Origin of the sequence: Flavobacterium artemisiae (assembly GCF_042678225.1) — a bacterium.
Classification (GTDB): domain Bacteria; phylum Bacteroidota; class Bacteroidia; order Flavobacteriales; family Flavobacteriaceae; genus Flavobacterium; species Flavobacterium artemisiae.
On sequence record NZ_JBHUDZ010000018.1, the window covers coordinates 115,344 to 346,029 of the forward strand.

Here is a 230,686-nt window from a genome sequence, read left to right on the forward strand (position 1 = left end):
GGATTGCTTAGGAGAAATTCATTGGGTGAAATCTAAGTCTTTTAGTCAAGAAGCAAAGAAAAATTTCAAAGAATACCTAGAAGAGCAAGACATAGATAGGAATAAATATAACGGAAGATATAAAGATGCTATTTTTTATGAATTAACAGAAAATAGAGGCTCTGAAAGAAGTTTTTCACGATGGATTTTTCTTAAAGACGGAACTTTTATATTATGGGAATTAAAAGGGAGTTTTTTAATGGATTTTCCAAAAGACTCTTTTAAAGAACGAGGTTATATCTGTAAGGAGATTAAATTTTAAAATACCATGAAGCTAACCACAACAAAAATAGCATGCATTCTTTTAGTTTTTGCAATGTTAAGCATTTATCTAAACTACTTTTCAACCCTTGTAATGCCTTGGCAGAAAGAAGAAGTAATTAAAACAACACTTTTATGGGGAGGTTTAGATAAGCTTCCAAAAAATGCCGAATTCACAAATATGGAAAAAAGAGGAAGTATGTTTACAAGACAATTTATTATTGAATTTACTTCTAAAAGAGAGGATATCGAAAAATGGAAATCCCTAAGCAAACGACTAAAAAATAAAATACCAAAGATTAAAGCCAATACCGAAATTTTTGAAATCTATCCTGGTGAAGATGGAGCAATGGGCGGAAAAGTAGAGATTACGGGCAATAATGTCAAAATAAATATTAGTTGGAGTTAGAATTAATGTTGTCTAAGCTCAATTTTTCTGGAATCAGAATTAAAAGGAATATTTTTTTAATGGCTAATAAATTGAAAAATAGTCAACTAAATTTTACTTCGCAAAAATATTTATATTTTCTCTCTAAAAGACTTGTAAATATAAAATCTAGTCGTATATTTGCACTCGCAATCACAAACGATAGCAGCCTAGTAAAATAGGGCGATTAGCTCAGCTGGTTCAGAGCACCTCGTTTACACCGAGGGGGTCGGGGGTTCGAACCCCTCATCGCCCACAAAATTCAAAAAACTCCAAAATCATAAGACTTTGGAGTTTTTTGCTTTATATACATTTTATTTAGCGATAGCAAGAATAAATTATATATCGGATTCACTTCCAATTTAGAAGAAAGACTCATCGCCAACACAAAGACAAACAAGGCTATTGGATTCCAATGACGTTGTTTTTTTACAATACTTCACAAATCGCTTAGCCTAATTTTATTATTTCAACAAATCTCAATTTAGTAAATACATCAATCTTAGTATTTTGTTTTTACGTATTATTGTAAAATCTTTTACTTGATAAGCTAGCAAATATAACTCACAATAAAGTCTGCAAAAATACAGAAACCCAAGCCCTATAAGCGATGAAAGAAATTATTGAACTTTCGGACAACAAAATGCTCATTGAAAGAAACAAATTTCTAAAAGTGAAAGGGAGCATTGACACCAATTTGTATTATATAGAAAGTGGAAGCGTAAGGATTTTTGTTTTAGATGAATATCAAGAGCAAACAATCAGATTTGGATACAAAGAAAATTTAATTGTTTCACTGGACTCTTTTTTGACAGGCAAGCCTTCAGACTTATTTATTCAAGCGATAAAAAAAACAGTTATAAAGGTTGTAAGCAAACAGCAAATAGACAAATTTTTAGAAATAGAAAGCAATAGAAATCTATGGATAAAAATTTTAGAAAATTTGGTATTGCAACAAATGGAGCGTGAAATTGATATCTTGACAAATTCACCAAAAGAAAGATATGAAAGAGTTTTAAAAAGAAGCCCGCAACTTTTTCAGGAAATCCCAAATAGACATATTGCGAATTATTTAAGAATGAGTCCCGAAACTTTATCACGACTAAAAAAGTCTTGACTTCAATCAAGATTTGCAGAAAATACTTTTTACAATTTTGTATAAAAATTAAATTATGCAATCTGAAAAACTAACACAAATGCTTTTAGAGCATTCACGACAAATTATACACCAAGCAGAAAAACTACAAAGTTATGATTTGAATATCTTAACGTGGAGGGAAAATGAAATTTCGTGGAGCATTTTGGAGTGTTTGGAGCATTTGAATTTATATGGTGATTTTTATTTGCAGCAAATAGAAAACGAAATACAAAATTCAACCACTAAAGCTGACATTGAATTTAACAGTGGAATTTTAGGAAATTACTTTGCTAAAAGTATGCTTCCCAAAGAAAAGCTAAACAAAATGAAGACTTTTAAAGATAAAAATCCATTGAACAGTAAACTTGAAAAATCGGTAATTGATCGATTTATAAACCAGCAAATTAAACTTTTGGATTTGTTAAATAAATCAAGAAATGTAAGCTTAAATAAAGTAAAGATTAAGACTTCAATTTCATTTTTAATTAGGCTAAGGCTGGGAGACACTTTTCAATTTTTCATCAATCACATTATTAGGCATTTTAATCAAATAGACCAAATACAAGTTGCAATGAAAAATACCAAAACCCAATAAAGGTTTTACAACAACTGCAGAAAAGCTATAACATTATAAATTGTTTGCTTAAATTTTAGTTCTCAAAAAATAAATTATTTATGAGCCTTATATTTCTTCTAAGGCTTACATTTTTTATATATCGGAAACCCGCGATTCACTATAATTCCTTCTTTTTCTCCAAATCTTCCGAATCTCAAACTGCATTCTTGATCATATCCATCATATTTTGCTCTAAACAAAAATCTTACTTTTTTGTATGGATAATAGTTTGTTCCAGTAAAAACCATTTCGCAAGATTCTGTAAAATTAATTTTTGTTTTTTCTTTAGAAATTAGGTCTTCAAGATAAAAAGTTCTCTTTTGTTCATCTACAAGCGTTTTAAACTTTATTTTTTTTGATGTATAGGTTCGTTGTAAATATTTGCTTTTGCCTAAATAAATATAAGCACTGTCCATTTTGTAGATTGTAGAATCACTTTCAAAATCTTCGGGCAAAAAATAAGTGATCACTTTTTTATTCTCTTTAATAATATCTGTAACATTTTTTGCACAAAGCCATTTTCCGTTCGTGTAAACGGTATCTTTTTGCGCCTGCATTAAGAAAGAAAAAAAGAGGAAGAAGAGACTTAAAATAGTTTTTGTTTGGTTTTGAATCATGATAGGAATTATTAAAATGGACGACTACCATTGAGTACAATCATATTTTTATTTCTTAATCTCGCAAATCTTAAACTAAAATCCTGCTCATAATCATTAATTTTTCCTCTAAAAACAAACCCTGTATTTTTATTTTTAGGATCGTATAAGATGCCTAAAAATAGAATTTCGCAAGGCTCCATAAAAACAATTTTTTCTTTTCTTTTAGTAATCAGGTTTTCAATATAAAAACTGGTTTTCTTTTCATTTACAAGCGTTTTAAATTTTAGTTTTCCTGATGTATAAGTTTGCTGTAAGTATTTGTGATTCTCTAAATAAATGTAGGCAGTATCAATTTTGTAATCGCGAGAAGCAAGTTTAAACTCTTGCGGCACCACAATACAGAACATTCGATCATTCTTTACCAGAACATCAAAAATACTATACATGAATCTTTGATTGAGTTCTTCAACATTTATTGAGTCTTTTTGCGCCTGCATTAAGAAAGGCAAAAAAAGGAGGAACAACCGCCAGAAAAATTTATTTTTCATTTTAAAAAACTACACCTTATAATTATTATTTTTTGACTTGAAAAGCTTTTAAAACCTCATTCAGAACTTTGTAAAAGTTTAAACTTTGACAAAAATATTCTCTTACAATATAAAGAAATCCTAGTTAAGGATTTCTTTTTAGGCTTTATATTTTAAAAATCATTAATTTAGATATAAATCATTAACTAATAACTATATGAAACATTTATTACTATTATTTATACTGCCAATTATGATTTCGTGCGAAAATAAAAAAACTCAAGACGATAAAGATTTAAAATCTGATCTTAAAGCAATGTCTGAGGAATTTAATAAAAATAAAATTGATTTAATGCTTAATGCAACGCCTAAATATTTTTCGGCAAAAACTGTTAGCGGAAAACAGTTTAATTCTGAAGATTATAAAGGAAAAGATCTTGTGATTTTTGTCTACGATAAATCGTATTTGAAGAAAAGCGACACGTATGATATGACTGCAGAATTAAATGAAATTTACAATTCTCATAAAGACAAAGTTCAGTTTATTGGTATCATAGAAGGTTTTTCAGATAATGACGCAGAGCTGCAGGATTATATTAAAAACTCAAAATTGGCGTTTGATCAGATTGATAATACGGTATCTCCAAATAAAGAAGAAAAACTAATACACAATATATCTTGCACACCCGCAAAAATATTAATTGACAAAACAGGGAAAGTAATTGCCTCTTCCTGCGGAGGAAAAAGCAGCGTGGCATTGCTTGACAAACTAGAAAAATTATAAAACAATTTAAGAATAAACTCCTTCACATAGAAGGAGTTTATTTATTGTTATACTCGGCAGCAATATCGCTCCAGTCATCTTCCCATGTGTTTTGGAAATAAATTTCTGCTTTATCCCAATCTTCTTCGTCCCAATCGTCTCTCTCGTCTATTAATTCTAACTTTTCAGAATCTAATTTTTCGATTATTAAAAGTAAAAACTCATCAAAACTATCCGCTATAACCGCAATTGGTTCAGCATCACCCGTTGGGAGATATAAAATTTGACCAGAGATTCCTTTTGTATTCGGATTAAAATCGATACTTAAAAAATTGCCGGAACCGTCATGAGCAAATGGAATTCTTTTCGGGCAATACAACGTATTTTTAATCTTTTCTACTTGATTAATTGCTTCCGCTTCCATTTCGGGAGCTTCTTTAAAGAAATTCCATTGGATTTTAATTTCTTCAACTCCCAGAAAAGCAAATCCACCCATAAAACCGATGAACTGTTTTTCACCGTTATATTTTTTAAGCAATTCTTTGTGAGATTCGGGTAACTTGGCTTCAATAAAACCTTCCAATTCATTAATTTCATTAGCCGTAGCGCCTGTATTCATGAACTGATCAAAAATATCAAGTTTTGACTTAAAAGCAGCTATAAATTGAGCTGTAAGAGTTGATTCCATTTTATTGCAATTAAAATTTTGATTTAAGTAAGTTCGTGCTGAGCAACATTTTATTCGAAATTCCCAATAATTCTAAGTAATACATAGATAACCAATGAGTTATTTTGTTTTAATAATAAAAAATTGCAACATCATCGTCAATTTTTCCGAATTTACTTTTGAGCTCATTCACGTTGTAAAATATCGACCAGCTGTTATCTTTTTGCTTCTCATCTCTCAATGCAGATTCCAAGTCGTTTTCAACAACTTTTTTTAGTAATTCATTATTCTCAAGAGTATCAATTATGGCTGAAAATTCGTTTTTATCAGCTTCACTTTCGGCATCTAGCAATTGTAATTTGGCATGAAGCAGAATAATGTAATCAAGTTTGTTTAAAAACTCATCTTTTTTAAGGTTGACAGAATGTCTATTCCCTTTATCCCAAAATTCATAACCTTTTAAAACATCAGAATCGCCCATATTTAAAGCAAAAACACTGGCACAACCGCGAGAGATTTCATGAATCAATTCAAAACCAAATTGTTTCGATAAGCTTACAAATCTTTCATCATCAGTTTCGTAACTACTAAAACCTTTACCTACTGCTGTTTCATAAATATAATCTAAGAGATCATCCAATTCATAGCTTTTTAATAAAAGTGAATCTTCTTTTATTTTCTGAATAATTAAATCGGCATCTGTTTTAAAATAGGTTCTTTTTTCCGCTATATTTACCTGTTCAATATAGTTTGCAAACGAAAGACATTCATCAGATTCTTCCAGTTTTTGAAATCTTTCTTTTAAAGTTTCCCTATTTAAACGGTAAAAATCAATATCAAATCCCATAAAGTAATTCTAATTAAGTTTGTTTTTAAGCTAAAGATTCTCAACAAGTTCAATATCCATTGTTTTAATAAGTCCGTTTTGAAAAGTGTATACATGTTTTACCAATCCGTCAAAAATTAAACCGCCTTGCAGGTCTTTTACATTTTGTTGCACTTTTACTTCCAGACTTCCATTTTCTCTTTCATCAAAACCTACAGGTTCAACCTTTGGATTTATTTCGCTCCATTGTCGCGTCCAATACGATCTAATTTCTTCGTGACCTACAATGTAACCACCTTCCCAAGCTTTAGACCATTGTACATCTTTCTGCATAGTCGAAAGTGCATTATCGATATTTCTTTCATTAAAAGCTTTATACGCTTTTTTAATTGTTTCTTGAAATTGATTTGTCTCAGGCATTTTTGAAGTTTTATTTAATTAAAATCTAAGGTAAAATATTTTGTTTAAAGCTTTTCATTTATTCGGCACAACATCAGTTCATCTTCTGCAGTTATTTCAAAACCTAAATTTAATTCGCTCCAAAATTCTTTAAGAAGTCCAAAAAAGAGCTGTTTTTTGAGTTTACAATCAAAAATCGATTAAAATCGATTTCTTTATTCCAATGCAATCTCATAAACGGATCCTCAAATTGTTCTTTCCAATTGAATTCGATCGAATGTACATCATCAGAATTGACATAATTTCGCCTTAAAATATCCTTTTTTATTTGCTCGAAACTAGGATTTTGAAACGGTTCTTCTTCAACAGGTTCTCTAAAATCAAAATAATCGCCATAAATACAGTCACTTGAACTAAGTAACACATGTTCACTGGTTTCCTTTTTAAAAACCACAGGACCAGAACCTACTAAATGACCTCTTTCATCATCAAGATCATAATTTCGATGTTTGTAATAGGCAAAAGTGTACCTTTCGCTATCTTCTGTTTTAAAAATTACATATTCTGAACCAATTGCTTCATCAATAATTTTTTGAGCTTTTTCTAAATCCATTTGTTTTGTTTTGGTGATTGAAAAGTAAGTAAAATTGGGAAACTTCAAAAGCTTTGGTTCTAAAGTTTTTATACATTTTAATGTTTACTTTAGACAAACATTTCAAAAAAAAGTTATTTTAGCAGAAACGAGAAAATCTCAAACCTTAATCCGTTTATTAAATTAAGATGAGCAACTTTAGATACAGTATTTGCGAACCAGCAAATCCCCAAATTATTGAGAAAGGAAGAATCGATTCTTCTGAAATAATGACGATTTTTAAAACATTTCAGTGGAAACAAAAGTTAGAAGAATCTGAACGTTTAAAAGAGGTTTATTTTTCGCCTTCACTTGAATTTGAAAATCTAACCAATAAAAACGGCATAGCAATTTCTGCTATCGGAAAACCAGATAATTACGAATTTTATATTTTTTACAAAAGACCCAAAACAAGAAAAACCTGGTTTGGATTAAGTTCGAAATTAGATCAGAATTACTTGTCAGAACTTTGGAATCAAAACGAAAATGATACAACCGAAATTCTAAAAGCTTTATTGGATAATAATTTGAGCTTTTTGGAAGAGAAGTTTAGTAAATAACAATTGCCTAAGAATTAGATTTTAAGCAATATAAAAATAAAAATCATGTCAATTACAACAGAATCCGAATTAATTGGAATGCAGCAGATAAGTGAAGCCGTTGCTTTTACTTTAAAAAAAATGAGAAATTTTGCAAAAGCAGGAATCTCTACAAAAGAATTAGACGATTACGGCGGAAAAATTCTTAATGATCTTGGAGCAAAATCAGCGCCGTATCTGACTTATGGTTTTCCAGGCTAGACTTGCATCAGCGTAAACAACGAATTTTGCCACGGAATTCCGTCTGAAACCAGAATTTTAAAAGAAGGCGATTTAATTAATATTGATGTTTCGGCAGAATTAAACGGATTTTGGTCGGATAACGGCGGTTCTTTTGTGATTGGTGAAGACATCAACGAACATCAAAAATTAATTGAAGCTTCTAAAGAAATTCTGCATAAAGCGATTTATAATATCAAAGGCGGTGTTCGCATTTCTGATATTGGTTTTATAATGGAAACTGAAGCCAAAAAAAGGGGCTACAAAGTAATTAAAAACCTGACCGGACATGGAGTAGGGAGAAGCCTGCACGAAGCACCGCACGAAATTGCCAATTACAGAGATCGTTTTAACCAAAACCGATTTAAGAAAAATTCTGTCGTTGCTATAGAAACGTTTATTTCGACAACTTCTACTTATGCAGAAACACTGCAAGATGGCTGGACGATGGTTGGAAATAAAGGCGGTTTTATGGCGCAGCACGAGCATACAATTGTCGTAACAGATGGAAAACCGATTATTTTGACTGAAATGAATGAAATTTGGAACTAAAACAAATTATAAATTATGAGTAAGAAATGAAATCCTCTTTAACTCATAATTTATAATTCAAAAACTACGCTGGTTCCCAAAGCTCAATTTTATTACCGTCATTGTCCATTATATGCACAAATTTTCCGTAATCATAAGTTTCGATGTTATCTAGAACAGTTACGCCATTCTGTTTTAATTGCTCTACAAGACCTTCAATGTTCTGTACGCGATAATTGATCATGAATTCTTTTTTGGAAGGCGAAAAGTACTTGTCGTCTTTTTTAAAAGGGCTCCATTGCAATGATTCAATTTCGTCTGGATTATTGAGTTTTCGAGATTCAAAAGTCGACCCCCAATCGTTTGTATCTAATCCTAAATTTTTAGAATACCAATCTTTGGTCTCTTTTGGATCATTCGTGAAAAAGAAAATACCGCCAATTCCAGTTACTTTTGGCGTTTTATCACCGGAATTATTATTGGTTGAATCTGACATATTATTTCGAATTTAAATAGTTGAATTGCTGTAACTAAGATAAATTATTTTCTAATTTTAATCCAAATTAAAATATATAAATGAGAAATTATCTATTCTTTATTATTTTTCTTTCGATGATAAGCTGCATCGATAAAAAAACGGAAATCAGAAGCTCTGAAACTGTCAAAACAGATTTGACTAAGAAACCTTTAAAAAAGAACAGTAATCCTAAAACAGCTGAATCAAAAGAAGTTTATTCATATACAGAAACTTTTGCAGACAGTACCAAAATTGCTTTGCCTGGAAAATATAAAATAGAAATTGAGCAAACTGAAAATGACACACTTATGACGGTTTATTTCAAGCTTTTTCAGAAAGAAAATAATAAATGGAAGCTCACTCAAAATTATGCTTTGAGCAAAGAAAGCGCGATTCCGTTGCTTACAGAAATTAAAGATTTTAATAACGATGGTCTAAATGATTTTACAATCAATTATTTTGCTGCTGCCCGAGGAGCAAATGAAATTCGAAAATTGTTTATTTTTTCTAAAAAAGAGAATAAATTTATAGAAATAAAAAATTCAGACGATTATCCGAATCTAGCGTACAACGAAAAATTAAATTGTATTGATGCTTTAAGTGTTTACGGGGGTACAACAACAACTTTTTTGAAACTCAATAAAAATACTTTGACCGAATTTGCAAAGGTAGATTTTGATGATGGAAAAGTAGAGAGCTATCTCATTCGAAATAATGTAGAAACAAAACTGCATTCTGAAACTTATAAAGGTTCAAGCGATTTTATGATTCGATTTATTAACTATGATCCGATTGAAGAATAGAATTTCTAAAATAATGATTTCTAAAAAAAACAACGAAAATGAATAATGAAAGAATCTATAAATTGTTATTTTCAAGTGTATATCCATTATACATTCAGAAAGTAGAAAAGAAAGGAAGAACAAAAGAAGAATTAGACGAAGTAATCTCTTGGCTTACAGGATATAATGAAGAACAGTTTAAAGCACAAATTGAAAAGAAAGTAACATTTGAAACCTTTTTTGCAGAAGCTCCAGAATTAAACCCAAATGCGTCAAAAATTACGGGTGTAATCTGTGGTTATCGAGTAGAAGATATTGAAGATCCTCTTATTCAAAAGCTTCGTTATCTTGATAAATTGGTAGATGAATTGGCAAAAGGCAAGAAAATGGAGAAGATTTTGAGAGTTTGACCCTCTATCATTTTTTTTTTTTTTTAAAATAAAACATTGATAATCAGGTGTTTTTACCGTATTAATAATAGTTTTAATTCTGTAAGTTTGTTATTTATTTCTCAATATGAAAAATCAAACTATTGAAAATTAATAATGTAATTGATGAATAAAATTGTACCAAATCCAGAAATCGCTAATATAAAACCAGGAGAAATTGATGGCGCAGGTAATAAGGTAATTCATATATTATCTAAAGGAAATGAATTCTGTATATATGAAATTGAACATCATGATATTAATTATAGATTACGTGTTCAAATAGACGGATATACTGATGATTCAGAAAGAGAACTAGTTAACAGATTTAATATTGTCAAACGAGGTTATACTGTCGCCAAAGGTCTTTTATATCGTTCTCAGAACTATGGCATGATGAAAAATAGAATTTCTCATATTTTATCAGCATGTTTTCATAACGATGAAATTCCAGAAGGAGATGAATTTGATTCATTAATAGAAGAAATTAAAACTGAAATTAAACGTACTTCAATAAATAGGCTTTTCTATCTCTCACCTTCAATTATTTTTACATTCATTTTTTCATTGTTGTGTTTCTTTTTTTCAGAGACTAGGATTGACGATTATCAAAACTGGCATGTTTTGATTGTACTTTTAGGTTCACTTTTAGGAAATTCAATTTCAGTACTATCAAGTATTGGTAAAATTAATTTTGAAGAAAGCACTTATTATTTTTATTATAGTCTCATAGGTATTGAACGTATATTTCTTAGTTGTGTAGCTGGAGCTATAGTATATTGTCTAATCAGATCCAAGTTTATATTTCCCCAAATAGAAATTACTGATTATTGGAAAATAATTATAATCGTCATAATTGCCTCATTTTCGGAAAAACTAATTCCAAATCTTTTAGGAAAAATAGAAAATAAAATAAAATGAAATTATTTTATCTTTTGTCAAATGACAAATAATTTCAGAATATCATTATGTAACTTTCCCGCATGAAAGAATTAGTAAATTTTATATTGCAATACGGCAATTTAAACCAGCAGCAAATTGATTTAATTACAAGTAAAGCTTCAGAATTGGAGCTTCCTAAAGACGAATATTTCTCTGAAGCTGGAAAAGTTTCTACGCAGGTCGGCTTTGTTTTAAACGGCGTTATGCGCGTTTGTTACTACGATAATAAAGGCGAAGAAATCACCAAATATTTTATTGATGAAAACAATCTTGTGGTAGATTTAGAAAGTTTTCAAAACAGTATTTGTTCTTCTGCCTACGTTCAGGCGGTTACAGATTGTAAACTTTTGACCTTTTCTAAACAAGATTGGGAAGAACTTCTCAATACAATTGTAGGCTGGGACGCCATTGTACACAAAATTATTGCAAGAGCTTTGATGCAGAAAATAGAACGCAGAAGTCCGTTGGTTTCTGAAGATGCAACGACTCGTTATTTGTCTTTTCTAGAGAAATATCCTAAAATACTTAACAGAATTCCGCTTTCGTATTTGGCTTCTTATCTCGGAATCACGCAATCTTCTTTAAGCCGAATTCGAAAAAATATACGATAAAATCGCTTTTTGCCAAATGGCAAATGTTTTCATTTTTTATCGACGCAACTTTGCATTGTAAAATTTATAAAACAATAAAAATGAAATCAGTATTAATTACAGGCGCAAATAGAAGCATAGGTTTAGAAACAGCAAAACAACTTTCAAAAAAGGGATTTTTTGTGTATTTAGGAAGCCGTGATCTTGCAAAAGGCGAAGAAACGGTAAATCAATTATCAAAAGATGGATTTGAAAATATCAAAGCCATTCAGATTGATGTTACGAATCTTGAAAGTATTCAAGAAGCAAAAAATATTGTAGAAAAGGAACAGGGAAAATTGGATATTTTAATTAATAATGCCGGTATTTTAGGTACTTTGCCACAGAATGCTTCGATTGCAAATATTGACGGAATCAGAGAAACATTTGATACCAATTTCTTTGGCGTAATCAACGTTACTCAAGGATTTGTCGATTTACTTAAAAAATCAGAAAGTCCAAGAATCAGTAATATTACATCTGGCTTGGGTTCGCTTACATTACATAGTGATCCAACATGGAAATATTATGATTTCAAGGCTGTTTCGTACGTAACTTCAAAAGCAGCTTTAAATGCTTATACAGTTACTTTGGCTCACGAATTAAGAGATTTACCATTTAAAGTAAATTCAATTGACCCAGGTTATACTGCAACAGATTTTAACCACCACAGCGGACCGCAGAGTGTAGAAAGTGCAGCAACTTTCATCGTTAAACATACTGATACAGACGAAAACGGCCCAACAGGAAAATTCTTTAGTCCCGATATTCAAAACGAAAGCGAAGAAAGCCCTTGGTAATCAAAAATTATATTTAGAAACAAAGCTCCAAAGTCAAATGATTTTGGAGCTTTTTCTTTTTAATTATGGTTTTAAAATGTTATTTCATTTAGAAAAAATATATATTTAGTATTCCTTTAAAAACAAAAAATATGACTAAAATTAAGTGTTTGTTTTTTCTTTATTTCTTATTTATTTCCAACCTGTTTACTTCATGTGAAAAGAAATCATCTAATGATTATAAAGATTTAATTCTGGGAGATTGGGTTTTTGAAAAAGAAAATCCAAAAAGAAAAAACTATTTCTATTCTGATTTTGGTTACACTTTTCTAGAAAATGGCATTTGCATAAGCAAACCAGGTTATTATGACAAAAAAGAAAGAACTAGAAAAGAAGAGCAAAAAACGTTTTTTCTAGGAACTAAAACAAAGTATAAAATAAATGGAGACAGTCTTTATATTTTGAACTTAATTACAAAAAAATGGGACGCTTCTAAAATAGTTTCAATAGATTCGAAGTATTTAAAATTGAGTTATGAAAAAGACATAACACTTGACTTGTCTAAAGTAAAATACAGCGAAAATGATGAGGAGAACTTTGATAAAGTAATAATTTCACAATCTCCTTGTCTTGGTCCATGCCCAATAAACGATATTCAAATTAATAAAAATGGTTTAGTTTATTATTATGGAGAAGATTATAATTTAAAAAACGGCTTTTTTACAGCTAAAATTTCATCTAATGAATTTAATGAAATTGTGAGCGATTTTAAGAAAACAAACTTTTTGAATCTTGAAGATACTTATAAATCAGACGTGACTGACCAAATAGAGGTTTCAGTAACTTTTGTAAAAGATAATAAAATCATTAAAACCGTAAAAGATTACGGTAGCAAATCTCCAAAGTTGTTTAGAATAACATTAAATCCAATAACTAATTTATACCAACAGCTAAAATTGCAGCCAACCGAAACTGTGCAAAAATTTCAGAATGAATTTTATTATTTCAGCAAAGGAGATGGAACCATACGATTGGTAAGGTCAGAAATATTTTATCTCTCTAATCTATTGAGTGAAGCAAATAGGACAGAACAATCTTTTAAACCAAAATATAGAATTCATATTAATAATAGAAGTTCCAAAACATATCAATATGAAACTGACGGCCGGTTTTTTTTAATCCCTGCAAAAAACGGCAAACTAATAACCGTAGATTTGGGTTTCAATTTTATTGAAAAAAATGAATTAGAAAAAAGACTTTATACTCCTTCAAGAGTTTATTAAAACAGCAAACCCGTCAGGTTTTGAAAACCTGACGGGTTAAGAAGATTTTTAAACGTATTTTCAGTTTAATTTCCGAGCATTTTTTCAGTTTTACTCAGAAAATTTTCTGTTGCTTCTTCAATATCAATATTCATTCTTGCTGCCAATACTGTGAGCCACCAAATAGATTCTCCAAGTTTGTGTCTTAGTTCTTCGTCTGTATCTGCTTTTGGCCATCTGCCTTGCTGTGACATGGTTAATCGTCCTACTAAACCGGCATCGGTCAAAAATGCTAATGCATCTTCTTCTACCGTCCATTCGCTGCCATGATAGGCAAGCTCTAGTTCGTGGTATTTTTTTCTTACTTCTAATGAACGATTTTTCAGTTCTTCTATAGTTAATTTTGACATTTTTTTTAATTTTTATGAAACGCCTCTTGAAATTCAATAGGCGTATAATTCGTTTTTTTCTTGAATAATTTATTAAACGACTGCGGATGTTCAAAACCTAATTTATAAGCAATCTCAGAAATAGAAAAAGTTCCTTTTGCAATATATTCTTTTGCTTTTTCAATTAATTTATCATGAATTAACTGCTGTGTATTTTGACCGCTTAAATTCCGAAGCAAATCGCTTAAATATCGTGACGAAAGATTTAATTGTTCTGCAACAAAAGCCACAGTTGGAATACCGTTTAAAAGCGCTTTTTCATCATTAAAATAATTACTTAAAAGGTTTTCCAGTTTTACCAAAACATCATTATTAATGGCTTTTCTGGTAATAAACTGGCGGTTGTAAAAACGATTGCTGTAATTCAGCAAAAGTTCAATCTGCGAAATCATTACATCTTGGCTGAAATTATCAATACGTTCATTCAATTCATTTTGAATATTTTTATAAACGTCCAAAATCGTTTCTTTTTCCTTTTCAGACAAATACAAACCCTCAGAAGCCGTGTAGCCAAAAAATCCGTATTGTTTTATATTGCTATTTAAAGCATAAGGCCGAATAAAATCAGGATGAATATGCAGTGACATACCGCTGTAATCGGCTTCTTCTTCCTGCATTTTTAAAACCTGTCCAGGACCGACAAATGACATGCCGCCTTCTTCAAAATCATAAAAGCCGTGACCGTACTTTATTTTCCCGTTAAAACTGGTTTTAAAAGAAATTTTATAAAAATCCAGAATAATTCCATTTTCAAAATCTTTAGGATCAAATACAGCTTCGCCATAATTGATAATACTGATAAGCGGATGCAAAGGTTTTGGCTGCCCCATAGCTTTATGCAGTTCTGAGAGAGAATGAAATATTTTGGGTTGCTTTTTCATTTTATTCAATTTATTACAAACTTACGAAATGTTCTATTGGCGCAATATTCCAGCTTACGGTGCTTTGATCGATCATATCGTGTACTACAGAATCGCTGAGTTCGCTCATGAGCAAATGCATCGCATCTGTTCCTTCTTCAACACTGTCCCACAATAACATATCGTAAACAATACCTTTTTTCAATTCGAAAATTGTTCGCGAACGAAAACCTTGTTGACGTTTTAAAAAAGCATCAATTGCAGCGTTGGCTTCAATAAATTCCTGTGTTGTAAAACCTTTTAGTTTAAAGGTAGTAAGTTCTATCGCTTGATTTTTCATTTTTCTAATAATTAAAAAGTAAACATTTTTTTGATGTTTTCAACTTGTGTCTCTGCTCCAGAACTAATACGTTCATTATATAATGCATTGGCATCATTTCCAGCAACATAACGCAATTGATTTTTATTATCTCTGGCCGCTTCGTAAACAATTTGAGCAACGTCTTCTACCTTTGTATAATTTGCTAATGCTTCAGCACTGTAACCTTTGCTGACTTCGGCAACTAATTGAGTATACGCTTCATGCTGTCCAACATCCATAGAACGAACAGCAAAATCGGTCTGCATACCGCCAGGGGCAATAATTTTTACCTGAATTCCGAATTGAACTAGTTCTGAAGCGAGACTTTCAGAAAAACCGTCGACAGCAAATTTAGTGGCACTGTAAACAGAGCAAGTCGGAAATCCAATTAACCCAAAAGTAGAAGTGATGTTAAGAAAAAGTCCTTTTTTGTTTTCACGAAAGTGCGGCGTAAAAGCTTTAGAAACCCTAATAACGCCCATTAAATTGGTTTCGATCTGACGAAGGATTTGTTCGTCTGTTAATGATTCCAACGCGCCGATTAATCCATAACCCGCATTATTCAAAACAACATCAATTGAAAAGTGATTGGTTACATTTTTAATAGTTTGAATGATTTGATCTGAGTTTGTAACGTCTAACGGAAGTAATACAATATTCTGTAATTGATTTAATTCGGTTTCTTTTTCTGGATTACGCATTGTGGCGATTACCTGCCAGCCTTTGCTGTGAAATAATTTTGCTGTTGCTTTTCCTAAACCTGTAGATGCTCCTGTGATAAAGATTGTTTTTTGCATTTTTTTATTGTTTTAAAATTATAATGCAAAGTTGTAGAGAAAGGGGAGCGGTGAATTAGTCGTTTTGGAAGATCTATTAGCCAAAATGACGAAGTTTTAAATTTTTAATAATTTGTGGGAACAAACTGTATTAAATGACACTGATTAAACAGATTCGTTATCACGAAAACACGGATTTAAACGAATTTTTAATTTTGTAAATATTCGTTTTTATCAGCACTTTTGCGAAAGCAAATTTATTTAATCAGCGTTTAATCTAGCAAGTATTGCTATTATACTTTCAATATACCACGAAATCCTCTCGCAGCATAATAAGAATCGGCACCGTTATGATAAACAAAAACAGTATTATAACGAAAATCTGAGAATACAGCACCGCCAAGCTTTCTAATTTCTGCAGGCGTTTTAATCCAGCTGGAAGTTTTAGCATCAAATTTTCCAAGCTTTTGCAATTCTCGGTATTGTTCTTCATCAAGAATTTCAATTCCTATTTCTTCTGCCATATTGATGGCGCTGTTTAACGGTTTGTGTTCTTTTCTTTTTTCGAGCGCTTCGTGATCGTAACAAACACTTCTGCGCCCTTTTGGGCTTTCTGGCGAGCAGTCTGCAAAAAGATATTCATCTGTTTTATTATCGTAGCCAATTACGTCTGGTTCACCTTCCGTGCTTTCCATTTCGTCAAGCGACCATAATTTTTGTGGGTTTGCTTTTAGTTTTGCTTCCACTTTATCCCATTTTATTTCTTTATGGCGAGACATATTTTTCTCAAAACGAATTTCTAAGACTTTCAGTAATTCTTCTTGTTGTTCTGTTGTCAATTCTTTTTTCATTTTTCTTCTTTTTAATTAACAGCTGCTACTTTTCTGCTTTCTGGTCTAAAATACCAGGAAACAACTGTAAGTACAATCAATAATGTTGGTCCAAAAAGCGCAATAAGGTCATCTCCACAGGCCAAATGTGATACGACAGCGCCACTCATTGCAAAGAAAAAACCAGCATAAGCCCATTCTTTTAATAAACCAAATTTAGGAATCAATATTGCAATAACACCCAAAAGTTTCCAAATACCTAAAAGTGGTAAAAATACAGGGGATATCCAAGATGATTCATCATGTCAACTTCTTCTTTAATCTGCAGAATTTGCACAATTCCCGTTGCAGTCATTCCCAATGCCAGCCAAAGCGTGGCAATCGAGTAAATAATCTTGTTTCGTTTTGTCATGATTCTTATTTTAGTTTTTTTACAATTTCTTCTAATCTATTGTGTGCCATATTTAAACCTTGAGCAAACGGCAGTTTTAACTGTGTTAATCTATGTTCTATAGATTTATAGATAATCTGCATGGTCAATTTGCTGGTATCTTCACTTAATTTTTCAAATTCCAGAAACTCTAACTGCGGTGCAAAAAGAATATTTTCCATTTCAAAAGTGCGTACTATTTTTTCGTTTGGCACAAAATCATGAATAACACCGCTTGCTTTAAAAACTACATTTCCGTTTGGATCGCTGGTTTCAAATTCCCAGCCGCCATACTTATTATTTTCCAGTTTCAAAACTTTTGTTCCCATCCATTGCTCGACAATTTCCGGCTCTGTATACGCTTTGAATAATAATTCTACCGGCAGGTCAAATTCTCTTGTAATGGTAAGATCCTGCCTGTCATCTTCTGCATGAATTTTTGTTTTCTTTTCCATGGTTTTATTTTTTATAGTTTTTCATAATGGTTTCCAGTTTATTAAAGCGATCGTCCCACATTTTTCTAAAGGGTTCAATAAAATTGTCTATTTCCTTCATTTTTTGTGGATTTAAATGATAATAAATTTCACGTCCATTTTGAGTCTGACTTAGTAATTCACATTCGCTTAAAATTTGAATGTGTTTTGAAATCGTTTGTCTAGACGAATCAAAATTGGCAGCAATCGCACCCGGAGTCATTGCTTGAATCGCTACTAAACTTAAAATGGCACGACGAGTAGGGTCGGCTATAGCTTGAAAAACATCTCTTCTAATTTCCATTACGCAGTTATTTGACTGCAAATATAGCGAAGTCATTTGACTGCACAATATTTTATTCGAATAATTTTTAAAATAACAAAGAAATTCTTAAAAAACTATTATTTTAGATAACCAAAAAAACGTACGCAACCATGAAGAAAACATTACTTATTTTACTGCTTTTAACAGCTAACTGCTATTCCCAAAAAAGATTAGATTCAAAAATTGAAGAAACCGTTCAAGAAGGTAAAAGACTGTATCGATCGGAAATGGCTTCTTGGTACGGAACTGATTTGTTTTTAGAAAAATACCAAAACAGAGAAAATATTGGCGGTTACGTTTCTTATTCAGAAGATGATATTTCTAAATGTATCTTTTTTTCAAAAGGTGAGAAAGCAGCTGTAATTGGTACTATTACCTTTGATAAAACGTATAATATCAAATCGGCCAAAATAGATCTTGAAGAAAGAAGTTTTACTAAAAATGAAAATGACTTATATATCATTCGCCAAAAAGCCTTGAGTCTTTTGCAGAATGATACCATTTTTAAAATGTATGAAAATACAAGCCCTAACTTGATTCCAATTATATCAAATGGAGAAAAAAAAGTATATGTTTTAACAGGACCAAGCAAAACTGGAGTTGTGATCTACGGGAATGATTATCTTATAAAATTTGATGAGAACAATAATCTAATAAGCAGAAAATCAATTCATGCCAATATTATTCCTGTAAATTACGGAGATGAAAAAAATATTATTTTGACTGCTGTTCACAGTCATTTACCAAGTACAGGAGAACTTATTACCCCAACAGACATTTGTACTACAATGCTTTATGAAAAATTTACAGGTTGGGAATCTGTAATGGTAATGTCGCAGGAATATGTTTCTATTTGGAATTGTAAAAATGACGAATTAGCTGTAATGACCGCTAAAGCATTTGAAAAAATGTCAAAAAAATGATTCTTTTTTTTCATTAAAAACCATAGAAAACAAAAACCTTCAAACTATTTATTTGAAGGTTTTTTTTATGATAATTTGAATTTCTAATCAAGTCCTGCAAACTGAAAAGATTTCGTTACTTTAAAATTAATAAGTGACTCTCCAGAATAATTTTCATTGTTAGCCAAACTCAGTTTCTTTATTTTCCCTTTTTCACTAAAATCAACTTTACTGAATTCGACCCAAATAACATTCGGATTCAAGACATTATCAAAATAGTAAACTAAATTTTTATGGTCTGCAACTGTTCTCCAGCGAGTAGAAGAGATATTTGGTTCGGTTTCAGAAGCAATTCCTAACGGAACTGAACAATTACGAATGACACCAAAAACACTTGCCAAAGCACTGCGCACATTATCTGTTTTTGGAATCGCATCGATATAATACGAAGCTCTCACGAAGCGATCGGCTGCTCGGTTGGTTCCAGGCAGCATAACGGTTCCTGGAATACTTTTCCAATACGTATTTATCGCTAATTGATCATTGAAAATAGGAGAGTTGGTCATTGTAACATATTTTCGATCATGATGAATAACCAATTTCTCATTTATGTATTCAAAAATAGCATTATCCCCAGATGCATCTGAAAGCGATAAGTGTACGGTTGCAAAAATATTTGTTCCTGGAATATGAGACGAAACAACCACAAAGTCTTTCTTTTCTAATGCTTCAACCGCTTCTGCAACAGTCGCATAATTATCCAAAACATATTGAAGCCACAACGAAACCGCCAGACCTTTTACTTTTCCGTCTTTTTCAAATTTTGGATACTGTGACTCTACCAGCCATAAAAGATTGCCTGCCAGTCCTTTTTCGTTCATTCCGTCAGATGATGCAATGTCCCACGAACTCGTAATAACACTTCCGTATTTTGATTTCCATTTAATAGAACTTGTTCCTGCTTCTCCAAATCGATTAATTCCACGCGGAAAAATCCATAAGTTTGCTGGAATTTCACTTCGCCAATCCATCGATCGGGCTGTAATTACAGTACCGTTTAAACCTTCATAAACGACTCTTGTACAAGGTAAAACAGTTTGACTTATCAATAAATTTAAAGCAAGTAAAAAAGCTGCAATTGTAGTTTTTGATTTCATAATTTTTTTGTTTTGAGATTAAAGCAGTCTTCTGACAATATTTATTAAGAATCTTGACTATGCAAATTACAAAAATTTACTATTCACTTGATTATCAAAACAATAAATTAATACTTTTTCTTACATTTTTATTACAGCAAAATTGTTTTATTGATATGAATGCTCTCCAGAAAATGTGTATCATGCGAAACAACAATCAAAGTTCCTTGATATTCGTTAATAGCTTGAGTCAGAATTTCAATATTTTGAATATCCAGATTATTTGTTGGCTCATCCAAAATAATAACCTCAGGTGACTCGTTACTAATCGTAAGACAGCATAGCATCAGTCGCATTCTTTCACCGCCGCTTAAAGAGCTGCAAGGTTTATCCCAAGCTTTTTGTGAAAACAAAAATCGGTTAAGCCTCATTTTTACTTCATGTTCTTCTAAACCCGAATCGTTAAAAACCTGCGCTTGCTCATAAATCTTCAAATTATTATCAAGCAGCGAATAATCCTGATCGATATAAATTGATTTTTTTATGGATGCTGTAATATTTCCTTCTTCGATAGGATTTATTTTTTGAAGTATAATTTTTATCAAGGTTGTTTTACCAGAACCGTTTAAACCTTTTATAACCACACGATCTCCGCTTACAATTTCAAAATTGAGACATTGCTTCCAAATCAATTGATTTTCATAACTATAATTGATATTTTCTGCTTTAAAAATCACTTTTCCTTTATGGAAATGAAGCGTATTAAAACCAAATTTCATCTGATCCAATGAAGAAATAGAAGATCGCAGTTCGCGTAAATCATCTGCAATACCGTTTATTTTTTCTGCGTGAACATCTTTGATTTTCGAACTGCTGTTTTCGGCTTTATTTCGCAGCGTATTCATCATGATTCTGGCAACACCCGATTTTTCTTGTTTCTTTTTTCCTCTTGCATCAAGCTTTTGCTGGCGTTCTATTGTTTCACGCTCTTTTTCTTTAGCCTTTCGCAATGCTTTTTCTTTGCTCTGTACATCGTTCTCCAAAGCATTATTTTCTATTTTTTTCTGTTCACTGTAAAAATCATAATTCCCGCCGTAAACTGAAATACCGTTTTTGGTCATTTCTAGAACCTTATTCAAACAATTCAATAAAGTCCGATCGTGACTTACAACTAATACGGTACTTGAAGTATTTTGAATAAAATCGTATAATAACTCTCGTCCGGCGAAATCTAAATGATTACTAGGTTCATCGAGTAAAACCAAATCTGGTTCATGAATCATAATTCCGGCTAAAAAGACTTTTGTTTTTTGTCCGCCGCTTAGTGTTTCCATTTTTTGATTCAGATCTAAGTTGTGCAGCTGCCAATATAAAAGCGCTTCGTCACAGCGATCTTCAATTGACCAATCATCACTTAAAATTTCTAGGTTTTGTTCTGTAACATCACCTTCAAGTATTTCTTTAAGTGCATTTAGTTTTTCTTTTATTTGTAAGGCTTCAGCGATTGAAATATTGTTAAACTGCCCGAATAACTGAGGCACAAAATAGGCTTTCGAATTCTGAATAAGCTGTCCAGAAAAAGGCAGCAATTCGCCTGCAATAATTTTAAGCAAAGTCGATTTTCCAACACCATTATTTCCGACTAAAGCCGTCTTTTCGTGTTTATTTATAGTAAAACTGATGTTTTCAAACAGCATGTTTTTATTCTCATGCAGATATGAGAGATTTTGAAGAATAAGCATAATTTCTTTCTTTTGAGATAAATAAATGGAGCACCGCAAAGTTGCAGTTAGGCTCTAAAATGTCCGAAAGAAATTATTTTTCACATACTCTTATTGTGTTTTGAAGTAGTGCAAAGATATTTATTTTTGTTTTAAAAATCAAAAGCCATTCTTTTCTAGAGTAAAGAATGGCTTTTTTAATATTTTTTCAAAGGTTAAATCGTTAGTATTTTTTTTTAGATTTTATCTAAGGTTAATTTAACTTCTTTAGTATCTAAAATCAGTTTATCGGCAGTTATAGTACTTTCACAGGGATATGGAGTACCGGTTTCATCTTTAATAACCAGACTTTTTCCTCCTTTTGTCAGTGCATAAGTACCATCTGTTATTTCACGAAGTAAATAACCTGTTACGTGTCCATCTGCGGTAAAAGTCAGCATTCCATTGGTTAGAATTGCATTTTTTGCAGAATCTGTAAGTGGCATTTTAGCCTCAACAGCGCTTACTTTCCATGAATTCACTAGTTTGTTTCTTTTACTACATGAAACCATTAATACGACAGCAATTGCAATTACGAAGGTAAATAATTTAGAGTTTTTCATGATTTTGTGATTAAAGTTAAACTAGGAAAAGGTACAAAAAAAAACAATATTAAAATATTAGTAATCAAATATTTATAAGTATCAATTGTTAATCAATTCTCAAAATAGTTTTCGCTTTAATACTATTTGGCAGAAATGTCTTTTTCTAATTTTAAACACAAAAATGAGGTGTCAATATCGATAATCTAATTAAGTGTTAAGGCACCTAAAATTTCTTCGTACATAAAAGGTCCGCCTGGATAGGTCGCCGTGTAGTCAAGATTCATCCAGACTTGTCCGCGTTCGTCTATATGATAATGTATTTTTTTGCCGTAACTTTCTTTTACAAAAAGTACATTTTTAATCAAATAATTCACTTTTTCAAGGTCAATCATCGAACCAATTAAAATTTCTGGGTAAATATGTCCTTTGGTATGAATTAACCTTGGAGTGCCGCCAATAGAACGAATTGCGGCGGCCATTAAAATAGAATGATCGTCGCAGTCTCCAGAAAAATAATCTAAAGATTCGCTGGCTGTTGCAATGTAATCGCCATCTTTAGGATCGTTAACGTAGTTCCAACGGCCGTTGATTTCTTTAAAAACAGCAAAACATTGAATTATAGTTCTATAATCTGAATACCCTCTAATTCTCTTAAAATGCTTTGTAGTCGCCATAATGGCAAAATTTCGAACCTTTGGATTCTGATATTCGATTGCATTTATAATCTTTGATTTGTTAGGAAACGGAAGCAATTTTGCAACGACAATATCCTGAGGAAAAGGATTATCAGACATGGTATAAATCATCGAATTATAGTCTTCAGATATTTCGCTGAATCCATAATTTCCGATTACACTTCCGTAAAAAAGCACCAATATATAAACCGCAATACAAAGAATAATGATGGTTCTAAGGTACATTAACAGAAAAAAGATGGCCGTAAAAACGAAAATAAAAATAAAAATACGATCTAAATTGAACGGCCATTCGAGGTCTATTAAATTTTGATGCAGTATGATGAAAATCGGAATCGTGATCAAAAGACTCAACAGCATAATAATAATCCTGTCCCAAGGCGATTTCACCTGTAGTTTGGATTTTAAGTACGGTAAGTCAATTTTAGGGAATTTCATCATACGAATCAAAAAGCAATACTATAAAGCTTTTACAGTTTCTACAAAAATACTTTTTTTATCAATAATTCCCAGATCAAATAATTGATTTTGAATTTTATCAAAGGCTTTTTCTGTAAGATTTTTTTGTGACCATTGTGTCAGCTGCAGCCATTCTTGAATATCTTCGGCTTTTTGGTTAAAAAGTTCTGCTAATGTTTTATCTATTTCTGGAATTCCTTTAAAATCAACAGTTGTTTTATTGATGATTTCCAGAATTTTTTCAACGGTTTTGGCGTTTTTCTTTAAAAATTCTTCACGAACAGCAATCACAAAAGACGGCCAAGGAGTAGGGCAGTCGCCAACGCGTCTAAAAACACCGCGATCAACAAGCGGTTTCGTCATGAAACGTTCCCACATAAAATAATCTGCTTTTTTAGCACCCAAAGCTTCTACAGCTCCATCTATAGTGTTAACGATTTCAAATTCTAAATCATCAATTTCCCAGCCTTGTTCATTTGCATTTACGTAGGCCATTAATTGTGATCCTGAACCAATTCTAGAAATAGCGGCTTTTTTATTTTTAAGATCTTTTAAAGTTTGGTAATCTGAATTTGCATCTACGTGAATTCCCCATATTAAAGGAGACTGCACATAAATCTGCACAATTTTACTTGGGTTTCCTGCTGCAATATCTTTTAGAATTCCTTCGGTTAAAATAACAGCCAAATCAGTTTCTCCATCTTGAAGCATCTGACACATTTTACCCGTTCCCTCAGGAATATCTTTCCATTGCAAATCAATGTTTTCGGCTTCAAATTCGCCATTTTCGATGCATAAATGCCATGGCAGATTGAAGTGTTCCGGAACACCCGCAATTTTTACAGTTTTCATTAATTTAAAGTTTAAGTTAAGTGTTGTTTGGTATGCGTATTCTTAAGTTTAGTTTTTTAATAAATCTGTTCGGTGTTTTTCTGAAAGACACGGCTCAGCAAATTCAATTATTTCTTTTGATTCGTATTCGCTTAAAAGATTTCTTACCAGCGAATAATCAACGTCTTTTGCGATTTCTGCTGCAAAAAAAGTTTCGTTTAATCCTTCTGACACACAATTAATTGCTTTTAACTGCTCGCGGATTATTTCTTTATCAAAATCTTTTTCTAAAACCGCAATCTGCACAATAGAATTGCCAGAATTTTGAATTGTTTTCTTATGCATGAACTTCCCTTCAGTTTCATCGTATTCTGCATAAAAAATATCATCTGTTGCAATCAATGGCCCGAAAAACGGAATGTTATCCAATTTGAAAAGCCCTTTTTCTAAATCTATTATTTCCGCCCACATGGTTTCAGAAACAACTTCATCAAGATAATCGCTGAAATATTTAAAAAGTATTTTTTTATGAGTTTCCTGCTCCATTTTTTAATTTAATTTTGTTGCTTTTAAAGGCGATATTACAATGCGATATCCATCTGGATCTAGAAACATTTTTCCATTTTCATTCCAATAAGGATTTACAGCTTCAATAAATTTAATTCCGTTATCCTCAATTTTACTGTATAACACATTATATTTTCTAACAGTATCAGGATAAAGCACTATTAGATCATCTTCATCAAAAACGTGAACAGCTTTTGTTTCGGATTGTGTAAACTCAAAATGCCAGTCTAAATCTGCTTGTCCAATAAACACACCATCGTAATTGTTATGATTTTCAAAACCTCCTAATAGTTCAAAACCTAAAATATTCACATAGAAGTTTTCAATTTCTTTTAAATTATTTGTATGCCTTGCAACTCTTAAATGCATTTATAATTTATTATATTTTAATAATTATCTAATTGACGAATTATCCAATTATCTAATTAAAATTATTTTCCAGCCAATTTATCCAAAGTATAAGCAATTAACTCATCAACCGCTTTATACGGATCTGCACTAAAAGTTCCAGAAGCACGATTGGCGATTATAGCATTCAACGACAAAGCATTGTGTCCTAAAAGCGCTGAAAGTCCATAAATTGCTGCTGTTTCCATTTCTAAATTAGTGATTTTAGTTTCATTAAAACTAAAATTATCCATTTTATTATTTAATTCTTCGTCCTGAATGTTTAAACGCAATACGCGCCCTTGTGGACCGTAAAATCCACCAGCTGTTGCCGTAATTCCTTTAAAAATTTGATTAGATTCAATTAGTTTCTCTAATTTTTCAGAACATTGGGTTACATATGGTTTTCCTTTTTTAGGATCCCAATTAGTATGCTTTACAAAAGCATCTTCAATTTCAGTAATCGAAACATCATCAATCAAATAGGAGCGAAGCATATTATCCAATCCTAAACCGAATTTAGACAATACAAAACTGTCAACGGGAATATCTGCCTGTAAAGAGCCAGAAGTTCCGATTCTGATGATGTTTAATGAAGTTAATTCTTCTTTTGGCTGACGAGTATTTAAGTCAATATTTACTAAAGCGTCAAGTTCGTTTAACACAATATCAATATTATCAGGACCAATTCCTGTAGAAATTACAGAAATACGTTTTCCTTTGTAAATTCCCGTCTGGGTTTTAAATTCTCTTTTTTGAGTTGAATATTCAATTTTATCAAAAAACTGGGTAATTTTTTCAACTCTATTTTGGTCGCCGACAAATATAATGTCATGCGCAATATGTTCTGGACGAAGGTTTAAGTGGTAAACACTTCCATCTGGATTTAATATTAATTCTGAAGATTGGATCATTTTTTTTTTAAGTTGCTAAGGTTCTAAGTTACAAAGGTTCAAAGTAGAGACACACGGCAGTGTGTCTTCTTGTTTCCTAAACTGGAATTTGGAAATTTTATTTTTTCGATTTTTATCCTCCGACACGCTTGGTTTTAAAGCCTTTTTCTTTTAAAATTGCCATTATTTTGTCGCGGTAATCACCTTGAATGATGATCGAATCGTCTTTAAAAGTCCCGCCGACACTCAATTTTGTTTTAATTTCTTTGGCTAGGATTTTAAAATCTTCGTCAGATCCTTCGTAACCTTCAATTATGGTTGTTGGTTTTCCTTTTCGTTTTTCAAATTTACAGATCATCGGTTCTTTCTGAACGTAAAGAACGTGTTCTTGTTCTTCAACTTGATCTGGTTCATTTGTTTCTACATGTTCTGGAAACAAATTTTTTAATTGATCTTTTAAGTCCATATTTTTATAAAATTCCAATATTTAAAAATACATAAAAATTAAATTCCAAATCCCAAAAAATAGTTTTGGAATTTGGAATTTATAATATTGAAGTAAAAAAGGTTATTTTTTGATTAAACCTAATTCTACTAAACGTTCGTGTAAAAATTCTCCAGCCGAAATATCTTCGTATTTCTTAGGATTTTCTTCGTCTATACAGCTTTCAAGGCAATCCAAACGCATATCGCTTACTGGGTGCATGAAAAACGGAATAGAGTAACGTGAAGTTCCCCATAATTCTCTCGGCGGATTTACCACTTGATGAATCGTAGATTTTAATTTGTTGTTTGTATGTCTAGATAACATATCACCAACATTGATAACCAATTCGTCATCAGCAGCAATAGCGTCAATCCAGTCGCCGTTGTGATTTTGAACTTGTAATCCTTTACCTTGAGCTCCCATCAATAAAGTAATTAAATTGATGTCTCCATGAGCTGCTGCACGAATTGCATTTTCTGGCTCAGAAGTAATTGGAGGATAATGAATTGGTCTTAAAATTGAGTTTCCTTCTTTTGCATAATTATCAAAATAAAACTCATCAAGACCCAAGTGCAAAGCTAAAGCTCTTAACACATAAACACCTGTTTTTTCTAATTTTTGATACGCTTCTTTACCTACAACATTAAAACGAGGTAATTCGGTAACTTCTACATTGTCTGGATATTCAGAAGCCCATTTTGAATCTTTGTCAACGTATTGACCAAAATGCCAGAATTCCTTTAAATCTCCCTCTTTACGGCCTTTAGCATGTTCTTTTCCAAAAGAAACATAGCCTCTTTGTCCGCCAATTCCAGGAATTTCATATTTATGCTTAGTTTCTATTGGCAAAGCGAAAAAGTTTCTTATTTCGCCATAAAGTTCGTCTACCAATTGATCATCAAGAAAATGACCTTTTAAGGCTACGAAGCCAATGTTTTCAAATGCACTGCCGATTTCATTTACAAATTTTTGTTTACGTTTCGGGTCGTCCGAAAGGAAATCACGTAAGTCTACACTAGGAATGTTTTGCATACTTTACATTTTTATTTAAAAGAAGAAAGGCGTCATAAAAGCCTTTCATAAACAAAGGTAGAGAATATTTTATGAAATTTTATTTAATCTTAGGTATTAATAATTAACAAAATAGAAAATTATATGTGACAAGAATCTTGAAGATTATTCTAATTTGTTATATTTGAAACACTAAAACCAACAAAATAAATGATTTTTTACAGACAAAACTTAACAGATAATCAATTATTAGATTTATATAAAAAACTGCTAAAACCCCGTTTGATCGAAGAAAAGATGCTGATCTTGATTCGTCAGGGAAAAGTTTCTAAATGGTTTTCTGGAATAGGGCAAGAAGCTATTTCGGTAGGAATTACAGCTGCTTTAAACCAATCAGAATACATTTTGCCAATGCACAGAAATCTTGGCGTTTTTACAACAAGAGAAATTCCGCTGCATCGTTTGTTCTCACAATGGCAGGGCAAAGCGAGCGGTTTTACAAAAGGAAGAGATCGTAGTTTTCATTTCGGAACTCAAGACTATAATATAATAGGTATGATTTCGCATCTTGGCCCTCAATTGGGAATTGCTGACGGAATTGCTTTGGCAGATAAACTACAGAAAAACAAGAAAGTAACAGCTGTTTTTACGGGCGAAGGTGCAACAAGTGAAGGCGATTTTCACGAAGCGCTTAATATCGCTGCTGTTTGGCAGTTACCGGTTATGTTTGTGATCGAAAATAATGGTTACGGACTTTCGACGCCTACAAACGAGCAATATTACTGTGAAAACCTTGCCGATAAAGGAATCGGTTATGGAATCGAAAGCTATATTATTGATGGAAATAATATACTTGAAGTATATAATAAGATCCAGAAATTAAAAGAAGAAATGGAGGAAAACCCGCATCCAGTTTTACTAGAATTTAAAACTTTCAGGATGCGCGGGCATGAAGAGGCGAGTGGTACAAAATACGTTCCTCAGGAACTAATGAACCAATGGTTTTTGAGAGATCCAGTGAATAATTATAAAGATTATTTAATTGAAAATAAAATTTTAACTGAAGAGCTGGATCAGCAATGGAAAGAAGAAATCAAAAAAGAAATTGATGAAAATCTTGTCATTGCAAATGAAGAACCAGAAATTGTTCCGACTTACAGCGGTGAATTAGATGATGTTTACAAAACTTTTGATTATGAAGAATATACTCATGGAGAAGAGGTTAAAAACATTCGCTTTATAGACGCCATTAGAAATGGTTTAGAGCAGTCTATGTGGCGACATAAGAACTTAGTTATTATGGGCCAGGATATTGCTGAATATGGTGGTGCTTTTAAAATAACGGAAGGTTTTGTAGATGCTTTTGGAAAAGACCGAATTCGAAATACGCCGATTTGTGAAAGCGCGGTTGTTTCGACAGCAATGGGATTATCAATAAACAAACATAAAGCAATTGTAGAAATGCAGTTTGCTGATTTTGTTTCTACAGGTTTTAACCCGATTGTAAATCTTTTGGCTAAATCACATTATAGATGGGGCGAAAATGCCGATGTCGTAGTAAGAATGCCTTGTGGCGGCGGCACTCAGGCTGGACCGTTTCACTCACAAACAAACGAAGCTTGGTTTACTAAAACTCCAGGTTTAAAAGTCGTTTATCCAGCGTTTCCTTACGATGCAAAAGGGCTTTTAAACACTTCAATACTCGATCCGAATCCGGTATTATTCTTCGAACATAAATTATTGTACAGAAGTATTTATCAGGATGTTCCAACAGATTATTACACTATTCCTTTAGGAAAAGCGGCTTTGGTGAAAGAAGGAAATGCTGTTACCATTATTTCGTTTGGAGCTCCTGTACATTGGGCTTTAGAAACTTTAGCGCAAAATCCAGAAATCGAAGCTGATTTAATTGATTTAAGGACGTTGCAGCCGTTGGACACAGAAACAATTTTTGCTTCGGTTAAGAAAACAGGAAAAGCGATTATCTATCAAGAAGATACTTTATTTGGCGGCATTGCAAGTGATATCTCTGCTTTGATTATGGAAAATTGTTTTGAATATCTTGACGCTCCTGTAAAAAGAGTTGCGAGTTTAGATTCGCCAATTCCGTTTACAAAAGCTTTAGAAGATCAATTTTTACCAAGAGACCGATTTGAAACTGCTTTAAAAGAATTATTAGAATATTAATTCATTCTGATCCAAAAAACCTAAAATTTAACTTATGAAAAAAATCTGCGTTCCGTTTTTTGCAATTTTCCTTTTGGTTTCTTGCAATAAAAACGCTAAAACGGCCGAAGATCAAGACTTAAACAAAAAGTTTGACGGCTACAAAGATAACTTTGTAAACAATTTATGGAAAACATATCCAGGCTGGGCTTCTGGTGTCGGGTTTCATAAATACGACAGTATTCTCCTTGTTCCAAACAGCGAAGAAGATCAAAAACAACTTGATTTTGCCAATGCACAATTAGATTCTTTAAAATCGTACAGCATTGATAATTTGTCTGATAAAAACAAGACGGATTATCATATGATTAAAAATCAATTGGACGGAATTATTTTCAGTATTAAAGAATTAAAATCTTCTCAGTGGAATCCTGCCGAATATAATGTCTGCGGTGCATTTGCTGAAATACTAAACGGAAATTACGATAGTTTAGAAGTTCGTTTAAAAGCTTTTAATGCTAAAATGAACAATATTCCAGCTTATTACGAAGCTGCTAAACAAAACATTAAAAATCCTACTGTAGAGCATACAGAATTGGCAATCGCTCAAAATCTTGGCGGTTCTACTGTTTTTCAGGATGATTTAAAAAATGCTTTAGAGAAAAGTAAATTAAGCAAAACAGAAAAAGAAGCTATTTTAAACAAAGCTGCCGTTTCTGTAAAGGCGATTACTGATTATGCAGACTGGCTTAAAAAATTATCAAACAAAACGCCGCGTTCTTTTAGATTAGGAAGCGCTTTGTATGCTAAAAAGTTTGACTGCGATATTCAATCAGGATATTCGGTAGACGAAATTTTCAAAATTGCTGTAGATCACAAGAAAGACCTGCACGATAAAATGTTTGTTTTGGCTGATAAACTTTGGACAAAATACAAAGGAAACGCTGTAAAACCGACAGACAAATTAGAATTAATCAAACAAGTTATTGATGTAATTTCGCTAAAACATACTACGCCGGAAAAATTTCAATCTGAAATTGAAAAACAAATTCCAGAGTTAACCGCTTATGTAAAAGCGAAAGATTTATTGTACATCGATCCATCAAAACCTTTGGTTGTTCGTAAAGAACCTGCATACATGGCGGGTGTTGCAGGCGCATCAATTTCTGCTCCAGGACCTTATGATAAAAATGGCAACACTTATTATAATGTTGGAAGTATGTCGGGCTGGACAAAAGAAAATGCAGAAAGTTATTTAAGAGAATACAACGATTATATTCTACAGATTTTAAATATTCACGAAGCAATTCCGGGACATTATACACAATTGGTTTACAGTAATCAATCGCCAAGTATTATCAAATCTATTTTAGGAAATGGCGCAATGATCGAAGGATGGGCTGTTTACGCTGAAAAAATGATGCTTGAAAGCGGTTACAAAAACTCTGACGAAATGTGGCTCATGTATTATAAGTGGAATTTGAGAACGACTTGCAATACTATTTTGGATATTAGTGTTCATACCAAAAATATGTCTAAAGAAGATGCAATCAGTCTTTTAACTAAAGAAGCGTTTCAGCAGCAGGCAGAAGCAGACGGAAAATGGAAACGTGTAACTTTATCTCAAGTGCAGTTATGTTCTTATTTTACAGGTTATACAGAAATTTATAATCTGCGTGAAGAGCTTAAAAAGAAGCAAGGAGATAAATTCAATTTAAAACAATTTCACGAGAAATTTTTAAGTTTTGGAAGTGCTCCAGTAAAATATATTAAAGAGTTAATGTTGACTGAAAAGTAATTTTTTAAAATATATTAGTAAAAAAGAAGGTTTGACTTTATAAGATCAAACCTTCTTTTTTTATATTACAACTACAAGTCTCTTTCCGTCTGAAACGTCACTATCCCACATTTTTTCAATAGCAGTTAAATCAAATGTTTCGATATTTACTTTTAATTTATTTTGAGAAGCCAAGAGAAACATTTCAGGAAGTATTTCCGAAAACAATAGTTTCACTTCTTCTTTTGACCAGCTTCCTAGACCTGAACCAGATAATTGAAGATCTACACTTCGCAAAATTTGAGCTGATAATTGAATAAAATCTCCCGACATCGAACCCACAGAAACGTAGCGTGTTTTAGGCGTAAAGTTTCCGTTTCCTTTTAAAATAGAAAGAATAAGTTCTGCCGAATGTCCCCATAAATAATCCAAAACAATATCGATTGGTGTACTTTGATGAATTTCTTTAAGTTTTGAAATAATGCTTTCATCATCTTGTTTTAAAGAAATAATTTCGTCAGCGCCTAATTCTAAAAGACTTTGAAGTGTTTTATCATTTCTTCCTGTTGCGATTATTTTTTTTGCTCCATAATGTTTCGCAATCTGAATCGCCATTTGACCTGTAAAACCAGTTGCTCCGTTTATTAAAACGGTTTCTCCTTCTTTAATTTCAGCCCTAAAACGAAGCGCCATTGCAGAACCGGCAACCGCATTTGGCATTGCTGCTGCTGTTGCATCATCAATGCCGTCTGGCAAAACAACCATTCTATTTTTCTCTACCAATGCTTTTTCGGCAATTGTTCCAGAAATGCCGCGAGCATAAACTCTTGTTCCGTTTTCTAAAACACCAATTCCATCACTTCCAACTATAAAACCGTTTTGATTATTTTCTTCGGAAGAATAATGTTTTCCGCTTGCTTTTCCTTTATCCAGATTGGTAATTGCAACTGCTTTTACAGTTACTAAAACTTCATTTTCATTTGATGCAATTGGATCTTTAAACTCTCCACATTTTGGCAATTCGCCTTTTTTATAAACTACTGCTGCTTTCATAATTATTAAATTTTATGAAGCAAAATTATAAAGCCGCTTATGGGTAGACGATAACATTTGTTATCAAATTTTTCTCAAATCATATAAGTTATATAAGCTAATTTAAGTTTGGCTTGTCAATTATTTTTTATTAGCTAATTTACTTTTTATTCTGCTTAAATGTACAGTAGTTATTCCCAAATAAGAGGCGATATAATGCTGCGGAACACGCAATACGATTTGAGGTCTTTCTTTAATTAAATTAGCGTAACGCTGGATAGGGGAGTCTTTTATAAACGAAACAAAATATTTCATATAATCGAAAGTACGCTCAAAAAGCATATTAATTAGCGTATCCCTTAATTCTGGAATTTCTTTGATTTCTTCAAGAATTTTATCCAAATCATTTTTATGAATCCACCATAATACTGAAGGTTCAATCGTTTCTATATTTGTCGGACTCGGAAGTTTCTTCATGAAACTTTCGATAGAAGCTACACTCTGATTTTCAAAAAAGAATTGAGTCGTCAAATCTTTTCCGTTATTATTGAACCAAACTCTAATACAGCCTTTTTCTATGATATAAAGCTTTTTAGAAATTTCGCCTTCTTCCAAAAGAGTAGTTTTTGAAGGAACTTCTATTTGATTAAAATAACCGATATATTCGTTCCATTTGTCATCGGAGATGGGGAATTTACTTCGGAATTGGTTAAACATTTATCTTTAATGTAAGTTTATTGTATTAGAATTTATTTTCAAATCTCTTTAAAACATATCTATCTAAAAAAACATCTTTCCACATTTCAATTTTATAAAAATCCTTTGGATATTCAGAATATGATGATTCTAAATTACTGTAGTAAACACGAACTCGATAATTTCCAGTTTCGACTTTTTCTTCTAGAACAAGAACTGTGAACGGACAATCATTAATTTGTATAAAACCAGTTTTTATTTCTAAACTCGCTTCTACAACATGATCAAAATCACTAAAATCAGAAATTAAACTTTTAGAATCTAAGATTTCAAGTTCACATTTTACAATTCCTTCACTGTTTTCAATTGAAATTCCTAAAATCCCTTTTTCTACAGCTAGTTTATCATTAAAAGCTTCATTAGACCAAAAATATTCACTTCCAGTATCTCCTTCTTCGTCTTTTTCATTTAAATAGAACTGACCATAATCTGTTATAAAATCTAAACTAAATTTCATTTTAATAAATTATATGCTTTTATTTTAATTCGATTCTACTTCAAATAATTGTACTTGACTTTTTAATCTTTCAATAACTAAATTCATCATACGTTTGTTTAGATTAGAAGAATTTTGAATATAAGTATCATATTCATCAATTGTAAAAAGCGCCATTACAATTCCTTTAAGCGAATTTCTGAATTTAATATCTTTTTGAATGGAGTTTTCGATAGTCTGAAGTTTTTTTTCTATTGAATACGAATAGAAATCTCTTTTGTTTTTATTGATATAATTAATGAAAACCGCAATAAACAAATCGTTTTGAAGTTTTAGAATCGGCCTAATCGTCTGGTTTTGAAAGATCTCATCTGGAGAAGATTGAGCACTTACAGTTCCTAAAGTTTCGCCTCTGAATTCTCTTAAAAAAGTGTCTCTATCTTCCATGGGGTTTTTATTTAAATTTAGCAAAAAATAAAATACTAATAGTTTATTTTTGTTTAAAATGTAAAATACTTATAAACCGCTTTTTTTAATTAAATCATATAAGTTATATAACATTTTAAAGTTTCTGTTTAGATTTATAATTCAAAAAAGTAAAATTAAATGAAAATACTTCCTGCTTTCGTCTTATTGATTTTGATAATTTCGTGCACTAAAAAAGAAGATGTCTATAAAGATGTTTATTATAAATCTGTAAACGGAAATGATACTGCAATTCTTGCTTTAAAAATGAGTGAAAAGCGTTTTTTTGGTCGTTACGAAATAATTTATCCCAAATTTGGTAAGGATTCTGGCGATGTTCGAGGTAATATCAACGGAGATACTTTAAGAGGCGATTTTCATTATATCTCTAATGGAGGAACTTGGAAAAGAGTGCCATTAGCTTTGCTGAAAAAACAAAATAAACTGATACAAGGAAAAGGAGTAATCGGAATTTATATGAATCTGCCTTGTTTTATAAACGGTACCCTTTCATACAAAGAGCCCGATTTTATATTTGATGAAGTGAAGAAGTAGTTTTTTGTTTCAAGTTTCAAGTTCAGGTTATATACATTGAGATTTAACGGCAAAGTTCGCAAGGTTTTTATATTTACATGTTTTGTAAAAACGCAAAGTTCGCAAGGCTGTATGGAAATAGCTTTGCGAACTTTTTAATTTTTAAATCTAACTAAAACTTAGCGCTCTTTGCGTTAAATCTTAGCGAACTTTGCGGTTAAAAAACACAACATAAATAACCTAAAACAAAAGAACTTTAATCAAATCGCCCAATCTGAGACGGCAATTCAAATATTTCAAGATCAAAGTAGATAACAGACGCCATTACATGATCAAAAATATCGGCCATGATATATTCGTAATTTGCCCAGCGTTTATCGCTCGAAAAAACATAAATCTCTAACGGAACTCCGTGCGCAGACGATTGTAATTGCCTGCACATAATATGCATATCTTTATTCAAACCTGGATGATCCTGTAGATACTGCATAATATATTTTCTGAACAATCCAAGATTAGTCATATTTCGGCCGTTTAAAGCCAACGACTTATCAATACCGCGCAGATCGTTATATTTTTCAATTTCAGCTTGCCTCGTTTCAATATACGAAGTTATAAGCTGGACTTTTTTCATGTGATTTAAATCGTGCTCATTAAGAAAACGAATACTGCTGCTTTTAATTAAAACATGCCTTTTAATACGTCTTCCGTCAGATTTCTGCATCCCGCGCCAGTTCTGAAAAGAATCTGAACTCAAAGCATAAGTTGGAATCGTTGTAATCGTATTGTCAAAATTTCGAACTTTTACAGTTGTCAAATTGATTTCGATAACGTCTCCATCAGCACCAAACTTGTCCATTGTAATCCAATCGCCAATACGAACCATATCGTTAATCGCAACCTGAACACTTGAAACAAAACCCAGAATTGTATCTCTGAAAATCAAGATAATAATTGCCGAAAGTGTTCCTAAAATAGCCAGCAATTCCCCTTTCTTAATTCCGAACAAAGTTGAAATAATCAATGCAACGCCCAAAATCCAGAGTACGATCATGATTACCTGAACAAAACTGTCTATTGGTTTATCGCTGTATTCCGGCTTTTGTTTTAAATAATCTCGTAATGAATTAAAAACAGTACGAACGATCCAAAGACCAAGAATTACAATATATACGCCGACTATTTTTCCGAAAATCGATTCCCAATATTCGTATTTGTCTAAGATTACAGGAACCGCTTTATAAATAAAGAAAAACGGAATTAAATAAGCGGTATATCTTGTGGTTTTATTCTGAATTAAATAATCGTCAAATTTTGTTTTGGTTTTTTGTGCAAAAATTGCAGTAAGCGTTACCAGAACAAATTTGGCAGCATAATAAATAACGTATGCTAACGCAATTAAAATTATAATATTAAAGACTAAACTGGTATAAGACGCAAAATTGCGGCTCATTCCCCAATCTCTAAAAATGGGATATAAAAAATTAAAGATTTTATCTAAAAAGTTATGCATTTTCTAGATATTTTTTCTCAACGTAGAAAGTTCCAAACGGAACAAGGGAAGCAATTAAAATGATAGCAAAGGTTTTTAAATCCCAATTCATTGTTTTTTTCAATAAAAAAGCCAAAATAATATATCCGATAAACAAAACTCCATGCGTCATTCCAAGCGGACGTAATAATGTATGATAAAGTTCTGGATTATTATTTTTGATAAGAAGCATATTTGCAAATAAAACTAAATAAGAGATTCCCTCTAAAATTGCTGTAACTTTGAAAATCTTGAGCATGTATATATTTTTTAAGTTTATGCCCGCAAAATTAAGGATTCTCTATTGATTTCAAGATTTAAAAAATGAAAAATAAATTAGTTTTAAATTTGTTTTTTCTACATCTTTTTTCCTTTTAACTGAAAAGTCAAACCGCCTTTAAGATTAGAAAATTTAGATTTCGCGATGTGGAATTTGGATTTTAAAAAATGGAAAACTATCTTTAAATTATGAGCAAAAGAGATTTAAAAAAATATTTAGGCGAATTGACAAAAGAGCAATTAGAAGAACAATTAATTGAATTGTATGAAAAATTCGCTCCTGTAAAAACCTATTACGATTTTGTTTTTAATCCGAAAGAAGACAAACTGCTTCAGGAAGCGAAAGTGAAAATTTCGCATGAATATTTTCCAATTAAAAAACCAGGTGCAAGATGGCGTCCAAAAGCCAAAATGAGACGATCTGTTGCTCAAAAATTGATCAAACATTTTATAATGCTTGGAGTTGACTCGTATGTTGTTGCCGATATAATGTTGTATAATATCGAAATTGCTCAAACCTATTCTTCTCAAAATTTAATTAAGCAGGAATTATTCTACAAAAGTATTTTTAATTCTTTCGAGCAAGTCATAAATTTTGTTATCGCAAATGGAATTTTAAGCGATTTTAAATCAAGAATTGAGTCAATTTTAAATGAAACGATGCAGCAAAAATGGAAGAATAAGTACGATTTCGAGACAATTTTCGATAAAATTGACTAAAAAAAACACTTCTCATAAAAAATCTTAGTTTAAAAAAAACATTTATTTTCGATTAAAATAAGATGAATAACTGTTTTTTCGACGTATTTTTGCAAAAATCCAAAAATAAACAATGTCTCAAAACACATTAGAAATACAAAGAGAAGAGAAAAAAGAACTTTATGCATACCAAAAAGGCGACATTGACGCCATTTTTGACCGTTTAGACAATGCGCCTCCAAAACACCACTTACTGTACCAATTACCTACAGGTGGAGGGAAAACTGTAATCTTTTCAGAAATCGTTCGTCGCTATTTATCACACAATGATAAAAAAGTGGTTGTTTTAACGCACCGTATCGAACTTTGTAAACAAACATCAAAAATGTTAACTGGTTTTGGTGTAACAAACAAAATAATTAATAGTAAAGTAAAAGAACTTCCGGATCAAAACGATTTTTCTTGTTTTGTGGCGATGGTCGAAACTTTAAAAAACCGTATTAATGATGAAAAACTTCATCTGGATAATATTGGTTTGGTAATTATTGATGAGGCACATTACAATTCATTTAGAAAATTATTAAACTCATTCAAAAACGCTTTTATTCTTGGAGTAACTGCAACACCTTTGAGTTCTAATATAAAATTACCAATGCACCAAAGTTACAATGAACTTATTGTGGGAGACACAATTGGTTCATTAATTGACAAAGGATTTTTGGCAAAAGCAACAACTTACAGCTACGATGTTGGTTTGACTTCGTTAAAAGTGGGTATCAATGGAGATTATACGGTTAAATCTTCAGACGATTTGTATACCAATACTTTGATGCAAGAAAAGCTTTTACATGCCTATACAGAGCGTTCGTTAGGCAAAAAAACATTGATCTTCAATAACGGTATTCATACTTCATTATATGTGTATGAAACTTTTAGAGAAGCAGGTTACGATATTCGCCACCTTGATAATACAAGCAGTTCTGAGGAACGTAAAGATATTCTGCAATGGTTTAAGAAAACACCAGACGCAATTTTGACTTCAGTCGGAATTTTGACTACTGGTTTTGATGAGCCAACTGTAGAAACTATTATTTTGAACAGAGCAACGAAATCGTTGACATTATATTTCCAGATGATCGGACGTGGTTCTCGTAAACTGCCTGGAAAAGATGAATTTACAGTTATCGATTTAGGTAATAATGCGGCACGTTTTGGTTTGTGGAGCGATCCGGTAAACTGGCAGCATATTTTTAAATCTCCAGAGTTTTATCTTGAAAATCTGCGTGATGACCACGAAATTGAATTGTATTTTAAATACAGTATGCCGGCAGAATTACGCGCTAAATTCAGCAAAACTGCAGATGTTTCTTTTGATGTTGATGAAGAACACAAATTAATTATCAAACAAAATCTGCGTTCAAAAGTAGTTTTAGACAAATCATTGGATCAACATGCTGCAATGTGTGTAGACAATACAGAGACATTGCAAGAAGCAAAAATGCTTGCTAGAGAGCTTGAAGATGATATTGAAGACCGTATTAAACGTTATTCTAAATGTCTAAGCCAATGTAGTAAAAACTACCGCGAATGGCTTGTAGACGATTACAAACAAAGATTAACGTTATTAATCGGGAAAAAATATCGTGAGAAAATCATGAACGAACCAGATTGATAAATTTTTTATTTTTTTTTGTTTCAGGTTTCATGTTTCAAGTTGTTGAAATCTAAAACATCATCATAAATTATAAGAGGAGAAATCGCATTTCAGAAGAAATGTAATTTCTCCTTTCAACTTACTAAGTTTCTGTGTAACTTGAAACCTGAAACTTGAAACAAAAACTAAAAAACATGTCTAAACCATTCTCAACATTAGGACTTTCTGCTTCAATTTTAAAAGCTTTAAGCGAATTAAACATTGTTGAACCAACAGAAATTCAGCAAAAAACAATTCCTTTATTTCTTAGCGAAGATCACGACATCGTTGGTTTGGCTAAAACAGGAACAGGAAAAACTGCCGCTTTTGGGCTTCCGTTATTACAATTGGTTAATCCAGAATCTGCTGCGGTTCAAGCTGTTATTTTGGTTCCGACAAGAGAACTGGGACAACAGATTTTTAGAAACTTAGAAGATTTTTCAAAATATATTGAGAATATATCTATCGCTTCAATCTGCGGCGGTACTCCAATAAAACCACAAATCGAAAGACTAAAAGAAGGTGCACAAGTTGTTGTAGCAACTCCGGGTCGTTTGATCGATTTGATTCAGCGTAAAGCGATTGATTTAAAACAAACCCAATATTTAGTTTTAGATGAAGCAGACGAAATGATTGCGATTCTAAAAGAAGGCTTGGACGAAATTGTAGCTGAACTTCCTAAAAAACGTCGTACATTATTATTTTCTGCAACTTTACCTGGTGCTATAAAACAACTGGTTCAGAATTATTTAAATAAAAATGTAGTTCAGATCAGTGCCAATATGGAAACAGTTGGTAACGAAGGAATTGATCACGAATATATTGTCGTAGATCCGATTGAGAAGTTGGAAGTTTTAATGCATTTCTTAAATTCTCACGATGGCGAACGCGGCATTATTTTCTGTAAAACAAAAGCTGCCGTAAATAAATTGGCTAAAAACTTAGCGATCAATAAATTTTCGTCCGGAGCCTTACACGGAAGTCTGACACAGGGAATTCGTGACAGAATTATGGAACAGTTCCGCGAAGGACATATCAATATTTTGGTTGCAACCGATTTGGCTGCTAGAGGAATTGACGTAAAAGAAATTTCGTATGTAGTTAATTATCACTTACCTGACACTTACGAAAACTATGTTCACAGAAGTGGAAGAACGGCGAGAGCAGGGGCTAAAGGACTTTCTTTGACTGTTTTACAGCAAGAAGAAGTTTTTGAAATCGCTGATTTTGAACGTGAATTGGGAATTAAATTTTCGGAATTCAAAAAACCATCCGCAGCAAGTCTTGAAGAAAATAATATGCTTTTGTGGGCCAAACAAATTTTCAAAACAAAACCAAATCACGAACTTTCTGCTGAACAAAAAACGAGAATTAAAACCGTTTTTCATCATTTAACTAAAGATGAATTAATTGAAAAATTAATGGCTAATTATATCTTACAGAACAAAAACGATATAGTTGAAAAACCTGTTAAAAAAAATAAAAAGTAACAAATATGATTATTGTCATTGCATATTAAAGTTGTATATTTATAAGGTATTTTATTCAAAAACCTACCAAATAACAGCTATATGAAGATAGTCATTGTAGGAGGAGGATTTGCAGGAATCAATCTAGCGAAAGAGCTTGTAAATCATCCTCAAATACAAGTAACCCTTGTAGATAAAAATAATTATAACTTTTTTCCACCCCTTATATATCAGGTTGCTACAGCGTTTTTAGAACCTTCTAGCATTAGTTATCCGTTCAGAAAATTTTTTGCGGGTAAAAAGAACCTGCAGTTTCGTCTGGGCGAATTATTATCTGTTAATCCTGCCGAAAAGAAAATTACGCTGAATAACGGAGAATTGACATACGATCAGTTAGTTTTTGCAACTGGAGCAGAAACTAGTTATTTTGGAATGGAAAATGTGATGAAAAACGCAATTCCGATGAAAACCTTAAATGATGCCATCGAAATGCGTAATACATTGCTGAAAAATCTCGAAAAAGCAGCAATCTGCAAAGATATGCGTAAGCGTAGAAAACTTTTAACAATTGTAGTTGCCGGAGGCGGACCAACAGGAGTTGAAGTTTCTGGAATGTTTGCTGAAATGCGTAAAAATATCCTTTTAAAAGAGTATCCAGAATTAGACACGTCTGCAAGTAATGTTTATTTGGTTGATGGAGGAGATGCTCTTCTGGCGCCAATGAGTAAAGAATCGCAAAAAGATACTTTAGAAGCATTAACGAAACTTGGAGTTGTTGTAAAATTACACACCAAAGTTGTTGATTATGTTGATGATACTGTTCATTTTGAAAATGGAGAGACAATCAAAACTAAAAACTTAATCTGGGCTGCCGGAGTTTCTGCAAAAATATTTGAAGGAATGCCAAAAGAAAGCTACGGCCGCGGCCGCAGAATGGCAACAGATGCGTACAATAAAGTTAATGCTGTAGATAATATTTATGCAATTGGTGACACTGCAATTTTAGCTGGAGATAAAAATTTTCCTGACGGACACCCTCAAGTAGCGCAGGTTGCGATTCAGCAAGGATTAAATCTGGCTAAAAACTTTAAAGCAATGACAGCAAACAATCCGCTTAAACCATTCGCTTACAAAGACAAAGGTTCGATGGCTATTATTGGAAAAGCAAAAGCAGTTGTAGATTTACCAAGTCCGAAATGGCATTTTAAAGGATTTTTTGCTTGGATAATCTGGTTGTTCATTCACTTGATATCATTAATTACATACAGAAACAGACTAAATACTTTCTGGAACTGGATGGTCGCTTATTTTGCAAGAGACCAATCTCTTAGAATGATTATCAGACCTGATAAAAGCAGCAAGAATACGTAAAATTCCAAATTTTTAAATTCCAAATTCCAAATGCATTGAGGATATTAGAACAAATAAAAAAAGCCAAAATCTAATGATTTTGGCTTTTTTGTTGGAATTTGGAATTTTAAAAAATTGGAATTTAATTCATTTAGTGCCCAATCATAATATCATCACTATCAGATAAACTGAATTTGTTCTTTATAAATTTCTTTCCAATAATTAGAATGATAAATGCTGTAATAGTCGTCGTTGTCATAATAGCAACCATTGGCGTTACAGAATCTTTTACAAAAACTCCAATTGCAAAAGAAGCTAACGCGCCTAATCCTAGTTGGATAGCACCCATTAATGCAGATGCGCTTCCGGTATTTTTAGCAAATGGCGCAAGCGTTAATCCTGCAGTATTTGGATTTGAGATTCCCAAACATGCTAAAAACAGAAATAACATTCCGATAGTTTCGTATAATCCTAAAAGATCGTTCATTGCTAAAAACAAGAAAATAATGCTGATGACAGATTGTGAAATCAAAGCACCAAAAATCATTTGTTCGCTGGAAAATCTCTTTAATAAAATAGAATTTAACTGACTTGAACCAATAAAACTCACAGACATAAAAGCAAAAATCCACCCGTAAATTTTAGCATCAACTTTATAAATATCCATAAAAATAATCGGAGAGGCCGCTACATAAGAAAACAATCCCGAAAAAGCGATAGATCCGGTAAATGCATAGGTAAAAAATTGAGGTTCTTTTAAAACACTCCAAAAATTAGCAATGATTGGTTTTGGTTTTAACGAAATTGAAGTATCTGGTTTATAGGTATTTGGCAATCCCATTTGTGAAGCGACTAAAATTAAAATTCCCATACACATTAGTATAAAGAATACAGCGTGCCAGCCCAAATCTTCGGTTACGTAACCGCCAACTGTCGGTGCTAACATTGGCGAAAGTCCAACTACAAGCATTAAAAGAGAAAATACTTTGGGAATATCTTTTACAGGAAATAAATCTCGAACCATTGCCACAGAAGCAACCGTTGCGGCGCAACTTCCGATCGCCTGAATAAATCGAAGCAAAATAAAAGCGTCAATATCAGCTACATAAATACAGCCTAGAGAAGCTAAAATATAAACGAGTAAACCAATAAATAAAGGTTTTTTACGTCCAAAACGGTCTAATAATGGTCCGTATAATAATTGTCCAGCAGAAATTCCGATAAAATAGGACGATAAACTCATCGAAACTTTGGCGACTGTAGTATGTAAATCTTTTGCAATTCCTGAGAAACCAGGTAGATACATGTCAATTGAGAAAGGACCAAGAGCAGTTAAAGAACCTAAAATAAGGATAAGTTTAATATATTTTTTTGTTGTCATTTTCTTAAAATACGGCGTTTAATTTTCTGCAAAGGTAAAGATTTCATACCTTGTAGTATAATCAAATGTATTTTAATAAAAGAATAACAATACTATTAATCTAAACTTTAAAATTATGAAAAAATTATTTTTACTCTTAACAGTTATTTTCACATCATTTTCTTTTGCACAAAACATCGAATCTAAAATAGAAGATGTAAGTCCAGCACAATATGAACTTCTAAAAAAAGTGAATCAGTATTATCCTGATATTACTTTAAACAAATCAATTACCAATTTTTATGCGGGTACAACTCTAATAGATTCTCAGCAGGAATTTGACATAAAAGGGACAAAATTCTCAAGTTATAAAATTGGTGTTGAACCTGGTAATAAAAAATTATCTTTTGAATACATCTCAAATGAAACTGGAAGAGTTTATGGAGACGTTTCTTCTTTTAACGGACACGTTTTAAGAACAACTTTTAATGAGAAAAACAATCAAATTGAAGTTTCGCTGGACGGAAAATCGGTTTATTTGAAAAAACTAAAATAAATTTATTTTTTTCAGTTTTATAAAAGCATCATATCATAATTATGATGCTTTTTCGTTTTATATTTGAATCATTCTTAAATAAAAACTTCTACAATGAAAAAATTTCTTTTGCTGTTCCTTTTATTGGCTTCAAAATCTTATTCGCAGAATAATTTTTCTGGAACTTGGGGAAATGAAAAATGTAAAGATTGTAAAAAAGAATATATATTCACAATTACTATCGCACAGTCTAATTCTTCAATTTACGGCACAGCAGAAATTACAAGTGATCATAAAGAATTAAATTCAGGAGTTTTGGACGTAACCGGATATGTATATCCAATGGGCGACAAAGCTCAAATAAAATTTAAAGGAAAAGACGGAATCGGATCGAGTGCCGTTTTAATTTATTACGATGGTGTTTTACAATTTTCAAAACGTGGCGGCGCTGACATAGTGCCAAGTGAACTGGTTTTGAAAAAATTATATTAATAGAATTAGTTGTTAAATTTTACTTTTCTTGAATCAGCTTTTCCAATCTATCAATTAACATACGTTTGTATTTTTCATTTTCTGTTTATTTGAAAAAAATAAAATAATTTTTCAAATACGAGAAATTGAAAGCACCACAATTGCAATACTTTTTTAATCAAAAAACGAATCTAAGGTGAACGCTCAAAAATTCGATATTTAAAAAAATTAATTTATTTTTTTAAATACGGTAATTATGAAGCTTTGAATTTCTGCAGTAAGTTTTAATAATAATCGTTATCAGATTGTTTTTATTTAAAATACAAATATTAGATCAATGATCAAAAATCCGTTATTTGAAAATAATAAATTTTATTTCTGAAATACGGGAATGTCAGACTTCGAATATTTGATATAATTTTTAAAGTCATTCATGATACAGAATAGGTAAAAAATCTATTGCTTTAAAATATCAAAATTATTCTTTCAAATATGCAAAACACTAAGCGTACAATACAGAACAAGAATCTGGCTAAGCGTTTACAAACAATTATGCTCTATTTCTACATATATCTTTTGAAGTATAATTTATATTATGTAAAATAGAATATTTTAGAAATCCCCTTGTCAATAATTCGTATTGTCTGAGATTTTAATATTTGGACAAATAAATCTTGTTTTTGATTTTATCGACGTTATGTCCTCCCCATACAATTCTCATTATAGAAAAATAAAAACATTTTTTGGAATTCATTTGAAACTTAAATCAATGAAAAGCAGATTTTTAAAATTTTATTGAAAACATTTCTGTGAATCCAATTCTTAAATAATTATATATTTTCAATTATAAAAAAACGTTTTAAAGCCTTATTAACAGTAAATCTTAACATTTCTTTAAAATATCTATAATCTGATCAAGATGGTTTCATTCTAAGAGTTTAATTTAGTATTTTTACATTCGATATTTTAAAAAATTTATCAAACCTATGAATACAGTTGCTGAACATATTGCGGATTTTTTGAAAGAATATAAACCTTTCGACAACTTAACTTTTCAGGAATTATCTGACATTGCTACCAATATTCGTGTCATTAATTTAGAAAAGCACGCCGTCTTATTTCAAAATAACGATGCACTTCATGATAGTTTTTATGTGGTTGCTTCTGGTGTTATTAATTTAACAACAATTGCAGACGCTGAGGAAACTATTATAAATAAATGTCATGAAGGCGATATTTTTGGTTTACGTCCGTTTTTTGCTAAAAATAACTACATGATGACAGCAAAAGCACGTGAAGAAAGTATTATTTATGCTATTCCGATTGCTGTATTTAGACCTTTTGTGGCTAATAATTCAGACGTTTTAAACTTTTTATTAGAAAGTTTTGCTGTAAATTCAAGACACACCAAAGACAGTGTGAGCTCAAATGGTAAATTAATTTCTGATACTGATTATTTAGATCAGCAGACAGAAATGCAATATATTCAGTCACTTAACTACAATAATTCACCTTTAACAACTCAGGCGAATCATATAATTAAAGATGTTGCGATTTTAATGACCGATTCGATGGTAGATAATATTGTTATCTGCGGCGAAAAAAATCATCCGATCGGAATTGTTACTTATGCTGATCTTTCGTCAAAAATTGCAACCGGACGCTATCCTATTACCGAAACGATTGACAAAATTATGTCTTCTCCGGTGGTTACGGTAATTGAAAATGTTTCTTTAGCCGAAGCACAATTGCTGATGTTGAAACATAATGTTACGCACTTGTGTGTAACAAAAGACGGTACAAGTAAATCTGTTGTAAAAGGAATTATTTCTGAACACGATCTTATTGTAGCTCAAGCTAGTAACCCTGGTGTATTAATTAAAGAAATTAAACGTTCACAGCTTCCAAAAGACCTAAAACAAATTCGTGATCGTCTATCTGATTTGATTCAGAATTCGATTCAAAAAAATATTCCAATTTCACATGTGAGCAATATCGCAAGCGAAATTAACTTAGCCATTATAAAAAGAGCAGTGGAGTTGTCTATTTTAGATTTAGGCTCCCCTCCTGCACGTTTTGCATGGTTAAGCATTGGTAGTCAAGGGCGTAAGGAACAGCATTTACTAACAGATCAAGACAGCATCTTGATCTTTGAAGATGTTACCCCTGAAAAATATCGTGAAGTAAAAGATTACTTCCTGAGATTGGCAAAAAGAACAACTGCAATCTTAGAAAAAGTAGGTTACGAATATTGCCCTAACGGACATATGGGTAGTAACATGCTTTGGTGTAAGTCACTGAGCGACTGGACAAAACAATACAACAGCTGGATGAATACTCCAGGTGAAAATAGTAACGATTTGAGCAGTATTTTCTTTGATTATGAAATTGTATTTGGCGAACCAAAAATTGAGGAAGCTATAGAAAATGTCATTTTCAAGAATGCTGTAAACAACACTTTATTCTTTGACTTTTTAGGAAATGACGCTTTGAAGAGAAATTCTCCTTTAAGTTTTTTCAAAAAATTCATCATCGAAGAAGAAGGTCCGCACAAAGGAAAATTTGATATTAAAACTCGTGCTTTAATGCCTTTAATTGATGGCGCACGTTTATTAATTTTGAATGCCAATATTAAAGGAATTCAAAATACTTATCTAAGATTCAAACAATTAGCCATAACAGATTCTAAAAATGCAGAAATTTATTTAAGCTGTGCTGAAGCTTTCTTAACGCTTTCAAAATTTAGAACTGTTGAAGGATTAAAAAATGACGACTCTGGCCAATATATTAATTTAAGAGAAATGTCGAAAACTGACAAAGAGAAATTAAAAAATGCTTTGACCCCAATGAAAGACCTTGAGGAACTGATTAAGAGTAAATTTCAATTGACACAATTCTCATAAAAATATGCTAGACTGGCTGAAAAATATTAATAAAGATTATCCTGAATTCTGGAAAGAATACTTAACTAAATTCGAAACCAAACCAAATAAATTTGTCGTTTTATCGACAGAAACATCTGGATTGAATCCGAATAAAGACGTTATTCTTTCTCTGGGAGCATTTTCGGTTATTGATGACAGTATTGTAATCAAAGAAAATTTTGAAACTGTTTTACTTCAATACAAATATCTACAGGATAATGGACTTTCGAATGAGTTTATCATCGAAAGTAAAATGAACAAAATGCCTGAGCCGGATGCGCTTGAGGCTTTGGTTAATTTTATCGGAAATTCGATTTTGGTTGGACATCATATCAATTTTGACATCGAAATGCTAAACGCTGCTTTGGAACGTCTTGATTGTGGACGCCTTAAAAATGAAGCGCTTGACGTTGACGTTATGTACAGAAAACTTACTGATATAAACGACAAACAATTTTCGCTTGACGATTTATGCGAAATTTATAAAATTCCAAAAAGTGATCGAAATTCTTCTTCTGAAGATGCTTACAGAATTGGACTTTTATTTTTGAAATTAAAATCTAGATTAGGAATTAAATAGGTTTTTAAAAATTCCAAAATTTTAAATTCCAAATTCCAATTGAAATAACAAAAATGCCTCTTAAAAATTTAAGAGGCATTTTTGTTTTTATTCTAGATTTACAAATTTCCTTAAGAAATTCTTTCTTTTGAAATTTGATCAACAACTTCAGGATTTAATAATGTTGAAGTATCTCCAAAATTAGAAAAATCTCCTTCTGCTATTTTACGTAAAATTCTACGCATAATTTTTCCTGAACGTGTTTTTGGTAAACCAGACACAAACTGAATTTTGTCTAATTTTGCGATTGGTCCAATATGGTCAGCAATATATTGATTGATCTCTTTAGATAAGTTTTCTTTATTTCTAACTTCTCCAGTTTCTTTTAGAATTACATATCCGTAAAGAGCGTTTCCTTTTATATCATGCGGGAATCCAACGATTGCAGATTCTGCAACAGCTGGGTGTTCGTTGATTGCATCTTCAATTGGTGCTGTTCCTAAATTATGTCCAGAAACAATTACAACGTCATCAACTCTACCTGTAATTCTGTAATATCCAACTTCGTCTCTTAAAGCACCGTCTCCAGTAAAATATTTTCCAGGGAAAGCTGAGAAGTATGTTTCTTTATAACGATCATGATTTCCCCAAATTGTTCTGGCAATTCCCGGCCACGGAAATTTAATACATAAACTTCCAACTACTTGGTTTCCTTCAATTTCATTTCTTTTTTCATCCATTAAAACCGGCTGAATTCCAGGTAATGGCAACGTTGCATAAGTTGGTTTTGTTGGTGTAACAAATGCAATTGGCGAAATCATGATTCCACCAGTTTCTGTCTGCCACCAAGTATCTACAACCGGACATCTCTTATCGCCAACGTGGTCATTAAACCAGTGCCAAGCTTCTTCGTTGATTGGCTCTCCAACAGATCCAATAACTTTAAGTGACTTCAAAGGATATTTTTGAATGTAATCTAAACTTTCTTTCGCTAACGAACGGATTGCTGTTGGCGCAGTATAGAATTGCGTAATTTTATGTTTTTCGATAATATCCCAGAAACGGCTAAAATCTGGATAAGATGGAACTCCTTCAAATATTACAGTTGTAGCCCCATTCAATAACGGACCATATAATATGTACGAGTGACCAGTGATCCAGCCAATATCTGCAGTACACCAGAAAATATCATTTTCTTCGTAACTGAAAACGTTTTTAAAAGTATAAGCTGTATAAACCATGTAACCGGCCGTCGTATGAACCATACCTTTTGGTTTTCCAGTTGATCCAGACGTATAAAGAATAAACAACGGATCTTCGGAATCCATAATTTCAGCAACACTGTTATCTAGTGCTGTGTCTAATAATGGCTGTAACCAGATATCACGACCTTCTTTCATTTTAACTTCTGTTTTAGTTCTTTTTGCAACTAAAACTTTTGTTACAGATGGGCAAGTTTCTAAAGCTTCATCAACAATTCCTTTTAAATCAATTGTTTTATTTCCTCTGTAACCTCCATCAGAAGTAATTACCATTTTACATTCGCAATCGTTAATTCTTGCTGAAACTGCAGAAGCAGAAAATCCAGCAAAAATAACTGAATGTATAGCCCCTATTCTAGCACAAGCCAAAACAGAAACTGCCAATTCTGGAATCATTGGCAAATAAATACAAACTCTATCGCCTTTACGAACACCTTGTTCGCGAAGCACGTTTGCCATTTTTGATACTCTTTCGTATAATTCGTTATACGTTATATGTAAAGCTTCTTCATTAGGATCGTTTGGTTCAAAAATTATCGCCGTTTTTTCTCCTCTTTTGCTTAAATGTCTATCAATACAGTTTTTGGTAATATTAACTTTAGCTTCGGTAAACCATTTTACTTCGGCATCGGCCATATTAAAATCAACAACTTTGTCCCATTGCTGGTACCATGTAAAATTCTCTTCTGCTATTTTTCCCCAAAACTTTCTAGGTTCCCTTATTGACTTATTGTAGTGCTTGAAATATTGTTCTAAATTTTCAATTTTGTAATAGCTCATCGTTTGTTGAATTTTTTTATAAATGTATTAAATCTGAATGTATTCGTGAAATAATTTAATTCATAAATTTTATCAAAAAAAAACATTTATTTAATATAATATGATAATTGTGTGCGTTTTTTTAAAACTTCACTTTTTTAAGCAATTGTAACGGCAAAAAAGGCATAATAACGAGATATTATGCCTTTTTTAATTTAACAAATTTCAATAACAATTAATTTTTTTTCAAACTGCATTTACAATCTTTTTTCTCTATTTTGAAAAAGCAGCAGTATTATTAATATAAAGAGAAATTTCAACAAGTATATTTCATTAAAAATATACCCCAATTAAGGGATCAGCTTCACTTAACTTGCTTTGAAGTTAAGTGAATGCAATATGCATCTATATCTTAAATTTTCTTAATAAGTGCTTACTAATTCAAAATATTACAAAAAATTGATACAGTGCAAATCCCGCACTCTCGAAGAGCGCGGGAATTCCCAATTTTATTATCCGATTTTTTTCATTGCAGTCATAGACTCTCTCAACCAAGCTCCTACTTCTTCGATAGGATGCTGACGAATTTCTTTATTAACAGCAATTAAAACTGCATTGTCAACACCATTTGAAGTTGAAAATGGTTTTCCGATGATATTTGTTTCTACTTTTTTCATGAACTCAGTTAACAACGGCTTACAAGCGTGATCAAATAAGTAACATCCGTATTCTGCTGTATCAGAAATTACACGGTTCATTTCGAATAATTTTTTTCTTGCAATTGTATTAGCAATCAAAGGCAATTCGTGTAATGATTCGTAATACGCTGATTCTTCAATGATTCCAGCTTCTGTCATCGTTTCGAAAGCTAATTCAACACCAGCTTTAACCATAGCAATCATCAATACTCCGTTATCAAAATATTCTTGCTCAGAAATTGGAGCTTCTTGCGGCGCAGTTTTTTCGAAGTTAGTTTCTCCAGTTGCAGCTCTCCATTTCAATAAGTTAACATCGTCATTAGCCCAGTCAGCCATCATCGTTCTTGAGAATTCTCCAGAAATGATATCGTCTTGGTGTTTTTGGAATAATGGACGCATGATATCTTTCAATTCTTCAGCCAATTCGTAAGCTTCGATTTTTGAAGGATTATTTAAACGATCCATCATATTTGTGATACCACCGTGTTTCAAAGCCTCAGTGATAGTTTCCCATCCGTATTGAATTAATTTTGAAGCGTATGCAGCATCAATTCCTTTTTCAATCATTTTATCAAAACATAAAATAGATCCTGTTTGAAGCAATCCGCAAAGGATAGTCTGCTCTCCCATTAAATCTGATTTTACTTCGGCAACGAAAGAAGATCTTAAAACTCCCGCTCTGTGTCCTCCAGTTGCAACTGCGTAAGCCTTTGCTTGATCTAAACCAAATCCGTTTGGATCGTTTTCTGGGTGAACGGCGATTAATGTTGGTACACCAAAACCTCTTTTATATTCTTCACGTACCTCAGAACCTGGACATTTAGGTGCGCACATAATAACTGTTAAGTCTTTACGAATCTGCATTCCTTCTTCAACAATGTTGAATCCGTGAGAATATGCTAGAGTTGCATCTTTTTTCATTAATGGCATAATTGCATTTACCACAGCAGTATGTTGTTTGTCTGGTGTAAGGTTACAAACTAAATCTGCAGTTGGAATCAATTCTTCATAAGTCCCAACAGTGAAACCGTTTTCTGAAGCATTTTTAAATGAAGCTCTTTTTTCAGCTATCGCATCTGCACGTAACGCATAAGAAATATCTAAACCAGAATCTCTCATATTTAATCCTTGATTCAAACCTTGTGCTCCACAGCCTACAATTACAACTTTTTTTCCTGCTAAAGCTGCAATTCCGTCTGCAAATTCTGATTGATCCATAAATTCGCAAACTCCAAGCTGCTCTAATTGTAATCTAAGTGGTAATGTGTTGAAATAATTTGCCATTTTGTTTTAAAATATTTAATGAAATGAAATTTAATAATTAATTTGTATATAAATGATTGTGATACCGTTATATCACATATTTGTTGATTACTTAAAGGTTTCTAACAATGCAGAAATCTCCATTTTTTGTTTAGAAACCGAGATCCTTCCAGAACGTACAAACTGCATGATTCCGTAAGGCTTAAACTTTTCATACAATTCCTCAATTTCTTGACGTCTTCCTGATTTTGAAATCACGAAAAAATCCCTAGATACTGTTACAATTGTTGACTGACTTTCTTTAATAATATTTTGAATCTGTTTTTCGTCAAACAATAAATTTGAAGCGATTTTAAACAAAGCATTTTCTAAAAAAATAGTCTCTTCGTCTGTGTGATAAAATGCTTTTATAACTTCAATTTGTTTTTCGATCTGACCAACAATATTCTGCACCCATTTTTCTGTAGTGTTTACTACAATGATAAATCTAGAAACATTTTCTATTTCTGATTCTGAAACATTTAGACTTAATATATTAATGTGACGCTTTAAAAATATCCCGGATATTCTATTTAATAAACCCACATTATTTTCCGAATATACCGATATGGTGAATGTTTTTTCTTCCATTTTTTTTAGTTTGTTTTTGTTTCAGGTTTCAAATTTCAAGTTCTGTTGAGAACGTGAAACTTGAAACTTAAAACTTGAAACTTTTTTTCTTTAGCTTAATCTAATTTCAGAAACACAGGCTCCCGTTGGAATCATTGGGAAAACGTTATTCTCTTTTTCAATCATAACTTCTAAGAAATAAGAATCTTTTGAAGCCAGCATTTCTGCTACAGCAGCATCGAGATCTTCTCTTTGTGTTACTTTTTTAGATTTAATGTGATATCCTTCTGCAATGGCAACAAAATTTGGATTTGTCATTCTTGTTGAAGCATATCTGTTATCAAAGAATAATTCCTGCCACTGACGCACCATTCCTAAAAACTCATTATTAAGAATAACAATTTTAACTGGCACTTGTGTCTGAAAAATAGTTCCTAATTCCTGAATAGTCATCTGGAATCCGCCATCTCCGATAATTGCAACCACTTCACACTCTGGTTTACCCATTTTCGCTCCAATTGCTGCTGGAAGCGCAAATCCCATTGTTCCTAAACCGCCAGAAGTAATATTACTTTTAGAAGAATTAAATTTTGCATATCGACACGCAAACATCTGGTGTTGACCAACATCACTTACGATAATTGCATCACCTTTTGAGTGTTTGTTGATCATTTCAATAGTTTCACCCATCGAAATCCCTTTATCTGTACTCGGATTTAACTCCTCTTTTATTACCGTATCAAACTCTATTTGGTGCAGTTCTTTAAATTCATTGTGCCAAGAATCATGAGATTTTTGATCTAATAAAGGTAAAAGTGCCGCAAGAGATTCTTTTACATCGCCTAAAACAGCAATTTCTGTCTTAACGTTTTTATCAACTTCAGCAGGATCTATCTCGAAGTGAATTACTTTTGCCTGTTTAGCATAAGTGCTTAATTTTCCTGTTACACGGTCATCAAATCGCATTCCCAAAGCAATTAAAACATCACATTCGTTTGTTTTAAGATTTGGAGCATAATTTCCGTGCATTCCAAGCATACCAACATTTAATGGATGATCAGTAGGAAGCGCAGAAAGTCCTAAAATAGTCCAAGCTGCTGGAATTCCTGATTTTTCAACCATTGCTTTAAATTCTTCTTCCGCTTTTCCTAAAATAATTCCCTGACCGAAAACGATCAATGGTTTTTTAGCGCTATTGATTAAAGCTGCAGCTTCGGCAACTTTATCTTGGTTTAATTTCGGAACCGGAACATAACTTCTAATTCCTGTACATTTTTCGTAGCTGAATTCAAATTCGTCAAACTGCGCATTTTTAGTAATATCTACTAAAACCGGCCCTGGACGTCCAGAACGAGCAATATAAAATGCTTTTGCAATAATTTCAGGAATTTGAGAAGCCTCTGTAACCTGAAAATTCCATTTGGTAACTGGAGTTGAAATTCCGATAATATCTGTTTCCTGAAACGCATCAGAACCTAATAAATGTCTTCCAACCTGACCTGTAATACAAACCATTGGAGTTGAATCGATTTGCGCATCTGCAATTCCAGTAACTAAATTAGTAGCTCCCGGGCCAGAAGTAGCAATAGCTACCCCGACTTTTCCTGTAGCTCTTGCATAACCTTGAGCTGCATGGGTTGCACCTTGTTCGTGACGAACTAAAACGTGGTGCAATTGGTCTTGAAATTTATATAATTCGTCGTAAACTGGCATTATAGCTCCTCCCGGATAACCATAAATTAAATCTACACCTTCTTCAAGCAAGCATCTAATAACGGCTTCAGCACCTGATATTTTTATTTTTCCCATTTTGTGGTAATTTATTTTTTAGAATTTGAAGTCTTTAATCAAATTCATTTTTTTGTCGATTAATTGTCGGTAACGCAACCAGTTGAAGCGCTTGATACCGCTCTAGCATATTTAAGCAAAACTCCTCTGTCTACTTTTAAAGGAGGCTGAATCCAACTTGCTTTTCTCGCAGCAAATTCTTCATCAGATATCTTCAGATCGATAGTGTTTTTTACTGCATCAATAGCAATTATATCGCCGTCTTGTACAAGTGCAATTCCACCACCATCATAAGCCTCTGGTGTTACGTGTCCTACCACGAAACCATGCGAACCTCCAGAGAATCTACCGTCTGTGATTAGAGCACAACTGCTTCCTAATCCAGCTCCGATAATAGCAGATGTAGGCTTCAGCATTTCAGGCATCCCTGGACCACCTTTTGGTCCGCAATACCTGATGACGACTACATTACCTGGTTTAATTTTTCCGGCCTGTAGACCTGGAATTACTTCAAATTCTCCTTCAAATACTACAGCTGGACCTTCGAAATATTCTCCTTCTTTTCCAGAGATTTTTGCTACAGCACCTTCAGAAGCAAGGTTTCCGTATAAAACCTGAATATTTCCTGTTGGTTTTAATGCTTTTTGTATTTCGTGAATAACTTCTTGTCCGTCTTGTAAATCTGGCGTAGAAGCTAAATTTTCTGCAACTGTTTTTCCTGTTACCGTCAAACAATCTCCGTGGATCAATCCAACTTTCAACAAATATTTCATTACAGAAGGAATTCCTCCAACTTCGTGAATATCTTCCATCATGTATTTTCCACTTGGCTTCATGTCTGCTAACACAGGAGTTCTGTCGTTAATAGCTTGAAAATCATCAAGAGTAATTGTAATTCCAACAGAGTGCGCCATTGCGATTAAGTGCATAACTGCATTTGTAGAACCTCCTAAAACCGCTACAATTGTAATAGCATTTTCAAAAGCTTTGCGAGTCATGATATCTCTGGGCTTAATATCTTTTTCTAATAAAATTTTGATCGCAGCTCCGGCAGCAGCACATTCTTCTCTTTTTTCCTTACTTAAAGCAGGATTTGAAGAGCTGTATGGCAAACTCATTCCTAAAGCTTCAATTGCAGAAGACATTGTATTTGCTGTATACATTCCGCCGCAAGCACCTGGTCCAGGGCAAGAATTCTGAATTACACCTTTAAAATCTTCTGGAGTAATTTCGTTTCTCACTTTTTTTCCTAAAGCTTCAAAAGCAGAAACAATATTAAGTGATTCACCTTTCCATTTTCCTGAGTGAATAGACCCTCCGTAAACCATCATAGATGGGCGGTTTAATCTTCCCATTGCGATTAAGGCTCCCGGCATGTTTTTATCACAACCCGGAATTGCAATTACACCATCGTACCATTGTGCACCTACAACTGTTTCGATAGAATCTGCAATTACATCTCTAGAAACCAATGAATAACGCATACCTTCAGTTCCGTTAGAAATACCGTCACTGACACCAATGGTATTAAAAATAAGTCCGACAAGATCTACATCCCAAACACCTTTTTTAACATCTTTTGCTAAATCGTTCAAGTGCATGTTGCAAGTATTACCATCGTAACCCATGCTCACAATACCAACTTGTGCTTTTTTCAAATCTTCTTCAGTTAAACCAATTCCGTACAACATCGCTTGCGCCGCAGGCTGTGTTTGATCTTGAGTGATGGTCTTGCTGTACTTATTTAATTCCATTATTGTATTATTTATTTTAATTTTTATTCAAAAAAAAACCTTCCAGTATTTGGAAGGTTTGTAATATAGTTTTTCAATTATATTTATACCATTCCCGATGCAGATGTGCTAAACACATTGACAACAACGACAGAAGTAATAATAATTGAGATTTGCATCTTTCTATTTTTTTAGTGTGACAAAAGTACGGAAACTTTAAGAACTAAAAAAATAAAATCTCAACATTTACAATACTTCTTGTTATTTATTTCATTATTTTAATAAAAAACTTAAACAATTGTCGATTGACCGATACTAACGTTGTCATTATTAAAATACAACAGATCATCTTTGCTGAAAATAAAGTTAGAAACGAACTCCCCTACTTCATTTGTTCCGAATTTAGAATCTGGTTTTAAATCAACAGTTACTACATTAAATTCAATTGCTTTCTTAACTGCCAGAAAAACTACATTCGCTTCTTTAGTTAATCCAAAATGTTCTAATAACAAGGCTGCTGCTAAAATCGAAGCGATCGGATTCGCAATATTTTTTCCTTTTGCCTGCGGATATGATCCGTGAATTGGTTCAAATAAAGCGTGTTTTTCTCCTAAAGAAACTGATGGCAATAAACCAATAGATCCTGTAATTACACTTGCTTCATCAGATAAAATATCTCCGAACAAGTTCTCAGTCAAAATCACGTCAAATTGTTTTGGATTTAAAATCAACTGCATTGCTGCATTATCTACAAATAAGAAATCAAGCTTAACATCTGGATAATTTTCGCTCACTTTCTGAACTACTTTTCTCCATAATCTTGAAGTTTCCAAAACATTTGCTTTGTCAACCAGCGTTAGCTTTTTACGACGATTTTGTGCAGATTTAAAAGCCAAATGTGCAATTCTTGTAATTTCTTCTTCTGTATATTCACATAAATCTGAAGCGTGAGTGCCTTCTTCATTCAGCGTTTTAGTTCCGAAATAAGCACCGCCTGTTAATTCTCTGAAAATTGTAAAATCAGCCCCATCAATAATTTCTTTTTTTAATGGAGAAGACTCAATTAAAGCTTTGTATGGTTTAATCGGACGAATATTGGCAAACAAGCCCAATTCTTTACGAAGTTTTAACAAACCTTGTTCTGGACGAACTTTTGCACTCGGATTATTATCATATTTTGGATCTCCAATAGCACCAAGCAAAACTGCGTCTGTGTTCAAACACAGGTTTAAGGTTTGTTCCGGTAAAGGACTCCCTGTTTTATCAATCGCAACAGCTCCCATCAGTGCGTCTTCAAAAACAAATTCATGATTATAAACTTCCGCAATAGCGTACAATGCTTTTTTAGCTTGTAAAATAACTTCAGGCCCAATTCCATCTCCTGGCAAAACTGCAATTTTCAAATTCATAACGTCTCGTTCTTTATGTATTTAAATCCTTTATTGTTCCTTATTACTAATTAACTTCTAATTAAATCTCCTTCGATTTTAGAAGCTTCGATAATTTGATGAATATCAGCGTCTACAACTTCTTTTTTGATATCAGCAAATTTCAAGAACTCAACATATACAATATCCAATTGTACTTTTGTAAGCTCGTAACCCACTTTTTTTGCACGGTAAGCCAATGCAGCTCTTCCGCTTCTAGCAGTCAATATAATAGACGATTCATTTACACCCACATCAAGCGGATCCATGATTTCGTAAGTTGCTCTGTTTTTAATTACACCATCTTGGTGAATTCCTGAACTATGTGCAAATGCGTTAGCTCCAACAATTGCTTTGTTTGGCTGCACGATCATCCCCATACTTTCAGAAACCAAACGGCTCATAGCGTTTAATTCTTTTGTATTGATATTAGTATCTAAGTTTAAGTAAGGATGTTGTTTAAAAATCATTACAACTTCTTCAAGTGCTGTATTTCCAGCTCTTTCACCAATACCATTTATAGTACATTCTATTTGTCTTGCTCCATTTATAGCTCCTGCGATTGAGTTTGCAGTTGCCATTCCTAAATCATTATGACAGTGACATGAAAGGATTACATTTTCGATTCCTTTTACGTTTTCTTTTAAATATTTGATTTTTGCTCCGTATTCTTCTGGAAGACAATATCCTGTTGTATCAGGAATATTTAATACTGTAGCTCCAGATTTAATTACTTCTTCACAAACTTTTGCCAAGAAAGCATTGTCTGTTCTACCAGCATCTTCTGCGTAAAACTCAACGTCTTCTACATACGATTTTGCGTGTGCAACAGCATATTTTGCTCTTGCAATAATATCTTCTGGCGTAGTTTGTAATTTGTGGAGGATATGAGATTCTGACGTTCCGATTCCAGTGTGGATTCTAGGTTTTTTTGCATGTTTTAATGCCGCAGCAGCAACATCAATATCATTTTTTACAGCTCTTGTCAATCCGCAGACGGTTGCATTTTCTACAATTTTGCAAATCTCAGAAACCGATAAAAAATCGCCTGGACTTGACACAGGAAAGCCTGCCTCGATGATATCAACTCCCATCTGATCTAGTCGTTCTGCGATAACTAACTTTTGTTTAGTATCTAACTTACATCCTGGAACTTGCTCGCCATCGCGCAAAGTGGTGTCAAAAATTTGAACTTTCTCTCTATTCATATTCATTTATTTAATGTAATTTCACATCTTGATAACAAATATATATTGTACTATCGCAGTACGAAATTCATTTTAATGAAATTATACTGTTCATAACACAATTTATAACACTATAACAATTTAATTTTCAACAAGTTATATTATTATTTTTTACAATGGCTAACCATCAAAAAGATTTTTTATTTGTACTAATAAAATCACTTTCAAAATCCGAAAAACGTCAATTTAAAATTTTTGCGAGTCGTTTAGAGACGAGTTCAAACACAAAATTTATCGAATTGTTTAATATTTTGGATAAATCTGAAAACTATGATGAGAAGCTAATTTTAAAAAGCGGCGTTATTCAAAAAGTACAGTTATCTAACTTAAAGTCATACCTATACAAGCAGATTTTGGTTAGTATTCGTTTGAATATTCCCAGCCAAAACATTCGTTATCAATTACGCGAGCAAATGGATTTTGCTGTTATTCTTTATAATAAAGGATTGTACAAGCAGAGTTTGAAGATTTTGGACAAGACCAAACAGCAGGCTCTTGAAAATGACGAAAAATATATGGCTTATGAAATTGTAGAGTTCGAAAAACTTATCGAATCGCAATATATTACCAGAAGTATTCAAGGCCGCGCTGACGAATTGGTTATTCAGGCCAAAGAATTAAACTACAGAAATACAATTTCAAGTAAATTATCAAATCTTTCGCTACAGTTATACGGAATCATGCTGAAAACGGGTTATGTAAAAAGCGATGCCGAATACAAATATATAGACGATTATTTCAACCGACATATTGCAAAACTAGACGAAAGTAAATTTGGCTTCCGAGAAAAGTATTGGTTTTACAATGCGAGTCTTTGGCGAAGCTTTTTGGTTCAGGATTTCTTGGCGAGTTATAAATTTGCTTACAAATGGGTGACTTTATTTTATGACAACCCAAATATGATTTACTTGAATCCTGTATTTTTCTTGAAAGGAAATCATTATTTCTTAGAATCACTTTACATGTTAAAATATAAGTCGAATTTCAAGAAGTATTTGAATTTGTTAGAAGAAACGATTGCTGATCCAAAATTCCCTGCAAATGATAATATTGCATCGCTTTCCTTTCTATATGTTTATAACAACAAACTAAACCTGCATATTCTGGAAGGAACTTTCGCAGAAAGCGAATATTTGATTCCTGAAATTTTAGACAAATTAAAAATTCACAGTGATCATTTAGATGAACATCACGAAATGTTGTTTTTCTACAAAATTGCTTCTATTTATTTTGGAAATGAAAAGTATAATGAATGTATTTTATATTTAGATAAAATCATCAATAACAAGAACTTAACGATGCGAGAAGATTTAATGTGTTTTGCACGACTTTTATCTTTGATCGCGCATTATGAAATAGGTAAAGATTATTACTTAGAAAATCACCTAAAAAGCACCTATAAGTTTTTGATTAAAATGAACGACTTGCATGAAGTTCAAAAGGAAATTATTAAGTTCTTAAGAAACCTGAACAACTTTTATCCTGCTGATATCAAAAATGAATTCAAAAAAATGCACGCCCGTTTTGTAGAACTTGAAAAAAGTACTTATGAAAAGAGAGCTTTTCTTTATCTGGATATTATTTCGTGGCTTGAAAGCAAAATTGAAAACCGAAAAATTGCTGATATTATTAGAGAAAAAGCAAAATTAAATAGTAGATAAATAATTTAAATTCCAATTTTTTAAAATTCCAAAACAAAAGCGCTAAAGCATTATGTTCTAGCGCTTTTTTAATGGTGTGAAATTTTATCTGCAATAACAGCAAGTTGATGTTCCTGCAAGACAAACATCCCCTCTTCCTGGAGTGTTTGAAAGCACACCTCCAGCTTCACCACATAATCGATCGCATAAACCAATTGTTGGATTTACATACGGAAGCCCGCCTCCAAAATGTTTTTTTGGGTGTCTCTGCTTAATGTTTCAATGTTTTTTAGGTTTTTTAAGTTTTTCATTGTTGTAATAGTTTGAATTATTCCTACTCTTAAGCTTTTCGGATTACGCTTTAATCAATTGATTATAAAATATTTATAATCTAAATTAAAGAAATAAAATCATACTATTCGTACAATAATTAAAATTAACATACACAAAAACAGAATTTTAAAAAAAATCCCAAACTCCAACAACTTGGAATTTGAGATTTTTATAGTGGGGTTTAAAAAACTTTATTCTACAATATTAGACATCGTCACATAGAAGTTTTTATCTACTTCAAGCTTTCTATCTTCATTTGTTGTTTTTACCGACTGCCATTCTGTTGTTGGTTTTAACCAAGTTTCCTGTCCGTTAATTGTAACTTTTACAGGCATATCAAACTTAGAAACGCAATTTGTCCAGTGATAGCCCAAAGTTCCATTTTTAAACATGTATTCAAAAACCGGAATTTTAGTTGTTGTTAAATATTGCGCGTAAACTCTATTAAAGTTAATTCCAGATTGTTCGTTGATATAATCCTCAATTTGTTTTGAAGTTACGGTTTGATGATAAAAAGTTTTATTTAAACCTCTTAAAATCGATTTCCATTTTGCATCATCATTAATAACCTGACGAATCGTATGAAGCATATTTGCTCCTTTTGGATACATATCTCCAGATCCCTCATTATTTACATCATAATGCCCGATAATTGGTTTGTCATTCTGAATGTTTTTTCTAACACCTCTTACATATTCTGCACCGGCCTCTTTTCCATAATAATATTCTACAAAAAGACTTTCCGAGTAATTGGTAAAGCTCTCATGAATCCACATATCTGCAATATCTTTATAGGTAATGTTGTTGGCAAACCATTCGTGTCCAGATTCGTGAATGATGATAAAATCAAACTTTAATCCCCAGCCAGTGCCGCTTAAATCACGTCCTAAATATCCTTTTTTATATTGATTCCCATACGTCACAGAGCTCTGATGCTCCATTCCTAAATACGGAACTTCTACCAATTTATAGCTGTCTTCATAAAAAGGATAAGGTCCGAACCAATCTTCAAAAGCTTTGAGCATTTTTGGAGCATCTTTAAAATGTTCTTTTGCCAAAGCCAGATTGTCTTTTAAAACATAATAGTTACAATCTAAATCTCCTTTTTCTCCTTTAAAAACTTCAGAGAAATTTACATAATCTCCGATATTAATATTGACACCATAATTATTAATTGGGTTGGCAACATACCAATTAAAGGTTTTAGTTCCGTCTTTTTCTTTCTTAACGCTTTGTAATCTTCCGTTAGAAACATCTGTCAAATCTCCAGGAACATTCACACTAATCAACATATTTTCTACTTCATCATACATATGGTCTTTACACGGCCACCAAACACTCGCGCCTAAACCCTGACAAGATGTTGCAATAAAATCTTTTCCATTTTTATCTTTTTTCCAAGAAAGTCCTCCATCCCAAGGCGCTCTTACTGCTTCTTTAGGTTTTCCTCCAAAAGAAATTACAATTTCTTTAGTATCACCAACTTTTTGTTTTTCATTCAAAGTAATAAAGAAAGCATTTCCATCTCTTTCAAACTTCAAATCTTTGCCATTTTGAGTTACTTTCGTAATATTCATCGGCTCCTGCAAATCAATCTGCATTATATTGTTTTCTGTTAAAACAGTGTAACGAACGGTATTAAAACCCGTAATAGTTTTCTCAGACGGATTAACTTTAATATCCAAATGATAATATTTTAAATCCCACCAAGCTCTTTCTTTTGTAATACTACCGCGTAAAGTGTCCTGATGTGTAAAAACGGTTTCTGACTTATTTAAAAGCCCTTGAGCATTAGTATTTAGACCAACTAAAAGAGCAATAAAAGCACTGCCAAAATATTTTTTCATTATTTATAATTTTAAAAAAGATGTATTTTTAAAGTATTGAAACAGAACAAATGTAAACAATCCCGTCAATTTTTTAAGAAATTAACATTTTTGATTTATTGGTTTTAATGTTAAAGTTCATAAAGTTCTCTATTTTAGCAGTTTTAAAATCAGTTATCTTATATGAAGCCAAAATTTTTATTCTCTATTTGTTTATTGATTTCTATTTTAAAACTGAACGCTCAAACTTTTCCTGTTTATAAGGTAAAATCTGAAATTACAATTGATGGAAATTTATCTGATTGGAAAAATCCTTTTCTTGGTCCATTTTTGATTCATAACACCAGCGGAAAAGCAACTCAGGAAACTTTTGTTTCACTTTCGTGGAATGACGAAAATCTCTACTTGGCTTACAAATGTCAAGATTCTCAAATACTAGGATCACAGCAAAAAAAAGATTCAAAGATTTTTGAGACTGATGATCTTGCAGAAATTTTCCTTGATCCAGACGGAGACGGAAAGAATTATCTAGAAGTCGGCGTAAATGCCTTTTCTACTTATTATGATGTCCTTTTAAAATGTATTTCTCCTGAATGCGGAGGCTGGAATATGGCAATGGATTTTGATATTAAAGGAATTAAAGCCATCAGTAAAACTACTACCGAAGGGTACATTGTCGAAATCAAAATCCCGTTTTCGAGTTTAGAAAAAATAGAAAATGGTCATTTTGCAAAACCAAAAGCAGGAACAAAATGGAAAGGAAATGCTTTTAGAATTGATTACGGTAACACCACCGAATACCTTGCCTTACAACCTTATAAGAGTGCTGTTTTTGGTTTTCACCAACCAAAAGAATTTGCTGTTTTTGAGTTTGTGGAGTAGGTTGAATTGTTTCAGGTTTCAGGTTTCAGGTTTCAAGTTCTGTAGCGAACGTGAAACTTGAAACCTGAAACTAAAAAAACTACCCCCCTCTACTTCTGACGCTTCTTCAAAACTTCTACAACGTCATTTAATTGATAACCTTTGGCTTGTAAAAGAATTAGATAGTGAAATAACAAATCGGCGCTTTCGCTAAGGAATAAATCGTCGTTATCATCTTTAGATTCTATAACTACTTCTACAGCTTCTTCTCCAACTTTCTGAGCGATTTTATTGATTCCTTTTGCGAACAAAGAAGCTACGTAACTTTGTTCAGAATCAGCATTTTCTCTTCTGGTTTTGATTGTGTTTTCTAAATGAGAAATAAAACCGTAACTAGCATCATTTGGTTCCTGCCAACAAGTATCTGCACCCGTGTGACACGTTGGGCCAACAGGTCTTGCTTGAATCAAAAGTGTATCGCCATCGCAATCATTTTTTATACTAACTAAATTTAAAAAATTACCGCTTTCCTCCCCTTTTGTCCAAAGTCTTTGTTTGGAACGGCTAAAAAAAGTTACCTTTTGAGTTTCTATTGTTTTTTGAAGCGATTCTTCGTTCATATAACCCAGCATCAGAACGTTTTTAGTTTCTGAATCCTGAATTATTGCCGGAATTAATCCGTGTGCGCTTTTGATATCTATGTCCATTTTAGATTTTAGAGTTTAAATTTCAGATTTTTAAAAACTGAAAATATTGATATTTTGATTGATTTTTGATATTGTAATTGGAATTTTACAACCTTACTTCAATTCCGTTATTTCTAAGTTCTTGCTTTAAAACTTTAATTTCAATTTCTTTAAAATGAAAAACACTTGCTGCTAAAGCTGCATCTGCTTTTCCTTCTTTAAATGAATCAACGAAATGCTTTATATTCCCTGCTCCACCAGAAGCAATAATCGGAATATTAATTAAAGTTGATAATTTAGCCAAAGCCTCATTTGCGAATCCGTTTTTAGTTCCGTCGTTGTCCATTGATGTGAATAAAATCTCGCCAGCGCCACGCTCTGCAACTTCAACAGCCCAATCGAAAAGATTTAATTCGGTTGGAACTTTTCCGCCAACTAAATGAACAATCCATTGTCCGTCAATTTGTTTAGCATCAATTGCCACAACAACGCACTGACTTCCAAATTTCTGAGCCAAATCATTAATCAACTGCGGATTTTTTACTGCCGATGAATTGATCGAAACTTTATCTGCCCCATTATTCAAAAGGATTTCTACATCTTCTACAGACGAAATGCCGCCGCCGACTGTAAACGGAATATTAATTTTTTCTGCAACGCTCCGTACCATATTTACAAGCGTTTTACGTCTTTCTTCGGTTGCCGAGATATCTAGAAAAACCAATTCATCTGCTCCTTCAGCAGAATAAATTGCTGCCAATTCTACAGGATCTCCCGCGTCACGTAAATCTACAAAATTTACGCCTTTTACGGTTCTTCCGTTTTTTATATCTAAACAAGGTATGATTCTTTTTGCTAACATTTTTTTAATGTGTCAATTGCACAATTAGATAATTTGAAAATGAGATAATTAGATAATTTTAATCATATGTTACATAATTGACTAATTTTCTAATTGACACATTACCTCAATTGTTTTATTTACTAATTATATAGTTCTCCAGTTGTTTCAGCGTTATTCTTCCTTCGTAAATTGCTTTTCCTATAATCGTTCCTTCACAGCCTAATTCCGCTAATTTTGGTAATTCGTCGAAAGTTGAAATTCCTCCAGAAGCGATTAATTTTATTCCGTTTGCTTCCGCTAAAATTTTGCTATACAAATCAAAACTTGGACCTTGCAACATTCCATCTTTTGCAATATCGGTACAAATTACATATTGAATTCCTTTTGATTGATAGTCTTGAATAAACGGAATTAAATCTTCATTTGATTCTTCTAACCAGCCCGAAACTGCAATTTTTTCGTCTTTTGCGTCGGCTCCTAAAATGATTTTTTCAGTTCCGTATTCTGAAATCCATATTTCGAAAATTGATCTGTTTTTTACGGCAATACTGCCGCCTGTAATTTGATTGGCACCACTTTCAAAAGCAATTCTCAAATCATCATCCGATTTTAATCCGCCTCCAAAATCAATTTTTAAACTCGTTTGCGTTGCGATTAGCTCTAAGATTTTATAATTGACAATTTTGCTTGATTTTGCGCCATCAAGATCTACTAAATGTAAATACTCGATTCCGTGCGCTTCAAATGATTTCGCCACTTCCAATGGATTTTCATTGTAAATGATTTTGGTGTCATAATCACCTTTGGACAAACGAACGCATTTTCCTTCAATGATATCTATGGCTGGTATTATTCTCATGTTTTGATATTTTAGATTTCTGATTTTAGATTTTAGATTCTAAAACTGAAGATTGATATTTGATTGATTTTTGATATTGAAATTGAATTTTACATTTTCAAAAAGTTTCCAAGGATTTTCTCACCAACATCTCCGCTTTTTTCTGGGTGAAACTGAGTTCCGTAAAAATTATCTTTTTGTAAAGCTGATGCATATTCAATATCATAATTGGTTTTAGCAACCGCATATTCGCAATCTGGCGCGTAAAAACTGTGAACCAAATACATAAATTCATTTTCTGAAATACCTTTAAATAAATCCGACTTTAAATCATAAATCTGATTCCAGCCCATTTGAGGCACTTTTACGTTTTGAGTAAATTTAATTACATCAACATCAAAAATCCCTAAACCTTTTGCATTTCCTTCTTCTGTAGAATTACACATTAACTGCATTCCAAGACAAATTCCTAAAACAGGCTGTTCCAATTGCGGAATCAAATTATCCAAACCGCTTTCTTGAAGTTTGGTCATTGCAGAACTTGCCTCGCCCACACCAGGAAAAATCACTTTATCTGCTGATTGAATTTCTTCCGGATTATTACTCAAAACGGCTTTAAAACCTAATCTTTCAATAGCAAACATAATGCTCTGAATGTTTCCTGCGCCATAATTTATGATAACTATTTTCAAAATTATTTTAGATTTTAGACTTTAGATTTTAGATTTCTCTTCAACATAAAATCATTAATACTTTTTATTTGACCGCAATGTTCGCAAGGTACTACGCTAAGAACGCAGAAAAACTTGTGTGCTTTGCGCAAATCTTTGCGAGCTTTGCGGTTAAACTTTTTACAACATACCCTTTGTACTAGGCAAAATCATTTTTTCGGTATCACGTTTTACCGCGACTTTTATCGCTTTCGCGAAAGCTTTAAAAATCGCTTCAATTTTATGATGCTCGTTGATTCCTTCTGCTTTTATGTTTAAGTTCGCTTTTGCGCCGTCTGTAAATGATTTGAAGAAATGGTAAAACATTTCTGTTGGCATTTTACCAACCATTTCACGTTTGAATTCCGTTTCCCAAACCAGCCAGTTTCTTCCTCCAAAGTCAATTGCAGCCTGTGCTAAACAATCATCCATCGGAAGACAGAATCCGTAACGCTCGATTCCTAATTTGTTTCCTAACGCTTTCGCGAAAACTTCGCCGAGAGCAATCGCTGTGTCTTCGATTGTATGATGTTCGTCAACTTCTAAATCTCCTTTCACCAAAATTTCTAAATCCATTTGGCCATGACGTGCGATTTGATCCAACATATGATCGAAAAATGCAATTCCGGTTTCGATTTTACTTTTTCCTGTTCCGTCAAGATTTAAATTGATAAAAATATCAGTTTCGTTTGTTTTTCTGGTAATCGATGCAGAACGCGCTTCTAATTTCAAAAACTCATAAATTGTTTTCCAATCCATTGATTGTAAAACGATTGTTCCGTTTAATTCCTCACGTTTAGACGAAATTTCATTGCTTCCAATTCCATCCGTATTATTCATGAAAATGGCTTTAGCACCAAGATTTTTAGCCAATTCTACATCTGTTAAACGATCTCCTAAAACAAATGAATTTGCTAAATCGTACGCTGGATTGTTTAAATATTTCGTCAGCATTCCGGTTCTTGGTTTGCGTGTTGGCGCATTTTCTTCTGGAAAAGAACGATCTACAAAAATCTCGTCAAACTTTACTCCTTCATTTTCAAAGGCTTTAAGAATGAAATTCTGCGTTGGCCAGAACGTATTTTCAGGAAAACTATCTGTCCCTAATCCGTCCTGATTGGTTACCATTGCTAATTCATAATCCAATTCAGATGCAATTTTTGCTAAATATTGAAAGGCTTTTGGATAAAACTCTAATTTATCTAAACTGTCTAATTGGTAATTTTCAGGTTCCAGAACAATAGTTCCGTCACGATCTATAAAAAGTACTTTTTTCATAATATTTTTTTGTTCTGCCACAGATTACACTGATTTAAAGGATTTTTCTTTTTGCCACGAATTACACAAATTTCACTAATTTAATTCGTGTACATTTGTGTAATTAATGGCAAAAGAATTATACACAAACAGAGTAAAAATCCTTTTAATCTCTATAATCTGTGGCTATATCTTTTTTTTAACTCAACGATTTCAATTCTTTAATTACAAACGCATTTTCCTCTTTTGTTCCGATGGTAAAACGAAGACAGTTTTCGCATAAAGGTTGCGTTGTTCTGTTGCGAATTACGATTCCTTTCTTAATTAACTGATCGTATCTTTTGTTAGCATCATCTACTTTAGCTAAGATAAAATTTGCTTCCGTTGGATAAACTTTTTCAACAAAATCAATTTCAAGTAAAACTTTAAGTAACTCTTCTCTTTGCTCAATAATAGAAGAAATTTCACTTTTTATTTTATCTGAATCTTTTAAACGTTCAATTGCTCTTTGCTGCGTCAATTCGTTTACATTATAAGGCGGTTTAATTTTATTTAAAATTGAAATAACCACTTCAGATGCATAACAAATTCCCAAACGAATTCCTGCCAAACCATAAGCCTTAGAAAGCGTCTGCGTAATAATCAAATTCGGATATTCATCAATTTCTGTCAGCCAGCTTTCTTTGTCCGAAAAATCAATATAAGCTTCATCAATTACAACCAAACCATTAAAGTTTTGAAGCAGTTTCACCACGCTTTCATCAGAAAAAGAATTTCCTGTCGGGTTATTTGGCGAACATAAAAAGATGATTTTAGTGTTTTCATCAACCGCTTCCAAAATCTTTTCAACTTGTGGCTGAAAATCTGTAGAAAGCAAAACTTCTCTGTTTTCTACATTATTTATATTTGCCAAAACGCTGTACATACCATATGTTGGTGGAAGCGAAATAATATTATCCGTTTTTGGTTCGCAAAATGCTCTGAAAAGCAGGTCTAAGACTTCATCACTTCCGTTTCCTAATAAAATCTGACTTTGTTTTACCAAATTATTTTTAGCCAAAATCGCTTTTACAGACATTTGCTGTGGATCTGGATAACGGTTTACGCCATTTTGAAACGGATTTTCATTGGCATCCAAAAAAATCATTTCGGCGGTGTCAAAATCTTCAAACTCATCTCGTGCAGACGAATATGGCTTTAAAGATTTTACGTTTTCACGTGTTATTGTATTTATATCGAAGATACTCATTGTTTTATTTTTATTCCTGCGAGGTTTCCAAAACCTCGTAGGTATTATTAATTTAAACTAAAAATCACAAATCGATTTAAACCTACGAGGTTTTGGAAACCTCGCAGGATTGCAGACGTAATGTCACAGCATTTTTATGTGCCTGCAAACCTTCGGCTTCGGCCATCAATTCTATTGCTTTACCGATGTTTTGAATTCCTTTTTGTGTTATTTTTTGAAAGGTCATCGATTTCATAAAACTGTCTAGATTTACACCGCTGTAATTTTTAGCGTAACCGTTTGTCGGCAATGTGTGATTAGTTCCTGATGCGTAATCTCCAGCGCTTTCCGGCGTATAATTTCCGATGAAAATCGAGCCCGCATTTACGATTCCGTTGCAGTAAAAATCATCAAATTCTGAATTGATAATAAAGTGTTCTGGACCGTAATCATTGATTAAATCTAAAGCGATTTGATCATTTTCAACAAAAATCAATTTTGAATTTTCTATTGCTTTTTTAGCAATTTCTTTTCTTGGAAGTTCTTCGATCTGAATTTGAATTTCCTTTTCTACTTCATCAATTAACTTTTTTGAAGTCGAGACCAAAATTACCTGACTATCAGTTCCGTGTTCGGCTTGAGACAATAAATCTGAAGCTACAAAAGCAGGAACCGCAGTATTGTCGGCTACAATTAATAATTCTGAAGGTCCAGCCGGCATATCAATAGCAACTCCAAATTGTGTTGCCAATTGTTTTGCTACCGTTACAAATTGATTTCCAGGTCCGAAAATCTTGTAAACCTGCGGAATTGATTTTGTTCCGAAAGTCATTCCTGCAATAGCCTGAATGCCGCCAACTTTCAGGATTTTAGTTACGCCGCATAAATTAGCAGCGTATAAAATCGCTGGATTAATTTTTCCTTTTTTATCTGGTGGCGAACACAATACGATTTCTTTGCAGCCTGCAATTTCAGCAGGAACAGCAAGCATTAAAACGGTTGAAAATAAAGGCGCCGTTCCGCCTGGGATATACAAGCCAATTTTCTGAATCGGTCTTTTTTCCTGCCAGCAGTTTACACCTTCAATTGTTTCAATTTCAACTCTATCTGTTTTTTGAGCAGCGTGAAATTTATAAATATTATTTTTTGCTAATTGAATTGCTTCTTTTAATTCGCTTGAAATTGAATTTACGGCTTCGTGAATTTCTTCTGACGTAACTTCATAATCATCAAGAGTAATTCCGTCAAAAATTGAAGTATATTTTGCTACGGCTTCATCCCCCTTTTTCTGAACTTCTTTGAAGATTTCTTTTACCGTAACTTCAATGTCATCAATGGTTTTTGTTGGCCTTTTTAGTATTTCTGACCAAGTATCTTGTTTTGGATTGTCTATTTTATTCATAATATTTCATATTAAATTCCAAAGCTTTAAATCCCAAATTCCAATTCTTTGTCTAAAAATTTAACGCAAAGGACGCAAGGTTTTATTTATTCACTTTGACTATAAAACGCTAAGTTCGCAAAGCTGGAGGTTTGGAATTTGGAGTTTTTTAATTGGAATTTCTGTTTTATAGTACCATTTTCTCAATTGGACAAACTAAAATTCCTTCTGCTCCAACTTCTTTTAATTGATCAATAACGTCCCAAAAAGTGTCTTTATCAATAACGGAGTGCACACTGCTCCAGCCTTCTTGCGCTAATGGCAAAACCGTTAAGCTTCTTAAAACTGGAAGGATTTTACCAACAGCTTCAATTTTGTCATTTGGAACGTTCATTAGAATATATTTTGAATTTCTAGCTCTTAAAACTGCTTGAATTCTAAATTTTAAAGTGTCAATGTGTTTTTGAATTTCTGGAGAAACTTTTGGTGAAACTGCTAAAACGGCTTCACTTTTCAGAATTACTTCAACTTCTTTTAAGTTGTTTTTGAATAAAGTACTGCCGCTTGAAACAATATCTACAATAGCATCTGCAAGACCAATATTTGGTGCAATTTCTACAGAACCCGAAATTTGGTGAATATCTACTGTTATCCCAAATTGTCCGAAGAAATCGTTTACTGTATTTGGATAAGAAGTCGCAATACGCAGACCTGCTAAATCCTGAACCGAATTGTACTCGAAAGTTTTTGGAACGGCTACAGAAACTTTGCATTTTGAGAATCCTAATTTCTGAACGACTTCGATTCCTTTTCCTTTTTCTACTAATAAATTATCGCCTACAATGGCTAAATCTACAACTCCATCAATTAAATATTGTGGAATATCGGAATTTCTAAGGTATAAAACTTCAAGAGGAAAATTAGAAGCTTCGGCTTTTAACTGGTCGATTCCGTTGTTGATAGAAATACCGCAGTCTTTTAGGATTTGAATGCTGTCTTCGTTTAAACGACCTGATTTTTGAATTGCAATTTTTAAAGTACTCATTTTTTAGTTGTTTGTTGAATTAATAGTTTGAGTACAAAGAGTTGTGAATTAAAAAACCCGTTTGATGTACTCAAACGGGTTTTAAAATATGATGATTTACACGCATATCATTAACACATCGCTTGAGAGCAATAATGTAGATGATGATGATGTAATTGAATTGAAATCATGATTTGTTTTATTTTTTACTTCTTTGATTCGGTTGCAAATATACTAGATAATTTCTTTAAAAAGCAATTTTTATTTTAACTTAACGAGAGTTTATTGTTAAAAAACATTACTTAAGCATTTTGTCTTGATAATTTACAAATCAGCTTAAAGTACTATCATATTCGTCAAAAGCTAATAAAACTTTGGTTCCTTTTCCGATTTCGCTTTCAATCTTAAATTTGATTTGCAATAAATCTGTCATTCTTTTTACAATAAATAATCCCAAACCTGTTCCTTTAATTTCTGAATGATTTAAAGAATCTGATCTAAAAAATGGGTTTAAAATCGATTCCAAATCTTCTTTTACAATTCCGATTCCTTTATCAGAAATGGTACAGATTATTTTGTTTTTTTCTTTAAATAATGAAATCAATATTTCTCCTTCATTATTCGAATATTTTATCGCGTTTGAAATAATATTTCGAAGAATGGTCACAACTAAATAATTATCCGAATAGATAGAAAACTCTTCTTTTGCATCTAAAACAACATTTAGATTTCCTGCTTTAATTTTATCAGAATTTAAAGTTAGAACATCTAAAACAACAGCATTCAAATAAATATTTTCTTTATTAATATTCTGTTTTTGGTTCTCAAAACGAGCCATTAAAAGCAGTTGATCTACAAGTGAATTTAAATGATCTACTTCATTAATACAATAATTAATTTTTTCTTCGTATTCTTTGCTGTCTCTAGGTTTACGAATGAGTACTTCAAGTGTTCCTTTAATAACGGTAAGCGGCGTTCTTAACTCGTGAGAAGCATCAGAAGTGAACTGTTTTTCACGTTCAATTGCATCTTCAATTCGGTTTAATAAATTGTTAATGGTCTTAGAAAGTATAAACAATTCATCGCGCATTTTTGGCAGCGGAATTCTGGTTTTTAAATTATCTTTTGTTATTGCTTTCGAAGTATGGATAATATCATTAATAGGCTTAATACTTCGTCCAGCAAAAAAACGAGCTATAAAAAACAAAAGAAGAAGAATAATGGGAAAAGCAATCAAAAGTGTGTCCAATAAATTCTCCAATACTTTTGAAGAATCAGAAAGTGACATCGCAATAATCAAATAACCAATTTTCTTTTCTTTAATGTGAAGCGGTACCTGAATCTGCCTTATTTTGTTTCCTAATAATTGGGTGTCAAAAAGCTGAAAATGTTCTTTGTTTTCATGAAAAATCAATTTTTCATTTTTAAGATTGGGCGATTTCTCGATTATCTTTTTGTTCAAATCTAAAAACTGTACAAAAACAGGATTTACATCTACAGAATTATGTTCTCTTTCCTCCCATTCTTCAGCATCCATAAGGATTACGACTTTATTTTCTATTTTAATTTCCCTTAAATGATCATTAATTTCAATCCTTAAATTTTCATCAATATGATTGTAAACTGTCAATTTTACAATAAAATAAATTGCAGAAAACACTACCAGAATCAGCAATCCCGTCGTGATAATATAATTTAATGCAATTCTATTTTTAAAAGAAAGTGATGTCATTTTAATCTTGAGCGATATATCCGATGCCGCGAATCGTTTTTATATAATCTTCTTCAATCTTCAAGTTTAGTTTTTTACGAATGGCATTCATAAAAACATCAATTACACCTGTATCATATTCAAAATTAATTGCCCAGACATCGCGCAGAATCTGATTACGTGTACAAACTTTTTCTTTGTTCTGAATTAAATAAGCCAATAATTCAAATTCTCGCTGTGTCAATGCTATTTCTTCTTCGCCTTTAAGAACAATGTGTTTGGACAAATCCATTGTAATAGTTCCTAAGGTTAAAGTTTCGGTTTGCTTTTTACTTCTAAAATGTACTTTTATGCGCTCAACCAATTCTTCAAAACTAAAAGGCTTTTTAATATAATCGTTTGCACCGGCTTTTAAACCTTCTATAGTTTCCTGAACCGTATCTTTTGCTGTTAAAAATATAATTGGCGTAGTTTGATCTTTAATCCTGATTGCCTTGCATAAATCCAATCCGTTTATTTTAGGAATCATCCAGTCCAATAAAATCAAATCAAATTTCTGATTTTGAAGGAGTTCAAAACCTTTAGAACCATCATTTGCGGTTGTAACCTGATAGCCTTCTTCTTGTAAACCTTGTTTTAAAAACTGCACAATGCCTAACTCGTCTTCAATTATTAAAATATGCATTTATCGTAGAATATTAAGGTTTCTGTTTATTTTGTAGATCAAAGGTAGCTATTTTTAGAGTTTTGAAGTGCATCGAAAAAGCTATGTAACCAAGAAAATCAACATCTTAAGCAAACTTTAAGTTAACATTAAGCAAGGTAAAAGTCGAACTTAATCTGCAATTAATGATTCAGAATTAATTTTGTAAAAAAACAAACTGAATGAGCTTTTACAAAAAACTTTCACCTCTTTATAATCTTGCTATACTGTACTTTATAGTAAGTTTTGTGCTTAGAACAGTATTATTCTTTCATCCCATAACTCAAAGCACATTTACATTCATTGAATCGTTGAAAATCTACACTCTAGGTCTTTTTTCAGACTTTTTTGTATTTGTTATAGCTTCTGTTTTTCTTTGGCTGTATCTCATTTTTATCTCCAATTCCAAATATAACAAGCCTTGGGGGTATATTATTTTGGCTGCTTTTGTTTCTCTTTTGATTTATACAGCATCAGGAAAAAGCATTTTTGATGAGTATGGAGGCGCTTTACCTAAAATTGTGACCATTTTTGTGGGTTTAAAAACATTCTTGTTTGGATTGTTTCTCTTTATCCCAAAATATCGTGACAAAATCAGATTCTGGCTTTTTACTTTTGTGATCTTTTTATATGTTTTAATAATACTTCAAAACGGATTAAGTGAGTTTTTCTTTTGGAATGAATTTGGCGTAAAATACAACTTCATCGCTGTTAATTATCTGATTTATACCAATGAAGTTATCGGAAACATTATGCAGTCTTATCCCGTAATACAGTTGTTTTCAGGATTATTTTTGATTACTGCGGCCATTACTTTTTTCATTGTAAAAAGATCAAAAAATTACCTTCAGGAAATTCCGAGTATATCTGAAAAAATCAAGATCAGCGGCATTTATATCGCTTTATTTACAATGTCACTTTTTGCAGTTCCCAATTTGTCTAAAACAGAAAATTCTAGAAATATGTTTGTTAATGAACTACAATCAAACGGATTGTATAAATTTTACTTAGCTTTTCAGAACAACAAACTTGATTATTATAAATTCTACAAAACCATTCCGAATCAGAAAGCATTTGCTATTTTAAAACAACAAATGCCTTCAATATCTGGAAAAAATACTTTGCAAAATATCAGCAATGATTCGTTGGAAACACGTAAAAATGTGGTTTTGATCACGATAGAAAGTTTAAGTGCCGACTTTATGAAAATGTACGGCAACAAACAAAATATTACTCCTTTTCTAGATAGTCTTGCTCAAAAGAGTTTAATTTTTACGAATACCTATGCAGCAGGAAACCGTACCGTTCGCGGTCTTGAAGCAGTAACTTTATGTCTGCCTCCTACCGCAGGCGAAAGTGTTGTAAAAAGAGAAGACAATAAAAATAAATTTTCGACAGGATCTGTTTTTCTTCAAAAGGGATACAATGTGAAATTTATGTACGGAGGTGACGCTTTTTTTGATAACATGCAAGATTTCTTCACTGGAAATGGTTATCAGATTATTGATAAGTCTAACTTTAGTGAAAACGAAATTACTTTTTCTAATGTTTGGGGTGTTTGTGACGAAGATATGTACAATAAAGCGATAAAGGTTATGAATGCGGAGGCGAAAGAAAACAAACCGTTTTTTAACCATATTATGACTGTAAGCAACCACAGGCCTTTTACGTATCCGAATAATAAAATTGATATTCCAGGAAATATTAAATCTCGCGATGGCGGTGTAAAATATACGGATTATGCTTTAAGCCAATTTTTTAAACAGGCTGAAAAACAACCTTGGTATAAAAATACAGTATTTGTAATCGTAGCAGATCATTGTGCGTCCAGCGCTGGCAAAACAGAATTGCCTTTAGACAAATATAGAATTCCTGCTTTTATTTATACACCCGGGAATCAACCTGAAAAATGCGATAAATTAATGTCACAAATTGATTTAATGCCGACTCTTTTTGGCTTGCTTCATTTTGATTATGAAAGTAAATTTTTCGGGCAAGATGTATTAAAACCTGATTATAAACCTAGAGCTTTAATTGCAACTTATCAGGATTTAGGTTTAATAAAAGATAATGTTTTAACGATTATCTCACCAAAACAGCAAATCAAACAGTTTGCTTTAAGACATAATGAAAAAGCTGGAATTGCACCTGAATTTCAAATACATTATGATGAAATTCCAATGAAATCAGAAAATAAAACTTTGGTCAATCAGACCATTTCTTATTATCAATCGGCTTCTTATTTATTAAAAGAAAAAGAATATCAATTTAAAGATTTAACGTCAAAGAATGCCAAGCTTTATGCTAAAGTTCGTTAAAAGTTAAAAATAAAAAAGCCTCAAATTCAATGAATTTGAGGCTTTTTTTAAAGTCTGTATTTCTAGTTTGAAACCTTAAACTTCAAACAAAAATTAGTCATTTTGATTTTTCATTCCAAATAAATCTCCTTTTTGGAATAATTTTAAATCTTCCTGCAAAGATGGATAATTTCTTTGTGTAACCGATGGCGCGTCCAAATCACTCAAATCTGGTTTTCCAGCATTTACCCATGCAGTATACCAAAAACTTGCCGTTGCAGTAATAGCTTTTCTCATTTGGCCCTCTACCATTCCGTTTAATTGTTCATGCAGTTTTTTAGCATACTCATCAGAAAAGACAGCAGTATTGTATTTCGTTTTCAATACTTTTCCTTCTGCGTCCATTTTAAATACTTTATCCTGTGGAGTTGCAGTTCTCAGCTTTTTATCAATATCCAATAACGGCTGTGCCAAGGTGTGCGTATCATTAATCATGTCCCAAATTGCTTTGTGAACATCTGTATAATACTGTGCTTCAGGAACATTTAATTTATAATTTTTAACGTATAATTCTGGCAATCTGCTTTCCCAAAGTGAATGAATTCCTTTTTGATCAGTCAATTGACCATCATGATTTGCAGATGTATGCAATGGCATGTGCGCATCACCAATGTAATGGCCTAAATCTGCGGCAAGAAATAAGATTTCAGCTCTGTTTTTGTCCTTAAAAGCTTTAGTCAGCTTTGCCATCATATCTTCAATATACCAAGGTAAAATTCCGTTATCACTTAAGAATTTAGCCTCGTATTTTTGTTTTGCTTCTTCTAATGTCTGTGGATAAGTATCAGCTGCACCGAAGTTTTCCATGTCAAAATAATGTCTCGGACCTTCTTCTTTATAATTTAAAGCATACTTACGGATATCTGGAACCGATGCTTCTTGTGTAATAAAATCAATGTGATTGTAAAAAAACATCTGTAATTGTTTTGGTAAAGCCATTACAGCTGCTTTGTTAATACGTTCGTGGCCAACAATTCCCCACGATAAGGTTAAAAAACCAACTGCTAATACTAATAAAGTGATTAGTCTTGGTTTAATTCTAAAGTTTTTCATTTGTTTTTATTTGAGGGGGCAAATTTACCTTATTTATATACATAATTCAAAAATATAACAGCGAATATTATCATATTTTCACTTTTAATGCATTCAGGCAATTTCATTGCTGTTTTTTCTAAATTGTACTTCAAAACAAATCGCTATTTTTGTACAACTTTTACTTTAATATACACCGATGCGCTTTATATACACCTTTATTTTTGTCCTGATATTTTCGAATTCTATTTTTTCACAAAGTCAAGAAACTTTCCTCAAAAAAGTCAGCGATACGATATTAAATACTTCAAGAACATTAAAAGTTCCAGATCCTTTTAATGCTGAAAAAACTACTCTAAAATTGTTTCCTGGTAAAATATTTCATTATCCTGATAAAAATACGTTTATAAACTGGATTTGTAAAACCTGCAAACCGCAAGACTATCCTGATGCTAATGAGATGGATGGCGATCAATCATTTCCTTACTCAGAAGGCGTGGCGACAAGAATACTTAAAAACATTGATTATTCAGATTCAAAAGGAAATCAATTTAAGTTATTGTTTTTCAATCATTCAGCTGGCGACGAAGATGGCTTGCAAGTCAGCCGTTTTACGGGTGGATTGGTAGGTTTGGCTAAATTCGCTAAAAATGGAACTATTTGGGAAATGAAGTCTTTTCAACCTGCGATTACTGCATTTGGTTCTTTTTCTCAATCTCCTAAACCAGAATTGGTACAGATTGGCGAAGATCAATATGCATTTACCATAAGACATTCTAATGGCGGGCCAGGTGCTCCTTACTATGGAATATTGTATCTTATTGCTGGATTTGAAGGCAGATATCAGCCTATAATGCAAGTAGATGGTTATTCACTTTCGAATAGTCCTAATTCCGATTGGTCAAGTTCTTATACCGTTGTTACCGATAATGGTAAAAAGTTTTTCCGCGATTTTATAATCACAACCACAGGCACTTACAGACAGGCAAAAAACACGGAAGATGATTATGAAGTCGGCGTTCCCGAAGAAATTGCAGCAATGGCAAAAACCAAAAAAGAATTTGATTTTGTGATCGAAAAGCGTTTTTCTTTTAAAGGCAAAAAATACACTCTTGTTGGCAAACCCGTTGTGAAGTTTTCGAAAATAAAATAAATCAGCCTAGATAAAGTATTGTCGCTAAACTTAATGTTGAAATAAATATCCAAAGAAAAACACCTTGTAATAGTGGCTTTACACCTACTTTTTTTAAAGTATCGAAGTTTAATGTGGCACCAATTAAAAACAAAGTAATAGTCAATCCGCTTTTAGAAATACTAACAATATGAGGCGCTAAAACTGAAATACTTGGCACATAAGAATTTAAAAGCATTGCTAAAACAAATAACCCGATGAAATAAGGAATTTTGATTTTTGTTCCAGCGCTTCGGGATTGCTTATTAAAGAATAATAGTGTCAAAAGAGAGATCGGAATAATCCATAGTGCTCTGGCTAATTTTACAGTTGTCGCAACCTGCAAAGCTTCGGCACCATATTTATTAGCAGCGCCAACGACAGAACTTGTATCATGAATGGCAATGGCGCACCACAAACCAAAATCTTTTTGAGAGAGATCGAATTGATGACCGATATACGGAAAAGCAAATAAGGCAATAGAATTTAAAATAAAAATTACACCTAAAGCAATTGAAGTCTGATTTTCGTTTGATTTTATTACAGGTGAAATCGCTGCAATGGCACTTCCGCCGCAGATCGCTGTTCCGCAAGAAATTAAATGCGATGTTTTTTTATCGGTTTTAAGCCATTTGCCCAATAAGAAACCGAAAACTAAAGTGCTGAAAATTGAAAAAACGGTTAACACAAAACCTTCTTTTCCCGCAGCTAATGCGCTTGAAGCATTCATTCCGAATCCTAAACCAACTACAGAAAATTGAAGTAAAAAGGTGATTGCTTTATGATTAAAAGCTATAAATGGATTTCCAAAAACATTGACCAAAACAACTCCAATTAATAATGCAATCGGAGGCGAAATTACCGAAAGTAAACACAATGCAACTACAGCAACAAAAATAGCCTGCTGCAAATAATGATTAATTTCGAATAATTGTGAAGCGGTATGCTGATTGGTTTTCAAAACAAAGGGTATTTAAATATTTACCCTGCAAAGTTCTGTTCTTTCTTCAAATTATGCCAATCGTTAATAACAATTGACTATAACTTAAGGTTATAATTGTCTGAAATATTCTGAATAAATAATTCCGATAAAGGATCGGATTTTCCTAAAAGTGTTATGATATAAAAATATCTTTCGATATCTAATTTTTCAACATCCAAAACAATCAACTCTTTATTCAACAATTCCTTACTTACAGCATGAATAGACATAAAAGCAAAACAATCAGAATTTAAAAGATATGATTTTATGCTTTCTGTACTTCCTAACTGCATTTCGATTTGAAGATCAGCGAATTTTAATCCTGCTTTTTTAAGCGCAAATTCGATAACTTCAAGTGTGCCAGAGCCACGTTCGCGCGTTATGAATTTCATTGATTTTAAATCATTTACTGAAATTTCATTTTGCTTTGCCAATGGATTTTCACTTCTACAGACTAAAACCAATTCGTCTTTCAAAAACGGAATGTATTTTATAGACTGATTTTTAGATTGTCCTTCTACAATTCCGATTTCAATTTCTTTATTGATTAAGGCACTTTCAATTTGTTCTGTATTTCCATTCAGCAAATTGACTTTTATATCTTTTTGTTTTTGATGAAAACGAGCCAAAATAGGAGAAATAATATATTGCGAAATGGTTGTGCTTGATCCCAATCGCAATAATCCTTGGCGTTCTTTGCTAAAAGAACTCATTTCAAAATCTATTTGGCGATATATTTCGAATATATTTTTAGTGTATTTCAGAAGTAGTTTTCCTGCTGGTGTTAAGGCAATTTTAGAACCATTTCTTTCAAAAAGCTTGGTTTTGTAGGTTTCTTCGAGTTCTTGAATATGTTTGGAAACAGCTGGCTGTGAGATGTATAATTCTGTAGCCGCTTTCGTAAAATTAAGGCGTAGCGCAACGGTGTAAAATACTTTAAGCCTGAAATCCATAATCATAAATTTTTAATTCGTAATCCACTTTCCTCAGTAGTATTTTTTTTGCAATAAAATAATTTTAAAATTTATAACAAAAGTTCAGGTCGATACTCAAAATGCATTGTGTCGTAATGTTTCCAATTTCCTCCCCAAATAAAGCCATATTTTTCAAAAATTGAAACTAGCTTGAGCGGGATTTGATTTCTATACGAAAGAGTAACTTCTTCATTTTTACATTTACAATCCCATTGCCAATAATTAGAATTCTTGACATTAATATCTATTGTCATTCCATAACTATGCATGCTCAATCGGTTTGTTCCTGAAATTTTTCTCCAACTAAATGTACCTCCAATAGCAGTAATGTATTTTTTAAATTCTGGATTACTATCTAATTCTGCAGAGAGTTTTTTTACTATTTTATCAATTCCATTTACAGTTGTTACTTTTATTTTCTGATTGACTAATTTCGGACACCAAACAATTTCAGTCATTTTTGACTCAACTTCTGATTTTGATTTTCCGTAAATTTTCTTAAAAAAAGCTTCATTTCGAATTCTTCCTGCATCTTCCTTTGGAATTAAATTTTTCTCTGCTTTATTATAAACAAACTTAAATTGATCCTCAATATCAGGATTATCTAATAATTCTTGATTCGTTTTATTTTTAAAATCATCATAAATTAAACTTGATTTATCATTAAAAATAATTTTATTGTCTTTATAACCAAAAATTTGATCTGGATATGCTTTAATTAATTTTTGAACATTCAATGGGATTTCTTGAGCAAAAGCATTTTGAAATATAAGGACTAAAAAAAAGAATCGTTTCATTTAAAAACGTTTTAATTGTGAAGAACTGAAAGTCCATTCGGGAGTTTTCAGAGAAGTTCCAAAATCAACAGCGTACCAAGGACTCAACGAACTATTATTTGGATTTTTCAATATTTGAATTTCCTGTGCCGGCATATAACTTTGCGCCAAAAGCATGATTTTTTGATTATTTTTTGGATTCACAGCAATATCAACTACAATAACAGCGTGACCTGGAAAGCCTCCTTTTATAAAAACATCCCCTATTTTTATGTCTGAAACATTAATTGATTTCAGTTCTTTTTCTAACGAAGCCGTTCCTGCATACATAAAAACTGTCTCTAAGTATTTCCAATAAGTTTCATAACTCTCAGATGGTTTTGCAGTTTTAACCCAACTAGTTTTGTTGCCTTTAATTGCAATTCTGTAACCTTCAGCCCATTTACTAAAATCAGCTCGAAAACCATTTGTAAAATTAAAATGTATCTTATCGTACTGTTTTTGGCTGTAAAAATAATCGGCTCGTAAACGCATCACGGCATCAGCACATTGATGCAGATCGCGTTTTCCAATGGGTAAATCTACAACCGCTTCATAAACGTTTCGATTTGGTTTTACAGTTCCATCAAAATATAAAACATTTGAACCCGAAGGTTTTAATGGAAGATTACGCAAAAAAAAATCAAATGACGTTTTAGGTTCTCCTTCTCTTACAAAACCCTGAGGCAGTTGAAAACGTTGCTCAATCGTGTTCCCCAAAAGATTGTTTTTGTTGGTATTATTTGTCTTTGAAAATGAAAAAAAACAAAAAATTATCATCAAAATTGATACAATAAAAAAGAATTTAGCTTTCATAATTTTAGACTTTTAATTTATAACCATGAGATTACAAAATGCCAGAAGGAATTCGATTATTATTTCATCACAACAATCCGTTATATTTTCTAACAAACCATTCCGTTGCCAATAAAACAGCAATCAAAATTAACAACCAAACCCAATCAATAATTGGAGTTTTGCTTGAAATATTTTTTTCTATGGATTTGTATTCTTTGCTTTCTAAAAGTGTATTGATTAATTGATCTGCCTGATTTTCAAAAAATGCTTTTCCGTTTGTCTGCTGTGCTAATTGCTGCAGTTTCAAAACATCAGGATTTACAAATTGCTTTTCGATATCAAAATCTAAAATTTCAAAATGACTTGCGTAAGAGGTGTTTGAATTTAATTCTTTAACTACAAAATTATATTTACCTGCCGGAAGTCCTTCTAAATTGGCAGAGAAAGAGTTACTTCCTTTTAGCAAATCATAATTTTTAGTTTGTTTTGTTGCTGCATTTACAACATTAATTGTAAGTCTCGCTTTTTCGTCAAACTCATAATTTTTATTAAAATACTGTGCATTGATAATTATTTCTTCTCCAGAATTATAAAAATTCTCGTGTGTTACTACCAATGATTTTTTCGTTGCTGCAGAAGCTAAATATTGAATTATTTTATCAATAAAAACATCGTATTTCTCAAATGACTGATTGTCGACATGACTTTGCAAACGCCATTTCCAGCTGTTTTCTCCTAACAGAAAGGCAGTTCTTTTTCCTTGATTTTCAGTGAAAGCCAATAAAGGCGAATTGGTAGAAACGTTTCTGATTTTTGATGAAAGTAAAACGGAAACATTTCCGTTAGTAGAAATAGTCCCAAATGGATTCTGAACTGGCGGGAAATTTTCGAAACCGATATTATCAATTGCAAAAAGATTAAAATCAGAATGGAATTCTGTTAGAAAATCTTCTCTTTGTCCGCTCATTTTAAAAACCAGATTATTTTGCTGCTGATTTAAAAAATTGAAATCGGTGTTGTTTCCTGTTATAATAAAGGTGTTGGTGCCTGCTAATTTATTATTGTCGAAAATTGCATTAAAAGCAGTTGTCGGCTGATATAAAACCAAAACCGAAACATCTTGTAACTCGTTAATTTGATTTGGCTTAACCAAAATTACTTTACGTTGTGCATTAACTTCGATTGAACGTTTTAACGACGCAATATCTGGGTGATTTATAGAAGAAACAATTGCAATTGTAGATTTTTGATCGATTATTTCGACAGCAAAATTCTTGATATTATTATAGCTGTTTTTTTCTTTTGCCGCAGATTGAATACTGGCTTTATAAATCTGTAAACCTACTTTGTCTGCAGGTAATAACATATTTAAAGAAGCTGTTTTTTTGGAAGGCGAAAAAGAAAGTTTTTCTTTGGCTACGATAGTATTTCCTTGTGAAATAGTAAATTCTGCATTGGTGGTTTTATCTCCGGCATATTGCAGAAAAACTTCTACAGGAAATTTATTTTTATGAAAAGCGTATTTATTTACGTTTAGCTGATTGATTTTTAAATCAAAAAAGGTGGTTGTATCTCCCACAACCAAAGGATAAACTTTATTGACAGGATCAAAACGATATACATAATCGTTTCCTGTAGTCTGGTTTCCGTCTGTAATAATTACAGTTGGGAAAGTCAGGTTTTTGTTGATGCTTTTTAGATTTTTTGCCGCTTCGTCTAAATTGGTTTGATTTCCCTTGAAATCAAATTGTTCAGAAGGTTTAAAATCGGCATCAAATTGATAAGACTGAATTTCAAATTTCTCTTTTAAAGCTGGATTTGAAACTATTTTTTGATATAATTCTACAACTTTTTTATCTGAATTTAAAGCGGTAATAGAACTAGAATTATCTACCACAACCGCTAATGGGGTTTTGGTAATTTCGAGCGAATTCTTTGTAATTATCGGATTTATCAATAAAACCAACAATCCGAAAATGGCCAGAAAACGTAAAAAAGCCAAAAGTATCATCACATTGGATTTACTTTTGGCTTTAAAAAAATATTGAAAATACGACAAACCACCAGCAATTACTAAAGAAAGCAATAATAAAAGAATCGTGTTTGTAGTCATATTTGTAATTTAATGATTGGAAGAAATTAATTCAAAAGCAAAACCTTTGAATCTTTGCAACTTAGAACCTTAGTATCTTAGGTAAGCATTCCTCCGCAAACATTAAGAACTTGTCCTGTAATGTAACCGCTTAAGTCTGAAGCTAGGAAAAGACAAGCGTTTGCTACATCTTCTGTACTTCCGCCGCGTTTTAACGGAATACCTTCTCTCCATCCTTTTACTACATCTTCAGATAGTTTTGCAGTCATTTCGGTTTCAATAAAACCTGGAGCGATTGCATTGCAGCGAATATTACGAGAACCTAATTCTAAGGCTACTGATTTTGTAAATCCGATTGCACCAGCTTTTGAAGCTGCATAGTTCGTTTGACCTGCATTTCCAGAAACTCCAACCACAGAACTAATGTTAATGATTGAACCAGCTCTTTGTTTTAAGAATGTTTTCTGAATCGCTTTTGTCATATTAAAAACTGATTTCAAGTTAACAGCAATTACTTCATCGAAATCTGCTTCTGACATACGCATTAACAAATTATCTTTTGTAATTCCGGCATTATTGATTAAGATATCAACAGTTCCAAAATCAGCTAAAACTGCATCTACAAAAGTTTGTGCTTGGTCAAAGTCAGCTGCATTAGATTGGTAACCTTTTGCTTTTATACCCAAAGCATTCAATTCTGTTTCAAGTGCTTCTGCAGATGCTGCAGATGAACTATATGTAAACGCAACGTTTGCTCCGTGTTTAGCAAAAACTTCAGCAATTCCTTTTCCGATTCCGCGACTAGCGCCGGTAATAATTGCTACTTTTCCTTCTAGTAATTTCATATTAAGGTATTCGTTTTTATTTTTGAAATACAAATATAGAGTATTTGGTCATTCTATAAAATTTACAACAGAAAAAAAGGTTTTGAAATATTGAATATTCTATTATTATGTTAATATAAAACTTTAAAAGTTAAGCATACAATATAAACTTAAAACAGCTATCAAAAATTCGATAGCTGTTTAAAAAATTATAAATAAAAGGGTAATTTAACAAATTATTGGCGGTGCAAACTCATCGTTAGGATCTGGACACAACGTGGGTACAATTGCTGGATTATGAGCACATGGATAAAAAGGATATGAAGAAGGTGAACTGAGTGGAGGAGCAAAAACGACGCACCTCGGTTGAATATTCCCACCAGCAATACTTTTTAATTGTTGAGTAGTAAGTAATTCAATTTTTTCAAAATTTAAAATTTTCTTTAGCATAGTAAATAGGTTTTTAAAAATTTTTCATATACTCATACGTTTTATGTCTGATGAGTTTCAGACCTAGAAAAACTATTATGATTAACTTTTTCCAGGATAAATATATTTAAATAAATTTAAATTATGTAGGTTTTTATTTAAAAAAGCACACTTTCTTATTTTATAATAACAAGAAAAGCGATTCATAATTGAACCGCCTTCTCCAAAATAAAAAAATAAAACTAAAATTTTTTAAAAGTAATTTTGTTTGCCATAATTATTTTAGTTTTGAAAACAGCCCGCTTAACGAGCTGTTTTCTTTTGAAATTAAAACAAATCTTTACAATTGATAAGTAGTTATCCTGAAATTAGTACTAAAACTTGTAATAGTCCAAACTGGATTACTAAATGTAATTGTGAAGTTTTCTTTCTTAATATACATACCATTAGGGTTAAAAAACTCATCATCAAGTTCTTTCAAAAATGCTGGAGCTGGTATATAAGCCGAACCATTATCCCAAGAATCATGAGTAAATACAAGTGTTTTATTCGTTGCGTTTTCACTAGTCGTAAAATTGTGATAAACACTTGGTCTTCCTCCATTAAAACGGTACTCGATATAATTTCCAAAAGCGGAATTGAAATAAATCTGAATTCTGCTTATTTTTTGATTTGCTGGCAAGGTTGCATTTGCTTTATCCAATAAAGCCTTACATAAAGTAGAAGTTGTTGGCGCAGTATAAAGATTTGCAGCTATATAACCTAAAACTAGCTGTGGTTTTCCTGGCAGCAAGTTTTTATAATCATCAGTTATTACTAGAGGCTTGGTTGAATATCTTATAGTTGCACTTACACCACCTGTTCCAGTAGCTGTAAAACTTCCGTCAGCATCATTGTATGTAAATACACTTAATTTTTGTCCTCCAACTTCTACAGCTGGACTAACTACGATTCCTGTTGGCGAATAGCCAATTCCTAATTCATAACTAAACGAGAAGCCTGTTTCTAAAGAATTTGCTTCTGCAAAACGAGTAACAGCTGAAAATGAGAAATCAAATTGGTGTTTTGTTGTACCATCATTAGTTTCCAATAATCTGAACAATGGTCTTGATGCTGCTCCAATTACATTTTGCTCCATTAGCAGGTTTTTAGTCAAATCGATCCAATCTTGTGGAGTTGCTTTTACAAAACGAATTTCCATACCATTCCTATTGGCTTTAAAAATGATTTGTCCGTCTTCCTGTCCATAATACAAAAACTGAAAATCGCCTAAATATCCTTTCGCTCTTAAAGCAGGAATTGGATAATTATCTGATTCTGATAATAAATGTATTCTGTTAGCTGTTGTAAAAACTAAGCTTACAGTACTTCCAAGCTGAATATCATATTCACTTTTGTAAACCTTAGAATCACTATCAAAATCGGATGCCATCTCTACTTTTCCATCAGCACTGAATTTAAATAAGTGTGTATAACCTCCTAGAACAGTATTGTCTGTAAAATAAACCGCTTTCCACCCAAACTCAGAAGATAAAAGAGCATCATTCAATTCAGATTTTCTTGCATTTAAACGTTCGGTCGGAGATTTATCAAATAAAGGATCTGCCTCTGTACTATCATTATTACAAGCAGTTATTTGCAACATTAAAAAAGCTGCAAATAAGTATTTAATTATATTTTTTACTTTCATAACACTGTTTTTTAATTGTTTACTACTGCAGTTGTATTTTTTTCCGCTTCATCACGAAGAGCATAAAAATCCATATTATAAGCCTCTTTAAAATATTTCACAACCAATGCCTCTTTTGCTTTTAAAGCTGCCAAAGCAGTTGCACTTTTAATGTTGGCTAAAAAAGTAGCATATTCTGCCTTAGAATAAATCAAAATCATTGCTGCTGTTTCTGCAAAATCTTCATTGATGTTTGATCTTGCATAACTGGTAATAAAACCAATCTCATTAGAAACTGGAATTGTATAATTGTACCAATCTGCTGTATAACCTACAGGAGTAATTGCAGACCATGCTTTTTCGTCAAACGGTTTATTCTGATTCAAAATGTGAATATATTCATGTTGAATAGTATGAATAAACTCCGTCACATTGGCACGATTACTTTTGTTGATATAATCTGTTTCAAACAATGTTACTCGCTGGCCACCTTCGGCCAAACCAAGTGTTCTTGTTCCAACACTGTTTAAGTTTACCCCACCAACTAAGACAATTTCTCTTGGAGCAATTTTTTTTACAAAATCTGATCCACCAATTGTGGCATAACTTTTTAACCAAATTGTTTGTACAATTTCTAATGCCGGCTGTACCTTTTCTAATGTAGGCGGAAACAAAAATCGACTGTTGTCAACCGTGTTTTGATTCCATTTGTACTGTACGTTAATATTATATGGATTTAAATAATTAGTATCAATCCAATTATCTAATGCCGTTTTTGCAGGTTGATTAAAATCTAACTGACTTTCAGTAGGCTGATCTTCGTGAGCACATGAAAATGAAAGTACAGAAACCAATGCCAGAACAGCTATTTTATTGTATTTTAAAAGTTTCATAAGAATTGATTTTTAAAGATTATCTAGGATTTAACTCAACACCAGTCGCTGATGCATGAAGCGGAATCTGCAAAGCGCGGCGTTTATCATCTTTCACTAAAATATTAACTGGTTTATTGTACGTCTCATGTGTAACTACGATATTAAAACGTTTCACATCAAACCATCTCATCCCTTCGTGTACAAAATCTCTTCGTCTTGTTTCTGCAATAGCTTTTACATAAGATGTTTGTACTGGTGTCATAGCATAAAAAGGTGTGTATTCGTCTGCTATTACTGGATATTTTGCTACAACTTTAGCTTCAGTAACTTTGTCTGTCGCAACATAACCTGTCGTTCTTGTAGATAAGAAATACTCTAATTCGTCGTTAGCCAAAGCAATTTGTCCTTTCATTACGTGAGCCTCGATTCTGTTTAAGAAAAACTCATCATTACTCAATAAAACTTCTGCTGTATAAGGCTCTCCAATTCCTGCTGTAACGTTAGTATATTTAAAATACTCATAAAACTTTGGTACATATACAGTTATACTATTGTTCGAAGAATAAAAGCTATACAGCCATGTTTTGTTAAAAAGACTCGTAGCAGATCCGAAAATTTCAGGATATCTTGCTGCAGAAAGGTAAAATCTATTTTGATATGACGATCTGCGAACGATTGAATTTGGAGAAACGATTAATAAATTGGTTTCTTCACCTACACCAGCATAAGCAATTCTTTGGTTATCAAGCGCTAAAAGCTTGTAAGCAGCATAATCTCTTAGTTTTCCTACTGGTCTTGCTGCAAAATCATCTGACATTTCAATTACTTTGTCCCAATCTCCTTTAATCAAGTAAAAACGGCTGGCAAAAGCTTTAGCTGCATTTTTATTAAAATGAAATTTTGGCTCCTTGTAATCATTTGTTACATATTTCAAACCTTCTACAAGATCTTTTTCTATAAATTGAAATACTTCTGCTACTGTATTACGCTTGTACTTTGCAACTAATTCCTTTTCTGGTTTTGTTACATACGGAATTCCAAGATCTGTTGTTGCAGTTGCTGGGTTGTAACGTTGTGACCAAAAAGAAACCAGCATAAAATGTGAATATGCTCTTGCTAAAAGCGCCTCTCCTTTTTGAGGATTTAAAGTCGCTGGACTTCCTAATTCTTCTATAGCCTCTAAAGCTTTGTTGGCATGAGCAATTGCTTTGTAGCAAGCATCCCAATAATAAGCTTGTGTATCAATTTGAGAATTTTCTGTTTGAATTTCCCAATTGTAACTCTGCTCATTTTTTAAAATTGTTTCTGGCAGCTGGCTGTCAAATACGTTATCAGACATGGTCTCAGCAATATCAAAGTAACTCATCTGTGGATAAGCACTTACTAATAATTCAGAGATTTTTTCTGGTGTATCTATTTCGGTTCTATTATCTGGCTTTTCAGAAAGAAAATCATCGCAGCTTACAATACTAATAAGTATTAAAAGGGATAAAGCTATTTTAAGTTTTTTCATATTTTTAAATATTATAATGAAACATTTAAAGTAAACGTATATTGAGAAGTAACCGGCATTGCAACACCACCAGAATTACGGAACTCAGGATCTTGACCATTTAATCTTTTGTCAGAATAAATCAACCATGGATTTACTGCAGATCCTTTTAAAGTAAATGTGCTAAGTCCCAGTTTTCTCTTAAAATCTTTAGGAAATTCCCAGCTTAATGAAATGTTTTTCAATCTCACAAAATCACCATCAGCAATACGAACATCTGAATAGTTGTAAGTATTATAAGCTCTTGCTAAAGTACGTGCACCTCCATAATCTGTATTTAAACGCTTGTCAGCAATTACTGGAATGTTAGTGTATTGTTCATCTCCTGGATTAATCCAACGATTGGTAAAGTCTTTAGTAAAAACTGTTAAATCGTCATAAGTACTATCATAAACTGGGTTCAAACGAACTTTGTTTCCTCCAGAACCTACAATAAATACATATAATGACCAATTTTTATAGGTAAAAGTATTTGATAAACCTATTGATTTATTAGGTTCAATTGACCCTTCGTACTTTAAATATTTTGTAACATCGATATTGTCTTGAAAATCTGCACCAGTAATATTACTGTCTGCACCATCTTGCATAATAAAAGTTGGCAGACCTTGGTAGTTTAATCCCGTAAACTGATAAGAATATAAAGAGTTACGTGGGTGTCCAACTGTATTTCCACCATTTGCATCGATTAAATCAAAAGCAGTCGGTGTATTTTGCAATTTTGTAATTTTCTGATCATAAACAGAGAAATTCAATGTTGTAGACCATTTGAAATCTTTTGCATCAATGTTTTTAGTTGTAAAACCAACCTCAATACCTTTGGTTTCCATGTCGGCATTATTTCCTTGTCTTACTCTTTGTCCTCCAATTCCTGATGTAATCACATAATCAACCAAATCAAACGCTTTACGTCTATAAACATCTGTTGTTAACTGCACTCTGTTATTAAACATTCCCAAATCAACTCCAATGTTGGTTTCAAATTGTTTTTCCCAAGTAAGATCTGCATTTTGTAATTCTTCGATATTAATTCCAGATTCTCTATCATCTAGATTAAAACGATCAGTAATGTAACTTTTGTAGATAGCCAAAGAGTTAGTAGCTGGACCCGCAGTAGCTGTCAAACCATAAGAAGCTCTAACGGCTAGAGTGTTTACTGACTCTATATTTTTCATAAAATTTTCTTCAGCAACATTCCATTTCCCACTAAAAGTATAAGTCGGAAGCCATCTAGAAGAATCACTATTTCCTTGTCTGTTAGAGCCATCATAACGACCTGTTACAGAAGCTGTATAACGACGATCGTAAGTGTATCCTACTTTACCAAAGAAACCAACAGTTCTTTCTTTTTCTACATTAAATCCGTAGTAAGAATCTCCTCCATTAATGATTTTTTCAATTAATCTTGGATCTGTAAAAGCTGTTAATCCTCTATCGTACTGTAAACCAGCAGCTGTAAAATTATCGCTATTTCTGTCTACAACTCTTAACTCAGTTCCAAATAATCCTTCTAATTCATGTTTATCATTAAATGTATTTCTATAAGTTACACTATTTCTAACATTATAAGAAGTCATATCATTTGTAAACTTTCTCAAGAAACCTCCATTTGGTAAAACAGAAACTTTTGGAGCTGTTAAATCATTTGGATCTTGGTATAAAAAGATATTTTGATCTCTTACTAATGTATTTACACCATCATCACCTTCTGGTGTTCCTGCTCTATATGCGGCAGCAACGTTCGAAGCTTCTAGAATTTTATGCTGACGGCTTGTATTAGCATAACGAGCAGAACCGGTTAAATTATAATTCCAATTTTTACTGATTTTATAATCTAAATCCAATTGAAAACGAATATCCTTAACTTCAATTTCCATGTAGTTATTTGCTAATTCGTTGATGATATTCATCTTAGCCCAGTTATTTCTGTAATATTCTAAATTTCCATTTTCATCATAAGGTCTTAAAGTTCTACTAGTATTTAAAACATAATTAAATGGGTTGATATCAAAGTCACGAGTAACTTTACCAAAAACAACATCTTTTTCACTTTCATAAGTTCCTGGAGCTCCTTGATCACGAACAGATGCAAGTGTAGAAAGTGTAATATTTAATCTGTCATTAACATAAAAAGTTCCTTTAATGTTAGATGAAATTTGTTTTACATCATCAGCAATTGTCCATCCTGGATCTGTATAATATCCTAAAGAAGCATAAAACGTATTGTTTTTTCCTCCACCAGAAAAACTTAAAGAGTGATTTTGTGTAATTGAAGGTCTGAATAAAACTTTGAACCAATCTGTATTTGCTAATTCATATTTTTTCAAAAAGTTATTTCTGCTTACTGGATCATTATTAAGCAAATACGTTCCTGTTTCAGGATTGTAGGTGTTAATAGCTCTCCCCATAATGTTGTATACACCACCATATCTTCCGTTTACAGTGGTTGGAAGATCCAAATATCCTTTAGATTCCATCTCTTTAAGAATACTCATTGTTTCCTGAGAATTCAAAATATCATATTGACTGTAATTTGGTACAGCTCTTACAGTCTGCTCTAAACCATAAGTAATTTTTAATGGAGAATCTCTTCTTCCTTGCTTCGTTGTAACAACAACAACCCCATTTAACGATCTTGAACCATAAATTGAGGTAGCAGATGCATCTTTCAGGATTTCAATACTTTGAATATCATTTGCATTTAATCCTGCAACAGAAGAACTCAATAATGTCTCAGAGTTACCAGAAGCTAAATCTGCAAATGACATATTGATAATATCTTCTTGAACCACACCATCAATAACCCATAAAGGTTTAGTATCTCCAAAGATTGAAGAAGATCCACGAACCGTAATTTTTGGTGCAGTACCAAATGTTCCTGTAACGTTTTGCACAGTAACCCCTGCTGCTTTTCCTTCGATCATTCTGCTGACATCAACAACTCCATCTACTTTTAATTCAGTTCCAGAGATTTTACTGATCGCTCCAGTAAATGTTCTTTTTGAAGTTTTTTCGTAACCTGTAGTTACCACAACTTCTTTAAGGTTTTGACCAGCTTCTGTTAAAACTATTGTGGGTGTAACATTCGTGATCCCTATTTCTTTTGTCTCCATACCAACATAAGAAATAACAATTCTATCTGTATTTGAAGGCATTTCTAAAACGAAATTTCCATCAAAATCAGTTAAAACAGCCACTTTTGTTCCTTTTGCCATAACAGTAGCACCCGGAAGCGGGCTTCCTGATTGATCTGTAACTTTACCTTTAATAATAGGTCCAGCAGTTAAAACTTCAAATACTGAATCATGATTATTCATATTTGAAAAAGGATCTGCAGTACTTTTTTGAAGTACAATTTGATTGCTTACTTCTGAAAAAGTGATATTAAATGGAACTAAAATTCTGCTCAATATACTTGATAAAGTTTCCTGATTAGCCTCTATGCTGACTTTCTGCGCCAATTGCGGCAGTCTTGAGTTGTAAGAAAATTTTACATGGGCAGATTTTTCGATTTTAGACAAAGCATTGTCTAAAGTTAAATTTTCAACTGTAATTGTAACTTTAGTATCTAACTTTTTTTGCCCATTCACATTATTTGCCATCGTAACACTTGAAAATACAAGTGCTAAGACAAACTGAAATAGCGTTATTTTCATGATTTGGTGGAGTAATCGTTGCTTGACAACTGGTTTTTTCATAATTTTGGTTTGTTTTGATTAATACTATTCGAGTGTATTTTAAGAAACATTCATAAATTACCCTTTACAGAGAGTGATTTACTACTTTTAAGTGTCGAGAATGTTACAGCATTTTCGGCACTTTTTTTTGGCATTCTACTTTTTTACATAGGCATTTTACGGTTTTCTAGCTTTGAACATTATCTTTTTGGTTTTGGATTCTAAATTAATTACAACCTAACGAGGTTATCACAATCTGGTTGCCGTTCATTTCATAATTCGTTTCATTACCAAGGCTTTTACAGATAATTTTAAGTTTTTCTGGCAATGGCTGATCACTTAATGAAGTCGTCAATCGGCATTCTTGCAGTTTATCTTTTGGATAGTCAATTTCTACTTGATAAGCCTGCTCAATCGTTTTTAAAATTTGTTCTACCGGAATATCTGTAAACTCAAAACTTAGCTGCTCAATATTACGTGTACTGCTGGTTAAGATTTGATCTTCCGTAATGTTTAAAATTTTATTGAATACCATTTCTTTACGAGTAAATCGAAGTGCTTGATTCGGCAGTAATACTACTTCTTCATTTTTGATTTCTTTAAGAAGATCATTCGGCTTTACCCTCACTTTACCGGTGCGAACCAAAACTTCAACGTCTTGTTGATCTGGATAAGCTTTAATTCTAAAACTAGTTCCAACAACCCTCGTTACAATTTCGTTTGCATAAACAAAAAATGGTTTTTTAGGATTTTTACTAATTTCAAAGAAACCTTCGCCGGACAAATAAACCTTTCTTTCGTTTCCGGTAAAGATTTTTGGATAACTTAATTTACTATTTGGCTGTAAAAGCACCGAGCTCCCATCTGATAAAGTTATAATCTGAGATTTTTCGGTATTATTGGTTTGTTCTACCAATCCTTCGTTGTTTTCTTCAATTAATTCTTTATAACTGACAACGGCATCATTAGCAGACAAATTATTTTTTTGATAAAACCAAACAGAAAAAAAACATATTAGAATTGCAGCTGCAGCGCCAAAAAGCCAGTTTCTAGAAATACCACGATTGAATGATATTACACTTTTTTGAAAACTAGTTTCTCTATCTGCAATTTTTTTCCAAGTCGAACTTAAAGCATTTCGTATCTCGGTTTCGGTTAATTGTTTTTGAGGAACTTTCATCGCCAAAAGTAAAAGCCTTGCATCTTCAACAAGTTTAGCTCTTTGGCGATTTTCTAGAGTCCACTCTTCCCAGCCTTGTTCATCAACTTTTAATAAAATCCATTTCTGGAAGGATTCATCAGCTAAGAAGTCTTCTATTTCGGTATAATTATTACGTTTTTGCATCTTATCATTAAGGTTACAAAAACATAGAGGACACTTTTTTAATTATATACTCACTTAATTATGATTTTTTTTAGATAATTTCAAAAAAAAATCATAAAACGTTTGTAGATAGCAGTAAAATAAGGGGAATACTGCCTTTCCATTCTTTGCGTAAACTTAATAATCCGCGATAAAGAAGATTGTTTGCCGACTGATAATTGACATCAAGCATTTCTGCTATCTGCTCAACATTTAAACCTTGATGATAACGCAGGTATAATGCTTCTTTTTGACGCGCTGGAAGTTCGTTTAGTAATTTATTAAGATATAAAACTCTTTCGGCAGTAAGCTCGTCTTCTACCAAATCATTTTCAATTGAAAAATCAAATAAAAATTCTAGTTTTTCTGTAGATGTTGTTTTTCTAAAAATATGATCTCGTTCAAACAAACGAGCAATTCTTTTGCGAACACTTGATAATAAGTAAGCCTTTACAGTAACGTATTCTTGAAGTGAATTTCTATAAAGCCAGATATCTGCAAAAACATCCTGCACACAATCTTGTACTTTTTCAGAATAAGGAGAAAGCGAATTACCGTAACTTATTAAGTCTCCATAATATTTTTCAAATAGCAGTGAAAAAGATTTTTCGTCGCCTGCTTTTAAGTTACTCCAAAGCGCAGCATCATCAATAAGTTTATTCTTTACAATATGGCTCATAATTTATAACTTTGGAAATAAGGTTTTGAAAAAATCTTTTTAAAACTTCACAGTTCAAATAAAAAATTTCTGCCAAAACCTATTTATTAACTTTAAATTCACATTTAAAAGCAAATAGTCATTTTGACAAAAACAGTCTAATTTAACATTTTTTTTTGTTTTTGTGCGATAAATATATAAAAGCTTTGCTTCATAACCCAATTAAACATCAAAAAAACCGATAGATTTTAAAATTTAACATTATCAGCTTCATTTTTTTTCTTAATCTTAATTTTACCCATAGCAATTTTTTAATTCAATAAAGAGGCAATTAATTACCTGTTCAAAAACAAAAAAGCCTTACTGTAAGTAAGGCTTAAAATAGTAATTATTAAAAATCGCTTTTTAGAAAGCTACATTCCATCTAGGTAATTTGCCATTCTCATCTAAAAAGTTTTGCAAAACTTGTCCTTCAACAGTAGTTGGAATTCCTTTTGTATTGGCATTAAAAGTTTCGTACCAAACTACTTCAAGAGCTGCAATATTTTCTAACTTCATTTGTGCAGGCCAAGAATATTTTCTTCCTGTTTTTGCAAACTGATGTCCGTTTACGATTTTATCGTACAAGCCACCATTTTTACTTTTCAAAGTTCCGTCATTTTGAACTGTTCCTGTTGAACCAACCATAATCAATTCTTTATCTCCTCCTTCAACAGCATAAACAACAAAAATTCCAGCGCCTCCTTCTGGAGCATTGCAAGCTTGTTCTAAACTATCTTCTACTGTAAAAGTAAAACTATTGCTTACTTTAAACTTCTCTAATTCTTTACTCATATTTTTTCTTTAAAGCTTCTAAGTTTCTAAGAATCTAAGTCGCTAAGGTTTTATCCTTTTTTTTAAATGGAAAAAAGTCTCAACAAATATTGAGACTTTTTAGAATTTGTTATTTTAAAGATTAGAATTTATTATCCTAATACTTCTTTTACTTTTTTACCAATTTCAGCTGGTGAATCAACAACGTGAATTCCGTTGTCTCTCATGATTTGTTTTTTAGCTGCAGCTGTATCGTCAGAACCTCCAACAATAGCACCCGCGTGACCCATTGTTCTACCAGCAGGAGCAGTTTCTCCAGCGATAAAACCAATAACTGGTTTACGGTTACCATCAGCTTTAACCCATTTAGCAGCATCAGCTTCTAATTGACCTCCAATTTCACCAATCATGATGATAGCTTCAGTTTCTGGATCGTTCATTAACAATTCAACAGCTTCTTTAGTTGTAGTTCCAATGATTGGATCTCCACCAATACCAATAGCTGTAGTGATTCCTAAACCTTGTTTTACAACTTGGTCAGCAGCTTCGTAAGTTAAAGTTCCAGATTTAGAAACGATACCAACATTACCTTTTTTGAAAACGAAACCTGGCATGATACCAACTTTAGCTTCTCCTGGAGTGATTACACCTGGGCAGTTTGGTCCGATTAATCTAGAATTTCTTTCTTTAACATAATTATTTGCTTTAATCATATCTGCTACAGGAATTCCTTCTGTAATAGCAATAATTACTTTAATTCCAGCATCAGCAGCTTCCATAATTGCATCAGCAGCAAAAGCTGGCGGAACAAAAATGATAGAAGTATCAGCTCCAGCTTGGTCAACAGCGTCTTTTACTGTATTAAAAACTGGGCGGTCTAAATGGCTTGTACCACCTTTTCCTGGAGTTACACCTCCAACAACATTAGTACCGTACTCAATCATTTGAGAAGCATGGAAAGTTCCTTCGCTTCCTGTAAATCCCTGAACAATTATTTTGGAATCTTTATTAACTAAAACACTCATGATATATATTTTATGTAGTTTTTAAATTTGTGTTGCAAAAATAAGGTTTTGTAATGTATTTTGCCTCTTTTATTGTCAAAAAAATATTAAGAAAATTGACTCATCTGATAACCTCTATAAAGTTTATCATCTTTTATCTGCCAAATTGTTACAAAATGAGCCAAAAGCATCTCTTCTCTTGGGTTCTCGATTGTTTTTACAAAATGAGAGTAACGTACTGATACTAAATCTTCTTCAGAAATTATATGACTGATTCTAACTTTAGAACGTACATAAGCACGACTCAATTCGTTGGCCATTTGCAGCATTCCATTATAATCCATCTGGATGAAACCTGTACTACTGTTCCAATCCAACAAAACGTCAGGATGCAGATATGTTTTTAAAATTTCGCTATCAATTAAGGCATCTGACTTATAAAATTTCTGAACAAATTCTTTTATCGACATATTACTTCAATTTACTTAAAATCTCAGGAATCTTTTTGATATTGGCCAATTGTTTTAACTTTTCTCTAGACTCTTCAATTGGAGTACCGAAGTACGATTTTCCGCCTTCAACAGATTTAGTTACACCAGTCTGCCCCATCACAACAGCTTTACTTCCAATAGTAATACCACTTGTAGTACCAACTTGCCCCCACATGGTAACTTCATCTTCAATAACAACACAACCTGCAATTCCAGTTTGAGAAGCTATTAAACATTTTTTACCAATTACAGTATCATGACCAACATGCACTTGATTATCAAGCTTTGTTCCAGCACCAATTGTTGTATCTCCTGTAACTCCTTTATCAATAGTACAAAGTGCACCAATACCAACATTATCTTCAATGACAACCCTTCCGCCAGAAATAAGCTGATCAAAACCTTCTGGACGTTTTTTATAATAAAAAGCATCTGCGCCAAGAATAGTTCCGGCGTGAATGATTACATTATCTCCAATAATTGTATGATCGTAAATGGAAACATTAGAATGAATTAAACAATTCTTTCCAATTTTAACATGATTACCAACAAATGTATTAGGCTGTATTACAGTCCCCTCTCCTATTTCTGCTGAAGCCGCTATAGCAACGTTTGCAAATTGAAAAGGTTTAAAGTGTCTGGTTAAGATGTTAAAATCTCTAAAAGGATCATCAGAGATTAAAAGTGCTTTACCTTCTGGACATTCTACTTTTTTATTTATTAAAACAATCGTAGCTGCCGACTGTAAAGCTTTGTCGTAATATTTTGGATGGTCAACAAAAACGATGTCACCAGGTTCAACGACATGTATTTCGTTCATACCTAAAACTTGAAAATCTTTGTCTCCTATAAATTCGCATTGAAGCAAATCAGCAATTTCTTGTAAAGAATGACTCTTTGGAAATTTCATATATTATAATTAGAAAATTTGTCAATTAGAAAATGAGTCAATTAGAATATGAATATACAATTTTTTGTTCATTCACAAATTATCTAATTGACTCATTGTCAAATTATCTTAATTAAAAAACTACTCTTTTACGCGCTCCATGTAAGAACCTGAAGCTGTATCGATTTTAATTTTATCGCCTTCGTTGATGAACAACGGAACGTTTACAGATGCTCCAGTTTCTACTGTTGCATTTTTTGTAGCGTTTGTAGCTGTATTTCCTTTTACTCCCGGCTCAGCGTAAGTAACTTCAAGAATTACAGATGTCGGCATATCTACTGATAAAGGTAAATCTGTTTCTGTATTAATCTGAACCATTACATTTGTTCCTTCTTTTAACAAATCTGGAGCATCCAAGATGTTTTTGTTTAAAGAAATCTGCTCAAAAGTTTCAGCATTCATAAAGTGAAATTCATCGCCTTCTGGATATAAGTACTGGAATGTATGTGTTTCAACACGGATAACATCAATTTTATGACCTGCAGAAAAAGTATTGTCTAATACTTTACCTGAAGTTAAACTTTTTAATTTAGTTCTTACGAAAGCTGGACCTTTTCCAGGCTTTACGTGAAGAAATTCGATAATTTTATAAATATCGTGATTAAATTTAATACACAATCCGTTTCTAATATCTGATGTAGATGCCATTTGTTTTTTTTATTTTAGATTTTTTAGAATGAACATTTTAGATCACTCTAAAATTCCAAACTTTATTTTTTATTATTTATTCAAAATTATTCATTTTACATTTAGAAAACTAAAAATCAGTCTTCTAAACTCAAATTTAATAATTTCCTGAATAACCTTTCATAATTCCACGAGATGAATTTCTAATGAAATCAAGAATTTCATCTCTTTCTGGAGTTGCTTCCATTTCTGCTTCAATAATACTCAAAGCTTGTGTTGTATTATAATTCTTTTGGTATAGAATTCTATAAATTTCTTGAATTTCTCTTATTTTTTCAGTACTAAATCCTCTTCTTCTTAAACCAACTGAGTTAATACCAACATATGATAAAGGCTCTTTAGCTGCTTTTGTATATGGAGGAACATCTTTTCTTACCAAAGATCCTCCAGAGATCATCGCGTGATCACCAATATGAATAAATTGATGAATAGCTGCCAAACCTCCAATTACCGCATGATTTCCTACTACAACGTGCCCTGCAAGTGCAACACCGTTTACAATAATTGCATTGTTTCCGATCTCGCAATCGTGTGCAATGTGAGCGTAAGCCATCACTAAACAATTATTACCAATAGTAGTCTGGCCAGAAGCTACTGTACCTCTATTTATTGTAACACATTCTCTAATAGTACAATTGTCTCCAATAATAGCAAGAGAATCTTCACCTCCAAATTTTAAATCTTGTGGTACTGCAGAAATTACTGCTCCTGGAAAAATATTACAATTTTTACCAATTCGAGCACCTTCCATGATGGTTACGTTTGAACCAATCCAAGTACCGTCACCAATAACAACATTATTGTGAATTGTCGTAAATGGCTCGATTACAACATTTTTAGCGATTTTAGCGCCTGGATGAACATATGCTAGTGGTTGATTCATCTGTATGTTTTATATTTTAATTAAAATAGTCAGTTTTTGGGCAACAAACCTAAACAATAAATTTGATAATTTATTATTGTTTTCTTGCAATTTGTGCCATTAATTCTGCCTCAGTTACTAATTTACCATTTGCGTAAGCATTTGCCTGCATATGACAAATTCCTCTTCTGATTGGAGAAATCAATTCACATTTAAAAATTAATGTATCACCCGGCAGCACTTTATGTTTGAATTTTACATTATCAATTTTCATAAAGTAAGTCAAATAATTTTCTGGATCTGGTACAGTGCTTAACACCAAAATTCCTCCTGTCTGTGCCATTGCTTCAACAATCAAAACTCCTGGCATTACTGGTGCTTCTGGAAAATGCCCTACAAAGAAATTTTCATTCATTGTAACATTTTTCAATCCAACAACATGACGATCAGACATTTCGATAATTCTATCAATTAACAAAAATGGAGGTCTGTGAGGAAGCATTGCCATAATCTTATGAATATCCATCAAAGGCTCTTGATTCAAATCATAAGTAGGAACGTGATTTCTCTGCTCAATTTTGATAATTTTTGCCAATTTCTTAGCAAACTGAGTATTTACAAAATGGCCTGGTTTATTTGCAATAATTTTTCCTTGAATACGAACTCCAATAAGAGATAAATCTCCAATTACGTCAAGCAATTTGTGTCTTGCCGCTTCGTTTGGATAATGTAAAGTTAAATTATCTAATACACCATTTGGTTTTACAGAAATCTCTTCTTTACCAAAAGCTTTCTTTAGGTTTTCCATTGTAGACTCAGAGATTTCTTTATCTACATATACAATTGCATTGTTTAAATCACCTCCTTTAATAAGTCCGTGTTCTAACAATGATTCTAATTCATGCAAGAAACTAAACGTTCTTGAACTTGCAATTTCGTCTTTAAAATCAGCTAAACTTTTAAGAGTAGCATTTTGAGTACCTAAAACTTTTGTACCAAAATCTACCATTGTGGTAACTTGATATTCATCGCTAGGCATTACCAAGATTTCGCTTCCTGTTGCTTCATCTGTAAAAGAAATTACTTCTTTTACTACATAAACATTACGAGTAGCGTCTTGTTCTTCTATTCCAGCTTTTTCTATTGCTTCAACAAAATATTTTGATGAACCATCCATGATAGGAAGTTCAGAGGCATTTAATTCAATAATAATATTATCCAAATCGCATCCAACAACTGCCGCTAAAACGTGCTCAGGAGTTTGTATTTTTACTCCAAGTTTCTCAAGATTAGTACCTCTTTGAGTGTTTACAACATAATTAGCATCAGCCTCAATGACCGGTTGACCTTGCAAATCTACTCTAACAAAAGTGAAACCATTATTAATAGGAGCAGGTTTAAAAGTCATTGTAACTTCTTTTCCAGTATGCAATCCAACTCCAGTTAGTGAAATTTCATTTTTGATGGTCTTCTGTTTAACCATTATTTCCATTTTTTGGGTTTATTATTTGTTTTTTTAATTCTTCTAGCTCCGCAACAATTTTTGGTAAATTCTTAAAATGAACATAAGATTTACTAAAATCGCTCAAACCAAATGTCGGACTTCCCTGCAATACTTCATCATCTTTGATGTTTCTTGCAATTCCTGACTGTGCCTGAACTCGAACATTGTTACCTATTGTTAAGTGGCCTGCAATACCAACCTGTCCTCCAATCATACAGTTTTCTCCAATTTTTGTAGAACCTGCTACCCCAGTCTGTGCGGCAATTACAGTATTTTTTCCCACTTCTACATTATGAGCAATCTGAATCTGATTGTCTAATTTAACTCCCTTTCTAATAATCGTAGAACCAAGAGTTGCTCTATCTACAGTTGTATTGGCACCAATATCAACATTATCTTCTATTATAACATTCCCAATCTGAGGTACCTTATTATATTCTCCGTCTTCATTTGGTGCAAAACCAAAACCGTCTGCGCCTATAATAGTACCAGAATGAATGGTGCAATTGTTACCGATTACTGTCTCTGAATAAATTTTTGCTCCCGCAAATACAAAAACATTATCACCAATAACAACATTGTCACCAATAAAACTGTTTGGATAAATTTTTACATTATCACCTAAAACCACATTTTGTCCTATATAACTAAAGCTTCCTAAATACAGATTTTCTCCATATTTAGTTCCTTCAGAAATAAAAGAATTAGCTTCAATTCCGTTCTTATTTAATTTTACTTGATTGTAAAACTCTAAAAGTTTAGAAAAAGACTTATAAGCATCTTCAACTTTTATTAAGGTAGTTGTAATTTCTGCTTCTGGAATAAAGCTGTCGTTAACAATTGTTACGGTCGCTTTTGTGGTATATATATGGTTTATATATTTCGGATTTGCTAAAAAGGTAAGAGATCCTTCCTCACCTTCTTCGATCTTAGAAAGTCGAGAAACTTCTGCATTGGGATTTCCAACAACTTCTCCTTCTAAAATTCCTGCTATTTGTTCTGCTGTAAATTTCATCGCGACAAAAATATAAAAAATAGGTTTTAAATGTTAATTTTAGATAAGTTGTTTTGGAAAACAGATGTAATATTTTGTTACCAATTTAGATAAAGATTTCAGGTTCAGCTGATCAGATGCTTCAACAACATCCTCAATTGTTTTATCTTTTTTCAAAATTCGTATCGGTTCAGCTTCTTTACTATAGGCCTGATTCTTTATTTTTCCTCTAAAAATAAAATATCCAGCTTCTAATTGCGAAATTTTATGTTCTTCGGCAAATTCTTCTTTCAATGCCTGAGATTCTTCCGCAGAAACTTTCTCGGCACTCATTTTTATTTTAAGTAAATCTCTGTTAATGATCATTTTACTCAAAGTCCTTAAAACAAAATCATCTTGTCTCTGCCAAGCTTTTAAGGCGCTGATAATATCAAAATCATCCAATTGCGAAAACAAATCTAAATTTTGAGCATCAAAATCTTCTAGAGAAATTTTATTATGCATAAAATAGGAAAGCGGTTCACTGCAAGGAAGATTAACTCCTTTTAAAGTCAATTCTTTGGCTCTTTTTAAAACTTTCATCAAAATCAACTCGGCAACCAGACTTGTTTTATGAAGATACGCCTGCCAATACATCAATCGTCTTGATAAAAGGAATTTCTCTACAGAATAAATTCCTTTTTCTTCAATTACCAAAACATCGTCTACAACATTCATCATCTGAATCAAACGTTCAGAATTTACATTTCCTTCTGCAACTCCAGTGTAAAAACTATCACGTTTCAAATAATCCATTCTATCCATATCCAATTGACTTGAAATCAATTGGAGCATGAATTTTCTATGATATTCACCTTTAAAAACCTGAATCGCCAAACTCAGTCTTCCATCAAATTCTTCATTAAGCTGATTCATAAATAATAATGAAATTGCTTCATGATGCACATCTTCAACAATGCTTCTTTCCATAGCGTGTGAAAATGGTCCGTGACCGATATCGTGCAATAAAATAGCGATCAATAATGCATTTTCTTCTTCTGGCGAAATCACAACTTCCTTAAAACGAAGTGTATTAATTGTTTTCTGCATTAAATGCATGCAGCCTAATGCATGATGAAAACGGGTATGATTTGCACCTGGATATACTAAATAGGACAATCCCATTTGCGAAATACGACGTAAACGCTGAAAATAAGGATGCTGAATTAAATCATAAATCAGCTCGTTCGGAATTGTTATAAAGCCGTATATAGGATCGTTGAATATTTTTAACTTATTGATTTGACTCACTCTGTGGTTATTTTTTAGGTCAACAAATATAAGTAAATAACCATAAAGTGTTGGGAGTTTTTAATTTAAAAATCAAGTATCGAAGTATGATGATAATCAATAAACTGCACCTCTGAAACTAAAAATTCTGCTGAAATTCGTGATTTATCTTTGATAATTTTATACTATTTTTAATACTTTTTAAGTTCTATAGCTTTAAATTGCAGTAAAATTAAATTTGTTTATGGATAAGATAAAAATACTTTGGGTCGATGATGAGATCGATCTTTTAAAGCCACACATATTATTTCTCGAAAAGAAAAATTACGCCGTTACTACTTGCAACAACGGTCTGGATGCTATTGCTTTGTTTGAAGAAGATAATTTTGACATTGTCTTTTTGGACGAAAATATGCCTGGAATGAGCGGTTTGGAAACTCTTTCTGAAATGAAAGAAAAAAAATCAGCCATTCCGATGATTATGATTACCAAAAGTGAAGAAGAATATATTATGGAAGAAGCGATTGGTTCTAAAATCGCCGATTATTTGATTAAACCCGTAAATCCGAATCAGATTCTTTTAAGTTTAAAGAAAAACCTTGATGATTCTAGATTAATTACTGAAAAAACGACTTTAGATTATCAGAAAGAATTTAGAAAAATATCAATGGAATTGGCAATGGTCAATTCTTATGAAGATTGGATCGAATTATACAAAAAGCTTATTTTTTGGGAATTAAAACTTGAAGATATTAACGATACCGCGATGATCGAAATTTTGGAATCTCAAAAGGTCGAAGCCAATTCGCAATTCGGAAAATATATAGAGCGTAATTACGAAGATTGGTTTGATCCAAAAGCGGAAAAGCCAATTATGTCGAATACATTATTTAAAGAATTAGTTGTTCCTGAAATTAAAAAGAAAGACAAACCAATTCTTTTTGTTGTGATTGATAACTTACGTTACGATCAATGGAAATCTTTTGAAACTGTAATTTCCAACTATTATAAATTAGAAAAAGAAGTTCCGTACTACTCTATTCTTCCAACCGCTACACAATATGCTAGAAACTCTATTTTCTCCGGATTAATGCCTTTGGAAATGGAAAAAAAACATCCTGAATATTGGAAAAACGATGTTGAAGACGGTGGAAAAAACCTTTATGAAGCTGAGTTTTTATCTGCACAATTAAAGCGTTTGGGACTAAATATCAAGGAAGATTATTTTAAAATCACAAATTACGCTGGCGGAAAAAAACTAGCCGAAAACTTCAAAGCTTTAAAAGGAAATGATCTTGTTACAGTAGTTTACAACTTTGTAGATATGCTTTCGCACGCAAAAACAGAAATGGAAGTTGTAAAAGAATTAGCTTCTGACGATAAAGCGTATCGTTCTTTAACTTTAAGCTGGTTTAAAAACTCTCCATTATTAGAAATTATTCAGCAGGCACAGTTGTTAGGTTTTAAATTAATTTTGACAACCGATCACGGAACTATAAATGTAAAAAATCCATCTAAAGTCGTTGGAGATAAAAATACAAGTCTAAATTTACGTTACAAAACAGGTCGTAGTTTGACATACGAACAAAAAGATGTTTATGTTGTAAAAGAGCCTAAAACGATTGGCTTACCCGCAATAAATATGAGCAGTTCGTTTATATTTGCCAAAAATGATTTCTTTCTGGCATACGTAAACAACTATAATCATTACGTAAGTTACTATAAAAATACCTATCAACACGGAGGAATTTCATTAGAGGAAATGATTATTCCGTTTTTGGTATTTAATCCTAAATAAAATATCGCCACGAATTTCACAAATTTTCACTAATTCATTTTTAACTTAAAAATTATATTTTAATTCGTGAAAATTTGTGAAATTCGTGGCAAAAATAAACTCAACAATGAACATCATTTTTACTTTAGATCAAATTCAAGAAGTTGCAGAACAAATTTTAGCTTCAAATCCTAAAAAAATCATACTTTTTAATGGTGAAATGGGTGTTGGTAAAACTACTTTGATCAAGCAATTGTGTAAAACACTTGGAGTTACGGATGCCACAAGCAGTCCCACTTTTTCTTTAGTAAATGAATATCAAATCCCTGACGGTAAAAAAGTCTATCATTTTGATTTTTACAGAATTAAACAAGAAACAGAAGCTTTAGATATGGGGGTTGATGATTATTTGTATTCTGGAAATTGGTGTTTTATAGAATGGTCAGAAAAAATTGAAAATCTAATTCCTGAAGAACATTCTACAATTTCTATTGAATTGTTGGAAGATGGAAAAAGAAAATTGACATTAGACTAATGAAATTAAGGAACCTTTTTCAATTTATTTTTATACTGAAGACTTCTTTTGTTTTATCGCAGACATCAATTCCTTCAGAATTAATGAATAAACCGGATACAGATGATTTTTATAAAACAAAAGAAAACAACATTAACAATATAATTGTTAACGAAACAAACTACCTTAAGAGTGAAACATATATAAATAAATGGATTTTCACATATAATTCAGATACAATAGTTAGCGGTAAATTATTTAAAAATGATGAACTAAAATCTATATTTGAATACTATTTGGATAAGGAAAAGAATATAAAGGAACAAAAAGTTTCTTTTTATAATAAGTCAGTTCGAAATGATTTTTCACATATTAAATTTGAAAAAGATAAAAATTTAAAACTACTTTACCTTTTAGATATAAATTCAAAATTGCGCACAAAAATAATTGTCGAAGAAGATTCCCTCCATTCCCCAATCAAAATAACCAACTTAAGTTCAGATAATGAGATTCAGTCAAAAGAAACTGCAGATTATAATTACATCGCCAACACTTATGTTTATAAAGTTTACAATTATTTAGGAGAAATAATATTAGAAAAATCAGAATCTTATAATCCTAATTTTATTATTGAAAGAAATGAATTCAATGATATAACGAAAATGTTTTGGCCACTATCTAAAAACAAAGTCGTAATAATATTTGAATACAAATATGATAAACAAGGAAATTGGATTAAAAGAACTAAAAAAAGGGTAATTGATAATAAGAAAGAAATTTCAAGTTATACTACCCGAGATATAAAATACAAATAATTAAATCCTACAAATATTCTACAATTTCAATTGAAGTAATAGTAATAAATTGACATTGGAAAAGAAATAAAACTGAATATGACGATGACGAAGAATAATTATGTAGAAATAATTCCATTTTCTGAAGACTTAAAAGATCACATAAAAATTCTGAATAAAGCTTGGCTCGAAAAATATTTCAAAGTGGAAGAAAAGACGAACTAACACTTTCAAATCCGCAGGAAGAAATTATTGATAGAGGTGGTTTTATTTTCTATGCAAAATACAACGATGAAATTTTAGGAACTTTTTCTCTTTTAAAAGCCGATAATGAAACTTTTGAATTAAGCAAAATGGCTGTTTCAGATAAAGCACAAGGACTCGGAATAGGAAACAAATTTCTAGATTTTTGCATTGAATTTGCTAAAGAAAACAATATTAAAAGACTGTTTTTATATTCAAATACCAGATTACTTCCAGCAATTCATTTGTATAAAAAATTTGGTTTTATTGAGATTCCGTTAGAAGATGGAGTTTATGAAAGAGCCGATATAAAAATGGAGAAAATATTAACCTAATATTGTTCTAGTATTAGCAGAAAATTTGCACTAATTTTAAAACTTTTTACGTAATTTGTATTCTTAATTTTTTAAGCATCCCATGTCAATTACCTTAACTCCATTTACAAAGCAACAATTGCTGCCACAAGAAGAAAAACTTGAAGTCGGCCGTTTTAAAAGAGAACTTTTCATTGGGATTCCGAAGGAAACTAGTTATCAAGAACGTCGTATTTGTTTGACTCCAGACGCCGTAAATTCGTTAACATACGCAGGACATCGCGTAATGATCGAATCTGGAGCAGGAGAAAGTTCGAGTTACACAGACAAAGAATACAGTGATGCCGGAGCAGAAATTACTAAAGATACCAAAAGAGTTTTTGGCTGTCCGTTTCTATTAAAAGTAGAACCACCGACTCTTGCAGAAATCGAAATGATAAATCCAGAAACAGTAATTATTTCTGCTATTCAGCTAAAAACAAAAAAGAAATCTTATTTTGAAGCTTTAGCTCAGAAAAAAATCACAGCACTTGCTTTTGAATATATTAAAGATGAAGACGGTTCTTATCCTGCTGTAAAATCGCTTAGCGAAATTGCAGGAACAGCTTCTATCTTAATCGCTGCCGAATTAATGATTACAAATGAATTCGGAAAAGGACTTTTGTTTGGAAATATTACTGGCGTTCCCCCTACCGAAGTTGTCATTCTTGGAGCTGGAACTGTTGGTGAATTTGCCGCTAAAACTGCAATTGGTCTTGGTGCAAACGTAAAAGTTTTTGATAATTCTATTACAAAATTGCGTCGCTTACAAAATAATTTAAGCCAAAGAATTTTCACTTCCACTGTACAGCAAAAAGGATTACTAAAAGCTTTACGCCGTTGCGATGTAGCGATTGGCGCGATGCGAGGAAAAGAACGCTGTCCGATTATCGTGACAGAAACAATGGTTGAGCACATGAAAAAAGGCGCCGTGATTGTTGATGTTAGTATCGATACAGGCGGTTGTTTTGAAACTTCAGAAGTTACAACTCACGAAAAACCAACTTTTATAAAAAGTAACGTTTTACATTATTGCGTACCAAATATTCCGTCTAGATATTCTAAAACGGCTTCGTTATCAATCAGTAATATTTTAACCCCTTATCTTCACCAAATTGCAGAAGACGGCGGTATCGAAAGCGCTATCAGATGCAATAAAGGTCTAAAAAACGGAATTTATTTATACCACGGAATCTTAACAAATAAAGCTATTGGCGATTGGTTTGATCTTCCTGATAACGACATTAATTTACTTGTATTTTAAGGTAAGATTAATGTACCTTTGCAAAAAATTTATTTCATGAAGTTCGTACACCGTTTTGCATATTATTTGATTGGTCTCATAATGGGATGTTTTATTGTATCAGGATTTTTTATCGGAAAAGATACAAGATGTAATTATTTCCCAAACGCCAGAGTTTTAAACAATCTTAGAACAAAACCTTTTCAATATTCTCCTAAAGCCGTTCAAACTCTAAATGAAAAATGGGTTGATACTGCAGATGTCAAAAATACTTTAACTTACGGAGATGTCGATTTTGACCAAAGTAATGTTCCAACAAAAGGAGGAAAATTATATATCATTGAAGGAAAAACAGTAAAAAATCAGGAGATTATTCTAAAAGTAGTGAACTACGAGAATAAAGCTGTTTTAGAAGAAATTGTAAAAAAATAATTTTTTATCATTTCGACCGAAGGGAGAAATCACACACGTACAAGAACAGAAATTTCAACAATCTATGTCGAGTCTCTTGTGTGATTTCTCCCTTCGGTCGAAATGACAAAACTGAATTAAATTCTATTTATCTCAAAAGACACAAAGTTCGTCCCTTTGCCCCTTTGCCCCTCTGAAACTTTGTAACTTAAAAAAGTTACCACTCAATTTCTTGTAAACCTTTCGATTTCAAGAAATCATTTGTTTGGCTAAAATGTTTATTTCCAAACCAAAAACCTCTATTTGCACTTAATGGCGAAGGATGTCCTGATTTTAAAATATGATGTTTTTTAGCATCAATTAAAGCAGATTTTTTCTGAGCAAAACCACCCCAAAGTAAAAAAACCACGTTTTCAGATTCTTCAGAAATTTTCTTGATTACGGCGTCTGTAAATTTTTCCCAGCCTTTTCCTTGGTGACTTCCCGCTTCAGATTGTCTAACTGTCAAAGTAGCATTTAAAAGAAAAACTCCCTGATCTGCCCAACGCTCCAAATTTCCTGTTTTCGGTAAAGGTTTATTCAAATCTGTTTCTACTTCTTTAAAAATATTTTGAAGAGACGGCGGAAACGGAATTCCATCATTCACAGAAAAACACAAACCATTTGCTTGATTTGGACCATGATAAGGATCCTGCCCTATAATCACCACTTTTACCTGATCAAAATGACAATGGTCAAAAGCCGAAAAAATCTGGCTCCCTTTTGGATAACAAACCTTAGCAGTATATTCAGATTTTACGAAATCTATTAATTCCTTGAAATATGGTTTTTCGAATTCTTCGTTCAAAACTGGTTTCCAAGAAGAATGCATTTTTACGTCCATAATTTTTTTTATGCGAATTTCAGAAATAATTACCTAAAATCATATTTACTTAATCATAAAATTAGGCAATAGTTATAGATTTCAATCATATTGTTTTCGTACTTTTGTTTTTTGCTTTCATAAAGAAATTAAATGATCAGTATTACAGAAAAAACATTACAAGACTTACAATTTCCAACAGTTCTAGAAACCATTTCAGATGGCTGCAACACCGACATTGGAAAAGAAAAAGCTTTACAAATAAAACCATTTAGAAACAAAGAAGAATTAATGCAATCCCTGATGCAGACATCAGAATATGTATCTTCTTTTCAAAATAATAACGCCATTCCGAATCACGGATTTGATGCCATAACTCACGAAATTAAGTTTTTAGCAATCGAAGATAGTTTCCTTGAAGTAGGAAGTTTTAGAAAAATTGCTAATCTTTCTTCAACGGTAAATGTCTTATTGAATTTCCTAAAAAAGTTCGATGATTATTACCCTAATCTAAATGCAAGAGCTTCTCGCGTAGAATTGACTAAAGACATTATAACTTCGATCGATGCTATTGTCGATAAATACGGAGAAATAAAAGACAATGCTTCTCCTGCTTTAGCAGGGATTCGTCAAAATATGAATTTGGTTCGCGGTAAAGTGAATCAAAGTTTTGGTGTAGCTTTAACTCAGTATAATGGTTTAGGATATCTGGACGATATTAAAGAAAGTTTTGTACAAAACCGCAGGGTTTTGGCGGTCTTAGCTATGTATCGCCGTAAGGTAAAAGGCTCTATTTTAGGAAGCTCTAAAACTGGAAGTATTGCTTACATTGAACCAGAAGCAACTTTAAAATACTCTAGAGAGTTAGCCAATTTAGAATACGAAGAGAAAGAAGAAATTACGAGAATCTTAAAGAATCTATCTAATGTAATTCGTCCATATCTTTCGTTGTTAATTGAATATCAGGACTTTTTGAGTGACGTTGACGTTGTTGCCGGAAAAGCAAAATACGCTAATCGCATCAACGGAATTCTTCCAACAATTACAGAAGAGAGAAGATTATTTTTCAGAGAAGCCTATCATCCTATTTTGTATTTAAACAACAAACAAAAAAAGGAAGTTACTTATCCGCAAACTATTGAACTTAAACAAGAAAATAGAATTATTGTAATTTCTGGTCCAAATGCTGGAGGAAAAACTATTTCGTTAAAAACAGTTGGGTTATTACAATTGATGCTTCAATCTGGAATTTTAATTCCAGTACATGAAAGAAGTGAAACTTTCTTATTTGATAGAATATTAACGGATATTGGAGATAATCAATCTATTGAAAATCACCTAAGTACTTATTCGTATCGTCTTAAAAACATGAATTATTTCTTGAAGAAATGCAACAACAAAACCATGTTTTTAATTGATGAATTCGGTACGGGTTCCGATCCAGAATTGGGAGGCGCTTTAGCTGAAATTTTCTTGGAAGAATTTTATCATCGTGAAGCTTTCGGAATTATCACTACGCATTATTCCAATTTAAAGATTTTAGCGAATGAGCTTCCATTCGCAACAAATGCGAATATGATGTTCGATGAAAAATCTCTGGAACCAATGTACAAACTGGCTTTGGGTCAGGCAGGAAGTTCTTTTACTTTTGAAGTCGCACAAAAAAACGGAATTCCGTTTGGATTGATTAATCGTGCGAAAAAGAAAATCGAAGTTGGAAAAGTGCGCTTTGATAAGACCATCGCAACGCTTCAAAAAGAACGTTCCAAGCTAGAAAAAACTTCTTTGAATTTAAAAGAAGAAGAAACACGTGCTCGTGAGGAAAGTAAAAAGATGGAAAACATCAATACAAAAATCCAGCAAAAATTAGAAAGCTATCAGGAATTATACGACAGCAATCAGAAAATTATTTATATCGGACAAAAGATTGATGATATTGCTGAGAAATATTTCAACAACAAAAACAAAAAAGAACTGATTGGGGAATTTTTGAAAATTGTTGAGATCGAAAATTCAAAACGCAAAAAAGCAACTCCGAAAGAAGTAAAAGCAAAAGTTGAAAAGCAAAAAGAAATTATTGCCGAAGTTACTGTAAAAGTTGAAGAAATTCGAAAAGAGAAAAAAGAAAAGAAACTTAAGCCTGTTGTAGAAAAACCAAAACCCATTTTAAAAGTTGGTGACCGAGTACGAATGCTTGACGGAAGATCTGTTGGTAGCATCGATTCCATAGAAAAAAATAAAGCAACAGTAAATTATGGAATTTTTACATCAAAAGTAAGTTTGGAGGAATTGGAATTGGTGGAAGCGGTAAAAAAATAATTTTCAGTCGCAGTTACTATTTTTCGGACAAAAACAAGGTTAGAAAGTGCAAAATTAAAATAACGCGTTTTAAGAAATGATATTTAGTTTGACGCAAATAAAGATCAACAATTTTTTAAATCGCTTTAAAAACAATTTATGAAAGCCTTTTTTGATTAGTAAAATTTATATTTTTTTGATTTTTAATAGAAAAACATAATGATCATAATGTGCACTTTTTAACTTATAAAAAGATACATTTAAAAAGATAGTAAACTTTGGAAATTAATAAAAAAAGCAAAATGAATAAATTAAGAATACTTATATACTTTTATACTATTCTTTTTATTAGCGTAGTTTGGCTTTTGTTTTTTCCAAAACCTTTAAAAAATTTTGCTCCAATTATTTTTGCTGTACCTACATTTCCTGTATTTGCATTTAACTTTTTTAACAAATTAATGGACTTTAGTCGCGATCTCAAAATAAAAAATTCTGGGTTATTTACTAAACATGTATCTGGTTCAGGCAGCTTTAGCAGTTATAACAAAGGATTAATTGTTGACATCTATCAATTTAATGATAAAGATTTAGATGATTTAAAAATGATTGATCTGTACGAAAGGTATGTTTTGTGCAAGGAGTTAATTAAATTAACTTTTATATCTTTTATCATTATTGCTTTATTAGGCATTGCTACTATCTACATTAAAACATCAATTTATTAAATTTCAAAACTTTACAAGAGTAATGATTGATTTACCATTAAATAAAAAAATAATTCTTTTTGACGGAGTCTGCAATCTCTGTGATTCTGCTGTTCAATTTATTATCAAACACGATAAAAAAGATATTTTTAGATTTGTAGCGCTGCAGTCTGAATTAGGAATTTCAATTTGCAAACATCTTGGAATCAGTTTTGCAAAAATGGACAGCATCATTTTGTTTAATCCAGGCGTCGCTTATTTTTACAAATCCTCTGCCGTAATAGAAATTGCAAGAGATTTTGGAGGTCTTTGGAAGTCGCTTTTGATCTTCAGAATAATACCTATTTTCATCAGTGATAGAATTTATGATTATGTAGCAAAAAATAGATACAATTGGTATGGCAAAAAAGAAAGCTGCATGATTCCAACTCCGGAATTGAAAGCTAAATTTCTTTAGAATTCCAAACTGAGAACTCCAAATTAAAATCTATTGAATTCAAACCCGACAGATTTTAAAAACCTGTCGGGTTTACTTTATATAAACAATTCAAATCCAAATAAAAATCCCAAATTCCAAATGTATTGGAGTTTGGGATTTTAAAAATTTATAAATTAAAGCAAAACTTCAATTTGCGCAATATTGTCATTTAGACGAAGGAGAAATCTTCGCAAGAAACTCCGTTGCCATATGCCCAATCTTTGTCGAGCTTCTCGTGGAGATTTCTCCTTCGTCGAAATGACAAACTAAACGCAGTAAAAATAAAACAAAAAATCCCAAACTCCGATAAATTTGGAATTTGGGATTTTAAAAATTTGAAAATTAAAATATTATCTAATCAATTTTCTGTATTTCAAACGTTTTGGAGTTAAATCACCACCAAGACGTTTCTTTTTATTTTCTTCATAATCTGTAAAACTTCCTTCGAAGAAATAAACTTCAGAATCTCCTTCAAAAGCTAGAATGTGCGTACAAATTCTATCTAAAAACCATCTGTCGTGCGAAATAATTACGGCACAACCGGCAAAATTCTCCAAGCCTTCTTCAAGAGCACGAAGTGTATTAACGTCAAGGTCATTCGTAGGCTCATCCAGTAAAAGAACGTTTCCTTCTTCTTTCAAAGTCATTGCCAAGTGAAGTCTGTTACGCTCTCCACCAGAAAGCATTGAAACTTTTTTGTTTTGCTCGCCGCCGCCAAAGTTAAAACGAGATAAGTAAGCTCTAGAGTTTACTTGTTTTCCTCCCATCATAATCAATTCCTGACCGTCTGCGAAATTTTCCCAGATTGATTTATTAGGATCAATGTTAGAGTGCGACTGATCTACGTAAGCGATTTTAACTGTTTCTCCAACAGAAAATTCTCCACTATCCGTAGCCTGCTCGCCCATAATCATTTTGAAAATAGTCGATTTACCAGCACCATTTGGTCCAATAATTCCAACAATTCCGGCTTGTGGCAACGTGAAGTTCAAATTATCATACAATAATTTTTCACCAAAAGCTTTCGCAACATTTTTAGCTTCAATAACATTTGTTCCTAAACGCGGACCATTCGGAATGTAGATCTCTAGATTTTCATCTAATTGTTTTTGATCTTCATTTAACAATTTATCGTAGTTCTGTAAACGTGCTTTTTGTTTTGTCTGACGGCCTTTTGCTCCTTGACGAACCCATTCTAGCTCACGCTCTAAGGTTTTTCTACGTTTAGAAGCTACTTTTTCTTCCTGAGCCATACGGTTTGATTTTTGATCTAACCAAGAAGAATAATTTCCTTTCCATGGAATACCTTCTCCTCTATCCAACTCAAGAATCCAACCAGCCACATTATCAAGGAAATAACGGTCGTGCGTTACTGCAATTACCGTTCCTGCGTATTGTGCTAAATGCTGCTCTAACCAAAGTACAGACTCAGCATCAAGGTGGTTGGTAGGCTCATCTAAAAGCAATACATCTGGTTGCTGCAATAACAAACGACATAAAGCTACACGACGACGCTCTCCACCAGAAAGGTTTTTAATTGGCGTATCTCCGTCTGGAGTACGAAGCGCATCCATTGCGATTTCTAATTTTGTATCGATTTCCCAAGCTCCAAGCGCATCAATTTTATCTTGTAATGCTGCTTGACGATCCATCAATTTATCCATTTTATCTGGATCAGAATAATTTTCTTCAAGACCAAATAAATCATTGATTTGATTGTATTCTTCTAAAACTGCCATAGTTTCTGCAGCTCCTTCGCGGACAATTTCGATAACTGTTTTAGAATCATCAAGAATTGGTTCCTGCTCTAAATAACCTACTGTATATCCTGGCTGAAAAACTACATCTCCTTGATAGTTTTTATCTACACCTGCAATAATTTTTAAAAGAGAAGATTTTCCTGAACCGTTAAGACCTAAAATACCAATCTTAGCTCCATAGAAGAAACTTAAGTAAATATTTTTAAGTACTGGTTTGTCTGCTCCCTGATAGGTTTTACTCAATTTTTGCATTGAGAAAATTACTTTCTTATCGTCTGACATTTTTTATGTTTTAAATTTTATTATTATTTATTTTTTAATGAAATTGAATTAAACTCTTCCTTTTAAAGCATTAAAAACCCAAGCATTAGCTAAAAAACCAACTCCTGCTGCTGCAAAACCCCATCCAGAAACTTCACTGTATCTAAAAGCACCAAGACCTATTAGTAAAAATCCCATAAGTACCATTATAAAAGTAGCCCATCCTAAAACGGTATTTTTATTCATTCCCATAATTGCGTAATATTTTTAGTGTTCAATTTTTTGCGAAATGCAAATATCGTGAATTTTTGGCTATTTAATTAAATATTTTGTAGAGCATTTCTTTTAGCAAATCAGCTTGTGGTAATGCGTTGGCTCCCACACCCTTACTTTTTATATCTATATCCCGAAGAGCTCCCACAATCTGACTCACTTTACGCATCGGGTAGTTTTTTACAGCCAAATCATATTCTTTTAAAAAGTACGGATTTACTCCAATAGCCGCCGCAACGTTTTTTGGATTTTTATCTTTTAATCCATGATATTTAAGAAGTTGTACAAAAAAACCAAAAACTAATCCTGTGGTCATTACAAGCGGGTATTCTTTTGGATTATGGGCAAAATTTTCTGCAATTTTATAGGCTTTCAATTGATTACGTTCTCCAATTGCTTTTCTTAATTCAAAAACATTATAATCTTTACTGAAACCTATATTTTCTTCAATGTGGTTCGGCGTAATCATGGTTCCTTGCGGCAGAATAATTTGAAGTTTTTCCAATTCATTATTGATTTTACTCAAATCTGTTCCTAAAAACTCTACCAGCATGGCGTTTGCTTTTGGGTCAATTGTATATTTCTTTCCTGCAAGAATACGCTTAATCCAATCTCCAACCTGATTTTCGTATAATTTTTTACTTTCAAAAACGACACCTTTTTGAGCCAGCACTTTGGTAACCTTTTTACGTTTATCCAGCGTTTTATATTTGTAACAAAAAACTAGAACAGTAGTCTCCATCGGATTGTTTACATACGATTCAATTTTATCAATTGTTCGAGACAAATCTTGCGCTTCTTTCACAATAACAACCTGACGATCAGCCATCATCGGATAGCGCTTGGCCGTTGAAACAATATCATCAACAGAAACATCTCTTCCGTACAAAACGGTTTGATTGAATCCTTTTTCTTCCTCGGCTAAAACATTCTCTTCAATATATTCCGATAACTTATCTATATAATAAGGTTCTTCCCCCATTAAAAAGTAAATCGGTTTAATATTTCCGGCTTTTATATCGTTAACGATTTTTATTACTTCGTCCATTAAAATTTTGTTTCAAGTTTTAGGTTTCAAGTTTATCGTTTCAACATCTTGAAACTTTAAACTTGAAACCTGAAACCATTTTTATATTTTTGCTTTATGCTTAAACTTAATTTCCCCGTCTACGCTTTCCGATTCAAAAATAGCGAAAATAAAGTGTCTATTTTTGACGAAATCAGGAAAAAATTTATAATTCTTACTCCTGAAGAATGGGTTCGCCAGCACGTAGTTCATTATCTGATGCATGAAAAAAAATATCCAAAATCGTTAATAAACGTAGAGAAAGTCTTAACTGTCAACGGATTACGTAAACGATATGATGTAGTGGTCTTTAATTCAGATGGCAGTATACATATATTAGTAGAATGCAAAGCACCAGAAGTTAAAATCTCTCAGGCAACTTTTGATCAAATTGCACGTTATAATATGACAATGCAGGCACGGTTTTTGAATGTCACAAACGGACTAAACCATTTTTATTGTCAAATGGATTTTGAAAACGAAAAATATGAGTTTTTGAGAAACTTGCCTGACTATAAAGAAAACCATTAAAATTAATAATTAGAATACTTTTGGATAAAATAGCAGTTGTCATTTTAAATTGGAACGGGGTAAAATTGCTGGAGCAGTTTTTACCATCTGTTATTCAGTTTTCAGAAGGAGCAACAATATACGTTGCTGATAATGCCTCTACAGATACTTCTGTTGCATTCGTTAAGGAAAATTTCCCTACAATTAAAATTGTCGAAAACTCGGGCAATCATGGCTTTGCAAAAGGTTACAATGATGCTTTAAAACATATTGACGCAGAAATTTACGCATTGGTAAATTCTGATATCGAAGTTACAGAAAATTGGTTAAAACCTATAATTGAAACTTTTGATAATGAGAAACAAACGGCAATAATTCAGCCTAAAATACTCGATTTTAAGAATAAAGAGTATTTTGAATATGCTGGAGGAGCTGGTGGTTTTATTGATAAATTTGGCTTCCCGTTTTGCCGAGGACGTATTTTTGATACCGTTGAAAAAGACAATGGTCAATACGATGACAATTGTGAATTGTTCTGGGCTTCTGGTGCGTGTTTTTTTATCAGAAAAAATGTCTATCGTGAATTAGGCGGTTTTGATGAAAGCTTTTTTGCACACCAAGAAGAAATAGATTTATGCTGGCGAGCTGCAAATGAGGGGCACATTATAAAATATAATTCGGCTTCTACAGTTTATCATGTTGGAGGAGCAACTTTACAACAGGGAAATCCAAGGAAAACTTTTCTGAATTTTAGAAATTCTTTGTTAATGCTTGTCAAAAACCTGCCAAAAAGAGGATTGTTTTTTGTGATTTTCTTCAGAATGGTTTTAGACGGTATTGCCGGTATCCATTTTCTTATACAGGGAAAATTAGGCCATACCATTGCCATTTTAAAAGCTCATTTTTCTTTTTATTGTTTATCTTTAAGCTATTTGAAAAAACGAAAAGATTTTCAGATACAGCAATACTATACCGTAAAAAGTATCGTTTTCCTTTATTATATCAAGAAAATGAAGCGATTTAAAGAAATCTTTAACAGTATTCAAAATATTAAAAACTAAATTTGTAATCAACGTCTAATTAAATTTAAATTATGAGAAAAATAGTTATCGCACTATCAGTATTAATGGCTTTAACATCGTGTGTTTCAAAAAAGGAATATGCTGCATTAGAAGCTAAAAACAAAGAAATCCAAGATTTGTTAAACTCTTGTACTGTAAAATTAAACACGTGCTTAGAAGAAAAAGCTGGATTAGCAGCAACTGCTGACAGCTACAAACAACATAATCAAGACTTAATCAATAGTTCTAAAGATTTAACTATCCTAACAACTAAAGGTGCTGAAAATCTTGAAAAATCTCTTGAAAGTTTAAAAGAAAAAGATTTAAAAATTTCTAGACTTCAAGATGCTTTAACTAAAAAAGACAGTGTTACTCTAGCATTAGTTACAAGTTTAAAAGGAGCAGTTGGAATAAACGATCCAGACATCGAAATCAATGTTGAAAAAGGAGTTGTATTTATCTCAATCGCTGATAAATTGTTATTTAAAAGCGGAAGCTATGACGTAAGTGACAAAGCTAAATCTGTTTTAGCAAAAGTTGCTAAGGTTGTAAACGACAAACCAGATTTCGAATGTATGGTTGAAGGTCATACAGATGACGTTCCTTACAGAAGTAATGGTGTTTTATTAGACAACTGGGATTTAAGTGTTAAACGTTCTACATCTATTGTTCGTGTATTATCTAATGACTTAGGGGTTAATCCTGCGAAATTAATTGCAGCTGGTAGAAGTTCTTACGTTCCTTTAGTAGCAAATGACACTCCAGAAAACAAAGCACGTAACAGAAGAACTCGTATCGTTGTTATGCCAAAAATCGATCAATTCTATGATATGATTGAAAAAGAAATGAAAAAACAAGCTAAATAATCCTTGTTTACATACTTATAAAACAGAAAAAGCAGGTCTAATGACCTGCTTTTATGTATCCTTAATTTTTTTAATAACCAATTAAATATAAATCAAGAATAGCATTATCGTAAATTAACTAACTAAATTTTAACTTTAATAAAGTTAGGCAAATATTTTAAGAAATTTACACAATTAGAGTATTTATTTACAAAATGTCAATATCTCCTTTTCCTTCTCTGACAATAACTGGCTCATGTTCTGACAAATCTATAATTGTAGAACCTACGTTGTCTCCATACCCTCCATCAATAACTAAATCAACAAGATTCTGCCATTTTTCGAATATTAATTCCGGATCAGTTGTATACTCAATTACATCATCTTCATCACGAATAGAAGTTGAAACTACAGGATTTCCTAACTGACGTACAATCTCTAAAATGATGTTATTATCTGGAACACGAATTCCGACGGTTGTTTTCTTCTTAAATTCTTTTGGGAGATTGTTATTTCCTGGAAGAATAAATGTATAAGGCCCAGGAAGCGCTCTTTTAAGAATCTTAAAAGTAGAAGTATCAATCTGACGCACATAATCTGAGAGATTACTCAAATCATGACAAATAAAAGAAAAATTAGCTTTTTCTAATTTCACGCCTTTAATTTTAGCAATTTTTTCTAATGCTCTAGAGTTTGTAATATCGCAGCCTAAACCATAAACGGTATCAGTCGGATAAATTACCAAACCTCCATTCTGTAAAACTTTAACCACTTTTGCGATTGCTGCTTCACTCGGTTTATCGGGATATATTTTTATAAATTCTGCCATCGTTTGGTTTCAAGTTTTATTTGTTTCAAGTTTCATGTTAATTAAAGTTACGAAATACTTCGCATCAAAAATTACATTTATCCCACTACATCAAGTTTAGCAAATCTTAATAACAACTTTTTAATGCCGCCGACTTCAAATTTAATTTCGGCTTTTTTATCTGGTCCTACTCCTTCAAGATTAATCACTTCACCTTTTCCGAAACGTTCGTGCATTACAATATTCCCTACAGTCAGTTTGCTGTCAAATAGATTAGAATTACCACTGCTTGGAGCATTTCCAGAAACAGGTTTTAATTTTCGAATATTTAAATCCGGGCTTGGCTGATTACTAGTAACATGTACTGGTGGAGTTCCTCCAACTGGTTTATTCAATCTTAATTTTGATTTATCTACATCACCAAAAATATCGCCATCAATAGGAGATTTGTAACGATAATTTGTTTCAGAAGGCGTAAGATATTCCAAATATTCCCCTGCAATATCTTCAATAAAACGAGAAGGTTCACTATCTGTCAATTTACCCCATCGGTAACGAGATTGCGCATAAGTTAAATAAGCCTGATGTTCAGCTCTTGTCAATGCCACATAAAACAATCGTCTCTCCTCTTCCAATTCACTTCTTGTACTCATACTCATGGCAGAAGGAAATAAATCTTCCTCCATTCCGACAACAAAAACGTGCGGAAATTCCAATCCTTTTGCTAAGTGAATGGTCATTAAAGCGACACGATCATCATCATTTGTATCTTTATCCAAATCGGTGGCCAATGCAACATCTTCCATAAATTCAGAAAGAGCACCTCTTGCACCGTCGATTTCTTTTTGACCTTCAATAAAATCTTTAAGACCGTTTAAAAGTTCTTCTATATTCTGAATTTTTGCCATTCCCTCTGGCGTAGCATCTTTCTTTAATTCCTGAACCAAACCTGTCTTTTTTGCAACGTGATCTGTTACATAAAAAGCATCATGATTTTGATCTATTACTTGAAAACTCTGAACCATGGTTACAAAATCTTTCAATTTGTTTTTTGTACCCGTATTCAGTTTCAAGTCAATTTTATCAATATTCACCATTACTTCCCAAATCGAACGTTTGTAATGATTGGCTGCAATAGTTAATTTTTCAACGGTTGTGTCTCCAATTCCACGTGCAGGATAATTAATCACACGAATCAAAGCTTCCTCGTCTTTCGGATTCAGAACCAAACGCAGATAACATAAAACGTCTTTAATTTCTTTACGCTGATAGAAAGACAAACCTCCATAAATTCTATACGGAATGTCGCGTTTTCTTAAAGCGTCCTCCATCGCACGTGACTGCGCATTGGTACGGTATAAAATTGCAAAAGATCCGTTATGAAGCTGGTTTTGCATTTTTTGTTCAAAAATAGTGCTTGCTACAAAACGACCTTCTTCTGCATCTGTCAAACTTCTGTGAACTTTAATTCTTGGTCCAAATTCATTAGCCGTCCAAACTACTTTATCCAGCTTGGTTTTATTGTGCTCCATTACGGTATTTGCCGCTTCAACAATGTTTCGGGTTGAACGGTAATTTTGCTCCAATCTAAACATTATTACACCTTCATAATCCTTCTGGAAATTCAAAATGTTATTAATGTTCGCTCCACGGAAAGCATAAATACTCTGCGCATCATCTCCAACCACACAAATATTCTGAAATTTATCAGACAAAGCCCTAACAATCAAATACTGAGAGTGATTGGTATCTTGGTACTCATCTACCAGAATGTAACGGAAACGGTTTTGATACTTGGCCAAAACCTCTGGAAAACGTGTTAATAATTCATTGGTTTTCAACAACAAATCATCAAAATCCATTGCGCCGGCTTTAAAACAGCGTTCTACATACTGTTGGTAAATTTCTCCTAATCTTGGTCGTTTAGCCATTGCATCGGCTTCAACCAATTCAGGATTATTAAAATAAGCTTTAACCGTAATCAAGCTATTTTTATAACTTGATATACGACCTAAAATTTGCTTTGGTTTATAAATATCACGATCCAGCTGCATTTCTTTAATAATAGAAGAAATCAATCTCGCTGAATCCTGAGAATCATAAATAGTAAAATTGGAAGGGTATCCTAAATGATCCGATTCTGCACGAAGGATACGCGCGAATATTGAGTGAAATGTTCCCATCCATAGGTTTTTAGCCTCAGACGCACCCACAATATCCGAAATCCTGTGCTTCATCTCACGCGCTGCTTTATTGGTAAAAGTCAGCGACAAAATATTAAAAGCATCAACACCTTGATGCATTAAATAAGCAATTCTAATAGTTAAAACCCTAGTCTTTCCCGAACCTGCACCAGCTATAATAATCATTGGCCCGTCTTTCTTTAAAACAGGCGCCCTCTGCGCTTCGTTGAGCTGGTCAATATATTTTTGCATGAAATTTTCTCCTTTTATGCAAAAATAAGAATTAAAAAAGAAAGTTCCTAAGTTACTAAGGTTCTAACATACTAAGTTTTTTTAAAAACTAGAAGCCAGACAAAAGGCATTTTTTTAAACATGGTTTCCCGCTTTCGGCTATATCTCTCCTCCCGATTATCATCGGGATGCGAGGATATCGCCTCAATCGGGGCTAGAGTCAAACAATTGGACTTTTTTAAATATTAACCATACAAGTAAATAAGTTCATTTATTCCACTGCTTGAATTCTTATATGATTTTAAAAATTTTAAATCCTACTTATAATTACTTATATGACTTATATGGTTTATAAAACTATTTATAAAACACATCGTAAGCAAATCGAATTAAAGTACCAACCACAACTACCAAAAAGAAAATTCGAATAAAACCGTTTCCTTTATTGATTGCCAATTTCGCGCCAAGCCATCCGCCAAGACCATTGCTTACTGCCATCGGGATTGCTATTGTCCAAATAATTTTTCCTTTAATCATAAACAAACAAATCGAACCAAAATTTGTCGCCAGATTTACCATTTTAGCATTCGCGGAAGCGTGAAGAAAATCGAAACCTAAAAGCGCTATAAAAGCAACTACAAAAAAGCTTCCCGTTCCGGGACCAATAAATCCGTCATAAAATCCGACGATAATACTAATTACAACAGCGTAAATTATTTGTGTCGTTGCAGAATGATCTTTTGCAACATGTTGTCCAAAATTCTTTTTTGCGTACGTATAAACAAACAATAACGACAAAACCACCAGCAAAAGCGGTTTCATAAAATCATTGCTCACAAGTGTTAATATTGTTGATCCCAAAAATGCTGACGGTACCGCCAGACACATCATGATAATCAACAATTTCCATTGAATTACTACTTTCTTCAAATACTGAAAAGCTGCAAATGCCGTTCCTGAAAAAGCCGGTATTTTTAAAGTTCCAATCACTGTTGAAACAGGAAGATTTGGCAGTAAAATTAATCCCATCGGAGTCTGGATTAAACCGCCGCCACCAACAATTGCATCTATAAAACCGGCAGCAAAAGCCGCTAAACAAAGAAAAAATAGTATATAAGAATCCATTAAAAATATATTTTAGGCACAATAAAAACAAGTCGCAAAAGTACAGCTTCCTTTTTGTTTATTCGCATAAATTTAAAGTGGAATTCTCCTCAAAAAGTATATTTTTGTTGAAAAATTATAAAATGGATTTTAACAAAATAATTGAACTTGCCAGCTATACACTACCTGCTTTAGTAACTGGAGTTGTAGCGTATCGTTTTTTTGAACTGCATATTAAAAACAATGACAGAAAACGTGCTTTTTTATTAAACAAACAAGCTCATTCAGAATCACTTCCTATTCGTTTGCAAGCTTACGAGCGCATGACTCTTTTTTTAGAACGTATTAATTTGACAAAACTTTTAATTAGAGTTGCTCCTATTTCACCTGCAAAACAAGATTATGAAAACTTCTTAATAGACCAGATCGAGCAGGAATTTGAACATAATTTAACCCAGCAGATTTATATCTCAGAAGAATGCTGGACGATTATTACTACTGCAAAAAATGCAACTATTCAGGTAATTCGTAAAGCTGCTATGAGTGACAAAGTTGAAAACGCTGATAAGCTTCGTGAAGTTATTTTAAATGATTTATTAGAAAAACAATCACCAAGCAATGCTGCTTTAAGCTTTATTAAAACTGAAGTTGCTGATCTTTGGTACTAATTTTCAATTTTTTTCTTTAAAGCATTTAAGAGTTTACTCTCAAAATCAACTATTATATTTTTAGAACAAAATTCTCCATATAGGGGAATGTTTGTTCTAACTTTATAATCACACAAAAGTGTTAATCTGGTTTTTGATTCATTCATACTTTGTAATTTATAAGTAATAGAATTAAAAATCATACTCTCCTTTTTTATAACATGCATAAATGTCTGACTATTATCAAGTTTTGATTTTTGAACATTAATAGCAAAAGACAGTTTTTTGTATTCTTCCCGATCAATTACTTTTTCGTGCAGAATAATCCCGTTGTCAAAATATCCCAATCTTACATTCGTTTTAGGATTATAATCAGATCTTACGGGGTTTGGAAAACCTAAAAAATTATATGCTGAACTATTCATATAGTTTGTTAAAACTGGAACAGCAAATAAATTACCCCAGATAACCTTATTCGGAGTATTTATTATTACAGATTGTTCGACTACAAAATGGGTTTCTTTTTTCTCGATACGTTTCTCAATATTCCCTATAATTATTGGAATAATGAGTAAAAGAAATCCATTGCTCTTCAAATTCCCAATTCTTTCTTTATTCGAATATTTCAAAATTGAACGAATAATAATTCCTACTAAAGGAGAAACTATAAAGTATGTGGGAATTAAAATTATCAGACAACCTATATCTTCTAAATGAAAAATAAATGCAATTAATAAAAACAAAAAAGAACTAATCCAGGAAAAGAAGAAAGTTTTATAAATGCTATTAACAAACGTCTGTTGATCAAACAAAAAAGGAATATATCCTAAGACAATTGGAACGACAAGAAAATAATCATATGAGTTAATTTCGATTATATTAAAATCTGATAAAAACCTAAAAAACAGTGCATAGATAACCGAAAAGAAAATGCCGTAATATTGTTTCATTTATTAAAATATTTGTTACTACATTTTTCTATTATCACTCATCACTTCAGATTTATTCTGAGCGTATTCATAACCTTGTTCCCACCATTCTTTCATTACATCCTTATTAAAAATAAGCGCATTATCGGTCAATTTTATAGGAGTATAATATAAATTTAATTTGACATCTTTATTGTTTGCCATAAGTTTTCCTATAGCAATATCGTGTTTTTCTACTTGATCTAAAGCAATTCGAAACAAGTCTATCATTAGTGAAAATGGATTTTTACCAATAACTGTTTTCGTCGTATTTACCTCTGTTTCCAAAACAATTACATCAATTTCTGTAGCACCGCGATTGATTGCCTCACGAATTGGGACTAAGCTCGAAAAACCTCCATCACCATACTCCGAATTATTTTTTTCTACCAAACTCATAAATGGTACATAATTACTCGAAATCCAAGACCATTCGCAAAACTCTTCATAAGTACAGTCTTTTACAGACTTGTATTCGGATTCGTTTTTAGTAAAATTGGTTACGGTAACAACAACATCTGTTTTGAGTTTCTTCAATTTATTAAAATCGGAAAGCGAAAAATTATTCTGAATGTATTTTTTCAAACCTTTGCTTTCGCCAAAAGTTCTTTTTCCCTTAAAAAATTGTCTGATAACATTGAAGTGATTAATCGTCACAATATCAACACCATTTTTGTTTTTGACCACAAACGGACAAATATTAAAAATGCTGCTCATTGTAACATTAGTATATACAGAATGTATTTTTTTAATGTGTCCGAGAGCCAAATGCGGAATCAAAAGACTTCCTGTTGATGTTCCTAGATAAAGATCGTATTCATGTCTTTTTTCTTCGATTAAATACTGGGCAACACCGCCGGCAAATGCGCCTTTACTGCCACCGCCAGAAATAACTAATGCTCTCATTTATATTTGGGGGTTTTATTTTTTCTTTTAGATTTTAGAATGTAGATTTTAGATTCCAATAAATCTATTTCTAAATTCTATAATCTCATTTTTTCAATCTAAAATCTACATTTTAAAATCAAATTATTCTTTTAAAAGTCGATTCAGTTGAAACTGTTCATCGGGGGTCAAATTAATTAAAATTCTTTCAAATGAAGCACGCATTTCAGGATTTTTTAATAAAAGTCGAATCGTATCTCTTCCAAACTTTGAAAACTGCCACATATGATGCGTTGTAGCTCCGACTAAATTACTCAAAACCTGATCGTTAATTATTTTAAACGCAATGAGTTTTTCTAATGCATTTTGTCTTGTAGTGGCTTCATATTTTGTGGAAGAAAAACTGATAAGTTCATTTACTAAAGCTTCTGGTTCTTGTGTATAATTTGGAGTAGATAAAGCCAGCGACAGCCATAAAGTACGAAGATTAAAATCGTTAAAACCAATCCAGTTCTGCGATTTATCTAGATATTCTTTTCTATGTGCAGGGAAATTTCTCCAAAGCCAATATAAAGCAATTTCTTGAGTTTGATACGATTTGTCGTCTAACAAACTTTCGTAATTAACTCTAAAATCTTCTGGAATCTTTGTCATTGTCTCAGCCACATTCTGACGAACTTCAAGACTTTTAATGTCTAAAGCCAAAAGCAAAAGCGCTTTTTTAGCATCATATTTTTCATTTTCTAATTGATCTACCACAGCTTCTTTCACAGAAAAATGAACATCCGATTCTAACGTTTTCTTTAAAATTTCTTTCTTTTCTTCAAGCGGTGTTTTCTTAAGCTTATCAATTTCAAGACGTTTTTGTATTGTGTTGTTTTTACTCAACAAAGCATTTGCTGTAGGAGTATCAAAAGCAGTCGATTCCAGCCAGGTTTTTTGAAATTTATCCAAATCAAAATCGGATACTTTTTTAATTTCGTCAAAGAAATTCTGTGTGTTTACATTTTGATAAGCATATTTCGTAAGATAACTTTTTATAGCTTTTTTAAACGCTTTATCACCAATAGATTCATGAAGAACAAACAATGCCCAAGCACCTTTTTCATAAAAAGTAAGCGAACTGGCTTTAGGATTTAAAACAGGAATCGTATCTGTTCGCGAAGCAAATTTTATCTGTTGCGCTGTGTCATATAATTTGGAATAAAAGTAATCCTCTCCATAAATTTCTCTTTCGGCCAGCAATGCATAATAGGTCGCAAAACCTTCCTGAAGCCAATGATGGGTGCTGCTTTCTGCCGTGATTAAGTCCCCAAACCAATGATGCGCCAATTCGTGTGCATCGACATTGGTATAATTTCGATCTATAAAACCAATTGAATCGACAACATAACGTGTAGTAAATAATGTAGTTGTTGTATTTTCCATTCCAGCATAAAGAAAATCACGAACTGGAATCTGCCTGTTAATCTGCCACGGATATTTTATGCCAATTTCTTTTTCAAGAAAATCAAAAATACGCTTAGAATATCGATAAGTCGGCTCAAAACGATCTGCATCTTTTGATTCGTAATAGTATTCTAAAGGAATTTTAGATTTTGATTTAAATTCGCGCTTCTCATATTTTCCCACGGCAAGCATTAGCAAATAAGAACTCATTGGTTTTTCCATTTGATACTGCCAATGCATTTTATCTCCGTTTGGTGTTTTTTCTTTTAAAACGCCATTTGAAACTACTTCATAATCTTTGTCATATGAAATTCCGAGATTAAAAATGAGTTTTTCGTTTACATCATCAAAACTAGGAAACCAATTACTTGTGTATCTTCCCTGCCCCTGCGTCCAGATTTGAACGTCAGTGTTTTTAATATCAACAAAATACAGCGCTTGTTTTGGTTTTCCTGTGTAATTAAATGTCAAGTGATATTGCCCTTTTGTAAAAGGAAATACAATTTTTATCTGTTTGGCAGTATTGAGATAAATAACCTCTTTTTCGTTGATTTTCACATTAGAAAATTCCATGTTTTTTGCATCAAGCGAAATAGTATCACATTCTTTTAAAACATCAAATTGATAATCGACCAAACCAGAAATAGATTTTTCTTTTGGATTTAATGATAATTGCCCCGAAACAGATTTAAAATCAACGTTTTGAGTTTGTTGTGCGAATATAAAACCGGTAAAAAGAAGAAGAATGTATTTCATTTAAACTTTAGAATTTATTGAATCTTTATCCCAAGATTGCGGATTAGTTTTGATATAATTATAAATTATTTCAAATCTTTTATAATTACGAACAATATGATCATGATAATTTGATTGCCAAATCGATTCCGTTTCACTAATCTTTTTTGTTGTAACAGCTTTAAATATAGCAACAAATGAAGAAATAGAATTAGGTTTTCGAGATAATTTTGTTTCAGATTTATCGACATCACGTGCGATATTCTCCATAGATATTCCGTGCTCTGTTGTCGACAAACTTTGTGCAGACGCACTGCTGTGCGTCTCTACGATATACGGGTTGTGATTTTCTATGTCTTGAATTTCGATTAATAAATGGACATGATTTGGCATTATTACCCAATTATGAAAAAACCAATTCTTTCGAATTTTAATCGATTTTAATAATTCTGTCTCAACTATCTGTCCATTTTTATTCAGAATCATTTTATCATTTTCAATCGAGCCGAAAATGCATTTTCTGTTTTGAGTAACTATTGTAATAAAATATATACCTTGGCTGGAATAGTCCCAGTCTTTAAGCCTACTTGAATCAATTTTATACTTTTCCTTGAATAATGTCATTTTCTGGCGTGTAAGTTTCCAAAGTTACAAACCTTTCACGAACAAATCGTAGGAAATTTGTATGTTTACTTTAAAAATCAAAATAGTGTCTACACCTCAAAAAGCCATATTTAATTGGAGCAGCGGAAAAGATTCTGCTCTTGCTTTATATAAAACATTACAAAATCCGGATGTTAAAATTGAATCTTTATTGACGAGCATTAACGAAAAATACCAGCGTATTTCAATGCACGGTGTTCGTGTTGAATTACTGCAGGCTCAGGCAGAAAGTTTAAATCTTCCGCTGAAAATCATGCAGATTCCAGAAATGCCTTCAATGGAAATTTACGAAGATGTCATGCTGGAGACTTTAAACGAATTTAAAAATCAAGGTATTACACATTCTATTTTTGGCGATATTTTTCTTGAAGATCTGCGAAAATATCGTGAAGAGCAATTATCACGAATAGGTTTTAAAGGTGTTTTCCCGATTTGGAAAATTCCGACTCAAGATTTAATTCAGGAATTTATATTGCTGGGATTCAAAACTATTGTTGTTTGTGTAAACGAAAAATATTTAGACAAGAGTTTTGTCGGCAGAGTTATCGATCAGGATTTTATTGATGATTTGCCTGAAAATGTAGATGTCTGTGGTGAAAATGGCGAATTTCATACTTTTACCTTTGATGGACCTATTTTTTCTAAACCAATTGATTTTGAAATTGGTGAAATTGTATATCGAAAGTATGAAAAACCAAAAACAAAAGAATCTTCTAATAAAGCTTGTGATACAACAGATTCGACCGCTTTTGATTTTGGTTTTTGGTATTGTGATTTAATTCCTAAATAATAAATATATTTATTTGAAAATAGAATACAATAAAAATCAACCAATTATGATTGCGAAAGAAAGTATTGAAGTCAAAAAAGTAGTGCAGTTTCTAAAAGAAATAGGAATCGAGGTTATCGAAAAACAAATAGAACCTTCTTTTTTACCTGGTTTAGAATTGGGGCCAAATTGTATTTATATTGATTATGACAAACTTTTATATCCGGGCGATTTACTGCACGAAGCCGGACACCTTGCTGTAACAACTTCTGAGGAAAGAAAATTAGTTGGTACAGACCAAATTTCTCCAGACTGGCCAACACAAGGAGACGAAATCACTGCTATTTTATGGTCGTATGCTGCTTTGCGTCACTTACAACTTCCTTTAGAATTTGTATTTCATCCTGCTGGTTATAAAAATGCTTCTGGTTGGTTTATTTCAAATTTCGACAAAGGAAACTACATGGGGTTGCCGCTTCTAGAATGGATGGGATTATGTCTTGGAAATGAGCGCGCAGAAAAAGAAAAAAAATCTCCTTTTCCTGCGATGCAAAAATGGCTGCGAGACTAACTTAAATCAATATTAGGTCGATTGATCAATCCAGGTTTTAAGGAACCATTTATTGTCTTTTAATTCAAAAATATAATCTGCGTAGATGCCGGTATCAATACCGCGTTGTTGAACAATTGCAGATTTTTGTTTTAGGACATTTTTTTGTCTAAAATCCATATTTTTATCATCCAGCTTTAGGATTCTATAATTCTTCTGCGTTATTGTAACGGTTATATCTTGCAGATTATCATCAATTGTTTTGATTGTTAAAGGGAATTTTACGCGGCTTAATTGAAAATCTTTATCTTCATTAAACTTCTTCAGAAAAGAATTAAAATTTTCACTTTTAGCTTTGGTGTTTTGCTGTGCTGTTGATAACTGGCAAAAACAAATTATAAAAAGGACTGCAATTATTTTTTTCATTATTCTTCGTAGATTTTAAGCAAGTTCGTAACCGTATTCCAGTTTCGCATTGTTGCTGTAACGTTTAATTTTTTTTCAATATATTTTTGGTCAAATCTTGTTTTTCCAGCTCCCACGGCATATTTAATAAATATTCTGTTGGCATCTATACTTGCTTCGTCTGGCTTAAACTGACTTATTTTCAAATCATTTATACTTTCTTTTTTCAACGGAATCGAAACAAAAGAAACGTATAGCTTTTTGGTATCGGCATCCTTTTCATTCAAATAAGGATTGTTTTTAAAACACAATTCAAGATCTTCTTTATTAATCACAATCACAGGAACTTCATGTCCGAAAACTTTAAAGATTTCCTGTTTGATCATAAAACCAACTTTAGCTGCATTTTCTTCTTCTGAATCAACAAACACATTCCCAGATTGAAGATAAGTTCTAATATTTTGAAATCCTAAATTTTCGAGCATCGTTTTCAGGGCTTCCATTTTGATCATGTTATGTCCCGAAACGTTGATACCGCGCAATAAAGCCAAATGTGTTATCATGTATAAGTAGATTTTAAAAACAAAAAAGCATTCAGTTTTGAATGCTTTTTGTTTTACAAATTTATAGAATTTTTATTTCTCTTTTTCATAAACCAATTCTGGTCCGTCACAATTTTGCCAAGTGCTGTACATTTTTTTCGAAGAATTGATATAAAGTATCTCTTTTGGATCTGAAGAACAGCTTCCTATTATATCATTGTCTTTTTCATAAACCAGCTCAAATTGAATTTCTTTCTGTGTTATAGTAATCGAATAGGTTCCTGAAACAGTGATCGATTTATTATCTCTCAATCTCGTCTTTGTAAAAGTTCCGTTTTCGTTAAAATCATAAGATTCCTCCCATTCTAAACCACTAGAAAAACTAATTGCAGGTGTAAAAGCAGATGACATTTTTGTCAATTTCCAATTTCCAAAATAATCCACATCGCCAGTTGCAATTGCTTCGTCATTGGAGCAAGAAACTAGCGTTAATACTAGAATAAATAAAGTTACTATTCTTTTCATTTGGTGGTTTTGGTCGGTTTGGTTTTATTGTTTAAGCCAATATACTTATATTTTAACAAATGGCTTTGCTAATGCAAACGTCAAAAATCAAAATATATTATGCGTCAAATCATTTTTATTTTATTTTATTTTTTTTACCTATCCTTTACTTTATTTTGGTGTAAACAAACATAGGTCCATCACAATTTCTCAATGAATTATTTAATTTCCCCAAAGAATTAACAGATAAATTTTCTTTTAAACTTGTGCAGCTCCCAACGATATCACTAGATTCCTTATATACCAACTCCAAACCAAATTCAGAAGAAGTAACTACTTCCGTATAAGTTCCTGATACGGTTGTAGTCTTATTATCTTTTATTCTTGTTTTGGTAAATTTTCCATTACTAAAAGAATACGTTTCTTTCCACTGCGGCGTATCAACACTGTTTGCTGCGGGATTAAAATTAGTAATCATTTGAGTAAGCTCCCATTTTCCTTCGTATATTGTAGTAAATCCTGTTTCTTTATCATTATCATCACTAGAACACGCAATCAGCGAAATCATCAATACAACTAATAATCCAATTTTTTTCATTTTTATAGTTTTAAGTTAATACTATAAAGATTACTATTTATGAGAACAGTTGCGTTGCCAATCTATAACTTAACATTAACTTAATCTGACTACCTTCTTGAACTATATACGGAATATACTACTTTTTAGTTTTCTTTATTTATTCAAAAGTCTCAATATCAAACTTTTCTAAAAACGCATTGAATTTCTTTTTGTATTTTTCTTTGGCATTATCCATAATATCATCCGTCTCTTCGTCATTTTCTAAAGCCTCAAAACCAAATGTACTTTTTATCCAATCTGCATAAATTTCTTTGTTTTCGCTTTCTTCATAATAATCTTCATCTTTGTAGAAATAGGCATTTTCGTGATCTACAGAAATTTCAGTATCATAACTCATAAGTCTAATCAAATCTTTTGTGTTTTCTGCCACGACATGTATACCGCCTTCATCACCAAAAACTACGATCGGGCAATTATTTAAATCTTGATCGATCAACCAATACGCATAAGAACTTCCCGAACCGTTTGCGCCGGCAAATTCAATAAAACTATTGTAGAATTCTTCTTCCTCAGACCAAGTTTTTATTCCGGTTTTATTGTCTGTAATGGTTAAACCGAAACATTCTGAATAAGTTTCAGATCCGTATTCCTGATCAAATTCATATAATTTTACTAAATCTTCTGGTAAAGCATAAGTGCCAAACTGTGCCGAAAATTCTTCTAACGAAAAACTATTATCGTATTCTGAGTCATCATCATCATCATCATCATCATCATCATTATCTTCAAACGATTTTTCATCATTTAAGATTTCAAAAGCTTCAACTATAGCATTTTTTACTGCAAAATATTCAATTCCTAAAGCATTTTCGTTGTCCATCCATTGACATTTTGTGCTTTCATCATCGTGTAAATATTCTAAAAGAAGCGAAATTTCATCTGTATCAATACATAAAAATCCTCTCATTCTAATATTGAATCCGTTTATTATTGTTGTTGAGATTTGATTGTATTTTTGACCTTCATAATCAAAATGAACAAAACTGTAATTTGCATAAGCGTCTTCACAATACAAACTTCCGTCACTTGCAGCATATTCTTTATCAGTCAATTCCTTAATCATGTTTTTAAATCTCTCGCGGAAATTTTTGTACAAATATTTTTCCGATTTACTTTCATCAATAAGCGAAAGACCTTTTTTAAAAACCTTTTCGTAATAATCATCAACCAAATATTCACTATCGTAATCATCAGAATGTTCGATATACGAATCTGAAACTATATCTGATAATTTGTGTGTTGATGGAAAATAATTTTCTAATATTACGATTGATCCTTCTCCATCACTTAATCTGCTGCAGATTGACACATCTGGACGATTTAAATTGAAAATTGCCTGTACAGAAGTAAAATTCTCGAAACGCATACGCATATCATCGCTGTAAATAAGCTTTGTAGTGGTGTCGCCTTTTACTAAAAGTTCTCCGTGATTATATTCACCCATAATGGTTTCACATTCTAAACCGCCGCCTAAATAGTGTATGTTTCCAAACAAAATTATATTTAGTGAAGTTGTTTTTCCTAATACAATTAATGCAGGTGAATTATCTGTATCAAAAGAACTTATACATTTTTTAACGGTTAGATTTCCTTTAAAAATAAAACCTAAAATAAAGATATTCTGATGTTCTTCTGTATTATAATCCATTTCAAAAACATCCATTTCAACATCATTTTCTGCTAATAAAAATATTGCATTATCTTCATCGTCAGGAAAACGCCAGGAATCTTCAAAAACATCGTAAATTTTTTCGTTTTCAAAATCAGTTAGATCTCCAATAATTTCATGGGCATTTTTTCTGTTTATTACTTTGAATTCGATGCCGTTAAATTTCATTTTTTCAAAAGGAACTTTTTCTTCTTTCATCAGTTGGTTATAATTTATGTAAGGTATTTGGCTTTAATTTTAACTAATCAAATATAAAAATTCAGTTTTATTAAAAATATTTTATTTGATTAAGGTTTTACAAATAATAAAATTGACGATTCATTTTGATTTTCAAAATTGCCAATTAAGGTTTATATTCGCTACTCCAAAAAAAGAGACAAATTCCAAAATACAAATTCCAAATTCCAAGATCCAAAAAATCTAAATTCTAAATTCTACAATTAAAAAATGTCTAATAATCTCTTAGAAACTCCTATTGAATACTTAAAAGGTGTTGGCCCGAGTCGCGGTCAGTTGCTTCGTAAGGAATTGGGGATTCATAAATATGGCGATTTAGTCAATTTTTTTCCGAATCGATATATCGATCGTACACGATTTTATAAGATTAACGAATTACAGAATACAGGTGCTGAAGTTCAGATTATTGGAAAAATAATCAATATAAAAACGGTTGAATTTGCAAAAAACAAAAAACGTCTTGTTGCTTCTTTTGTAGATGAAACGGGACAAATTGACCTTAATTGGTTTCAAGGTCATAAATGGATTCGCGAAAGTTTAAAAATAAACGAACCTTTGGTAATTTTTGGAAAATGTTCTTTGTATGGAAGCCAGTTTAGTATGGCGCATCCCGAAATTGAACTTTTAAGCGAACACGAAAAAAGTCTTCGTTCGGCCATGCAGCCAGTTTATCCTTCTACAGAAGCTTTGACAAATAAAGGAATTTCTAACCGAACCATTAACAAATTAATGGAACAGCTTTTTCTAGAAACTCAGGCTTTGTTTACCGAAACTTTCCCTGCTTATTTGATCGAAGAATTAAAATTGATGCCAAAAAAAGCGGCTTTATTTAATATTCATTTTCCAAAAAGCGCCGAAATTTTAGCGAAAGCACAATTCCGATTGAAATTTGAAGAGTTGTTTTTTATTCAATTGCAGTTAATTACAAAAAACTTAATTAGAAAACACAAAATAAAAGGGCATCCGTTTACCAAAGTGGGCGAACTTTTTAATGATTTTTACCAGAATCACCTTCCTTTTGCTTTGACAAATGCTCAAAAAAGAGTAATTAAAGAAATTAGGACTGATATGGGAAGTAACGCCCAAATGAACCGTCTTTTGCAAGGTGATGTTGGATCTGGAAAAACAATTGTCGCTTTTATGAGTATTCTTTTGGCAATTGATAACGGTTTTCAAGCGTGTTTAATGGCTCCGACAGAGATTTTGGCCAATCAGCATTTTTTGGGTTTATCAGAACTGGCTCAGACTTTAAATATAAATATCAAAATATTAACGGGTTCTACAAAAATAGCCGCTCGAAAAATCATTCATGAAGAACTTGAAAATGGCAGTTTGCAGATTTTAATCGGAACGCATGCTTTGCTGGAGGATAAAGTTAAGTTTCAGAATCTTGGCTTGGCTGTAATTGATGAACAACATCGATTTGGTGTTGAACAACGTTCTAAATTGTGGAAGAAAAATGAGATTCCGCCACACGTCTTGGTGATGACCGCGACACCAATTCCAAGAACTTTGGCAATGAGTTTGTACGGCGATTTGGATATTTCAGTTATTGATGAATTGCCTCCAGGAAGAAAACCAATTGAAACAGCACATCGTTTTGATACCAATCGTTTGAAAGTATGGAAATTCCTTCGCGACGAAATTGCAAAAGGAAGACAGATTTATATTGTATATCCGCTGATTCAGGAATCTGAAAAAATGGATTATAAGGATTTAATGGACGGTTACGAAAGTATTTCTCGTGATTTTCCGTTACCGCAATATTCCATTTCAATTCTGCATGGCAAAATGAAACCTGCTGATAAAGATTCCGAAATGAAACGTTTCTCTGAAGGGAAAACCAATATTATGGTGGCTACAACGGTTATTGAAGTTGGAGTAAATGTACCGAATGCCAGTGTAATGATTATTGAAAGTGCCGAACGTTTTGGTCTTTCGCAGCTGCATCAGCTTCGTGGACGCGTGGGTCGAGGTGCCGAACAGAGTTATTGCATTTTGATGACCAGTCATAAATTGAGTGCCGACAGTAAAACCAGAATGGAAACCATGGTTCGTACCAACGACGGTTTCGAACTTGCCGAGGTCGATCTTAAACTTCGTGGTCCCGGTGACATGATGGGAACACAGCAAAGTGGTGTTTTAAATCTTCAAATTGCTGATATTGTAAAAGATAAAGAAATTTTGTCTTTGGCAAGAAATTATGCGATGAAATTGCTTAAAGAAGATTCGGCAATGCAAAAGCCTGAACACGCTGTCTTAAAAGCTGTTTTTATTGAATTAACCAAAAAGAAAAATATTTGGAATTATATTAGCTAATGCTAAGGTTCTGAGATGCTGAGACACTTAGGTACAAAGGCGCAAAGGGACATAGAGGCAAAGTTTTTTTCTTGAAACTTGAAATTCTTAACACCTAACTCTTAACTCTTAACTCTTAACTCTTAACTCTTAACTCTTAACTCTTAACTCTTAACTCTTAACTCTTAACTCTTAACTCTTAACTCTTAACTTGAAACCTGAAACCTGAAACTTGAAACTTCAAACTTCAAAAAAAATATCCTCCATTGCACCAAATACTCAATATTATTAACTTGATTAAATTTGTTGGGGGGCAAATATAATTTTGTGAGTATCTCAGCTGATGCAATGAAGAATATATCAATTATTTTTTTGAGGTGTCTTTCTTTTCAAAAAAACCGCTAAACAAGCCTTTGCTTATTTTATTTTTATCATCTTTTCCTGTTGAGATAAGATGGTCTACATATTCCATATATGTTTTTTTACGTTCTTCTAAAAAACCTACTAAATACTCTTCAGAAGCTTGTATTCCGCTGGTTTCTTCTATCTGAAGCAGTTTTTTGTACAATGGTTCGATAAACTTTACGATGATCTCGTTTGGAACTGATTTTCTGGTTCCAAAAAAACCGATTATATCACCATCAGTATCTGCGATAATTTTAAAATCGGTTACAACCCAGTAATAACGGCCTGTTTTAGCCATATTTTTTATGATTACATGAATATTTTCACTCGATTTAATACTATCCCATAAGAACTTAAAAATTACTTTTGGCATATCCGGATGACGTATAATATTGTGCGGCTGTCCCACAAGTTCAAATTCATCATAACCAGAAACGTCAATAAAGTCTTCATTGGCATACAAAATAGTTCCCTTTTTATCGGTTTTACTTAGCAGTACTTTATTCTTATTCCAATCAACTTCCCTATCAGAAGGCGTTGGTCGAGTAATTCTGGTATCCATAGATATTTGTATTTAAATTAATATACAATTCGTGTCTTAAATGAATTCTTTGATTTTTAATTTAATTCAATTTCTAAAATGAGCAGGGTATTTTTTATTTTACGGAAAACGGTTTCCAATTCTCCTTGCAGCCAATACGGAAGCTCATTATTTACAGCCAGATTCAAATGATGAATATCGCTTGTAATCCGAATTAGTTTTTGATATTGGTAATCTAAATTATGTACTTGCGGATTATTTCTGTATCCTTTTAAAATTTCAGCCACTTCTTGTGCAAATTCGGTTTCTGCACCAATTTTTTCAATAGAATTTAAAGTAATGCTTTCTGACATGAAGGCATCGAATGTTGTTTTCAAATTATGCAGTGTAGGCATTGCGGTTGGTAAATCATTTTTGAACATAACAGGTAACGGATTGGGAAGTTGGTTTTTGTAAAATTCTAGTTTCTGTTATTTGTTGACTTTACATGAATATCATTCACCAAATCATCAATCTTTTTAGCACTTTCGCGCATCATTTCAAGATAAGTCAACAGTTTATCATTGTCGGTATGTCCTTTTGAAACATCAATTAATTTTAAAACTGAATTTACCGGCAGTTTTAAGTCTAATGTAGTTCTATGAATAAAATCGTTATACTCTTTTCTAGCCGACATAGAACTGAATTTTGCCGAAGCCAGTTTCATGTTCTCAATTTCGTATTCATCAGAAATTTTAGAAATATGATTTTCACTATGTTCCTTAAAATAATAAGCCCAATAACCATTCATAAGAAACACAACTGCGGCCAAGACTATATGCATAATAAGCGTTTCAAGATCAAAATTGACTTGCGAAAAATAAACCTGAAGTCCGTTTGCATCACTGTAGATAAAGTTTTGAAGATAAGCCAAACCCGCATGATGCAGTACAACTAATAAAGTAAGCGGAATCTGAAGCTTCCAATTTTGATAAATAATCAAAATTGTACTAGCAATAAATACTGTAAAATGCATCTCAAACATTCCGTGCATTTGATAAATATACTGCGCCATAAAAATGGCTAATACAACAGACAAAACGTATTGATAAAATTTGGAGTTTTTGACAAAAAACTTAGCAGAATAATACGCTAAAAGATTTAAAGTTCCCACTCCCACTCCAATTTCAAAAGTGTCGTACTTAAAAGAAAGTCCAACACCCAAAAGAAAATAAGCGGCTAAAACATAATTAATAATCGAATCTGATTTCTGCGTCATGGTCGCCATAAAACTGTGCAGATAATCTTGTTCATTCAAACTTGCTTTTGTTTTCATAGGTTAATAGATTTAGGTAGTTGATAGATTATTTAGTGCATTTTGGTAAAGAACATCCGTAAGCTCGAAGAGCTAAAGCGTTAAACAAAGGGGCTGTATTTTTATTTAACAAGGAGTCAATTGCCATTTGAGCATAATTGCTCTGAGAGTCGGTACAATATCTGGTTTTGTTGTAATTGCCTCGATAATAGAGATTATGAGAAGCATCCATTAAAACCGCTTGAGGCGTAGAGAAAACACCACATTTTTTCGCAATAGATTCTTCAAAATATACAGGAATTTTGGCGTCAAACTTTTGCTGAATTTCTTCAATCGTATAATTTTTATTTTTGTTTAAAACCACAATTTTAAAGTTGATTTTATCGCCGTACTTTTTGATCAAACCACTTACATGAGGCACATTAAACCTTGAACAGGGACAATCTGGATTAAAAAAATGGACAAAAATGGGTTTATTATCGTAAGCACAGCATTGGTCCAAATCTATTTTAGATCCCATTGCGATGTTTTTATAGTTTTGTGGAACTGGAGTCGGAAGGCTGTATTTAAATTCATTCTGCCAAAACAAACAACTGATTGCAAGTAGTAGTGCAATAAACCATAATGAAAGAAGTATTTTTTTTCTCATAAAAAAACATTTTTCAATTAATAGAGCAATCTAAAAAAGATAAACAATTGTTAATAAAATTATCAATTATAATTGAAATAAAACTCAAAAAACAACTTCAAGTATTCTTTTTTAACAATAAAAATATTTAAAACTCTAAATTTAACTTTAAAATTTTTTGTTTTGTTTAACATATCAATGTTACGAAATAAAATCGACAAACTGCAAAAAAAATCAGACAAAATGAATATTTTTTTTCATTATATTTTTGTGACATTCCTGATAACAAGCAAAATAAAGAGCGAAACAACTTTCTTTATAAAAAAAAGATAAAAAAAAATTAATTTTAAATTAAACCTTTTCGCGTCTATACAGTCTAATGCAAACCTTTGTACATACAAATGTTAAATAAACAATAAGCTCTTTCGATTTCGCCCCAAAAAGTTAAATTTGCAAGCTTACCCAAAACAAAAAACTAAAAACCATTTTACCTCAATTTTATGAAAGTAAAACACCTCATTTACACCCTATTAATAGTTGGAATAGGAAGTTTCATTGCTTATAGAATCGTTTCGAATAAAAGCAAAAACGACGATTCAAAAAAGTTTAATGACAAAGGCAAACCAACAACTGTTAATGGCATTGTGGTCAAAACTTCAACCTTTGACAATAATTTATCACTTTCTGGTTCTATTGAAGCAAATGAGCAGGTAGAAATTCATAGTGAGGTTTCTGGAATTGTAGAAGGTATTTTCTTTACAGAAGGCACCAATGTAACAAAAGGTCAGGTACTTTTTAAAGTTAATGATATTGAATTAAAAGCTCAGTTAAGACAAGCTGCAACCAGAGAAGGTTTAACTACTGAAAACGAAAGAAGAGCAAAATTACTTTTACAAAAAGAAGCCATAAGTCAAGAAGAATACGATATTGCAAGAGCCGATAATGCATCTGCACAAGCACAAAGCCAATTAATTAGAGCGCAGATTGCTAAAACTTCTGTAAAAGCACCTTTTTCTGGAAAAATTGGTCTTCGTTCTATTTCTCCTGGAACTTATATTACACCAACCGTTTTAGTAGCTAAACTCGTTAATACATCAAAATTAAAAATAACTTTTTCTATTCCTGAAAAATATGCTGCGCAAGTAAAAAATGGTTCAACTATAGATTTTACGGTTTCAGGTTCAAACAAAACATATAATGCTAAGATTTATGCAATTGAACCAGAAGTTGCTATTGAAACTAGAACACTGCAAATTCGTGCGATTGCTGATAATGTTGACGGAAAACTTTTCCCTGGAACTTTTGCTGATGTAAAATTACCGCTGAATATCATTAAAGATGCAATTGTAGTTCCTACAGAAGCGATTATTCCGGTACAAAGCGGAAAAAAAGTATACATTGCTAATATAGGCAAAGCCAAAGAAGTAATGGTAGAAGCAACAACAAGAACTGATGCTTCTATTCTTGTATTATCTGGATTAAAAGCTGGAGACACTTTAATTACAAGCGGTGTCATGACTTTGAAAAACGACGCCCCAATTATTGTTAAAGTTAAGTAATTGCAGACTTTAGATGGTAGACTTTATATTTTTTCCTGAATCTAAAACCTAAAATCTGAATTCTAAAATCATAAATCACACATGAGTTTATCTACTACCAGCATAAGAAGACCTGTTTTAACCATTGTACTGAATCTTTTAATTATATTATTCGGTTTTATTGGTTATACTTTTTTGGGTGTTCGAGAGTTTCCTTCTATCGACCCTGCTCAGGTTTCTATTCGTACCAATTATACAGGTGCGAACTCCGATATTATCGAATCACAAATTACTGAACCTCTTGAAAAAGCTGTAAATGCTATTGACGGAATCAGAAACATTACTTCTTCTAGTAACCAAGGAAGCAGTAATATTACTATAGAGTTTAACCTTGACAAAAACCTTGAAGAAGCGGCAAACGACGTCCGTGACAAGGTTTCGCAGGCTGTCCGCAATTTACCCCAAGATATTGATGCGCCGCCAGTTGTTTCAAAAGCAGATGCTGACAGCGAATCGATCATTTCGATGACGGTACAGAGCGACACCAGAAGCTCTTTGGAATTAAGTGATTATGCAGAAAATGTCATTTCGCAGCGTTTAGAAACAATTCCCGGCGTTAGTGCTGTACAAATCTGGGGGCAAAAACGTTACGCAATGCGTTTATGGATCGACCCGGTAAAATTAAATGCCTACAAATGTACCGTTTCTGATGTTCGAAATGCCTTAAACGCACAGAACGTAGAATTACCGTCTGGTAAACTTACAGGAAATAATACCGAATTGACCGTAAAAACAATTGGAAATCTCTCCAAACCAGAAGAGTTTAATAATATCATCATTCGCACAGATGGAGACAAGATTGTTCGTCTAAGCGATATTGGCGGCGCTGAGCTGGGACCAGAAAACATCGAAACCTCTTTAACATCTTCTGGGCTTCCTATGATTGGTCTTGCTATTGTGCCGATGCCAGGAGCCAATTATTTGGATATTTCATCAGAATTTTATAAAAAATACGAAGCTTTACAAAAAGATTTACCTAAAGATATTAAGCTGAATATTGCTCTTGACAATACACAATTTGTAAAGAAATCGGTTTTAGAAGTTGCCGAAACGTTAGGGATCTCTATTGTACTTGTAATCATTATTATTTACCTATTCTTTAGAGACTGGGCAATTGCCTTCAGACCTTTAATTGATATTCCTGTATCGTTAATTGCTACTTTCTTTATTATGTGGCTTTTAGGTTTTTCTATAAATGTACTAACACTTTTAGCCATTGTACTTGCTACTGGTTTAGTTGTGGATGATGGAATTGTTGTTACCGAAAATATCTTTAAAAAAGTCGAAGAAGGAATGTCTCCTATAGAAGCTGCTATAAAAGGATCTAATGAAATTTTTTACGCTGTAATCTCTATTTCTGTGACTTTGGCCGCGGTATTTTTACCCGTAATTTTCTTAGAAGGTTTTGTGGGCCGACTCTTTAGGGAATTTGGTGTCGTTATTGGTGCTGCCGTGTTAATTTCCGCTTTTGTATCATTAACATTAACACCGATGTTAAACGCCTATTTAATGAAAGGCGGTGAACAGAAAAAATCGAAATTCTACATTAAGACGGAGCCTTTCTTTGAAAAATTAAATAGCGGCTACGCAGATGCATTAGCTGGTTTTATGAATAAAAAATGGATCAGTTTTCCAATCTTAATTGCTTGTTTTGGTTTGATTTATTTATTCTTTACCATATTGCCAAAAGAAACTGCACCATTAGATGACCGAAGCTCGGTTACAATGCGTATGACAACACCAGAAGGTTCTTCATACGAATACACAAACCGCTTTATGCAGGAAATCTCAAAGCTTGTTGATGATTCTATTCCAGAAAAAAAAGTTAGTTTGGTAATTACGGCTGGTGGTTCTGGAGGTTCAGCAACAAATTCTGGATTCATCAGACTTTCGCTGAAACAGCCTGACGAACGAGAAAAATCTCAAAAAGATATTGCAGACCAATTATCAAAATGGACTAAAAAATATCCTGATGCTAAAACATCTGTTATTCAACAACCTACAATTGCAGTAAACAGACGTGGAGGTTTGCCTATCCAATATATTATTCAGGCTCCGACTTTTGAAAAATTGAGAGAAAAAATTCCACTTTTTATGGATGAAGTTGGTAAAAGCGATGTATTCTCGATCACTGATGTGAATTTAAAATTCAACAAACCTGAAATCAATGTAAGTATTGACCGAGAAAAAGCAGAAAGTTTGGGCATTTCAATTATTGATATTGCACAGACCTTACAGCTTTCTTTAAGCGGACAGCGCTTTGGATATTTCATTAAAAACGGAAAACAATATCAAGTTATTGGTCAATTTGATCAAAAAGACCGTTCTAAACCGTTGGATTTAACTTCGATGTTTGTAAAAAATAATAAAGGAGAACTTATCCAAATGGATAATGTGGTCAATGTTGAAGAACAAAGCAATCCACCACAATTGTACCATAACAATCGTTATATGTCGGCGACTGTTTCTGCAGGTTTGGCGCCTGGGAAAAGCATAAGTGACGGAATTGAGGCAATGGATCAAATTAAAGCTAAAGTTCTAGACGAAACATTTACAACCGATTTGAGCGGAGAATCAAGAGATTTTGTGGAGAGTTCTTCCAATACCTCTTTTGCATTCGGATTAGCTTTGCTATTGATTTTCTTGATTTTAGCAGCACAATTCGAAAGTTTCATCGATCCGCTTATTATTATCCTGACAGTTCCTATGGCAGTAGCTGGAGCATTATTTTCACTATGGTTATTCAATCAGACCTGGAATATTTTCAGCCAGATTGGAACCGTAATGTTGATTGGTCTTGTAACCAAAAATGGTATTTTGATTGTCGAATTTGCGAACCAGCTTCGAGAACAAGGAAAACCAAAAATGGAAGCTATTTTAGAAGCTTCAGAAGCGCGTTTACGTCCAATTTTAATGACGAGTTTGGCGATTGCATTAGGAGCACTTCCTATCGCAATGTCACTTGGTGCAGCGTCAACCAGTAGAATTGGTATGGGGGTTGTCATTGTTGGCGGAACCATTTTCTCGTTAGCATTAACACTTTTCGTTATTCCGGCAATTTATTTCATGTGGTCAAAAGCCAGAAAACACTATCCGGAATTTGACAAAATTGACGAATACGAAAGAGACAGTAAATAATTTATAAACCTTAAATTCGCTCTATCTTTTTATGAATCAGCGAATTTAAGGTAAAAGAAAAATATATGAATACTAAATTTTTATTCTTTAGTTTACTAATAAACTTCTTCTTTGCATCACATTTGAGCGCACAAGAGGTTCTGACTATTGAAGATGCTATGAAAATAGCTTTGGAAAATAATTTCGAAATCAAAATCGCTAAAAACAACACTGTTATCAGCGAAACAAATGTAACTGTTGGAAATGCTGGAATGCTGCCAACTGCTACGGCAAATGTTGTTGATAATAACAATATTACAAACTCGTCTCAGACACGTCAGGACGGTACAACAACGAAGCTAAATAATGCAAAAAACAACAGTTTAACTTATGGCGTAAGTTTAGGCTGGACAGTTTTTGACGGTATGAAAATGTTTGCCAGATTTGACCAATTAAAAGAGCTTCAAAAACTTGGTGATGCTGAACTTAAAAGAACTATTTTAGTAAAAATTGGCCAGGTAAATTCTGCGTATTATGATCTTGTACAACAGCAGCAGCAACTATCGGCTTTAGATACTACAATTGTAATTTCTAAACAAAGATTGACCTTGGCACAAAATCGTTTCAGTATTGGAAAAGCTTCAAAATTAGAAGTTTTAAATGCTCAGGTTGATTTAAACTCAGATCAAGTTGCTTTGTTGAGACAAAAAGAATCATATGCTAATGCGAAGATTTTATTGAATCAATATTTGGCTCGTGATCCTAAAATTGATTTCAAAGTTACCGACGAAGTAACAGTTGACAATAAATTGGTTTTGGTTGATTTAATGGAATTGGCGCAAAAACAAAATCCAGCTCTTGAAGCGCAAGTAATTAATAAAAGAATTGCCGAATTACAGTTGAAACAAGTAAAAGCAGACCGTTATCCTGTTTTGAGATTAACCACAGGTTATAATTTTTCTGAAAGTGAGTCTAGTTTAGGTTTTACAAGTGCAACATCTAATAAAGGTTTAAATTACGGATTTAATGCTTCAATGAACATTTTTGACGGATTCAATCAGCATCGAAATGAGAAAGTTGCCAAATTGCAGATTGAAAACACGCAAATTGCAATCGAACAGCAGAATTTGATATTAAACACACAATTAAGCACTGCCTATCAGACGTATCTAACAAATTTAGAATTGATTGATTTAGAAGAAGATAACGAAGCTATCGCGAAACAAAATCTTGATATTACATTGGATAAATTTAGAATCGGAACTATTACAACCCTTGATTTTAGAACCGCTCAGCTCAATTATGTAAACGCAAAAGTACGTTACAGCAATGCACAATATGAAGCAAAATTATCTGAAATTGCGTTGAAAGAATTAGCAGGAAATATTAATTTTTAATCTAAATTTGTTTCAAAACAAATACAAATGATCTCGTATAATACCAAAGACTGGTTTACATTTATTTTTCTTTTTCACAAATCGGATACCGTTAGGAAATTGCTTCCAATAATGTTAGCGATTGGATTTTATGCCGCTGTGATTGGATATTTAGAGATTCATTATTTTAAAGTTACCAAGAACGATTACATTCACAATATTCCGATTATGCACGGAATGCTTGGCTTTGTGATTTCACTTTTACTTGTTTTTAGAACAAATACTGCCTATGACCGCTGGTGGGAAGGCCGTAAACTTTGGGGAGGTTTGGTAAATAACAGCCGTAATTTTGCTATAAAGCTTTCTGCTATTCTAAAAGAGGAAAATGATAGAAAGTTTTTTAGAAAATACATTCCGATGTATGCTGATATTCTTTATAAACACTTAAAAGACCAAGAAACAAGCAAACAGCTTTTTGAAGATGTTGATTTGGAAATTGATCATCATAAACACAAACCAAATCAGTTAAAAAAAATAATGTATCATAAAATCAACGATTTGTATGATGCAGGTAAAATTACAGGCGATCAGCTGATTACGATAAATGATGAGCTGGTTGCTTTTACTGATATTTGCGGTGCGTGCGAACGTATTAAAAACACGCCCATTCCCTACTCTTACAGCGCTTTTATCAAAAAATTCATTTTCTTTTACACCATGACACTTCCGTTTGGTTATTCTGTTAGTCTTGGATATTTCGTTGCGCCGGTAGTAGTTTTCATTTTTTATGTTTTAGCAAGTTTGGAACTTATTGCTGAAGAAATCGAAGATCCGTTTGGAGATGATGAAAATGATCTTCCTACCAAAAAAATCTCCGAAAATATCAAAAAACACGTAGAAGAATTGCTATAATTAAACGTTAAATCTGTCGCGGCTACTATTATTTTCATTAAATTTAAAGTCTTCACAATTAAGCTTAAATTTAATGAATAATCAAAGAGTTTTAGTTAATCCGTTACAGCTTTCTCAAGAGAAATCGTTAAAAACTCTTGTAGAAAACAGAACCATTTACAATCTAAATCATTGCGAATTAAATTTATTTGAAACCTACGAATCAACTAAACTTGTTCCTTTAAAATTTAATGATTTGGTTGTGACCAGCATGCTTCGAGGTAAAAAAATCATGCATCTTTTTGACGATCCAGAATTTGAATATCTTCCAGGAGAAACTGTAATTGTTCCATCCAATGTCGAAATGAAAATCGATTTTCCTGAAGCGTCCAAAAGCAATCCTACCCAATGTCTGGCTTTAGCAATAGATCATGATAAAATTACTGAAACTCTCAATTTCTTAAACGAACAATATCCAAAAGAAGGCAGTAACTTGTTTTGGCAGTTAAATTACGATAACTATTTCTTTTACAATAATGTCGAAATGGCGGCAACTATCAACAAACTCATCAAAGAATGCATGAGTACATCGATTACGAAAGATATTTTGGCCGATTTGACTTTGAAAGAATTGCTGATTAGAATTATCCAGACTCAAACGGTAAAATCTATTAATGACGGAAATCTTCTAGATACCAATAATCCCATAAAAGAAGTTACTGAATATATCAAGCAGAATTTAAAAGAAAACATGAGCTTAAAATCACTGAGCGAAAAAGCTTGCATGAGTACAACTTCTTTCTACAGATTCTTTAAACGCGAACTCGGAATGAGTCCAATTGAATATATTTTGAATGAAAAAATAAAATGCGCGAAGAATTTATTAAAAAATCCAACTTTGCAAATTAATGAAGTTTGCTTTTTATCAGGATTTGAAGATGCCAATTATTTTATTAGATTGTTTAAAAAACACGAAGGAATTACGCCGAAACAGTATCAGCTTTTATATGTTAATTGAGAAGTTCAAAGGTTCTAAGATGCAAAGGAACAAAGCTTTGAAAACCTCTGAAGCTTTGTAACTATGTTCCTTTGAACCTCAAATATAAGTTACAGGCTCTAAATCCTTCTCTTCCTCTTCTGTAAAAATTCTGTATTCAATTTGAAAGGTTTTCTTTAAAGGCGTTTCCAGCGAAAATCCCCCTACACCAAATGCATCAATTACCGTTAAAGTAAAATGTGCGTGTTTCCAATATTCGAATAAATCTTTGTCTACCCAAAACTCTGTGTCTTCGATTGTTCCGATACAAACATCGCCTGTACGCTGATAATAGCCGCCTTTTTCAAAACACTGTGGCTGCGTTCCTTCACAACATCCTCCAGCTTGATAAAACATTAAATCACCGTGTTTTTCTTTTAGAATATTAATCAGTTCAATCGCTTTTTCTGTGGCATCAATTCTCTTTATCATAATTGTTTTAATTAAAATTTACAAAAAAAGGCAAGCCGGAACTTGCCTTTTATAACCAACATATTAACTATTTAAAAGAACCCCAACTTCTTTTTATCGTAAGATATCAGCATGTTTTTGGTTTGACGGTATTGACTCAACATCATTTTATGATTTTCACGGCCAATTCCAGATTGTTTATAACCTCCAAACGGAGCTCCCGCAGGATAAGAATGATATTGATTAACCCATACACGACCCGATTGAATTGCTCTCGGAACTTGATAAATTTCGTGTGCATCACGCGTCCAGACACCTGCACCTAATCCGTACATCGTATCGTTGGCGATTTCGATGGCTTCTTCAGTAGTTTTAAAAGTAGTTACAGCCAAAACAGGTCCGAAAATTTCTTCCTGAAAAATGCGCATTTTATTATGACCTTTAAACAAAGTTGGTTTGATGTAATAACCGCCTTCTAGTTCTCCGCCCAAATTATTTTCGTCACCTCCTGTTAATAATTCTGCCCCTTCTTCTTTTCCTAATTTGATGTAGGACATGATTTTTTCTTTCTGAACAATTGAAGTCTGCGCACCAATCATAGTCGATTTATCTAAAGGATTTCCAGCTACAATTGCTTCGGTTCTTTCGATAACTTTTGCAATAAACTTGTCATAGATATCTTCATGAATCAGCAATCTTGACGGGCAAGTACAGATTTCCCCTTGATTTAAGGCAAATAATACGGCGCCTTCTACCGCTTTATCAAAGAAATCATCATCGTGATCTGCAACCGAAGGGAAGAAAATGTTTGGAGATTTCCCTCCTAATTCTAAGGTAACTGGAATAATATTTTCGGTAGCATACTGCATTACCAAACGTCCTGTTGTAGTAGAACCTGTAAATGCAGCTTTCGCCACTTTTTTATTGGTTACTAACGGACGCCCTAATTCTGCACCAAAACCGTTTACGATATTCAAAACTCCCGGAGGAAGAATGTCTCCTATTAATTCCATTAAAACTAAAATAGAAATCGGCGTACTTTCGGCTGGTTTTAAAACTATTGTATTTCCTGCCGCAAGTGCTGGAGCAATTTTCCAAACGGCCATTAGAATCGGGAAATTCCACGGAATAATCTGCGCTACAACACCAAGAGGTTCGCTTAAAGCAATTGAAACAGTTTGTGAATCTAATTCTGCAATTGAACTTTCTTCTGCACGGATTACGCCTGCAAAATATCTAAAATGATCTATCGCCAGCGGAATATCTGCAGCAAGGGTTTCTCTAATCGGTTTTCCGTTATCAATTGTTTCTACAGTTGCAATGTATTCTAAATTGTCTTCGATTTTTTGAGCAATCTTATTTAGTAAAATACTTCTTTCTGTAACAGAAGTTTTTCCCCATGTCTTAAATGCTTCATAAGCTGTATCTACTGCTAATTCCAGATCTTCTTTTCCAGAATGCGCTGCTTTAGTAAATACTTTTCCATCAATTGGAGAAAGTACATCAAAGTACTCTCCTTTTATTGGTGCGGTAAATTTTCCGCCAATATAATTATCGTATTTAGCCTTAAATTCAGGTCTTTTTGCTGTGGTACTCATAATATTCCTTTTTTGATTTAAACCAAATTTAGTTTCATAAAAAGAAACAGAATAGCACTTTTCGTTCATCTTGTAGCACAAAAATTACACATTTACTTTTTTAACCTTCTTATAATATTTTATTGACAAAATTTTGGTAAATAAATTATTAAAAATTTAGTGATGAGGATTTTTTTACAAATAAAAATCAGCACGAAAAAACCAAATAATTTTTTCTTTCTACAAGGCGCAATCCTTATATTTGTAAACTTATTTAAGAATAAAAAAGTTACAATGAAAATATCTTACAACTGGTTAAAACAATTTATTAAAACAGATTGGACATCTGAGCAGACTTCAGAATTACTAACAGATTTAGGTTTGGAAGTTGAAGTTGTCGAAAAATACCAATCGATAAAAGGAGGCTTAGAAGGAGTTGTTGTAGGACATGTACTTACTTGCGAAAAACATCCAGATGCTGATAGACTAAAAGTTACTACTGTAAACATTGGTCTTGAAGCTCCTATACAAATTGTATGCGGTGCTGCTAACGTTGCTGCGGGACAAAAAGTTCCTGTTGCAACAATTGGTACTATATTATATGATAAAGACGGCGGCGAATTTACCATTAAAAAAGGAAAAATCCGTGGACAGGAAAGTCACGGAATGATCTGTGCTGAAGATGAATTAGGCTTAGGAAGCAGTCATGACGGAATTATGGTTTTGGCGGAAGATCTTGTTCCTGGAACTCCAGCAGCAGAAGTTTTTCAGATTACTAATGATGAAGTTTTTGAAATTGGATTAACTCCAAACCGTGCCGACGCTATGAGTCATTTTGGAACTGCACGTGATTTAAGAGCTGGAATGTTACAACGCGGCGTAAACGTAGAGTTGATTACACCTTCTGTAAGCAACTTTAGAGTAGATATGCGTACGTTAAAAATTGACGTAAATGTTGAAGATTCTCATTTGGCGCCAAGATATTGCGGTGTAACCATTTCTGGAATTTCTGTTCACGAATCTCCAAGCTGGTTACAAGATCGTTTAAAAGCAATCGGATTAACTCCAAAAAACAATATTGTTGACGTTACTAATTATGTATTACACGAATTAGGACAACCTTTGCATGCTTTTGACGCTGCAAAAATCAACGGGAAAATCATTGTGAAAACTGTTGAAGAAGGAACAAAATTTGTGACTTTGGATGATGTTGAAAGAACATTACACAAAGAAGATTTAATGATTTGCGACGAAAAAGGACCGCTTTGTATTGCGGGTGTTTTTGGCGGAAAAAAATCAGGAGTTTCAGAAGGAACTACTACTATTTTCTTAGAAAGCGCTTATTTTGATCCGGTAAGCATTCGTAAAACAGCAAAAAGACATTCATTAAGCACTGACGCTTCTTTCAGATTTGAAAGAGGAATTGATCCAACAATTACAGAATATGCTTTAAAACGTGCTGCACTTTTAATTCAGGAAGTTGCCGGCGGAAAAATTACTTCTGACGTTGTAGAAGTTTACCCTAAAAAGGTTGAAGATTTTTCTGTTTTATTGAATTTTAGTCATGTCTCTAAAATTATTGGTCAGGAAATTCCAAAAGATACCATCAAAAAGATTTTAGTTTCTTTAGACATTAAAGTAAACAGCGTTTCTGACACTGGTTTAGGTTTAACAATTCCTGCTTACCGTGTTGATGTACAGCGCGAAATTGACGTAATCGAGGAAATATTAAGAGTTTATGGTTACAACAACATTAACTTCTCTAAGAAATTTAATGCGACTGTTGCCAACTCACCAAGAACAGAAGATTATAAAGTACAAAATGTAATTGCCTCTCAATTGAACTCACAAGGTTTTCATGAAATGATGGCCAATTCGCTTACTACTGCAGCTTACGCTAAATTATCAGCTTCATTAAAAGAAGAGCACAACGTATCAATGTTGAATCCGTTGAGCAGTGATTTAGCAACGCTTCGTCAGTCTTTATTGTTTTCTGCTTTAGAAGCGGTTTCATATAACATCAACAGAAAAAATTCGGATTTAAAATTATTTGAATTCGGAAAAACATATCATAAATATCTAAACGGGTACGAAGAGCACAAACATCTTTCGCTTACAATTTCTGGAAACAGAAATAAGGAAAGCTGGACAAGCGCACAAAAAACAACTGATTTCTTCTTATTGAAAGGATATGTAAAAGCAATTTTAGGTCGTTTAGGAATTGAGAAAATCTCTAACGCTCCTGTTCAATCTGATGTTTTCTCTGAGGGAACTGCGATTACTTACAATAATGATATTTTGGTTGAAATTGGTGTTGTTAAAAAACCGATTTTAAAACACTTCGGAATTAAACAAGATGTTTATTATGCTGATTTTAACTGGGACTTGGTTTTAAAAATCATTACAGGAAAAATCAAATACACCGAAATTCCGAAATACCCAGAAGTTCGTAGAGATTTAGCTTTATTAATTGACGAAAGCACGACTTACGAAAGTATTTTCAACTTGGCAAAACAAAGTGAAAAAGCGCTTTTAAAAGACGTTAATTTATTCGATGTGTATCAAGGAGACAAACTTCCAAAGGGTAAAAAATCGTATGCTTTAAGTTTTACGATTCAAGATAATACAAAAACATTGACTGATTCTCAAATTGACAAAATCATGTCTAAATTGCAACAGACTTTCGAGACAGAACTTGGTGCAAGTTTAAGATAGTTTTTTTTTGTTTCATGTTTCATGTTTCATGTTTAACCGCTAGGAACGCTAAGGATTACGCAACGTTCGCAAAGTTTTTTTTACAAAGCTTTGCGAACTTTGTTTTTATAGATTATGCTGTAAAAAATCTATCGATATTGCGTTTAAGCTGGTTTTACCGGAAGCTTCAAACATGAAACTTCAAAACCTGAAGCAAAAGCGCTATCGTACATATTTAGCATATGCTTTTGCCAGTTTCTCGTCGTATTTATTGGTTTTATATGCAGGTCCGTTATATTTTAAAGCAAACGAAGCCCAATTTTTACTTTTTAAAAGCGGAATAAGATTGTTTTTTTGAAGAAATAGTCCAAAAGCTTTTAATTGTTCTCCTTCGTTTAGATTCATTTTTTCTACAAATTCATCTACTGTTTTGTAACCGATTGAAACTGCATTAAAGCCCATAATTTGAAAAAGACCCCAAGAAGCCGAACTATTTGCCGCGTCGACAAATCTTTTATCCTGAGCCAGATTTTGAGCCTTATTTAGTCTTGTATATTCTGCAGTACCACCAACATAATATTTCTTAGTATATTTTTCGAATAATATGTCCTGCGTATTCGAGTTAACATACGTTTTTGGATTGATACTTCTTTTCTCCAATTCTTTCCAAAAAATATGTCCTTCAAATAAAATCTTCGGACGACCATCAATCAAAAATCCTTTTCCATTACTTTCTACTTCGTTAACCGCTTTTACAACGGCTAGTTCTAAACCAAACTGCTTTGCAAAATCGATCAAATCTTGTTCTGAAAGTAATTTAACATTTGAGGCAAACCCGTTTTTGCTTTTTTCAAGAAGCGCAGACCAGCTTTTTATTCCCACAACTCCATCTACGACCAGACTGTTTTTTAATTGAAAATCTTTTACAGCCTTGTCGGTTTCGGTTCCAAAATAATCTGAAACTACTACATTATATTTCAATTTTGAAAGAAGCTCATTCAAATAATAAACTTCCGGCGACTTCACTCCTAGCTTAATTGTTCTCATGATTTTTTTTGTTTACAAACTGATACACAAAGCTATATAAAAACAAAAACATTAAATAACAGTATTTTAACCCAATTTAATTAATAAATTTACCGCTACAAAAAAGGGTATATTTCCCCTTGTTCCGATTTTAGGTTTCAAATAATTTTGTCACCGCATCAGTCAAAAAACGACAGTTAACTAAAATCATAACCAATTAATTACCAAATAAACCATGAAAAATCCTCCATCAAAACCAAATCAGTTAATCACAAAAGAGTTTGCAAGACAGCTAAATGTGAATTACAACAAAAAAAGAGCTTCACTTGCAACAGCAAAAGGACAAAAAGAAGATGCCAACGCAATCTGGTATTCTTTGGAAGAATTAGAAAATTACATTCATTATATTAAAACTAACGGCGCGAAAGATGGTTACAATGTAGACGGAATTCGTTTTTATTTTGGAGTTTATCCAGATGATGAAAAACATGGCGAAAAAGCAGGTCTAACGACTTTATTTCTGGTTCCGACTGGAAAAAAAGCCCAAACAGACACTGCAAAAATTCAAAGTTTTGCTATGGCCCAAGAATCATCTTCTGATATTCAAAGTTTAGAACCAATGAATTACGGAAACATCGGAAGACCACCTAGCTTATCATATTAAAAACTATGTTTGAATTTTTAAGATCTTATATTCTTTATCTGGCTTTATTATCAGGAATCGTTGGTTTACTCTCATTGCCAAAACTTCCTGGTTATAAAGCCAGATTTTTAGTGCTTTTTATCTGGTTTTCGATTCTTATAGAAATTGTAGGATATTATTTTACATATTGGACAGGACTATTAAACTATTATGTCTATAATTTTTATATGTTTGTATCTTTTATCGCCTACATCTTACTTATTCGCAGTTTATTACAAAAAATAAATTATAGAACGGCTGCGATTTTCTGCCTCCTTCTATTTATCATCGCCTTCTTTTTAAATATGATTTATTTTAAAGAGAACACCAATCGATCCTTTACTTACAGCTTTGCAATAGGCGTTGTACTGATCGTAATTTTATCTTGCTTGTATTTAATTGAGATTTTTAATTCGGACAAAATTTTAAATTTTAAACGATCTGTTTTTTTCTGGTACGTTTTAGGAATATTGGTGTTTCATGTACCTTTTACTCCTTTTATGCTTGCCATTGACTGGTTCTTAATCAAACAAGACGAATCTGTTTTTAGTCTTGTTTTGTTTATTTTAAATTTTCTGGCATACGCCTGCTACATTATTGGATTTTTATGGAGCGAAAAGAAATACAATTATTAGTTATTTCACTTGGTATTGTTTTTTTTACTTTACTGGTTACGCTGTTGATCCTTTTTTTTTATTTTTTAAAGAAGAAGAATCGATATTTGGTCGATAAAATGGAATCTGAGCTTTATTTTCAATCCGAATTAATTAAAACACGAATTGAAATTAAGGACCAAACGCTCTCTGAAATCAGTAAAGAACTGCACGATAATATTGGTCAGATTATTTCTGTGGCTATTATGCAACTTAATATTTCTATCAACAATAAAACGGTGCAGATAAAAGAATTAAAAGACCTTAAAGAAGTCTTAGCCAAATCATTAGACGAACTTAGAATTCTTTCTAGAATCATTAATAAAGATAATTTGCTTCAAAACAATTTTCTGGAAGCAATTCAACAGGATCTGGAGAGAATTAAAAAACTAAAGAAAATCAAATACCATTTTAATCAAATCGGAATTGTACCAACTATACATGAAGAACATGAATTAATTATTTATAGAATTTTTCAAGAAGCACTTCATAATAGCTTAAAACATTCGAGAAGTGATTTATTTGATGTTCATATAGAAACTACGGCTAAGGTTTTTAGATTAAGATTAAAAGATTTCGGAATCGGATACGATCTCAATAAATCGAATTCAGGTTTGGGCTTAAATAACATGAAATTAAGAACCAAACTAATTGGAGCTAAATTAATTATGGAATCGGACGAAACTGGAACAAGCGTAACTATTGAATACCCTTTAACTCAATGTGATGAAGACTAACTCTAAAAGTAAAATTATAATTGTTGATGATCATCTGCTTTTTTCGCAGTCATTAGAATTGCTGATTAAAAGTTTTGGTGATCACGAAGTCATAGAACGTTTTGAAAATGGAAAAGTATTTATTGATTATCTCGAAGAAAATCCTTCTGCAGTAATAGATCTTATTTTACTCGATGTCAATATGCCCGTTTTTGACGGTTTAAGCACGATGCAATGGCTTAAAGACAACAGACCCGATTTGAAAGTAATAGCATTATCCGTAAATGATGATGAAGAAATCATTATAAAAATGATTACCAACGGTGCTAAAGGCTATCTACTAAAAGACACTTCACCAGAAATATTTAAAGATGCCATAGAATGCGTTCTCGAAAAGGGATTTTATTTTACCGAATTGGTTTCTGGAATGCTTATTAACAAAGTAGGCGGCGACAATAAAAAAATCGGTTTAAAAGAAAAAGAAATTGTGTTTATAAAACACGCCTGCACCGAAATGACTTACAAAGAAATCGCTTCGCGAATGTGCCTAAGCCCAAAAACGATAGACGGTTACAGAGAATCACTTTTTGACAAACTTGAAATAAAAACCCGAATCGGATTGGTACTCTATGCCATTAAACACAAAATTGTTTTTGTTTGACCGATGTAAAACCTTTTTAAGGAAACTCTATTAATTTGTCGTTTCCTAAATCATACTCATAGAGTTTTTTAGTTTCTTTATCAACATACAACCATTGAAATACGCTTGTTCTGTGTTCAAATTCATTAGCCAAACCTAATACGGTATATGATCTTCCGTTGCGTTCGCGATCTTCTATAGAATAACTCAATTCTTCGTCTGGCGAAGGATTTTCGATATGTGATTTTAAAAGCTCATTTTTAGAATTTGCTACATAATATTCAACAAGAGTATATAAATGGTCTTTATACCAATCAGACATATTCTCATCGCTAAAATAAAACTTTATTGGTTTTTTGTATTTCTTTTTAAAGAGTGTTACGTTGCCATCTTTAATTTTCTTTGCACTAACAAGCCATTCTGCAAAATCGAGCCTTTCTCCATCACCAGCTATAAAAATGCTGTCTATTTTCCATTTCACCTCTAGCACATCACCGCGATTAAAATTTATGTTGTCGCTATTGGTATTCAAACCAGCAATATCATTTCCCTTTTTTACATCAATAAAAAAATAATCAAAATCGGTATTGTATTCAATAAATTGAACCGTATCGGTGTATACCTTATGCAATTCTAAATCCTGATTCGGTCTTAAAGTACTTTTGAATTTTTGATTTAAAGATTTATCACTAGTTTTCTCGACTATTTTTTCTTTTGACAGTGATTTACTTGGTAATTTTTCTGTTTTTTCATTTTTATTACAAGAAGAAAGTAAAACAAGTAATGCCAGAGGGTAAAATAATTTCATTTGCAAAAGGCTAATAAGTTATAGCCGCAAATATAGGATTATCCTTTAATTTTTCCCTTCCGTTCAAGAAAGAAAGTTCCATTAAGAAATTACACTGCACAATCTCGCCGCCCAATTCAGTAACAAGATCACAAACAGCTTTCGCTGTACCACCTGTTGCCAATACGTCATCATGAATTAAAACACGATCTCCTTTTTGTATAGCATCTTTATGCATTTCTAAAGTATCTGTGCCATATTCTAATTCATATGAAGCCGAAATTGTATCATAAGGTAACTTTTTAGGCTTACGTACAGGGACAAAACCAGCATTTAACTCCTGCGCCAATAACATTCCGAAGAAAAAACCGCGAGATTCTGCTCCAACTACTTTATCAATTTTCTGTCCTTTTAAAGATTCGACTAAAATAGATAAGCATTTTTTCCTTGCATCAGGGTCATTTAACAGTGGAGTTATATCTTTAAACAAAATTCCTTCTTTCGGAAATCCCTGAATATCACGCACATAATTTTCAATCTTCATTTTTTTTTAATTTAATGTTATTTTTTGCTTGTTTATCTCACATTTATGCCTATCTTTGCACCCGCAATAAGCAATCAACAAAGCTACAAAAAAATAGCTAATTGATAACAAAAAGGCCTCGTGGCGCAACTGAATAGCGCATCTGATTACGGCTCAGAAGGTTACTGGTTTGAATCCAGTCGAGGTCACTACTCGGGACAAAAGAGAAATATCATCTTTTGTTCCGTTTTTTTTTGCCCGTAATCTACTGTTTACCAAATAGATACAATTAACCCGGTCTTATCGGACATTCTTTTGGAGGATATGAAACCAATTTTATTATTACACAAACTGATCTATTTGCAGCCGCTGTTTCAGGAAGTGGCGCTTCAGACCTGACAAATTTCTATCTTACAGTTGGAGCTACAGGCAGATCTAATATATGGCGTTTTGAAAATCAGCAGTGGCGTATGGGAAAATCATTGTTTGATGATCGTGAAGGTTATAGTAGCAATTCACCCATTGAACATGCAGAAAATATAACAACCCCACTTCTTTCATGGACAGGAGAAAGCGATAAACAAATGAACTGGAATCAAAGTACAGCACTTTATTTGGCCCTGCATCGATTAAATAAAGAGCATATTATGTTAGTTTATCCAAAAGAAGGACATACTATTTTAAAACCTTTAAATCAGAAAGACTTATCGATGCGAATACATGACTGGTTTGACTATAAACTAAAAGATTTACCTCCTGCATCATGGATAAAAGATGGCTTGCAATAATGTATAAAATAGTAATGCAGTTCCAAAAGAACTGCATTACATTCCTATAATATACATTCCTAAAATAATTAATTATTAAGGACGATATACTACTTCTGAACAAGTGGTTTGACTTTGTTCATCCTTTGCAAATACCTGCTCTCCGGCAGGAAGATAAGAAACACGACAAACCTCATTTTCCTGATCTGAACAGGTAATAGGCATACTACATGGGTTTTGAGGTGTATCTCGATATCCTAATATGATATCATCTGCTTTCTCTGCACTCTGCATCGATGAAGTGAAAAATGCTCCAGAAATTCCAAGTACAAAAATGGCCATCGGCACAGCTTTTTTTACAATTGTTTTCATAATATTAAATTTTAAAAATTAATGTGATCTACTTTTTTCTACAGGTGTTCGATCTGATTCCTGATACATGCGCTAGTATATTTTTAAGTGTATCATCATCCTTCTTCAGGTATATTTGTCATCTCATTTTTTAATTTATTGTTTACTTTATACATCACTAATTTGGTATCAATAAGAGCATATATATAGTCTGGAGTAACCAAGAAATTCCTAATTTTTTTTCCATCAATTCCATAAATATGGAAACTAAACAGGTATGTCTTTTTAATTAGATCATATACATCAATAACAGATGCCTGATCCCAAACTTTTCTTTTTTCATATCGACCTGGAACATTGGAATTCACAAAAAGAAGATGACCGCAGATGCTGCTAGCAGCATTTACACTAATGGTTGGAATTCCCATTGTACGTTCTGTTTTGTTTTTGAGATATGCTACTTTAATTTGTGCATGTGAAACGGTATCAATTGTGTTTCCTCGATAGTCCAATACCCCGTTTTGATCTGCCACTATATATTCATTTCTATAGCTGTATATGTATACAATTCTTTTCAGCTCTGTACTGTAATGTAACATACCATCCGTATCGAAAATTCCATCAATTTGCTTTTGCAATAACTGTGGCGCCATATTTGTCTTGGCTTTCTCTCCTGTCGTGAAAAATCCTAATATATTAGTATTGTTGCTGATTCCCCTAAATGCAATTGTACTACTATCAATCGGTATGGCGATATTGAAGTATGGCGATTTAGGCTTTTGTAATCTAGCCTTCCAATCACTGATATGACCTCTAAAAATCACTCGGGTTTTACCATCAATTACATAAAAGAAAGGAGGACGAACAGCTAGCCTGATCGATTTAAAAGTAAAACTGTCCCGATCTAATTTTACATGTATCTTTTGCTGTTGGAGTTTGAAATCAATAGATAATAAATATAACGGCACTGTTGAATTTCCCAAATATACTTGACTGTTTCCCGATCCTGCAAAATAATAAGAATTGTATTTTAAATCCACTGTATGTTTTAATGTAACAGGATGATGTGGATAACGCCGAATAAAGGGGTTTTGACGCTGCATTATTTGCTCTGAAGAAAGAAATAAAATTAGAACAATGACACTGTTTGCTAAAGCAACTAAAACTAACTTAATATTGTAGAATTCAATGAAATTGCTTTTATCTTTTACAAAGCTATTATGTAATGAAAGTGCTATGCCCCCTATTATCAAAAAGAAAACATTGAAGAACAAATGTTGCTGCCAACTCATTTTCTCCAGTATCCCACCACAGGAACATGGAAGAAATGAACTATAATTTAACATTATAAAAATGTATGCAGTAAACATTGCCATCAAGCAAAATCCAGCATATAATGCTTTCATTCTTGTCTTGGTAATTATCAGAAAAAAAACTATTAGAAACTCCACAATTAGTACCGTCCAAGAAATCCAGTCTGCAAACGCGCTCAATAAAGGAGACTGCCCAAGCTCCACCTGGAACTTTTCGAAATCCAAGGCTTTACTTGTGGCTGCATATGCAAACAATAATAGATAAAGCAGGCAAATTATCTCTACAATATTTTTTTTCAATCCGATTTTCGTATTCAGTATCATAAGTAGTCGATTTGAATTCAATAATGTAAAATTCTGAAATCCAAAACCATAACACTTGTACTATCGGGATCAAAAATTAATTATGAAGGATTAAAGTGATCCAATGGCAAAAAACCACCAGCTTTACCTCTGCCGAGTTCTTTAGGAGAAAATCCAAACTGCTTCTTGAATGATTTAGAAAAATTAGGATAGCTGTTAAAACCATTCATAAAGGAAATATTCTTCAGCGGAATATCGGTCTGCTCTATCATAAGGTAAGCCCTTTTTAGACGTTGCTCTGTATAAAACTTGTAGACGCTTGTATGGAAAAAATGCCTGAATCCATCTTTGAGTTTAAAATCATTTGTACCAAACTGTCTTGCCAGTTCCTTAACGGAGGGCAATGGCTCAGTCAAATTCGCCAGTACATAATCATAAACCCGCTGTATAAGTCGCGCATCAGTTCGTTTTAAATTAGAATGCCTGCTTAAATTAATTTCAAATGATTCCGAAGCAGTTTCATTAGGCTGGAGAAAGGGGGCTACAAAACTAAGAACGGTAAACTTACCGTCAGACAATCTCGATACCGAACACTCGGCGGTTACAATCAGCTTTTTGAATGTTATGAAATTCAGTGTAATGATCTCACCTGATAAAAGCATTTCTTCCAATTCTTTTCTCTCAATGTCAGACATACTGCTGAAGTCATCGATTAAGAAATCCTGTATAGGGCGTCGGAGCATTTCTGCTGCATTATAACCCAAAATTTCCAAGGCGCCCTGATTTACATTTTTTATGGAATGGTCTTCATCTAAAATAAAAGTTGCAGGAGTTATCATCCTGTGGGTAATATAAGGATTCACAAAACCGGAATGAAAGGCAGACTCTTTAAGTTCTTCGGCGACCATGTTTACCAGAACCACCAGAGTTTCAATTTCATCGTCATAACTACTCAGAGGAATATGACCATTGAAGTTGCCCCGTGCTATCTCAAATAACATCTTGTGCATGGATAGTAGCCGCTTGCGATTGTGGGGTCTCTTCATCGGTCGTGATTTATTTATATATATCTGCCCAGTTAGATCTTTTTCTAGAGGAAACCTTTAAGATAATCCAGTGCCTCCTGCTCAATAGTAAAAATTCTTGTTGGCGCAGAGGGCTTGCTGATTTCCAGATAAAAAGTGCTCATCGTCATGGAAACGTTTTCACTGCCAATCAATGCGACTGCTTTTGCAAGCAGAGATCCGGATTTAGCAAGGTAGTCTCTGGCTGCTTTGTCGATGGACGCTATGCCCCTGGTATCACACAAGACAGGAAGAAGTCTCTCATTTTGAAATGCAATCCTGTCAGCTACAACACGCATAGCCACTTCTAAATCAATTGCAGTATTGGGTTTATATTCGAAAAAAAGAATTCCTTTTTCAATCCAAAACCGCGCATTTCGATTCTCATAAGATTCATGTGCCGCAATCATGTCCTATCAGTTTTTAAATAAAGGGTTGTAATTTAACAAAAATATAAAGATTAAGAAACATTCTAATTGTCAATTGTGGATTATTTCTTGCAAAACATACTGATTTGTTGTTAAATCGGGAATTACCCTTGCCAAATTGGGAGTAAAATATCTGTCAATAAAAGTACTTTCAATTTTTATAAGGAATTTTAGATGTCTGTTTTTCAAACATTTAAAAAATAATAATTCTAAAACTTAAAAACCTTATAAAAAATGGCAAAAATAAAACACAACAATTTTATTGATACAGTCGATACCGTTTTTTCAAATGCAAAAGAAAAAGGTATATTACACCTTTACGCTGAAGGTGAATATCTCAATGGGCGAAGCATAAAAATTAACGGAAACGAAATGCTCCATTTTGGAACTACAGGATATCTTGGACTCGAACAGGACAAACGGCTAAAAGAGGCAGCAATAAGCGCCATTACTAATTATGGAACGCAGTTCCCGCTTTCTAAAACTTATCTTTCCCATCCCTTATATGCGGAACTGGAAAGCAAGATTGAGCAGATGTACAGTATAAAGCCAATCATAACTAAGAACAGTACCCTTGGACATATGGCAATCATCCCAACCCTGATAAGAGATGAAGATGCCGTTATTATTGATCATCAGGCTCATTGGAGTGTGCAGAATGCTTGTCAGATTCTTAAGCTTAGGGGAATACCAGTGGAGATGATACGCCATAACAACCTCGAAATGCTGGAGGACAAAATTCGAATGATGCAGGGGAAATCGGGGAAAATCTGGTACATGGCGGATGGTGTTTATTCAATGTACGGCGATTATGCGCCAGTACAGGAGCTGTTGAACCTTACCCGAAAGTATCCGCAGCTCCACCTCTATTTTGATGATGTCCATGGAATGAGCTGGAAAGGAAAAAATGGAACAGGTTTTATCTTTGACAGTATTGGAACGTTAGAAGAAAATATTGTGGTTGTCAGCACGCTGAGCAAAACTTTTGGTGCTAGCGGCGCAACATTTTTCTGCACCGATCGTAAATTACGCGAAAAGATTAAAACTTTTGGCGGTCCCCTTACCTTCTCCGCTCAGCTTGAACCTGCATCAGTTGCCGCTGCAATCGCATCCTGCGACATACATCTCTCTGCGGAAATCTATAGCCACCAAACTGAACTTTCAAAAAAAACAGCCCATTTCGGCGAGCTCCTTTCAAACAGCAACCTGCCTCTGGTCTCTGATAACGACTCCCCCGTTTTTTTTCTGGGAATGGGGACACCCGCTACTGCTTATAATTTTACCAAGCGCCTCTATTCAGAAGGTTTTTATCTCAACCTTGGTATCTATCCGGCAGTACCCATAAAAAATACCGGAATCCGTATCACGATATCTGCGCATAATAAAATTAAAGATATAACAGATCTAGCCCGTGCAATGGATCACCACTTTCACAAAGCAGTTGAAGAAACCGGAAGCAGTGACCAAAAAATACGTCAGGCTTTTAGAATGGACATCAAAACGAAGGTACCTGTTATAAAACAGCAAACTGAGCTGCTGCAGATTGAAGAGACAGCAACAATAACGAACATAGACAAGCAGGAATGGAACAAATATCTGGGTACTCATAATATTTTGGATTGGGAAGGAATGCAGTATCTCGAGCAGACTTTCGCAAACGCTCAGGATCCTGGGAATAAATGGGATTTTTTCTATTATATTATCCGTGACCAGAACATGCAAGTGGTTTTAATGACCTACTGTACATTGGGGATCTGGAAAGATGATATGCTGGCTACAGAATCTGTATCAAGGCACATTGAAGAAATTAGAAAAACAGATCCCATGCATATGACTTCCAAAGTATTAAGCACCGGCTCATTATTTACTGAGGGACTGCATTGCTATATCGACAAGGATCATCCTCTGGCAGAGCATTCAATGACAATGCTATTAAATAAGCTTGAGGAATCATACAATTCGCTGGATGCCGACATGCTCGTTCTGCGTGATTTTGAAACCGGATTTCACTTAGATGAAATGATTAGAAACCAAGGGTATTTCAGAATCGATATGCCAGAATCATGTGTTATTGAAAATAAAAACTTCCCGGCAATTGAGAATTATGGTTCCCTGCTTTCTACGCGTTCACGCCAGCATTTCAATCGGGAAATACTGCCTTACGAAAAATTCTATGCTGTTGAAATAAAAGATTGCCTCAACAAAGAAGAAATAAACAGGGCGTACCAGCTATACTGCAACGTAAAGGAACGCAATCTTGCTATAAATACCTTTACATACAAAAGGGAAGTATTTGAAAATATGAACAGCTGTCCAAACTGGGAGTTTATAATTCTTACCTTTAAAGATGCCCCTGAAAAAAATTTCGTTGGGATAATGTTCTGCTATAAAAATTCAGGAAATGTATATGTACCTGAACTTATCGGCATGGACTACATTTCTGGTGATGGCTTCAACTTGTACAGACAGCTTTTGTACCAAACAATGAAAAGAGCACGAGAGCTTGAAATTGGACGAATCGATTTCGGCATATCGGCAAGCTTTGAGAAGAAAAAACTTGGCGCTTCTATAATACCCAAGGTCGCTTACGTACAAGCCCGGGATAACTACGCTATGGAATTAATGCAGACACTGCAGAATGAAACCAATACTGCACGCTGATATAATACATTTTAATTTTCAACGAAAAGTTACGTCATAATGTATCTGGGCAGCAATGCCCATGCTTTTACTTGTTCAAATAAATCTAAATTCTGTTGCCATGATAAGATCGACATGTGAGAACGCACTTCAGGTTATTCGAAAAGCAGAACAGGAATTCAGCTTAGACCCTGAACATATAATTGAAAAATCCTACCACATGACTACCGTGCTTCGAAACTTGCTTAGTACGGTTAAAAAAAATGTTTTAGAAAAAGGATTCTCCGATGAAAATGAAGAGATTAATTTTTTCAAAAGTATCAAACCCCAAATACTGGGAAAACTGATTTTCTATAATAAAGTTTTCCGAATTGAAGCATCCTGCCCGGTTGTAACGGGAAAAATGCATCATAAATATTTTTCCAATGAGCTTAATCTCCTCAAGCAGGAATATAAAGAGCACTTTTATAACACTGATTTTTATCGCTATTATCGCACGGGAAGAACCGAATGGGACCATCATTTCTTTTGTCGGGGAAAAATAGACCTTCATGAAGGAGTTAATAGTTTTGTTTTTGAAATTGACACTCAATTTTCCACCTATTATGATTATAAGGTAGCCCGCATAATTGCCAACGAACTGCTTCACAGTTACCTCGTTTCTAAAATTGAACCTGATACCCAGCAGACCGCCATTTTTTCAGACGGAAATACAGCAAACAGAGACTTTTTCTGGACAGATTCAAAGAATGCTCTGATCGAATTAATTTACGCACTTCACGCATCAGGCAGTATTTCTCATGGAAAAGCCGGCATCCGTAAAATCAGCATGGTTTTCCAGCTGCTTTTCAGGATCCAGCTCGGCGATGTTCATCATGCCTTCCATAGAATGAAAGACAGGGCTGACAGCAAAAGTATTTTTCTGGATCAGCTGAAATTATCGCTTAAACAGCACATGGAGAAAGAGGTCTAATTTTTTTTTCAAACTTGCAATTTTCTTGCCAATGAGATGCAATTGGCATTAAATAACTACTAGCATATAATTACTTCTATATGCTCACTTACCCCAGTAAATCAACAACTCATCGTAATTTTTATTTCGTTAAAATTTTCATAAAACAGCATTTTACATTGGCTGATATTGGCAATGAAAAACTTTTGCCATTAGCAATTTTGCATCAGTAATGTAAAACACACAGCCATGAATATAGACAGAATGGAATTCATTTCCTGGATGGAACGCATCATAGAACGTTTCGATCTTTTGAGCGCGCATATCAGTGAACTTGAAAAAAAACGCGGAAGTGTTGACGGTGAAGAGCTATTGGATAATCAAGATATATTGCAGATGCTTAAAATAAGCGGGAGATCACTCCAGCGTTACCGATCAATCGGTAAGCTGCCCTATTATACAATCAGCGGAAAAATATATTATAAACTATCGGATGTACACCAGTTCATCAGAGAAAGTATCAATGTCCGAATGCCAAAAACATACGCCAAGGAGTGAAAAATAAGGCCAATAGATTCCAGCTTTTAGTGAGCTACTTTTCACCTTTTAATTTCGCAATTGAATTTAAAATTAAAGATCATGAGCCAACAAATTAAAGATACACTAAATACTCCTGAAGAGTTATCAGATATACTGCTGGTATTCGACAAAGAGAAAAAGAAAATCATGGCGGTAAAAGGCATTGACCAAAATGGTAATCTAGAAACTGTTGACCCGACCCACAAAAATCAGAATCAATTTATGCGGGTAGACAAGCACGGGGATGTGTTTTCCAATTTCTTTTCAAATTTTTTCAGCCAACTGAAGAACCCAACTAATTTTTCTTTCTTCAAAATCCCTGCTCTGCTGGCTGTTGATACTTCAAAAGAGATGCAGAAACATTTAGATCATCCTACACCTGAAGGTGAGCAATTAATGAAACAGCACGAAGTAAAAGATTATAAACAAAAAAAAGAAATTAATATGGAAACAGCACAGACAAATCCGGAAACAAGTGAATACAAATACAAACCGGAACAGATCGATTGGGAAACATTAAACCATTTGGGTTTAAGCAAAGAAAAACTTGAAAAAATGAGCCTTCTTGATCCGCTCCTAAAGGGATACAAAACAAATGAGCTTGTACCGGTCAGCCTTAACCTTGGTACTGCCGTTACCAGAATGGATGCCCGCTTATCCCTCAAACAAAATGACGAAGGACAGGTCGTATTGGCCATTCATGGCATCCGAAAAGAACCTAACCTGAATTATCCTTTTTTCGGTCACGAGTTCAGCAAGGAAGATAAAGACAATCTGCTGCAAACAGGCAATATGGGACGCGTAGTAGATCTCACCAATCCGAAAAACAATGAGATCATGCCCTCCATTATCAGTATAGACAGGCTGACCAATGAGGTGATAGCACTGCGCACGGATTTCATTAAAATTCCCGATGAAATTAAAGGAATTAAGCTGAGTGAAGAGCAAAAGCAAACCTTGCTGGAAGGGAAGCCGCTTGCTCTAGAAGGAATGGTTTCCAAGAAAGGAACAGCCTTTGATGCATCTGTGCAATTCAATGCAGATAAACGTTTTGTTGAATTTCTCTTTGACCGAAATGATTCTAATCAACAGACACAAGGCAATCAGCAGAACCAAACTCAGGGAGCACCTAAAAACTTTAGAGATAAGGAGCTCAATAATGAGCAATACCAAAAGCTCAAAGATGGTCAGACGGTTTATATCAGCGGCTTAGTGGATAAAAAAGGAAAAGAATACAATGGATATATCACCTACAACAAGGAAACCAATAAAACAGATTTTTCATTTCAAAATCCAAATAAAATCAAAGAACAGATAAAACCTTCTGAAGCCCATAAAACGCAGACCGCTGTCAATTCCGAAGGCAAAACTAATGAAGCTACTAAGAACATAAAGGAGCCATTAAAATCAGGTCAGACAAATCCTGATGACAAGAAACAACAGGAACAACAAGAAGAATCTAACTCAACTGCTAAATCAAAAGGGCGTAAAATGTAATAAAATATGATAACAATTATTGCAGAAAAGCCCAGTGTAGCAAGGGAAATAGCCGTTATAATCAGAGCCACCGAAAAGAAAGATGGCTACATGACAGGTAACGGCTATTTTGTTACATGGGCACTGGGCCATCTTGTAGGATTAGGGATGCCCGAAGATTACGGCATCACAGGATTTGACAAAGCATCACTGCCAATACTTCCAAACCCTTTTTTACTGACTGTCAGAAAGGTCAGTAAAAATCAAGGGGATTCTGTAGATACAGGAGCGCTAAAACAACTAAGAATCATTAGAGAGCTCTTTGACAACAGCGATAATATTATTGTCGCCACCGATGCAGGACGTGAGGGCGAACTTATTTTTAGGTATATATACGAATACTTGAAGTGCAATAAACCCTTTAAGCGACTTTGGATAAGCTCCCTTACTGAAAAAGCCATTAAAGTAGGTTTTGATAATCTCAAAGACGGAAAAGAATTTGACGGATTATATCAGGCAGCACAAGCCAGGAGCCGTGCCGACTGGCTAGTGGGCATCAATGCCACACAAGCGCTCTCCATTGCATTAGCAAACGGGGTTTATTCACTCGGAAGAGTGCAGACACCTACATTAGCTTTAATATGCAAACGCTATCTGGAAAACAGGAGTTTCAAAGTAAAAAATTACTGGCAGATACAGTTGTCCCATAACAAAGAAATGATAGATTTTAAAAGTATCTCAAAAATCAAATGGGAAGACAAAAAACTAGCCGCTGATGTGTTGAAAGCCATTGCGCGAAACCAAACGGCAATAATTACATCCCAAGTGACCAAAAGCGTTACAGAGCAGCCGCCTTTATTGTTCGACCTTACCGGCCTGCAAAAAGAAGCCAATAAAAAATTAAACCTTTCTGCAGAAGAAACCCTCAACATTTCCCAGAGCCTTTACGAACAGAAATTTATCACATACCCACGTACCGCAAGCAAATACATTCCTGAAGATATGTGGGCAGAGATTCCTAATCTTGTAAGAGCTTTACAAAAGAGGGAAAATATTAAACAAAACCTATCTCAAATGAAATGGCGCCGTTTTAATAAACATATCGTGAACCATTTGCGTGTCACTGACCATCATGGATTATTAACTACTGATAAAATGCCATCAGCCCTGAATCCAAAGGAAAATGCGATTTATAATATGATTGCCTTTCGATTACTCGAAGCCGTTTCACAACCCTGCATCAAAGAGATAACTGATGTCGACTTACAGGTACTGCATTATGATTTTACATCAAAAGGCTGTAAGATTATAGAATCCGGGTGGCGTTCCATTAGAGGCAGTTTCCTCGATGATGATACAGAACATGTAATGGATTTGCCTGAGCTGAAAAAGGACGATGAAATTAAAATAAAAGAAGCTTCCGTTCTGGAAAAGAAAACCAAACCACCTGTGCTTTACACTGAAGCAGGCCTTTTGTCAGCTATGGAAAGTGCCGGAAATGATATTGAAAATCAAGGTGAGCGAAAGGTTTTGCAAAATTTAGGTATCGGCACTGCAGCTACAAGGGCATCAATTATCGAAATATTGTTTACCCGTAATTACATAAATAGGGAAAAGAAATCTCTGGTACCAACCGAAAAGGGATTATTGGTATACGAATTGGTCAAAGAAAAAAAAATAGCAGATGTGGCGATGACTGCCCAATGGGAACTTGCATTGGAAAAAATCGAAAACAACGAATCAGATGCAGGAAAATTTCAAAAGCAAACGGAAAATTACGCTGCATCTATTGCCAATGAATTGTTGCAGACCCCAATTGCCAAAAATAACTTGCCAGACCTCATCTGCCCTAAATGTAAAAGCCAACAACTTATCATACGTGACAAAATAGTAAAGTGTCCTGAAGAGACTTGCAACTGGATACAGTTCCGCAATGTCTGCGGTGCGCAAATCAGTATAGACAATATTAAAAGTCTTGTCAGCAAGGGTACAACTTCACTCATTAAAGGAATGAAAAGCAGGTCAGGAAAGAAATTCGATGCGTACATCGTACTAAACGATAATGCCGAAACTACCTTTGAATTTGCCAAAAACAAAAGCTTCCCAAGTAATGGAAAATAAACCTACCCTTAGCACTATGGAAATCAGAAATCAGATTTATTCCATACGCGGAAAGCAGGTTATGCTCGATAGCAACCTTGCTTCCTTATACCAGGTTGAAACAAAAAAAACTCAACAAAACCGTAAAAAGGAATATAGAAAGGTTTCCTGCATGCTTTAGCTTTCAACTGGTTGCTGTTGAGCAAAAAATACAATTTTTCATTAAGCCCGAACTTAAAGAAGAACCTGCATACCAGATCGAAAAACATAAAGAAACTCCAAGCATTTCGACTTATCAACTACTTTGCAATCTCTAAGTCCTGTAAAACCTGATTGTAACAAGTATTCATCCAAATAAATTTAAAATTTCCTGTTACCACCAGTTATTAAAACAACAAATCAGGGAAGTTACACTTCAACTTCCCTAATTTGTTTACTAATTATTTACTATTTAAAATTCCTGATACTCACTAGTTCGTGTTTCAATTAAAGCACCGCTGTCACTATCTTTAAGTTTCATTAGGGTAACCTGATTTTTGTTGTTGTAGGTATGTTCTAAAGTTTGCGAAGCAATCATATTACCTGTGGTAAGCGATTTTTCTGTATACGATAGCGGATTGTTGGGTGCGGGCAAGTTTGTGCCATTAAAACCTAATAAAAGAACTGGTAGTACGTTGTTTAAAACACTACCTGAAATCGCCCGCAATTTATTGTCGTAATTGCTAAAGGTATATTCTATATCTTCTCCAGAAACATTATCTATCACCACACGCTCAATATTACCCGTGGTACTAAAACGGTAATAGTCAGTTGTCACCAGATTGCCCGAAGTGTTCTTTATTCTTCTTTCCTTACCGCCATCTGGGCGATAAAACCATTCATAGGTATAGTATAGAGTACCACCAGAGTACCACTCTTCATTCTTCATTCCGTTGCCATCGTAGAAAAAGACGAATTTTTCCTGTGGTTTTGCAGGGTCGTTCCAATCTACGACCTGCGTTATTTTACCATTTGCGTAACTGAAAGTACTCGTTACGCTCAGGTTAGCATTTTGATTATTAATAACAACAGTTTTACTGAGGCGTTTTTGCCCGTCGTAGGTTATGGTACTGGTTTTGATAACTGTTCCGCTTGCGTTTTTGTATATTGTTTTTACGGGTAAGCTTACAGTTGCAGGTGCTGTTGCAAGAGTTGTAAATTTAAAAACACTGCTTTCGGTTTTTGCACCTTTGGTATCGGTAACCACTATTTTCCAGTAATAGACTGTATTGTTTGTTAATGCTGTGGTAAGTAAATGCGAAGTTGCAGCTATACCATCCTTAACTAAGGTAGTGGGTGAGGTATTTTTATCTAGATACAATTGGTAAGTTATGGCATCTCCATCCGGGTCGGTTGCAGCTTGCCAGCTCAACGTTGGGTTTAGTGCAATACTTGTAGCATTATTGGTAGGTGCAGTAAGCACAAACGCTTTTGGCGGTTGGTTGGGGTTAGCCGCCGTTTCGGTAGTAAACTTAAACACGTTGCTTTCGGTTTTCGCTCCTTTTGCATCGGTAGCTACCACTTTCCAGTAGTAAATGGTATTGTGTGTTAAAGCCGTAACCAATGTAAAACCAGTAGCAGTTATGCCAGCTTTTATCAATGTAGTAGGTTGTGCATTTTTATCTAAGTACAAACTGTAAGTTACGGCATCGCCATCCGGGTCGGTTGCTGCTTGCCAGCTTAAAGCAGGTTTAAGTACCACACCGGTAGCATTATTGGCTACGGCAGTTAAATTAAAGGCCTTTGGCGGTTGGTTGGGTTTAATATCATCATCATTTTTTGAACAGGATAGCAAAACCACTGATAGCATGAATAATAGTAAGTGCTTCATTTTTTTGTTATTTTAAGGTTAGTATGTATTTAATGCGTATTGATAAACTTCAAGGCATCGGTTAAGGATTGTTCTTTTAGTACAATATTTAATTAAAGATTTTAAACATTTTTTCGGCATTCTCCTGCTTATTTTTTTGAGCAATCGCAATTCACTAAAGATTTCAGTCATTTATCTGCTGTTTACGAGAGGATAAGAGGAAAAAATGATGGATGAAATTATTATATTCCACAGAGTTAAAGAAGCACAGGATATATGGAAACATTAAGGAGTTAAGAACCAATTAAGTTTTTAAATCGCAAAACTTTTTTCTTACTGTCTATTAATTCCTTAATGATGGATTTGATTTTAAAAACTATTCAGCACCTCGCCAATCTCAACTTTTAGCACCTCATCTTTTCCCTGTCTTTTTCCATCAGTAAAAACAGAACGGGTAAAATACAGCGTTTTATTATCTAATGAAAAACGAGGTTGATATTCCATTGCATTAGTGTTTATTTTTGAGCCCAGATTAACCGGCTTCGACCAACCATTTTCTGTTTTTTTGGAAAGAAATAAATCGTAAGCTCCATAAATACCGGTGCGGTTAGATAGAAAAACCAGCCATTTTCCGTCACGGCTAACCGCAATATTGCTTTCGGAGAAATCTTTGGTATTAAACTCATTTACAGGAACGGGATTTTGCCATTGTCCGTTTTTATATTCGGCATAAAATACATCGCCATTGCTGGAATAATAAAGATGGTTTTCTGCGGTTAATTCCGGGTAATATTGGTCGATTTCGGTGTTGATGCTTTCAGGTAAAAGCACCGGTTTTTGCCAATGTCCCTGTGTATCTTTTTTAGAAATATACAAATCGGGATTTTTACCGGGTTCTGAAATTCGCAACAATGCAAATGTGCCATCATGGCTAATTACCGGATTGGAAACATTGGGTGTTATTTGCCAAATGTCCATTTTTTCGGGGTTGATAAAACTTCCGCCCACACCAATTTCTATACGATAAATTTCGCAAACGCTTCTGTCGGCACTACTTCTCGTAGTATAAGCATATTTTCCATCAGGCGAAAAACTAATGCCATACACATCGCCATCAGGAAATATTTTATCAAAAACAGGTGTCGGCTGTATTACCATTAAAGTTTTAAGAAACGAAATATTGATTTTAGCGGTATAAATATTTTCCACCATATCATCACCCACTTTTTGCGAGCGGGCGAAAATAAGCGTGTCGTTGTTGAAAATAGTCGGGCAAAAATGGTTTTGTGCCGAATTGATTTCTGCTCCCAGATTAACAGGAACACACCACTTGCCATTTTGGTTAAAGCTGATATAAAGGTCGGATTGCCCGAAACCCGAGGTATTTATGTCCGAAGAAAAAATCATATAACTTTCATCGGGCGCAATAAAACTGTTGCCCTCATCGCTTTTTGTGTTGATGGGATACCCCAAATTCTCCGGTCTTTGGTGTTTTCCGTTTACCAATCGGGAAACATAAATGTCGTTTCCGCCATAACCTTTTTTATCGCTGCGTAAGCCAAAATAGATGTTTCCGTTAGCGGCTATTGTAGCATAAGTTTCGTTTTCATCACTATTTATTTCATCAAGCGGAAACGGCTTACCCCATTTACCGCTATTTCGTTTTACCATCCAAATGTCTAAATCTTTATCATCGGTCGCATTTTTTTGAAGACTTTTTCGGCTGTTATACAAAATGCTGTTTCCATCAGGAGAAACAATAGGGTCTATCTCTCTAAATTTCTGGTCAGAAAAAAAAGCCGGTTTTGGCACCTGCCATTTTCCATTCGCTTTTTCGCTTTGCATTAGCTGGAGTTTTTTTCTTCCTCCAAAAGAGTTTACGAAATAGGCTGTATTGCCATCGGGCGAAATGGTTAATCCAAATACTTTATCATTAGAGATAATGTTTGGTGCAAATAGTTTAACTTCCGAATTGAGTTGAGCATTTACAGAAGTGCTAAAAATTAGGATACTGTTTAATAAAAATAAATTTTTGATTTTTCTCATAAGATTGTTCTTTTCCTATTTAGATGCAGTGAAAAGGAAAATCTTACGGATATGATGGTATATGATGGTATTTGTTAAGAATATAATTAACCTAAAATATTTACTTTTTTAAATTGAAATGTTTAATCATATTTCCGATTTAATGGATTGAATATATTTTTCAAGAATAGCAACATCTTTTTTCATCCGTCTTCGTTTGATAACAAAGGTGTAAAATATCATCCACACAATACAAGCTCCCCAAATCCACCAAAAACAAAGAATGGTACGTCCAGTTTTGTCCAATAAAAATTTATCGAGTACAGGTCGCACATATAGATAAACCCCAAATCCCAACACCAAAACATAAATAACTTCGCCGTAAGTATGCATCCAAATATTCAGTTTTTTATAGCTTTCTAATTGTTTTATGGTTTGCAGGACAGTTTCAGTTGGTTTTACTTTATTTAAACGATGAAGCATGTACATTTTACTGGATGCGTAGTATAAAGAGCAACCAATTAAAATCCATAAACCGTAAGCTGATGTTTCCATTTTTTCGGAATTTATTTTATCAATAAAAATTAGGGCAATTGCCGTTATGATAAACGTAAATATTGTTTTAAGATGATTTTTTTTCAATAGTGCTAAATCATCCTTTGCTTTTTTGTCAACAACCTTTTGAGATAAGGTTACTGAAGCCTTTTTCTGCTGAAACAGCGTTTTTAGTTCTTCAAAATCCTTTTCCATAACCGTTGTTTTTTGATAATAGTTCTTTCAGTTGTTTCTTAATGCGGTACACTTTTATATTCACATTGTTTTCGGTAATACCGAGTACTTCACCTATTTGCTTTTGCGGAACGTCTTCCAGTACCATTGAAATAATAATCCGGTCTATTTCGTTGAGCTGGGCAATGGCACCGTATAAAACATTGGACTGCTCTTCTTTGTCTTCGTATTTTTCTTCGGAAGAATTGTCTTTTAAGTTGTCGTGATATTCAATCGGATTGTTCTTTTCCTTGCGTAGTCGCATCAGACAGGTATTGGCGGCAATCCTATAAATCCATGTGCTATAATCAGAACGATGCTCAAAAGATGATAAATTTATCCAAACTTTGGAAAAACATTCCTGCACCAAATCTTCTGCCTGTGTTTCGCTTCTTGTATAGCTGTAACACAAACGGAAAATCCAATCCCGATATTCGGTAAAAAGGTGGTCGAAAATTTTCTGCTTATTTTCCAACAATAGGCTGTTTTAAAAATTTATCCATTTCACTAATAAACCATTTCGGCTGGTCGCTTGCCATAAAATCTTTGGCATCTTCGGTAATCGCATGTGTAATATAAGGCGAATCGGCATACATTTCTTTTAATTTTATATCTGCTTCCGAAATCGGTATGTTTTTATACTTCTTTGCAAAATACCACGTAGTAAAAACCAGCATTGGTATTTTATTGTCTTTCAATTCGGGAAGTAAATCTCCCCCAAACTGCTCACAAAGTGTTTCGGCAAGCGTTTTTCTATCCGATTTTAACTGCCATTGTACAAAACGGTTTACATCTTCGGCATTGGTAAAATTCATCATTTCGGCAGTTTGTTTTTGAGTAGCCGTAAAATCGTTAATGCTCATTTCCATTGTTCCTTTGCGGATGCCTTTTTTCATCTGCTCCAACTTTTCTGCTGTCATTGCCGGGTCTAATACCATGCTTAGTTTAGGGTAAAAATCAGAAGCAATAATACCCCTAATATTCAAATTCTTATCAGAAGCTAATTTTACAGCCACGAAAGCACCGTAATTTTGCGCCACTAAAATAACATTTTTCAGTTTTCCTTTTTTGATAAATGTCCGTAAATCGTTCACATAATTTTCGGTAAATAAGGTATCAATAGGTTTCTGACCGTTAAAACCGGCAAAATCCACCAAATAGCAAGCATAATTTTTACTGTAATTTTTGGCAATATCCTGCCACATTTCTGATGAACAACCAATGTGCGGAAGAAAAATAATTTGATTTCCTTTTTTGCTAATTGACGTAACCTTAATGGCATCTTGTGCAAAAGTTTGAACGATAGAGAATAGTAATGTGAAAATGAATAATAGTCGTTTCATAATGTAATAATAATATTGTTGTATGTAGGGTTAGATGCAATGAAGATTGAAATCTTACAAAATCACATTATATAAACAACAAATATTCTTGGTATGAAAACATATAAAAATAAGCACCCTATTATTGTTTATCCTGTTGCACTAAATACTGTAAATCAGGGTCATTCTTGATGCGCTCCATTTCACTTTCAACAATATTCATAACATCCAGCTTTATCTGTTTGTAATTGCTTTCAATTTCCCGCTTCATATTGTCCGCTCCGTTTTCATCGGTAAAAGACAGTATCTGCGGTATCTTTTTGTAGGCTTTGGTTTCGGCGGCAACCCTGTCATTATCTACTACGATTTTTGCATGAAATATTTTTTGCTCGATGCGTTCATCGAAGTTGTCCGATACCGCTCCAACAAAAAATCCTTGTGTCAAGGTGGATATTTTGGAAGCCGGTATAAGACTGTCCAATTGAGTTGATATTGAAGTTGATGTATCGTTGCGGTTGATGCTCATGCTCTGCCTTTTCTGCAATACTTTCCCGAATCTTTCCGACAGGCTTTTTGCAGTTTCGCCGACCACTTGGCCGCTAAAAATATTACCTACAGTATTCTGAATTACCTTGCTCTCTTTTTCGCCATAATCCCTTGTAAGCTGGGAATAATCCTGAAAGCCCAAACAAACAGCCACCTTATTACTTCTGGCGGTTGCAATAAGGTTATCCAATCCTCTAAAATAGATGGTCGGCAGCTCGTCTATGATAACCGAACTTTTCAACTGACCCTTTTTGTTAATAAGTTTGACGATACGCGAATTGTACAATCCCAATGCGGCAGAGTAGATATTTTGTCGGTCAGGATTATTGCCTACGCATAATATCTTAGGCTCTTTGGGATTGTTGATATCCAATGAAAAATCATCGCCTGTCATAACCCAATAAAGTTGTGGCGAAATCATTCTTGACAAAGGGATTTTTGCAGAGGCTATCTGTCCCTGTAATTGGTCTTGTGCGCCTCCCTGCCAGGCATCCATAAAAGGCGATAAATAGTTTTCCAAGTCGGAATATGAGGTTAAAATCGTAAATACGTCTGAGTATTTTTTATTCAAGAGTTCAATAGCGTGTGGAAACGTACAATACTTACCGTCGTCATAAATTTTCAGGTACCATATGATTGCAGCCAAAAGGATAATCGGGCTTTCGACGAAAAAATCACCCTGCTTCTGTATCCAGCTACGATTGAGGTTCAGCATTATCGTGTATGCTGCTTCGTAAGCATCCGAGATATCCGTCATGAAATCGGGATTAAGCGGATTGCAACGATGGCTCTTTCGGGGGTTATCAAAGTTGATGACATAGAATTTTGGTTGTACTTTGTATTTATCGCTGTGCTTTAATAAATGATTATATGCAATGGTAGAAAGGTCATCAAATTTGAAATCGTAGATGTACATACTAAAACCTTTCTCAATCTGCTGTTTGATGTAATTGTTTACGATTGCATATGATTTTCCTGAGCCCGGAGTACCTAAAACAATTGTTGCCCGAAAAGGATTGACTATATTAATCCAGCCATTGTTCCATTTTCCTTTGTAGTAAAACTTCGTAGGTAGATTGACAGAATATTCATTTTCCATCAATGCAGTTTCCTGCATAAAACTTTCGTTCTCGTTATTGAAAACATCGTCCATGAGATTGTTACGAAGCAGTCGGCCCATCCAGACTCCGGCAACCATTAAAGCGATATATCCTAACCCAGTTGTAACGATATAAGAAATTGTAGCGGTATTGATTGATAGCTTTAATAAAGCTGTGTTCAGAAAAAAAAGAACAAACCCGATCACCAAAGCAATGTAAATTTTAGTCCAGGTTATCTTCTGGTTCTTAACACCCTTTGAACCCAGGCAGCTTAATGCTAATAACATCAGCGCAAATACTTTGGTATAAAGAGTATTCGAGAACAATCCCGCGGTACGCTGAAAATTACCTAATATTTTGTTGATCACCTCTAATGTCCAGCCCTGATCTATAAAGTAACCGTAGCAAAACCAATAAAGGTGCATCAGCACCAAAAGGATACTTACTGCCCGCATAAAACTCATAGTTTTGGCTAATCCTCTTAAATCATCTTCTCCCTGCATTATTTTAATTTTTAATGTTCGAGCATGAATTTAAAAGCTGTGCAACTAGGCTATTTCAATATGGAAGTCATAGGCGGTGTGTGGCGGTGTTCGGCTGAATTCTTATTTCTGTCCTCTTTTGCGGCTTCTTTTTTTCTTCAATCTATTGGCAAAATCCTGCTCCTGGTAATCTTCTCCCTGTGCTTCTGGCAATAAGGTACCAAATGCATCAATTAAATCGCCTTCGTGCTTTTGCGCATTATTCAGGAAGTCGAACAAATGATAAGGTTCATCTGGCGGAATATCTCCATTATTTGATGTCGAAATTTTCGATTGTAGTTTAACCGATCCTTTTATTTCAGGTTCGATATTGTTGTTCCAATAATCATTAAAAATATTGGCAGAAAACTCTTTGCCCAATCTGGAGCCGTTCCACACTGTTTTAGAATTATGGTCTATAAAGGTAATTCCGTAAATAAGTCCTGTATCATTTCTCCGTGCTACCACGTTAATTCCTTGCTCCCCTAACTGTTTTTTAAAAGCCTCCTTGTCACTTGTTGATTGCATGGCAATGGTAACGGCAGCTTTAATGGTTGGCTTTGCCGGGTGGTCTTTTAAAGTTTCTTTGGATTTCGCGTAGTGCAATTCCAGAGCCGGCAGTCCGGCATTCTTTCCGAATAAAGAAGCCTTGAACGGATGTCCGGCTCTTTCGCCCTTTTCATTTAAAGGAATGTACAGTAAACCCTGTCGCATCTCTCCTTGTAATTCCCCTCCAACTTTTCCTGTGGTAACATTAAAGAGGGAAAGCAAGGCATTGTATTCTCCCAAAGTTTGGTATTTATAATAATTCGGCAGGTGACGTACTATTGAAGCTATCTGACTTTTAACATCACCTGCCTTATAATCTACAGGACGGAAAACCTTGTCTATCTGTTTATGCTCTTTATCTGTTGCAGGTATCAATCCATATTTCCTTTCAAGTTCACGGCAGACGTTCATAGAGCGCATTTTCTCATAACTATCCGAAATCTTTTTACCCTGTTCATCAACGCACACCGATACAATATGGATATGGCTACGGTCAATATCAGTATGTTTGAACACCACATAAGGCTGCTGTCCATAACCCATTTCCTGCATATACGCATCTGCCATTTCCATGAACCTGTTGTCACTTACTGTATCTTTCGGATCGGGATTAAGCGAGATATGCAACGTATGTTTCTCGGTATTGCGGTTGGCAATGAGATAAGGAGTAAAAGATTGGGCTAATTGTGCAACGGAATAATTACCGCTAGCGGTTTCAATTATCTTATTGCCAAACAATATCTCCCCTTTTTCATTCTCAACTTTGAGCTGGTTGTAGGCTAAAGCTCCGTATAAATTTGCGCTTCTTCCGATTTTTGCTATCATTTCTAAGGCTGTTTTTTCAGATATTTTGCGTCAAATTCTTCAGTTATCTGTATGATTTTTTGGCATAGTGCCGCCATTTCAGCAGTTTGTTTTTCCAATTTATAGAGAAAAGCCGCCGCCTTTTTCTCGGAAAAATGACGGTACAATAACTTGACAATCTGATTATAATTCACGCCTACGGAGCGGAACTGACTATGAAACGAAGTCAACCGCATATAAAAATCAACTGTTCCTTTGTCAATTTTAATCGTTTTCATCTCCTTGCTGAACAACAGCGAGGTGATAAATTTTGCTTTGTTGGGAATTCCCGATGTTTCAAAAAGCGATAAAAGTTTGGCATTTTCCGTATCCGTCAGACGAAATACATGACGGTGGATGCTCGGGTCGCTTTTGGGCTTGCGTCCACCCTTGTGTTTTTTGTTGTTATTGTTCTCCTTCATAATCTATCCATAATTAAATTTTTATAAAACCTGACTTCGGAAGGTTTTTTCAGCCCCCGGCAAGGCAAGTTGTTTTGAGGCACTAACTCGGTTTAGAGTGCCTCAAAACACAACTTGCCGTGTTCTGATGAACACAAAAATCCGCCCTTCGGGACGGATTATATGTGACAGGGAAAACGGCTCGAGGCCGTTCCCGTTGTCCTCCATTTTTTCGGAAGTCATTTGCATAAACCTGTTGTTAAAATCCATCTTACAAATTAACCCCTTGTTTACAAAAGGATTGTAATAGGTAGAAGTACCAAACACTTCCTTTGAGCGACAACCAATACCACATAGATATAATGGAATGAAAATGATTCGTCCTTTGTTTTTAAATGTTGGCAGGAGGTCAATCAGCCAATACTTCAAGACAAGTGGATTGAGCACATTACAGATTGCATATCATCTGGTTTTCATGATTGCAAGATTGCAACAATTCGGAAATTTTGGAAAGCTTGACGGCTTGCCGTGCGACTATCTTGAATTCCTGAATGAGTGGTTGAAAGAATATAAGTAAGATGGAATTCCCGCCTGACCAGATACAGGAGTGAATGCAATGATGCTGTACTTAAAAAAAGCAGCCGATCAGAAATGCCGTCCGGCAGCCCTGACAGCTACCCTGCCCAATAGTAAGCTTGAAATCAGTGTAGCCTCCAATAGTGTATTACTAGGATATATAAACTTTAAATTATCACATATGAACACAAAAAAGAAACCTCTTTTTATCGCCTTTTCTTCTCAAAAAGGCGGTGTTGGCAAAAGTACATTTACAACCCTTCTAGCAAGTTTGCTGCACTATCGGTTGGGCTACAACGTAGCCGTATTTGATGCAGATTTTCCACAGCACAGCCTTGTGAAAATGAAGACAAGGGATTTGGCAATGGTAATTGAAAACGAAGCTTTAAAAAAGCTGGCGTATAGACAGTTTACGACCCTCAGCAAAAAAGCCTATCCCATTATGCCGTACAAAGCAGACAGCGTATTGGAAGCGGCTCAAGAGTTTGTGAATGATTCTCCTACTCCCGTTGATGTTGTATTCTTCGACCTGCCCGGAACCGTTAACACGCCCGGCATCCTGAAAGCATTGGCAGGAATGCACCACATTTTTAGCCCGATCACGGCCGACCGTGTGGTAATGGAAAGTACACTGATCTTCACACAGCTTTTGCAGGATGTGATTATGAAAAAAGGGGAAACTTCCATAGAAACTATTAACCTGTTCTGGAACCAGGTTGACGGCAGGGAAAGCACGCCGTTGTATGAAGTGTATAACCAACTTATTGAACAATTAGGTTTAAGCCTTATGCAAAGCCAAATCAAGAACAGCACACGTTTTCGCAAAGAAAGTGAAGTGGACAGCAAAACCGTTTTCCGTTCCACCATAATGCCTCCAGACGAACGCTTGATGAAAGCCTGTCAATTAGACCTCTTCATGCACGAATTTTTAAAAATTATTCAATTGTAGATTTATGGAAAAGGAAAATAACAGAAAAAGCCAGCCAGACATTAATGAAGAACTCATGATGGACCTGATGGTTGACGGCGTCAAAAAAGAAGGGATACAGTTTCCGCCTGAACCAATCGAAGAGACGCAAAAGATAGATGTAAAACAGGAAGAGTTACTGTCGATTAAACCTGCACAAAGGGAAAAGAACCGAACAAAGAAAAATCTTGACGGAAGTTATGGTGGCCATTTTTTGAAAACCCACTCAATGACCAAGCGTGGAGATAAGAGTATTTACATCCGTCAGGAATATCACGAGCGTTTGTCCCGCATTGTACAGGTAATAGGGAAAGATCAGATACCGCTGTATGCCTATCTCGACAATATTCTCGAACATCATTTTGAAATATTTGAGAAAGCAATTACTGAAGATTTTAATGAGAAGTTTAAACCCATTTTTTAAAATATTATGATTATGAAAAATTTATTTACGAAAACCAAGCTGCCTGTACAAATCGGGAAATACAAAGACAATTTTTTACACCCGGCAGAATTTGTAGCCAGAAAAGGTAAGTCGGTATATATCAGTGAGGATTTTCACAGGAAGATTTCACGTATTGTTTTTATCTTCGGCGATGGAAAAATCACAATCTCAGATTATATGTACAATGTGCTAAAGCAGCATTTTCAGGATTTTGGAGAAGACATAGAGACGCTGCATATTGAAAAACAAACACCAATTCTTTGATTATGGAAACTGTTATTGTGATATGCCTGCTAATAGTCATAGTACTTCTTTTGCAGGACAAGATTGTCATTAAAAATAGGTTAAGGCAACGGCAGCCGAAAAAGGAAAAAGTTAACCCAAAACTGCCGGATATTATGGGTCAGCCCAAGCCTGTGAGAAGCCTTTCAGTCTCAAACAATGCCAATGAAAGCCAAATCGAGGAAACAGCGGTAAATGCCTATAATTTTGACATTGAATACGACGAAAATGAAAACGGAGGTGTTCAAATTCCGCAGGAAGAGCTGGACGAAATTTTCAGTAATATGCCTGATTTTGAACAGGAAGAAGAAGAATGGAACAGGTACGGAATATCCGGCGCAGATGACGGTTTTGCCCAAGGGGTTACCTTCGAGGAACTAAGCTCCGTGGGGATGCTGCTTCAAAAAGATAAATTGGAGCCCTCTCAACAGGAAACAGCGATAGCTTTAGTTCAGAAAATACAGGGAACCGAATTATTCAGCCTGCTGGAAAATTCCATGGAAAGTGCTTCCCGAAAAATAGCCGAGCTGTTGGACGGGAGCCTTTCTTCTGAAAAGGATTCCAGCTCTTCCTATCTGCGGAACATTAATTTAAACGAATTTGATATTGGGGAGTATGTCTGAAAGGGCATACTCCCCAATATCATTTAATAAAACACCAGAAATATAATTCTGCATGAAAATTTAAACGTCAAACTTAAAATGTTTGACGTTTTTTTATACTTAAACACCAAGAAAAACGCCACAGCTAGTCAACTAATTCCACAGACAGCCAGTTCACTGCAAGCATTCGATTTTCATGACACTTTTGTTGCCACAGCCCGCATAGTGCGGAAATACAGTAACAATTTAAAGTGTTTCATTATGAAAAAACAAAGAAAAAAAATCCTGCCGGCAGTAATCATAATACTGTCATCCTTAAAGTTATCGGCGCAGGGAAACGGAACAGCAGGCATCACGGAAGCCACCCAAATGGTTACCTCCTATTTTGATCCTGCTACACAGCTCATCTACGCCATTGGAGCTGTGGTCGGTCTGATCGGCGGGGTTAAGGTGTACAATAAATTCAGTAGCGGAGATCCCGACACCTCAAAAACCGCGGCGAGCTGGTTCGGCGCCTGTATCTTCCTTATTGTCGCGGCTACCATCCTTCGCTCTTTCTTCCTTTAACCTTGCCTATGAATACTTACAATATCAACAAAGGCATAGGTAGAACAGTAGAGTTCAAGGGACTCAAGGCACAGTACCTGTTCATCTTCGCAGGAGGGCTGCTTGGAATACTTATCCTGGTCATGATTTTATACATCGCCGGGACCAGTTCCTATATCTGTCTTTTTCTCGGCACAGGTGGCGCCTCGCTCATTGTCTGGCAGACCTTCTCGCTGAACAGAAAGTACGGGGAATACGGACTGATGAAAATTGGGGCAAAAAAAAGGCATCCCCGTTGCATCATCTGCCGCAAGCCAGTACGACGTTATTTAAGGTCAACCGCTAAATCCAGCATCGTATGAGAAACACAGCCAAGACCACAACACTGGAAAGCAGATTTCCGCTGCTAGCACTAGAGAACAACTGCATTCTTTCAAAGGATGCGGATATTACAGCCTGCTTTGAAGTTCGTCTGCCTGAACTCTTCACGGTGGCTTCGGCCGAATATGAAACGATTCATTCTGCCTGGCATAAGGCTATTAAGACCCTACCCGATTTTACGATTGTCCATAAACAGGATTGGTACATCAGGGAGAACTATGATCCTGAAATGGACAAGGATGTGCAGAGTTTTCTGGCCAGATCTTATCAGCGGCACTTTAATGAGCGCCCGTTTCTGAACCATTGCTGTTATCTGTTTCTTACCAAAACCACCAAAGAGCGCATGCGGATGCAGAGCAATTTCTCCTCACTGTGCAAAGGTGTACTTATACCAAAAGAAATCAGGGATAAAGAAACAGTTCACCGTTTTATGGAAGCCGTCGCTCAGTTTGAGCGCATTATAAACGACTGCGGATTTGTCAAAATCAGCCGTATGAGCGAAGAAGACATCATCGGTGAGCAAGGCAGACCGGGACTGTTGGAACAGTACCTAACCCTTTCAAAGGAATCAGGTACTTCGATGCAGGATATTGTGCTGGGCAGCGAAGAGGTACGCGTAGGAAATAATAGGCTGTGCCTTCATACGCTTTCAGACACCGACGACTTGCCCTCATCGGTATCTGCTGATACGCGATATGAAAAACTGTCCACAGACCGCAGCGACTGCCGTTTATCTTTTGCAGCTCCTGTGGGACTACTGCTGAACTGTAATCACATTTACAACCAGTACCTGTTTTTGGACAACAGTGAGGAGAACCTGCAGAAGTTTGAAAAGTCCGCCCGAAACATGCACTCGCTGGCATGCTACAGCCGCGCCAACCAGATCAACAAAGAGTGGATAGAACGCTATCTGAATGAAGCGCATTCCTTTGGACTTTCGTCAATCCGAGCGCACTTCAATATCATGGCATGGTCGGACGATCCGTCTGAACTCAAACAGCTGAAGAACGACTGCGGGAGCGCACTGGCCCTTATAGAATGTAAGCCGCGGCATAATACTACTGATACGGCGGCGCTGTACTGGGCGGGTATGCCCGGCAATGCAGGAGATTTTCCAAGCGAGGAAAGCTTTTACACCTTCACTGAACCGGCACTGTGCTTCTTCACAGAAGAAACCAATTACCATGATTCCACATCGCCATTCGGCATCAAGATGGCAGACAGGCTGACGGGAAAACCTATCCATCTGGACATTTCCGACTTGCCGATGAGACGCGGTATCATTACCAACCGCAACAAGTTCATACTCGGTCCCTCGGGAAGTGGCAAGTCTTTTTTCACCAATCATATGGTGAGGCAGTATTATGAACAAGGCGCCCATGTCCTGCTGGTTGATACCGGTAACTCCTATCAGGGGTTGTGCGGGCTGATCAATGGAAAAACCAAAGGCGAAGACGGGGTGTATTTTACCTATACCGAGGACAATCCCATTGCCTTTAACCCTTTCTATACCGATGACGGGGTTTTCGATATTGAAAAAAGGGAAAGTATTAAGACGCTCATACTTACATTATGGAAACGTGATGACGAACCTCCCACCCGCTCCGAGGAAGTGGCACTGTCCAATGCCGTAAGCGGCTATATCGAAAAGATCAAGCGCGATGACGCCTTTCCGTCTTTCAATGGTTTTTACGAGTATATTCAGGGGGATTACCGAAACGTACTGGTAGAAAAGCAGGTAAGGGAAAAAGACTTTGATATTGCCAATTTTCTAAATGTACTGGAGCCTTATTACAAAGGCGGCGAATATGATTACCTGCTGAATTCCGACAAGCAGCTGGATCTGCTTTCCAAACGTTTTATAGTCTTTGAGATTGATGCGATCAAGGAGCATAAAATCCTTTTTCCAATCGTAACGATCATCATTATGGAAGTGTTCATCAACAAGATGAGAAGGCTTAAAGGCATCCGAAAACTTATACTCATTGAAGAGGCTTGGAAAGCTATTGCAAAGGAAGGTATGGCAAATTATATAAAGTATTTATTTAAGACTGTTCGGAAGTTCTTTGGCGAGGCCATTGTGGTGACCCAAGAAGTAGATGACATTATCCAGTCTCCTATTGTTAAGGAAAGCATCATCAATAATTCAGACTGCAAGATACTTCTCGATCAGCGCAAATACATGAATAAGTTTGATGAAATACAATCCATGCTCGGACTGACAGACAAGGAAAAAACGCAGGTGTTATCCATTAATATGAACAACGATGCATCACGTCTTTACAAAGAAGTATGGATCGGGCTTGGAGGGACGCACTCGGCTGTCTATGCTACAGAAGTTTCCGCTGAGGAATATCTCGCGTACACGACAGAAGAAACAGAAAAAATGGAGGTGATGCAGCTTGCCGCTGAACTTGGCGGCAATGTAGAGCTCGCCATCAAGCAGATTGCCACTAGGCGTCGCGAACAGGAAAATCAGTAATCAATAACAATTTAAAAATCGATAACAATGAAAAAAATACTATTTATGGTTTCTGCGGCAATTATGCTTGCCTCGGCACCATCAGCAAAGGCCCAGTTTGTGGTTACCGATCCGGCCAATCTTGCCTCGGGGATTCTCAACAGCGCCAACGAGATTATACAGACTTCCTCTACAGTTAGCAATGTGGTCAAAAATTTCAAGGAAGTCGAAAAGGTATACAAACAGGGCAAAGAATATTACGATAAGCTGCAGGCGATTAACAATCTGGTAAAAGACGCCCGCAAGGTACAGCAGACCGTCCTTTTGGTGGGCGTTGTATCGGAAATGTATGTGCAAAATTTCGGAAAGATGCTTAATGATCCAAACTTTTCGGCAAGAGAACTCACCGCCATTGCCAAGGGATATTCGGCACTGCTGGGAGAGAGTACCGAGCTTTTGAAAGAACTCAAGCAGATTGTCACCTCCTCGAGCCTGTCACTCAGTGATAAGGAGCGAATGGACATTATCGACCGTGTATACAAAGAGGTAAAAGAATACCACAGCCTAATGCGCTACTACACCAATAAGAATATATCGGTGAGTATCCTGCGAGCTAAAAAGCAGAACAGCACCAAAAGGGTTCTTGAGCTTTACGGCACCCCAAACCAAAAATACTGGTAATATGGAATTCAATAATCTTCATGAGGTCCTTCGCTCGCTGTATGATGAGATGCTGCCACTGTCCGCCGATATGGCGGCAGTGGCCAAAGGACTATCAGGACTCGGGGCGCTGTTTTTTGTGGCCTTGAAAGTCTGGCAGGCGCTCAGCCGCGCTGAACCTATTGATGTCTACCCGCTTCTGCGCCCTTTTGCACTGGGTCTCTGCATCATGTTTTTCCCGACGATCGTGCTGGGTACAATCAATGCCGTATTAAGCCCGATAGTTCAGGGAACACATAGCATTCTGGAAGATCAGGTATTGGACCTGAACGATCTTCAGGCAAAAAAAGACCTTCTGGAGCATGAAGCGATGATACGCAATCCCGAAACCGCCTATATGGTATCGGACGCGGAGTTCGACAAGAAACTGGACGAGCTTGGCTGGTCGCCTTCGGACATCGGGACAATGGCCGGAATGTATATGGACAGGCAGACCTATCAGATAGAGAAAATAATAAAAGATTGGTTTCGTAACCTGCTCGAAATACTATTTCAGGCTGCAGCGCTGGTGATCGACACCATACGCACTTTCTTTCTCATAGTGCTGTCCATCCTCGGGCCTATCGCATTTGCCATATCAGTCTGGGACGGATTCCAGTCAACTCTTACGCAGTGGATTACAAGGTATACCAGCGTTTATCTCTGGCTTCCTGTAGCGGACCTGTTCAGCTCGATGCTGGCCAGGATCCAGTCCCTGATCATTGAAAGGGACATAGAAATGCTTGCTGATCCTTCTTTCATTCCTGATACATCAAACACCGTATACATCATTTTTATGATTATCGGCATAGTGGGCTATTTTACCATTCCAACAGTGACAGGCTGGATTATACAGGCAGGCGGCGCAGGAAACTTTTCACGCAACATCCACCAGACTGCCATGAAGTCCGGAAATATAGCAGGCGCAGGCGCAGGTTCGGCCACAGGCAACATTGCCGGAAGGCTGGTCAATAAGTAATCAATAAACATTCAATAAAATGGAATTTAAAACACTCAGAAATATAGAAAACAGTTTTCAGCAAATCAGGCTGTATGCCATTGTATTTGCCGTGCTCTGTGCATCAGTGACTGGATACGCGCTTTGGAGGTCGTATGGTTTCGCCGAGCAGCAGCGCCAGAAAATTTATGTGTTGGACAATGGCAAATCGCTCATGCTCGCACTCGCTCAGGACGCCTCGATCAACCGTCCCGTGGAAGCCCGAGAGCACGTAAGGCGTTTTCACGAGCTGTTCTTTACCCTGGCGCCCGACAAAAATGCTATTGAAAGCAATATGAAAAGGGCATTTAGCCTTGCCGATAAAAGTGCCTTTAACTACTACAAGGACCTTTTGGAAAAAGGTTATTACAACCGGATTATATCAGGCAATGTACAGCAGCTTATTGAGATGGACAGCGTGGTCTGCAATTTCGAGACTTACCCGTATGTGGTGCGGAGCTATGCAAGGCAAATTATCATACGCTCGAGTAATGTAACCAGCCGCAGTCTGGTTACATCCTGCCTTCTGGTAAACTCGGTGCGCTCGGACAATAATCCGCAGGGCTTTAATATTGAAAAGTTTGCGGTGGTTGAAAACAGGGATATAGAAGTCATCGAACGCTAAAGAAAATCTTATGGAAGCATTATTAGATTTAGACACATTTGCAAGAATCCTGACTGAAAAAGGATTTAACGGCTATTTCCATACGCAGGGTGCGTACGCAGGAAAGTTAAAAGATAGCATCAGCGAATATCTTGAAAACTGCAAAAATGGAAAAGACAGTTTGCCTAAAGAGGACTTGCTGCTGACAGGCTACCTGCAATGGTCAGGCGAAGACAAGCCAAGTGTACGATGCATTATGCTGGTAAAATACCTGAACGGTAAATTTACTCTCAACAGAATGGAGGTGGCAAGGAAAGACCAATTTGGACAGCTGCTGAAAAAAACGGAACTGACAAACCTGTCTGTTATATCTGCGCCCAGCGCGTCGCAGGCAGTCGCCTTGGTCAATGATGAACAGCACCAAAAAACAGATAAATGTCCAAAGCGTTTTAAGCTTTGAGAACAAAATAGCAAGGTTATGAATAAATTAAGAGCAAATATAGACCAATGGCTGGAAGGGCTTGACAAGAATTGGGAAGCAATGCCAATAAAAAGGCAACATCAGGTGATACTGTACTTTTTTGCAGCGTATGTGCTGCTGACCGTAGTTGTCATTTTCAACGTATGTCGCGATACGGTATACGAAAGAAACAATATGGCTCTAGAACATATCGAAAGCCCTGCCTCGTCAGAGGAAGAAAGTCCAGCGTCCCTACAGGACTCTCTCAAGCCAATTAAAAAAAAATAGGATTATGAAAGAAAATAAAAAAAAGGTCAGCCTTCTCTCAGAAGAGGCTCGCCAAAACAGTTCCTCGTTTCTGCCTGATGAAAAAAAGACAACCGTCGAGCGTATTAAAAAACCGCTGATTTTCACATTGATGGGAATTGTATGTATCGGCTGTATGTATTTGATCTTTAAGCCCTCGAAAGATAAAAAGCAGATCGAAAGCATTGGTCTGAACGACAGCGTGCCGCAGGCAAGCGGATCTGTACTGCAGGCAGACAAACAGAAAGCGTATGAGCAGGAAATACTCGAAGACAAAGAAGAGCAAAAAAAGAACGCTTTAACCACGCTGTCCGATTACTGGAATGAGGATAACGCTAAGCAGAAACAATCAATGCCCGATGACGCGGAAGAAACTAATGATCCTGCGCTGAACACTTACCGTACTGCCCAAAACACGCTGGGTTCTTTCTATCAGCAGGACAACGGAGAAACGAAGGAACTGCGCCGACAGCTTGAGGACCTGAAGCAGGAGCTCGCGCAAAAGGAAATTCCCAAAGCTGCCACGTTTGATGACCAGCTGGAACTTATGGAAAAATCCTATCAGATGGCAGCCAAATACCTTCCCTCAGGCTCCGCTTCTGTCGAGCCTCGAGGCAAAAACACTACAGTAGCAAAGACGGAATCAGAAGAGAAGAATTTTTTGGCACTGGTTCCTGCAAAAAAAAGCAAAGTCTCCTCGCTGTATCAGCGTCCGTCCGATAGCACTTTTATTGCAGAGTGGAACACGGGCGGAGGGTTTAATTCTGCAGGTTCAATGGAAGAAACACTTCAGCCAAGAAACAGTATCAGGGCCTGTGTGCACCAAACACAAACTATTATTGGCGAGGCAGGTGTTTTCCTTCGTCTTTTAGAACCTGCAAGAATTTCAGGTCGTATCATAGCAGCGGGTGCAATGGTCACGGCAAATGCCAAGATTCAGGCAGGCCGCCTGCAGTTGAAAGTAACTTCCATCGAACTGGAGGGCTCCATCATTCCTGTAGACATTGCTATTTATGACCTTGACGGCCAGCAGGGAGTGCCTGTTCCTTATTCTGCCGAAAGAAGTGCCATAACTGAAATGGCGGGCAACATGAGCCAGCAGTCCGGCACGGGCCTTATGATGACACAGTCTGCAGGACAGCAGGTGGCCGCTGACCTGAGCCGCGGGGTGGTTCAGGGGATCTCGGGCTATTTCGCCAAAAAAGTGAGGACGCCTAAATTGACCCTAAAAGCAGGACATCAGGTGTATCTGGTTTCCAAAAAATAACAGCAATCTAAAATCAATTAATTATGAAAAATCAATTTAAACTATTTTGGGCAACAGCCCTTTTAATAACATATTCATTAGCCGCATCTGCGCAGGAAAAAGAAGCCACGAGCCTTGATTTAGGAACTATACCTCCGTACCATATGCAGGTTACTTATGACAAAACTTCCCATCTTATTTTCCCGTCCGCTATCCGATACGTGGATCTTGGAAGTGAATACCTGATTGCCTCAAAGGCCGAGGATGCTGAAAACGTCCTTCGCGTCAAGGCATCGGTAAAGACTTTTAAAGAGGAAACCAACTTTTCGGTGATTACCGATGACGGCCGTTTTTACAATTTTAACGTGCAGTACAGCGCCAACCCGCCCATCCTCAGCTATGATCTTATGGAGATGCAGAAGAACTTCGACAAAGTCAGTGCAAGCGATGTTCTTTTTGAGGAGCTTGGAAAAACACCTCCCTCACTTGCAGGTTTGATCCTGGAAACTATTTACAAAAACAACAAGCGAATCGTAAAGCACATTGCATCGGAGAGTTTCGGCATTCAGTTCAGATTAAAGGGCATCTATATCCACAATGGCAAGTATTATTTCCATACGCAGCTTGAAAACCAAACCAATGTACCTTTCAGCATTGACTTTATGAGTTTCAAGGTGGTGGATAAAAAAACCGCCAGACGCACTGCCTCGCAGCAAAGGCCGATTGTGCCGCTGCGCACTTATAAAATAATCGATGAGATTCCCGGAAAAGCCACAGACCAGAATGTGTTCCTGCTGGACCACTTTACAATAGCGGATGACAAGCTGTTATTTATTGAGATTTTCGAGAAAAACGGAGGCAGGCACCAGACACTCAAGATTAAAAATTCAGATCTGGTAAAAGCCAAGGTGATAAACAGTATGCACCTTACATTTTAATAACTGTTAAAAAATTAGAAATGAAAAAGTATTACAGCCCGAAGCATTGCTTTGGGCTGTTTTGTTTCCTGGGCTGCTTAAGCCTTTCCTGCAAATACATTGCATAACTCAATTAACGTTAGTATCTTAGCATTGAACTGCAAGAGCCAAAACCTATTTTGGCAATAAGGATTTAACTTGTAATGTTATGCATAATGTTATTGACCGCACCAACAGGTTTTATATCGAAATGTCCAAGCAGGTACTTTCTGAAAAGGAATATGATTTACTTCAGAAACTACTCATTGAAAAGATGCCCCTGACCCAGGCGGCAGAACAATACGGGTTTACATCCAATTATGTGGAGGAGCTTTACGAGAAAACCTGCAATAAAGTAAAAGCAGTAACCGAACTGATGTGTGAAATCGATCATTACAAGAAAAAACTTCAGGCATTAAAGCGCCAATTAAATCCAAATCCAAGTCCCGCTCAGATCAGAAAAGAAAAAAAGGAAAAAGACCGGCAGAAACTGCTTTACGACAGCCAATTTCCTTTCAGCAGGAGAATGTACAGCATGTTCGTTGTTTTAGATGTGAGAACCTTTGGAGATCTGGCCGATATTCCGCTAAAGGATTTTCAGCATTTCAGGGGATTTAAAATAAAGTGCAAAGAAGAACTCATAGCCTTTATCGAGTTTGAAAACACAGCGTATCTTTTCAAAGGCTTTTCCCGCTGGAAAAAAGCGCCTATTATACAATTAAAATAAAAGCCATAAAAAAAAAGCGGTCTTCTTTTGCTTCTTTTCTTTGGCCGCCCTCGGAAAGAAAAGAAGCCTGCCCAAAACAGCAAAAGGGATGATAAGCATCCCTTAAAAAACATCGCAGCGGATTTGGTAAAATAGCGGGAACTGCATTTTGGCAAAAGCGCTCCACCATTTTAAACGCAAAAAGATTCTCCGCCCGAGAGGAAGGAGTGTCTTTTTACCGCCCGATTTCGAGCTTATATTGGAATGGACTGTGCCCGGAAATCTTTTAAATTCAGGAAAAATCCCCTGTTTGCTGTCATGCCCTCACGAAACAAGTTCCACAATAGCGAGCAACCCATCTGAGCGAGCGCAGAATTAATATACAAATCCTGTTTTTCGAGTGCCTCGGCAAGTGAACAGCTCGGAGTGTTGTCCTGCTGTTCAGATTGATTCAGCAATTCCCCAAATTCCTCGGTTACAAACGGCAGGCTCGCCACGGTTTCAAACTTTTCGGACTTGGGCTGTGGTATCTCCTCAACAGTGGAGAGTATGACCTGCCCTGTATACTGACTGTTGCCAAAATCCATCCAGTACTTCGGGTCGTCCCTGTGATGCCTTTGGTTGCCGTATTTTAATATTTCGGCTATGTCAAAACGGGACTTCACGCTGTCCGTGCACGTGATATAAATAGTGGCTTTCGCATTATCAGGCAGTTTTCCAAAGCTGTCCCTATGAAATTTTACGGTTTCCGCTTTCCAGTTTGTGCCAGTAAAACGGTTGGCACGGTTGATAAGTGCCACGGATTTGTAAAGACCTATTTCGCTCTGCGCAAAACGCTGTCTGCCGAGGTTGGCATTTGTGATAATATCATCATCCCAAAGGCGCACCGAAAGCCCTGCATGCCCGAGCGCTGTAAGGCTGTGGTTCATTTCCATAAGGGCGGTCAGTACCTTTGAGCCTGTACCTCCCGCCCCTATCAGGTTAACGGCAATGGGATTGGTCGGGCTAATCAGATACGGGTCTGTAAAATGCATTTTGGTTTTGCCTGTTTTCATGACAATAGATTTTTAATTGTTTTGTTATTCTTTTTCAATAATTCTATGGGAAAGGTTCTGCCTGTCGAGATTAAGTCTTTCCACAGGGTCACACAGTTGCCCTTTACAGGGCTATTCTCTCCCATAAGGTGGCTGAAATAGCTATTGAAAAAATAATCCTCCCACGCCTTTGTAAATTCCTCAACGCAGGCAGACTCTTTTATTTCAATACTTACAGACCCCATACATACCCTGCCGTCTTCATAAATGTTAAAAAATGGCGCATAGTACAGCGGTGTTTTCTCTGTGGGTCTCCTGCATGTGGAAAGGGCAAATACCCGCAGGCTATTTTTGGTAGCCTGCCAGACCATAGCAGGCACAAACCCCTGACCGCTCGGAATCCCCAAGCCCTCTATAAAATAAAGCGGTCTTTTTTGGGATTTGGTGTACCATATCACAGCGCCTTTGTCCCTGCTTGGATTAATATGCAGGATATTTGTTGGCAAAATCCCGACGGGTTTCAAAAAGGCGGTCTGCCTCTGCTTTTCGGTCATAAGGGCTTTTGCGAGTGCCCCTGCTTCAAGCTCTGTGAGCGGATGAGCATTGATAGGCGTGCCGTTTCTATCCATATCAAAATGCTCTACATATACTTCTTTATCTAAACCTTTACTTTCATAGAAAACAAGGGCGGATTTCGGGTGGTATAGTCTCCCGAAATCCTCTGTTCTATCAATTAAATTATTCATTTTCGTTCTGTTTATAGTTATACAGTAAAGCGCACATATCATCCAAAAGGGCAAACAGTCGGCTTTCAAAATCAAGGCTGTGCTCTGTCAGTTCACTACCATCAAAGCATTTTAAAATCGTCGGCTCGTCCATTGCACCGTACTCGTTAAACTCGCTGTTGATGCTCTCCTCTATGCTTTCATACAGCCATCCTTTGGTATCGGAGATAAAGGAAATGTACTTTTCCATGCCTATGCTCTCGTTTTCCGTTTCTTCGTCTTCATCCCTGTCATTCATTGGTGCATTTCGAAAAATGCTTTCATGGGGATAGTCGCTATATAATGCAAAAGCTTTTTTTGCAATTTCAGAACACTGCTTATCAAAGGCATCACTGCTTTTAAAACCTTTTAAACGCTCTTCAAACACGGCTAAATTTATAGGGCTGAAAATCTTCTTTTCGATACAGTCCCCAATAAGTTCTGACTTATCGAACTCCCGCACATATATCTCGTTTTCCTCCCTGTCCTCGTCCTGTTCTGTCCATTCCCTGTGCATTTCATAGAGCCAGTACAAATAACTGCCCTGCTGTCTGTAATACGGTACATCGGCACTATGATACAGATACGAGCAGACCGAGAAAAGCAGGTGAGCATTCTTTTTGTGCTTCGGTTCTCTGAGCATTTGATAAATCGGTTCTATGGGGATATAATACAGCGTTGTGCCTGTGCTGTACTTTTCCTCGCTGAGCAGATACGTTCTGTGGCTGTCCTGCAATAACCTCAGTTTGGAAAAGTTCCCCACACTTTTTTTGAGCTTCTCTTCCAAATCCGATACAGCCAATGCCATATTATAGGGATATTCAAAATGACGGGTCGGCATCGGCACAATATGGTAATGCTCAGCTAGACTGTCAAGAGAGCTATAAAAATCGCTTTCCATTTTGGAAATATCCTGACAAGCCTGTACCGTTTTAATCTCTTGCAGTCTGGGCAGAAATGAAACCTTTAGAAAACCATCGGTAGCATCCCCGCAGGCACTGACCTTGGTTTGTCTTTCTGCACCTCGCCTGCATCTTTTGGTCTCTGCATCCAATGCATAAACCCTGCGAGCTGTGCGTGAAGCTGTTTTTGTTTTTTTTGCTCGGGCAGTTGCACTGTTCCCGATATGATTGTCTGTTGCATAATTCATGGCTTTAAATTTTGGTTAGCCTTTTGTTCCCATTACCGTTTCAAATCGGTACTCCACCGAATCGTCCCTGATAACAGGGGCTGATATTTTGGCGGTGGTCAGTATCGGATAGGTCGGGGCATAAAAATTCAGTACCGCTTCGGTGCTCCATCTTGGCTCGGGGTCGGAAAGCCTTATTTCCTGCCCCTTGTCTTTGAGTATAAAAACCCGCTGTAATTGTGTCGCTAGTAACATGATTTCATTATTATTTAGATTAATATCCTACTCCTCTGCTTCGGAGTCATCTTCCCAGTTTCCCATGTCCTCTGCGTCAATTTCTTCCCCTTCCGTTTCGGGCTCTTGCACAATGGCATTGCCATAGTCAGGAAAAAGTGCCTCTCGGGGCGGTTCGGTCTTTGCGGTTTCCGTTGTACTGCCGAACAGATCGGGCGCAAATTTTGCCGACAGTTCGGATTTGCGTATTCGTATTTCTTCCGCCTTTAGTGGAAACTCATGTATTTCGGGCACTTTTATCCATGCCTCACGGAATTTCCCTTCTTTTTCCAGTTCGTGCGCCTTTGCCATAGCTTCGCTGAATTTTTTATCCTTGGCCTCCTGCTCTTTTTTCTGCTTGTCGTCTTTCTCTTTTTCCATAGCCGATTGCTTTTTGGTGTCTTCAAGGCGTTTCATATAACCTTCCATGTCAACCATCAGACCCGAAGCCGACTCAATGGGCGCTGTGATATTCTCAAAAAAACCACTGTCGAGTTCTTCGGCTGTTCCTCTTAGGTTTAATGGCGGTATGCTGTGTTTGGCATTGTCTCCACACTCTTCGTTTTGAAGCATAACCAGTACTATAAGCCTGTCCTCTGCTCCTTTGGCAATGGTGATGTGCAAATCGCCTATGATCTGCAACTGTGCTATCTGATTGAAAAAATTAGTTGTCGTTTCCATAATTTAATTTTAATTTTTTAATTATTAGCTCTATTACGCTCTGCTCATCATGCCCTAACCTGTAAAGGCGTTCGATGTAGCTTTTCATGTTTTCCTGATATTCCTTTTCTCCTTCTTCCCCTTTTAAGATAAGCAGATGAGTGTTCCAGTTCATTACCGCTTCCCTTATGATGGCTATAAGCTTTTGGGCGTACTTTTTTTCGGCTGTCTGGCTTTTTTTTGAGAGCCCCAGTTCTATATACATGTCCAAAATATGCCAATACACCCGTGCTTCCTTGCCTATACTGCGGTGTTTGCTGACAAATTGATTGTAGAGATACAGTATAAACTCAAAATTGTTGCTGTGCTTCCTTGCCATAATTCCTGCGCTTTTATGTTATTCAATTCCGCAAATCTTCATCTATTATTTGCACCGTTTAAAATTGATTTTAAAGGCAGTCGCCACGAAGGCGACCGCCTGTGGTTAGCTAATTAAGATTAAGGATTTGCGCACCATCTGCCTGAAAAGCCGTGCACAGTTCAAACGCCTTTTGGGCTTTTCCCTGGGCTGTGCCTCCCATCACGATGGACTGCAGTTTGGCTTCGCTGTCTTTGTATTTTCGCACATTCTGATAGTAGCCCGTCACACAATTGTATGCCCCGAATAGCGTGCCTTTAGTCGTCGGCATCAGCTGAGATTCGCTTGCCATGGCATAGGCAAAAGCATCCTCTACGGTATTTTTAAATATGGTGGACACTTCATCCTCAGCCCCCTTTTTAATTAAAGCGAGTGTTTCGGTATTGGGACATAGTGCCAACTGTATCAGTTTTTTAACTTCTTTGTCTGTTACTTTAACTTTAGCCCACTCATTGAAAATGCCTTCCAATTCCGTGCTTAATTTGTCCGCCAGTCCCATGACTTTATGGGCATCGTCAAGGCGCTGTTTAGCGCCTGATGTATGGCGGATGCGCACCACGTTACTCATATTTCTAAGCGAAGCGTTAAGGGTATTTTGACATACGATGCGGATTGGGGTAAAAGCCGCTGTGATGCTTCCGCTTCCGTCATGGGAGGTGGTAAGGAAAATGTACTTTTCGGTCACATCATCGCCTTTCCCTACACGGATATAATCGGGCAGTTTTGCCGTAATAAAAATGCGTTCCCCCTGCCCGAGTGCCCCTGCTGTCTCGTACAGTATACCGTCACCCCCGCCCACAATGGCATCAAAAAAGCTGAACGCCTCACGGTTCTGCACGATTTGGTAGTCTTTCCCAACCACGCCCAAAACGGCATTGCTGTCGGTGCGGATAGTGGCAAAGCAGTCAGGTACTGCCAGTTCCGTACTGCCCATTTCAATACCGCCCGAAGTTTGGATAATGCCCGATGCTTTTGTATATAGAGGGCTTTTAGCCACCTCGTAATTAAGCCCGGCATGTCTGATGGCTTCTGCGCTTGTCGGGTACTGCTCCACGATCTGCCCGAGCCCGTGCCATGCTTTTTCCTTTACGCTGAAAAAAGAATACTTTCCTGTCTCGCTGTTGTAATTGATATTATGTGCCATGATATTTGATTTTTAAAGTTTGAAATAAAATTGTTTAGAACGCTTTACTGCCTGCTCAAAACGGGATGTCGTCCTCAGGCTCTTTTAAGGTGGCTTTTTTGTTTACTCCCTGCTCTGCAGTCTGCCCAGTTTTCACTGCCTGCGACCCTTCGGACTTCTTCCCGCCCCCGTGCAGTTTAATATTGGAAGTATTGAAATTCAGCCCTGCGCGAAGTTCCCCGTCATTCCCTTTCCACGCCCTTGCGCTTACCATGCCAGTGAGTTCCACCACCGTGCCTTTGGTCAGCCACTCGGCAACCCTTGGGCTTATCCAGTAGGCGCACTCGAAAAAGGTGGTCTGCTCTACCCTGTCGCCTTTTTTGTTTTTGTAGCTCTCGTTGATGGCTACCGAAAAATTTACTACCTGTCTGCTGTCTGACAAGGTGCGCACCTGCGCATCTTTTGTCACTCTTCCTGTAATGTTCATGATTCCTGATTTTTAAATGTTTATTTATCTTTAATTACTCTATTACTTTAGTTTTATATTCCTTTCCTACCGCCACACCAGCGAACCCACATACCCAAACTACACGCCGCCTTCTCCCTTTCCCGCCCCGCATTTTCACTTTATATTTTTTACTTTTTTTTGAAATTTTATTCGGCAATGAGAGCAGGCGCTGTTTTGTTTCATCGTGGCGTTTTCAATATTTCAATTCATATTTCTGACATTTTTTTTTATTCGTCTAAAGAGCCGCAGTATGCTATGTTTTGTTTCATGAGCATAAAAAGGTGAGTGTCCGGCAAAAGCAAGGCTCCGGCAAAAAATACAACCCGGAGGGTGGAGATTTTTTGGCAGACCTGAAAGGCCCGGCCTTGCTTTTGCTCAAGGACACGGACTACCTTTGCTCCTGAAATAAAACAAAAGCATACAGGGACTTTGATAAAAAGGAAAAGGGAAGCAATTGTGATGTTATGGATAAAGAGTATTAATAAAAAAGCAGCCAGCTTCGGGTGAATTCCCAAAATAACATCTTGAACTTACGAAGTATTGCACATACCACAGACTTAAACTATCTGCTCATAGCTAATCCCACATAGCTAAAAGATTTAGCATATTATTCTTATATTCGCTTAAAGATTATACTAATGGCATAAAGTCAGCTACAGAAAGCTGTTTTAGTTCCATTTTGGCTTTGATAAATTAGTTATGCGAGATTCAAAGAAAATATTATGAAAAGATGTCTATGGTGCAAATTAGTTGAAAGCGAAACTACCTTTGATAAAAAAGCTCATACAATTCCTAAATCTTTAGGAGGTCAAAACTATAACCAAACCGTTTGCGATAATTGCAATCATTTTTTTGGGAATGCTACAACGGAAAATCGATATTCAATAGAAACCGCATTAAAAGAAACATTTTGCATAACCAGACAAAGATTTCTCTCAGGTAGAACTCAAAAAAGACAAGTAGGAAAATTTAAATCAATTTTTTTTGATGTTAAAGAAAGAAACGGAAAATTAAGATTAGTGCTTAACAAATCTTTTCAATTTAAAACTGAATTTCAGCAACAATTGTGCAGAAACTTTAAAAGAGGTCTCATAAAAATGTGGTTTGAAGAGTTTGACCGACAATCAAAAAGCAATATTGGACAAGATGAAAAATTCGATATTATTAGGCAATTTTCAAGGTATAATTTTGGAAACTTACCTGTTATTTATTTTGAACGTAAGTATGGAATATTCCTGTTTACGAAAAGTGAAGCTGAAACGCCGACTCTAATATTAAATCGAATGAACTATTTATATGAAAATGAAAAATTTACCGAAATTGAATTTTTAGGACACGTTTTTGGTTTTCCAATTGCACAATTTACAAGAGAGGATTTTGACTTATATATTAAGAGTAGTTTAGAAAAGAAAACAGATTTTTTTGTAAATGCAGTTTTATTGGACAAACTAATTGACATTGACTTTACACTTAGGGTTATGGATAAATGAACCTGCAATTAATTTGAAGTTGGTCTTGTATTTGGAAGATTTGGCAAATCCGAATAATGGAGTTAATTTAGTCTCAAACTGCTTGCAAAGCGAGAACGTTAATAGTTATCTAAAAAACATCATGGCAGAAATAAATATTCGAGATAAAGCTAAAATTGAAAAATTCTTAGGAATGAGTAGTGGTTATGTTGCGGATTTCTCAGACAGAACTTTTCATGAATTTGTTGGTGTGGTTACAGGTCTTAATATGAATGATGAAAAATATCATTATGCATCAAACTCAAAAGCAAATAGATTAAGACAATTTATAAAAATTGAAGACAACAATACTGTTGGAAAACTTCTTCAAGAAATGTGTCATCATTATTTTGAAAAACTGAAAGAAGCGCAAGCAACATCTTGGCATCCTAAAGATGCTGATGCATTAAAAAAGGAGGAAGAACTTTACCATGAATGTCTTAAAATATCTCAATCCTTACAAGGAAATCTTGTTGACGATATCAGTGCAATAAAACCGAATTCTGATGATGTAGATTTTAAAAAACTAGCAGAATCTATAAGAGAAAGTATTGAAAAAAACTTACCCGAAGTTGCTCTTGATCGTCTGCATACTTTTGTAATGAAATATATACGCGAACTATGCAAAAAACATGGAATCGAATATACTGACGAAGAAGCTTTACATAGTGTGTTTGGAAAATATATAAAGTTTTTAACTGCAAATGCTTACTTAGAAACTGAAATGTCCAAAAGAATTTTAAAAACTTCTATTAGTAACTTAGATTCTTTCAATGATGTCAGAAATAATAAAAGTTTTGCACATGATAATCCGATTCTTAATTATGAAGAAAGTGTATTAGTTTTTAATAGTATTTCAAGTATGATAAAATTTATCGAAGCAGTTGAAAATAGAATAAGTAAATCAAAAGAAGAAAACAAAACTGATTGGGAAGATCTTACGTTCTAAGACCCACTGTTAATAGTCATTTGGTAATATGACGGTATTGATCCTAATTTAAAAACAATTTACACCTGAAAATCAAATATTTAACCAAAAAAAATTAGACTTCTTTCATCCGCTAACATAGCCAACCGACAATACGTTATAGGCTGCCTTTAAAAAACATCACTCATAAATACAAAGTATGAAATGGCTAAATATTTTTTTTAGAAAATCGACTAGTAATGATAACAACAATGTAGATATGTCATCCAAATCAGTTAAAGAAATTGGAGTTGCACTTTATTTGGCTAATGAAATTGATCAAGCATTAACTTATCTTGACAAGGCTGTTGAAATGGGAATTAATGATGGAATTTTTGAATACAGAGGTTGTTGTTTACAAGAACTAGATTATCATTACAATGCTATTGAAGACTTTAATAAAGCGATTTTTCAAAACCCTGACAACTTTGCAAATTATTTTTCACGAGCTATATCAAAAGGTGCTATTTTAGATTATCAAGGTAAACTAGAAGATCTAAAAACTGTATCGATCCTATGTAAAAATTCAGAGGATTTAAAAACTTGCACAACACAAATACTAATTACCGAAATGGATATTGAAGCAGAAGAAAAAAACAAAGAGAAGCTTGAAAATGCAAAAACACACGAATTGAGAAAAAATATAGAAGATTCTTTGAACATGATTAAACAAGTAAAACTTAAGCATATTAAAAGACGATAAGACAAAATAGCGCCTAACCTCGATTGCTGTTTTTTGGTGCGAGATATAATTGTGAACTGATCCTGGCCAGTCTCACAAAGATACAATAATAACCTTCCTTTTTTAGCCCCGATAGCAGTGGAAATCCTTTTGTGCCGGGGTTCGGCACAAAAGATTGTAACGTATAGCGGGAAAAAGCTCCAAAAAATACAGCATTATGTGATCAGACAAAATTATATTCCAGTGCCAACTCTTGGTATTATTTATCCAGCACCTTCAAAGCCTCTGCCCTCTTTATAATGATTTCCCTAAAATAGCATCAATAAAGCAGCAAAAAGAGCCGCAGTATGCTATGTTTTGTTTCATGAGCATAAAAAGGTGAGTGTCCGGCAAAAGCAAGGCTCTGGCAAAAAATACAACCCGCATGGGTGGAGATTTTTTGCCAAGACCTGAAAGGCCCGGCCTTGCTTTTGCTAAAGGACACGGACTACCTTTGCTCCTGAAATAAAACAAAAGCATACCGTGTCTTTGATAAAAAGTAAAAGGGAAGCAATTGGAATATTGGGAATAAAGAGCATTAAGGAAAAAAGCAGTCAGCTTGAAGAAGAATTCCAAAAGACTGCCCCTAAAACTGTCAAGCATTGCAGAAACCCCGGGCTGAAATTACTTAGTTACAGCTATAGTTGAACAGCTGAAAAGATTTGGTATTTATTCTTATATTCGCTTAAAAATCTTACTAATGGTACAAAGACAACTTTAAAAGTCGTATTAGTGCCATTTTACGTACGGTATAGATTAGTTAGCTGCAATTTTACAGAACATGAGTTTATCTAAATTGTACAATTATATATATATTTATAAAAAATATTACGATGAAAACAAATGAGGTTTTTATATCTGGAGGATTTCCTGTTAATACTTACAATCCTAGACCAGAACTTAAATTAGAGGATAAACTTGTTGATTATCTTGAAACTGGGCATAAATTAATTTCTATTACCGGACCTACTAAATGTGGAAAAACAGTTTTATCTACTCGCGTTATTCCGGAAGAATCTTGCGTTTTTGTTGATGGAGGAGCAATTCGTACTGAAATAGAATTTTGGGAATTCGTTGCGATGGATTTGCAGATTGATGTAGAAACTGTAACTACACAAACTAAAAGTAAATCGGCGGAAAAATCAGGAGAAATCAGTGGAGAAATCGGTAAAATTTTTGTAAAACTTGGTTCAAAAGTTGCGGATAAAGACGTGCAAACAGATACGCAATCATCTAGTACTACAAAAGTGACACTACTAAAATCAATTGTTTTAAAAACTCTAGTTGAACGAAATGTGGTTCTTTTAATTGATGACTTTCATTATATGAATCCCGATTTACAACAAAGTATAGTAAGAGCCATAAAACAGCCCATATTTAAAGGGTTAAAAGCGGTAATTTTAGCCGTTCCGCATAGAGCTTTTGATTCTGTAAAAGTTGAATCAGAAATGACTGGAAGGGTTTCACAACTATCTATACCATTATGGGAAATTAACGAACTAGAAGAAATTGCCAATTTAGGTTTTAAAAAGTTAAATGTCTCGTGTGAGCCAACTATAATTACTCATCTTGCAAATGAAAGTTATGGGAGTCCACATTTAATGCAAGAGTTCTGTTCTAGGATCTGTAAAATAAATGGTATTGAGGAAAGTAAAGAAGAAGTTCAAACAATAAAAAAACCGAATTATAAAGAATTTTTTAATCAAGTTGTTAATACTATAACCTCTAAAATCGCATTTGAAAGGCTCGCCGCTGGGCCAAAAATAAAAGGTCAAGAAAGAATTCAGAGAAAACTTGGATCTGGAGAAACCGCAGACATTTATGTTGTCATTTTACATGCGATAGCAGAAACTGGACCAAAAACTGTTATAACATATGATGAACTTCGAAATTCTGTTAAGAAAGTTTTAGCGGATGATATGCCGTCCGGAGGACAAATATCTCGAGTTTTATCGGAAATGGATAAAATTGCCAAGTCCCTGCCTGGTCAACCTGTAATTGATTGGGGTAAAGATGAGGATCCTAAATTATATATTGCTGACCCATTTTTTGCATTCTATCTTAAATGGTCGCTTAAAGTAAACTAAAAAGCAGCTAACAGCGCTTTCTCTCATTTGCAAATTTTGTTGTGAATTCAAGTTTACATTTCTTAATAAATTTTATCTTTAACAGAAATTTTAAGATTAGAAACCCCCTCCACGTCCATTTGCGGGGACTCTCGCGGAAATTACAAAAAACAGTACAAATCATGGAGAATTTTCGCTTGGACAAACAACAATTAAGTGTAAAAGCCCTTTACAATGAAATCGAAATTTCACAGAATAACAGACTTCTTCATAAAGTTAAGGGGATATCAATAATCCCAGTTCATGCAACCATTGAACCTCTCAAAATTAAAAATAATTTAGTTTGCAAATCAGAGAATAATCTAGATGCCGAAAGACAATTGTTTGCTGGGATTTATTACACAAATATTATTGATTACACTCTAGGAGAGATAACCTTTGCAGCCAACTTTCTAACTGATGCTTGGCTCACAAACATTTGGAATTTACTGGTAGAGGAAAAAGAAAACTTCTTATCAATTACTCTTACAGATGAAGCACTTAAAGAACACTTATTAAACGAAAACGGAGAGTTATTTCAAACAATAGATGACATTGATAATTTTTGCGAAAAATATGATTTGAAAATCGAAAACTTTGTTGTTGCCGCTAAATTTGAACAGCTTGAAGTAGACCTTGAAGGAATTTCAGCCAGATTGTCTTCAGAGATTATTTTTTTTAGAAAGAAAATTTTTACTGAACTATTAATTCAAAAATTAGATGCGAAAGTTTTTGAATATGAAGAGGTGCAAGGAATTTTACTTCCTAAGTTGAAAAAAGAAATATTTCAGAAATGGAGATCAAAACTATTACGAGAAATTGAACTGGTACAGAAATACATTCGATCACCTTTTACTTTTGATGACTTAGATCAATTTTCTAATTTCCGTTCAATAAATGAATTTGCAATTAAAAACTACGATCAACAAGACTTAGTTTCGGAAACATTTTATTGGCTTGAGCATTTCCCAAAAGCTAAAACTAGATTTGAAATAGCTATAAGATATTATCAACTTAAGGAAAATTATAGAGATAGTATCGATAACTTAAGACTTGCTTTAGAATTGTTATTAAAAGATCTTTTCAAAAATACAAAAAGTTTAGACAATCAAATACCTGAAATTGGAAAATATCAGAAAGATCTTGGTATAAGCAAAGAAATTAGAAACACATTTCAAAAAACATTGGAATATTATAATGATTATCAAAACGAGCATGTTAAACATGACGATAGCGTAGCAAATGAACATGAAGTAGAGTTTATGTTTGGATTAACCATGTTATTAATCAGGATGCTCATCAAGCCAAATTCAACATTCACCATTCAATAACTGTCCAAACCATGGAATACGATTTTTCAAAATTAAATGACCGGGAATTTGAAACTTTGGCTGCTTCTATCATTGAGAAAGAAGTGCGAAAAAAGGTCGAGATTTTTAAATCCGGAAAAGACGGCGGTGTGGACGGCAGATTTTGGATTGGCGTGGAAAAGGAAGGGATAATACAATGCAAACATTTTTTGGAAACACCCTACCCTAAACTGATTTCAAAATTAAAAAATGAAGAGTCGGATAAAGTAAAGAAGCTGAATCCCGGCAGATATATTTTTGTCACTTCAAAAAAACTTTCCAGAATTAATAAACAGGAAATCAAAAAAATTTTCCATCCTTATATCCATAATGAGCAAGACATCTGGGGAATGGAAGATCTAAATGCTTTTTTATCTAAAAAGGAAAACCAGGATATCGTTGAAAGGAATTATAAACTATGGATTACCAGTACCAGCGTTTTGGACTTTCTTTATAATAATGCGATAAAAGGAAGAAGCCAGTCTACAATAATGGAAATCAAGGAGAAGACCCATAAATATGTAATAACAGCAAATCATAGTAAGGGCTTAAAAATACTGGAAGAAAATAATGTAGTTATTTTGACAGGCGAGCCGGGAATCGGCAAAACCACCCTTGCAGATAATCTGGCCGTCCACCACATGGCAAAAGGGTATGAATTCTGCGATATAGAAGAAAATATCAGCGAGGCTGAAAATTTATTCCGCGAAAATGAAAAAAAGAAAATTCTATTTTACTGCGACGATTTCCTTGGAAGCAATATGTATGATGCCATAAACAATAAAAAAGATTCCCACATTATAAAATTCATCAACAGAATCAGAAAAGACAAAAGTAAAAAGTTTATCCTTACCTCAAGGACAAATATTTTAAACAAAGCTTACAGTTTAAGCCACATTTTTCAAAACCTGAAAATTCGCGATAATGAATTTTTACTGAAAATTGAAAATTTATCAAGTATTGATAAAGCAAGAATTCTATATAATCATATTTATCATTCAAATTTACCAGAGAAATTTATTGACATTATCTATCAGGAGAAAAGATATAAGGAAATAATAAAACATCGGAATTTCAATCCGCGAATAATAGAGTTCATCACTGACTCTTCACTTATTGGGAATTTGGAGCCAGAAAATTATTGGTCTTATATAAGCAGGAGTCTGAATAAACCTGAAATTATCTGGGCTGACTATTTTCAAAACCAGACAGATGACTGCGTAAGGGCCCTCACGTATCTTACTGTTTTTAACAACGGAAAAATTAGTGAAGATAACCTGAGAAATTCATATAACTTATTTTTAAACATTCATACAGTAAATCTGGGCGATTATTCCGACAAAAGCTTTGAAGCAGTCAGAAAATTAGCGACTAGGTCTTTATTAAACAGAAATCAGATTGAGGAAAATAAATATGAGTATGTTTTATTCAACCCCTCAATTGCTGATTTTGTTTTAAGCACATATTCCAATGAAATACATTTAATCTGTAATATTGTTAAGTCACTGGACAGCGAAGTTTCCATAGATTATCTCCACGCTTCATTAATATCTAATAAAATTAATAATTCGAACAGTGGCAGAATTTTAGAAAATTTGTTTGATTATTTTTTTGAACTTAAATTAGAAGGCCAGGATTGGAATTTTCTAATTGCCTTATGCTATCTTGACTTTTTTAATGAAAAGATAAATAAAAGGATAGAACTTTTTTTGAACACATTAATAAATGCTGACCATCCAAGCGGAAATAGATTATGGGAATTATTAATGATTCTATCAGAATTTGAACCGCAAATTAAATTTAAAAATTTTAAATTTCTGTACAATTTCATAGATGAGGTATATGATGAAGATACATTAAAAAAACTATTTGCTTTTGTGGATCAATACAATATTGAAGACGAAGATATCTTGATGCAGATAGATGTATTGCTTAAGCAATATTTAAAAGGTATTGTCGATAGCAATGATTTTGATATTGATTATTCTAAACATCTAACTTACTACCAACATCCTGACGGCTATTCAGATCATGATGTTGATATAAACGGAATTGAAAACGAAATAAGTGAGAGTCTTGATTCTTATATGGATGGCTTCAACGTAAATGTATTGGATAGAATTTATTTTCATACATCCAGCGTAGTTGCAGGTATAGACATAGATGGAAAGATTATAAGATATCTAGAAAACTATGAGCCGGATTATGACCGTGACAGCCACGATTATTACGTTGGCAGGTCGGGCGAAGATGATATTGATGCAATATTTGAACGATCATAATTAAAAAATATGGCATCACTAACAAATTTTATTTTTTCATTTTTTTTAAACTTAAACTATGGAACCGATCACCACCGCAGCAGTAGCTCTGCTGGCCCGACAGCTGGCCGTAAAAGGACTGGAAAAAGTATTCGAAACAACAGGAGAAGAAGTTTCTAAAAACGCAGTAAACTGGTTAAAAGGACTTTTTAAAAAGGACGAAAACAATGCAACTGAACTTATCGAACTGCAGCAAAGACCAGAAAGCTCGGCGCGCCTCAATGCAGTGAAGGCTGTCATTGAAAGAGACCTTGAGGATAACCCGGATTCGGAAACTTATCTCAAGGAAATTTATCAGAAGGTCTTTAACTCAACTACCAATTTTACAAACAGCAAAAACATCAATACTGGCACACTTAACAGTGGCGGCGGGAGTATCCACCTAGGGGACAGTTATGGAAATAAATAATGCAAACTTTGGACAGATAGATTCCCAGGGAGGGCCTATTCATATTGGGAACCAGGTGAATAATATTTTTATCGGTCTTGGCGATCTGCTGTCCGAATACAAGGGACAGTTAAAAACAATCGAATCATTACTTGACCAGTTCAAAGTTAAAACAGCCTTTGATATTCTTCTGGATCTGGAAAAAAGGGTTCATGAGAACGAGCATCCGCATAAAAATAAAATTTTAAGTAAGATATGCTACCTGAAAGGAACCTGCAAAAGGGAACTTCCTGACCTGACGCCGGATGTGGCGGCCATGGACTTTATAACCGCGTATCAATTATGCAATACCGATCCCGAAATCAGGGAGCGAGCATGCGTGGAATATCTCAACTTGGAGGAAAAAGATAAAGCAGCGGCTTTTGCAGAGGAAATATTAAAAACAGAACCGTACAATCTCTCTGCCTGGTACGTAAAAGCATTAACTGCCGCTGACCTTAAAGTCTTTATTCCCTCTATCCCCGCTGCCGTCCTCTCCCAGTATAATTTCCAATTAGGATTAGTGCAGCACATTGTTGTGACCGGGCAGCTGCTTTTTTTTGAAGATTTGTCCGACTACGGCCTCAGCTTGAAAATAGATTTTTCAAAATATACTAAATTAACTTTTGTTTCCCTTGAAGCATGGCGCATAACCATTGATCTAGCCATCAATAAATTCCTAAACGAGTACTCCCAAAAGTACATCTGCGGAGATGATTTTATCTACAACAACAGCTTAACGATCGACGACGCGATACAGATTTTGGGCACGTATGTGGAAACGTTGCAGAATACTGAAATGGGCGAACTGATTGTGCATCAGCAGTTTTTTCTTTCCTACCTCCGTTATCTGCGCAGCAACGATGAGCGCCAGCCTGACATTTTAAAATCATTGTATCCCAGAATACATAAAGATTTGTGGTTCTATACCTTCTGTTTCTGCCAGGTGCTCAATCATCAAAAAGAATATCAGTATTCATTGGACTGTGTGCTGCAGTATGAAGCCAACGGCGGGGAGCTGTACAGCGAAATCTACCTTTTTAAAGGCGCACTGTTCCATCTTAACGGAAGAAGCGCTGAAGTAATAGATATATTTGCCGATTATCTGAATTCACTTGAAGTTATAGAGGAAAGAAATGGGCTTAACATCATTAACGCATTTCTAAGCATATTATATAAAAAACTGGAAGAAGATATATTGGAATTGCAGCTGGCCAGAATTAAGAAGAAAGAATTCAAAAACGAGCAACTCAAATCCTTACTGGAGATCATAATCACCACGAGATTCCTTAAGAATTTTGATCGTAAGGAAATCTTCGGGAAGCTTTCTTCATTACAGGAATTTACAGAATTTGACATCAAATGGAAAACCCTTATTGCCGAAAGCTTTAATTCGATCGGAAAAAGAAAGGAAGCCATCGAATATTTAAGAACATTTCTGGATAAAAAGAAGATTAGCGAAACACTCCGTTTTTATATAATACTCCTTCATGAACAGCTCTGCGACCGAAATGATCAGGAAAGAGGATTTTACGTAGAACTGCTTGAACTGCTGAAGTTCTGGAGAGAAAACACCTATTCACCTGACCGGCAGCTGCTTGAGTATGAACACAATTTATACAACGCAATTAATGATTTTGACGAAATCGAAAAAATCGACCAGTATCTCTATGAAAACTTTCCTGCAAACGAGCAGTATATATTATCCTATCTGCACATTCTGGAGAGACGCCGAAACATTACCAAAATTAAAGAAGTCTCAGACAAGATAGACTGGGAGATTGATAACGAAGCATTTGGAGTGGCCATCAGCATGATTTTAATCAGGACTGAAGCCGATACGGACCGAGGGTTTTCACTGCTATTTAAACTTGCCTGCAACACTTTGAATACTGAAGCCCGAAGGAATTATTTTGCAAGCCAGATATTTCTGAAAGAACACAAATATTTTAAAAGCTATCAGACCGTTGAGCTTGGCAGATGGGTAACTTATTATGTGGGAGAAAAGAAAGAATATATAAAAATTGAAAAAGAAAGCGGCCTGCAGAAAGACTTCTTAGGACGTAAGTGCGGAGAAACTTTTACAACTTCAATCGGTGTTTCCCACAAGATTACCACCATATACATCCATGAAATCTTAAATGATGCGTGGCACTTATTCCGCACCATACAGGATGAGGCGGCAAATCCTGTCAACGAGCTGGGTTTTGAATCATTGCCGACACCGGAAAATCCCGAGGATTTAATCGAATTCTTCAAATCCCATTTCGGTCCTTTAGGACTAAAAGATAAAGAATTTAAAGACCGGTCTTTGGAAGATTATTTTAATTATCGACTCGGTTTTTCAGAAATTTCCAGAATGGTTTTTGGTGAAAACTACATTGATGCGTATATGCATCTTACCGGAAATCCAGCCTTTAAGTTTACAACCATTCCATTGCTTCTCTCAAGACCAATTCCGGAAAAGCACCACTCACTGGACTTTGCCCTTGATTTCAGTGCGCTGATGCTGTTTTATTCTTTGCAGAAAGAGCTCGGATTTGAATTCAAGCACAGATTTACCGTTTCATTTCTTGTAAAAGACAAGATAGAGATGGAAATTTTTGAACTGGCAAATTCTGCACCTTCTTCAATGACTTTACAGATAACACCTCAGTCGGTAACAAAATTTGATACACCAGAAGATTTTAATCAAAAAAGAATTTTATTCCTAAAGGATATTTTAAAGTGGATAGAAGATAATTGCAAAATTGATCTGGTTGCCGAAAAATTAAATGTCGTTCGCAAACTTGCCCCGAAAGAAGGTATGGAAGGCATGATGGAAATTCTAGTGGACAGCATGTGTATTGGGGACCGGGAAGACTCTCTTCTTATAAGCAGTGATTCAACATTGTATCTGGCAACCAGAAGCACAATAGGAAATATTATCAGTCCTGAGAGCTATTTAAATAGGTTTTATCCTGAGAAATGCGGTAACGACTTTTACAGCTTTCTTTTAAAGTCAAATTATATTGGCATCAATATAATTTTCGATACGCTTAAAACTGAATTTTACCAATATTTAGCCGGGGGTAAGAACTATTATAATCTCTGCCTTCAGAACCTGCAGTACAACGTTCATCTAAATCCAGATATTGTTGTTATGCTGAGCCGTTTCCTTAAGGATTTATATATCATGCCGCTGCTCAAACCCGAACAGCAGGACCAGCATGCCCAGGTCCTCTTAAGCAGAGCTTTATTTGGCATGCCTAAAGAGATTGCAATTAATCTCGGCAGACAGCTGGGAGTCGATTTTAAATTACTAGGAAACAAGTATGTACAAGTAATGAGTGTTTTGAACAGTTTTTTTTAACAGAAATACACCCCTACTAAATAATGTCATTATGCTATGGGAGCTAAAACCCTAGCCCCGATAGCAGTGGAAATCCTTTTGTGCCGGGGTTCGGCACAAAAGATTGGAACGAATAGCGGGAAAAAGCTCCAGAAAATAATATTAAGCATAAAAAATAATATTAATACAATTGACCATGCTGACCACTCCAAATCAGATTCATGCCACAACTTAATACCCGATTATTCCGGCCCTTCTCTGCAAGGCATAATATTCCTTCTATCGCTTATCGGTTCTACTGCAGTATTATTACCGGCCCCCGGTCCAAAGACATCACCGAGAAGGACATAGAAAAAGACCTTATAGACAACGACCCATCGGAGGGGTTTGAAACGGATATTGATACCCAAAACAGCAGTGAAGAGCAAAGCGATACTTTTGAAATCATAGCCCCTGACCAGGATAATCCAGTGAAAAGGGAATTCGAAATCGGGCAGCTTGGAAACCAGGAGATTCAGGAAGATGAACTTACCCGAGATGAATCGGATAACAGCGCGCCCGGCCATGATAAACCTTCCCAGCGAAAATTCTAATGCATTCAGATCTGATGCCAATAAAGAACCGTTATTTTAACGTTTTTTATTGCATAGCGGCATTAATCTGTTTCTGTAAACTATATTACAATATTCACAGTAACTGCCAGAGACCCTCTCTGCAGCCTGAGAGGAGCTAACTCTGCTCCTGAAATAAAACAAAAGCATACAGGGCTTTGATAAAAGTAAACGGGAAGCAGCCGGAATACTACGCATAAATAGCCGTCAGCAAGAAAAGCAGTAAGCCCGAAAATACATTGTGCAGAAAACTGTATAACACGTCTCACTCCAGGACTGACTGCAAGAAAAATTCAGTCCAAGCTTCCATTGGGCAAGCTTTGCCGTTCTTGTGTTTACAGATAAGCTGTCTGCATTAAAAGTCAAAAACGCGCTGTTTGATATATCTGAAAGCATTAATACAGCTGGTTCTTCCTTGTATAAAGGTTTACAGCATTCCTTTCCAATAGAGTTTGTGAGTATTTTCATATTATGTCGAGAAATTAAATTACATATATTTATAATCAAAATAAGATGATAACAGATTTATTTCCAGATAACAATAGATTTATGTTAATTTGCAGAGATTATTTTACTCTATTTAAAATAAACCAGATGAAAACATCACATTTAAATTTTCATAAAAAAGAGATTCATTTTAATCTGCAGCTTTCTAACTGTCTGCTGTATTTGTTTTTTATTACTTCCTCTTTACTAAGTTTTTCAGCCCGCGCGCAGCGTATTGGCATTCCCATTGAACAGACGAACTCAAACTTTACAATCAGTGCTGTGAGAACCGGATTGAGCAGCGGATATGAAAGCTATTTGTTCTATGTTCAGAACAATACCAGCCGCGAATATAAAATTGTTGTCCATATTGATCTTGAACTGGCTTGTGAAGGAGCAAAATCATTTAACCTTGGTGTAAACAATGTAGTTCATCTGCGTGCTAATGAAAGATTCACCCCATCGAAGGATTATGTACATAATTATTTCGGAAACAAGGACTGCGCAATTGCTGAAGGCAAATCATATACCCTTTTTAAAAGTCTGCACTATACCATAACTAGTGTGGTTGACGTAACCAAAGAAAATGAAGAAAAAGCGGCAAAAAAGAACGCAGAACAAGAACAGAAGAAAATAGAAGAGCAGAGAAAAAACGCCGAACAAATCCGCAAGCAGCAAGAATACCAGCAAAGTTCAGCCAAGCAGCAAATACAACAAAATACAGTAACACAGCAAGTGCAGTACCAGACCGGCAGAGAGTACCAGCCCGCACAAAAAAGCCCTGCAGAGCAGCAGGCCCAGTACCAACAGAAGTTAGCTGTGGAGCGAGCATACAATGCACAGCGTGAAGAAACTATCAACAAAGGCATTAGTGATATGACCAATCTGATATCAGACTATGTCCAGCAAAACCGTGCCGATAAGGAAAGACAAGAAGCCCTGCAAGAGCAGCGGGAAGCAGAACAGCAGGAGCGGCAATATCAGCTGTATTTAAAAACAAGCAGCCGTATAAATGCTTTTGCAGCACTTCCTGCAAAAGATATTCCGCTGGCATCTCAGGAAAAAGCGGCCAGCATTTACTATTTCATTTATTCGTATAATGATTTAGGCAGCGAATATGGTGCAGCGGCATATATCTCTAATGTTTTTGAAATCGGAAAATACAATGACGGCACGCGTGCCTATACAGCTACGATTAAAAATGAAACTGCCGGCCTTACACCTTACGCAGAAACATTACATGGCTATTATTACACCCTGAAGCAGGCAGAGCAGAAAAGATCAGAACTTATAAACAGCCTGCAAATTTATGGTGTTACGATAAACAATCTACTTTATAAAGGAAAACCTGGAACGGCAACTGTATCCCAAACTGCAGAGAATCAGGAGCCAAACTATGGCAATATAATTGAAAAACCAGCAAAAATTGATATGCGCCCCACAAACGGGACGGCGCCAAAAAATGAAGTTGATAAATTTATACAAAAACAATCTAAAAAAAATTACGGTACTATTATAGAATAACCTAATTGACCACTCAACTATATAAATTAAAACCCAAAAGAGAACCGATGAAATTAATACTTTACTTTTTCCTGCTTATTGCCACACCAGCTTTTGCCCAAGCAATTGCTGAGTTAAAATTTGAAGAAGCTGAAACCGCTTATAACCAAGGGCGATATGAACTCACGATTCAAAAAGTGAACGAATTTGAAAAAGCCATTGGAGGTATGAGCGATAAGTCGTTGTTTTTGCGTGTGGTTTCGCAGGACAAACTGTTTAATCCTTCGGCTTTTTACTCTGATGAAAAACAATTTTCCCTTTACATCTCACTATTAAACGATGCAGAGAAATATATAAAGGTAATGGAGAGCAAAGGTTTAGACGATAAGTTTAAGGAGGTTTATGCCATTAGTGAAAAATTAAAAAGCTTAAATCTACCAAAGAATAAAGCAAGTTACCTAAAAGTAAGTGCGCAAATAGCAAAAGAGAAACAGGAAAAATTGGACCAATGCACAAGAGGGTTTGATGAGCTTTCTGTCAACAGCCTGCCTTTTGATATCACTCTTGATGACTTTTTAGCGCAATATCCAAATGTCCTGAGTAATAAAAAATACAAACTGACAAAAGGAATCAAGTTTGATTTATACCAGCCGAAAAACTCATATCAATTTTACAGCACAGAAGGAAAATTTGATTTTCTGGGAGTTGATCTGATGTACGGTACAGTAGAGACAGGGGATATATCAATACTTGTCAAAAACAATAAAATAATTGGTTATCAAAAGCAATTTTTTTGGGATGCTGGTAAAGTTTCTAAAACACAGGAGTTTATAGATAAGTACAATGAATTATACGCTAAATATTCACAACTTTATAATTGCGCTCCAATGAAGCAAAGTGAGGAAATTTTATCAGAAGGACTACGGCAGGTTTCATATTGGAAACTTAACAACAAAACACTGCTCATCAACAAATCTCACAGTAAACAGGGGAAATTTTACTTTCATTCGCTGATTTACCGTGTAACAAAGAATGATCAAGCTATTGAAGGTTTTTAAAAAGTGTTCTCCAAGATCGTTCTTTTTTAAATACACAGGCGGTATCCAAATTTTGCCACAGAAAGCTTAGGCGGTTTCAACAAGGGTGCTGATTTGTTTTTTTGCGGAACGGCAGAATAAAAAAGTTTTCTGAAAAGATTTAGGCGTAAAATATAGGACTGACCGCAATACAGACCCAGGTGATTTTTAGCTGCATATTCTGGAATGGAGTTAGGTGGCTGGCAACAATAGTGAAGCTGTTTTATACCTTAAGCCCGCACTTGCCATAACCAGAGTATATCTTAGTAAAAGAGCATAGATTATCTAACCACATTCATAAACTGTTAAATGCTTCCTCCATTAGCGGCAGCTCATAATTAAGCTGCCGCTACTGTCACAAAACCATCGAGTCCGATTTTTTAGCCCCGATAGCAGTGGAAATCCTTTTTTGCCGGGGTTCGGCGCAAAAGATTGCAACGGATAGCGGGAAAAAGCTCCAGAAAAGTAATATTAAAATATTAAATACAATTGACAGTATTAGGTTCCGCTGACAATTCCCATTACCCAATTAATCTACCCCCTGATTACCTGATCGCTATTTTATAACTGCAGCCCATTATTGTGTAAAAAAAAGTGCCGCTGTCCTTCTTACCTTTAACAAAGCACAAACAGCAGAGCGCGCAGTGAACAAACCCGCCCGCCACTTTAAAAAAAACAACAGCAATAATCCAGCTAAAAAAAATAAAATGGCAGCTTCCCATACAAAGCAAAACAACCCTCAGGACGATCCGAATTTTCAAAACCCGCACAAAGGCCATAAGGGACAGTAAAAAGCTCCTTCCCCCGCGGCCCGCCCCAGTACCGGCAGTGCCGGACCGGATTACGCAGCTGACCTGAGCCCGGAGCAGAACAGCAATCCTTATGATTCAGAGAACCTTGATCAGGAATCAGACCCCCAGTCCAAAGATATCACCGAAAAGGATATCGAAAAAGACCTTCTGGAAAATGACCCATCGGAGGGGTTGGAAACGGATATTGATACCCAGAACAGCAGTGAGGCTCAAAGCGGCAGCTTTGAGACCACCCAGCCTGACCAGGATAATCCCGTAAGCAGGGAATTTGAAATTGGTCAGCTCGGCAGCGAAGAGCTTCAGGAAGATGAAAGCACCAGGGATGAAACGGGTGGCGCACGAGGTAATATTAAACCTTCCCAGCGAAAATTTTAATGTACTGGGATTTTCCGTACGGAAACTGAATTTTAAGATAAAAACATTCCCAGCTGCCAGGGATCTTTACATTTTTACTTCAATATCTTTTGAAATTCCGTAAGCCCGTGAAAATAAAATAAAACTGTTCTTAAATGGGAAATCATTAATAAGGGCGTAATAATAGCCATTGTCTTTCAATTTTTGTAATTTCTCCAGCGGCAGTTCTTTTTTTAACTGCTCTTTGGTCAGGTTTGGATTTTTATTATAGAGATCATAAAGGTCTTTATAAACCGGATATTTTCCGGTGGACGGGCTTTTTATGACGTTTTGGTTTTTATCCAGATTGATGGCTGTAATATCAAAATTATCCTCTATGGTAATCCCGTCTATAATTATAAGGTTGTTCACCGCATTTATCAGTGTAATGCTTTTATTATTTAAGACGAAAGATTTTCCAAAATCGGCTTGACTAAGTTTTATGCTGGGATAGTCCGTTAAGATTTTTACTTCATAAAGCACACTTCCGCTCCAGGGTCCTGTTGTATTCTCTATGCTGTTTTTGAATTCTATGGTTTTATAGGTCTGCTGTCTTTCAGCTCCGTTTACCTGTGTGTAATCCCTGAAGGTTCCAAAATTTGCGATGTGGTTTTTATTGATTCTGGCTTTGTTTTTGTTTTTATCCAAAAGTTTATTCTCTTTAACCGATATGGACACACTGTTGAGCGCATCAGCTTCCTGGCTGTATAGGGGTATACTTGATTTTAAAACAATAAAATTTTTTGATGCTTCTTTTTCAAGGGTTAATGCTGCATTCTGCTTAAAAAACAGCAGGCCTTTTTGATCTATTGCCCCGGCGAGTACAGTTTTATTATAAATCTTATTTTCTTTTAAGGATTCGGTTTCATATTTTGTGCTGTTTACTGCACTGAATTCCAAAGTCATATCATAAACAGCATCGTACACCTCACTTAAATTTTCTTTACTGATTTTCTGGCTCTGCCCGTTAAAAAATATAGCCATTCTATCTTCAAAGCTGAGCTGGGCGCTCATTAAAGAGCTGCTCAACAGCATTATAACTGTAATTAGTTTCATTTTTTTCATTTCTTTTTTTATATCTGCCGGCTTATTTATAAGTGTAATAAAAATGCCAAGGCCGTAAAAACCGCGGCAGGTATATGTGATAATTATGACAGCGTATTCATTTTCAAATATATCTTTTTTTTATTATAAATCATCAAAAAGACTGCTGCTGTGATAAAGATTTTACCAGTTTCCGGTAAAGAGCAGCCAGCAAGATAACAGCTCCCTGATTTGAGCATTAATTCCTTTTGATTTAACCTATGATGACCCGGCAGGATCCGAACACAAAAAACAAAGCAGTGATCAATCTTATATTCTAATAAATTCGATCAGCTGCTTTTCAAAGGATGATAATGTGAAGCTGATTTTTAATTCTGCAAAGAGATTCAAATATTCAATTCTCCAAAGTCAAAACAGGGTCTCCAGCGGCCCTGGTCCCGATTGCTCCGCCGGTCCGCTTCGCTTGTGTGCAGCGGAAATCCTTTTGCGCTGTACTGCCGGCAGAATTGACACACCGCTGTCCGCCGGGCTGAAAATCCCCGGCAGCAAGCGCTGCCAGAGGCAGTCCGTCAGCCGCAGCCCGGTAAACTCCACCTAAAAACGGCTACAAAATTCCTTAATTGAGTTATGCGATTATCTTATTTGATGCTGAACTTTGTCCCAGCAGACAAAATTAAAAAATATGAACATAGTACTGACAGGTTCCCTGGGGAACATCGGAAAACCGCTGGTAATTGAACTGGTGCAGAACGGGCACTCGGTGACCGTTATATCAAGCAGAGCCGAAAGACAAAAAGAAATCGAAGCGCTGGGCGCCAAAGCGGCCGTGGGCACAATCCAGGATGCTGACTTTTTAACCCATACTTTTAAGGGAGCCGATATTGTCTACCTTATGGAAGCCTGGGAAGGCATCGGCAGCATCTTTGACAAGGATGTGGATTTTGTGGCCGCCTTTAAAAATATCGGCAGCAATTACAAACAGGCCGTCCTGCATTCAGGAGTGACACGCATTATACATTTAAGCAGCATTGGCGCCCATACTGACCAGGGAACAGGCAGTTTATATCTTCATAACACCGTAGAGAACATTCTTAAGGAACTTCCCGATGCTGTTTCCATTAAGTATATGAGACCTGTCGGTTTTTACAATAATATATTCCGATATATGCAGACGATCAAAACACAGGGCAGAATAATACAGAGTTACGGAGGCGATAAGGAAGAACCATGGGTCTCCCCTTTGGATATTGCGGCTGCTATTGCCCAGGAAATCGAAAAGCCATTTGATGGAAGAACGGTGCGCTATCTGGCCAGCGATGAAGTCTCGCCAAACGAAGTGGCCAGAATAATAGGCACTGCCATTGGAAAACCAAATTTGCAATGGTCTGTAATTTCAGATCAGGAAATGCTTTCAGGCATGCTCGAAGCAGGCGTTAATGAATGGATTGCCAGCGGTTTTGTAAAAATGCAGGCCGCACAGAGAGACGGGAGTTTATACACCGATTTTTACCTGAATAAGCCGGTACTGGGCAAAGTAAAACTGACTGACTTTGCCAAAGAATTTGCAGAAATCTACAGCCAGTCAAATTAACAATGATGAAAAGAGCATTAATAACCGGCGCTAATAAAAGTATTGGATTTGAAACAGCGCGGCTGCTGCTTAAAGAAGGATATTTTGTTTACATTGGAAGCCGTTCACTTGAAAACGGTTTAGCGGCTGTCGAAAAGCTTAAAGAAGCAGGACTGGAAAATGCCGAGGCCGTACAATTAGATGTCACTGATCCGCAATCTGTAAAAGAAGCCCGAAAACAAATAGGCGCCAAAACGGATTCACTCGATGCCTTGATCAATAATGCCGGAATTAACGGGGGCTGGCCGCAATCAGCACTAGAAGCAAGTATCGGCCAGTTTAAAGACGTTTTTGAAACCAATCTGTACGGCGTAGTGAGAGTTACCCAGGCATTTATAGATTTACTTAGAAAATCTTCCCAGCCGCGTATTGTAAATGTCTCGTCCAGCGGCTGTTCCCTGACACTGCACAGTGATCCCAGCTGGAAGTATTATACACATAAAGCAGCTGTTTACCCTGCGTCGAAAGCGGCCCTGAACATGTATACCATAGATCTTGCATACGAATTAAGAGAAACAAAATTTAAAGTAAATGCCGTATGTCCAGGTTTTGTGGCAACTGATTTTAACAATCACCGGGGAACCGGAACGGTTCAGCAGGCTGCAGCGCGAATTGCAAAATATGCAATGATCGACGCCGGGGGGCCTACAGGGAAATTTATCAGTGAAGAATATAATCCGCAGACAGGAGAAACCCCGTGGTAAAAACTAATAAGGGAATTTTATAAATTTGCAATATGAAAAAAGAGCAGAATAGTATATATAAATTTGAATCTCTATCTGATTTTCATGAGGTGTTCGGGCTTAAAAAGCCCTTGCATCCCCTGATTAGTTTTATCGACATCACAGAACTGAAACTGGAGGCACATGGACTGCCGAGGTCAATAGTTTTAAATTTTTATAAAATTGCCTACAAAACCCTTCTCTGCGGTAAGGCGAAGTACGGACAAAACTATTATGATTTTGGTGAGGGAGGTCTTGTGTTTACAGCACCAGGCCAGCTGTTCGAGTCCCCTTCCAAGCAGGCAGCTTCAGGTTATCTGCTCCTTGTACATCCTGATTTTTTCCTGTCTTACCCGCTTGCCAGAAAAATCAGGGAATACGGCTTCTTTTCTTACGCCGCTAATGAAGCGCTTCATTTATCAGAGAAGGAAAAAACAACGATCATGTCCATTTTTGCCATTCTGGAGGAAGAATTAAACAGCAGGATAGATGATTTCAGCCAGGATGTTATTATTTCGCAGATCGAACTGTTACTGAATTACAGCAACCGATTTTATAAAAGGCAGTTTATCACGCGCAGATCCGCCAATAATACCCTGCTTGAAAAACTCGAAGAAATTCTTGAAGATCATTTTAAGGACGAAAAGGCATCGTCAGCAGGAATTCCTACTGTTCACAGTCTTGCTGAAAAGCTCAATACATCAGCCAGCTATTTAAGTGACATGCTCCGCTCTTTTACAGGAGAAAGCGCACAGCATCATATCCATCAGAAACTTGTTGAAAAGGCAAAAGAAAAATTATCCGCTACTGATTTGTCCGTAGCTGAAATTGCTTACGGATTAGGGTTTGAACATCCCCAGTCCTTCAGCCGCCTTTTTAAAATAAAAACCAATCTGTCTCCTCTTGAATTCAGACAATCTTTTAATTAACTGCTGTCTGCCAAACTAGTATTGACTTCCAAAAAAAGCAATAATTAAAAAAGTCGAACTATTATTAAAAATCTTATCTGCGCAGTTTGTTATTTATTTGTATGTCCGGCATCTTTTTACATGGTGTTATAAAGTTACACAATACTGCCTTAGGTGCTTCGTCTAAGATTTTTATAACCTCTGCGTAACTTAGTTACTTCTAAGTTACAGTTACTTTTTGTTACAAAGTAACTAGAATAAACTTCAATGTTTTAATTTTGCAGTATAATCTATTAAAACACATGGAATGAATTTCTCAAACAAAAATGTTCTTATAACTGGGGGCACTACAGGTATAGGCTTTGCGGCTGCAAGCGAGTTTATCAAGGCAGATGCAAATGTATGGATCACAGGACGTACCGCTTCAAATCTAGAAAAAGCAGCTGCTGAGATCAGCAGTTCTAAACTAAAAACAATAGTATGCGATACTTCTAAGCTTTCGGAATTATCGCTTTTAGAAAAATCTTTTTCCAAAAGCAAAAACAAAATAGATGTTTTGTTCCTTAATGCAGGGATAGGCGTATTTGCTCCCATCGGCCTGATTACTGAAGAAGATTTTGACGCCCAGTTCAACACAAACGTTAAAGGACATTTCTTCACACTGCAAAAATTACTGCCTCATTTGTCTGACGGTGCATCGGTCATATTCACTTCATCAACAGTTGCAACAGCATCCAATATCGCAACAGCAGTATACTCTGCTACTAAAGCAGCTTTGAGTAAAATTGCCCAGATAGCGGCCAATGAACTCGCCGGCCGTAAGATCCGTGTCAACATTATCAGTCCTGGTCCTATTGCGACCCCGGGACTTGACAGCGTATTGAGTACAGATGCCAAAGAAAATATGGCAAATGCTGTTGCACTGCAGCGGTTAGGAAATCCAGATGAAATTGCAAAAACAGTGTTATTTCTGGCATCCGATGGAGCAAGTTTTATTACAGGAACAGAGATAATCGCTGACGGCGGTTACATTAACTACTCTTTAAGGTAAACTCCATCCAAGTAACTGCACTGCTATTACAATAAAACAGTATCCAGCTGAATTAGCAGAAAACTCCGCACGTAAAGCGGAGTTTTATTTTTTTTATTCGATTTAACTTAAAAAAAACAGCTCAATAAACCGCTATGCCAAGCTGCTTAAAAACATCCAGCATCTTGTGATCCGGGTCAGCATCAGTTATAATTGCGTTCAGGCTGTTAACCGGACAAATATAATAGGCCTCGGCAGTATGAAGTTTATCAAGGGTTGACAAGGCGACGTTCTGTTCTGCCATTTCCATCATAGTGCGTTTTACTGCGGCCTCCTCACGGCTTACCGTTGTCAGGCCTAAATCAGTATTTATGCTGCAGATACCGTTAAAACATATGTCTGCGCGGAAATTTTTAAAAAATTGAATTGTTTCATGTCCCATCACAGCACAGGTCTGTTTATCGAATCTGCCGGCAGCAAAAAGAATCTCAATATTGGGATGGTTTTCAAGCACACTGACAACTGGGAAACTGTGTGTTATTACTGTGAGTCGCCGCTCAAGAGGAATCAATTCCGCTAGGATCTGAACAGACGATCCTGCATCCAGAAATACCACCTGCCCGTCCTGGAGCAATTCAACCGCCTTGGATGCGGCTGTCTTCTTTTGTTCCATAATATGCTTCTCTCTATCACGAAACTGATGCGGTATGGGCGCATGTGAAACGGCACCTCCTCTTACCGCCGACAGCAGCCCCTTATCTGAGAGTATTTTAATATCCCGGCGTATTGTATCTTCATGCACATTTAGCAGCTCACTAAGCTCACTATGGGATACTGTTCTATTTTTGGTTACCAATTCCAATATGGTATCTAGTCTTCCTTTTTTAATCATAACAACTGCTTTATGCAAATTTACATATAAAAATATCGTAATATATTGCAACATTATGCAATATTTTACTTTAATTTGTGTACTAAATTTTTACACATGAAAAAAACTATTGCAATTGATATGGACGGCGTGCTTGCCGATATAGAATCGCAGTTTTTGCGCAGGTATCTTACGGAAACTGGAATTGCGCTTACCAGAAGCGATATCATCAAACCAAAAGGTGCCCAAACACTAGAGAGCAGAACTCAAGGGTACTTAAATGAACCAGGTTTTTTTAGAAGCATTCCCGTAATGCAAGGCGCTGTAGAGGCTGTAAAGACATTAATGGAAGATTTTGAGATTTATATTGTATCTGCTGCGATGGAATTCCCTCTTTCCTTATTTGAAAAGCAGCAGTGGCTTGCCGAACATTTTCCGTTTATAAAATGGAACAACATTGTATTGTGCGGGGATAAAAACATCATCAAGACCGATTACCTGATCGACGACCACTGCAAAAACCTCGATTACTGTCATGGTAAAGCAATAATGTTTGATGCATATCATAACTTGGACCAGCACCATCACCAAAGGGTGAAAAGCTGGACTGAAGTGCTGATGATAATGCGCGGGGAAAGATAGCCCAGCATTACACTGCCAGGCCTATCAAAAAAGCCTTCAAAATCTAATGACGTTGAAGGCTTTTTTTACTTCATTCTATATAAATCGGCGTGGAAACATATTTACATTTTAAATGCCGAATATAAATGCGTTTATTATCTATAATGAAGTCTTATTTTCTTTACCATACTTGCCAAAAGGAACGTAAATAGAAGGCTCACGCAGCACATCCATGTCTAAGAGCAGCTGGTCCCATTCTTGTGCATACGGTTTTTTTAGATGCACATTTAGAAAATGTTCAACTGTATCATTCCAGATTTCATAAACCAGAAACTCTTCCGGTTTTTGGATATTCTGATGAATGACCGCACTAACCAGATTTTCCTCTTCGTTGATTATATCGAAAAGTTTGATAAGTTCTTGTTTAAATTGCTCCTGATTTTCCTTTTTCGCGGTAAATTTAACCGTCAGTGTAAACTGTTCCATTTTTTAGTTTTTTAACTGAAGGAATAAAAATTGTAATTTATTCCTCTTCAGCATGATTAAAATTCTCTTATTAATTTACAAAGGTATTTCTCTTTTGTATACTTTTGTAACAAAGTCTAAAAAAGTAATTGTAACCTTTAGTAAACCAAGTTACGTATGAGGAATGATAAAATTGAAAATAATGACTGTAATGCTCATGTCAGAGCTGTAAATGACGCAATGTATGTCTTAAGCGGGAAATGGAAGATATCAGTACTGGCCTCACTTTGTTACAACGGTCAGAGAAGATTTTCAGATTTATTGGGTGATGTAACAGGCATCTCTAACAAAATGCTGAGCAAGGAACTCAAGGAGCTGGAAATTAATAAATTGGTAAGCAGAAAAATTATAGATTCCCATCCCATTGCGATTAATTACGAACTTACTGGTCATGGCAAAAAATTAACTTCTGTCATACGCAGCCTATCGGAATGGGGAACCGAACATCGCAAACAGATTATCAGGAATCACGATGAACCGGTCAATGATAATGAATAAAAAAACAATTACATACCTTCTTGCAGCCTCTCGTCAAACAAACCTCTGCACTTATAGTGCAGAGTGGTTTAGTTCAGTGACTCAAAATTGAATTGCAAGAGGCAGAATTATCTCACCACCGTCGCCTCAAGCTCGACCTTTAGGGTTTCAAAAAGACTTTTTACTTCCATTAGTGTTGCAGCCTGTTTGATGTTGTTTTTAGCAATCCATTCCTGAAGAATTGAAAAATGGGGCCAAAGCTCATCGGTTGACGTTGTGTAAATGTTTAACCTGACAATGCCGCTGCATTCATAACCGGCTCCAGAGATTACCTGCTCGAGGTTTTTAATGGCAAGTTTCAGCTGTGATTCCATATCTTCGTCACTTGATGCTCCCTCAGCGCTGATCGCAGTCTGTCCCGAAACATATAATGTTCCATTCGGGTTCTTAACTTCCACTGCCTGCACGTAGCTGCGCTCATCCTGCCACTTCCACGGATTTATAGCTCTTTTTTCCATTTCTTTTCTATTTAAAATTATACTCTGCAAAATTGGATATAAGAAATGGAATCAGCTCTTGACAATTATCACAATTAAAAAGTGATGATTGTCACATTAAGAAGACAATCGGCTCAGGGTTTCTCTGGAAACACCTAAATATGACGCAATTAGACTTTTAGGGACACGCTGCGTCAGTGTGGGATATTGTTTAAGAAACTGCTCATAGCGTTCTTTAGAATTGGAGGTCATCCAGGAAATAATGCGGCGCTGCGAGCCAATAAAACCAAAATTAGCTTTCTGCAAAAAGAAGTGCTCCATCTTCTGCAGCCCGCTGCACAGCTTTTTATAATCATCAAATGTAAAGCAAAGCACCTCTGAATCTTCAAGACATTCCAAAGACATCATGACCTCCGATTGTGTAAAGAAAGCATAGAAGTCGCTCTCCCACCAGTCCTCCATTGCAAATGAAACTACATGTTCTTTTTCATAATCGTCAGTGTAAACTAATTTTAACAGGCCGGAGGCTATAAAGTAGAAACAGGGTGCAATTGCGCCTTTCTGAATTATAAACTGGTGCTTTTTAAACTTTTGAACGGAAAAATGCCTGCTTACAAATGTGAATTCTTCATCTGTAAGAGAAATTACCTTTTCAATATGGTCCCTTAATTGCTGCTGCATGATGTTTCTAAGATATTTATTTTATTAAATGTAAAGAAATGAAAACTTGCCTGCCCCCATAAGAAGGGGCTTACTGCTCTTTAGCCAATTCTGCTGCATATATTGAAAAATATCACTCCAATGGAATTGGAAATAATAAAAACCAGACGGGAGGGCTGAGAGTCTCGTAAATTCTTTAGTATATTATCTCCCCGATTCAATTTACTTAATATATTTTTCAGCATCAAAAAATTCAGTTATTTTCAGCTGAACGGCTTTTCTTTACTTTCCAGTTATGACTTTTCTATGCTTCTCTCCCCATTGATCCAGTTCACATATTACATTTTTTAAAGTCATGCAGTACTCTGTCGCCTCGTAAATAATAGTGACCGGCGCAGTTGGAAAAACGCTGCGTTTTATGAAGTTATTTAATTCCAAGTGCTTTAGTTCACTGGCTAAAACCTTAGGCGATATAGGTACCTCGCTCTGTATTTCAGAAAAGCGCTTTGCGGACTGAGAAATGCAGAGGATTAGCGGCAGTTTCCATTTTCCATTCAAAACAAACATAGCGTCAATTACATTTCTGAGTGACTGGGCGCATTGCACCGGATCTTGAGTTATTTTTTCTTCTGTTGCTTTCATGTCCGAAAGGTAATAAACTTTCCTAAAAGGAAGCGCTTTCCTTTAGGAAACTGCTATCATATGGTAAGTTCTATACCCTAACTTTGCCAGCTGAAATAAGAGTATTAAATAAATTTCCATTTAAAATGAAAGAAACAATTTTAAGTACAAAAGATGTTGCCGCTAAATTTATAGAACTGGTTCGTCAAGATAAATTTTATGAAACACAAACACAATTATATGCCGATAATTGCGTCAGCGTTGAAGCGAATGATTACCTGCTGCCTAAAACGGCAGAGGGACTGCCGCAGATTTTAAAAAAATCTGAATTATTTGAATCTTTAGTTGAGCAGGTTCACGGCCGTGTTATTTCAGACCCTGTGATTGCAGGCGATTACTTTACAGTTTCCTGGTCAGCTGATATGACTTTTAAAGGCAGAGACAGATTCACAATGGATGAAATCTGTGTGTACAAAGTACAGGACGGCAAAATAGTTTTTGAACAATTTTTCTATTAACTGCTGATCCTTATAGAGAGTTATGATTCGGGACAAAAGAGCTTATCTTTTGTCCCGTTTTTGCGAAAATCCATACTCCATTATAAAGCAAATGGAAAATAAATTCCTCTAGTACTGCTAGTAATTCAAAGCACCTAGTGCAGACTCTTCTATTGCCATTCACAACTACAGACGTACTTATGAACTATTATTTACCCCATGAAATCAATCCTTAAAAAATCTTTAGCTGCTGTATCCAAAACAAATCCTTTAAAAAAAAAGCATTGTCTGCTGCTGCTCCTCTGCACTTTCAGTAATACACAAGCCCAGGTAACTGATGGATTGGATAAAAAAAATGCGTGCGGCAATTGCCGCACGATTTCCCCAGCGCAGAAATTTTGATCTTCAGTTTGAGCAGTTCTCCGCTGCCGATTATAAATCAGAGCTATTAGATAATGACTTGGAAAGAGAAACTGTCAGCAGCCAGCGGCGCCTTAAATTTGCTGTGAACCTGCCAATAGTCAAAGATAAAAACTGGAATCTGTACGGCAGCGGACGCTGCAAATTCGATTCTTTTGATATTCAGAATGTAACACATGCAGGTCCTTACCAAACTTATCCGCTCTCCAGCAGTATCGATTACCATTATTTCTCTACGGGAATAACAGCTGCCCTAATTTCAAAACTGTTTCAAAAACCAGTTATCTATACCTTGAATGCTGCTGCCGATGGATCGGAAAAAGGCTATGAACGGGTAAAGGGAAATCTGTCAGCCAGCATGATTCTCAAGCGTTCCAAAAGCACTGTAATTACTGCAGGATTTGTAACCTTCCTGGACCGGTCGTCTCCTTTTATTGCCCTGCCATCATTCAGCTTTACGCATCAGTCTGAAAACTCTCCCTGGATGATTGATATCGTACTGCCGCGGCAGGTCTATCTGCGACGAACCATCGCCGGTACAGGAAGACTGTCCCTGGGGACAGAACTTGAAAACGAATCATTATATATTGATCTGGACTATCCGGGATTTGCTGGTCCCTATGATTTAAGAAGAACGGAGCTCAAAACAGGTGCCGTTTTTGAATACTGCCTTGCAAAGAATACCGTGGCGGCATTTCGCGCCGGAATAGCCGATATTCTTATTTCTAAAGCCATGCGAAAAGGAGAAAGTTCCAGTGATTATGTACTGGAACAGAAACAAGACATTTCAGGATTTATCAATTTTGGGATTTCCTTTAATCCTTTTGAAAAATAAATTAAGAATTCTAATTTATTTAAATAGTATACTGCTTCTATACTATAGAAAACTCCCAAAACAGTACCATAGTTTGTGAAAGTGCAAAGTAAATAATTATTTGAATTATACATGTTATTGTTTGAATGTGCCAAAATTACCTAAAGGGCAGCTCTTAATTTCGTAACTGTAAATTTAAACACAACACCATGATACAGCTACTGAGCAAATTCACTTCTAAAAATGGTGAAGCCGCCGCCGAATTATTAAAGCTGCTTGATGAATTGAAAATCAGCACACCAAAAGAACAGGGCTGCGTTCAATATAATGTATTTTCAGACCAGGCTGATCCGCTTCTTTTTTACATAATTGAATTATGGGAAACAGAACGTGATCTCAAGGTCCATGAAGACAGAATAGCAGTGGAGGGATATCTTGATAAATGTGCTGAACTGCTTTTGAGAAATATAGAAACTAAATCACTTATAAAAATTTAAATTATGAAAAAAACTGTCTTAATTACCGGAGCATCTGCAGGAATAGGAAAAGCAGCTGCTAAAAAATTTGCTTCTTCAGGATGGAATGTTATTGCAACAATGAGATCTCCTGAAAAAGAGAACGAACTCAATTTAATGGAGAATGTTTTATTGACAAAACTTGATGTTCAGGACAATGAATCTATAAAGAATGCTATTAATTTGGGCATCGAAACCTTTGGCCAGATTGACACTCTGATAAATAATGCCGGATTTGGCGTTTATGGTATTTTCGAATTGTCATCAGAAGAACAAATTCGAAAACAATTTGAAGTAAATGTATTTGGAGTTATGAATACAGTTAAGGCTATTATTCCTTATTTTAGAGCGAAACAGTCTGGGACAATAATAAATATCTCGTCAAAAGGAGGACGTGTCGCATTCCCTGCGATAAGTCTTTATCATGCCTCTAAATTTGCTATTGAAGGTTTTTCAGAATCCTTATCGTATGAACTTGCCACGCAAAACATAACCGTTAAAATCGTGGAACCTGGTGTCGTATCAACAGGATTTGATTCTGCGGCAAGTTTTACATCACACCCTCAAATTAAAGTCTATGATGATTTTGTGGATAAATTTCTAGCACAATGGTCTTCATTACATACCGAGCCGTCAACAGCTGAACAGGTTGCAGAAGTTATTTATACTGCAGCTTCTGACCAAACATCGCAACTTCGTTATATTGCAGGCAACGATGCAGAAATGGCAATTGCACAAAGAGAAAATAATAGCGATAGTGCTTATATACAGTTCATGAAAGATACTTATGTGCCAAAAATGTAGACTTTAAAACAAAACAATAATTATGAAAACTACAGGGAACACCATATTAATCACGGGCGCTGGCACAGGTGTCGGTTTAGAAGCAGCAAAACAGCTCAGCAAAAATGGCAATACCATAATTATGGTTGCCCGTAATGCAGAACGACTGAAAATAGAGGCTGACAAGCTGCGGAATGCTCATGCAATACCGTGTGATTTGTCAAATTTTGAGGATTTAACCCGACTGGTTGCCAAACTTAAGGAAAACCACAAGGATCTAAATATGATATTCCTAAATGCGGGCATAGCTGCAAATTACAATTTATTTGAAGAGGCAGATGCTTACAAAACCAGTATTGCGGAGATGACAACAAATTATCACTCGGCCGTATATTTAACGCAGGCACTGGAATCCTTACTTGCAGAAAAAGATGATGCTGCAATGCTGATAACCACCTCAGGGGTAGTATTTGCTCCTGATCTTTTACATCCCACTTACAGCGCTGCAAAGGCAGCTTTACATTCCTATATCTTAAGCATGAGACTTGTGCTGGAAAGAAAAAAATCTTCTGTAAAAGTATTTGAACTGATGCTGCCGCTGGTTGACAGTCCGTTTTCAAGTGCTGTACAGTCAGACCTGAAAATATCCCCAGAAAAGGCTGTAAATGAAATAGTATCCGGCCTTGAAAAGAATGAATTTGAGATGCATATTGGGCTGACCAAGGACATTTACGAAGTTTACCTGAAATCCCCGCAGCAGGCACTAGAGCTGGTTAATAATCTTACAGGAGAAAACTAATAGTACTATTTTATCTTGTACAGGAGTCAATTTATACAATGATTCCTGCACAAGATAATTGATTGTCCATAATTTTTTAATAATTACTTTTACTGTATGGAAAAGGAAGAAACATTAGAACATTTTTATAAAGATATACTAGGGAAAGAATCTAGCCTATTGGATAATGATACCAAACAGTTCAATCTCTTTTCTTTTGAAGACTGCACCGATCCCTTAGTAATCAAATACCGCCGCCGAGATTTTTATAAAGTAACTTTATTAAAGGGCAGAAGCATTATACATTATGGTGATCTAAGCCTGGAAGCAGACGGAACCACCCTTGCTTTTTTTAGTCCTGAAATCCCCTATACCATAGAAATGCCGGACAATACACTGCAGGGGCAGTATTTCATTTTCAGGGCTCCATATTTTAACGAGCATTACAGACAGGATATTAGAGAGCTTCCCCTTTTTACGCCAGGGTTTAAACCGATTTACATTTTAAACAAAATAAAGGAAAAAAAGATCATTCAAATTTTTAATAAAATGCAGGTGGAGCTGTTGTCGGAGTATAAATTCAAGCATGACTTAATTCGTAATCAGATATCAGAAATAATCCATTTTGCACAAAAATTACAGCCTGCAAAGACGTTTTATGAGCAGATTGATGCTAATGTTAGAATTACATCTGTTTTTAACCAGCTTTTGGATCTTCAGTTCCCAATCGAACCTGAGCATAATAGACTTGAGATGCGGTCACCACGTGATTATGCAGAAAAATTATACATCCATGTCAACCACTTAAATCATGCCTTGAAAACTACAACTGGTAAGACCACGACAGTTCTAATTTCGGCACGTATCATAAATGAAGCTAAAATATTATTGAAACACAGCCATTACAATATCACGGAAATAAGCCGCAGCCTGGGGTTTGACGATCCTACACATTTCGGCCACTTCTTTAAGAAACAAACTGGACAGCCGCCATCTGCATATCGTACATAGCGTATATGGGGAAATCTAAGAATGGAGCGGATAACTTTCCTGCCACAAAAAATCCAACGCGGTTTTTTAGTAATATCTCATAAGTCGAAGTTTTGTGGCAGAATCATGGCACGCGGTATCTTAAAAAAACAGAAATCCAACAAAATCAACATCTAACGAGTTTAGGTCCGAGTATATTAAAAGACAATTTTGGAAAACCAAAATATTAAAATAGATGTATTTGAATATGGGTGCAGAATCGGTGCAACTAGTTTTAATACACATTTTAAAATACTGTATAACAGCTATTTAAAATCTTAAGTTCGAAACATTACAAGCTAGTAATTTCTAACTAACCTAGAGTTTAAAAATTAAATGAAAAGATTGAAAACATATTGAGTATAAATGTTATAAAAAAACAGCTTTACTTGGTTTGCTCACATCCTTAAACTGCAGATTTACCACTTTAGCAAAAAAAAATAGATAACTCTATCTATTTTTTTATACCTTTGAAAAAAAAGTGATGGCCAAAAAAAGCAGTGTACAGCAGCGTATTCTGGAGACGGCCTCGGGCTTGTTTTACAGCCAGGGTTTCAACAGCACGGGAATCAACCAGATTATAGCCCAGGCCGATATAGCAATAGGCTCCTTATACAAACATTATAAGTCCAAGAATGATTTATTGTACAGTTACCTGGAAATGCAGGATGAAGCGTTCTTTTCCAATCTTGATCTGTATGTAAAAGACTCAAAAGACCCAAGGGAAAAACTATTAAAAATGATTGATTACCGTATCGCTCTGCAGGAAGATTCCAATTTTTCAGGCTGTCATTTTATAAAAATAAACGCAGAGATGGGAAGAAAAGATATACGCGTTAATGAACTCGCTGCCCACCATAAAGAAAAACAACGTGCTTTTCTATACAAGATTATAGAGCAGATCGGAAAAGAACCGCACCAAACGGCTGCTTTAGCGAGTACCATCTTTTTACTGCTCGAAGGTGCTGTGGTATCGGCGGCCATACAGGGCAATACCAAAGATCTGCAGGCCCTCAAAGAGATTATACCGCAGCTTATTTAATTTTTTTCAATAAAAATAGATAGACCTTTCTATATACTATGACATCAAATAAAAAAAAATGGACAGCGCTGGCTGTCTTATTATTGGCACATCTGCTTACCATCGTTGACATTTTCATTATCAATGTCGCTGTTCCCTCCATACAGCAGGGAACCCATGCCACCGATAGTGAAATCCAGCTGATAGTTTCCATATACATGATAGGACTTGCCTCTTTTTTGATTATAGGAGGAAAAGCCGGGGACCATTACGGCAGAAAAAAACTTTTTTTGCTGGGTATATTTCTTTTTATGGTTACCTCCTTGGGCTGCTGCTTTGCCAAACAGCCCGGGCTGCTCATTGTAATGCGGTTCCTGCAAGGGGTAAGTGCGGCTTTAATGTCCCCGCAGGTATTATCCTTTATCCAGGTCCTTTTTGCAGATCATAAAGACAGGACTTACGCTATAGGCCTCTATGGAATTACTATTGGTATTGGCACTATCCTTGGACAGTTTCTGGGCGGGTATTTGGTCGGGCTGGAACCGGTTTTAGTGCAGCAGTCCTGGCAGTATATTTTTATGGTGAACGTTCCCATCTGTATAGCGGCAATAGTGCTGGGCAAATCCTGCCTGCCAGAGTCAAAGGACCTGTCCTCGATGGGAATGGATTATGCCGGTTCGTGCCTTCTTTGTACCGGTCTTGTATGCCTGATCTTCTCGGTAACCATTGGGCGTGACCTGGGCGCGGCCCACTGTCTGGTTTCACTACTGCTTTC

At 34.6% G+C, this 230,686-nt stretch carries 226 protein-coding genes, 2 tRNA genes and 2 pseudogenes (2 of these 230 only partly in view); 106 read left to right on the forward strand and 124 right to left on the reverse strand.

Going from position 1 to position 230,686, the window contains the following annotated elements; translation table 11 throughout:
• The 6 genes from ACFSC2_RS20165 to ACFSC2_RS20190 all read left to right on the forward strand — a co-directional run.
• A protein-coding gene (locus tag ACFSC2_RS20165; protein WP_379812805.1) for a hypothetical protein crosses the window boundary here: on the forward strand, window positions 1–301 show its 3' portion. 53 nt of this gene lie to the left of the window's left edge; only the last 301 of its 354 coding nucleotides appear in the window; the start codon falls outside the window, past its left edge; the stop codon is at window positions 299–301.
• Window positions 302–307: 6 nt separating this feature from the next.
• A complete protein-coding gene (locus ACFSC2_RS20170) occupies window positions 308–709 on the forward strand; it encodes a hypothetical protein (RefSeq protein WP_379812806.1) in 402 nt (133 codons plus the stop codon).
• Window positions 710–908: 199 nt separating this feature from the next.
• Window positions 909–983, forward strand: a tRNA-Val gene (locus tag ACFSC2_RS20175).
• 55 nt (window positions 984–1,038) lie between these two features.
• Entirely contained in the window at window positions 1,039–1,146 is a 108-nt protein-coding gene (locus ACFSC2_RS20180) for a GIY-YIG nuclease family protein (protein WP_379814296.1), read from the forward strand.
• Window positions 1,147–1,337: 191 nt separating this feature from the next.
• Complete coding sequence (locus tag ACFSC2_RS20185) at window positions 1,338–1,844, forward strand: Crp/Fnr family transcriptional regulator (protein WP_379812807.1); 507 nt, start codon at window positions 1,338–1,340, stop codon at window positions 1,842–1,844.
• 55 nt (window positions 1,845–1,899) lie between these two features.
• Window positions 1,900–2,460 (forward strand): DinB family protein, encoded by a 561-nt coding sequence (locus ACFSC2_RS20190; RefSeq protein WP_379812808.1) that lies wholly within the window; start codon window positions 1,900–1,902, stop codon window positions 2,458–2,460.
• A gap of 98 nt (window positions 2,461–2,558) precedes the next feature.
• Here ACFSC2_RS20190 and ACFSC2_RS20195 read toward each other — a convergent pair whose 3' ends face one another.
• On the reverse strand, window positions 2,559–3,098 hold the full coding sequence (locus ACFSC2_RS20195; protein WP_379812809.1) for a hypothetical protein: 540 nt from the start codon (window positions 3,096–3,098) through the stop codon (window positions 2,559–2,561).
• Between the two features lie 11 nt (window positions 3,099–3,109).
• Window positions 3,110–3,628, reverse strand: a complete 519-nt coding sequence (locus ACFSC2_RS20200) for a hypothetical protein (protein ID WP_379812810.1) — start codon at window positions 3,626–3,628, stop codon at window positions 3,110–3,112.
• Between the two features lie 196 nt (window positions 3,629–3,824).
• Here ACFSC2_RS20200 and ACFSC2_RS20205 point away from each other — a divergent pair, with 196 nt between their 5' ends.
• Window positions 3,825–4,391 (forward strand): peroxiredoxin family protein, encoded by a 567-nt coding sequence (locus ACFSC2_RS20205; protein WP_379812811.1) that lies wholly within the window; start codon window positions 3,825–3,827, stop codon window positions 4,389–4,391.
• Between the two features lie 37 nt (window positions 4,392–4,428).
• On the opposite strand, the gene ACFSC2_RS20210 is transcribed toward ACFSC2_RS20205, so the two are convergent.
• The 4 genes from ACFSC2_RS20210 to ACFSC2_RS20225 form a co-directional block, all read right to left on the reverse strand.
• Entirely contained in the window at window positions 4,429–5,058 is a 630-nt protein-coding gene (locus tag ACFSC2_RS20210) for an SMI1/KNR4 family protein (protein ID WP_379812812.1), read from the reverse strand.
• A 109-nt stretch (window positions 5,059–5,167) separates the two neighbouring features.
• On the reverse strand, window positions 5,168–5,884 hold the full coding sequence (locus ACFSC2_RS20215) for a hypothetical protein (RefSeq protein WP_379812813.1): 717 nt from the start codon (window positions 5,882–5,884) through the stop codon (window positions 5,168–5,170).
• Window positions 5,885–5,914: 30 nt separating this feature from the next.
• Complete coding sequence (locus ACFSC2_RS20220) at window positions 5,915–6,283, reverse strand: nuclear transport factor 2 family protein (protein ID WP_379812814.1); 369 nt, start codon at window positions 6,281–6,283, stop codon at window positions 5,915–5,917.
• 109 nt (window positions 6,284–6,392) lie between these two features.
• Complete coding sequence (locus ACFSC2_RS20225; protein WP_379812815.1) at window positions 6,393–6,875, reverse strand: hypothetical protein; 483 nt, start codon at window positions 6,873–6,875, stop codon at window positions 6,393–6,395.
• Between the two features lie 167 nt (window positions 6,876–7,042).
• On the opposite strand from ACFSC2_RS20225, the gene ACFSC2_RS20230 reads away from it, so the two are divergent.
• Window positions 7,043–7,453, forward strand: coding sequence for a hypothetical protein (locus tag ACFSC2_RS20230; RefSeq protein ID WP_379812816.1), 411 nt, complete (start codon window positions 7,043–7,045; stop codon window positions 7,451–7,453).
• A 45-nt stretch (window positions 7,454–7,498) separates the two neighbouring features.
• Window positions 7,499–8,263 (forward strand): annotated as a pseudogene (map, locus tag ACFSC2_RS20235) (type I methionyl aminopeptidase).
• A gap of 64 nt (window positions 8,264–8,327) precedes the next feature.
• Here the strand turns inward: map and ACFSC2_RS20240 are convergent.
• Complete coding sequence (locus ACFSC2_RS20240; protein WP_379812817.1) at window positions 8,328–8,738, reverse strand: VOC family protein; 411 nt, start codon at window positions 8,736–8,738, stop codon at window positions 8,328–8,330.
• An 80-nt stretch (window positions 8,739–8,818) separates the two neighbouring features.
• On the opposite strand from ACFSC2_RS20240, the gene ACFSC2_RS20245 reads away from it, so the two are divergent.
• From ACFSC2_RS20245 to ACFSC2_RS20270, 6 genes are all read left to right on the forward strand, one after another.
• The gene (locus ACFSC2_RS20245; protein WP_379812818.1) at window positions 8,819–9,562 is read left to right on the forward strand and encodes an XAC2610-related protein; all 744 of its coding nucleotides are present in this window, start codon (window positions 8,819–8,821) and stop codon (window positions 9,560–9,562) included.
• 38 nt (window positions 9,563–9,600) lie between these two features.
• On the forward strand, window positions 9,601–9,951 hold the full coding sequence (locus ACFSC2_RS20250) for a DUF2200 domain-containing protein (protein ID WP_379812819.1): 351 nt from the start codon (window positions 9,601–9,603) through the stop codon (window positions 9,949–9,951).
• Between the two features lie 144 nt (window positions 9,952–10,095).
• Complete coding sequence (locus tag ACFSC2_RS20255) at window positions 10,096–10,890, forward strand: hypothetical protein (RefSeq protein WP_379812820.1); 795 nt, start codon at window positions 10,096–10,098, stop codon at window positions 10,888–10,890.
• Window positions 10,891–10,952: 62 nt separating this feature from the next.
• Entirely contained in the window at window positions 10,953–11,522 is a 570-nt protein-coding gene (locus tag ACFSC2_RS20260) for a Crp/Fnr family transcriptional regulator (protein WP_379812821.1), read from the forward strand.
• An 80-nt stretch (window positions 11,523–11,602) separates the two neighbouring features.
• Window positions 11,603–12,340, forward strand: coding sequence for an SDR family oxidoreductase (locus tag ACFSC2_RS20265; RefSeq protein ID WP_379812822.1), 738 nt, complete (start codon window positions 11,603–11,605; stop codon window positions 12,338–12,340).
• Between the two features lie 131 nt (window positions 12,341–12,471).
• Entirely contained in the window at window positions 12,472–13,602 is a 1,131-nt protein-coding gene (locus ACFSC2_RS20270) for a DUF6438 domain-containing protein (protein WP_379812823.1), read from the forward strand.
• A gap of 65 nt (window positions 13,603–13,667) precedes the next feature.
• Here ACFSC2_RS20270 and ACFSC2_RS20275 read toward each other — a convergent pair whose 3' ends face one another.
• From ACFSC2_RS20275 to ACFSC2_RS20310, 8 genes and pseudogenes are all read right to left on the reverse strand, one after another.
• On the reverse strand, window positions 13,668–13,991 hold the full coding sequence (locus ACFSC2_RS20275; protein ID WP_379812824.1) for a nucleoside triphosphate pyrophosphohydrolase family protein: 324 nt from the start codon (window positions 13,989–13,991) through the stop codon (window positions 13,668–13,670).
• 5 nt (window positions 13,992–13,996) lie between these two features.
• Window positions 13,997–14,911, reverse strand: a complete 915-nt coding sequence (locus ACFSC2_RS20280; protein WP_379812825.1) for a helix-turn-helix domain-containing protein — start codon at window positions 14,909–14,911, stop codon at window positions 13,997–13,999.
• Window positions 14,912–14,924: 13 nt separating this feature from the next.
• Window positions 14,925–15,230 carry a hypothetical protein gene (locus ACFSC2_RS20285; protein ID WP_379812826.1) on the reverse strand — a complete coding sequence of 102 codons (306 nt, stop codon included), beginning with the start codon at window positions 15,228–15,230 and terminating at the stop codon, window positions 14,925–14,927.
• An 11-nt stretch (window positions 15,231–15,241) separates the two neighbouring features.
• On the reverse strand, window positions 15,242–16,048 hold the full coding sequence (locus ACFSC2_RS20290) for an SDR family oxidoreductase (RefSeq protein WP_379812827.1): 807 nt from the start codon (window positions 16,046–16,048) through the stop codon (window positions 15,242–15,244).
• Between the two features lie 272 nt (window positions 16,049–16,320).
• Entirely contained in the window at window positions 16,321–16,878 is a 558-nt protein-coding gene (locus ACFSC2_RS20295; protein ID WP_379812828.1) for a DUF4256 domain-containing protein, read from the reverse strand.
• An 11-nt stretch (window positions 16,879–16,889) separates the two neighbouring features.
• Window positions 16,890–17,269 (reverse strand): annotated as a pseudogene (locus tag ACFSC2_RS20300) (DoxX family protein).
• A 5-nt stretch (window positions 17,270–17,274) separates the two neighbouring features.
• Window positions 17,275–17,742: an SRPBCC domain-containing protein gene (locus ACFSC2_RS20305; RefSeq protein ID WP_379812829.1), complete on the reverse strand. Its 468-nt coding sequence runs from the start codon at window positions 17,740–17,742 to the stop codon at window positions 17,275–17,277.
• A gap of 4 nt (window positions 17,743–17,746) precedes the next feature.
• Window positions 17,747–18,064 carry an ArsR/SmtB family transcription factor gene (locus ACFSC2_RS20310; protein ID WP_379812830.1) on the reverse strand — a complete coding sequence of 106 codons (318 nt, stop codon included), beginning with the start codon at window positions 18,062–18,064 and terminating at the stop codon, window positions 17,747–17,749.
• A gap of 131 nt (window positions 18,065–18,195) precedes the next feature.
• Between ACFSC2_RS20310 and ACFSC2_RS20315 the strand changes: the two genes are divergently transcribed.
• Window positions 18,196–19,008 carry a hypothetical protein gene (locus ACFSC2_RS20315; RefSeq protein ID WP_379812831.1) on the forward strand — a complete coding sequence of 271 codons (813 nt, stop codon included), beginning with the start codon at window positions 18,196–18,198 and terminating at the stop codon, window positions 19,006–19,008.
• Window positions 19,009–19,091: 83 nt separating this feature from the next.
• On the opposite strand, the gene ACFSC2_RS20320 is transcribed toward ACFSC2_RS20315, so the two are convergent.
• The 10 genes from ACFSC2_RS20320 to ACFSC2_RS20365 form a co-directional block, all read right to left on the reverse strand.
• Complete coding sequence (locus ACFSC2_RS20320; protein WP_379812832.1) at window positions 19,092–20,144, reverse strand: linear amide C-N hydrolase; 1,053 nt, start codon at window positions 20,142–20,144, stop codon at window positions 19,092–19,094.
• A gap of 131 nt (window positions 20,145–20,275) precedes the next feature.
• Entirely contained in the window at window positions 20,276–21,865 is a 1,590-nt protein-coding gene (gene abc-f / locus ACFSC2_RS20325; RefSeq protein WP_379812833.1) for a ribosomal protection-like ABC-F family protein, read from the reverse strand.
• 215 nt (window positions 21,866–22,080) lie between these two features.
• A complete protein-coding gene (locus ACFSC2_RS20330; RefSeq protein WP_379812834.1) occupies window positions 22,081–22,446 on the reverse strand; it encodes a hypothetical protein in 366 nt (121 codons plus the stop codon).
• A 185-nt stretch (window positions 22,447–22,631) separates the two neighbouring features.
• Entirely contained in the window at window positions 22,632–23,564 is a 933-nt protein-coding gene (locus ACFSC2_RS20335) for a transglutaminase-like domain-containing protein (RefSeq protein ID WP_379812835.1), read from the reverse strand.
• Window positions 23,565–23,582: 18 nt separating this feature from the next.
• Window positions 23,583–24,434 carry a substrate-binding domain-containing protein gene (locus ACFSC2_RS20340; RefSeq protein WP_379812836.1) on the reverse strand — a complete coding sequence of 284 codons (852 nt, stop codon included), beginning with the start codon at window positions 24,432–24,434 and terminating at the stop codon, window positions 23,583–23,585.
• A 48-nt stretch (window positions 24,435–24,482) separates the two neighbouring features.
• Entirely contained in the window at window positions 24,483–24,959 is a 477-nt protein-coding gene (locus tag ACFSC2_RS20345) for a DUF4265 domain-containing protein (protein ID WP_379812837.1), read from the reverse strand.
• Between the two features lie 3 nt (window positions 24,960–24,962).
• On the reverse strand, window positions 24,963–25,349 hold the full coding sequence (locus ACFSC2_RS20350) for a VOC family protein (protein ID WP_379812838.1): 387 nt from the start codon (window positions 25,347–25,349) through the stop codon (window positions 24,963–24,965).
• A gap of 62 nt (window positions 25,350–25,411) precedes the next feature.
• Window positions 25,412–26,281: a nucleoside phosphorylase gene (locus ACFSC2_RS20355; RefSeq protein WP_379812839.1), complete on the reverse strand. Its 870-nt coding sequence runs from the start codon at window positions 26,279–26,281 to the stop codon at window positions 25,412–25,414.
• A gap of 112 nt (window positions 26,282–26,393) precedes the next feature.
• Window positions 26,394–26,726: a translation initiation factor gene (locus ACFSC2_RS20360; protein WP_379812840.1), complete on the reverse strand. Its 333-nt coding sequence runs from the start codon at window positions 26,724–26,726 to the stop codon at window positions 26,394–26,396.
• Between the two features lie 102 nt (window positions 26,727–26,828).
• The gene (locus ACFSC2_RS20365) at window positions 26,829–27,779 is read right to left on the reverse strand and encodes an isopenicillin N synthase family dioxygenase (RefSeq protein WP_379812841.1); all 951 of its coding nucleotides are present in this window, start codon (window positions 27,777–27,779) and stop codon (window positions 26,829–26,831) included.
• Window positions 27,780–27,968: 189 nt separating this feature from the next.
• Between ACFSC2_RS20365 and ACFSC2_RS20370 the strand changes: the two genes are divergently transcribed.
• On the forward strand, window positions 27,969–29,945 hold the full coding sequence (locus tag ACFSC2_RS20370; protein WP_379812842.1) for an alpha-ketoacid dehydrogenase subunit alpha/beta: 1,977 nt from the start codon (window positions 27,969–27,971) through the stop codon (window positions 29,943–29,945).
• A gap of 34 nt (window positions 29,946–29,979) precedes the next feature.
• Entirely contained in the window at window positions 29,980–31,722 is a 1,743-nt protein-coding gene (locus tag ACFSC2_RS20375) for a DUF885 domain-containing protein (protein ID WP_379812843.1), read from the forward strand.
• A 60-nt stretch (window positions 31,723–31,782) separates the two neighbouring features.
• On the opposite strand, the gene ACFSC2_RS20380 is transcribed toward ACFSC2_RS20375, so the two are convergent.
• The 4 genes from ACFSC2_RS20380 to ACFSC2_RS20395 form a co-directional block, all read right to left on the reverse strand.
• Window positions 31,783–32,754, reverse strand: coding sequence for a quinone oxidoreductase family protein (locus tag ACFSC2_RS20380; RefSeq protein WP_379812844.1), 972 nt, complete (start codon window positions 32,752–32,754; stop codon window positions 31,783–31,785).
• A gap of 120 nt (window positions 32,755–32,874) precedes the next feature.
• Window positions 32,875–33,450 (reverse strand): Crp/Fnr family transcriptional regulator, encoded by a 576-nt coding sequence (locus tag ACFSC2_RS20385; RefSeq protein ID WP_379812845.1) that lies wholly within the window; start codon window positions 33,448–33,450, stop codon window positions 32,875–32,877.
• Between the two features lie 25 nt (window positions 33,451–33,475).
• On the reverse strand, window positions 33,476–33,946 hold the full coding sequence (locus ACFSC2_RS20390; RefSeq protein ID WP_379812846.1) for a hypothetical protein: 471 nt from the start codon (window positions 33,944–33,946) through the stop codon (window positions 33,476–33,478).
• A gap of 24 nt (window positions 33,947–33,970) precedes the next feature.
• Window positions 33,971–34,372 (reverse strand): glyoxalase, encoded by a 402-nt coding sequence (locus tag ACFSC2_RS20395; protein ID WP_379812847.1) that lies wholly within the window; start codon window positions 34,370–34,372, stop codon window positions 33,971–33,973.
• A gap of 159 nt (window positions 34,373–34,531) precedes the next feature.
• On the opposite strand from ACFSC2_RS20395, the gene ACFSC2_RS20400 reads away from it, so the two are divergent.
• Entirely contained in the window at window positions 34,532–34,945 is a 414-nt protein-coding gene (locus ACFSC2_RS20400) for a hypothetical protein (RefSeq protein WP_379812848.1), read from the forward strand.
• Between the two features lie 235 nt (window positions 34,946–35,180).
• On the opposite strand, the gene ACFSC2_RS20405 is transcribed toward ACFSC2_RS20400, so the two are convergent.
• Both ACFSC2_RS20405 and ACFSC2_RS20410 read right to left on the reverse strand, forming a co-directional pair.
• Entirely contained in the window at window positions 35,181–36,437 is a 1,257-nt protein-coding gene (locus ACFSC2_RS20405; RefSeq protein ID WP_379812849.1) for a mechanosensitive ion channel family protein, read from the reverse strand.
• The gene (locus tag ACFSC2_RS20410) at window positions 36,430–36,714 is read right to left on the reverse strand and encodes a DUF3817 domain-containing protein (RefSeq protein WP_379812850.1); all 285 of its coding nucleotides are present in this window, start codon (window positions 36,712–36,714) and stop codon (window positions 36,430–36,432) included. Before ACFSC2_RS20410 ends, ACFSC2_RS20405 begins: the two co-directional genes overlap by 8 nt.
• 209 nt (window positions 36,715–36,923) lie before the next feature.
• Between ACFSC2_RS20410 and ACFSC2_RS20415 the strand changes: the two genes are divergently transcribed.
• The 4 genes from ACFSC2_RS20415 to ACFSC2_RS20430 all read left to right on the forward strand — a co-directional run bounded on the left by ACFSC2_RS20415 (window position 36,924) and on the right by ACFSC2_RS20430 (window position 41,966).
• The gene (locus ACFSC2_RS20415; RefSeq protein ID WP_379812851.1) at window positions 36,924–37,454 is read left to right on the forward strand and encodes a DUF6155 family protein; all 531 of its coding nucleotides are present in this window, start codon (window positions 36,924–36,926) and stop codon (window positions 37,452–37,454) included.
• A 112-nt stretch (window positions 37,455–37,566) separates the two neighbouring features.
• Window positions 37,567–39,105 carry a DEAD/DEAH box helicase gene (locus ACFSC2_RS20420; RefSeq protein WP_379812852.1) on the forward strand — a complete coding sequence of 513 codons (1,539 nt, stop codon included), beginning with the start codon at window positions 37,567–37,569 and terminating at the stop codon, window positions 39,103–39,105.
• Between the two features lie 176 nt (window positions 39,106–39,281).
• Complete coding sequence (locus tag ACFSC2_RS20425) at window positions 39,282–40,616, forward strand: DEAD/DEAH box helicase (protein WP_379812853.1); 1,335 nt, start codon at window positions 39,282–39,284, stop codon at window positions 40,614–40,616.
• 81 nt (window positions 40,617–40,697) lie between these two features.
• Entirely contained in the window at window positions 40,698–41,966 is a 1,269-nt protein-coding gene (locus tag ACFSC2_RS20430) for an NAD(P)/FAD-dependent oxidoreductase (protein WP_379812854.1), read from the forward strand.
• 130 nt (window positions 41,967–42,096) lie between these two features.
• Here the strand turns inward: ACFSC2_RS20430 and ACFSC2_RS20435 are convergent, their stop codons facing one another.
• Window positions 42,097–43,326: a multidrug effflux MFS transporter gene (locus ACFSC2_RS20435; protein ID WP_379812855.1), complete on the reverse strand. Its 1,230-nt coding sequence runs from the start codon at window positions 43,324–43,326 to the stop codon at window positions 42,097–42,099.
• A gap of 115 nt (window positions 43,327–43,441) precedes the next feature.
• Between ACFSC2_RS20435 and ACFSC2_RS20440 the strand changes: the two genes are divergently transcribed.
• The 4 genes from ACFSC2_RS20440 (at window position 43,442) to ACFSC2_RS20455 (ending at window position 47,815) form a co-directional block, all read left to right on the forward strand.
• Window positions 43,442–43,861 carry a hypothetical protein gene (locus ACFSC2_RS20440; protein WP_379812856.1) on the forward strand — a complete coding sequence of 140 codons (420 nt, stop codon included), beginning with the start codon at window positions 43,442–43,444 and terminating at the stop codon, window positions 43,859–43,861.
• 93 nt (window positions 43,862–43,954) lie between these two features.
• Window positions 43,955–44,332 (forward strand): hypothetical protein, encoded by a 378-nt coding sequence (locus tag ACFSC2_RS20445; protein ID WP_379812857.1) that lies wholly within the window; start codon window positions 43,955–43,957, stop codon window positions 44,330–44,332.
• 965 nt (window positions 44,333–45,297) lie between these two features.
• Complete coding sequence (locus ACFSC2_RS20450; RefSeq protein WP_379812858.1) at window positions 45,298–47,214, forward strand: DUF294 nucleotidyltransferase-like domain-containing protein; 1,917 nt, start codon at window positions 45,298–45,300, stop codon at window positions 47,212–47,214.
• A gap of 4 nt (window positions 47,215–47,218) precedes the next feature.
• A complete protein-coding gene (locus ACFSC2_RS20455) occupies window positions 47,219–47,815 on the forward strand; it encodes a 3'-5' exonuclease (protein WP_379812859.1) in 597 nt (198 codons plus the stop codon).
• Between the two features lie 110 nt (window positions 47,816–47,925).
• Here the strand turns inward: ACFSC2_RS20455 and acs are convergent, their stop codons facing one another.
• From acs to ACFSC2_RS20490, 7 genes are all read right to left on the reverse strand, one after another.
• The gene (gene acs, locus ACFSC2_RS20460; protein ID WP_379812860.1) at window positions 47,926–49,836 is read right to left on the reverse strand and encodes an acetate--CoA ligase; all 1,911 of its coding nucleotides are present in this window, start codon (window positions 49,834–49,836) and stop codon (window positions 47,926–47,928) included.
• Window positions 49,837–50,327: 491 nt separating this feature from the next.
• Complete coding sequence (gene ilvC, locus ACFSC2_RS20465; protein WP_379812861.1) at window positions 50,328–51,797, reverse strand: ketol-acid reductoisomerase; 1,470 nt, start codon at window positions 51,795–51,797, stop codon at window positions 50,328–50,330.
• Window positions 51,798–51,884: 87 nt separating this feature from the next.
• On the reverse strand, window positions 51,885–52,406 hold the full coding sequence (gene ilvN, locus ACFSC2_RS20470; RefSeq protein ID WP_379812862.1) for an acetolactate synthase small subunit: 522 nt from the start codon (window positions 52,404–52,406) through the stop codon (window positions 51,885–51,887).
• A 90-nt stretch (window positions 52,407–52,496) separates the two neighbouring features.
• Window positions 52,497–54,194, reverse strand: a complete 1,698-nt coding sequence (gene ilvB / locus ACFSC2_RS20475) for a biosynthetic-type acetolactate synthase large subunit (protein ID WP_379812863.1) — start codon at window positions 54,192–54,194, stop codon at window positions 52,497–52,499.
• A gap of 59 nt (window positions 54,195–54,253) precedes the next feature.
• Complete coding sequence (gene ilvD / locus ACFSC2_RS20480) at window positions 54,254–55,927, reverse strand: dihydroxy-acid dehydratase (RefSeq protein ID WP_379812864.1); 1,674 nt, start codon at window positions 55,925–55,927, stop codon at window positions 54,254–54,256.
• Between the two features lie 269 nt (window positions 55,928–56,196).
• Window positions 56,197–57,315: a 3-isopropylmalate dehydrogenase gene (gene leuB, locus ACFSC2_RS20485; RefSeq protein ID WP_379812865.1), complete on the reverse strand. Its 1,119-nt coding sequence runs from the start codon at window positions 57,313–57,315 to the stop codon at window positions 56,197–56,199.
• Window positions 57,316–57,365: 50 nt separating this feature from the next.
• Window positions 57,366–58,541, reverse strand: a complete 1,176-nt coding sequence (locus tag ACFSC2_RS20490) for a 2-isopropylmalate synthase (RefSeq protein ID WP_379812866.1) — start codon at window positions 58,539–58,541, stop codon at window positions 57,366–57,368.
• Between the two features lie 155 nt (window positions 58,542–58,696).
• Between ACFSC2_RS20490 and ACFSC2_RS20495 the strand changes: the two genes are divergently transcribed.
• Complete coding sequence (locus ACFSC2_RS20495) at window positions 58,697–60,241, forward strand: hypothetical protein (RefSeq protein ID WP_379812867.1); 1,545 nt, start codon at window positions 58,697–58,699, stop codon at window positions 60,239–60,241.
• A gap of 503 nt (window positions 60,242–60,744) precedes the next feature.
• On the opposite strand, the gene ACFSC2_RS20500 is transcribed toward ACFSC2_RS20495, so the two are convergent.
• A complete protein-coding gene (locus ACFSC2_RS20500; protein WP_379812868.1) occupies window positions 60,745–62,400 on the reverse strand; it encodes a M1 family metallopeptidase in 1,656 nt (551 codons plus the stop codon).
• Window positions 62,401–62,562: 162 nt separating this feature from the next.
• Between ACFSC2_RS20500 and ACFSC2_RS20505 the strand changes: the two genes are divergently transcribed.
• Window positions 62,563–63,261, forward strand: a complete 699-nt coding sequence (locus ACFSC2_RS20505) for a carbohydrate-binding family 9-like protein (RefSeq protein WP_379812869.1) — start codon at window positions 62,563–62,565, stop codon at window positions 63,259–63,261.
• A gap of 89 nt (window positions 63,262–63,350) precedes the next feature.
• On the opposite strand, the gene hisIE is transcribed toward ACFSC2_RS20505, so the two are convergent.
• The 10 genes from hisIE to ACFSC2_RS20555 form a co-directional block, all read right to left on the reverse strand.
• Window positions 63,351–63,947: a bifunctional phosphoribosyl-AMP cyclohydrolase/phosphoribosyl-ATP diphosphatase HisIE gene (hisIE, locus tag ACFSC2_RS20510; RefSeq protein WP_379812870.1), complete on the reverse strand. Its 597-nt coding sequence runs from the start codon at window positions 63,945–63,947 to the stop codon at window positions 63,351–63,353.
• An 85-nt stretch (window positions 63,948–64,032) separates the two neighbouring features.
• The gene (gene hisF, locus ACFSC2_RS20515; protein WP_379812871.1) at window positions 64,033–64,788 is read right to left on the reverse strand and encodes an imidazole glycerol phosphate synthase subunit HisF; all 756 of its coding nucleotides are present in this window, start codon (window positions 64,786–64,788) and stop codon (window positions 64,033–64,035) included.
• A gap of 115 nt (window positions 64,789–64,903) precedes the next feature.
• Window positions 64,904–65,629, reverse strand: coding sequence for a 1-(5-phosphoribosyl)-5-[(5-phosphoribosylamino)methylideneamino]imidazole-4-carboxamide isomerase (gene hisA, locus ACFSC2_RS20520; protein WP_379812872.1), 726 nt, complete (start codon window positions 65,627–65,629; stop codon window positions 64,904–64,906).
• An 89-nt stretch (window positions 65,630–65,718) separates the two neighbouring features.
• Entirely contained in the window at window positions 65,719–66,300 is a 582-nt protein-coding gene (gene hisH / locus ACFSC2_RS20525; protein ID WP_379812873.1) for an imidazole glycerol phosphate synthase subunit HisH, read from the reverse strand.
• 159 nt (window positions 66,301–66,459) lie between these two features.
• The gene (hisB, locus tag ACFSC2_RS20530; protein ID WP_379812874.1) at window positions 66,460–67,596 is read right to left on the reverse strand and encodes a bifunctional histidinol-phosphatase/imidazoleglycerol-phosphate dehydratase HisB; all 1,137 of its coding nucleotides are present in this window, start codon (window positions 67,594–67,596) and stop codon (window positions 66,460–66,462) included.
• A 178-nt stretch (window positions 67,597–67,774) separates the two neighbouring features.
• The gene (hisC, locus tag ACFSC2_RS20535; RefSeq protein WP_379812875.1) at window positions 67,775–68,824 is read right to left on the reverse strand and encodes a histidinol-phosphate transaminase; all 1,050 of its coding nucleotides are present in this window, start codon (window positions 68,822–68,824) and stop codon (window positions 67,775–67,777) included.
• 82 nt (window positions 68,825–68,906) lie between these two features.
• Window positions 68,907–70,205: a histidinol dehydrogenase gene (hisD, locus tag ACFSC2_RS20540; RefSeq protein ID WP_379812876.1), complete on the reverse strand. Its 1,299-nt coding sequence runs from the start codon at window positions 70,203–70,205 to the stop codon at window positions 68,907–68,909.
• Between the two features lie 166 nt (window positions 70,206–70,371).
• The gene (gene hisG / locus ACFSC2_RS20545; RefSeq protein ID WP_379812877.1) at window positions 70,372–71,229 is read right to left on the reverse strand and encodes an ATP phosphoribosyltransferase; all 858 of its coding nucleotides are present in this window, start codon (window positions 71,227–71,229) and stop codon (window positions 70,372–70,374) included.
• 310 nt (window positions 71,230–71,539) lie between these two features.
• Window positions 71,540–72,940, reverse strand: coding sequence for a sensor histidine kinase (locus ACFSC2_RS20550; protein WP_379812878.1), 1,401 nt, complete (start codon window positions 72,938–72,940; stop codon window positions 71,540–71,542).
• 1 nt (window position 72,941) lies between these two features.
• On the reverse strand, window positions 72,942–73,604 hold the full coding sequence (locus tag ACFSC2_RS20555; RefSeq protein WP_379812879.1) for a response regulator transcription factor: 663 nt from the start codon (window positions 73,602–73,604) through the stop codon (window positions 72,942–72,944).
• Window positions 73,605–73,804: 200 nt separating this feature from the next.
• Between ACFSC2_RS20555 and ACFSC2_RS20560 the strand changes: the two genes are divergently transcribed.
• Window positions 73,805–75,940, forward strand: a complete 2,136-nt coding sequence (locus tag ACFSC2_RS20560) for an LTA synthase family protein (RefSeq protein ID WP_379812880.1) — start codon at window positions 73,805–73,807, stop codon at window positions 75,938–75,940.
• 93 nt (window positions 75,941–76,033) lie between these two features.
• Here the strand turns inward: ACFSC2_RS20560 and ACFSC2_RS20565 are convergent, their stop codons facing one another.
• On the reverse strand, window positions 76,034–77,032 hold the full coding sequence (locus ACFSC2_RS20565) for a zinc dependent phospholipase C family protein (protein ID WP_379812881.1): 999 nt from the start codon (window positions 77,030–77,032) through the stop codon (window positions 76,034–76,036).
• 178 nt (window positions 77,033–77,210) lie between these two features.
• Between ACFSC2_RS20565 and ACFSC2_RS20570 the strand changes: the two genes are divergently transcribed.
• Window positions 77,211–78,164, forward strand: coding sequence for a hypothetical protein (locus ACFSC2_RS20570; protein ID WP_379812882.1), 954 nt, complete (start codon window positions 77,211–77,213; stop codon window positions 78,162–78,164).
• Window position 78,165: 1 nt separating this feature from the next.
• On the opposite strand, the gene ACFSC2_RS20575 is transcribed toward ACFSC2_RS20570, so the two are convergent.
• The 22 genes from ACFSC2_RS20575 to ACFSC2_RS20680 form a co-directional block, all read right to left on the reverse strand.
• Window positions 78,166–79,143, reverse strand: coding sequence for a YeiH family protein (locus ACFSC2_RS20575; protein ID WP_379812883.1), 978 nt, complete (start codon window positions 79,141–79,143; stop codon window positions 78,166–78,168).
• A gap of 77 nt (window positions 79,144–79,220) precedes the next feature.
• Entirely contained in the window at window positions 79,221–80,117 is an 897-nt protein-coding gene (locus ACFSC2_RS20580; RefSeq protein WP_379812884.1) for a LysR family transcriptional regulator, read from the reverse strand.
• A 71-nt stretch (window positions 80,118–80,188) separates the two neighbouring features.
• On the reverse strand, window positions 80,189–80,935 hold the full coding sequence (locus tag ACFSC2_RS20585) for a M15 family metallopeptidase (RefSeq protein ID WP_379812885.1): 747 nt from the start codon (window positions 80,933–80,935) through the stop codon (window positions 80,189–80,191).
• Window positions 80,936–81,673, reverse strand: coding sequence for a DUF4846 domain-containing protein (locus ACFSC2_RS20590; RefSeq protein ID WP_379812886.1), 738 nt, complete (start codon window positions 81,671–81,673; stop codon window positions 80,936–80,938).
• A 163-nt stretch (window positions 81,674–81,836) separates the two neighbouring features.
• A complete protein-coding gene (locus tag ACFSC2_RS20595) occupies window positions 81,837–83,864 on the reverse strand; it encodes a hypothetical protein (protein ID WP_379812888.1) in 2,028 nt (675 codons plus the stop codon).
• A 77-nt stretch (window positions 83,865–83,941) separates the two neighbouring features.
• Window positions 83,942–84,688, reverse strand: coding sequence for a 3-oxoacyl-[acyl-carrier-protein] reductase (gene fabG, locus ACFSC2_RS20600; RefSeq protein ID WP_379812890.1), 747 nt, complete (start codon window positions 84,686–84,688; stop codon window positions 83,942–83,944).
• Window positions 84,689–84,895: 207 nt separating this feature from the next.
• On the reverse strand, window positions 84,896–85,117 hold the full coding sequence (locus ACFSC2_RS20605; protein ID WP_379812892.1) for a hypothetical protein: 222 nt from the start codon (window positions 85,115–85,117) through the stop codon (window positions 84,896–84,898).
• Window positions 85,118–85,436: 319 nt separating this feature from the next.
• Window positions 85,437–86,786: a DUF4302 domain-containing protein gene (locus tag ACFSC2_RS20610; RefSeq protein ID WP_379812894.1), complete on the reverse strand. Its 1,350-nt coding sequence runs from the start codon at window positions 86,784–86,786 to the stop codon at window positions 85,437–85,439.
• A gap of 11 nt (window positions 86,787–86,797) precedes the next feature.
• A complete protein-coding gene (locus ACFSC2_RS20615; protein ID WP_379812896.1) occupies window positions 86,798–87,658 on the reverse strand; it encodes a substrate import-associated zinc metallohydrolase lipoprotein in 861 nt (286 codons plus the stop codon).
• A gap of 19 nt (window positions 87,659–87,677) precedes the next feature.
• The gene (locus tag ACFSC2_RS20620; protein WP_379812898.1) at window positions 87,678–89,153 is read right to left on the reverse strand and encodes a RagB/SusD family nutrient uptake outer membrane protein; all 1,476 of its coding nucleotides are present in this window, start codon (window positions 89,151–89,153) and stop codon (window positions 87,678–87,680) included.
• Between the two features lie 11 nt (window positions 89,154–89,164).
• Window positions 89,165–92,890 carry a SusC/RagA family TonB-linked outer membrane protein gene (locus ACFSC2_RS20625; RefSeq protein ID WP_379812900.1) on the reverse strand — a complete coding sequence of 1,242 codons (3,726 nt, stop codon included), beginning with the start codon at window positions 92,888–92,890 and terminating at the stop codon, window positions 89,165–89,167.
• Window positions 92,891–93,095: 205 nt separating this feature from the next.
• Window positions 93,096–94,214 (reverse strand): FecR family protein, encoded by a 1,119-nt coding sequence (locus ACFSC2_RS20630; RefSeq protein ID WP_379812902.1) that lies wholly within the window; start codon window positions 94,212–94,214, stop codon window positions 93,096–93,098.
• Window positions 94,215–94,305: 91 nt separating this feature from the next.
• Window positions 94,306–94,911 carry an RNA polymerase sigma factor gene (locus tag ACFSC2_RS20635; protein WP_379812904.1) on the reverse strand — a complete coding sequence of 202 codons (606 nt, stop codon included), beginning with the start codon at window positions 94,909–94,911 and terminating at the stop codon, window positions 94,306–94,308.
• A gap of 384 nt (window positions 94,912–95,295) precedes the next feature.
• Entirely contained in the window at window positions 95,296–95,724 is a 429-nt protein-coding gene (locus ACFSC2_RS20640; protein WP_379812906.1) for a hypothetical protein, read from the reverse strand.
• Window positions 95,725–95,855: 131 nt separating this feature from the next.
• The gene (gene sucD, locus ACFSC2_RS20645) at window positions 95,856–96,728 is read right to left on the reverse strand and encodes a succinate--CoA ligase subunit alpha (protein WP_115887225.1); all 873 of its coding nucleotides are present in this window, start codon (window positions 96,726–96,728) and stop codon (window positions 95,856–95,858) included.
• A gap of 86 nt (window positions 96,729–96,814) precedes the next feature.
• Window positions 96,815–97,177: a nuclear transport factor 2 family protein gene (locus ACFSC2_RS20650; protein WP_379812907.1), complete on the reverse strand. Its 363-nt coding sequence runs from the start codon at window positions 97,175–97,177 to the stop codon at window positions 96,815–96,817.
• A gap of 1 nt (window position 97,178) precedes the next feature.
• Complete coding sequence (locus ACFSC2_RS20655; RefSeq protein ID WP_379812909.1) at window positions 97,179–98,108, reverse strand: UDP-3-O-(3-hydroxymyristoyl)glucosamine N-acyltransferase; 930 nt, start codon at window positions 98,106–98,108, stop codon at window positions 97,179–97,181.
• A 120-nt stretch (window positions 98,109–98,228) separates the two neighbouring features.
• The gene (gene efp / locus ACFSC2_RS20660) at window positions 98,229–98,795 is read right to left on the reverse strand and encodes an elongation factor P (RefSeq protein ID WP_379812911.1); all 567 of its coding nucleotides are present in this window, start codon (window positions 98,793–98,795) and stop codon (window positions 98,229–98,231) included.
• 136 nt (window positions 98,796–98,931) lie between these two features.
• Window positions 98,932–99,717, reverse strand: coding sequence for an acyl-ACP--UDP-N-acetylglucosamine O-acyltransferase (gene lpxA, locus ACFSC2_RS20665; RefSeq protein ID WP_193845613.1), 786 nt, complete (start codon window positions 99,715–99,717; stop codon window positions 98,932–98,934).
• A gap of 73 nt (window positions 99,718–99,790) precedes the next feature.
• A complete protein-coding gene (locus ACFSC2_RS20670; protein WP_379812914.1) occupies window positions 99,791–101,179 on the reverse strand; it encodes a bifunctional UDP-3-O-[3-hydroxymyristoyl] N-acetylglucosamine deacetylase/3-hydroxyacyl-ACP dehydratase in 1,389 nt (462 codons plus the stop codon).
• Window positions 101,172–102,215 (reverse strand): UDP-3-O-(3-hydroxymyristoyl)glucosamine N-acyltransferase, encoded by a 1,044-nt coding sequence (gene lpxD / locus ACFSC2_RS20675; RefSeq protein WP_379812916.1) that lies wholly within the window; start codon window positions 102,213–102,215, stop codon window positions 101,172–101,174. Before lpxD ends, ACFSC2_RS20670 begins: the two co-directional genes overlap by 8 nt.
• Before the next feature lie 39 nt (window positions 102,216–102,254).
• Window positions 102,255–103,484, reverse strand: coding sequence for an HD domain-containing protein (locus ACFSC2_RS20680; RefSeq protein WP_379812918.1), 1,230 nt, complete (start codon window positions 103,482–103,484; stop codon window positions 102,255–102,257).
• 223 nt (window positions 103,485–103,707) lie between these two features.
• Between ACFSC2_RS20680 and porX the strand changes: the two genes are divergently transcribed.
• The 6 genes from porX to ACFSC2_RS20710 all read left to right on the forward strand — a co-directional run bounded on the left by porX (window position 103,708) and on the right by ACFSC2_RS20710 (window position 108,819).
• Complete coding sequence (porX, locus tag ACFSC2_RS20685; RefSeq protein WP_379812919.1) at window positions 103,708–105,261, forward strand: T9SS response regulator signal transducer PorX; 1,554 nt, start codon at window positions 103,708–103,710, stop codon at window positions 105,259–105,261.
• 106 nt (window positions 105,262–105,367) lie between these two features.
• Window positions 105,368–105,775, forward strand: coding sequence for a tRNA (adenosine(37)-N6)-threonylcarbamoyltransferase complex ATPase subunit type 1 TsaE (gene tsaE, locus ACFSC2_RS20690; protein ID WP_379812921.1), 408 nt, complete (start codon window positions 105,368–105,370; stop codon window positions 105,773–105,775).
• Between the two features lie 83 nt (window positions 105,776–105,858).
• Window positions 105,859–106,569, forward strand: a complete 711-nt coding sequence (locus ACFSC2_RS20695; protein ID WP_379812922.1) for a hypothetical protein — start codon at window positions 105,859–105,861, stop codon at window positions 106,567–106,569.
• 161 nt (window positions 106,570–106,730) lie between these two features.
• Window positions 106,731–107,126 carry a GNAT family N-acetyltransferase gene (locus ACFSC2_RS20700; RefSeq protein WP_379812924.1) on the forward strand — a complete coding sequence of 132 codons (396 nt, stop codon included), beginning with the start codon at window positions 106,731–106,733 and terminating at the stop codon, window positions 107,124–107,126.
• A gap of 82 nt (window positions 107,127–107,208) precedes the next feature.
• Window positions 107,209–108,408 carry an alanine dehydrogenase gene (locus ACFSC2_RS20705; RefSeq protein ID WP_379812926.1) on the forward strand — a complete coding sequence of 400 codons (1,200 nt, stop codon included), beginning with the start codon at window positions 107,209–107,211 and terminating at the stop codon, window positions 108,406–108,408.
• Between the two features lie 36 nt (window positions 108,409–108,444).
• A complete protein-coding gene (locus ACFSC2_RS20710; protein ID WP_379812928.1) occupies window positions 108,445–108,819 on the forward strand; it encodes a DUF4258 domain-containing protein in 375 nt (124 codons plus the stop codon).
• A gap of 196 nt (window positions 108,820–109,015) precedes the next feature.
• Here ACFSC2_RS20710 and ACFSC2_RS20715 read toward each other — a convergent pair whose 3' ends face one another.
• The gene (locus ACFSC2_RS20715) at window positions 109,016–109,681 is read right to left on the reverse strand and encodes a uracil-DNA glycosylase (RefSeq protein ID WP_379812930.1); all 666 of its coding nucleotides are present in this window, start codon (window positions 109,679–109,681) and stop codon (window positions 109,016–109,018) included.
• A gap of 132 nt (window positions 109,682–109,813) precedes the next feature.
• Between ACFSC2_RS20715 and ACFSC2_RS20720 the strand changes: the two genes are divergently transcribed.
• The 3 genes from ACFSC2_RS20720 (at window position 109,814) to ACFSC2_RS20730 (ending at window position 113,119) form a co-directional block, all read left to right on the forward strand.
• Entirely contained in the window at window positions 109,814–111,979 is a 2,166-nt protein-coding gene (locus tag ACFSC2_RS20720) for an endonuclease MutS2 (protein WP_379812932.1), read from the forward strand.
• A 281-nt stretch (window positions 111,980–112,260) separates the two neighbouring features.
• The gene (locus tag ACFSC2_RS20725; RefSeq protein WP_379812933.1) at window positions 112,261–112,683 is read left to right on the forward strand and encodes a hypothetical protein; all 423 of its coding nucleotides are present in this window, start codon (window positions 112,261–112,263) and stop codon (window positions 112,681–112,683) included.
• A 22-nt stretch (window positions 112,684–112,705) separates the two neighbouring features.
• Entirely contained in the window at window positions 112,706–113,119 is a 414-nt protein-coding gene (locus tag ACFSC2_RS20730) for a thiol-disulfide oxidoreductase DCC family protein (protein WP_379812935.1), read from the forward strand.
• Window positions 113,120–113,490: 371 nt separating this feature from the next.
• Here the strand turns inward: ACFSC2_RS20730 and ettA are convergent, their stop codons facing one another.
• From ettA to holA, 3 genes are all read right to left on the reverse strand, one after another.
• On the reverse strand, window positions 113,491–115,182 hold the full coding sequence (gene ettA, locus ACFSC2_RS20735; RefSeq protein ID WP_379812937.1) for an energy-dependent translational throttle protein EttA: 1,692 nt from the start codon (window positions 115,180–115,182) through the stop codon (window positions 113,491–113,493).
• A gap of 48 nt (window positions 115,183–115,230) precedes the next feature.
• On the reverse strand, window positions 115,231–115,413 hold the full coding sequence (locus ACFSC2_RS20740; protein WP_379812938.1) for a CAL67264 family membrane protein: 183 nt from the start codon (window positions 115,411–115,413) through the stop codon (window positions 115,231–115,233).
• A gap of 64 nt (window positions 115,414–115,477) precedes the next feature.
• Window positions 115,478–116,482 carry a DNA polymerase III subunit delta gene (gene holA, locus ACFSC2_RS20745; RefSeq protein ID WP_379812940.1) on the reverse strand — a complete coding sequence of 335 codons (1,005 nt, stop codon included), beginning with the start codon at window positions 116,480–116,482 and terminating at the stop codon, window positions 115,478–115,480.
• Window positions 116,483–116,578: 96 nt separating this feature from the next.
• On the opposite strand from holA, the gene ACFSC2_RS20750 reads away from it, so the two are divergent.
• Genes ACFSC2_RS20750 through ACFSC2_RS20760 form a run of 3 tightly spaced genes read left to right on the forward strand, consistent with a single transcriptional unit; the run spans window position 116,579 to window position 118,937 of the window.
• Entirely contained in the window at window positions 116,579–117,031 is a 453-nt protein-coding gene (locus ACFSC2_RS20750; RefSeq protein ID WP_379812942.1) for a type I restriction enzyme HsdR N-terminal domain-containing protein, read from the forward strand.
• Between the two features lie 20 nt (window positions 117,032–117,051).
• On the forward strand, window positions 117,052–118,071 hold the full coding sequence (locus ACFSC2_RS20755; protein ID WP_379812943.1) for a glycosyltransferase: 1,020 nt from the start codon (window positions 117,052–117,054) through the stop codon (window positions 118,069–118,071).
• A gap of 32 nt (window positions 118,072–118,103) precedes the next feature.
• The gene (locus ACFSC2_RS20760) at window positions 118,104–118,937 is read left to right on the forward strand and encodes an OmpA/MotB family protein (RefSeq protein WP_379812945.1); all 834 of its coding nucleotides are present in this window, start codon (window positions 118,104–118,106) and stop codon (window positions 118,935–118,937) included.
• Between the two features lie 187 nt (window positions 118,938–119,124).
• Here the strand turns inward: ACFSC2_RS20760 and ACFSC2_RS20765 are convergent, their stop codons facing one another.
• The 3 genes from ACFSC2_RS20765 to ACFSC2_RS20775 form a co-directional block, all read right to left on the reverse strand.
• Window positions 119,125–119,745, reverse strand: coding sequence for an L-threonylcarbamoyladenylate synthase (locus ACFSC2_RS20765; RefSeq protein ID WP_127340013.1), 621 nt, complete (start codon window positions 119,743–119,745; stop codon window positions 119,125–119,127).
• A 77-nt stretch (window positions 119,746–119,822) separates the two neighbouring features.
• Window positions 119,823–122,159 (reverse strand): ATP-dependent helicase, encoded by a 2,337-nt coding sequence (locus tag ACFSC2_RS20770; RefSeq protein WP_379812946.1) that lies wholly within the window; start codon window positions 122,157–122,159, stop codon window positions 119,823–119,825.
• Window positions 122,160–122,495: 336 nt separating this feature from the next.
• A complete protein-coding gene (locus ACFSC2_RS20775) occupies window positions 122,496–123,263 on the reverse strand; it encodes a sulfite exporter TauE/SafE family protein (protein ID WP_379812948.1) in 768 nt (255 codons plus the stop codon).
• Window positions 123,264–123,385: 122 nt separating this feature from the next.
• Here ACFSC2_RS20775 and ACFSC2_RS20780 point away from each other — a divergent pair, with 122 nt between their 5' ends.
• On the forward strand, window positions 123,386–123,910 hold the full coding sequence (locus ACFSC2_RS20780; protein ID WP_379812950.1) for a DUF7935 family protein: 525 nt from the start codon (window positions 123,386–123,388) through the stop codon (window positions 123,908–123,910).
• Here ACFSC2_RS20780 and ACFSC2_RS20785 read toward each other — a convergent pair.
• From ACFSC2_RS20785 to ACFSC2_RS20800, 4 genes are all read right to left on the reverse strand, one after another.
• Window positions 123,907–124,839, reverse strand: a complete 933-nt coding sequence (locus ACFSC2_RS20785; RefSeq protein ID WP_379812951.1) for a hypothetical protein — start codon at window positions 124,837–124,839, stop codon at window positions 123,907–123,909. The two genes, ACFSC2_RS20780 and ACFSC2_RS20785, sit on opposite strands and share 4 nt — an antisense overlap.
• A gap of 18 nt (window positions 124,840–124,857) precedes the next feature.
• The gene (locus ACFSC2_RS20790) at window positions 124,858–125,763 is read right to left on the reverse strand and encodes a patatin-like phospholipase family protein (RefSeq protein WP_193845590.1); all 906 of its coding nucleotides are present in this window, start codon (window positions 125,761–125,763) and stop codon (window positions 124,858–124,860) included.
• A gap of 123 nt (window positions 125,764–125,886) precedes the next feature.
• The gene (locus ACFSC2_RS20795) at window positions 125,887–127,947 is read right to left on the reverse strand and encodes a M1 family metallopeptidase (protein WP_379812953.1); all 2,061 of its coding nucleotides are present in this window, start codon (window positions 127,945–127,947) and stop codon (window positions 125,887–125,889) included.
• Window positions 127,948–128,550, reverse strand: a complete 603-nt coding sequence (locus ACFSC2_RS20800) for a transposase (protein WP_379812955.1) — start codon at window positions 128,548–128,550, stop codon at window positions 127,948–127,950.
• 61 nt (window positions 128,551–128,611) lie between these two features.
• Here ACFSC2_RS20800 and ACFSC2_RS20805 point away from each other — a divergent pair, with 61 nt between their 5' ends.
• Both ACFSC2_RS20805 and ACFSC2_RS20810 read left to right on the forward strand, forming a co-directional pair.
• Window positions 128,612–129,379 carry a Dph6-related ATP pyrophosphatase gene (locus ACFSC2_RS20805; RefSeq protein WP_379812957.1) on the forward strand — a complete coding sequence of 256 codons (768 nt, stop codon included), beginning with the start codon at window positions 128,612–128,614 and terminating at the stop codon, window positions 129,377–129,379.
• A gap of 46 nt (window positions 129,380–129,425) precedes the next feature.
• Complete coding sequence (locus ACFSC2_RS20810) at window positions 129,426–129,929, forward strand: hypothetical protein (RefSeq protein WP_379812959.1); 504 nt, start codon at window positions 129,426–129,428, stop codon at window positions 129,927–129,929.
• Window positions 129,930–129,941: 12 nt separating this feature from the next.
• On the opposite strand, the gene ACFSC2_RS20815 is transcribed toward ACFSC2_RS20810, so the two are convergent.
• From ACFSC2_RS20815 to ACFSC2_RS20835, 5 genes are all read right to left on the reverse strand, one after another.
• Entirely contained in the window at window positions 129,942–130,334 is a 393-nt protein-coding gene (locus ACFSC2_RS20815) for a DUF4348 domain-containing protein (RefSeq protein WP_379812960.1), read from the reverse strand.
• Window positions 130,334–130,876, reverse strand: a complete 543-nt coding sequence (locus ACFSC2_RS20820; RefSeq protein WP_379812962.1) for a DUF1697 domain-containing protein — start codon at window positions 130,874–130,876, stop codon at window positions 130,334–130,336. Before ACFSC2_RS20820 ends, ACFSC2_RS20815 begins: the two co-directional genes overlap by 1 nt.
• Window positions 130,877–130,948: 72 nt before the next feature.
• A complete protein-coding gene (locus ACFSC2_RS20825) occupies window positions 130,949–131,380 on the reverse strand; it encodes a hypothetical protein (RefSeq protein WP_379812964.1) in 432 nt (143 codons plus the stop codon).
• A 145-nt stretch (window positions 131,381–131,525) separates the two neighbouring features.
• Window positions 131,526–131,957, reverse strand: a complete 432-nt coding sequence (locus ACFSC2_RS20830) for a hypothetical protein (RefSeq protein ID WP_379812965.1) — start codon at window positions 131,955–131,957, stop codon at window positions 131,526–131,528.
• 139 nt (window positions 131,958–132,096) lie between these two features.
• The gene (locus ACFSC2_RS20835) at window positions 132,097–133,866 is read right to left on the reverse strand and encodes a hypothetical protein (RefSeq protein ID WP_379812966.1); all 1,770 of its coding nucleotides are present in this window, start codon (window positions 133,864–133,866) and stop codon (window positions 132,097–132,099) included.
• A 249-nt stretch (window positions 133,867–134,115) separates the two neighbouring features.
• Between ACFSC2_RS20835 and recG the strand changes: the two genes are divergently transcribed.
• A complete protein-coding gene (recG, locus tag ACFSC2_RS20840) occupies window positions 134,116–136,224 on the forward strand; it encodes an ATP-dependent DNA helicase RecG (RefSeq protein WP_379812968.1) in 2,109 nt (702 codons plus the stop codon).
• A 343-nt stretch (window positions 136,225–136,567) separates the two neighbouring features.
• Here recG and ACFSC2_RS20845 read toward each other — a convergent pair whose 3' ends face one another.
• Genes ACFSC2_RS20845 through ACFSC2_RS20860 form a run of 4 tightly spaced genes read right to left on the reverse strand, consistent with a single transcriptional unit; the run spans window position 136,568 to window position 139,092 of the window.
• Complete coding sequence (locus ACFSC2_RS20845) at window positions 136,568–137,170, reverse strand: PAS domain-containing protein (RefSeq protein WP_379812970.1); 603 nt, start codon at window positions 137,168–137,170, stop codon at window positions 136,568–136,570.
• Window positions 137,171–137,226: 56 nt separating this feature from the next.
• Window positions 137,227–137,571, reverse strand: a complete 345-nt coding sequence (locus tag ACFSC2_RS20850; protein ID WP_379812972.1) for a hypothetical protein — start codon at window positions 137,569–137,571, stop codon at window positions 137,227–137,229.
• A 38-nt stretch (window positions 137,572–137,609) separates the two neighbouring features.
• Window positions 137,610–138,464 (reverse strand): hypothetical protein, encoded by an 855-nt coding sequence (locus ACFSC2_RS20855; RefSeq protein ID WP_379812974.1) that lies wholly within the window; start codon window positions 138,462–138,464, stop codon window positions 137,610–137,612.
• A 28-nt stretch (window positions 138,465–138,492) separates the two neighbouring features.
• Window positions 138,493–139,092 (reverse strand): TlpA family protein disulfide reductase, encoded by a 600-nt coding sequence (locus ACFSC2_RS20860; protein ID WP_379812976.1) that lies wholly within the window; start codon window positions 139,090–139,092, stop codon window positions 138,493–138,495.
• A 479-nt stretch (window positions 139,093–139,571) separates the two neighbouring features.
• Between ACFSC2_RS20860 and ACFSC2_RS20865 the strand changes: the two genes are divergently transcribed.
• The 5 genes from ACFSC2_RS20865 to ACFSC2_RS20885 all read left to right on the forward strand — a co-directional run bounded on the left by ACFSC2_RS20865 (window position 139,572) and on the right by ACFSC2_RS20885 (window position 147,071).
• Window positions 139,572–140,630 carry an efflux RND transporter periplasmic adaptor subunit gene (locus ACFSC2_RS20865; RefSeq protein ID WP_379812978.1) on the forward strand — a complete coding sequence of 353 codons (1,059 nt, stop codon included), beginning with the start codon at window positions 139,572–139,574 and terminating at the stop codon, window positions 140,628–140,630.
• 81 nt (window positions 140,631–140,711) lie between these two features.
• A complete protein-coding gene (locus ACFSC2_RS20870; protein ID WP_379812980.1) occupies window positions 140,712–143,807 on the forward strand; it encodes an efflux RND transporter permease subunit in 3,096 nt (1,031 codons plus the stop codon).
• Between the two features lie 65 nt (window positions 143,808–143,872).
• Complete coding sequence (locus ACFSC2_RS20875) at window positions 143,873–145,183, forward strand: TolC family protein (protein ID WP_379812981.1); 1,311 nt, start codon at window positions 143,873–143,875, stop codon at window positions 145,181–145,183.
• 27 nt (window positions 145,184–145,210) lie between these two features.
• On the forward strand, window positions 145,211–146,074 hold the full coding sequence (locus ACFSC2_RS20880; RefSeq protein ID WP_379812982.1) for a bestrophin family protein: 864 nt from the start codon (window positions 145,211–145,213) through the stop codon (window positions 146,072–146,074).
• Between the two features lie 73 nt (window positions 146,075–146,147).
• Complete coding sequence (locus ACFSC2_RS20885) at window positions 146,148–147,071, forward strand: AraC family transcriptional regulator (RefSeq protein ID WP_379812984.1); 924 nt, start codon at window positions 146,148–146,150, stop codon at window positions 147,069–147,071.
• A gap of 78 nt (window positions 147,072–147,149) precedes the next feature.
• On the opposite strand, the gene ACFSC2_RS20890 is transcribed toward ACFSC2_RS20885, so the two are convergent.
• On the reverse strand, window positions 147,150–147,521 hold the full coding sequence (locus tag ACFSC2_RS20890; protein ID WP_379812986.1) for a DUF779 domain-containing protein: 372 nt from the start codon (window positions 147,519–147,521) through the stop codon (window positions 147,150–147,152).
• Window positions 147,522–147,592: 71 nt separating this feature from the next.
• Window positions 147,593–149,098, reverse strand: coding sequence for an aldehyde dehydrogenase family protein (locus ACFSC2_RS20895; RefSeq protein WP_379812988.1), 1,506 nt, complete (start codon window positions 149,096–149,098; stop codon window positions 147,593–147,595).
• Between the two features lie 162 nt (window positions 149,099–149,260).
• Here ACFSC2_RS20895 and pheT point away from each other — a divergent pair, with 162 nt between their 5' ends.
• Complete coding sequence (gene pheT, locus ACFSC2_RS20900) at window positions 149,261–151,792, forward strand: phenylalanine--tRNA ligase subunit beta (RefSeq protein WP_379812990.1); 2,532 nt, start codon at window positions 149,261–149,263, stop codon at window positions 151,790–151,792.
• Between the two features lie 201 nt (window positions 151,793–151,993).
• Here pheT and ACFSC2_RS20905 read toward each other — a convergent pair whose 3' ends face one another.
• Window positions 151,994–152,818 (reverse strand): N-acetylmuramidase domain-containing protein, encoded by an 825-nt coding sequence (locus ACFSC2_RS20905; RefSeq protein ID WP_379812991.1) that lies wholly within the window; start codon window positions 152,816–152,818, stop codon window positions 151,994–151,996.
• A gap of 214 nt (window positions 152,819–153,032) precedes the next feature.
• On the opposite strand from ACFSC2_RS20905, the gene ACFSC2_RS20910 reads away from it, so the two are divergent.
• The 4 genes from ACFSC2_RS20910 to ACFSC2_RS20925 all read left to right on the forward strand — a co-directional run bounded on the left by ACFSC2_RS20910 (window position 153,033) and on the right by ACFSC2_RS20925 (window position 155,509).
• Complete coding sequence (locus ACFSC2_RS20910; RefSeq protein ID WP_379812993.1) at window positions 153,033–153,461, forward strand: hypothetical protein; 429 nt, start codon at window positions 153,033–153,035, stop codon at window positions 153,459–153,461.
• 5 nt (window positions 153,462–153,466) lie between these two features.
• Window positions 153,467–154,114, forward strand: a complete 648-nt coding sequence (locus tag ACFSC2_RS20915) for a hypothetical protein (protein ID WP_379812994.1) — start codon at window positions 153,467–153,469, stop codon at window positions 154,112–154,114.
• A gap of 98 nt (window positions 154,115–154,212) precedes the next feature.
• Window positions 154,213–154,869, forward strand: a complete 657-nt coding sequence (locus ACFSC2_RS20920; protein ID WP_379812996.1) for a sensor histidine kinase — start codon at window positions 154,213–154,215, stop codon at window positions 154,867–154,869.
• Window positions 154,859–155,509 carry a response regulator transcription factor gene (locus tag ACFSC2_RS20925; protein WP_379812998.1) on the forward strand — a complete coding sequence of 217 codons (651 nt, stop codon included), beginning with the start codon at window positions 154,859–154,861 and terminating at the stop codon, window positions 155,507–155,509. Before ACFSC2_RS20920 ends, ACFSC2_RS20925 begins: the two co-directional genes overlap by 11 nt.
• A 16-nt stretch (window positions 155,510–155,525) precedes the next feature.
• Here the strand turns inward: ACFSC2_RS20925 and ACFSC2_RS20930 are convergent, their stop codons facing one another.
• Together ACFSC2_RS20930 and ACFSC2_RS20935 are read right to left on the reverse strand one after the other, a co-directional pair.
• Window positions 155,526–156,296, reverse strand: coding sequence for a hypothetical protein (locus ACFSC2_RS20930; protein WP_379813000.1), 771 nt, complete (start codon window positions 156,294–156,296; stop codon window positions 155,526–155,528).
• Window positions 156,297–156,306: 10 nt separating this feature from the next.
• Window positions 156,307–156,819 carry an adenine phosphoribosyltransferase gene (locus tag ACFSC2_RS20935; RefSeq protein ID WP_379813002.1) on the reverse strand — a complete coding sequence of 171 codons (513 nt, stop codon included), beginning with the start codon at window positions 156,817–156,819 and terminating at the stop codon, window positions 156,307–156,309.
• Window positions 156,820–156,933: 114 nt separating this feature from the next.
• Here ACFSC2_RS20935 and ACFSC2_RS20940 point away from each other — a divergent pair.
• Together ACFSC2_RS20940 and ACFSC2_RS20945 are read left to right on the forward strand one after the other, a co-directional pair.
• Window positions 156,934–157,007 (forward strand) — tRNA-Arg (locus ACFSC2_RS20940).
• A gap of 93 nt (window positions 157,008–157,100) precedes the next feature.
• The gene (locus ACFSC2_RS20945) at window positions 157,101–157,586 is read left to right on the forward strand and encodes an alpha/beta hydrolase family protein (RefSeq protein WP_379814297.1); all 486 of its coding nucleotides are present in this window, start codon (window positions 157,101–157,103) and stop codon (window positions 157,584–157,586) included.
• A 75-nt stretch (window positions 157,587–157,661) separates the two neighbouring features.
• Here the strand turns inward: ACFSC2_RS20945 and ACFSC2_RS20950 are convergent, their stop codons facing one another.
• From ACFSC2_RS20950 to ACFSC2_RS20965, 4 genes are all read right to left on the reverse strand, one after another.
• A complete protein-coding gene (locus tag ACFSC2_RS20950; RefSeq protein ID WP_281865579.1) occupies window positions 157,662–157,937 on the reverse strand; it encodes a DUF6520 family protein in 276 nt (91 codons plus the stop codon).
• Between the two features lie 95 nt (window positions 157,938–158,032).
• The gene (locus ACFSC2_RS20955; protein ID WP_379813004.1) at window positions 158,033–159,553 is read right to left on the reverse strand and encodes a MauE/DoxX family redox-associated membrane protein; all 1,521 of its coding nucleotides are present in this window, start codon (window positions 159,551–159,553) and stop codon (window positions 158,033–158,035) included.
• 80 nt (window positions 159,554–159,633) lie between these two features.
• Window positions 159,634–160,542, reverse strand: a complete 909-nt coding sequence (locus ACFSC2_RS20960; RefSeq protein WP_379818698.1) for a helix-turn-helix domain-containing protein — start codon at window positions 160,540–160,542, stop codon at window positions 159,634–159,636.
• Between the two features lie 80 nt (window positions 160,543–160,622).
• Complete coding sequence (locus ACFSC2_RS20965; RefSeq protein WP_379813007.1) at window positions 160,623–161,006, reverse strand: DUF7793 family protein; 384 nt, start codon at window positions 161,004–161,006, stop codon at window positions 160,623–160,625.
• A 252-nt stretch (window positions 161,007–161,258) separates the two neighbouring features.
• Between ACFSC2_RS20965 and ACFSC2_RS20970 the strand changes: the two genes are divergently transcribed.
• The 6 genes from ACFSC2_RS20970 to ACFSC2_RS20995 all read left to right on the forward strand — a co-directional run bounded on the left by ACFSC2_RS20970 (window position 161,259) and on the right by ACFSC2_RS20995 (window position 168,952).
• Window positions 161,259–163,685 (forward strand): aminotransferase class I/II-fold pyridoxal phosphate-dependent enzyme, encoded by a 2,427-nt coding sequence (locus ACFSC2_RS20970; protein WP_379813008.1) that lies wholly within the window; start codon window positions 161,259–161,261, stop codon window positions 163,683–163,685.
• Between the two features lie 100 nt (window positions 163,686–163,785).
• The gene (locus ACFSC2_RS20975; protein WP_465254556.1) at window positions 163,786–164,637 is read left to right on the forward strand and encodes an RteC domain-containing protein; all 852 of its coding nucleotides are present in this window, start codon (window positions 163,786–163,788) and stop codon (window positions 164,635–164,637) included.
• A gap of 228 nt (window positions 164,638–164,865) precedes the next feature.
• The gene (locus ACFSC2_RS20980; RefSeq protein WP_281233665.1) at window positions 164,866–165,174 is read left to right on the forward strand and encodes a helix-turn-helix domain-containing protein; all 309 of its coding nucleotides are present in this window, start codon (window positions 164,866–164,868) and stop codon (window positions 165,172–165,174) included.
• Window positions 165,175–165,255: 81 nt separating this feature from the next.
• Window positions 165,256–166,692 (forward strand): DUF3945 domain-containing protein, encoded by a 1,437-nt coding sequence (locus tag ACFSC2_RS20985; protein ID WP_379813009.1) that lies wholly within the window; start codon window positions 165,256–165,258, stop codon window positions 166,690–166,692.
• 6 nt (window positions 166,693–166,698) lie between these two features.
• Window positions 166,699–168,792, forward strand: a complete 2,094-nt coding sequence (locus tag ACFSC2_RS20990; RefSeq protein WP_379813010.1) for a type IA DNA topoisomerase — start codon at window positions 166,699–166,701, stop codon at window positions 168,790–168,792.
• A 61-nt stretch (window positions 168,793–168,853) separates the two neighbouring features.
• Complete coding sequence (locus ACFSC2_RS20995) at window positions 168,854–168,952, forward strand: ORF6N domain-containing protein (protein ID WP_379814299.1); 99 nt, start codon at window positions 168,854–168,856, stop codon at window positions 168,950–168,952.
• 270 nt (window positions 168,953–169,222) lie between these two features.
• Here ACFSC2_RS20995 and ACFSC2_RS21000 read toward each other — a convergent pair whose 3' ends face one another.
• The 8 genes from ACFSC2_RS21000 to mobA all read right to left on the reverse strand — a co-directional run bounded on the left by ACFSC2_RS21000 (window position 169,223) and on the right by mobA (window position 178,716).
• Window positions 169,223–170,512, reverse strand: a complete 1,290-nt coding sequence (locus tag ACFSC2_RS21000; protein WP_379813012.1) for a hypothetical protein — start codon at window positions 170,510–170,512, stop codon at window positions 169,223–169,225.
• A 477-nt stretch (window positions 170,513–170,989) separates the two neighbouring features.
• Window positions 170,990–172,666 carry a TolB-like translocation protein gene (locus ACFSC2_RS21005; protein WP_379813014.1) on the reverse strand — a complete coding sequence of 559 codons (1,677 nt, stop codon included), beginning with the start codon at window positions 172,664–172,666 and terminating at the stop codon, window positions 170,990–170,992.
• A 126-nt stretch (window positions 172,667–172,792) separates the two neighbouring features.
• Window positions 172,793–173,395 carry a hypothetical protein gene (locus ACFSC2_RS21010; RefSeq protein ID WP_379813016.1) on the reverse strand — a complete coding sequence of 201 codons (603 nt, stop codon included), beginning with the start codon at window positions 173,393–173,395 and terminating at the stop codon, window positions 172,793–172,795.
• Window positions 173,379–173,888: an RNA polymerase sigma factor gene (locus tag ACFSC2_RS21015; protein WP_379813018.1), complete on the reverse strand. Its 510-nt coding sequence runs from the start codon at window positions 173,886–173,888 to the stop codon at window positions 173,379–173,381. Before ACFSC2_RS21015 ends, ACFSC2_RS21010 begins: the two co-directional genes overlap by 17 nt.
• Entirely contained in the window at window positions 173,878–174,756 is an 879-nt protein-coding gene (locus ACFSC2_RS21020) for an alpha/beta fold hydrolase (RefSeq protein WP_379813020.1), read from the reverse strand. The genes ACFSC2_RS21015 and ACFSC2_RS21020 overlap by 11 nt, the downstream gene beginning before the upstream one ends.
• A gap of 121 nt (window positions 174,757–174,877) precedes the next feature.
• Window positions 174,878–176,884, reverse strand: a complete 2,007-nt coding sequence (gene mobC, locus ACFSC2_RS21025; RefSeq protein WP_379813021.1) for a conjugal transfer protein MobC — start codon at window positions 176,882–176,884, stop codon at window positions 174,878–174,880.
• A gap of 102 nt (window positions 176,885–176,986) precedes the next feature.
• The gene (mobB, locus tag ACFSC2_RS21030; RefSeq protein WP_379813022.1) at window positions 176,987–178,276 is read right to left on the reverse strand and encodes a conjugal transfer protein MobB; all 1,290 of its coding nucleotides are present in this window, start codon (window positions 178,274–178,276) and stop codon (window positions 176,987–176,989) included.
• Between the two features lie 2 nt (window positions 178,277–178,278).
• Window positions 178,279–178,716, reverse strand: coding sequence for a conjugal transfer protein MobA (gene mobA / locus ACFSC2_RS21035; RefSeq protein WP_379813024.1), 438 nt, complete (start codon window positions 178,714–178,716; stop codon window positions 178,279–178,281).
• A gap of 736 nt (window positions 178,717–179,452) precedes the next feature.
• Between mobA and ACFSC2_RS21040 the strand changes: the two genes are divergently transcribed.
• The 15 genes from ACFSC2_RS21040 to ACFSC2_RS21110 all read left to right on the forward strand — a co-directional run bounded on the left by ACFSC2_RS21040 (window position 179,453) and on the right by ACFSC2_RS21110 (window position 190,950).
• A complete protein-coding gene (locus tag ACFSC2_RS21040) occupies window positions 179,453–180,220 on the forward strand; it encodes a ParA family protein (RefSeq protein WP_379814300.1) in 768 nt (255 codons plus the stop codon).
• A gap of 4 nt (window positions 180,221–180,224) precedes the next feature.
• Complete coding sequence (locus tag ACFSC2_RS21045) at window positions 180,225–180,662, forward strand: DUF3408 domain-containing protein (RefSeq protein ID WP_379813026.1); 438 nt, start codon at window positions 180,225–180,227, stop codon at window positions 180,660–180,662.
• Window positions 180,663–180,674: 12 nt separating this feature from the next.
• Window positions 180,675–180,947, forward strand: coding sequence for a DUF3408 domain-containing protein (locus tag ACFSC2_RS21050; RefSeq protein WP_379813028.1), 273 nt, complete (start codon window positions 180,675–180,677; stop codon window positions 180,945–180,947).
• Window positions 180,948–180,949: 2 nt separating this feature from the next.
• On the forward strand, window positions 180,950–181,588 hold the full coding sequence (locus tag ACFSC2_RS21055) for a conjugal transfer protein TraD (protein ID WP_379813030.1): 639 nt from the start codon (window positions 180,950–180,952) through the stop codon (window positions 181,586–181,588).
• Window positions 181,589–181,828: 240 nt separating this feature from the next.
• Entirely contained in the window at window positions 181,829–182,134 is a 306-nt protein-coding gene (locus ACFSC2_RS21060; RefSeq protein ID WP_121321471.1) for a DUF4134 domain-containing protein, read from the forward strand.
• A gap of 8 nt (window positions 182,135–182,142) precedes the next feature.
• Entirely contained in the window at window positions 182,143–182,475 is a 333-nt protein-coding gene (locus ACFSC2_RS21065; RefSeq protein ID WP_379813032.1) for a DUF4133 domain-containing protein, read from the forward strand.
• A complete protein-coding gene (locus tag ACFSC2_RS21070) occupies window positions 182,472–184,976 on the forward strand; it encodes a TraG family conjugative transposon ATPase (RefSeq protein WP_379813033.1) in 2,505 nt (834 codons plus the stop codon). Before ACFSC2_RS21065 ends, ACFSC2_RS21070 begins: the two co-directional genes overlap by 4 nt.
• A 27-nt stretch (window positions 184,977–185,003) precedes the next feature.
• Window positions 185,004–185,636 carry a DUF4141 domain-containing protein gene (locus ACFSC2_RS21075; protein ID WP_379813035.1) on the forward strand — a complete coding sequence of 211 codons (633 nt, stop codon included), beginning with the start codon at window positions 185,004–185,006 and terminating at the stop codon, window positions 185,634–185,636.
• A 1-nt stretch (window position 185,637) separates the two neighbouring features.
• On the forward strand, window positions 185,638–186,633 hold the full coding sequence (traJ, locus tag ACFSC2_RS21080; protein WP_379813037.1) for a conjugative transposon protein TraJ: 996 nt from the start codon (window positions 185,638–185,640) through the stop codon (window positions 186,631–186,633).
• A 19-nt stretch (window positions 186,634–186,652) separates the two neighbouring features.
• Window positions 186,653–187,276 (forward strand): conjugative transposon protein TraK, encoded by a 624-nt coding sequence (gene traK / locus ACFSC2_RS21085; protein WP_379813039.1) that lies wholly within the window; start codon window positions 186,653–186,655, stop codon window positions 187,274–187,276.
• A 10-nt stretch (window positions 187,277–187,286) separates the two neighbouring features.
• Window positions 187,287–187,715, forward strand: coding sequence for a hypothetical protein (locus ACFSC2_RS21090; RefSeq protein ID WP_379813041.1), 429 nt, complete (start codon window positions 187,287–187,289; stop codon window positions 187,713–187,715).
• An 18-nt stretch (window positions 187,716–187,733) separates the two neighbouring features.
• Complete coding sequence (locus ACFSC2_RS21095; protein ID WP_379813042.1) at window positions 187,734–188,003, forward strand: nitrogen regulatory IIA protein; 270 nt, start codon at window positions 187,734–187,736, stop codon at window positions 188,001–188,003.
• Window positions 188,004–188,007: 4 nt separating this feature from the next.
• A complete protein-coding gene (gene traM / locus ACFSC2_RS21100) occupies window positions 188,008–189,288 on the forward strand; it encodes a conjugative transposon protein TraM (protein ID WP_379813044.1) in 1,281 nt (426 codons plus the stop codon).
• Between the two features lie 23 nt (window positions 189,289–189,311).
• A complete protein-coding gene (gene traN, locus ACFSC2_RS21105; protein WP_379813046.1) occupies window positions 189,312–190,205 on the forward strand; it encodes a conjugative transposon protein TraN in 894 nt (297 codons plus the stop codon).
• A gap of 187 nt (window positions 190,206–190,392) precedes the next feature.
• Window positions 190,393–190,950, forward strand: coding sequence for a hypothetical protein (locus ACFSC2_RS21110; RefSeq protein WP_379813048.1), 558 nt, complete (start codon window positions 190,393–190,395; stop codon window positions 190,948–190,950).
• Between the two features lie 233 nt (window positions 190,951–191,183).
• Here the strand turns inward: ACFSC2_RS21110 and ACFSC2_RS21115 are convergent, their stop codons facing one another.
• From ACFSC2_RS21115 to ACFSC2_RS21150, 8 genes are all read right to left on the reverse strand, one after another.
• Window positions 191,184–191,984 carry a PRTRC system ThiF family protein gene (locus tag ACFSC2_RS21115; RefSeq protein WP_379813050.1) on the reverse strand — a complete coding sequence of 267 codons (801 nt, stop codon included), beginning with the start codon at window positions 191,982–191,984 and terminating at the stop codon, window positions 191,184–191,186.
• A complete protein-coding gene (locus tag ACFSC2_RS21120) occupies window positions 191,981–192,709 on the reverse strand; it encodes a PRTRC system protein B (protein ID WP_379813052.1) in 729 nt (242 codons plus the stop codon). Before ACFSC2_RS21120 ends, ACFSC2_RS21115 begins: the two co-directional genes overlap by 4 nt.
• Window positions 192,702–193,877, reverse strand: a complete 1,176-nt coding sequence (locus ACFSC2_RS21125; RefSeq protein ID WP_379813054.1) for a hypothetical protein — start codon at window positions 193,875–193,877, stop codon at window positions 192,702–192,704. The genes ACFSC2_RS21120 and ACFSC2_RS21125 overlap by 8 nt, the downstream gene beginning before the upstream one ends.
• Before the next feature lie 15 nt (window positions 193,878–193,892).
• Window positions 193,893–194,111: a PRTRC system protein C gene (locus tag ACFSC2_RS21130; protein ID WP_379813056.1), complete on the reverse strand. Its 219-nt coding sequence runs from the start codon at window positions 194,109–194,111 to the stop codon at window positions 193,893–193,895.
• Window positions 194,112–194,138: 27 nt separating this feature from the next.
• Complete coding sequence (locus tag ACFSC2_RS21135; protein ID WP_379813057.1) at window positions 194,139–194,810, reverse strand: PRTRC system protein E; 672 nt, start codon at window positions 194,808–194,810, stop codon at window positions 194,139–194,141.
• Entirely contained in the window at window positions 194,794–195,168 is a 375-nt protein-coding gene (locus ACFSC2_RS21140) for a hypothetical protein (protein WP_379813059.1), read from the reverse strand. The genes ACFSC2_RS21135 and ACFSC2_RS21140 overlap by 17 nt, the downstream gene beginning before the upstream one ends.
• A 109-nt stretch (window positions 195,169–195,277) precedes the next feature.
• Window positions 195,278–196,351 (reverse strand): DUF932 domain-containing protein, encoded by a 1,074-nt coding sequence (locus ACFSC2_RS21145; protein WP_379813061.1) that lies wholly within the window; start codon window positions 196,349–196,351, stop codon window positions 195,278–195,280.
• A gap of 55 nt (window positions 196,352–196,406) precedes the next feature.
• A complete protein-coding gene (locus ACFSC2_RS21150) occupies window positions 196,407–196,817 on the reverse strand; it encodes a single-stranded DNA-binding protein (protein ID WP_379813062.1) in 411 nt (136 codons plus the stop codon).
• A gap of 743 nt (window positions 196,818–197,560) precedes the next feature.
• On the opposite strand from ACFSC2_RS21150, the gene ACFSC2_RS21155 reads away from it, so the two are divergent.
• The 12 genes from ACFSC2_RS21155 to ACFSC2_RS21210 all read left to right on the forward strand — a co-directional run bounded on the left by ACFSC2_RS21155 (window position 197,561) and on the right by ACFSC2_RS21210 (window position 214,430).
• Window positions 197,561–198,328, forward strand: coding sequence for an HNH endonuclease (locus ACFSC2_RS21155; RefSeq protein ID WP_379813063.1), 768 nt, complete (start codon window positions 197,561–197,563; stop codon window positions 198,326–198,328).
• A gap of 121 nt (window positions 198,329–198,449) precedes the next feature.
• Complete coding sequence (locus tag ACFSC2_RS21160) at window positions 198,450–199,295, forward strand: abortive infection family protein (RefSeq protein WP_379818700.1); 846 nt, start codon at window positions 198,450–198,452, stop codon at window positions 199,293–199,295.
• Window positions 199,296–199,473: 178 nt separating this feature from the next.
• Window positions 199,474–200,016 carry a tetratricopeptide repeat protein gene (locus ACFSC2_RS21165; protein WP_379813065.1) on the forward strand — a complete coding sequence of 181 codons (543 nt, stop codon included), beginning with the start codon at window positions 199,474–199,476 and terminating at the stop codon, window positions 200,014–200,016.
• Between the two features lie 851 nt (window positions 200,017–200,867).
• Window positions 200,868–202,121 carry a hypothetical protein gene (locus ACFSC2_RS21170; RefSeq protein WP_379813066.1) on the forward strand — a complete coding sequence of 418 codons (1,254 nt, stop codon included), beginning with the start codon at window positions 200,868–200,870 and terminating at the stop codon, window positions 202,119–202,121.
• Between the two features lie 161 nt (window positions 202,122–202,282).
• Complete coding sequence (locus tag ACFSC2_RS21175) at window positions 202,283–203,470, forward strand: hypothetical protein (RefSeq protein WP_379813067.1); 1,188 nt, start codon at window positions 202,283–202,285, stop codon at window positions 203,468–203,470.
• Between the two features lie 11 nt (window positions 203,471–203,481).
• Window positions 203,482–205,770, forward strand: coding sequence for an nSTAND3 domain-containing NTPase (locus ACFSC2_RS21180; RefSeq protein ID WP_379813068.1), 2,289 nt, complete (start codon window positions 203,482–203,484; stop codon window positions 205,768–205,770).
• A 58-nt stretch (window positions 205,771–205,828) separates the two neighbouring features.
• Complete coding sequence (locus ACFSC2_RS21185) at window positions 205,829–206,218, forward strand: hypothetical protein (RefSeq protein WP_379813069.1); 390 nt, start codon at window positions 205,829–205,831, stop codon at window positions 206,216–206,218.
• Window positions 206,205–209,588, forward strand: a complete 3,384-nt coding sequence (locus ACFSC2_RS21190; protein ID WP_379813070.1) for a PIN domain-containing protein — start codon at window positions 206,205–206,207, stop codon at window positions 209,586–209,588. The genes ACFSC2_RS21185 and ACFSC2_RS21190 overlap by 14 nt, the downstream gene beginning before the upstream one ends.
• 200 nt (window positions 209,589–209,788) lie before the next feature.
• Window positions 209,789–210,160, forward strand: a complete 372-nt coding sequence (locus tag ACFSC2_RS21195; protein WP_379813071.1) for a hypothetical protein — start codon at window positions 209,789–209,791, stop codon at window positions 210,158–210,160.
• 612 nt (window positions 210,161–210,772) lie between these two features.
• Complete coding sequence (locus tag ACFSC2_RS21200; protein WP_379813072.1) at window positions 210,773–212,188, forward strand: hypothetical protein; 1,416 nt, start codon at window positions 210,773–210,775, stop codon at window positions 212,186–212,188.
• Between the two features lie 47 nt (window positions 212,189–212,235).
• Window positions 212,236–213,225 (forward strand): hypothetical protein, encoded by a 990-nt coding sequence (locus tag ACFSC2_RS21205; RefSeq protein WP_379813073.1) that lies wholly within the window; start codon window positions 212,236–212,238, stop codon window positions 213,223–213,225.
• 1,001 nt (window positions 213,226–214,226) lie between these two features.
• Window positions 214,227–214,430, forward strand: coding sequence for a hypothetical protein (locus tag ACFSC2_RS21210; RefSeq protein WP_379813074.1), 204 nt, complete (start codon window positions 214,227–214,229; stop codon window positions 214,428–214,430).
• A gap of 66 nt (window positions 214,431–214,496) precedes the next feature.
• Here ACFSC2_RS21210 and ACFSC2_RS21215 read toward each other — a convergent pair whose 3' ends face one another.
• On the reverse strand, window positions 214,497–215,504 hold the full coding sequence (locus ACFSC2_RS21215) for a hypothetical protein (RefSeq protein WP_379813075.1): 1,008 nt from the start codon (window positions 215,502–215,504) through the stop codon (window positions 214,497–214,499).
• 670 nt (window positions 215,505–216,174) lie between these two features.
• On the opposite strand from ACFSC2_RS21215, the gene ACFSC2_RS21220 reads away from it, so the two are divergent.
• The 4 genes from ACFSC2_RS21220 (at window position 216,175) to ACFSC2_RS21235 (ending at window position 219,803) form a co-directional block, all read left to right on the forward strand.
• On the forward strand, window positions 216,175–217,083 hold the full coding sequence (locus ACFSC2_RS21220; protein ID WP_379813076.1) for an NAD(P)H-binding protein: 909 nt from the start codon (window positions 216,175–216,177) through the stop codon (window positions 217,081–217,083).
• A 5-nt stretch (window positions 217,084–217,088) separates the two neighbouring features.
• A complete protein-coding gene (locus tag ACFSC2_RS21225; RefSeq protein WP_379813077.1) occupies window positions 217,089–217,826 on the forward strand; it encodes an SDR family oxidoreductase in 738 nt (245 codons plus the stop codon).
• Between the two features lie 32 nt (window positions 217,827–217,858).
• Entirely contained in the window at window positions 217,859–218,773 is a 915-nt protein-coding gene (locus ACFSC2_RS21230; protein ID WP_379813078.1) for a helix-turn-helix domain-containing protein, read from the forward strand.
• 286 nt (window positions 218,774–219,059) lie between these two features.
• Window positions 219,060–219,803, forward strand: a complete 744-nt coding sequence (locus tag ACFSC2_RS21235; RefSeq protein WP_379813079.1) for an SDR family oxidoreductase — start codon at window positions 219,060–219,062, stop codon at window positions 219,801–219,803.
• 121 nt (window positions 219,804–219,924) lie between these two features.
• Here the strand turns inward: ACFSC2_RS21235 and ACFSC2_RS21240 are convergent, their stop codons facing one another.
• Window positions 219,925–220,674 (reverse strand): DeoR/GlpR family DNA-binding transcription regulator, encoded by a 750-nt coding sequence (locus ACFSC2_RS21240; protein ID WP_379818702.1) that lies wholly within the window; start codon window positions 220,672–220,674, stop codon window positions 219,925–219,927.
• Window positions 220,675–220,770: 96 nt separating this feature from the next.
• On the opposite strand from ACFSC2_RS21240, the gene ACFSC2_RS21245 reads away from it, so the two are divergent.
• Window positions 220,771–221,295 (forward strand): 5' nucleotidase, NT5C type, encoded by a 525-nt coding sequence (locus ACFSC2_RS21245; RefSeq protein WP_379813081.1) that lies wholly within the window; start codon window positions 220,771–220,773, stop codon window positions 221,293–221,295.
• Window positions 221,296–221,433: 138 nt separating this feature from the next.
• Here ACFSC2_RS21245 and ACFSC2_RS21250 read toward each other — a convergent pair whose 3' ends face one another.
• Window positions 221,434–221,760: a putative quinol monooxygenase gene (locus ACFSC2_RS21250; protein ID WP_113679285.1), complete on the reverse strand. Its 327-nt coding sequence runs from the start codon at window positions 221,758–221,760 to the stop codon at window positions 221,434–221,436.
• Between the two features lie 156 nt (window positions 221,761–221,916).
• On the opposite strand from ACFSC2_RS21250, the gene ACFSC2_RS21255 reads away from it, so the two are divergent.
• On the forward strand, window positions 221,917–222,297 hold the full coding sequence (locus ACFSC2_RS21255; protein WP_379813082.1) for a winged helix-turn-helix transcriptional regulator: 381 nt from the start codon (window positions 221,917–221,919) through the stop codon (window positions 222,295–222,297).
• 107 nt (window positions 222,298–222,404) lie between these two features.
• Here the strand turns inward: ACFSC2_RS21255 and ACFSC2_RS21260 are convergent, their stop codons facing one another.
• The 3 genes from ACFSC2_RS21260 to ACFSC2_RS21270 form a co-directional block, all read right to left on the reverse strand.
• A complete protein-coding gene (locus ACFSC2_RS21260) occupies window positions 222,405–222,794 on the reverse strand; it encodes a RidA family protein (RefSeq protein WP_379813083.1) in 390 nt (129 codons plus the stop codon).
• 96 nt (window positions 222,795–222,890) lie between these two features.
• The gene (locus ACFSC2_RS21265; RefSeq protein ID WP_379813084.1) at window positions 222,891–223,454 is read right to left on the reverse strand and encodes a Crp/Fnr family transcriptional regulator; all 564 of its coding nucleotides are present in this window, start codon (window positions 223,452–223,454) and stop codon (window positions 222,891–222,893) included.
• A gap of 261 nt (window positions 223,455–223,715) precedes the next feature.
• Window positions 223,716–224,075 carry a winged helix-turn-helix transcriptional regulator gene (locus tag ACFSC2_RS21270; RefSeq protein WP_379813085.1) on the reverse strand — a complete coding sequence of 120 codons (360 nt, stop codon included), beginning with the start codon at window positions 224,073–224,075 and terminating at the stop codon, window positions 223,716–223,718.
• Between the two features lie 125 nt (window positions 224,076–224,200).
• Here ACFSC2_RS21270 and ACFSC2_RS21275 point away from each other — a divergent pair, with 125 nt between their 5' ends.
• The 8 genes from ACFSC2_RS21275 to ACFSC2_RS21310 form a co-directional block, all read left to right on the forward strand.
• On the forward strand, window positions 224,201–224,572 hold the full coding sequence (locus tag ACFSC2_RS21275) for a SnoaL-like domain-containing protein (RefSeq protein ID WP_379813087.1): 372 nt from the start codon (window positions 224,201–224,203) through the stop codon (window positions 224,570–224,572).
• Window positions 224,573–224,906: 334 nt separating this feature from the next.
• On the forward strand, window positions 224,907–225,806 hold the full coding sequence (locus ACFSC2_RS21280) for a hypothetical protein (RefSeq protein WP_379818704.1): 900 nt from the start codon (window positions 224,907–224,909) through the stop codon (window positions 225,804–225,806).
• Between the two features lie 188 nt (window positions 225,807–225,994).
• Window positions 225,995–226,282, forward strand: a complete 288-nt coding sequence (locus ACFSC2_RS21285; RefSeq protein ID WP_379813091.1) for a putative quinol monooxygenase — start codon at window positions 225,995–225,997, stop codon at window positions 226,280–226,282.
• Window positions 226,283–226,285: 3 nt separating this feature from the next.
• Window positions 226,286–227,104 carry an SDR family oxidoreductase gene (locus tag ACFSC2_RS21290; RefSeq protein WP_379813093.1) on the forward strand — a complete coding sequence of 273 codons (819 nt, stop codon included), beginning with the start codon at window positions 226,286–226,288 and terminating at the stop codon, window positions 227,102–227,104.
• Between the two features lie 22 nt (window positions 227,105–227,126).
• Entirely contained in the window at window positions 227,127–227,882 is a 756-nt protein-coding gene (locus ACFSC2_RS21295) for an SDR family oxidoreductase (RefSeq protein WP_379813095.1), read from the forward strand.
• Between the two features lie 96 nt (window positions 227,883–227,978).
• A complete protein-coding gene (locus tag ACFSC2_RS21300) occupies window positions 227,979–228,872 on the forward strand; it encodes a helix-turn-helix domain-containing protein (RefSeq protein ID WP_379813097.1) in 894 nt (297 codons plus the stop codon).
• A 502-nt stretch (window positions 228,873–229,374) separates the two neighbouring features.
• Window positions 229,375–229,932 carry a TetR/AcrR family transcriptional regulator gene (locus ACFSC2_RS21305; RefSeq protein ID WP_379813099.1) on the forward strand — a complete coding sequence of 186 codons (558 nt, stop codon included), beginning with the start codon at window positions 229,375–229,377 and terminating at the stop codon, window positions 229,930–229,932.
• 38 nt (window positions 229,933–229,970) lie between these two features.
• Window positions 229,971–230,686 carry the 5' portion of an MFS transporter gene (locus ACFSC2_RS21310; RefSeq protein ID WP_379813101.1) on the forward strand. Its footprint extends 694 nt past the window's final position, so only the first 716 of its 1,410 coding nucleotides appear in the window; its start codon is at window positions 229,971–229,973; its stop codon lies off the right edge, out of view.

Bases quoted from the DNA above. Each gene is read 5' to 3' on its own strand.
- traM (WP_379813044.1), top strand. From the start codon at position 188,008: ATGAAAGAAAATAAAAAAAAGGTCAGCCTTCTCTCAGAAGAGGCTCGC.
- ACFSC2_RS21120 (WP_379813052.1), bottom strand. From the start codon at position 192,709: ATGAATAATTTAATTGATAGAACAGAGGATTTCGGGAGACTATACCAC.
- ACFSC2_RS20785 (WP_379812951.1), bottom strand. From the start codon at position 124,839: ATGAAACAATATTACGGCATTTTCTTTTCGGTTATCTATGCACTGTTT.
- ACFSC2_RS20730 (WP_379812935.1), top strand. From the start codon at position 112,706: ATGATTGATTTACCATTAAATAAAAAAATAATTCTTTTTGACGGAGTC.
- ACFSC2_RS20970 (WP_379813008.1), top strand. From the start codon at position 161,259: ATGGCAAAAATAAAACACAACAATTTTATTGATACAGTCGATACCGTT.
- ACFSC2_RS20630 (WP_379812902.1), bottom strand. From the start codon at position 94,214: ATGCAAAAACGTAATAATTATACCGAAATAGAAGACTTCTTAGCTGAT.
- fabG (WP_379812890.1), bottom strand. From the start codon at position 84,688: ATGAAATTACTAGAAGGAAAAGTAGCAATTATTACCGGCGCTAGTCGC.
- ACFSC2_RS20445 (WP_379812857.1), top strand. From the start codon at position 43,955: ATGAAAAAATTTCTTTTGCTGTTCCTTTTATTGGCTTCAAAATCTTAT.
- ACFSC2_RS20280 (WP_379812825.1), bottom strand. From the start codon at position 14,911: ATGAAAAAGCAACCCAAAATATTTCATTCTCTCTCAGAACTGCATAAA.
- ACFSC2_RS20285 (WP_379812826.1), bottom strand. From the start codon at position 15,230: ATGAAAAATCAAGCGATAGAACTTACTACCTTTAAACTAAAAGGTTTT.
- ACFSC2_RS21020 (WP_379813020.1), bottom strand. From the start codon at position 174,756: ATGAAACGACTATTATTCATTTTCACATTACTATTCTCTATCGTTCAA.
- ACFSC2_RS21280 (WP_379818704.1), top strand. From the start codon at position 224,907: ATGCGTGCGGCAATTGCCGCACGATTTCCCCAGCGCAGAAATTTTGAT.
- ACFSC2_RS20380 (WP_379812844.1), bottom strand. From the start codon at position 32,754: ATGAAAGCAGCAGTAGTTTATAAAAAAGGCGAATTGCCAAAATGTGGA.
- ACFSC2_RS21070 (WP_379813033.1), top strand. From the start codon at position 182,472: ATGAGAAACACAGCCAAGACCACAACACTGGAAAGCAGATTTCCGCTG.
- holA (WP_379812940.1), bottom strand. From the start codon at position 116,482: ATGGACGAAGTAATAAAAATCGTTAACGATATAAAAGCCGGAAATATT.
- ACFSC2_RS21180 (WP_379813068.1), top strand. From the start codon at position 203,482: ATGGAATACGATTTTTCAAAATTAAATGACCGGGAATTTGAAACTTTG.
- ACFSC2_RS20835 (WP_379812966.1), bottom strand. From the start codon at position 133,866: ATGAAAGAAGAAAAAGTTCCTTTTGAAAAAATGAAATTTAACGGCATC.
- ACFSC2_RS20505 (WP_379812869.1), top strand. From the start codon at position 62,563: ATGAAGCCAAAATTTTTATTCTCTATTTGTTTATTGATTTCTATTTTA.
- ACFSC2_RS21155 (WP_379813063.1), top strand. From the start codon at position 197,561: ATGAAAAGATGTCTATGGTGCAAATTAGTTGAAAGCGAAACTACCTTT.
- ACFSC2_RS20825 (WP_379812964.1), bottom strand. From the start codon at position 131,380: ATGAAAAGAATAGTAACTTTATTTATTCTAGTATTAACGCTAGTTTCT.
- ACFSC2_RS20330 (WP_379812834.1), bottom strand. From the start codon at position 22,446: ATGAAAAACTCTAAATTATTTACCTTCGTAATTGCAATTGCTGTCGTA.
- ACFSC2_RS20635 (WP_379812904.1), bottom strand. From the start codon at position 94,911: ATGAGCCATATTGTAAAGAATAAACTTATTGATGATGCTGCGCTTTGG.
- ACFSC2_RS20295 (WP_379812828.1), bottom strand. From the start codon at position 16,878: ATGAAAAAAGAATTGACAACAGAACAACAAGAAGAATTACTGAAAGTC.
- ACFSC2_RS20365 (WP_379812841.1), bottom strand. From the start codon at position 27,779: ATGCAAAACATTCCTAGTGTAGACTTACGTGATTTCCTTTCGGACGAC.
- ACFSC2_RS20580 (WP_379812884.1), bottom strand. From the start codon at position 80,117: ATGGATTTCAGGCTTAAAGTATTTTACACCGTTGCGCTACGCCTTAAT.
- ACFSC2_RS21190 (WP_379813070.1), top strand. From the start codon at position 206,205: ATGGAAATAAATAATGCAAACTTTGGACAGATAGATTCCCAGGGAGGG.
- ACFSC2_RS20615 (WP_379812896.1), bottom strand. From the start codon at position 87,658: ATGAAACTTTTAAAATACAATAAAATAGCTGTTCTGGCATTGGTTTCT.
- ACFSC2_RS20915 (WP_379812994.1), top strand. From the start codon at position 153,467: ATGTTTGAATTTTTAAGATCTTATATTCTTTATCTGGCTTTATTATCA.
- traJ (WP_379813037.1), top strand. From the start codon at position 185,638: ATGGAATTCAATAATCTTCATGAGGTCCTTCGCTCGCTGTATGATGAG.
- ACFSC2_RS20810 (WP_379812959.1), top strand. From the start codon at position 129,426: ATGATTGCGAAAGAAAGTATTGAAGTCAAAAAAGTAGTGCAGTTTCTA.
- ACFSC2_RS21300 (WP_379813097.1), top strand. From the start codon at position 227,979: ATGGAAAAGGAAGAAACATTAGAACATTTTTATAAAGATATACTAGGG.
- ACFSC2_RS20705 (WP_379812926.1), top strand. From the start codon at position 107,209: ATGTCAATTACCTTAACTCCATTTACAAAGCAACAATTGCTGCCACAA.
- ACFSC2_RS20935 (WP_379813002.1), bottom strand. From the start codon at position 156,819: ATGAAGATTGAAAATTATGTGCGTGATATTCAGGGATTTCCGAAAGAA.
- ACFSC2_RS20385 (WP_379812845.1), bottom strand. From the start codon at position 33,450: ATGTTTAACCAATTCCGAAGTAAATTCCCCATCTCCGATGACAAATGG.
- ACFSC2_RS21215 (WP_379813075.1), bottom strand. From the start codon at position 215,504: ATGAAACTAATTACAGTTATAATGCTGTTGAGCAGCTCTTTAATGAGC.
- ACFSC2_RS20920 (WP_379812996.1), top strand. From the start codon at position 154,213: ATGGAATCTGAGCTTTATTTTCAATCCGAATTAATTAAAACACGAATT.
- ACFSC2_RS20345 (WP_379812837.1), bottom strand. From the start codon at position 24,959: ATGGAGCAGGAAACTCATAAAAAAATACTTTTTAAATATTTCAGCGAT.
- ACFSC2_RS21295 (WP_379813095.1), top strand. From the start codon at position 227,127: ATGAAAACTACAGGGAACACCATATTAATCACGGGCGCTGGCACAGGT.
- ACFSC2_RS20770 (WP_379812946.1), bottom strand. From the start codon at position 122,159: ATGCAAAAATATATTGACCAGCTCAACGAAGCGCAGAGGGCGCCTGTT.
- ACFSC2_RS20370 (WP_379812842.1), top strand. From the start codon at position 27,969: ATGATTTTTTACAGACAAAACTTAACAGATAATCAATTATTAGATTTA.
- ACFSC2_RS20990 (WP_379813010.1), top strand. From the start codon at position 166,699: ATGATAACAATTATTGCAGAAAAGCCCAGTGTAGCAAGGGAAATAGCC.
- ilvN (WP_379812862.1), bottom strand. From the start codon at position 52,406: ATGGAAGAAAAAACATTCACCATATCGGTATATTCGGAAAATAATGTG.
- ACFSC2_RS20290 (WP_379812827.1), bottom strand. From the start codon at position 16,048: ATGCAAAAAACAATCTTTATCACAGGAGCATCTACAGGTTTAGGAAAA.
- ACFSC2_RS20195 (WP_379812809.1), bottom strand. From the start codon at position 3,098: ATGATTCAAAACCAAACAAAAACTATTTTAAGTCTCTTCTTCCTCTTT.
- ettA (WP_379812937.1), bottom strand. From the start codon at position 115,182: ATGTCAGACGATAAGAAAGTAATTTTCTCAATGCAAAAATTGAGTAAA.
- ACFSC2_RS21125 (WP_379813054.1), bottom strand. From the start codon at position 193,877: ATGAATTATGCAACAGACAATCATATCGGGAACAGTGCAACTGCCCGA.
- ACFSC2_RS20625 (WP_379812900.1), bottom strand. From the start codon at position 92,890: ATGAAAAAACCAGTTGTCAAGCAACGATTACTCCACCAAATCATGAAA.
- ACFSC2_RS20455 (WP_379812859.1), top strand. From the start codon at position 47,219: ATGCTAGACTGGCTGAAAAATATTAATAAAGATTATCCTGAATTCTGG.
- ACFSC2_RS20255 (WP_379812820.1), top strand. From the start codon at position 10,096: ATGAATAAAATTGTACCAAATCCAGAAATCGCTAATATAAAACCAGGA.
- recG (WP_379812968.1), top strand. From the start codon at position 134,116: ATGTCTAATAATCTCTTAGAAACTCCTATTGAATACTTAAAAGGTGTT.
- ilvB (WP_379812863.1), bottom strand. From the start codon at position 54,194: ATGGGAAAAATAAAAATATCAGGTGCTGAAGCCGTTATTAGATGCTTG.
- ACFSC2_RS21010 (WP_379813016.1), bottom strand. From the start codon at position 173,395: ATGGAAAAGGATTTTGAAGAACTAAAAACGCTGTTTCAGCAGAAAAAG.
- ACFSC2_RS20185 (WP_379812807.1), top strand. From the start codon at position 1,338: ATGAAAGAAATTATTGAACTTTCGGACAACAAAATGCTCATTGAAAGA.
- lpxA (WP_193845613.1), bottom strand. From the start codon at position 99,717: ATGAATCAACCACTAGCATATGTTCATCCAGGCGCTAAAATCGCTAAA.
- ACFSC2_RS20875 (WP_379812981.1), top strand. From the start codon at position 143,873: ATGAATACTAAATTTTTATTCTTTAGTTTACTAATAAACTTCTTCTTT.
- ACFSC2_RS20275 (WP_379812824.1), bottom strand. From the start codon at position 13,991: ATGTCAAAATTAACTATAGAAGAACTGAAAAATCGTTCATTAGAAGTA.
- acs (WP_379812860.1), bottom strand. From the start codon at position 49,836: ATGAGCTATTACAAAATTGAAAATTTAGAACAATATTTCAAGCACTAC.
- ACFSC2_RS20740 (WP_379812938.1), bottom strand. From the start codon at position 115,413: ATGGGAATGAATAAAAATACCGTTTTAGGATGGGCTACTTTTATAATG.
- ACFSC2_RS21185 (WP_379813069.1), top strand. From the start codon at position 205,829: ATGGAACCGATCACCACCGCAGCAGTAGCTCTGCTGGCCCGACAGCTG.
- hisA (WP_379812872.1), bottom strand. From the start codon at position 65,629: ATGAGAATAATACCAGCCATAGATATCATTGAAGGAAAATGCGTTCGT.
- ACFSC2_RS20310 (WP_379812830.1), bottom strand. From the start codon at position 18,064: ATGGAAATTAGAAGAGATGTTTTTCAAGCTATAGCCGACCCTACTCGT.
- ACFSC2_RS20415 (WP_379812851.1), top strand. From the start codon at position 36,924: ATGAGCAAAAGAGATTTAAAAAAATATTTAGGCGAATTGACAAAAGAG.
- ACFSC2_RS20895 (WP_379812988.1), bottom strand. From the start codon at position 149,098: ATGAGTACCACAGCAAAAAGACCTGAATTTAAGGCTAAATACGATAAT.
- ACFSC2_RS20375 (WP_379812843.1), top strand. From the start codon at position 29,980: ATGAAAAAAATCTGCGTTCCGTTTTTTGCAATTTTCCTTTTGGTTTCT.
- ACFSC2_RS21050 (WP_379813028.1), top strand. From the start codon at position 180,675: ATGAAAAATTTATTTACGAAAACCAAGCTGCCTGTACAAATCGGGAAA.
- ACFSC2_RS21285 (WP_379813091.1), top strand. From the start codon at position 225,995: ATGATACAGCTACTGAGCAAATTCACTTCTAAAAATGGTGAAGCCGCC.
- ACFSC2_RS20760 (WP_379812945.1), top strand. From the start codon at position 118,104: ATGAGAAAAATAGTTATCGCACTATCAGTATTAATGGCTTTAACATCG.
- ACFSC2_RS20830 (WP_379812965.1), bottom strand. From the start codon at position 131,957: ATGAAAAAAATTGGATTATTAGTTGTATTGATGATTTCGCTGATTGCG.
- ACFSC2_RS20980 (WP_281233665.1), top strand. From the start codon at position 164,866: ATGAATATAGACAGAATGGAATTCATTTCCTGGATGGAACGCATCATA.
- ACFSC2_RS20495 (WP_379812867.1), top strand. From the start codon at position 58,697: ATGGCTAACCATCAAAAAGATTTTTTATTTGTACTAATAAAATCACTT.
- ACFSC2_RS21275 (WP_379813087.1), top strand. From the start codon at position 224,201: ATGAAAGAAACAATTTTAAGTACAAAAGATGTTGCCGCTAAATTTATA.
- ACFSC2_RS20260 (WP_379812821.1), top strand. From the start codon at position 10,953: ATGAAAGAATTAGTAAATTTTATATTGCAATACGGCAATTTAAACCAG.
- ACFSC2_RS21225 (WP_379813077.1), top strand. From the start codon at position 217,089: ATGAAAAGAGCATTAATAACCGGCGCTAATAAAAGTATTGGATTTGAA.
- ACFSC2_RS20430 (WP_379812854.1), top strand. From the start codon at position 40,698: ATGAAGATAGTCATTGTAGGAGGAGGATTTGCAGGAATCAATCTAGCG.
- ACFSC2_RS20605 (WP_379812892.1), bottom strand. From the start codon at position 85,117: ATGCTAAAGAAAATTTTAAATTTTGAAAAAATTGAATTACTTACTACT.
- ACFSC2_RS20965 (WP_379813007.1), bottom strand. From the start codon at position 161,006: ATGATTGCGGCACATGAATCTTATGAGAATCGAAATGCGCGGTTTTGG.
- ACFSC2_RS20765 (WP_127340013.1), bottom strand. From the start codon at position 119,745: ATGGCAGAATTTATAAAAATATATCCCGATAAACCGAGTGAAGCAGCA.
- ACFSC2_RS20650 (WP_379812907.1), bottom strand. From the start codon at position 97,177: ATGTCGATAAAAGAATTTGTTCAGAAATTTTATAAGTCAGATGCCTTA.
- ACFSC2_RS20440 (WP_379812856.1), top strand. From the start codon at position 43,442: ATGAAAAAATTATTTTTACTCTTAACAGTTATTTTCACATCATTTTCT.
- ACFSC2_RS20610 (WP_379812894.1), bottom strand. From the start codon at position 86,786: ATGAAAGTAAAAAATATAATTAAATACTTATTTGCAGCTTTTTTAATG.
- ACFSC2_RS20715 (WP_379812930.1), bottom strand. From the start codon at position 109,681: ATGGACGTAAAAATGCATTCTTCTTGGAAACCAGTTTTGAACGAAGAA.
- ACFSC2_RS20725 (WP_379812933.1), top strand. From the start codon at position 112,261: ATGAATAAATTAAGAATACTTATATACTTTTATACTATTCTTTTTATT.
- hisF (WP_379812871.1), bottom strand. From the start codon at position 64,788: ATGTTAGCAAAAAGAATCATACCTTGTTTAGATATAAAAAACGGAAGA.
- ACFSC2_RS20400 (WP_379812848.1), top strand. From the start codon at position 34,532: ATGAAAATACTTCCTGCTTTCGTCTTATTGATTTTGATAATTTCGTGC.
- ACFSC2_RS21090 (WP_379813041.1), top strand. From the start codon at position 187,287: ATGGAAGCATTATTAGATTTAGACACATTTGCAAGAATCCTGACTGAA.
- ACFSC2_RS20230 (WP_379812816.1), top strand. From the start codon at position 7,043: ATGAGCAACTTTAGATACAGTATTTGCGAACCAGCAAATCCCCAAATT.
- ACFSC2_RS20640 (WP_379812906.1), bottom strand. From the start codon at position 95,724: ATGAGTAAAGAATTAGAGAAGTTTAAAGTAAGCAATAGTTTTACTTTT.
- ACFSC2_RS20420 (WP_379812852.1), top strand. From the start codon at position 37,567: ATGTCTCAAAACACATTAGAAATACAAAGAGAAGAGAAAAAAGAACTT.
- ACFSC2_RS20975 (WP_465254556.1), top strand. From the start codon at position 163,786: ATGATAAGATCGACATGTGAGAACGCACTTCAGGTTATTCGAAAAGCA.
- ilvD (WP_379812864.1), bottom strand. From the start codon at position 55,927: ATGGAATTAAATAAGTACAGCAAGACCATCACTCAAGATCAAACACAG.
- efp (WP_379812911.1), bottom strand. From the start codon at position 98,795: ATGGCATCTACATCAGATATTAGAAACGGATTGTGTATTAAATTTAAT.
- ACFSC2_RS20800 (WP_379812955.1), bottom strand. From the start codon at position 128,550: ATGACATTATTCAAGGAAAAGTATAAAATTGATTCAAGTAGGCTTAAA.
- traN (WP_379813046.1), top strand. From the start codon at position 189,312: ATGAAAAATCAATTTAAACTATTTTGGGCAACAGCCCTTTTAATAACA.
- ACFSC2_RS21175 (WP_379813067.1), top strand. From the start codon at position 202,283: ATGGAGAATTTTCGCTTGGACAAACAACAATTAAGTGTAAAAGCCCTT.
- ACFSC2_RS20350 (WP_379812838.1), bottom strand. From the start codon at position 25,349: ATGCATTTAAGAGTTGCAAGGCATACAAATAATTTAAAAGAAATTGAA.
- ACFSC2_RS21150 (WP_379813062.1), bottom strand. From the start codon at position 196,817: ATGAACATTACAGGAAGAGTGACAAAAGATGCGCAGGTGCGCACCTTG.
- ACFSC2_RS21115 (WP_379813050.1), bottom strand. From the start codon at position 191,984: ATGAAAACAGGCAAAACCAAAATGCATTTTACAGACCCGTATCTGATT.
- ACFSC2_RS21005 (WP_379813014.1), bottom strand. From the start codon at position 172,666: ATGAGAAAAATCAAAAATTTATTTTTATTAAACAGTATCCTAATTTTT.
- ACFSC2_RS20550 (WP_379812878.1), bottom strand. From the start codon at position 72,940: ATGACATCACTTTCTTTTAAAAATAGAATTGCATTAAATTATATTATC.
- ACFSC2_RS21200 (WP_379813072.1), top strand. From the start codon at position 210,773: ATGAAAACATCACATTTAAATTTTCATAAAAAAGAGATTCATTTTAAT.
- ACFSC2_RS21235 (WP_379813079.1), top strand. From the start codon at position 219,060: ATGAATTTCTCAAACAAAAATGTTCTTATAACTGGGGGCACTACAGGT.
- ACFSC2_RS20860 (WP_379812976.1), bottom strand. From the start codon at position 139,092: ATGAGAAAAAAAATACTTCTTTCATTATGGTTTATTGCACTACTACTT.
- ACFSC2_RS20775 (WP_379812948.1), bottom strand. From the start codon at position 123,263: ATGGATTCTTATATACTATTTTTTCTTTGTTTAGCGGCTTTTGCTGCC.
- ACFSC2_RS20320 (WP_379812832.1), bottom strand. From the start codon at position 20,144: ATGAAATCAAAAACTACAATTGCAGCTTTTTTACTTGCTTTAAATTTA.
- ACFSC2_RS20245 (WP_379812818.1), top strand. From the start codon at position 8,819: ATGAGAAATTATCTATTCTTTATTATTTTTCTTTCGATGATAAGCTGC.
- ACFSC2_RS21230 (WP_379813078.1), top strand. From the start codon at position 217,859: ATGAAAAAAGAGCAGAATAGTATATATAAATTTGAATCTCTATCTGAT.
- ACFSC2_RS20585 (WP_379812885.1), bottom strand. From the start codon at position 80,935: ATGAAACGATTCTTTTTTTTAGTCCTTATATTTCAAAATGCTTTTGCT.
- hisIE (WP_379812870.1), bottom strand. From the start codon at position 63,947: ATGGACATAGATATCAAAAGCGCACACGGATTAATTCCGGCAATAATT.
- ACFSC2_RS20390 (WP_379812846.1), bottom strand. From the start codon at position 33,946: ATGAAATTTAGTTTAGATTTTATAACAGATTATGGTCAGTTCTATTTA.
- ACFSC2_RS20200 (WP_379812810.1), bottom strand. From the start codon at position 3,628: ATGAAAAATAAATTTTTCTGGCGGTTGTTCCTCCTTTTTTTGCCTTTC.
- hisG (WP_379812877.1), bottom strand. From the start codon at position 71,229: ATGAGTACTTTAAAAATTGCAATTCAAAAATCAGGTCGTTTAAACGAA.
- ACFSC2_RS20500 (WP_379812868.1), bottom strand. From the start codon at position 62,400: ATGAAAAAATATTTTGGCAGTGCTTTTATTGCTCTTTTAGTTGGTCTA.
- ACFSC2_RS20880 (WP_379812982.1), top strand. From the start codon at position 145,211: ATGATCTCGTATAATACCAAAGACTGGTTTACATTTATTTTTCTTTTT.
- ACFSC2_RS21140 (WP_379813059.1), bottom strand. From the start codon at position 195,168: ATGGCAAGGAAGCACAGCAACAATTTTGAGTTTATACTGTATCTCTAC.
- ACFSC2_RS21240 (WP_379818702.1), bottom strand. From the start codon at position 220,674: ATGATTAAAAAAGGAAGACTAGATACCATATTGGAATTGGTAACCAAA.
- ACFSC2_RS20395 (WP_379812847.1), bottom strand. From the start codon at position 34,372: ATGGAAGATAGAGACACTTTTTTAAGAGAATTCAGAGGCGAAACTTTA.
- ACFSC2_RS20240 (WP_379812817.1), bottom strand. From the start codon at position 8,738: ATGTCAGATTCAACCAATAATAATTCCGGTGATAAAACGCCAAAAGTA.
- ACFSC2_RS20905 (WP_379812991.1), bottom strand. From the start codon at position 152,818: ATGAGAACAATTAAGCTAGGAGTGAAGTCGCCGGAAGTTTATTATTTG.
- ACFSC2_RS21160 (WP_379818700.1), top strand. From the start codon at position 198,450: ATGGCAGAAATAAATATTCGAGATAAAGCTAAAATTGAAAAATTCTTA.
- ACFSC2_RS20620 (WP_379812898.1), bottom strand. From the start codon at position 89,153: ATGAAAAAACTTAAAATAGCTTTATCCCTTTTAATACTTATTAGTATT.
- ACFSC2_RS21165 (WP_379813065.1), top strand. From the start codon at position 199,474: ATGAAATGGCTAAATATTTTTTTTAGAAAATCGACTAGTAATGATAAC.
- ACFSC2_RS21135 (WP_379813057.1), bottom strand. From the start codon at position 194,810: ATGGAAACGACAACTAATTTTTTCAATCAGATAGCACAGTTGCAGATC.
- ACFSC2_RS20305 (WP_379812829.1), bottom strand. From the start codon at position 17,742: ATGGAAAAGAAAACAAAAATTCATGCAGAAGATGACAGGCAGGATCTT.
- ACFSC2_RS21250 (WP_113679285.1), bottom strand. From the start codon at position 221,760: ATGGAACAGTTTACACTGACGGTTAAATTTACCGCGAAAAAGGAAAAT.
- ACFSC2_RS20360 (WP_379812840.1), bottom strand. From the start codon at position 26,726: ATGGACTTAAAAGATCAATTAAAAAATTTGTTTCCAGAACATGTAGAA.
- ACFSC2_RS20850 (WP_379812972.1), bottom strand. From the start codon at position 137,571: ATGTTCAAAAATGATTTACCAACCGCAATGCCTACACTGCATAATTTG.
- ACFSC2_RS21205 (WP_379813073.1), top strand. From the start codon at position 212,236: ATGAAATTAATACTTTACTTTTTCCTGCTTATTGCCACACCAGCTTTT.
- ACFSC2_RS20555 (WP_379812879.1), bottom strand. From the start codon at position 73,604: ATGCATATTTTAATAATTGAAGACGAGTTAGGCATTGTGCAGTTTTTA.
- ACFSC2_RS20190 (WP_379812808.1), top strand. From the start codon at position 1,900: ATGCAATCTGAAAAACTAACACAAATGCTTTTAGAGCATTCACGACAA.
- ACFSC2_RS20205 (WP_379812811.1), top strand. From the start codon at position 3,825: ATGAAACATTTATTACTATTATTTATACTGCCAATTATGATTTCGTGC.
- ACFSC2_RS20710 (WP_379812928.1), top strand. From the start codon at position 108,445: ATGAAGTTCGTACACCGTTTTGCATATTATTTGATTGGTCTCATAATG.
- ACFSC2_RS21145 (WP_379813061.1), bottom strand. From the start codon at position 196,351: ATGGCACATAATATCAATTACAACAGCGAGACAGGAAAGTATTCTTTT.
- ACFSC2_RS21170 (WP_379813066.1), top strand. From the start codon at position 200,868: ATGAAAACAAATGAGGTTTTTATATCTGGAGGATTTCCTGTTAATACT.
- ACFSC2_RS20925 (WP_379812998.1), top strand. From the start codon at position 154,859: ATGAAGACTAACTCTAAAAGTAAAATTATAATTGTTGATGATCATCTG.
- ACFSC2_RS21265 (WP_379813084.1), bottom strand. From the start codon at position 223,454: ATGCAGCAGCAATTAAGGGACCATATTGAAAAGGTAATTTCTCTTACA.
- mobA (WP_379813024.1), bottom strand. From the start codon at position 178,716: ATGAAGGAGAACAATAACAACAAAAAACACAAGGGTGGACGCAAGCCC.
- ACFSC2_RS20250 (WP_379812819.1), top strand. From the start codon at position 9,601: ATGAATAATGAAAGAATCTATAAATTGTTATTTTCAAGTGTATATCCA.
- ACFSC2_RS20950 (WP_281865579.1), bottom strand. From the start codon at position 157,937: ATGAAAACAATTGTAAAAAAAGCTGTGCCGATGGCCATTTTTGTACTT.
- ACFSC2_RS20805 (WP_379812957.1), top strand. From the start codon at position 128,612: ATGTTTACTTTAAAAATCAAAATAGTGTCTACACCTCAAAAAGCCATA.
- ACFSC2_RS20820 (WP_379812962.1), bottom strand. From the start codon at position 130,876: ATGATAACACATTTGGCTTTATTGCGCGGTATCAACGTTTCGGGACAT.
- pheT (WP_379812990.1), top strand. From the start codon at position 149,261: ATGAGGATTTTTTTACAAATAAAAATCAGCACGAAAAAACCAAATAAT.
- leuB (WP_379812865.1), bottom strand. From the start codon at position 57,315: ATGAATTTGAAAATTGCAGTTTTGCCAGGAGATGGAATTGGGCCTGAA.
- ACFSC2_RS20490 (WP_379812866.1), bottom strand. From the start codon at position 58,541: ATGAATAGAGAGAAAGTTCAAATTTTTGACACCACTTTGCGCGATGGC.
- ACFSC2_RS20435 (WP_379812855.1), bottom strand. From the start codon at position 43,326: ATGACAACAAAAAAATATATTAAACTTATCCTTATTTTAGGTTCTTTA.
- hisD (WP_379812876.1), bottom strand. From the start codon at position 70,205: ATGAATAAAATAGACAATCCAAAACAAGATACTTGGTCAGAAATACTA.
- ACFSC2_RS20960 (WP_379818698.1), bottom strand. From the start codon at position 160,542: ATGCACAAGATGTTATTTGAGATAGCACGGGGCAACTTCAATGGTCAT.
- sucD (WP_115887225.1), bottom strand. From the start codon at position 96,728: ATGAGTGTTTTAGTTAATAAAGATTCCAAAATAATTGTTCAGGGATTT.
- hisC (WP_379812875.1), bottom strand. From the start codon at position 68,824: ATGAGTATCTTCGATATAAATACAATAACACGTGAAAACGTAAAATCT.
- ACFSC2_RS20930 (WP_379813000.1), bottom strand. From the start codon at position 156,296: ATGAAATTATTTTACCCTCTGGCATTACTTGTTTTACTTTCTTCTTGT.
- ACFSC2_RS21095 (WP_379813042.1), top strand. From the start codon at position 187,734: ATGAATAAATTAAGAGCAAATATAGACCAATGGCTGGAAGGGCTTGAC.
- ACFSC2_RS21055 (WP_379813030.1), top strand. From the start codon at position 180,950: ATGGAAACTGTTATTGTGATATGCCTGCTAATAGTCATAGTACTTCTT.
- ACFSC2_RS20215 (WP_379812813.1), bottom strand. From the start codon at position 5,884: ATGGGATTTGATATTGATTTTTACCGTTTAAATAGGGAAACTTTAAAA.
- ACFSC2_RS20270 (WP_379812823.1), top strand. From the start codon at position 12,472: ATGACTAAAATTAAGTGTTTGTTTTTTCTTTATTTCTTATTTATTTCC.
- ACFSC2_RS20790 (WP_193845590.1), bottom strand. From the start codon at position 125,763: ATGAGAGCATTAGTTATTTCTGGCGGTGGCAGTAAAGGCGCATTTGCC.
- ACFSC2_RS21220 (WP_379813076.1), top strand. From the start codon at position 216,175: ATGAACATAGTACTGACAGGTTCCCTGGGGAACATCGGAAAACCGCTG.
- mobB (WP_379813022.1), bottom strand. From the start codon at position 178,276: ATGATAGCAAAAATCGGAAGAAGCGCAAATTTATACGGAGCTTTAGCC.
- ACFSC2_RS20595 (WP_379812888.1), bottom strand. From the start codon at position 83,864: ATGACTACAAACACGATTCTTTTATTATTGCTTTCTTTAGTAATTGCT.
- ACFSC2_RS20225 (WP_379812815.1), bottom strand. From the start codon at position 6,875: ATGGATTTAGAAAAAGCTCAAAAAATTATTGATGAAGCAATTGGTTCA.
- tsaE (WP_379812921.1), top strand. From the start codon at position 105,368: ATGAACATCATTTTTACTTTAGATCAAATTCAAGAAGTTGCAGAACAA.
- ACFSC2_RS20560 (WP_379812880.1), top strand. From the start codon at position 73,805: ATGAGCTTTTACAAAAAACTTTCACCTCTTTATAATCTTGCTATACTG.
- ACFSC2_RS20425 (WP_379812853.1), top strand. From the start codon at position 39,282: ATGTCTAAACCATTCTCAACATTAGGACTTTCTGCTTCAATTTTAAAA.
- ACFSC2_RS20910 (WP_379812993.1), top strand. From the start codon at position 153,033: ATGAAAAATCCTCCATCAAAACCAAATCAGTTAATCACAAAAGAGTTT.
- ACFSC2_RS21040 (WP_379814300.1), top strand. From the start codon at position 179,453: ATGAACACAAAAAAGAAACCTCTTTTTATCGCCTTTTCTTCTCAAAAA.
- ACFSC2_RS21270 (WP_379813085.1), bottom strand. From the start codon at position 224,075: ATGAAAGCAACAGAAGAAAAAATAACTCAAGATCCGGTGCAATGCGCC.
- ACFSC2_RS21195 (WP_379813071.1), top strand. From the start codon at position 209,789: ATGCCACAACTTAATACCCGATTATTCCGGCCCTTCTCTGCAAGGCAT.
- ACFSC2_RS20265 (WP_379812822.1), top strand. From the start codon at position 11,603: ATGAAATCAGTATTAATTACAGGCGCAAATAGAAGCATAGGTTTAGAA.
- ACFSC2_RS21130 (WP_379813056.1), bottom strand. From the start codon at position 194,111: ATGTTACTAGCGACACAATTACAGCGGGTTTTTATACTCAAAGACAAG.
- ACFSC2_RS20220 (WP_379812814.1), bottom strand. From the start codon at position 6,283: ATGCCTGAGACAAATCAATTTCAAGAAACAATTAAAAAAGCGTATAAA.
- ACFSC2_RS20955 (WP_379813004.1), bottom strand. From the start codon at position 159,553: ATGATACTGAATACGAAAATCGGATTGAAAAAAAATATTGTAGAGATA.
- ACFSC2_RS20890 (WP_379812986.1), bottom strand. From the start codon at position 147,521: ATGATAAAGAGAATTGATGCCACAGAAAAAGCGATTGAACTGATTAAT.
- ACFSC2_RS20315 (WP_379812831.1), top strand. From the start codon at position 18,196: ATGAAGAAAACATTACTTATTTTACTGCTTTTAACAGCTAACTGCTAT.
- ACFSC2_RS21260 (WP_379813083.1), bottom strand. From the start codon at position 222,794: ATGGAAAAAAGAGCTATAAATCCGTGGAAGTGGCAGGATGAGCGCAGC.
- ACFSC2_RS20815 (WP_379812960.1), bottom strand. From the start codon at position 130,334: ATGAAAAAAATAATTGCAGTCCTTTTTATAATTTGTTTTTGCCAGTTA.
- ACFSC2_RS20170 (WP_379812806.1), top strand. From the start codon at position 308: ATGAAGCTAACCACAACAAAAATAGCATGCATTCTTTTAGTTTTTGCA.
- ACFSC2_RS20355 (WP_379812839.1), bottom strand. From the start codon at position 26,281: ATGATCCAATCTTCAGAATTAATATTAAATCCAGATGGAAGTGTTTAC.
- ACFSC2_RS20870 (WP_379812980.1), top strand. From the start codon at position 140,712: ATGAGTTTATCTACTACCAGCATAAGAAGACCTGTTTTAACCATTGTA.
- ACFSC2_RS20450 (WP_379812858.1), top strand. From the start codon at position 45,298: ATGAATACAGTTGCTGAACATATTGCGGATTTTTTGAAAGAATATAAA.
- ACFSC2_RS20210 (WP_379812812.1), bottom strand. From the start codon at position 5,058: ATGGAATCAACTCTTACAGCTCAATTTATAGCTGCTTTTAAGTCAAAA.
- ACFSC2_RS20985 (WP_379813009.1), top strand. From the start codon at position 165,256: ATGAGCCAACAAATTAAAGATACACTAAATACTCCTGAAGAGTTATCA.
- ACFSC2_RS20750 (WP_379812942.1), top strand. From the start codon at position 116,579: ATGCTTAAACTTAATTTCCCCGTCTACGCTTTCCGATTCAAAAATAGC.
- ACFSC2_RS20855 (WP_379812974.1), bottom strand. From the start codon at position 138,464: ATGAAAACAAAAGCAAGTTTGAATGAACAAGATTATCTGCACAGTTTT.
- ACFSC2_RS20995 (WP_379814299.1), top strand. From the start codon at position 168,854: ATGCTCGATAGCAACCTTGCTTCCTTATACCAGGTTGAAACAAAAAAA.
- ACFSC2_RS21060 (WP_121321471.1), top strand. From the start codon at position 181,829: ATGAAAAAACAAAGAAAAAAAATCCTGCCGGCAGTAATCATAATACTG.
- ACFSC2_RS20570 (WP_379812882.1), top strand. From the start codon at position 77,211: ATGCGCTTTATATACACCTTTATTTTTGTCCTGATATTTTCGAATTCT.
- ACFSC2_RS20405 (WP_379812849.1), bottom strand. From the start codon at position 36,437: ATGCATAACTTTTTAGATAAAATCTTTAATTTTTTATATCCCATTTTT.
- ACFSC2_RS21245 (WP_379813081.1), top strand. From the start codon at position 220,771: ATGAAAAAAACTATTGCAATTGATATGGACGGCGTGCTTGCCGATATA.
- ACFSC2_RS21305 (WP_379813099.1), top strand. From the start codon at position 229,375: ATGGCCAAAAAAAGCAGTGTACAGCAGCGTATTCTGGAGACGGCCTCG.
- ACFSC2_RS20720 (WP_379812932.1), top strand. From the start codon at position 109,814: ATGATCAGTATTACAGAAAAAACATTACAAGACTTACAATTTCCAACA.
- ACFSC2_RS21255 (WP_379813082.1), top strand. From the start codon at position 221,917: ATGAGGAATGATAAAATTGAAAATAATGACTGTAATGCTCATGTCAGA.
- ACFSC2_RS20655 (WP_379812909.1), bottom strand. From the start codon at position 98,108: ATGAAATTTCCAAAGAGTCATTCTTTACAAGAAATTGCTGATTTGCTT.
- traK (WP_379813039.1), top strand. From the start codon at position 186,653: ATGGAATTTAAAACACTCAGAAATATAGAAAACAGTTTTCAGCAAATC.
- ACFSC2_RS21045 (WP_379813026.1), top strand. From the start codon at position 180,225: ATGGAAAAGGAAAATAACAGAAAAAGCCAGCCAGACATTAATGAAGAA.
- ilvC (WP_379812861.1), bottom strand. From the start codon at position 51,797: ATGGCAAATTATTTCAACACATTACCACTTAGATTACAATTAGAGCAG.
- ACFSC2_RS20845 (WP_379812970.1), bottom strand. From the start codon at position 137,170: ATGGATACCAGAATTACTCGACCAACGCCTTCTGATAGGGAAGTTGAT.
- ACFSC2_RS20565 (WP_379812881.1), bottom strand. From the start codon at position 77,032: ATGAAAAACTTTAGAATTAAACCAAGACTAATCACTTTATTAGTATTA.
- mobC (WP_379813021.1), bottom strand. From the start codon at position 176,884: ATGCAGGGAGAAGATGATTTAAGAGGATTAGCCAAAACTATGAGTTTT.
- ACFSC2_RS21110 (WP_379813048.1), top strand. From the start codon at position 190,393: ATGCATAATGTTATTGACCGCACCAACAGGTTTTATATCGAAATGTCC.
- ACFSC2_RS21065 (WP_379813032.1), top strand. From the start codon at position 182,143: ATGAATACTTACAATATCAACAAAGGCATAGGTAGAACAGTAGAGTTC.
- ACFSC2_RS20335 (WP_379812835.1), bottom strand. From the start codon at position 23,564: ATGATGAAATTCCCTAAAATTGACTTACCGTACTTAAAATCCAAACTA.
- ACFSC2_RS20340 (WP_379812836.1), bottom strand. From the start codon at position 24,434: ATGAAAACTGTAAAAATTGCGGGTGTTCCGGAACACTTCAATCTGCCA.
- ACFSC2_RS20410 (WP_379812850.1), bottom strand. From the start codon at position 36,714: ATGCTCAAGATTTTCAAAGTTACAGCAATTTTAGAGGGAATCTCTTAT.
- ACFSC2_RS20670 (WP_379812914.1), bottom strand. From the start codon at position 101,179: ATGGTTAAACAGAAGACCATCAAAAATGAAATTTCACTAACTGGAGTT.
- ACFSC2_RS20780 (WP_379812950.1), top strand. From the start codon at position 123,386: ATGGATTTTAACAAAATAATTGAACTTGCCAGCTATACACTACCTGCT.
- ACFSC2_RS21290 (WP_379813093.1), top strand. From the start codon at position 226,286: ATGAAAAAAACTGTCTTAATTACCGGAGCATCTGCAGGAATAGGAAAA.
- hisB (WP_379812874.1), bottom strand. From the start codon at position 67,596: ATGAAAAAAGTACTTTTTATAGATCGTGACGGAACTATTGTTCTGGAA.
- abc-f (WP_379812833.1), bottom strand. From the start codon at position 21,865: ATGCTTATTCTTCAAAATCTCTCATATCTGCATGAGAATAAAAACATG.
- ACFSC2_RS20795 (WP_379812953.1), bottom strand. From the start codon at position 127,947: ATGAAATACATTCTTCTTCTTTTTACCGGTTTTATATTCGCACAACAA.
- ACFSC2_RS20695 (WP_379812922.1), top strand. From the start codon at position 105,859: ATGAATAAACCGGATACAGATGATTTTTATAAAACAAAAGAAAACAAC.
- lpxD (WP_379812916.1), bottom strand. From the start codon at position 102,215: ATGAAATTTACAGCAGAACAAATAGCAGGAATTTTAGAAGGAGAAGTT.
- ACFSC2_RS20865 (WP_379812978.1), top strand. From the start codon at position 139,572: ATGAAAGTAAAACACCTCATTTACACCCTATTAATAGTTGGAATAGGA.
- ACFSC2_RS21075 (WP_379813035.1), top strand. From the start codon at position 185,004: ATGAAAAAAATACTATTTATGGTTTCTGCGGCAATTATGCTTGCCTCG.
- ACFSC2_RS20885 (WP_379812984.1), top strand. From the start codon at position 146,148: ATGAATAATCAAAGAGTTTTAGTTAATCCGTTACAGCTTTCTCAAGAG.
- porX (WP_379812919.1), top strand. From the start codon at position 103,708: ATGGATAAGATAAAAATACTTTGGGTCGATGATGAGATCGATCTTTTA.